This window comes from Methanohalophilus halophilus (genome assembly GCF_001889405.1).
In the GTDB taxonomy this organism is placed as follows: Archaea; Halobacteriota; Methanosarcinia; order Methanosarcinales; family Methanosarcinaceae; genus Methanohalophilus; species Methanohalophilus halophilus.
Map to the genome: position 1 here is coordinate 1,377,169 of NZ_CP017921.1, position 230,686 is coordinate 1,607,854.

The window sequence follows — 230,686 nt, forward strand, 5'->3', positions numbered from 1 at the left end:
CAGTGGAGATAGAAATTCCTCCCTACAGGGCAGATATTCTGCACAATTATGACATTATTGAAGACATTGCAATTTCAGTAGGTTTTGACAACATTGAGGCAATATTCCCGTCCACTTCCACAACAGGTGAGGCACACCCCCTTTCCCTGCTGCAGGATAGTATCAGGGAGATTATGGTTGGATTGGGATATTCTGAAGTGATGCCGTTCACCCTTACCAGTGAGAAGGTGCATTTTGATAATATGAGAAGGGCACATACAGAAGATGTGACACCTGTAATGCATCCCATCAGTGAAGATCAGACAATGATACGCACGACCCTTCTGCCCAACCAGCTGGAAATTCTTTCCCTGAACCAGCATCATGAACTGCCTCAGCGCATATTTGAGGTCGGTGAGGCTATCGTAAATTGTGCAAATAAACTGCATCTGGCAGCTACTTCTATCCATGCTCTGGCAAATTTCGAGGAAATAAGAGAAATCGTTGATTCAATGATGATGGAGCGAAACATCCCTTATTCAGTCAAGCCATCAGAAGACCCGGCATTTATTGAAGGCAGGAGAGTAGATATTTTGGTAAACGATACAAAAGTGGGTGTAATGGGCGAAATTCATCCGCAAGTCATACTCAATTTCGGGCTTGGACAACCGGTTGTAGGTTTTGAAATAAACCTGGATGAATAACTAACTGATATTTAATTACTATTTAGTAGAGAACGGGCCCGCCGCGATTCGAACACGAGTCAATGGGTTTCTTCGTACCTATTTTAGGTAACATCGAAGCCCATCAGGATATCCTGGCTACCCCACGGGCCCGCAGGAAGCAGCCTTATCATAGTGATAACGTCTATTAAACTTTTCTATAGCGGCATTTAGAAACTGATACGATATTGCAACAATACAGCAACTACTATAAGCATCAATCCGAATATTTTTTTGAAATATTTTCTGGAAAGGGTTTCAAGATTCCATTTTGAGGTATACATAATCCGGGAGCCAAACTGGCTTCCAATCAGTGAGACAGTAGCAAATAGAATCATTGTAGTACCAGAAATTTCGATGTTGTTTAGATGGGAGAGCAGGCCGGACAGTGAAGAGATCATTACAATTAGCGATGAAGTGGCAGGTGCCTCCCTTATCCCGTATCCAAGACCAAGGAGCAGAGGCACCACGAAAGTTCCGCCCCCGATACCCAGCATTCCCGCGGATATTCCTACCGCAATACCCACAAGCGACCCCAAAAACAGTCTCCTGTGGGTTGCTGGGTCTGATATGTATGCTTGTTTTTTGCCATTAATGAGCATGCTTAATCCGACAAGAACTATTACAACACTGAAAATAAAGAGAATTGTCTCCTCAGAAACTCTCATGCCAATATGTGTTCCAATTGGTGCTCCGATTACTGAAAAGATAAGGAAAGGAATTGCGGTATGAAAATCTATCATTTTCTTTTTCAGGTATGTAAATGAAGCTGAACCGGCTGTGGTCACATTAAGCAGAAGGGCAAGCGGAATTGCTATTCTCAGGTCAATCCCAATCCAGTAAAAGAGGGGTACATATATTACTGCCCCTCCAATTCCCAATAATGCAAAAATGGAGGAAAGTCCCAGGATAAGGAGTGCAAGAAGAAAAGGATCTACAGCCATTATATCTTACTTATCCTTTACATCTTTGTATTTTGCTTTGAAGCGGGCAATATCCTCACGTGTGCCTACAACAGATATGACATCTCCCTGTTCAAGTACTAAATCATCCAGTTCTTCTATTTTTTTTGTATCTCCTTGCATATATCCGATTACACGACATCCGATAGTATTATACAGGTCGAGTTCGCTGATTGTTTTTCCTCCCATGTTCTGACCCACGACATGACGCTCAATTTCAGTTCCCTCATAAAGCATTATGTCTTCTATCGGACAGTATCCCCCGGTCCCATAACAAACAGAAGTGATTTTTGCCAGCATCTGGCCGGCAACTATAGAAAGGGATGCGACGTAATCGGCTCCTGCCTTGTATATTTTGTCAATGGATTCAACTGAATTTGCCCTGGAAAAGATTGTGGACTCCGGATTTAACCCTCTGGAGATAAGAGTGGCAAATATAACATCTGTATCTTGATTCAGGCAAATTATAACTGTAGAGGCATTCTCGATACCCGCATTTTTGAGTACCTCTTCTTCCGTACCATTACCCACTATATATTCAAAATCCGGCCTCGTGAAAAGGTCCTCTTTTGAATCAACAATGACAAAAGGGATGTCATTCTCGTCAAGTACTTCTGCAATCCTTTTTCCCACATCCCCGTATCCAAGAACGATTATATGACCCATTTGCATTCCAAGTCACCTATCATTTTGTAAGATCCTTTAATTCACTCAAATGTTCCATTGTACCGGTTGCAAGCAGTACAGTATTTTCTTTAATTATTTCTTCATCATCCACTTTCAGGAACAATTTACCTTCTTTTCTTAATCCAATTATATTTGCTCCTGTTTTCATGTGGATATTTGCTTCATTGAATGATTTGCCAATAAGCTGACTTGCAGGGTATACGGGAAGTTCTACAATGCTATATTCATCCAGAAATGTAGTTGCACCACCAAGCCCCATTACATAGGGGTCCAGTGCTTTTTTTCCCAGGAACCTGCCAAGTACAAGTTTTGGGGAAACTACACGATTTGCACCTGCATATTTGAGGTATTTGATATTTGCTGAATCTTCGGCTACTGCTATTATGTAAGTATCTGCAAGGCTGGAAGCGGTAAGGACAATACTGGCGTTTTCCTCATCAGAGCGATTTGCTATCAAAAAGCGGGCATTGTCAACCCTGGCGTTTTCCAGGGCTTCATCATCTGTGGCTTTACCGTATATGCATGGTAGTTTTTTTTCAATAAGGCTTCGAAGTATCTCTTCATTGTCTTCAATGATTATGAAATTGACTTTCTGGTCCTCAAGTTCATCTATGAGCGTTTCCATTAAACGGTTGTAGCCACAAATGATTATATGGGAAGAAAAGGAGTTCGGTGCTTTTGTTGGAAGGGGCATGTTCAGGGCTTTTTCAAACCACGGTGTGATGACAAAAGTAATTAAAATGCCAAATACCATGATTACGCCACTCAATTGTACGAAGATGGCAAAAATTTTGCCAATCGGACTTGTTAATACAATGTCTCCGTAACCTACAGTAGTGGTAGTTGAAATTACCCAATATAGAGCATCTACTGGATTATAAAACTGCGTTTGCCCTTCATAATTTACCAGCATGAGGAAGATGATCGTATCTATGATGACCACTCCCAGGGAAATTCCCAGGTAATGGTACAGTGATCGCCTCCACATGGCCGGTAATTTCATTTTTATTCATCCTTGTTTTTAGAAACCATGAACTATGTAGGGTCCGAATATCATCAGGACAAAGGATAATATGATAAAGATTGTAAAAGTGCCTGCTATGGTTCCTGCAAGGGTGGTTGATTTGATTTCATCCCCTGTAAACCTTTTGAGGAACGACTGGAGGTAATCCCTGAATACATGTCCTCCATCCAGCGGGACAGCCGGAAGGCAATTGAATAAGCCCACATAGAAGTTCAGCCATCCAACCCAGAGAAGGCTGTTAGCAATCCAGAAAACTCCTACACCGAGAGGCTCGCCCCATCCAACGGGTTCATAGAACTGGGCAAGAGTGCCACTAAAGCCGGGGAAACCTTCTCCTGCAAATCCTATTATGGGCAGACCTAATAGAATTACCCAGCCAGCTACACCTGTAAGCATAGAAGGCAATCCTTTGAGCATATCCAGATATTCATGGGCGGGATACTCGCCAATCGAAATTCCTACTGGTATATTTTTTACTCCATCTGTGCCATAATAAACTCCCAAAAACCCTTTTTCGGAAGTACCATCAGGATGTTGGCCCAGTGTCAGAGTGTATATTTTACTTTCTCCCTCAGTTGTCTTCACCTCAATTTCCACTTCCTGACCAGCAGTTGTGGTATTCATGAAATTGACAAATTCTTCAGGGGTTTGGGTAGTAACATTATTGATGGAAAGTAAAAACATTCCTTTTTCAAGGTTACTTCTTTCTGCAGGTGAACCATCTACAATATCATTGACATATATACCAAAAACTCCGGTATCCTGCTTGCCGGTTACTTTCAATTCATACTCTCTCACCTGTCGGTCCTGGGCTGCTTTCAATGTGACCGTGGATCCGGTTTCTGTTTTGTTCAAATAGGCAACAACGTCATTGGCATAACGTACTTCCTGATCGTCTATGCCAGTTATTATCATTCCTTTTTCAATTCCTGCAATATCAGCTACAGAGTCTTCTTTAACATCCACGACCATTGTGTCGCTCATAGGAGCTACAGCCCCTAAAACTGGTCCGAAAAAGAGAACAAAAGCAATCAGGGCCACTGCAAAATTAGACATAACTCCGGCGGCCAGGATGCGTGCACGCTGGTTTCTGGTGGCCTTTTTCTCATTTATTACAGGACTTCCAAATTCATCTTTCCCTTCTCCGAAAAGTTGTTCCTCATCGGGTTCAGCAAATCCGCCTATAGGCACCAGGGCAAAAAGTATTCCCATGGATTTTACCCTTATATCTTCTACCCTGGCAAGAATGGCATGGGCAAATTCATGAACCACCAGTGTTACTACCAGGGCAATGATGCCCCATGTTAGCGGGATAAATTCATTGACACCGGGAATCAGGAAAACATTGCGTGCTTCGTTGAATTTCCCTGGTTGAGGCATTGCATTCTCTGTCAGGGAAGCAATAAGCGCGATATCTGAAAGAATGACAATAAAAAGCATGGCAAACATGCCTACGAACATTAACACGATGCCGGTATTTGCAAATACTCTCCAGTAACGACGGGGTTTTGCAAGTTTATCCAGAAGAGCAAGCCCCTTTACAGTTCTGATCATGAGTATGGGGCCGTATGCGGATATGTTGTACTTTTCCAGTACTCCCTTTTTGTTAAGATAGGCTACTGCGGCCCAGTATACTAAAAATATCGCCAATATGATGTTAGTGGTTACCAATTGAATTCTCCGGAGGATTATGCCAATGATGATTAGTGGTTGAATTAATATCTTTTTATATTAAAATCAAATGGACAGAGAATAGTGTTGCCTGCTATACAATAAATTATATATCGTCGGGATAGACTCCAAATTGTTGAGTGAAATTCAGCTGGTCTACTTCTTCCCAGTCCTCGGCAATCTTTTCACCCTCTACCCTGCTTATGGTTATGCCTGTAAAACTAACTTTGCGGTTTGTAGGAAATACACCCTGAAATGCTCTTTTATGGGTTCCTTCTGCTTTCCAGCGTGTAACAACCCTATCATTTTCAGATATTATATCTTCTATTTCAAAATGAAGGTCTGGAAGGGCATGATGTATGGCACCCATGAATTCCTTAAGATTTTCCCGATCCAGCTTTTCTCCGCCATAATGCATCAGATAATCGTCAGTACAGTGCTTATCTACTATAACAGGATTCCAGCCTTCTCTGGCGACTTTCAGCACGATTTCTTTGTTTTTATCAAGAGAGCCACAGATTTGCTCATCGTTAGTCTCATTTTTTCCCATCGCTAATAATAGACAGGGTTTATATTTAAAAAGTTTATTTCACGAAAAGTCCCGAATTATCCGGCAATATAAGTATATGTCAAGTACAATTAGTTCTGACTTGTAGTTCTGTGGTATATTTATTCTATATACTCTGTATATTATATTGTAGAAGTATAAACGCAACAGAGGATTGCTTAACCTTCTGGAAGATCAAGGCGGAGATATTTGGGCTTAGAAACAAAAAGTCCCGAATTGTATGGTTTGCACCTGTTCTATAATATCTCTGCCTTCTTCCAATTTCTGAAATTATTTATAATTATTGAAACCTTGGGCCATCTACATCTGCATTATTATTGTAGCCACGACTTTCCCAGAATCCTTCATAATTATCATCGTCCGTCACCTCTATCGCGGTGATCCATTTAGCCCATTTGTAACCATATTTTCCCTCTGCTACAAGTTGCAGTGGAAACCCTCTTTCCTGGGGAAGGGTGACGTTGTTAAGTTTGTAGGCAACAATAATATTGTTATCAATCAGATAATCCAGAGGGAGGGATGTGGAATAACCATCTTCTGAGTAAAAAATAACCGTGTTCGCCCCTTCCCTGACTCCGGCTTCTTCCAGCAGGGTCTGTACCGGTACACCGGTCCATAGTGCTGTAAAACGCCATCCTTCCACACAGTCAAGCGGCACGACCCTGGAAACGACAGGGTAGGAGGTGAGCTGTTCATAACTTATATGTGTAGTTTCATTTACCATCCCACTGATTTTAAGTGTGTAGTTTTCTCTATCAATATACTGGGTTCCCTTGATGCCATTGTTGCGCTGCTCTTCAATCGGTGTAAGTTCGACACCGTCATATTCCAGTGTTTCTGTCTCATTGTCCTGCACACCGGAGCTTTCAGTTTCCTGTGGTGTGGTGGAAATGCATCCTGCTGTAAGTACTGTAATGATAAGGAAAAGGAATATTGGATATCTCATGAAACCACCTCTGTATATGGAACTTGGAAATTATTGCAAAAATAGGTTTTGTATGGTGGTGTACTGAGTCATCAATGCTTGCAATGAAAAAGCAAAAAAAAGGCTAGTATAGTTGTCAGTGCTGTCCCAATTAAGGTTTTCCTGCGATAGATTTATAAAAAATCGTGTTATTTAGATGTTGCATATTCTGGTTGCGGCAATCCCAAACAGAATCTACAATAAAAATGTGCGAGAGTAGCCAAGCGGCCAACGGCGATGGACTCAAGATCCATTCTCGTAGGAGTTCGTGGGTTCGAATCCCCCCTCTCGCACCAACCAACAAGATTGAACTCCACGAAGAGTTTTTACCTTTAAACATTAAACCATAGTTTTCAGTTCTGATAAAATCCTGTTTATGCCTTACATCTTTTTCAATCAGATCATAAATGAAGTAATATTTGCCTCAAAATGCAATACAGGAAGAGTGTATTCAGTTGAGGTATTCCATTTTAAAAAATCACATACAGGATATCACAATCAATCTCGTCAAACTTCTGCTTTAAAAGCCTTTAGTTTGAGACTCATAACAGGGTATCCTGAGTACTGATTTTCACCAATGTCTTTGTCTTCATCTATTATCCGGACATTGAATCCAGCATCTTTTATAGCCCCCAGATAGTCATCTTTGAGCAAAGCACCCCCTATACAGGCACATATAAGGTCTTCATCATTCCTTTGCTCGGCGGTTAAGTCATTCAGAAGAACCATGTCTGAAACATACATCATCCCATCATTTTTGAGAACACGGTATGCTTCCCGGAATACCTTAGATTTGTCAGATGCAAGATTGATTACACAGTTGCTTATAATGACATCAACAGAACCCGCTTCAACAGGTAAAGACTCGATATCCCCCTGCCTGAATTCGACATTATTGAATTCATATTTTTCAGCATTCTTTCTTGCTCTTGCAACCATATCTTCTGTCATATCCACACCAATGACTTTACCGGTTTTACCCACTTTCCTTGCAGCGATAAAACTATCAAATCCTCCTCCTGAGCCAAGATCAAGAACAATATCTCCTTCTTTTATATCACCGATTGCAGTCGGATTCCCGCATCCAAGTCCCAGATTCGCTGCAGAAAATGATTGTGTATCTTCAAATGAGTAGCCAATGGATGTTGATATCTCTTCCTTTGTGAGATCCTCACAACATCCACACCCCTGTACAACATCCAATGCAATTTTTCCGTATTTTTCCTTTACAACTTTTTTCTTAGCGTCTGCATCTGCTGCATTATCAGAACAGCATGAATCTAATTTTTCAACCCCGCAATTTTCAAGTTTGTCTTTCATATTATCATCTATTATACTGTAAATTACGTATCTACCCTCTTTTTCATACTTCAGGATACCCGCTTCAAAAAGTATTTTTAAATGCCGGGATACAGTGGTTTGATCCTTACCTGTAATTGTTGCAAAATCACATGCACAATGATCATTCTTTAACAAACATCCTATTATTGCAAGACGCGTTTGGTCCCCCAATGCTTTGAAGAATTTGGCCTTTTCATGGAGCATCATTTGTACATATGTACATTTATGCATATTTAAGTTTTTTGGAATTATTACTTTGTGCGAAAACAATTAGATATATGCTAGAGATACCAAATTCACAACAATTAGCAGAAGGTCTAAAAATGGGATTTAAATGTGCAGTATGCTCAAAAGAAGAAAACTCTCTTCTGAAGGTAAATCATGTGAAATTAGGAGTTATAAAAATCTGTGAAGATTGCTGGTTTCAAGAACATAACAAAGGCAACTTGCTCTCTCTAAAAGGTGGATGCGACTGTTGCAGATAATTAGAGATTTTCATCTTCACAAGGGGCATGGATACAATCCATATTCCTATAGTCAGAAGCAAGTGTCACAACCGCAACCGGAGAATCAGGCTCTCCTATGACGTAATCGCCATCTTTCACGGGCTATTTGTTAGTATCGTTTGACTCTGTTGTAGCCATGATATCCACCTGTATGGTTATTTTATTCAGCTAGGTTTCAATTTCCCAGTTCAGCCTCCACTTTGGTCATCATCTCTTTGACATCATTTTCTTCCAGGTCCAAGCTTCCACCCTTTTTCATACCGAGTTCGGTTATAACGATGTTCTTATCTACTGTGAACCCTGCATGCTCCAGTGATTTCTTTGCACAGAGAAGAGGGCATCTATCAATAGCAACAATCTCATCGGTACCTTCGGTACTTTTTATGATACCAGAAACATTGCCTCCAATTCCGACGGTGCACATAATCTTACCTTTTCCCTGTTTGGTAAGTTCAACAGCTACCCTGTTTGCCATCTGTCCTACATTGGATCCACCGGAACATGCATACAATCCAATAATCGCCACTTCACATGCACAAGTTGGCCCTTCTGCCATTTTCAGTTCTTCTGCCATAATACATTCTCCATGATTTTGATACTTATGTAGCCACTTTAGCTACAGTGAATCGGTCAATCCAACAAACATTCAGGGTCTTTTGTCCCTCAACGAATTTTAAACAAAAAATTTGCTTGATGGATGGTACGAAACACTTCAGATATACGTAAAAATCCTATTTATAAATTGGAATTTCAAAAATAGTTGAAACACTTATATACAAGAAACAACAACCATTTAATTAGCAATTTTCGAAATGTTGTTTGTCACACAAGGGAGATACAGGATGAGTGAAGTGCATATCAATTCAAGTATATGTGGATTTGAACACAATGTTTTTGGAAAAAAAGAAGGCAAAAACATAATTATTGACATCGAAACGGATTGCGATAAAATAAAAAAGATGTCACATATGGAAGTACCCATTGATTAGACACTTGACATTAAGGACAATTATGTCATGTCAAAAGCACAGGAATTGAAATGTTCATCCAATTGTCTTGTGCCCTGTGGAATATTGCATGTATGCAGGATGGAAATGGGGATTCTATCTGAGTCTTTAGCAAAAAGATCAGGAAATGTCAGCATCGACTTCAAATAAATTATTATTTTGAGCACAGATATCTGGAAGCATATTAAAATTTTTGATTAAGCGGATAATATTTGGGGAAAACATGATCCAAACTATACTTATACCTACAGATTTTACTATCGAGAGCGAGAAACTGCTCTCCTGTATTGCAGAATTGAAAAACACAGGATTGAAGAAAGCTATATTGTTGCATGTTGTGGACATCTTTAAATCTCAGGGACTTGCCCCCATGTTCAAGGAAAATGCAGAGGGAAAAATTGCCGAATACAAGCAACTACTGGAAGAAATGGGGGTCGAGACAATCACACATGTTGTTGAAGGCGATGTCAATAAAACGATTATTAAAGTTGCAGATGAAGAAAACGTAGATTGTATTGTTATAGGTGCAACCACATCGGGAATCATAAAAGGAAGGCTTACAGGCAGGACTACAAACTATATTTCCCGACGGTCCGATAAGATTCTGCTTATTGAGAAATACAACAAACTTGAAAAAGGTGAAGAAGAGCTATATACCAAGACATGCTCTGCAAAGTTTTCAAAAGTAATGGTTCCGTTAGATTTCTCGGATAACTCAAATAAAATACTTGATATGCTCCGGCAAATGACAGATATCATTCATGAAGTTGTCCTTGTACATATAATAGAAAATGCAAAAAATAAGACTCAACTTGAAAATAAGAAAAAGGAAAGTCTTGAGAAGCTCTATGAGATTGGTAATGATTTGGAGAAAAATTTGGTAGTCAATTATGTTGTAAAGGAAGGCAAACCTACAAAAATATTGGATGAACTTGCAGAAGAAATGGATATTACCCTGATAATGATAACAACCCATGGGGTCGAATCATTTAAAGACATCCTTCTGGGAAGTACTGCCGAAAACCTACTCAGGAGTACTGCTAAACCGATATTGCTAATTCCTGCAGACAACAGGTGAAAACAATGGAAGAAGAAAGAGAACTTGATTTTTTCAGCAAGTATTTGTCCATATGGGTAGCCATCTGTATTATACTGGGTACTACAGTTGGTTACCTGTTCCCCAAATTTGCAGATACAATCGGTCAATATGAAATTGCAAATGTCTCTATTCCAATTGCAATCGTCCTGTTGGTCATGATGTACCCCATCATGTTAAAAATCAGTTTTGAGGAAATACTGAAAGTAAAAGAAAATAAAAAACCTCTCTATTTGACAGTTTTTGTGAACTGGGCAATCAAACCATTTACAATGACCGTAATTGCCTGGATATTTATCAGTATATTTTTCTCTGGCCTTATACCGCTTGACCTTCAAGCGGAATATATTGCAGGTTTAATTATACTGGGACTTGCACCCTGTACTGCAATGGTACTGGTATGGACATATTTAGCAAACGGTAATATCAATTACGCCCTTGTCCAGGTTTCTGTAAATGACCTGATTATATTGATATTGTTTGCTCCCCTGGGAGCGTTTCTTGTTGGCCAGACCACTGACTTCCCAATACCTGTACTGACCATATTCTATTCTGTATTATTCTATGTAGCACTCCCTCTTGTCCTTGCAATGTTAACCAGACATTATGTCATTAAAAGAAAGGGCCTAAGCTGGTTTGAAAATAATCTAATCGATAAAATAGAATGGATTACACCAGCGGGACTTCTTGTAACCTTGATCTTGATTTTTACTCTTCAGGGTGAAATGATAATCAAATATCCTTTCCATATTGTCTTGATTGCTATACCTATCATAGTGCAAACATATTTTATATTTGCAATCAGCTATTATGGTGCAAAAAAACTGAAAATCCCCTTCTATGAAGCTGCACCTTCTGCATTCATTGCACCAAGTAACTTCTTTGAACTGGCAGTAGCCACCACATTAATACTATTTGGTGCAACTTCAGGAGCAACACTGGCAACTGTAGTAGGTGTATTGGTAGAGGTACCTGTAATGTTATCACTTGTAAAGATAATGAAAATGAACAGACACAAATTCCAGTTTGAAGAAGGAATGTGATAGTTGGTCTAAAAATATAAGATGCACATTCATCTTCTTTTTTTGTAATGCAGGTGATCTTGCTTGGAATCAGGAATAAAACATGAAGACATTGTGGAAGCAACCATATCAGCCATAAAAAAGGCCGAGACTGAATTGCCGGATGATGTGGTTGCTTGTCTGGAAAAAGCTGAACAGATAGAGAGCAGTGAGATTGCACGCTCTCATTTGCAGGCAATACTGGAAAATATAGGAATTGCTCGCAGGCATTCTGTGCCCATATGCCAGGATACTGGAATTATCATCCTTTTTGTGGAAATCGGCAGGAAACTGCCTCCTTTACCTGATCTGGAAAATGCCCTCGCCGAAGGTGTCAGAAAGGCCACAGTGGAAGTACCCCTACGCCCCAATGTAGTTCATCCCCTGACACGTGAAAACAGTGGGGACAATACCGGGAAAGGGCTGCCGGATATAAAATATTCTTTTAATGAATCGGAAGAACTGAGGATCACAGCCGTTCCCAAAGGTGCAGGTTCGGAAAACATGAGCATACTGAAAATGCTAAATCCCACAGAAGGTGATTCAATAGACCGGCTTGTCCTTGAAACTATCAGGGATGCCGGAGGGAAACCCTGCCCACCTGTGATCCTGGGTATTGGTGTTGGTGGATCATTTGACAAAGCCGCCCTGCTTGCAAAGAGTGCTTTGCTGGAGCAGGTAAATGACATGGATGAAAAAGAACATGCCCTGCTGGAAAAGGTCAATTCCCTGGGCGTTGGTCCCATGGGTACAGGTGGCGATACGACGGCTCTGGCGGTCCACATCATGACAGCCCACTGCCACACCGCTTCCCTGCCAGTGGCCATCAATATTCAGTGCTGGGCCAACAGGCATGCCACAGCTGTTATTGGAGGTGAAGGCAAATGGAATATCATCTGAAAACCCCTCTCACCATTGAGGACATCGAATCCCTGCGCATTGGTGATGTAGTCTACATCTCAGGCAATATTTTCACAGCCCGGGATGAGGCTCATAAACATATCCTGGAAACCCCTCTGGAAAATATGCCCGTTGATCTGGAAGGAGCCGCTATCTATCATTGTGGTCCCCTTATGCAAAAAAATGATGCTGCGGAATGGGAGCCTGTGGCTGCCGGTCCGACCACCAGTGCACGTATGTCCGCAATGACTCCGCAACTTCTGGAAAAGCACAATGTGAGAGTGTTGATAGGTAAGGGCGGAATGGACAATGTCGCAGATTCAATGAAAGGAAAATGTGTCTATCTTGTCTATACCGGAGGATGTGCTGCACTTGCAGTCAATTCCATAACAAAGGTTTGTGATGTCCACTGGCTTGATCTGGGTATGCCTGAAGCAGTATGGGTACTCAAAATAGATAAATTCGGGCCTCTGGTTGTGGGAATCGATACTGAGGGAGAAGACCTTTTCAGGAATATCAGGGAAAAGGTAAACGAAAATCTTGAAAGGGCTCTCAGATAAGGAAGGTGAAAGTGGCCCATGCTATGATGGTCAGTAATAAGGAGTGCTTTAAGCCTGCTGACACCTGTCCTTCCCCCATCTGGCCCGCTACGATTCCTGTAACAAACCCCTGGATCACAGAAGCGTGGAATAAGATACGGGTGAAATGATCCGGATCAAAAGCACCTATGAATTGACTTCCTGCACCTGCAGCTGCTGCTGCATTCCCGGCTTCTGCCATGGTTGGTACGAATTTAGAGGTTAGCATAAGAACTACGAAGAGGAAAACAAGGAATGACATGTAACTGATCACAACATAAACCACCATATTTCCCTTTCTTTCCCTCTGCAAGGTCTTGATCTCATTTGCATCCCTGGCAGCTGCATCAAGTACGGATGAAGTTCTTCCGCCGGCCCTGTTTGCCTGTGTAATTAAAGCTACAGATCTTGAGATAAGGGGTGTATTCAGACGTTGGGCAAAATTCTCCAGCGTAACCTCAAAAGAAATACCCCAGGAAAGGGAAGCATCCATTTGTTTAACTTCTTCTGTCAATACTCCATAGTCAGCTTTTGTCAATGTATTTACTGCTGCAGGCAATGTGAGTCCGGCACGACTCATCTCTGCCATATCCCTGAGGAAATTTGGTATGTACTCCTCTACCTGATTTATAAAACGCCTTTTTTTGAAGAAAGTGTATGAAGGAAGTGAAATTGAAATTAGAACTGAAAATATGATCACATCATCTATAAATGGTGTACCCCATGTCAACTCCAGTCCTATTATCAGAAAGATCAATGAAAGTGGTCCGCTAAATACTATAGAATAGGGAGGCTGTCTGAACAGGAATTCCTTTGGTTTTTTAGCAAATTCCTTTATGGTCACATGTTCTTTGGCTTTTTCCAGTTTTTCTTTAATAGTGAGATCTTCAAGTTCCTGAAGTTTTTCCTCGCTTAAAGGTTCATTCCTTTTTACCGGATCATTGCCAATAAACTTCATTTTACTCCTCCGGAGTTAAACTACTGATAAGAATTACAAATAAAATACTTCCTACAGGTACTATGGCATACACAAGGATATAGAGAAACAGCATATTTGCCCCACCCATTATAGACATGATCGATATGACTATTATAAGAAAAAGCGGACCTGCTACAAAGGCAGTAACATAAGTTTCACCGAGAAGTCCCAATGTTTCAAGAAATTCCTTTTGCCTCTGCCTGTTTTCCACTATATACTGATCGGTCTTTATCTTAAAATATGGTTCAAGCTCGCCCCCGGATGTAACAACTGTAATTGCCCCCTGCAAAAATTCCTGAAGCATAGGGGATGGAGTTGTGAGTGAGATGTTCTTCATGGCTGTTACCAGATCCTTTCCCAGCACTTCCATATCCCTTACCAGATAGCGTACTTCAACCGCAACTTCCCCGTAGATGGAATTTTTGGCCAGGGACTTAAAAAGTTCTACAGGAAGTACTCCAGCTCCTGACATTGCAGACATGTAATTTATAGCATAGGGCAGTATTTGTTCGATGTTGCGTTTTCTGTCTCCTGCAACCAAAGCTGGATAGAGAACAAAGCCTTTAAAGATGGATACAAAAGATAATAGTAGGATTGCTATACTTCCAGATACCTGTACGATAAGGGCTTTGTATGGAACAATGGGAGCAAACCAGTAAGGCAGGTATAAGCGTGTGCCCGGAATTTCCGGTATACCCGTAATGAAAATTAATATATTCAAGAATAAAAGGACCAGTATGCTTCCTATTATAGCAGAAAGCATTGCACCGGATAAATACATATCATAACCTATGTTCATCCTGCTTTTCAGCAGGTTGTGTCGGAGACGGTGGTATTTGAGTCTCTTTTTTGCAAAAAGGTCCCCGAAAAGGGTATATGCATAGCTGAAATATCGTTTACTCATCTTGCATTTCCTGTTTAACCAGCTTTATTATTGTTTCAGGTTCTCTCTTATAGGCAACAATTATCTTCGAAAAATCCTTATAATTGCTAATTCCCCTTTGCAGAGCCCATTCTATAACATCCTGGCGTTGTTGCAATTCCTTCCTGACAGTTGCATCATTCCATCCGCGATCCAGCATCAGACTTTCAATTACATAGGACCTCCCTGAATACTGGAAGGAGTCTTTCCCCGCCCTCCACAAGAACACTTCATTTGTAAGCAGTTCACCGGTTCGCGGATCTACTCCGACGATTTCCGTAATTGACTTGCATCTCCTTACCCTATCTTCACCAACTTTCACCTGTGCCTGCACACAAACAACATCAAGCGCCTGTATCATAATTCTGGGTACATTGATGGGAGGATTTTCAAGACGGTGGACTATTGATTGTACGGAATCTGCATGTATGGTGGAAAATGTGGTGTGGCCTGTCGACATTGCCTGAAAAAGTACATATGCTTCAGCTCCTCTTACTTCTCCTACAAGGATATATTCTGGACGCTGACGCAGGGATGCTCTCAGGAGCTCATACATACCTATGGATCCTCTTTCTTCACCTGCAAAAGCCTGTCTTGTTACACCCGGTATCCAGTTGGGATGAGCAAGATTGAGCTCCCTGGTGTCTTCAATAGAAACCAATTTCATTTCGGGCTGGATGAACATGGAAATTGCATTCATGGAAGTTGTTTTACCTGATGCTGTTCCACCAGCAAATATGATACTTTTGTTTGATTCAACAGCAAGCCAGAGATAGGCCATCATTGCTGTGGAATAAGTATGAAAACCAATTAATTGAGGTGGAGTTATTGGATTTTCATTAAAACGACGAATCGTAAAAGTGCTTCCGTAAGTTGTTACTTCCCTTCCAAGGGTCAGCTGTATTCTGGATCCATCCGGCATTGTTGCATCAAGCAAAGGATTTGCAATCGAGATATGCTTTCCACATATCTGAGCCATTCTTATTACAAAAGAATCCAGTTTCTCATCCATATCAAAAGTTATACTCGAAGGAATTGATTCATACTTTTTGTGATAGACATAGATCGGGGTAGCAGGTCCGTCACAGGAAATATCTTCGATATCCGAATCGCGCATCACCGCATCAATATCCCCATAACCCAGGAAATCCCGCTGGATATAATAGGTAAGTTTTTCTCTGTTTGCCGGGGAGAGGTCTATCCTGTAATCTTTCAGGAATTCGATAAATCTGGACCTGAGTACATCTTTTGCATCTGACTTTTCGGTTTCCTTCAGATCAATATCGAGAGTCTCTATCAGGCGCGATTTAATGATTTCGAGCAACTCTTTTTCCATATCAGTTAATTCGGGCTCAATAACCTTGTACTGATATTCATGTATTTCCATGTCATAAAGGATGCGAATGTAGGAGTAGGGAGGATTTATAGGATAAAGTTCAATTTCACGCACACCAGGATTATCTCCCCCGGATAGATCTACAAGAGGACCATGTTTTACAATATCGTATTTTTCGAATTCAATCTCACGTTTTGTGATTATGTCTTTTATTTTCTGCAACATTGAAGACTTGTGAATTTCAATATTTTCTTCATCAACCATCATTTGTTCTTCTGTAATTTCCCGGATGGCTTTTTCCCAGACACTTTGAACTTCTTCTGGTATTTTTCCTTGTTGCAGTTCCTGATTTATTAATTCTTTTTCAACAAGTTTGTCAATCCCTTCATTGACATTAGTTTCATTAGCTAAATCTGAAAATACAGTATCCATCATTTCAATCTGTTTTTCAAGATTGAAATTATTTGGATCATCCACGTCCTCCACGGACGCATTTTTATGAATGTCTGTATTCCTCTCTTTGTCGGACTCCTCTGTGTCCTCCCTGCCCCTATTTTCTTCCATTCTTTGCATTTGTTCTTCTGAAGAGGAAGCCATAAACACACCTTCATTTATTGAGCAAAAAATATACCTTTAATTCTCTGGAAAAAACCCTTCTTAGGCTGTGAACCAGTTTCATTCAGGTATGTAGGGTCACTTTCAATACCTGCCATTTGCGCTGCTATTCTTTTCAAACTAAATGATGCAGCTGATGTTGGATAATTGCAAACGACGGGTTTTTGCAGGGAAAGAGATTTTTGAATTGCAACATCAGCAGGTATTTCCCCTATTATGTCCACCCCACTTGATTCATTAATTTTGTTTCTCAAATTCTGACTAAGTCCATTTTCAATACGGTTAACTATAACACCGCTTATTGGTACATCATAACCTCGGGCTATTGTTGCCGTTTTAAGGGAGTCGGTTATTGAAGTGATCTCCGGATTCATTACTACAATAACATAATGTGAGAGTTTGAGAGGAATTATTATATTTGGATTGATTCCGGATGGTGTGTCCATTATTATAAAATCAAATTCCCTGTTTAACTGGTCAAGCACTTTTTCAAGCATCTTGATATTAGCTTTCTGATAGCCTTTAATTGTGTATCCGGCAGGGAGTATTTTGACACCGTATGGCCCCTCATAAATTGCCTCTCTTACATCGACATCTCCTGCAAGTACGTCATGTAGGGTTTTGTTTATATTTAAGCTGAAGAACAAGCCCACATTTGCCATACCAAGGTCGGTATCAATAATTAGCACTCTTCTCCCCATCCCTGCAAGAGCTGTGGCTACATTGGCAGAAACAGTAGTCTTTCCAGTCCCCCCTTTTCCAGAGGCAAATGTATAAATCGAAGCCACTTTATTACCCAATAAATATTATATTTATTTATTATATATTAAGATTTGTTTTTCTGCAGAAGTTTATATAGCTTTTTCGATATACGATTCCATTAAGATTTGCCTTTGAATAAGCATAAATGAAAAGTAGATAACTTTATTAAACAAAATCCTCTTGAAAACTTAAATAAGTTATCAATGTAATAATAGTACAAAACTCATATAAGGTGTAATAAAATGGAACTTAAAGTCCAGCCAATCGATATCAAAGTCGGAAAATACAAAATTATACTTAACTCCATAGATGCTAAAGAACTGGGTGTTTATGAAGGTGACAGGGTTCGTGTAACAGGACATGTTACAGTTACAGCAATTGTGGATTTTACAGAAGACATGATATCTCCCGGCATGATCGGACTGTATCATGAAGTTAAAGAACAGCTCCAGAGGGAGTGGACTGAAATTGTAGAGATCGAACCTGCAGAAAAACCCAAATCTGCCCGATTGATCCGTAAAAACATGGATGGGGAAAAACTCGTTCAGGAAGAGATCTATGGCCTTGTAAAGGATATTGTGGAAGAGAACTTGAGTGAAATAGAACTAGCTGCTTTTCTCACTTCATCATACATCAATGACATGACAGATGATGAGACCGAATGGTTGACCAGGGCGATGATAGATACAGGAGAAAGACTTGAGTTCGCAAAGGGTCCTGTTATGGACAAACATTCAATAGGTGGAGTGCCGGGTAATAAGATATCTCTTCTGGTAGTGCCAATTGTCGCAGCTAACGGGCTACTGATCCCTAAAACAAGTTCCCGGGCAATTACAGGTGCAGGGGGGACATCCGATCTTATGGAGATTCTGGCACCGGTTGAATTTTCCGCTTCCCAGGTAAAGGAAATGACAGAAAAAGTTGGAGGTGTTCTGGTATGGGGTGGCGCCACCAATATTGCCCCTGCAGATGACAAACTTATCAAAGTAGAGTATCCCCTCTCTATTGATCCACACTGTCAGCTATTGGCATCAATAATGGCTAAAAAAGGAGCCGTTGGTGCTGATAATGTGGTTATTGACATACCCACCGGCCCCGGCACCAAGATTGCAAACGTGCAGGAAGGTAGAAAACTTGCTCGTGATCTTATCAATCTGGGTGAGCGACTCGGCATGAATGTGGACTGTGCCCTAACCTACGGTGCCTCACCGGTTGGTCGAACTGTGGGACCAGCACTTGAAGTCCGTGAGGCCCTTAAGGTACTTGAAACCGGAGAAGGACCCAACAGTCTTATCGAAAAAAGTATGGTTCTTGCAGGAATGCTGCTTGAGATGGGTGGAGTGGCTGCCCGTGGCCAGGGTAATGAACTTGCCATGGAAACCCTTAAAAATGGCAAAGCTCTTGCCAAATTCCGGCAAATCATAGAAGTACAGGGAGGCAATCCCGATGTCACTTACAAGGATATTACTGCCGGTGAGCATACAGCTGAGATAACCGCACCTGCAAATGGGTATGTACTTGAATTCAAAAATAAGAGAGTGGTGCAGATTGCACGGCTTGCCGGTGCACCCAATGATAAGGGAGCGGGTGTTCTGATTCATAAGAAACAAGGAGAGCCGGTCAAAAAAGGTGAACCAGTTCTTACCATTCATGCAGAAAAGAAAAATAAACTGGAAACAGCTCTGCATAATGCCCAAAGAGATTCCCCTATAGTGGTTGAAGGTATGTTACTCGAAAGAGTACAGTCCTTTAAGGAAGTGTAAAGCGGCCACTACGCTTTAATACCCTTTTTCCTATGTTTGCCCATGAAAAGAATTGTAATACTGCGTCTGGGACACAGGCCCGAAAGAGATAAACGCATCACAACCCACGTGGCCCTTACAGCAAGGGCTTTCGGTGCTGAAGGGATACTCCTTGCAAGTAACGACCCTTCGATTACCCGGAGCGTGACCCAGCTGTGCCAACGCTGGGGAGGAGAATTTTATATCCGCAATGATGTGAAATGGAAGACCGAGATCAAAAAATGGAAATCAGAAGGCGGAAAGGTTTGCCATCTTTCAATGTATGGTATCAATCTGCCAGATGCCGTACCGTCGATAAGGGAATATGAAAAACTCATGATAGTTGTCGGTGCGGAAAAAGTCCCTTTTGAGGTCTATGAACTGGCTGACTGGAATGTTGCTGTGGGTAACCAGCCTCATTCAGAAGTGGCCGCTGTAGCCGTTACTCTGGACAGGATCGCAGAAGATGAGCCCTTGAAGAATGAATTTAAAGATGCACAACTTCATGTTGTACCAATGGATCGCGGAAAAAAAGTAATCGAAAAATCCTGATTCAGTCTTCCTTTTTGTCCTTTACCTCGACACCCCTGTATATCTTATTGCGCTCGTATCCACCAAACCCCCGGTGTTTGCGATCCCTTTTTCTTGATGATTCTGCTAGCATGTTTTCCAGTTCGTCATCCGATATTTCGTCTGAATCTATATTCTCACCTCAGGAAGTGCGTATCAGGGGATTGTGGTCAATAAATTCGGTTTCGATACCCAGGTCATTTTCCAAACGGGTTGCAAGGGCTTGCATTGCAGGATTTTCGGTGGCATAATGGGTGGCATCCACCAGAAGCATATCCGTAAAATTGCGGATCACATCATGTTTAAGCTCAGAGGACACATAGGCATCTACCTCCATTGAATTAGCAATATCAAGGAAAGGTCCTCTAAATCCACTTCCACCAAAAACCATAACTTTGGCAATCATTTCTTTTTCACCAACGTATTGTACATGGGTATTCAGGGACTTGCACACATGGTTGATGAAAACATCCCTTGAGACAGGATCCATTTCGCCTATACATCCCATGTCCAGTTTCTCAATGTTTTTAAGACCCAGTTTTTCAGCAAGGATGTCGTTTACTCCTCCTTCTGCGCGGTCATAGTTGGTATGCATTGCATAGAGGGAAATATCGTTATCCAGTGCGATCTTCAGGTGTGTGGCCAGCTTGCAGGATATCGAATTAATCGAATGGAATAATAAGGTATGGTGTGTAATGAGCAGATCTGCTCCTATATCTGCTGCCCGTTTAAGTGTGTATTCGGTAGGATCCAGGGCCACAGCTATCCGATTTACTTCATTTTTCAGGTCAAGTGTCAGTCCGATCCTGCCTTCATCAAATTCTTCTGCAAGTTCGGGGGGTGCAATTACTTCCAATTTTCTTACAATTTCTGAAAGGTTCATATTCCTGAAATTAGTTTATCCCAATATCAAACTGTCGGGTTTTAGATCGATAGCTTTTTATTGATATGTATGCATGTACATAACGCATAGGAAATAGCCGATTGTCTCTGTCGGAAAACACTGCCCGAATAGATGTTACTTCTATTAAAAATCGTTGCATGCAGCATTTATTGGTAGTCTCCAAACCTTTCAGTCTATTCGGAAAGTGTTATTCTATGCGCCTGGCAAATGAGAGGTGTCCAAATATTTTTATACACTTATGACTTGAAACGCTGGCGTAAATTAAAGGTTGGTTTAGTATGATAGAGTATTTTGAACATTACTTGCAGGAAGACTGTCCTTACGGGGATGAAACCACAGAATTGCTTCAAATAAATGGTGAAGGTACCCTGAATATCCTCTCGCGGGATGAAGGAATTGGGGCATGTGCCGATGACCTGGAACAATTTTACAAGAATAAAGGACTGGATGTGACCTACAGAGTTGAGAACGGTGAATATTTCGAAGGAGGAGCTGTAATATTCTCCGCACAAGGAGACCTCAGAACATTGTTCAAACTCTGGCGTATCTCCCAGACTTTCCTTTCAATGGTATGTGCTATTGCGTCGCGGACTCATAACTTCGTAGAAGCTGCAAGAAAAGAAAATCCCGATATTATGATTGCCACAAGTCGCAAAACCCATCCTGGATTCAGAAAATATGAATTAAAGGCTGTAAAGGTAGCAGGTGGAACACACCACCGTAATTCTTTGAGTGATTCCATTCTTGTGACCCAGAACCATCTGGATGTAGCAGATTCTTTTGAGAATCTCAGGGCAGTTAAAAAGATAGAAATAGAACCACGTGATAATGACGAAGCACTCAAATACGCCCAAATTGCCGATGTCCTGTTACTTGACCATTATTCTCCTGAAGAGATGGGTATGATTGTTACCAAACTTAAAAAAATAAATCCCGGCCTTGAGATTGCTGTGGGTGGTATTAAATCGGATGAAATTCCACAATATGCCCCTTATGTGGATATAATTGTCTCCACTGCGCCTTATTATGCCCAGCCTCTTGATCTGACCACCAGAATTGAAAGAACTTGAGATGTTCCAATGAGTGATATGCTAACCAGATTGATCGACAGGCTTTGTGAAGAAAATGCTGATACTTTCCATGAAAACATTGTAGATGAAATAGCTCTGGGAGTGGTTTACAGTGGTGCCAGAATTGGTAACCACGGTGGTGTTGCTTCAACTCAGATTCCTCAATCAGCCCACTGTGAAACCTTTTCATCCGCAGGTAAAATGCATAATAACCCTTTGCCCCAAATTCTTGAGATGGGTAAATCATCCAATTCCCTAAAACGAACAGTTGCGACCAGTGCACTCAATGCTTTCATTAAAAAGACCGGAGAAGAGATTTCTTCTTACGAATCGTCAGATACCAGTGTATTGGATATTATAAAAAATAATGATAAGGTAGCAATGGTGGGCCATTTTGCCCCCATGATTCCCGGTATACTAAAAAAAGCCTCAACTCTTTATGTGGCGGAAAAAAGGCCAATAAAAGACGAAAGGATAACCATTGTACCTGAGCAAGAGCTGAAAGAAACAATAGCATCATCAGATGTTGCTATAATCACAGGTACCACTCTTTTGAACAATTCACTTGATCCTCTGATGGAATCAGTAAAGCAGGCATCTAACGCGATTCTGCTTGGTCCTACTACGCCCCTCTACCCGGACCTTTTCTTTGAAAAGGGATTTACTGCTGTAATGGGTACAAGAATCGATGATGCACCAACAATGCTAAGAATAGTAAGCCAGGCTGGCGGGACAAAACAGATTCACAAAAACTGTGGCACAAAAATATCCTTTGTACAGTAAATATTAGATCAATCGCTCAGGATTGGAATAGATGTAAAGATTGGGCCTGCGTGCAAATCCCACAAGTGTCATATTATTTTCCCTCGCAAGCCTGATTCCCTGATCCATTGGTGCAGCTTTACTCACCATCAAGGGAATGCTTGCATTAACGCCTTTTCCTACCATTGTAACGGATAACCTGCCAGAAGTTGCCATTATGGAGTTATCAAGTTCCACGCCTTCTAATGCAGCTTTACCGATTGCTTTATCAACTGCTGCTGCCCGACTGACATCTTCACAAAAAGTGAGGATATCTCCTTCAGAGGTGGCGATCACAGTAGAATGTGCCCCCCCGGTACGCCTCCAGATTTTCCCTTCTTCAAAAATATGGTCGATAAGGTCGAACAGGGTATTGTTTTTGACCTTCATTTCAGGATTAGGAATGGTCTTATCTACAGTTGATGGTTTTGTTTTGCAGAATAACTTATTTTCATTTATAGCAATAGAAGTTATCTGGTTAACGTTTGCAATGTGCCCTTCACATATGAGATGACCGACGGCCATTTCCTTAAGTTCCCGAGGACTTGCCAAAAAAGAAGATAGAAAGTTGCCATTCAGGAAAACTTCAAACATTTCCTCAATAACAACATCCACACTGATTTCTTTTGGAGAATCGTCTCCTTTCACTTCGATACACTGGATGGGAATATAAGGGGCGGTATTATCCCGCTCCTCTTCTTTCCACGTAATCTCTGTATCCGGCTTCTTATCAAAGTGCCAATCGATTTTGCTCATGTTTAACTTTTCAGTTCCTTTATCTTCTCAAAGAGCTGTTTGAGGCTATCCTCATTGCTTTCTGTGAAATCAAAAGGAGAAGATGTGAAGGGTTTGAAGTAGACGGACACATTGTCCAGTCTGTAGAACGTACCATCACATTCCATGGCATCGATCACACCGGGAAGTATTACATCAGCTGCAGTTGGTGTTGGGCCCGGAGCAATATCTATGCATACCATAGGGATCTCTGCAAGATAGGATGCACAGTCTGCCGGAGTATGGGCCATAAGATCGGCACCCACAACCATTGCTGCATCCGTGTCCTTTTCCCTGAGAATATCCACACAGGTAGTCTCACCGGGGTTGTATCTGGGGTAGCCGCGTGTGAAATCAAGACCGAATGGATATCCATAGAGATAGGATGCAACCATGTTGAATCCTGCAACATTGCAGTGACCACGGAGTGCACCGATACTGGCTTTAGTACCATGATTATTGTTCAATTCCTTGACCACATTAAGTGCCATTTCGATGTTGCGGTGTTTACCGTATGATGAACTGACACCCAGGCCAACAGAAAAACTGGCAAAGTTGGCATCGAGGATCATGTCCACCATTTCCTCCATGATGGAGATTGGTACACCAGTGACTTTTTCAACGGAGTGGTGAGGCTCTTTACCGTTAAGGATTGTCAAAAGAGCATTGAACAATTCATAATCACTGTTGGGATTGAGCTGGACATGAAGGTCTGAAGCATCGGCTGTGGGGGTTCTCCTTGGATCCACAGTAATAACTTTCCTGTCGAAACGTCCTCTCTTTGTCCAGTAACCTCTGGGGAAAATACCATACTTGGACATATGCCTGGGCATGGATTCCAGCGGGTTGGTACCCCAGTAGATGTTTACGTCACTACGGTTCTTTTTGGTACCAGCGGTTGCGGCAGCACATCCTGCTTCCTGGATTCCCATTACAGTTGGGCCGTGACAGATTGTCGCATTGGAGTCTACTGTTCCACCAAGATATTCACCGATATGCAGACCAACTTCCTGGGCTTCACAGGAGGTTTCACTTCCCATAAAGAGCATGGGTTTCTTTGAAGCGGCGAGGATTTCTGCGGCCTTTGTCAGGGCTTCCTCCCAGCTAACCTCTACGAATTCCCCATCCTTTTTGATCATGGGTTTTTTGATACGGTGATCACTCACGATCTCCTGGAACTTTGCATTACCCATCTTACATGCGTTCTTGACAGTGATGCTATCTTCTTTCAAGTCTACCTGTATATCATCACATGAAGCACCACATACGGGACAGAATATGTTCTTGAACATTTCATTTACCTCCTGCATATACTTTCAGTACAATGTCCTCAGCTGTGAGAACCTCCTCGTCAGTGGGCTCTATATCAACAGGACTTCCTTTGTAGAGGGGTGATCCTGTGGAAAACGTGTGCGGGTCGATTACCACATTGGACCAGATGGCACGGGGCATGAATATGTTACTGCACATTACCCTGTCAGTGCATCTTGTGTATACAGCTACGGTATGTTTACCATCCATGCTGGTTACTTTCACTTTTTCAGGACATCCCAGTTCTTCAAAATCCAGGGGTGATATCCAGCACAGGGCACATTCCTTCATGTAACCTTCGGAGTATTTTTCTCCGCCCTTGGCAAACTGTCCTTCATAAATTGTACTTCCGGTGTTAAGCAATACTTTCATAATACCACCTCAAAGCTCCAGATTTGCATCTTTGCCCACATACAAAGTTCCCTTTGGTTTTTTGGATATGGCAAAGTCACCTGTGAATTTTTTGAATACTCCGCCACATTCGATGTCTTCGAAACAGAGATCATATTGCTCGCCTTCATATTGCATCCCTGGAGTGAAATTGGTAATATGACCTTCGACCACAATGGTTCCACCATTCATTTCGGCACCTATTGCACGTATAGCATTTCCTCTGATTACAATAAGACCGCCAGACTGGCGTATACCACAGAAATATTCGGCATTACCATTAACGATGATCTCACCACCTGTTAATCCTCCGCCGATCTGGTTCTGGGCACTTCCGTCAACAACTATGCGGCCTCCGCTCATTCCTTTCCAGCTACCGCGGTAAGCACATCCCAGGTGATCGACAGTGTTGCCCTTTATATGGAGCAAACCGCCTTTCATCTCGGTGCCTGCCCAGGAATCTGCATTGCCTTCCACGACAATCTCGCCACCTTTCATCTCAGCTCCGACTTTCAGGCCGGTGGAACCCTGGATGGTAATCTTGCCGGCGGTCATTTCTGCGCCGATCATTTTTACACGCAGGACATCGCCTTTGATTATAATGGAAGTTTCTTCAGCAGAGCTTCCACCCTGGCCTTTCACATCAAAGAAGTTCTTTAAAGGTAATTGGTCAGGCCCCTGCCAGACAATCAACTGCTCAATTTCTTCCTTGCTTTTGCCTGCAAACTCATCTGGTTTGATTACATCGGCTTCGATCTTAATATCAATTTCAGTGTTTGGTGTAAGTACTACCTCTGTCATGACATCACTTCTCCATGTTTACATTGATGGGGGTTGGGTTGACGAGGTATTTCTCAGGTGTCGGATAGTTCTCGAAACCAAGGGTGTAGTACCTGAACCAATCCTTGACATCATCAAGCATCTTCTTTTCCTCGTTTGCATCAACTTTTATGTCACTGTAGTAGGTCCTTCTTTCAGGAATCGACATTATCTCGCCGTTATGGGCTGCGATTTCTCCACCCTTGATGGTATAATCTGCATACCTGAATTTGGTGATCAGATCATCGTAGTTGGCTGTAACGTCCAATTTGGTTGGATCGATATCATAAATGGTTACATCACCATCTGCTCCAACAGCAAGACTTCCTTTCCTGTGTGCCATACCATTGGTCTTTGCAGGAGTTGCACGGGTAATGGTTGCAATGTCATAGAGAGACAGTTCACGGCTGACACCGCCGAGTGTGCTTCTATCATTTGCCCACTTGTGTACTTCGCTGAATGTCTCATTCCTGTAAGCCTCTGACATCAACCAGGTCATGACGTTCGGATATTTGGTGAATGGTCCACCGTTAGGATTATCGGTTGTCATTATGGTCTTCCATGGATCATCGATCAGAAGCAGAGATTCAAGCCCCATTGCCCACTGGACGCTATGTACGGGGTTGCTCTTAAGATATGTGAACGGGCATACACCGGAACCGCATTCAAGTTCTACATCACAGTTGGACCATTTACCGCCTGTAAGGACTGCGATATCATGAATAGACGGACCGTCTCCGGTCATACATGTGGCTTCACCGAAAGGTACGCTACCACTGTCAATTACCACATGGTCCTGACTGTTAACATAATCTGTAATATCCTTCACACCGGATTCAAAGTCTCTCCAGGATGTTCCGCCAAAAGCATTGAATTGCAAGTGGGTCAGGTAGATGGATTTATCCTTTGTAGGATCGATCTTTGTTTCTGCCCATTCGACTCCCATATCCTGATTGGGTTTGACTTTTGAAGGAATGGTAAGGGATTCCTTTGTAGTTTCATAACATCCCGGGTGACCCAGATTGTTGGCGTGCAGGTGTACTGGCATAGGGACACCTAGCATTTCATTGACTTCGGTAAGCCCTTCGATAATTTCCCTTGGTGTAATTTCAAAATGGATATTGGTTTCATCCAGGGATTCGACATTCTTGCCCCATCCCCAGTTCTCCACACCTGCAGGGTTGACACATTTTATACCATAGGTCTTGTGTGTCCTCATCATCCAGGCCACATATGCAGCAGCTTTGTCAATGTCGCCTTCCTTGAGATAGCGCATCATGAACCAGTTGTTACCGAGAACAAGATATCCTCCCATGTCAAGCATCGGGATGGAATGCATCTCTTCGTGGGTGTGACGTGCTTCCAGAGGCGGGACTGCAGCTTCAAAAGCTGTGGTATATCCCATCTGGGCATACTCATATCCTTCAAGATATACGGAAGGTACTGTTTCGCCGGTACCACCATGGGTTATTGAGGTCTTTGGACGATTCCACTTGTAACTGTCCTCTGGCCGCATCAGACGACCTGAGTTTACTTTGGCACCGGCAATATGGGTGTGTGAATCCACCCCACCCGGCATCACCGTTTTACCAGTGGCATCAACGACCTTTGCATCTTTCATTTCCGCATCAGATAATTCAGGGACGACTTTTCCGTCCTTGATATAGATGTCCATGACATCCCCGTTTATCTCATTGAGGGGATCAAAAACATGTCCATTTTTTATTGCAATAGTAGCTGCCATATTATTCCACCTCTTTTCTTTCCAGCCATATAGCGTTTGTCGGGCATATCATGGCACATGCACCATCAGAGCCGCAAACCTCCTGATCAACAATTTTCACTGTACCGTTCTCAACTTCCAGCAATGCCTTATCATCCATATTGTTCAGGTGGCCTGCAGCAAGTTCTTTGTTTGCATAGGAATTTACAGGACAGACAATTACACAATTACCACAGCCCAGGCAGGCGTATTCATCAGTGACAAGTCTGGAAGTAAGGGTTGGCTCGGCGGAAGGTTTGTCGAGGAGTTTTTTCTCGAATACTTTTTTCTTTTCCATCTCAGGAACGATTGCAGTTTTCTTGACATCGATGGCTCGTACAGGGCAGGAAACTGCACATGCACCACAGTAGATGCATGCATCAGGCCTATGGGCAACCTTGTCAACACGTTCCCCGGCTTCCCAGTCCGGATTGAATAATGCATTGCAGGGGCATACATCAACACAGGTACGGCATGCCTGACAAATGTCCTCGTCCCTGAACCAGGTTCCTTCAAATGGTTTCTCCACTTCTATGGCATCAACCGGGCATACGGATTCGCACCATCCACAGTGCACACAGCATTCCTGGTCGATTATTGTTTTACCATCAACTTTTGCATCATTACCGTTTGAAAACCACTGTTGCACTTCAATGCAACCCTGTGGACATACCTGTTCACAAAGTCCACAGTGTACACAATCATCATTGACAGTGGTTGGTTTAATAGCATTTATGAGGTAGGTTTTTTCCTCTACTGGCTTTCCGTCTTCTCTCATTTCAAGAGCGCCTGTTGGACAAACTTTAGAACACATTCCGCATGTTATACATGTATTCGGTCTGATCTCCAGGAACTCCTTGTCGATGAGCCCTCTGGCAACCGCTCCGACTGAACCGATCACCAGTGTCTCTTTTGGACACACCATAACACAAGTCCCACAGCCGATACACTTCTCAGGAATGTATACCACCTGTTTGTTGTCCTTTGTCGATATCACTGTTTCATTCATATTGTAGTCTCCGTTTGGCTATCGTTGCATGCATCACAAAGAACTTCATTGTTTCTTTGAATAAAACTTTCATTACATTTCTGGCATAATTTTATTTTCTTTTTCTTTTTTACCGGCACATCTATATCTACCATTTCATAGGAATAGACATTCTCACCGGCTTCAAGAAGCACAGGAACAACTTCTTCGTGGCGAAGTTTCTTTGTGTTCATATACCAGGCATGTAATTTAGGGTAATCTTTAGTCTTCTCCGGGTCGAGATATATTCTTACTCCTTTAACAGAAGCAATTCCCGATGGAGCTTGTTTGTTCACAGTCACAGCCATTTTACCTGTATCGTGAACTCTCAAACGTTTATTGCCTGTAGTGGAACCTTCGAGTATCTGAAAAGGGTCCGGTATACAATTATACGTTTCACTAAGAGCGTATACCCTTTCCCCTTCCTTCACATCAAGTACCCTTTTTGCAATATTTAGCATGTGGATTCCTATTAAAGCACCACTGCTCAAAAAACCGTGGAATGGAACGACCTTTTCAACCTGTGAAAATAGTTCTGGATTTTCCACTTTTATCTTTTCTAGGACCTCATCCATAGTTTCCATATAAAAACCTCTAATAAAGAAGGCCGGTGAGATGCTTATAAGCTTCCGGATGCCTAAAGAACATAGCGATGAAAATTATATATAATTATCGATGTGCATCAACCCCGCAGACTTAATAAAAAAAGGTTAAGCAGCCTTGTTAAAGGCTGCAATATCTAGCTGCAAAGGAGATGTACCTTCTTATTCTGTTGCTGTGGAATTGTCTTCAGCCAGATTCTGGGAAAGCTGGTTTAGCACATCTTCCATCTGATCTATTTCTTCCCCATAACCATTCCAATTGCCTTCTTTCAGATATTCCTGGGCCTGATTGTAATGTTCCAATGCTTGTTGTGCAAGCTCCCGGGATGTTTGGGATACTTCAGGCTGGTCGGTTCCTTCTTCTCTGTCAACACGGCCTTCAACCAGCATTTGCAGGGACTCTTTCAGATCCTCTCCCATGACAACCTTTTGTCCTGAAGAAACAACAACTCTTCTGAGCTCCGGAATTTCAGACTGTTCAGCACTGATGAATAGGGGTTCCGTATACAATATCGAGTTACCGATTGGAATAACAAGCAGGTTTCCCCTTATTACACGGGAGCCACTTTGACCCCAGAGAGTCAGTTGCTCAGAAATATCAGGGTCCTGATCGATTCTGGACTCTATTTGTGTAGGCCCATAGACAAGTTCTCCCTTTGGCAATTCGTAATGCTTGAGTTGTCCATAGTTTGGCTTATCGCATCTGGCTGCAATCCAGGCAATCATGTTCTCCCTGTTACGGGGTGTAAACGGTTGCAGCAACACATATTCCAATCCACCATTATCGGGTAATTTGGTGATCATGTAATAGGGTTCCATCTCAATACTACTTCCCCTGTAAACCTCCCTTGGTATTTCCCAAGCATCCTCTTTATTGTAGAATTCTTCTGCAGATTTCATGTGGTAATTTTCATATAAGTCCATCTGAACTTTAAAGAAATTCTTGGGATAGCGAATATGTTTTTGCAGGCCTTCTGGCATTTCATCAAATGACTTAAACAAATCCGGGAAAATCTTAGAGTAGGTATTCACTACCGGTTCATCCTCTATCATATAGAAATCAACCGTTCCATCATAGGCATCTACAACAACTTTCACTGAATTACTGATGTAATTAATACCGTTAAACTGCACTCCGTAATAGGTTTCAGAATAAGGATACTTATTAGCCGTAGTGTATGCATCCATTATCCAGTAGATCTTGCCTTCATGGATTACTGGATACGGGTCATTGTCATATTCAAGGAACGGTGCTATTTCTTGTGCCCTTTCCTCGATCTGTTGACGGTACAACAGGCGGGATTCATCATCGATATACTGGCTCAGGACAAAATTCGGTTCACTAAAGGTAAATGCGAATATCAGCTGCTTTACAAATGAATCCAGTAGTATTCCACTTTTACCTTCATATTGTGTAAATACATTCTGCCCTTGTCTTGGATAATCAAATTCATCCTTTCCGGTATTTACTATATTGTAATCCCTGTTGATTTCCCCGTAATATATCCGCGGATTATCAACTTCAAATTCTCCTCTTGGAGGAATGTCCTGTAAGACCAATTCAGGTCTGCCATCTTCGGTCTTTGTACTGACCGGATTCATAACCATCCCGTAGCCATGGGTATATACCAATTTTTCATTGACCCATGTCTTGGCTTCAGGGGATAGTCGAGAGGTATCCAGTTCCCTGGCCGATATCATATACTGCTTGTATCCATCTTCCATGTGATAGCGGTCTGTATCAACATCGTTGAAAGTATAATAGGTTCGGATCTGTTGAAGCTGTTTATAGGTCTGCTCCAGGGCACGCCGGTCCCATATCCTTATATTATCAATTACTTCTGAATTGTCTTCCAGCTCTGATGAAGTCAAATTTAAATTGGCTTCGAATGGCTTTTCTTCAACATCAGAAAGACCGTAAGCGGTTCTTGTATAATTGATATTGTATTCCAGATAGGGTTCTTCAAGCTGGATCTCAGTAGGCTCCACCTTGAATTGCTGATAAACACCCGGTACAAAAGAACTGGCCACTATAAATAGTGCTATAAGGGCTATAGCCACAAAAGGTATTTTTATGTTTTTCAATTTTACGTTGGCCAGTAAAGCAATTGAAGTCAGTATTGACAATACAGTCAGGATGGTGAAAATCGGCAAGCTTACATTGACAGCGGTATAACCGGCGCCTGCGACAACCCCTTGCTGGGAGAATAATATTTCGTATCTTTCAAGGAAAAATCCAAAAGCAATTAATGCAAACAGGAATGCAAGTATTGCAGAAATATGGACAAGAACTTTTGTAGGCAATTTATCCATAATTTCTTTTAAATCAATTGACTGATTCAAAAAATAAGGTTCTTCAGAATCTTCTATTTCAATTCTATCGGAGCTGAATAAGGGTTCAAGCCTGTAAAAATAAAGAGCCAGTACCAGTATCAGAGAAAGAATTGTCAGACCGAGGAATACACCTCTTATCATATGAAGGAAAGGTAGCTGGAATACGTAAAATCCAATGTCATTCATAAGAATGGGGTCTTCTAATCCGAAGGATGTACTATTAAAATATAATAGTATAGTCTTCCAGTTTCCACTGAATATGAGACCAAAGATAAATGATACAGCCAAAATTGACACCAGGATTATCTGGGGATCCACTTTTTCTGATGTAATGTTCTTCTCTGTAAGGATCTTATCAATCGAGTCTCTTGCAAATTTTGCATTTATATAAAGGAATACGAATGCAATTATAAAACCGGGAATTATTGCAAGTAATTTCCATTGTAATATTGTCGTAAACACAGATGTATATCCTATCATGTCAAACCATAGGTAATCCGTGTAAATTCCTACCAGGGGACCTATCCCCAAAAATAATGCCAGAATTAACAGGAATATAATTTTCATATCTTTCATAATAAACCCCATGAGTAACCTGACTCATATAAAAGTCTCATTTAGAGAAGAAGTTGCATGTTAATAAACCTTTTTTCCCCACGTAATTGGGATAATTATATGAGTATTGGTACATTAAACAATACACAAAGTAAATATAATCTGCCTTATATACATTCTCACCAATAAAGAGGTATATCCATGTATTCAAGACTATTTTTATCCCTCCTGTTAATATGTGCTATGGCCACCACAGCATCTGCTTACACACTTGATGACGTCGAGTGGGACAAAAGTATCGATTCCGCAACCCTCCATTGGGGAGATTCCGTGGAGGATAATGGTTATACTGTTACTGCCGAAGATTTTCAAAAGGATGAACACGTCTATATCAGCATATCAAAAAATGGCCAAACTTTGAAACATGGAGCATTGCTTGTTGGCGATAATCTTGAATATAGGGATACTGAAGAAGGAAAAGACATCCGGGTCCATGTGAATAAAGTTAAGGTCAATATTGATGAGTGGACTGGAAACATGGAAGATCCCACCGCTGAAATTAGGATTTATAACCGAGGGGAACCTGAGTTTGACATTAGTATCGAAACAGACAGGGATGAATACGACCCCCGTATAAATTCTGAAACTGAAATGGAAATCACATTGAAAATCAAAAATGATGGTTCAGCGAAAGCTGAAGACGTTCAGCTTACTGTTGACCCGGCAGGAATGGATGTTGTTGTTGGTGATCTTACAGAAACCATTTCTTCGCTTGGGATCGATGAAACAACAGAGGAATACAAATTAACTCTAATGGTACCCCACCTTTGGGAGGAAACAGATTTAGACATTGTTGCTACAGCAAGTGGATATGATATCAACGGGGACTTGCATGAAAGTGAGGAGATTGAGACTGTAACAATCGCTCCCAAGGTTGAGTTAATGATGACCAAATCCATGCCTGAAGAAATATATATGGATGAAACGGCCAGGGTTTCAGTTTCAATACGCAATAATGGGCTTTATTATGTGAGTGATATTGTAGTAGTGGAAGAGTTATTCGATCATATGGAATTACTTGATGATCTCAATCTCAAAAAGGAACTTTCCCTTGAAGCCGGAGAAACAATTAAGCTTTTTGAATATTCACTGAAACCTACCAAATCAGGAAAATTCAAAGCACCTGCTACAGTTGCTTCATTCAAAGCATCTAACGGGAAAATCTATGAATATGAATCAAACGAGCCAGATATTGAAATAAACGGCCCAGTAATATCAGTTACACAGAGCACAGGGAGTTTAACAGTTCGGCCGTCAGATGAAGTAAAGGTTTCTGTGAAAGTGAGCAACAAAGGTAACAGGGACGCGAGTGTGAATGCAGTATCTGAAATACCTGATGATGTTACCTTTGTAAGAGGAGAAACCAGTCTTGATCAGGTAATTCCAAAAGATAAATCAAAAAGTTACAATTATATCATTCGTGCAGGGAATGATGGTAATTTTACAGTACCAGCTGTTAGAGCTTCTTTTATAGATATGGAAAACTACAAAGGTGAAAGGGTCTCCAATATACTGCAATTTAATGTCACCAACACTTCAACTCAGGATGTAACAACTGATACGTCAAATAATGACAATTCACAAACATCCGGTGATGGTGGAGACGGTAATAGTATATTCAGTGATGGTGAATCAAATGGCGGTTCCAGTGAAACGAATGAAAACAACAAAGTCCAACCCGGATTTGGTGCATTGATGGCAATTTTCGTATTGGCAGGAATATATCTATTTGGGATAAAGCGGTAATTGAAGGAATAGTATGAAGCGCAACCCAACATCCTTGCCTTTCAGGATTTTTCTTTTTTTTCTGGTACTCCTTTTTGCATTAAATATAGCTGTAATGGCAGTTTCTGCAGAGGATATCGATTGGAAAGACCCGGAAGAATATACTCTCGATTGGGGTGAAGAGGTTAATGTTAGTGGTTATACAATAAAGGCAATTGATTTTTCAAAATCTTCCCCGACGGATGTCGAGGACGATTTTGTTCTGTTATCTGTAAAATCAAATAAGTCCGATAGCTGGACTGCTGTTTTGGGTACTAACCAATCGGTTTTCCCTCCGACAAAGGTTTTCGACGGTCTTGTAAAAATAAATGCTTCGAAAATTGTAACCGGCAGTGATATCCTGATTCCTTATACTGTAATAAATGTATCAATTTCAAACGAAACTAAAACCTCTACCTCCTGGATAAATGACTCTGTTTCATTTTCCAGAATTACTGTTAATGAAATATATATTGACCAAAAAGCACATGTAATCGTTAAGGTCTCAAATCTTAAAGGTATTCATTTTGAAAAAATATTTATGGACACTTCTCTTCCTGATGGTCTCATAGTTGATCCTGATCAGGATCTTTATTTTGAAGGTTCACTACCCTCTCGCAAAGATAAGACATTTCATTATTCTGTAAGGGCAATCAAACCAGGAAATTATACCCTGAATCCTGTTCATTTGAATCTGACTTATCTTGGTATTGATTATCATCTCAAGACAAATGACAGTAATCTGGTAGTCCATGGTCCTTTCGTCAATATCAGTAAAGAATATTCATTAAAAGCAGAAGATGGCGCTTATTTTATAGATATCAGTACAATAGCTACAAACGAAGGGGATCGTGCTGCATATGTTAAATTTGAAGATCGAATGCCAGATGAAGTCGAAATAATCGGGAAAGATAAAGATAAATCGGGTGTTATATACCCGGATCAGTCGTTTACTATAGATAGTTCTTTGACGGTGGAGGAAAAAAGAAACCTGGTACTCCCGGCCAGTTTCGCATCATTTTCAGACTCTTCAGGTTACAGTGGATCTGTATCATCGGGAAATATTCTCATTCCTCTTGCCACCTTTAATGAAGCTGACGAAAAAGCAAAATCAAAAGAGCCCGTTGAAATAAATACATCGGTAAAACCAGATAACGAATCCATCAATAGAACAAATAACACCTCTCTCTTTGGTTCGGTGAGGTCAATAAAAGATTTTGTGAACGTAACAATGGAAATCATATATGATTCCCTCAATTTTTAATAATTGTAGTTATATTGATACGAAAAGACATGAAAAAAACTGATACAATTATATTCACACATGGTGATTCGGATGGAGTATGTTCGGGAGCCATAGCCAAAAGTGCATACCCGGATGCCAGAGTCTATTTTACCAGTCCGGTGAGCCTGTATAATAGACTTGATATGGCTGAAGATTATGATAATATCATTATCTGTGATATAGCCGTGGATGAACGTTCATGTGTAAATCTCTACCATAAAATCAATGATATTGCCAGTCGTGCAGATGTCACCTACATTGATCACCATCCCCTTCCAAGGATGTGCTGGGATGAACCGTGGTTTTACCATGACCTGAACACATGTGCCGCAGAACTTACATACAAGGTTTTCAAATCCCGTCTGGAAAGGGATATCCGCAGGATTGCGGTGTATGGTGCAATAGGTGATTATCGGGATAATACTCCTGCAATTAAGAAATGGACACGGGATTGGGACAAAAGAAGTCTTTATTTCCAGGCAGGAACATTGATCCAGGCATTGCAATATGTTGGCAGGAACTATGATTTCAAAAGAGAAATCATTGACCCTCTTTCCAATGATCTGATTCCTTCTGAAATACCTAATCTTATTCCCTATGCAAAGAAAGCATCAAGAATTGAAGAAGAGTTGAGAATACGTGTAAAGGAATCGGTCCATCCACTTCATTCGGTAGCTTATGTCCTTGATCCTGAAGGTTATCTTTCCAAATCCGCAATCTATGCAGCTTCTTATGGGAGAAAAGGAATAGGGATTGCAGCCGAACACAGGAATAATAAAGCTGCTTATGACCTGAGCTTGCGCTCCCGTAACAGCAGTGTGGATATCAACCTCCTTTTGCGAGATATCGCACCCCAATACGGAGGTAGTGGCGGCGGTCACCCAATGGCTGCCGGGGCCCGTATTCCGGAAGAAAAACTTGATGCATTCCTTCAGGAATTTGACCGGAGGGTTAATCTGGCTGAAACAAAACAGGGGGATTTATGAAGCCTACTGGAATCCCAAAAAAAAATGATTTTGAAATTGTATTTGCCGGTCGCTCCAATGTAGGCAAATCTTCTATTGTAAAGGCCCTTTCCGGACGCAAAGTGAAAGTCGGCAAAAGACCTGGTGTCACCCTGAAACCCACTCATGTGAAGAAAGGGGATTTAGTGATTACCGATCTTCCCGGTTTTGGATTTATGAATGGTGTAAATGAGCGCAAACAGGATATCGTAAAAGATAAGATAGTACGTTATATAGAAGAGGGAAATCAGCGGATCAACATCGCTGCCATGGTAGTTGATGCAGGTTCCTTTGTTGAAGTAGTGGACCGCTGGGAGCAACGGGGCGAGCTTCCCATTGATATAGAAATATTCGATTTTTTTACAGAAATGGATCTTGAACCCCTGATAGTTGTAAATAAAATGGATAAGATCAAGGAAGAGGATAAAGATGGGGTCCTCGATGATATTATTGAAAGATTGGGGCTTTTTCCACCCTGGAGGCAGTGGATCGACAGGGTAGCACCGATAAGTGCTAAAAAAGGAGATTTGCAGGCCTTAAATTCGATTCTAAAGAAGCGCATTCATTCGGATAAAAGGGATTCCTTGCTAAAATACATCTGAAAATGGGTGTATTGTTAGCCCCTTATGCGCAAATCCACGCCCATATCCCTGGCTATCTGACTGCATTTTTCAGTATCTATTTCAGGAACATCTACCACACTGAAACGTACATGCAGGCCTGCTTCTTTTGATTCTTCAGCAAATTCCAGCAGGGCACTATAAGCGTTTTGATAGAATGGTTTACAAATCCTGTTATAAACTTCTGCGGATTCTGCATTAAGGCTGACTGAAACTGCATCCAACCCGGCATCCACAAGACAATCAACCACATTGATATCGGGATTTATAAGCTGGCCGTGTCCATTTGTGTCCAGTCTTACATATGCCCCCTTCGCTTTCAACCAGTGTGTGACAGCAAGCAGCACGTCAAAACGGGACGTCGGCTCTCCGAATCCTGTGAAAACTATCTCTTTATACTTTTTCAGATCGTGTTTTTCCAGTTCTGAAATTATCTCTTTTTCGGAAGGGTCTTTTTTAAGCCACAGATTATATCCGTATAATCCTTCCCCCTGATTGCGAATACAAAAATAACAGTCTGCACTGCATTGGTTGGTTATGTTCAGGTACAGGTTACCATGGGCCTCATAGCATATTGAGGGTTTGTCAGTTTTCATTTATTCCAATCTCCATTGGGAATAAGAGGAAAGTTAGAGGTATTACATGCAGAAGTATCAAGAAAATACATCCAGGCTTCTCTGTTGCTTTCCAGTTTTACTTTTTTTCTTGTGAAGAACTTGCCTTCAAGTATATCAAGACTATTTAACATATCACTGTCAATACAATATACTTCTCCCTTGATATTACAACGATTACCAGTGTTCACAACAGCCGGGAAACTACCCAGATCAAACATGCAATATTGATCAGCGGTAGTATCTTTTCCAATAAATACAGAATCCTTGATTATATGATGATTTGGGAATCCTTTTTTCAGGGTCCCATACACAAAAATATCCATAATTAACCCAATCCGAAATTCAGCTTTGTGAGTGTTTTTTTCACAGGATCAGGAAGCTTGCCACACTGGATTGCTTTCATGTGTTGTGGTGAGATCGTCCGTATAGCCTTTGACATCAATCTGTCAGATCTCATCAGATTGTCCATCATTTTCCGGATATAAACAGCAGTTTTTATCTCCAGTCCCATTTGCTCCCTCCATCTCCTTTCATAAATGGAGAGTTCACATTCACCTGTAAGATATTCTACAGCCGTTTCTCCTGCCAGTTTACCCCCTATCATCGCCGTGGGAATTCCTCCTCCGTTGGTAGCGATCAACTGGCCTGCAGCATCCCCGGCAAGCATTGCATTGTTTGAGACAGTTTTTTCGGGAGCCCCCCCTACCGGTACTACTCCGGAAACCACGGAAAGTATCTTTGCATCCTGCAGTTTATCGCTGGCAATGGGGTGTTTGTACATGAACTTTTCCAGATAATCCCGGGCACACATATTCTTCTCGAAAAGGACTTCCCGGATGCCTACGCCGATGTTTGCAGTGCTTCCTCCTTGCGAAATAATCCAGGCATATCCACCTGGGACGTAGTCTTTTCCGAAATACATCTCTACGGCATCCCTGTCCGCTCCGGTGCTTGCAAGTTCATATTCAAAAGCGGTTCCGATTCCCATGGGATCATTTCCCCGTTTCATATCATGGGCTTTTGCAACAATAGAATTTGGACCATCCGCACCTATCAGGACTTTACCCCTGATTGTCGATGGGCCAAAGACTCCGTCCACTTCAATTGTATTTCCGTTAACATCTGTTACATTGGTCCCTATCATTAACTCGGCGCCTTCCTCAGCTGCCCGGGATGCCAGGTGCCTGTCAAATCTCCTCCTGTCAAGCGAGTCGGCCTCTACTTCAAAACCCTTTGAGTAGCCGTCGGGTGCAATAAAACGTTGGTAATTGCTGGTAGCATGTACACAGTTTTTCGGATAATCAAGCAGGGTATGAGGAAGTTGTGCATCGGGCACAAGTTCCTGCAGGGTATCGGCATGGGGCATAAACCCACCACATTGGAGGGGCACACCAATGTCTTTTTTCCTGTCAACCAGTAAAACGGATGCACCGCTCTGTGCGGCATACATTGCAGCTGTGGTGCCCGCCGGGCCGGCTCCGACAACTACCACATCATATAATTCATCGGGATGCATGGGAATAATTGCTACTTTAATATTGCTTATAAAACTATTTCATCAATCACATGCCGCCTCCAATCTGGGACAGCTCGAATTCCATATCATCGGGAACTCTTGCAGTGAATACAAAAACAGTATACCTTAGTTTCCTGGCCTGGGAAATAGCTGTCTTTTGCCTGTCACTTAATTCCTCAGTAGAACTTATGCACAGCATCTTGCGGTTTGCTCCAACCAAAAAATCAAATTGTTCTGCATAAGCATTCAAAAAATCAACCATATCCCTTAGCTCATCCCAGCGACTGCACATGTGCAGGCTTTTCGTAGAAGAATTTTCTACATACCAATCCTTACTCATGTAGGGGTAGGAATCATACTGTTCCCTAATCTCTTCATAGGCTTTCTGGATTTTGGGCATATCCTTTGCAAGGTTAACCCACTTCCATTCATTCTGTGAAAAGTATTTTCCGGCCAAAATGTCAGCAATTTCCTTTTTGTCTTTTGCATCGAGTTTCATGAGATCACCTGTTAAAAATCATCGTCCTGTACATAACTCCTGTCAAATTCAATCGCAATTTCAGCTTTTTCCAGTTCCCTTCCAAGATAACCCGCATGTTCAAGACTTGTGACAAGTCCTTTATCTATTATCATGTCCAGGATTTCTGCAGCATTTTTACCGATGATAGTTTCCTGTGCATGTTCTGCGACTATGTACCTTTTTCCATCATTTCTTTGGGCAATTCCTATATGGAATGCCCCTGCCGGATCCAATTGCCAGTTGACACTACTCTTTGCATTGGTTGCGTCATCGGGCATTTCTATATCCGGTCGCTTTCGTTTTTCCTTGATCATGAACATGTCAATTCCCAGGTCCTTTGGGGAACTGTGCCTTTCCTCTGCCAGTTTCATCATTGAAGAGGCAGTTTTTAATTCGGCAATGCAACCCTGGGTCTTATCACTGTATTCGGGTGTGAAAAGAATGGCTGCTCCGACCTCATGTGCTATTCCGCACAGGGTTGCATTTATACCTATAGAATCAGCATCCATTAGTTCTGTAACATTGCCGGCCCCAAAGAAAAGAGGAATATTCGGGTAAGTATCACGGAATTTTCTGTACCTTTCTACAGAAGATGTAAATCCATGACCAATTGGATCAAGCACAGGGTCTGCAATTATATTTTCTATTCCGAAATCTTTTGCTCGTTTGATATTCTGCATCAATGTATCAAATTTGTTGCCACTATCGGGGATAATCACAACAGCACATCCCTTTGTAGCGATCTCTTCTGCCAGCTCATCAATATTTGTATCATTGAGGCTGAGGACCATATCAATACCAGCATCAATTGCACTACGAATATGGGCAGGGTCCAGTGTATCCACACTTATTGGTAGTCCGGTTACTTCTCTTGCAATGAGAATGGCCTCATGGACGTTTTCAGTGGGTGTATCTATGGCTATGCCCAGATCTATGATGTCAACACCTTTATGGGTGAATTCTGCCACTTTACTCTGAAGATGGCCACAATCCATATTTCCAGCATCAACGATTTCGCCCATGACCTTCATTTGGGAATTGCCCCCAATTTTCGTGTCATTGAGCATTAAAGGAGCAAAAGCACTTTTTTCCATCTGGCTTAATTTTTTGTATGCTTCCTGTTGACGTATATCTTTGAGTAATTCACATGCAGGGACTTTATTTGAAAATTGCACATCTCCTGCAAAACGTATTGCGTAATCCAGGTCATAGGCGTGCTTTGGGCCTAAGTACACAGGGCAACCTATTCTGTTTGCAACTTCTGTGAAATCCCCCGGGGCAAGACCGGGAACAAGGACCATATCAAATTGTCCGGGTTTGAAATTATTGTTTTCATAGGAATGAATTAACCTGTGTGGGGTAATGAAAGCAGCTATGTCAGTATCAACAAGAAGTACACTTGTCTCAGAACCAACTGCCTGACGAACTGTATTTTCCGCCAGCTGACCTGTAGCTACAAGAATTTCCATGGGAGAATAATCGATTGGATATTAAAAATAAGTATCTATGAAAGATGCTTTTTAGGCATCTTTCCAGATTTTAATTAATTATGTCTATGATAGAACCGCCATTGTCAGAAGATCGATTCATTGGTTCGACTACCTGACGGCTACCGTTTGGAACCCTGGTATAACGTGATTCGGTATTCTTTTCTACAATATCGGCCTGATATTGAGGTCCGAGTACCTGTGCTGACTGCACTCCGGTCATAATGGCCATTACACGGATCTTTCCTTCATAGTCATCGCGAATTCTGGCTCCCCAGATTACATTTGCATTTGAGGACAATTCATAGGTCAGGGACGCTGCAACTTCTTCAGCTTCCTTGAGGCTTAGATCCGGTCCTCCGGTAATATGTACAAGGCTACCCGTGGCACCGCGATAATCGACATCGAGAAGTGGGTGATTCAAAGCTGCCCTGACTACATCTTCACTCTTGTCCTGATTCTTACTTTCCCCGACAAGCATTACGGCCACGCCCCCGCATCCCATAATAGCACGGATGTCTGCGTAGTCCAGATTGATAAGAGATGGCTGTGTAATCGTTTCAGTGATACCTTTTACGGTTTCAGCGATTAGCTGGTCCATTACTGAAAATGCCTGTTCTATAGGAAGGTTTGGTACATAGTTGAGAAGCCTGTTGTTGTCAAGCACAATAACAGTATCTGCTGCACGACGGAAATCCTCTATTCCCTCTTCAGCTTTTACAGCACGGGCCCGTTCTACCCTGAAAGGGCTGGAGACCATACCTACTACAATTGCTCCCTGTTCTTTTGCTATGTCAGCCACAACAGGGGCTACACCGGTACCGGTACCTCCTCCCATACCTGCAGTTACAAAAACAAGGTCACTTTCCTTGAATACCTCTTCAAGGGTTCCGCGAGCAAGGTCTGCGGCTTTGGCACCGACTTCCGGGAAGCCACCTGCGCCAAGTCCACGAGTTAATGTTTTACCCACAAGGATCTTCTTGTCAGCACGGATATGATCAAGATGTTGTTTGTCCGTATTTATTGCAATAGTTTCGGCACCTTCTATACCGATATTATACAGACGATTAATGGTGTTGTTTCCGGCGCCTCCGCAACCAACGATGGTTATCCTGGGAAGTCCGAATTCAAAATCTTCTTCATCTTCAAAATTCTGGCGATACTCTCTTTCCTGTTCTGATAGTTTTAATGCATCTTGCACTATTGATTGCACATTCATCCCCTCTGATGATTCATGACTCAACGGCCTTCAAAATTACGACATGGCACTCAGTATCTCCGATCTGCGGAGAAGCTTTTCACCTCTATCGTCAATTAATTCTCTCACAGCCGTCCGTATTGCTTCGCTTGCGGACGGGAATTCGCCCTGAGCTACCATATAATCGATCATCTCCAACTGTTGTTCCGGAAGTCTGATCGTTATTCTTTGCATTTCTGTAGCCTCGGGTGTCTGACATATGGCAGACATAAGTCCGACTTACAGCAGCCAAGCATCTGCTTTTTGTCTGACTATATTCTGACGTGTGTCTGACTTATTATTTATAAATAGTTGTATATAAGGGTATCTATTTATGTCAACCCTTTGTGATACAATCGTAATCTACACTGGCTCTTCTAAGGTCGGGTATGTTTCCCCACATGCCAATATATTCACCCTGAACAACAAGGGCACCACTTATACCCTCAATCCTATCTAAAACCTTAAATGCTTTTTCCACCGCTTCCTTGCCAGTATCGGTTGCATTTGAAAGAGCGGTTGCAGCAGAGTCAGCAAGGGATACATTTTCGGAAAAAACAACTGCAGCATCTGCCATCCCAAAACTGATAGATGGACCAACAGTACCTGATGAAGTACATATACCGACCACCCTGTCAACTGGTTCAAGCACGAATCCAACATTCTTTACGGCTGATTCTCCTGCATATATACCTACCACAATCTGTCGGTCTGTTATATAGGCTATGTCTCCACCATTGTCAACCAGTGCAAAACTTGCCCCTGCCTCCACCATTGCTTCAACAGCAAGTGAAGCAATAGTTCCGGCCACAGCACTCATAGGGCCAAGACCCATTGTATTTGAAGCATCTACCATTCTTCTGGCTACTTCAGGGGCTTCTTCCATGCAGGAATGGGGTTCAAGTGTAACCTGGAAATAGGGGTCCCTACGAATGTAATTCTCAAGCAGTGACCTGTGGAAGCCAATAGCTTCTTTAGCTGCTTCCACATGGCTGGCATCATCTGCATGGATGCTAACTATCGTTTCCTTGAGATGGTAATGTTCTTTCATGCTTTGCAGGGAAATTATTTCTCAAGGCTCAGGGCATGGTGGGGACACATATTGATACAGGTGCCACACTGTATACATTTTTCTATGTCCTGGGCAATACCCCAATCCTCATCAAAGGAAAACACATGTGCAGGACAAACCGATATACAGGCTCCACATTCTACACACTCTTCCTCATCCCTGACAATCGGATGGTCCAGGACTGTTACTTTAGCACCTTTTGATTCCAGAGCTTGCCTTATATCCTTGAAATCGTCAGTTTCGACCTCGGCAATAATTTCGCCGTAGGTGGAATCAAAATGTGCCTGCGAGATGTTCAGGGCAGTTCTAGTTTCAATCATTGATTCTGCAAGTATGGGCTCACCTATGACATTGGAGGAAATATTAATTTTTATCATCATTCTCACCGCCTCCTTGCAAACAGTTTGCTGATATCATTACTGGTGATTATACCGATTACATATCTGTCATTATCAATCACAGGCATTGCTGATACTTCCTTCATGTCAAGATTGCGTGCTGCAATATCTATGGGATCGGTGGCATTGGAGGTTAGAACCTTTTTTGTCATGATATCTTTCACATAATTACATCCTGTTTCAGCAACAGCTTTGGATATGTCCCATGCAGTCACAATGCCTGACAGTTTTCCATCTTCTGAAACAACAGGCAAATGGCTAAAAGTATTTTCCATTATCATTTTAGCTGCTTCATGGAAGGTTGCGTTTTCATCGATGACTACTACATCCCTGGCCATAATATCCTGTACTAGTGGGTTTCTGGTTGTTTGTCTCATCGGTTTGCATGTGGCTTTTGCAGGAAGTCTCTGGGATGGGCTGTTTACAAAAAATTCTCCAGTTGCGACCCATTTTTTCAGTTCCCCTGCAATCTCACGTGATTTTTTGAAACTTGACATGGAGGAGGTGGGTGTATCTTTGCCGTTTATTTCGATGCTACCGGAGCGTAGTTCTTCATAATTGACCTTTCTGAGAACAGGTCTGTCCCTACTTGGCACCCCGTAATCCAGTACGTTTGTAACTACATCTTTATCTGTAACGGCAGTTGATTGTGCAAGTTGTTCATTCAGTATGGGGATGGGTATGCCCATACCAACATAGAGGGAAGTGCCGTATTCATGGAAATTCGCCGCACGAATATAATCGGCACTCATATCTTTCAGGTCACCTCGAAGCATCAATGTACCAAAATTGGTTTCCGGGCTGTGCTGTGTTCCTTCTCCAATAATATGTCCTTTTGTCCCACCAAGGAATATAGGTGTGCCAACTCCTATTGTCTGGTAATCAGGATCATTGGATAATGGTGACAGTACGCCAGCGCCGGAATAGGTGACATTTCCATAGTTGGGAAGTAAGGAACCCATATATGTGTAAATCGTTCTGTTTATCCCGTTAGTAGCAACATTGTACTTCTGATACCCGTTACGGGGGTTGATCATAATTGCCTGGTTCAGGTCATATATGTTGAGTGTAGTGTCAAGCGTTTTTCGGGGATAACAATCGGTACCATAAGATGTGGCATGAAGATCAATGGATTTACCGCGTATCAGGTCCTCAATTACATGGGCCCCGCCATAATCGAAACCTTCAGTTTCGGAAAGTTGTCCTGCTCCGATAAAGGCATCTACTGCAGCTACGCCTGAGTAGGCTTCCACGCCATTCAAAAAAACCTTATTCATTTTCATTGGTGGTTCTGGATGTCCGAAATTGAGCCACACTCCAGAGGAACACATTGCTCCAAATGTACCGGTGGTAACTACATCAACTTCCCTAGCAGCCTCTTTTGCACCCAGTTCTCCCACTATACCTACCATTTCCTCAGCCGTCACAACATTGACATTACCCTCATTTATTCTCCTGTTTATCTCCTCTATGGATTTTTCTACCATGGAATCTACCTCTGTTAATATGCTTTGGTAATATTAGGATATCTATATATTACTTCTGGTTATTGGATGTAAATCTTTTTTGTTTTTGTGAATCAAAGAGTTATTATATTTGGTGAAATATATGGCAAATGGGAGTTGGTATGGTGTTAATGGGTACAAGCGTACATAATTCATTATTTGACGATATGTTCTATGAAATCCTGGCAAAGGATATATCATTTGACCAAAAAATGGAAGAACTTGCAAAAGCACTTCCTAAAATACTTCAGTATTCAGAGAAGGCATCTGCAAGGATTTCTTTTGGTCCTTATTCTTATAGGTCTCCTGGCTTTAAGCAGGGTAAATATCAAATATCCTCTTCAAATATATCCAAAAATGATGAGGAAGACCATGAGTTATGTCTTGAGTTATTTTATAATAACCTTTCATTGAAAAATAATTACGCACCTTTCAATTCTGATGAGAAACAAAAACTTGATTTTATTGCAAATATCTTGTCTATATTTATTGATAAGGAGATCGAATTGAAAAAAGTCCGGTATGATTACGATTTCCTTTTGGGCAGTACAAATGAAATTACATATTCCCTCAACAGTGAAGGAAAAATTGTCTATATTTCACCCAAGATTCAAGAATACGGCTTGCATCCTGAACAAATGATTTCCCGGCCATTCACAGATTATATATATCCGGATGATAGCGATGAATGGTTGAGCATATTCAAAAACATAACATCAGTGGATCCCTTGCCTCTTAAAGCACAGATACGTATTCAGAATTACAATAAAGAATTGCATTGGTTCCAGAATCATATAGATCCAATATACGATGGAATGGGAAATTTTTTGGGAATTAATGGTATAATCAGTGAAATAAACAGGAGAAAAGAGGCGGAAATCCATTCTCAGGAACAGTCCAATGCGTTTCGTTTTCTTGCAAGAGCATGCAATCAGTTCGTCGATCCTTTTTTTGAAGATATTGATCTGCTCATAGAACCAGTTCTGGAAAAGATTATGGGAATTCTTGATGCAGATTCAATTTTTATATATGAACTAAACCATAGCGAAAATAATCTGCATCTAACACATTACACTTGCGTGCCACATTTAAAAGAAAAATGCGAACTGGCAATGGACAAATTAAGCTCACTGTCAACTGCACAATTCCCGAATATAATTGAGAAATTCCAGAAAAATGAGCCCTATTCTGTGAATTCTATAGGGCAAATTCCAGATTCTGAAAAAAATCTGAAAGGACTTTTGACAACATTGGGTATTGAATCGGCTCAGATTATGCCTGTGCATGTCGAAAATCAGTTAGTAGGATTTATCGGTGTAGTTTCTGGCACAAAAAATAAACAGTGGCCATCTTATAGTGACGATCTCCTCAGGATATTGTTTGATTCTATATTCAATGCAAAGGAACGAGGTAAAACCTATAGGATGCTTGATAATACAATGCATCTTTACCGTTCTCTTTTTGACAGATCAAACGATGCTATCTTCATCCACTCTTCTGAGGGTACTATAATAGATGCCAATAGAAGTGCCTGCAAAATAATTGGCTGTTCCCATTCTGATCTGTTATCTATGAAAATTGCTGATATTTATCCTCCCGAATCTAAATATGTGGCACAGTCAAACTCAGCAATCCAGAAAACGTTGAATGAAGGATCCACACGTTTTGAATCGAAAATGAAACATATGTATGATTCAGTTATTGATGTTGAGATCAGTTCTTCTGTACTTGATAAAGAAAATAATATTGTGCTTAGCATAGTAAGAGATATTACCGAACGTAAAAAGTACGAAATGGAACTGGAAAGTTATCGCAAACATCTGGAAGAACTTGTGGATCAACGTACCTCTGAACTCCAAACTGCCAATTCCTGGGTCTCTGCCCTCTATGACAATGCTCCTATAGGTATCGGTGTGCTTGATAATGATCTGGAATTGATTGATCTTAATAAAGGTATGGCCGAAATTACTGGCATTCCTAGAGAAAATATTGTAGGTAAATCTCTATTTTCTATATGCACTGAAGGATCTTCAAAGTATCTCGATAAGGACCTAGGGCCAGACATTCTTGAAAAACAATTTTCCACAGAATTGCACTGGGTATGCAATAAAAAACACATCTGTATACAGTTCAATTCCCAGCCACTGGGTTTGAATGATTCTCCTCAAAAGGTGATCTTTACTGCACAGGACATTACACGAAGAAAACAGGCTGAAATTGCCCTTAAAGATTATGCAGATCAATTGGAGAAATCTAACGAGATGAAGGACCTTTTTACCGATATAATGCGCCATGATCTTTTAAACCCTGCAAATATAGTTAAGGGTTTCACAGATGTACTCATTAAGAAAGAAAAGGAAGAAAAAAAGATTCATTACCTATCAAGGATCAGGGATAATACAGAACGCTTGATCGATATGATAGAAAACACAGCTTATCTATCCAAACTTGAATCTACTGAAACCCTTGAATTGCAAAAGATGGACCTGAATCAAATTCTAACTTCCTGCATTTCAGAGATGTCCCCTCTGGCTGAAAATGAAAATATGGATATAATATACGATCTACAACAGTCATATCCTCTACAGGCCAATCCTATAATCAAGGAGGTTTTTATCAACCTGCTTTCAAATGCAATCAAATATAGCCCTTCGGAAAATTCAATTCATGTAGGGGTGCAGGAAAACGACGCTGCATTTAAAATAATGATTAAGGATAGTGGTTCTGGGATTGCTGATGATGATAAACCATACATATTCAACAGGTTTAACCGGGCACAAAAAGGAAGCATAAAGGGTACAGGTCTTGGTCTTGCAATAGTAAAAAGAATTGTAGATTTGCATGGTGGCAGTGTTGGAGTGGAAGATAATCCGGAAGGGCAGGGTAGTGTTTTCTGGGTATATATGAAAAAAAGACCCTGAAAAACAATATCAATTCAGGTTTTGGGTAACTTCACATGAACTGTGGTACCCAATCCTTCCATACTCCTTGCCCATATACTTCCGTTATGAATATCGATTACCTTTTTGCATATATAGAGTCCCATGCCAACTCCATTGTAGATGCGAGTTGTGGAGCCATCGATTTGGTAAAACATGTCAAAAATACGCGGAAGTTTTTCTTTTGGTATGCCTATTCCGCTATCTTTTATCCTTATATGTATGTATTCTTCTTCCTCTTTCAGGGTAATTTTTATTTTACCGGATCCCTGTGTGAATTTTGATGCATTGTCCAGTATATTCAGGAAAACGTTTGTTAACCTGTCCCTGTCACCATAGATAAGGGAAGATTTATTTTGAATATCAATGTCTATATCGACATCTTTCCCTTCTATGTGGACTTTCATTTTATCCATAGCATCCGTTATGATTTCACCAACATCCACCTCTTCGAAGTGATACTGGTATTTGCCCTCTTTTTCCATACTCATATAAAGCAGGGAGTCAATCAGCCTTTTGAGACGGTCTGCATTACGGACAACTGCCAGATTTGCTTTTTTCTGGTCTTCGTTCAATTCGCCCAGTCGTCCTTTATCAAGCAGGTCACTGAATCCTTTGATAGATATCAGGGGCGTTTTCAGTTCATGGGTCAGATTTGCGAGGAATTCACTCTTTAGCTTATCCAGATTCTTAAGGTCTTCATAGGCTCGCTGGGTCATCTCGAAAAGTTGTGCATTTTCAATTGCAATTCCTATGTGCTTGCCTACATGTTCCAATACTTGCAGGCTTTTTTCGCTGATTTCATGATTGAGGGGGATAGAAAGCTGGATAAAACCCATTATCTTTTCCCTGGAATAGAGGCGGAATAAAAGATACTTTTTGCGCTGCATTTGGCCCTGGTAATGGAAAGTATCTTCTGCAACAAGAGGGCCGGAAGGAGAAATTGCAGAATTATCAAACATGTTTTCGACTGCAGAATAGTGAATGCTTTCAGGATATTCTCCTCCGGGACCTATATAGGCACGCAATACTGCCTCTTTTTCTTCTGGATTTATTATGTATACTCCACCGGCAGTAATGTCAAGAAGGTCTCCCATTTCCATTAGCATTTCATCAAGGAGATCATCCACATCAAGAGATTCTGATGCAAGAGCAGATGCTGAATATAGGATGGATATATCACGTTCCTTTTCCAGAATGGTCCGCTCGGAAGTTTTACGGTCTGTTACATCAAGCAAAATTCCATGGTATTCCAGATTATCATCACATCTGCAGGGGAATGTAATCTCTGAAATCCATTTTATACTGCCTGAAGAATCTACGACACGATATTCACATGTAAACTGGTTTGACGAATTTTTCCGGAACCTATCAAACTCATTCTGGACAAAGCTGCGATCTTCGGGATGAATTAATTCATTATATGTCATCCTCCCTTCCAGGAAATCTTCAGGTCTGTATCCAAAAATTGTTACTCTTTCAGATACATAATTTGTCCTGACACGCTGATCCCCGTCCCAAAAAAAAACAATCATGGGGCTTTTATCTATTATTTCTTCGAAGCTTGTTGCAACTGCCGAAATATTAGTGCCTTTATATTTATCCCTGGGTTTAAGATACTTCAAATTGTTCCCCGGTACGGACTTTTCTGTAACCATTAATATTCATCCCTTCTCCATCCTTAATTAGCAAAATTATATTGCAATTGAATGCTCTTTTTTAAAGATATATAAACTTATATATGTTTGGGAGAACATATAATATTATTTTTAATGTATAGAAATCAAGTTCATACATATTATAATTAATATTTTATTTTTATTTTGAATGTATGTCATTTTTGACATCAGAATGAGTAAATATATATAGCATGTTTTGTTGCAGTATTCTTGCATTAATGACTCATATAGCCGGTTTACCCGATTATCCTGTTGTCTAGTTTCCAAAAAGTTATATAAAGGCAGAAGGCTATACGGGACAGACCTTTAACATATCATATTAAAAGCTAAATTCAGAGTTGATTATATTGGCAATCGAGAACGGAGATTTCATAAAAGTATCATATACTGGTAAATTCGAAGGCGGTCTGATTTTTGACACTACCGATGAGGAACTGGCCAAGGAAAACCAGATATTCAATCCACGTGGAGTTTATGGCGGTGATGTGGTAGTTGTAGGAGCCGGTCATACCATTAAAGGACTTGACGAGGATTTTGTTGGCAAGGATGTTGGATACAAGGGAGAACTTGTCATTCCTCCTGAAAAAGGATTTGGAGAACATGACCCCAAACAGGTTGAGACCATTTCCCTGAATAAGTTCGAGGACCGTAAAGCAACTCCCGGGATGGGTGTAGAAATAGAAGGAAAACGTGGCGTGGTCACCAAGGTAATCGGAAGACGTGCACGCGTTGACTTTAATCATCCTCTTGCAGGCAAGGAAGTAACCTATGAATACACCATTGATGAGAAACTCGAAGGAGATGTTGACAAGATTAATGGTTTGCTTTCCCTCTACACAGGAGTACCAGAAATCGAAGTTGAAGTTGAAGACAAGACTGCCATCATCAATATCCCTGTTGCACTGAGTTTCAACCAGCGCTGGCTCATGTCAAAGAACAGGATTGCTTCTGAGATAATCGAAAACATCGGAATGGAACAAGTCAAATTTGTCGAGACTTATCCGGTAGAATCCCCTGCACCTGCAGAAGGGGCAGAAACAGAAAGCGAAGATAATGGCTCTGGTGAAGAGTAATCTTCGCCAATTTTTTATATCATAAGCGCTGTTCACCAGATGCTTGTGATTGTTTTTCATTATGCTGAGGTAGCCAAGCGGCCTACGGCGCCGGTCTTGAAAACCGGTGGTGCTCTGCGCCCCGGGAGTTCGAATCTCCCCCTCAGCGTCTCTCTATTTTTTAATAATCAAAAAAAAGAAGGTAGGTTATTCTTTCAGGAATTCCAGGACTGTTTTGCCGAATGAGCGAGCAGCGTCTGGGTCCCTGGCAGTGATTATATGACCATCTCTGATAACATCTTTGTCCTGGTATTCAGCTCCTCCCTCTTTGATCTGTTTTACACTTTCCGGATCGTTGAATACAGTGCTCTTTTTACCCTTCAGTATTCCTGCTTTTGCCAGTACTACCGGTGATATACAGATAGCAGCGATTAATTTTTCCTGCTTGTAGGCATTCTGGACAATTTCATGCAGTTCTTTATTATCCCAGAGGTATTTTTTTGCACCTCCTCCTCCTGAAATAACGATGGCATCATAACTATCGGCCTTTTCAGAGGAAATAGTTGTGTCGGGTTTAACTTTACCTCCAAGCATCCCTCTGGCAACTTTTTTTTGGTTTGTTGCAACGGTTATATCAAATCCTGCACTTTCAAAGATCTCTCTGGGTTGAAGGAATTCTTCGTCACGGAAATTTTCCTGGGCGATTACCATTAGTATTTTCTTTTTATTATCCATACCGATCACCTTATTATGATATCTGGTGTATCCTATTTGGCATTACCGATTATAATGCCAATACAATAAATATTCTGGACTTCTCAGTTTTTTATGTTTTATGTTTTCTGGAAATCTGGCAAATTAATTTTCTGGAGGGTTGAGATTATTGATCAGTTGAACGAGTTCCTGGCGCCGGAACATTCCTTTATGCATAATACAGGCAACATTATCATCAAGCATTTTTTTGTTTTCCTCGGTAAGTTCCTGTGCTGTACAGACAATAATGGATATATTTGAAGTCGGGTCCATATTTTGGATATATTCAATAACATCATGGCCAGTGAACTCTGGCATCATCAAATCAAGCAGTAATATGTCGGGTTGCTGCTTTTGGATAATTTTTATTGCTTCTTCCCCCCCGGCAGCATCCAGTATCCTAAAACCTTCCGAATCCAGCATGGAATGGATAAGTTCCCTATCTTGTTCCTCATCATCCACCACAAGAATCGTTGTCTCTTCTGGTTTCATATTTTTCTTGACTCTTTCAAGTGTTTCGATAAGGTCTGCTTTGTCAACAGGTTTCACAAAATAGTCTTCCACGGTCCACATGCTATCGATTTTGCCCTTGTCCAGTACGGATATCATGATAACAGGTATATCCCGTGTATGGCTGTCTTTTTTGAGTTTATCAAGTACGGTCCAGCCATCTTGGCCCGGCATCATTATATCAAGGGTGACGGCAAGTGGTTTGAGTTCCCGGACCTTTTTTATAACCTGATCTCCTCTTTCCACCCCTATTGCATGATATCCTTTCGAACTCAGCATCGCAAGCATAAGCTCTCTTGATTTTGGATCATCTTCCGCAACCACTACCACTGGCTCGTCTCCTTTAGGATTGTGAGGTGCAGCGACAAGGCTTTCCTTATCCACTTTCGGTTCAGGTATTTTCTTTTCAACTTTGTCTTCCGGTATCAATTCGTTTTTTTCCGGAGGATCAACAGGTATGGAAAAAGTAAATGTGCTGCCTTTTCCTTCTTCACTTTCTACTTCAAGTGATCCGCCGTGAAGTTCTATGAACTTATTTATAAGTGCAAGCCCAAGCCCTGTACCTTCATATTCCCGATTTGCCGATGAATCAAGCTGGACAAAGGGTTTGAACAATTTGTCCCGATCACTTTCAGCAATACCTATGCCTGTATCCTCTACAGCCACATGCACCATGTTTTCGGATGTGGAAGGAATTATTATTACGTTCCCTCCTTCTGGGGTAAATTTAATAGCATTACTTAGCAGGTTATAAAGTATCTGTTTAATTTTTCCTTTATCGGCTCTTATTTTTGGAATGTTTCCGGCAGAGTCAGTCTGGAGGTTTATGGATTTCTTGGTTGCCAGTGGTGAGACAATTGTTTTAACTTCCCTGAAAACATCATCCAAATAGAACATCTCGTACTGGAGTTCCATTTTTCCTGCTTCTACCTTTGATATGTCAAGGATACTGTTAATGAGATCGAGCAAGTGTTTGCCACTTTTGAGCACATTTCCCACATACTTGGTTTGTTTTTCGTTTAGTTCTCCAAAAACCTGATCCAGTAGTATATCCGAAAATCCGATTATGGAATTAAGTGGGGTGCGCAATTCATGACTCATTGTCGCAAGAAATTCACTTTTTGTGCGGTTGGCAGTTTCAGCTTCGATTTTTGCATTTTCCATCTCAAGTTCTGTATTTTTACGTTTTGTGATGTCCACTACAATACCGCTTACAATAACCGGATTCCCTTGTTTGTCTTTTTCTGTAATTGCGCCCCTGTCGTGATACCATTTCCATTTGCCATTCTTTGTCTTTATCCGGTAGTCCACTTTATATGCAGGACATTTTCCTTCCATATGGCAACGCATTGCTTCCATTGCAATTCCTTTGTCCTGGGGATGCAGCAGTTTTGTGAAATCAGTATAATGCGCATCTTTAAATTCATCCATGGAATATCCCAGCCTGGTAACTTTACCGGGATCGAAGTTTACTTTGCCACTGGGAATGTCCATTTCCCACCAGCTAAGGTTGCCTTCTCCCATTGCATTATGCAGTCGGTGTTGTAATTTTCCAATCTGTTCTTCCGCTTCTTTCCTTCTGGAGATGTCCCGTGCAATACTGAGTATTACTTTTTCTTCACGATAATCAATGACTTTGCTGCTTATCTCCGTGGGAATTTTTTTGCCGTTTTTGGTCAGATGGACAGTTTCAAATATTAATGAGCCATTTTTCAGAATTTGTTCTATCATTTCGGGTACATCTTTGGCATTTGCTTGACTATCAATATCCATGGGTGTCAGGTTTAGTAATTCTCCCCTGGTGTATCCCAGTCTTTTGCAGGCAATTTCATTTATCTCCAGAAAATTGCCCTCCAGGTCATGGATGAAAATTGCATCAGCTGCGTTGTCAAAAATAGTATGGAATTTTTTTTCGGAACGGATGAGTTGGTCTTCCGCATTCCTGCTCTTTATAGCCTTGCTCAAACCCTTTGTCACCAATTCCACCAGTTTTTTTTCTTCATCCAGAAAGCCCGTTTCTCCTGATGATTTGTTTTTGAAATACTCCAGTTTGCCTTTTGTATTTCCATTAAAGTTGATGGTGTGCTCAAGTTTAATTTCAGTCTCAAAGAAGTTGGCATTTGTAAATATTTTATCTTCAAAAGTTATACGTGCAAAATATCGATTTCCACCACCGTTGCCTGTCAGGAGTTCTGTAATATATTTCATCAGTTTATCCGTATTCTCTGAATATGCCAGAACATCGTAAAAACTGTCAAGACATTCCAATATCTAAAGGCCACAAAAGTTTTCAGATTTAGTATCAGTATGTTTTTTGGTGGTCATGGCTATCGATTCCTTTCTTATATACAAAAAGTCTGTTTAGTTTTTATTTATAATTATCACTTATAATAAACAGGCATCTGCTATTTTTGATCACAACTTATTTTTATATGAAAGGTATTGGCATACATGATGTCTAACATCTATCTGGCATTTATCCTGATATTATTTCAGACATTAACATTATATAAGAGAAAGTCATAGTGGGCCGAGTAAGTCTGTATCATAGGTTTTTACACAGCCTGTAAAAGGGCAGTGCTGGACCTTAGTTCCAGGGCTACGGGACGCAAGAATGTGTCCTTAAGGAGGTTTATAATGGCAGACGAAGAAATAAGACATCTTGTACGTATAATGAACACTGACTTGCAGGGTAAGCAGAAGGTCCTTTATGCACTCACCGGTATCAAGGGGATTGGCAGAAGGACTGCGAGACTCATTGCAGAAAGTGCAGAAGTAGATCCATCAGAAACTATTGGTTATCTTTCTGATGAGGGTATTGCCAGGCTTAATGAAGCTATCGAGACATTTGAAAACCACCTTCCGGTTTGGATGCTTAATAGGCAAAAGGATTTGTTGACAGGTGAAAATAAACATCTTCTTGGGCAGGATATTGACCTGACCATAAGGGAAGATTTGAACGACCTCAAAAAGATTCGTGCATATCGTGGTATACGCCATGAAAGAGGTTTGAAGGTACGTGGACAGAGAACCAAGTCCGCAGGACGCGGTGGATCCACAATAGGTGTCAGCAAAACAAGATGAAGGTGATTTGATATGGTTTATCCCGGAAAGAAAAGAAAAAGTTATGACACCCCGAAGCACCCCTGGCAAGCTTCCCGTATGGCAAATGAGGTTGACCTGATTAAAAAATACGGCCTCAGGAATAAAAAAGAACTCTGGAAGGCACACAGTATTCTCAGACGTTACAGGGCAGATGCCCGTAGATTACTTGCTGATTCTGCAGAAGCTGAACTTACCGGTCACGCAAAGACTGAAGCAGACCAGATTCTATCCAAATTGATTCGTTATTCCATGATCAAAGGCGATGCCGAGATCGATGATATTCTGGCATTAAACACAGAAGCTATTCTTGAAAGAAGGCTTCAGACCCTTGTTCACAGACTTGGTTTAGCCAGAACTCCCAAGCAGGCAAGACAGTTTATTACACATGGTCATATTGCAATTGGTGGTAAAAAGTTGACAGTTCCTGGTATGCTGGTGTCAAAACAGGATGAGATGATGATTGATTACTATGGGACATCACCTATGACTACCGAGTCACACCCGGAGAGGCCCGCTCAGATTGCATCTTCCCTCGTGGAGGAATGAAGGAGGTTTGAATTATGGCAAATGGAATATGGGCTGTTGCTCACATCAAATGTTCATTTAACAATACTATAATCACAGTTACCGATATAACCGGTGCTGAAACAATAGCGAAATCATCCGGTGGGATGGTAGTCAAAGCTGCAAGGGATGAGAGTTCTCCTTATACTGCTATGCAGATGGCCGGCCAGCTTGCTGATACTCTCAGGGATAAAGGTGTCGAAGGTGTACACATTCGTGTCCGTGCTCCCGGTGGTAACAAGCAGAGAAGTCCCGGTCCAGGTGCACAGGCAGCCATTAGGGCTTTCGCACGTGCAGGTATCAGGATTGGACGTATCGAGGATGTAACTCCTGTGCCACATGACGGTACCCGTCCAATAGGCGGCAGGCGCGTCTAATTGCAGTGTAACACATATAGACAGGTTTGTAATTTCACGAGGTTCCCGAAAATGGAAATCGATATACTTGAGCTGTCTGATAGATCTGCCAGATTTATTTTGTCAGATGTGGATGCAGCTTTTGCGAATGGATTGAGGCGGGCTATGCTTGCCGATGTCCCCACTCTCGCAATCGATGAAGTCAATATTTACAACAACACTTCAGTCCTTTATGATGAACAGGTAGCTTTGAGACTGGCCCTGGTGCCTCTTGTGACAAGTTTCGATGAGTTTACTCCTCACGAAGAGTGTTCCTGTGAAGAGGGGTGTCCGGCCTGCACGGTTTCCCTCACGTTGAGTGTGGAAGCACCAATGGATGAGGAAAAGACTGTTTATTCAGGGGACCTTGTATCCGCAGATCCCAAAGTAAAAGCTGCCGATTCCAACATCCCTGTTGTTAAGCTTAAAGGTGGACAGCAACTTGTCCTTGAAGCGATTGCAAAGATGGGTTACGGTCACGACCACGCTAAATGGCAGGCAGGAGTTGCCTGTGGTTACAAAAATGTGCCAGTGATCAGTATCGAGGGTTGTGATCTCTGTGAAAAATGCGTAGAGGCATGTCCTCGCGATATATTGGCCCTTGGTGAGGAATCTGCAGAAGTTGTGAATGATAGACTATTGAACTGCTCTCTCTGCAAACAGTGTGTAGAAGTATGTGGTATTGATGCAATCTCGGTTCGTGAGAATGATACATCTTTTATTTTCACTCTTGAATCCGATGGTTCATATAGTGCAGAAGAGTTAATTATAAATGCAGTTAATACAATCAGGACGAAAGCTTCAACCCTTGATGAAATTCTGGGTGAATTGTAATAGGAAATTCCTTTTCCTATTATCCTTTTATAGGCTTTAATAGCAGAAGCAAAAATTCATAATTGTAATTTTGTTGGCCATTTACATGGGCAAAGTATATATAGTATTGGCCCGTTTATGGCGAAAAACAACAGCGTGCGAGGGTTGCCCAGCCAGGCCAAAGGCGCTAGGTTGAGGGCCTAGTCTCGTAGGAGTTCGAGGGTTCGAATCCCTTCCCTCGCACCAAATATTTTTTCTAAATATTAGAATTATTTGCATATTAACCTTTCTTGATTTTTGTTCTCATGATATTATATAGGCGCTCCTGAACTGTGTTATTTTAAAGATAAGTATAGGATTCACCGCAGGTCAACTAAATCTCTCATTTATCTTTTAGTGTGAATTTGATAGGATTGCGTTTTGCATAATAGTTAAATAGAATTGAGTTATTACAAAATTAGTTGTTTAAATATCACTCTATTAGTTAAAGGGGGATCTATTCATTTCAATAAAGAATAGTTGGGGTAAAATAGAGAATACACTAAGGTCAATAAAAGGCATCGAAGAAACTCTTTTACTGAATCAGGCGGACAGGTCTCATATTTTTGGGCTTGAGGTTTTTGATGAAAAGAATTCCTCCGGCAGTCTTGGAATTAAAAATAATACTGGGGTAAAAAAGACACTTGGTTCACAGATTCTTGTTTCTTTCCTGACAAACCGGGAATATGACTGGCCAGAAAATAATCTGAAACTCATATACGGGGGTGAAATTGTGGGTGAAGATATCAGTGACCCTCTGGAGCTTGCACGACTTGAAGAATGCAAGGATTGCTGTGTGATGGGTAACATAGTGTTCTATAATGACAGTTTCAAACGCCTAAAATCACCGGATTTAGAACTTGAAATGCTAATTCAGGCAAAACCTTTCCCTGAAGTTGAGAAAAACCCCTGCGTTTCAGAGGCTATAGTCGCATTACCCTCAAGGTTAAGCGATTCCTATATTAAATCCAGAATGGGTATTGAATCAAACAATTCTATGGGCACTTTCCTGTTAGGTCTGGATTTAAATCCAGATTTTTGTGTAAATATGGGATATTGTGGACCTGCCGAACTTTGTAATCTTCAACCCTGATTTTATCCTTTTTACATAAGTCCCTATTATATGCAATAAAATCCATAAAGTATTAATGCCTGAACTCACTTTATACATTCAATAATCGAGAATTAATGTATTTATGAGTGTAATTTTTAGATTTATATGAAGTAAAAGGAGATTGAAATGTCTGTTTTGAGGGATAGTGGATGCAATGTCCCTTCTACTATTGTTAGAAATTTTTACCCATTCTATGATCCACAGAACATTGAGGGTATGATTATTGGCAACGATATTGACTCTCTTCTAAGTGCCTCATTCCTTAAAACCAAATTTGGATGGGACATAGTTGGTGTGTATGACTATAAAACATTAAGTTTTTCAGCTACTGTGGGAGATTTCCACAATAAGTTGCTTGAAGGAAAATATATTGCTGTGGATCTGGATATATATCATCCATGCATCTTCTCCATTGGACATCACATAATAGGATCTAGCTGTCAGGACTGCCTTGAAGGTCATTCAAATTCACTGAATCCGAACCTTCTAAGGGGGATCTATCTCCAAAGTTACAGGAGGAAATATCCCTTAAATACTATCCACTTTCTTCTCTGGTTGTTTGAATCCGAGTCTGGCATGGATACAAAGACCAGAAGCCTTGTATGGCTTGCCGATTCCTCTTATGTAAATGGACAGCGTCACAGATTCAGATCGAATGTTCATGAATGGGTTATGAATTTTTTCAGGTCCCCGGCATTTCTGGATTCTTTCGAATTAATTGACACGTATAAGTTTGAATATTTATTATCCGAATGGCTGTTTCCTCTCCTTAAGGGAACCGGTTTGAATACCTCAAGAGGTCAGGTCAGTTCTTATCATATGGGTCTTTCCGGGTATCAATGCCAGTGGACATCTACTGAAAATGAAAGAGCATGTATCATTGCGATGTTTGAGCTGATAGAACATATTACAGGTTGGGAAATTCCTGTCTTGCCGCGTAAATTCATAGACATAAAAGGTGTTCGCAGGAGCCTTTTTCTAAGCGATATTTTTAAAGATAGTACGAATCTGGACTCTTTTTTGCTAAAAAATAATGTGTTTTCATTTGTATTTACCACGTCTAAAACAATTAATTATACAACAGGAATTAAATTGTGAATCTGATGAAGTCCAGATGATAGGGTTTATTGTGGTTGCCTATTTTCATCCTTTTTGCTAGTTTTCTTTATTGCTTTCTCAACGCTCCATCTACCTCTGCCCAATTCCTCGCCAATTGTCTCTATAGTATCTTTTTTGTTTAATCCCTTTTGGCGCAATTCCCTGTATCTTGTAAACAGGTAATCCGTCTCTTGTGAAGTCCAGGCCTTACCCTGGTTTTCCATATTCTTGATGACAGGTTTGCGTAATTCCGGGATCATAAATCCCGGTTTAATAACGTTGCTTTGGTCAATTTCCCGGGTTTTTGTTCTAAACATCGTTTCTGATATTTCAAAGCCAACGCAGTGCCTGTTCAGACCGATTGCAACGGCTGCAGTTGAAAATCCGCCCAGGAACATGTCACAAACAAGGTCGCCTTCATTACTACTGTATTGAATAATTTTTTTCAGGAGTTTGTGGGGCAGTTCATTTTTATTTTTAACTTTGCCGGGTTTGTACTCCCTGTTAATTACCCAGACATCTTCCCTGTCCCTATAATTCAGCGATCTCCCGTCTTCTGTTTTTTCACATGTTCCATATCTTGATTCCAGATTAAATGTGCGACTTTTGCCGGGTTTTTCGTAGTATAAAATATGATAATGGGAGGATACGTATTTTGCTTTTGTATAAACACCAAAATTGTATTTCCATATTATATGATTGATCTCTTCCAGATTTGTCTGGTAAAGGGCATGGAGGATATGGTAGAGATTTGTGTATCCTGAAACAATGTAGATGGAGCCACCAGGTTTTAGAATTCTTTCTGCTTCTTTAATCCAGGCCAGGCTGAAATCTGCGTATTTATCTTCCGGGATTTCTACGTATCCATCAACCACAAATTTTTCATTTCTATTGTAATGCTGGTGTAATTTGTCCCCTTTTATCCCATATGGAGGATCGGTAATTATCAGATCCACCGATTCATCGGGGATATGAGTTGCAGCTCCTGTAATGCAATCCTCATTGTAAAATACATTTCCATAAATGTCAACGGGTTTCATTTTCAACTCCATGCGCTAGGTATTTTCATAACCTATCTGGAAGAATAAATAAATATTGTCTGAAGAGTGGCTGTTTTTGAATCTTCTATATTACTTTCACCTTGCTTGGAGGTCCTTAAAATAGTTTATATTCTTATTTCTTATTGAGGTGATCAGTATGGATGAATTCTTCAAAAGTCTTATAGAGAGAACAAAACGCTATGAAAAACTGGACCACTTTAGGAACAATTAACAATAAAAAGGCTGGCCGGTTTCCATCGCCCTCCCGTCATGGTTTCTGATGATACCGGCCTTTAATAAATTTTAGCTATTTTTTTCAGGATTTTTTTTTGGTTGAGTATCAACATCTCTTACATCCAGTTTTTTCTCAATGTTATGGATAAAATGCAGTGCCCTGTTGGAAAGTGTTCGGCTTCTCTCCTCCTGTCTCTGCTGGTATGTACGGATGGAACGAAGGAAATCGATTTTCCTGAAATCCGGCCAGTAGGGAGCGCAGAAATAGGCTGCACATTCATTTCCACATGCTTGCCAGGGGAGGAAATTCGATACCCTTTCATTTCCCCCTGTGCGGATTATGAGATCAACATTTGATACAGCTGAATTTTCTTCAGGATATAGGTGTCTGGAGATGGTTTTTTCAGTTATATCGCCCATTTCGATATCTCCTGTTTTTACCTTTCTGGCAACTTCACGTATTGCCTGTATGATATCCTGTCTTCCGCCATAAGCAATTGCAATGTTAAGTTTTAGCCTGTCATAGTCCTTTGTTGCCATCTCAACTTTATCAATACTCTGCAAGAGGTCCCCGGGCAAAAGGGTTCTGTCTCCGATTATACGTACTTTCAGCCGTCTTTTGTGTGTCCTTTCATCAACACACATTTCTTCAAGTCTGGTTCCTATAAGTTTTAGTATGCTTTTCTTCTCGTCTTTTTTCCTGTTGAAATTTTCAGTAGAAAAAGCATATATTGTAAGTTCCTTGATGCCATTTTCATAGGACCATTCAATGACTTTTTCAGTAATATCGGCTCCCCGGGTATGGCCGTATGAGGTGAATTTACCCAGTTTTTTGGCGTATCTGCGGTTTCCATCCATTATAATAGCAATATGCTGTGGCAATTTTGAATTACGGATATTTCTTTCCAGGAAAAACTCATATCCTTTATACAACAGTTCAGGTAATATCCGCCACATCATTATCAGAGCTACAGGTGATGTTAATAATTGTCTAGTACTGAACGTACGATATCCCTGTAATCATTTTTTAATAAATAGATATTGTGATCGCCGGTTACATCAATACTCAGGATTCCCAGGCGTGTGTTCATGAGTCCAACCATAGCTGAAACTCCCCTGTAACTGATATCAAAATCCTTTTCGTGAAGGAATTTATAGATATCATTGGTGGTATATTTTCCGCCGTCAAGGAACAGTTTAAGTACCACTTTGCGTATCCCTGTGTCATCCCGGCCAAGATATTTTATCAGCCTTGATCTTACCCGGTTTTCTATGGTTTCCAGCACGAACACCTCTATCTAAACTATGTTATTTTTGCATATATATTTATGCTAACTTGTAATATGTATCCTTGAAAAGAAACAATCGCAAGACCTTTTATTTTTCTGATCCGGGATACCCATTTGCCTGCCTTTTAGGGCTCGAACTGCCCCTTATACTTCATTTTAACATAAAAACATATTGTTTTATTTTAAGTTCAATGGCACTTTTGCACTTTAAACAGGCATGCTTTCCACAATCAGGCCGTCTGATGTCGGGTATCTTTCAATAATTTCAATTTTATCACTAATGTCCCGGATCTCATCTGCGATATCTTCAAGTATCCAAGATGCGATCTCAATATTATTTTCCTTTAGTTCATACATTTCTTCAGGAACTTCTAATTCCTGCAATTGCTCAAGTATTTTAGCAGTATTTTTAGTATGTATTATTCCAAATATTATAGTTCCATCATCGGTAATTTCGTCAAATGGGCGAGAGGTAGTTTCTGCAATCCTGATAAGACGTTTCCTTAGCTGGATAGCGTCTTTATACGCAGATGAACAGAAATGACCCCTTTTAAAATGTTTCATGACTTCTAATGCACTATCTCGTGAACCTGCTACAGCATTTGAAATATCATTCTTTAACCGGTATCCTCTGCGATGCAATTCCTCATAATTTGTATCTGTAAATTCCAGTTCATTGAAATTGATGTAGCAGTCAACGGTATCACACAAATCAGCGAACTTTCCAACACCCTCTATGGCAGGCACTTCGATTCCTGTTTCCAATCCCGCTTGTTTACAATTGAGGATTGCCGTCTTAAATTTACTTTTTTCAATATTTCCCCATTCCTCCAGAGGAGGATGAAAACGTATCTCGTCCAGTCCTGCTTCCACAAGATTATTAATTATTTTTTCATCTACTGGTAAGGCAGTATAGAGATGAATATGGTACTTTTGTCCGAAAGTACTTTTCAGTAGGTGGATATAATGCAGGATTCTTTCAACTTCAAGGAGTGGTTCACCACCCGTAATTCCTGTTCCCAGGGCCTGCATACGCATGCTTTCTTCTATTACTTCATCGTCGCATTGCACTTTCTTTTCATTGGCATATACGGCATCGCCTTTTCTCTCTTCTGATAGCGGGCAATAAAAACAATTCTTACCGCAACGACCGGTTATGTATAATACCATTTTTGCACCATCGCGGCACATTTTGCAACCGGTTGAAAGATAACTGTAAAAAGAGCCTGCTTCTGCTTGCTGGATATTTGCCATTGCTTTTGCATGAATATGTCAGTATATAACTTTTTCTTTACTCATCAGGGTTAACTAATATGAAGTCAGACAGCATTTCATGGTTTATGGGTCACATGTAGCCGTATTCGGCTGCAAAGGCTGTAGAAAATGTATATCTGTTTGTGGTGAGAATGCAATTTTCTATAGTTGCGGACGCGTTCAAATAGACATGCAAAAATGTAATTCTTGCGGTCAGTGTGTTTCTCATTGCCCAAATAAGGCTCTTTTGTTGATGGATTAAGCAACCGTTAATCCTGTAGGCAAATCACTATAAGTATTTCCATTATATTTTTATTTGATAGCAGGTATGATTGATACATGAAAAACACATGCTATCCGGAATCTGTTGGTTACGTGAAAAGTACCTTTAAAGAACCTGTATTTGATGAAAAAATGTATTCATCAATTTCCTTTATTGAAATCTATCCTGATTTTGCAGAAGCCTTGGATGGAGTTGATGAATTTAAGAAAATCCAGATATTGTTTCAGTTTGACAAAAGTCAGGGTTATAAATTAAAGCAAAAGCGTCGAACCGATGGTAAATTGGTTGGACTATTTGCCACCCGCAGCCCCCATCGGCCAAATGGTATAGGGATAACAACGGTAAATCTGCTTTCAGTCGATGGATTAACCCTGGAAGTAGAAGGTCTTGATGCTATAGATGGTACTCCTGTACTTGATATTAAACCATATGTCAGCAAATTTGACTGAAATAATTTCCTGGGATTTGATTTTACCAATAAGTATAAATGATTGTTTTTACATTCAGGATGTGTCGGAAGCGGGCGTGTGGCCTAGCCAGGATATGGCGGCAGCCTCCTAAGCTGTAAGTCAGGGGTTCAACTCCCTTCACGCCCGCCATTTTCTTATTATGTAACTCATTATTGTGTATTTCTTTTTATACTCAAGTTTGTAAATTCTTCTATTCTCTATTGTAATTAAATACTATGAAATACGAATTATATATTGTTATACAAAGAATACTATATGTATTTGTGCAATATCGATTAATTCATAGAGGTGAGTTGATGAGAATAAGGATGTTGAATTCCAAATATGAGATTGAAACGCTTAAAGAAGATGAAGAAGTTGTACATCTGTCTTTCAGGCCGAGCAATACGGATATTATGCAGATTATCACCAGGTGTAAGGGTTTAAAGGCTCTGCAATTGCCTTCATCCTACAGGAAAACTTTGTCAGATGTGGCAATTAAATTCCTTGAAATGGAAGATGTTGAGTTACTTGAAGGTGACCTGAAAAGTACTGGTATCTCAATGTATAAAGAAATCGATTCTGAAGAGTGATTATAGTTTTTATGATATTATTGTAATTTTTATATTATTTATCCCTGTCACTTATATCTCCCAGACAGGGTTATTACAATTTTGACTCGATATTTTTATTTATCTTTTTGTTCATTCGTACCATTCATGCTATTATTTTGGAGGAATCTAATATCCATAAGCAGTTACCGGGTCTAATTCGTAAGGCTGTAATTGAAGATGTAACTCCCATGAAAGACCTCATAAACAGCTATGCTAAAAAAGAAATTATGTTACCTCGCTCTGTCGGGGAACTGTATGAAAACATAAGGAACTTTTATGTTTATGAGGAAAATGGTGAAGTGATTGGTTGTTGTGCTCTTCAGGTTGTATGGGAAGATCTGGCAGAAATCCTTTCTTTTGCTGTTAAACCCGGGAGCACTGGAATGGGCATCGGCTCCATGCTACTGGATGCCAGTATCGAAGAAGGCAAAAACATCGGCGTGAAAAGAGCATTTACCCTTACTTACGTGCCAGAATTTTTTGAAAGACAGGGTTTTTCAAAAGTTGAAAAAGCATCACTTCCTCATAAGGTATGGGTCGGTTGCATAAAATGTCCAAAATTCCCCGATTGTAATGAAATTGCCTTGCTCAGGTATTTGTAATTTATTAATCATGATTTCCCTCTTGCATTTAATAAAGGAAGGCTATGGATGATCAGGACCAGATTAAGGGATTTTGTACGCACAGACGAAGACTGTTTATTTTCGGTAGTCGATTACTTCCACCCCGATGGTATAAGGGGAATACTAAGGTATGCTCCGGATGAGGAGGGAAATCGCTTTGCAAACGGAAAGAAGTACAGGAAATACGATTTCACCGATTCTTTTGATTACATGCGCAAGCATCACCCGGATTGGATAGCTGATGTACATATAATCCCACAGGAACGGGTTTCAGAAATTCTCAGCCCTGTAGACCGGCTACCTGAATTAGTTGACTCGGATGAACGAATCAAAACAATTGTTAAGGTTCTTTCTGATTCCGGTATACCTATGAGCAAACAGGGAGTTACCGGTTCAATCCTCCCTGGTTTACAAAATGACATGTCTGATATTGATTTTGTGGTTTACGGGCCGGCCTGGTTTAAAGCACGGGATACTATAAACAGAGCAAAAGTATCCGGTTGCCGTATTGAGGCAATCGATGAGAATATGTGGCAACGTATTTACAGAAAACGTTCTCCTGAAATTTCATATGATGAGTTTCTTCTGCATGAATTGAGAAAAGGAAATCGTGGAATGGTGGATGGCACCTATTTTGATCTCCTTTTCACAAGAGATTGGAGCCAGATACATCACCCCCTGGAAAGGGGTACAGATACTGAGCATATACAAATAAAAGCTACTGTTACAGATGCAACATTTGCTTTTGATAATCCTGCATTGTATAAAATTGATCATGAGGAGATCGATCATATCCTCTCATATACGCACACCTATTCGGGTCAGGCATTAGCAGGAGAACGAATAGATGCAAGGGGGGTGGTTGAGGAACTGGGGCATAAAAAAAGGCTTGTAGTAGGTACTTCAAGGGAGCCCCGGGGTGAATGGATTCGCTCCCTTACGTTGCTTGAGGAAGAAGGTTTATTGTAATCAGCCCCCTCCAGTGGACTGATATACATTCTCCAGGTTTCCTGAAGAGGTTTCCTCCTCCTGGCTGAGCAGGTAATCCTTGACATCGCTGGCACTGTATTCTTTTTCTCCCCTTTTTCCTACTTTTTCGCCTGATACTTTTAACGTATCGACCCTGTAGTAAAGCTCTGTGGTATTCATCAGGGCCCATGTGCCTTCATCATCTTCCTTTATATCAATAATCTCTCCCAGGGTTCCGGTATTGAGATATCTCGCCACCATGCCTTTTTCAAGGGGATGTCCATCGATGTCAGATGTTTCTACATGTTCCATTTATATTGCCTTCTTTAACTATTTGCAATCTCATCTTTGAGGTCACTGAAATCTGCAACCCTTTCTGCAAATGCATTATGCCTGTGTATGCTTTCCTCATTTATCTGCTTAATAGTTACGACAGCATCATCGGGCAGGTGGGGGAACTTTTCTACAACTTTCTGTGCCATTGTTCTCACACAGTCTTCGACGAATTTTGGATTTCTGTGAGCGGTTTCTACCACAAAAGCTTCGTCCTGGCGCTTTAGTAATTCGAAGACACTTGTACTCATGGATGTTTCGATAATCTTTATTATTTCTTCCAGGGACACTTCGACATCACAGTTTGTCTGGATAGATATTATACCCCTGCCGCGCTGATTGTGGGTGGGCATCGGCATCCTTTTGAGGAATAGGGATACGGTCTTCTCATCCACTCCAAGTTCTGTAAGTTCTTTCATGGCCTTATCCCGCATAATTTCCTGTGCACAGGGGCATGCGGTCATTCCTACAACTTCGGAACCAATAAGTTTCTTGACTTCTATGTTGTTTTCTTCATCACGGATTGCAATGGATTCTGCGAATATATCGACAACTTCCTGACATTGCATTTTGTTCACAGGTGCTTCACGTTTGATCACATACTCACTTTTCATTATCACTTCTGCCTGAGTGGCATATTCATGTCTTGTGAGAAGGTTCTGTGCAACATCGCCGCAAAGTTCTTCTATCTCATAAACAGGCATATTGACTGCCTTTTCGAGAACTTCGTCTATAGCTTCAAAATTACGTGAAAGGTTCGCTCCCTTTCTGTCAGAGGGCAGATCAACAAAAATATCAAAAGTAGATATAAGAACGATTGGCCTTTTATCTTTTCTCTTAATCTCTACCAGTTTTTTTACGTCGGTTACACCGACTCTGGTGAGGTTAATCGGTACTTTTGGTTTATTTGCCTGAACATCTGGTAAGTCTAATACTGGGAGTTTCATGTAAATGACCTCAAAACGGGTTATGTAAAATGAATCGGTGGGGTAATTTAAAACTATAATTGAAACTTATTCATAGCATGTAAATGTTTTGTTGACGAATTTATTGTATGTGTTTACTACTGTGCATTAACCCTTTTGGTTGATTTTCGGCCAAATCATTATCAAAAGGCAACATTAAAAGTTAATTATATATATAACAACATTACAATTAATCAATAACCGGTAACGGTGGACAAGGTGATCAAATGTCTAAGTCAGAACCGAGAAATTTTGTATTAAGGGATGAGAAAGGAAACGAACATGGGGTATTTACAGGAAAGCAACCAAGGCAGGCAGCTCTTAAAGTTGCAAACCGTGGTAAAGGCACCAAGAAAAACCCTGATAAAATCATGCTCCGTGAAAGGGGAACCAAGAAAGTACATATTTTCTATGGTTGGAAACAGGAAGTTGATGCTCCCAAGAACAAACCAGACTGGATGCCTGACAAAATCAACAAACCTTTTGTAAGAAAAGAAAAACCAGGCATAATCAAACTTGAGCAAGTCTGATTATTTCTATTCCTTTTTTATTATACTCATATAGGGGTAATCCCCTTATTTATCTATTTTTTCTTTACAAAAGGTTTAAAACATTGTTTTCCTATGTAGCCTTTATGTCAGAAGGCCACTATAAGAAGGAAAATATATTGATAGAAGCCCTTCCCTACATTCGTGATTTTTATGATTCTTTTATGGTTATAAAGGTTGGAGGGCACGCAATGGTAGATCCCGAAATAATGAGTGCAATTGTTGAGGACATTGTGCTACTCAGATTCGTGGGCATACATCCGGTTATCGTACATGGCGGCGGACCTGAAATTACTGAAAAAATGGAGCAGATGGGCAAGAAACCCGAATTTGTAGGCGGCTTGCGTATTACAGATGACGAGACTGTGGAAATTGCCCGTATGGTCCTTGTAGGCAGCATCAATACGAAAATTGTGTCCCTGATTGGTCAGCACGGTGCAAAAGGTGTGGGTCTTTCCGGTAAAGACGGGAAGATGATAATGGCACGCAAAAAACCTGCCCAGAAGATTATGATAGAGGATATTGAACATAGTGTGGACCTGGGGTGGGTTGGAGAGACCGAGATAATCAATCCGGAATTGATCCATATAGTTACAGAACAGGGCTATATACCTGTGATTTCCCCGATTGCTGTGGATAATGAGGGCAATGCCCTAAATATCAATGCAGATACGGTTGCCGGAGATATTGCCAAATCCCTGCAGGCCAAGAAACTCATTCTAATGACTGATGTGGCAGGACTTATGAGGGACCCTTCAGACACTACCACAAGGATTTCACGGGTACTGGCACCCCAGGTAGAGGATCTGATTGATGAGGGAATTATTGGTGGGGGTATGATCCCCAAAATGCGCAGTGCATCCACAAGTGTGGAAAACGGTGTAGAAAGGGTTCATATAATAAATGGAAGTGTGCCCCATTCCATCCTTCTGGAACTGTTTACAGATGGCGGGATAGGCACTATGGTATTCTAAGTTTTCAGGATTTGATGGGACAACCAAAGGTTAACCCGTCAAGTTCCAGTATCTTTTCCCATTCTTCCTTGCAATCACAGTTGAGATTTTCCAATATTGCGATATCCTGCGTAAGGGAATAATCCCTGATTGCATCGGCAACCATGTGGCTGCATTCCCTGCAGTTATGAGGTCCACGCTTTGAACCGGCTCCGACGGGATCGGAGGTGATCACAAGATCGGGGTGCTTCTTTTTGGACTCGGTGAGTATTCTGACAATACTCCATAGCCAGGGTGGTCTGTATTGGTTTCTTTCCCAGAGGCGTTCCACAAAAGTTCCTCTCTGGACATTGCACAGGTTTATGGATACCGTGTCAACCAGATCGGCAATATCATCTACCGTATCTATAATGTCATCCATTCCTTCGGTTTCTGACAAAAATGGTGGTTTGAGAAGCAGGTATGCCTTAACAGTAACATCATTCTCATGAGCAAGTTGTGCCGCACGGGAAAAACCTGCATAGGTAAATCCCTTGTTTATCGAACGTTTGCGTATCACATCATTGCTTGTCTCAAGACCAATAGCGACTTCAAAACCGGTGTCTTGGAGCACTTCTGTGCAGGAAGTAAGGGTATCTTCTGTTACAAATTCAGGCCGGGTTTCTACAATTACTTTCTTGATCCTTTTGTCTGCTTCCAGTTTATTCAGTAGGTTTTTTCTGACTTGTGCATCAATTTCCTTTTCATCCAGGAAACTGCCGGATGTGAATATTTTAACTATGAATTCCTGCAATCCGGAAGAACGCCCAAGTGCTTTTTCGTACTGCTGCAAGAGTTCTTCAGCTGACGGGGGTGTGGAGGCTCTGTCATAAACAAAACCACACATGGTACACCCTCCTTTTATCCCCCACCAGCATCCACTGGTCTTGAAAATAAGGGTAAGGGTATCTGTTACTTCTCCCTGAAGAAGATCTCTGCCTGTCCAGACAGCAGCAGGCTCATTGTTTGGAGCCTTTTTAATGCGTTGCTGCTGTCTAATTTCCAGTATTCTATCATTAAGATTCATTCGAACTCGATTGTAGCAGGTGGTTTTGGTGTTATGTCATAGACAACTCTTGCTGCAGTGGGGATTTCCCCGGTTATGCGTGAGCTGATTTTCCTGAGGGTATTCCAAGGCAATTCCAGGGCTTCTGCGGTCATACCATCCCTCGAACCGACTGCGCGCACTGCAACGATCCAGCCGTGTACCCTGAGGTCGCCTTTTACGCCGGTCCCTTTGCCCAAGACCGCCGCGAATGTCTGCCAGGGGCAGAACTGTTCAAGCAGTTCTTCTTCCACAATCGCATTTGCTTCTCTTACAACATCGACCTTTTCTCTTGTAACTTCCCCGATTATCCTGACTGAAAGACCCGGCCCAGGGAATGGCATTCTTTCACATATCTCTTCTGGCAGACCAAGCGCATGGGCGACTTCCCTCACTTCATCCTTGTAGAGGTCATCAATGGGTTCTATGATGTGTTTAAAATTAATGTGTTCGGGCAGTCCGCCTACGTTGTGATGAGATTTGATACCACCATCGGATTCAATCTTATCCGGGTATATGGTTCCCTGGATCAGACATTCTGCCTCAACATCGAGCGCTTCTTCTTCAAACACACGAATAAAAGTCTCACCAACAGCTTTTCTTTTTTCTTCAGGGTCCTTTATTCCCACCAAACTATCAAGAAAACGATCTTTTGCATCGATTATTTGGAGATTCATGTCACCGAATATTTCCTTTATTCTTTCGGTTTCACCTTTTCTCATAAGGCCCGTATCTATATAGATCGGTATCAGATTATCACCAATTGCACGGTGTGCAAGGACTGCACATACGGAACTGTCAACACCTCCCGAGAGGGCGATGATAGTTTTGCCCTGCGCTTTGGCTTTAATTTTCTCGATTGCTTTTGGAATGAATTTTTCGGTTTTTACCATGAAAGGAAACTCCATATGGTTTATGATGATTTGTGCTTACTAGGTATTTGGTATAACTTAATCGTATCGATGCAATTTTTAATTTATATAGATATGTTTTCCGGTTGGCAACTTTTGCAATTAATACTTTCAATCCGCTATTTACAGCTTTATATGCATTCAGCACAATCTATGTAGCATGCGGCAAACCCTCTACGACTATTTTGGTTATGACAAATTTCGACCCCTGCAGGAAAATATTATTCAGGATGTGCTGGATAAAAAAGATGTATTTGTATTGATGCCAACCGGCGGTGGCAAATCTTTGTGTTACCAGTTGCCTTCCCTGCTTATGGAGGGTGTTACTGTCGTTGTGTCCCCTTTGATATCCCTTATGAAAGATCAGGTTGACAGGTTGCTTTCACGTGGCATTGCCGCTGCCTACATGAACAGTACACTTGATAGTTCTGAAATGAGCCATGTTAAGGATTCTCTAATAAGGGGAAAGCTCGATCTTCTCTATGTGGCCCCCGAAAGACTGGCTATGCCGTCCACTCTTAAATTGCTTGCAAAAGCAAATGTAAATCTTTTTGCCGTTGATGAAGCACATTGTATATCCCAGTGGGGGCATGATTTCAGACCTGAATACAGAAAATTAGGTGCCCTGCGCTCCGGTTTTCCAGATGTTCCTCTAATAGCACTTACAGCTACTGCGACTCCTGCAGTTGCCCGTGATATAACAAAACAACTCAATATGGTCAGGTCTGAAAAGTATGTAGCAAGTTTTAATCGGACCAACCTTTATTATGAGGTTAAATCAGGGGAGAATGCAGATCAACAAATCACATCATACCTGCGCTCTCATCCTGAATCCTCCGGGATTATTTATTGCCAGACACGAAAATCCGTAGAAGGACTTGCTGGCAGACTGAAAAAATTAGGAGTCAATGCGGCATTCTATCATGCCGGGATGTCAGATGAACTGAGACACCGTGCTCAGGAAAAGTTCCTGAATGGTACTATAAGGGTAGTTGTGGCAACAGTTGCATTTGGGATGGGCATCGATAAGTCCAATGTACGTTTTGTCATGCATTATGACCTGCCAGCGGACCTGGAAAGTTATTATCAGCAAACCGGCAGGGGTGGCAGGGACGGGCAACCCTGTGATTGTATCCTTTTTTTCAAGAGAGGGGATTGGTATAAACAGCAATACTTTATTGAACAGATGTCTTCTAAAAAAGAACGTGAAATTGCCCTTTCCAAGTTACGCCTAATGATGGATTACTGTGAAACAGTCACCTGTAGAAGGAAAATCTTACTCGAATACTTCGGAGAATCCACCGAAAAAGATTGTGGCTATTGTGACGTTTGCCTTAACCCGCCACAGCAGGTGGATGTTACAGAAGATGCATTAATTATTTTTAAGTGCATAAAGGAGTTGAACCAGAAATTCGGGGCAACACATGTTGCATCGGTAATTGCAGGTTCAAAGGCTAAAAAAATTGTGTCATGTGGTCACCACCGACTCCATTGTCATGGTAATGGTTCCCACAATCCGCAAGATTACTGGAAAGACCTTTCTCATCGGCTCTCTTCCCTGGGATTTCTGGAAGTGAAAGGTGGAAGATATCCGGTCTTAAAATTAAATAAGAAAAGTCGTGCGACTCTCAATGATGGTGCTAATGTAATTGTACCTCAATCATCTGCTGCAACAAATTCAAAGAAAAAACCAGCCGGGCAAAGCAAGGTTTCTTCGAAGTCATCTACTGTTGATTGTGAATATTCGAAGTTATTTGAAAAACTGCGCAGACTCAGGTTGCAATTTGCAAAAAGGGATAATGTGCCACCCTACATTGTCTTTGCGGATACCAGTTTGAAGCAGATGGCTTCCAGCAAACCCCAAACTGCAAACCAGATGCTCACCATAACAGGAGTCGGTAAATGCAAACTTGAAAAATACGGTGATGCTTTTTTGTCAGAGATCAAAAGTTTTTGTTGAGGGCTTGTTTGTCAGGCCATGAAGTATAAAGTGAGTTTAAAGATCAGGTCGCCGTAAAATACAGCTGCTAAAAAACCGGCGGTTATCGGGACTATAAAAGGTAAACCCGGGGTAACCCACACCATGTTGTTGATAAGTCCCTTCTTTGAATAGCCCCTGAGTTCTTCAAGAGTTTCTCTATCGATTTCCTTACCGCTTCTCCTGAAATAGGTATGAAGGTTGCCATTTTCATCTTTTTCGTACTGCTGCATGAGTTTTACATGCCTGTTTTCAAGTTTTCCTATAGGTGCCCGGTAGCCTATAAACATAAAATAAGGTTTTTTGAGGGTGGTTTTAACGTCAGGCCGGCTCAGGTTATAGATAAAAAGCCCCAGGGGCACTATTATTGTCAGGAGTATTGAATTACCAAATACTGTAAAGGTAAAAAAGTTCATTATCGAAATACCTTCTGTGGGGAAATAGTTTCCTCCCATAGTAAATGCCGGATAGAAAGGAAACACAATGGACATTACCATCAACAATTTGGCGTCTGCACCACCGAATGCTCCCAGATAGAACAGGACGTAGGAAAAAACAAAAATTAGTCCAAAGGAGATAGCCATTTGCATAAGATATGTAACCGGGCTGGATGAACTTGCAAGTTCATAAACTATAAAGGGAGAAAAGGCCGCCAGCATAATTACCCATACCCTGTTGCCTACCCTGCGCTCCTTTATGTCCCTGTAGGAGGCATAGGAGAGAAATGCCAGGCATAGCAGTATCTTGGCAATCACTATCATTTTTGCTTCTCCCACTTTTTGAGTTTAAGGATTTCGGAAAGTGTCCCTCCCCTACGTATTTCATCAAATAATCTTTCTTCAGTTTTTTGTACTTCCTTTGCTCGCCTTGCAATCTCGTATGCTCTTTCTGCAGGTACTACAACAACCCCGTTATCATCACCGATGATGTAATCGCCGGGTTTGACCTTTTGCCCCCCACAGTTGATCAGCGCATTAACTTCCCCAAACCCTTTGGGATCGCCTGCATTTGGTACATTTGAAGTGGCAAATACCGGAAGTCCGATTTTGCGTATCTCTTCTATATCTCTTACCGCTCCATCGACCACAACGCCTGCGATACCACGGTTTAGGCTGCTCTGGGTTGCCAGTCCCCCCCAGGGTGCGATATCAGAACTTCCATTATAAATTACTATTACATTGCCTTCTTTTGCTTCATCTATCGCTTCCACTGTTTTGGCCCAATCGCCCTCGAATGTCTGCACCGTTATAGCCGGCCCTACCATTTTGGTATCATTTAGCATGGGCTTGATGTTTTTCATGGCACCTTGTCGGTGCATGGCATCTGAAATATTGGGAGTGGAAATTTCCATGAACAATTTGCGTATTTCTTCGTCCATATCGAGTTTTTGTGCCTGATCTAATTGTGGATTATCTACACTATGGCGAATCTTTTTGGAGGCTTCTGTTACATTATCAGAGCGAATTATATTGCCGCCCACAATAACAATATCAGCACCTGCTTCTACAGACAGGGCTGCAGTCTGCTCATCCAGTCCACCTGCTACAGCAATATCAGCCCTGATTTTGGAGGCAATCTCAAAAACAAGATCTACCGGTGTTTTCCCGGTCATCTGCTGGTCTATTCCCATGTGGATATTAATGATGTCCACACCTATCCTGTCCAATTCTACAGCCCTTTGAACAGGTTTGGGGGTGCTAATGAGGTCTGCCATGAGTCGAACTCCATATTTTCGCGCGGCCAGGAGTGCATCTTTAATCGTTGAGTCATCGGCTGTTGCCATAACCATAACAATATCTGCACCGGCTTTTGCAGCCATTTCAACTTCAAGGCTTCCGGTATCTGCAATTTTCATATCTGCCACGATGGTGTGTGCGGGAAATTTTTTCCTGAGAGTACGAATTGCGTCCATGCCCTCGCTTTTTATGAGGGGAGTTCCGATTTCTATCCAGTCGATATCTCCCTTGACTGCTTCTTTAGCAATCTGCACAGCTCTATCTATTTCCAAAATATCAAGAGCAAGCTGGATTATGGTTTTAATAGGATCACCTTGTTAATTTTTATTTGTAATTATTGGTAATGATTTCTCCAGGCTGGAGAATAGAAGTGAATCACTATAAAGTTTTCCAGATTAGTCTTTGATGTTGTCTTGAAGACTTATCATTATGTCTACGGGCGGAATCAAATAGTAAGGAATATGATAATTGGCAATAAGTTTATACGCTATCCGCAAATAATCGCATAGGAATAAAAAACGCCTGCAGTTGATTACTATGAAACTAATCTCTAAAGTTTTAATCTACAAGGAGCTGTATTTTGATGTCATTTGAGCATATGCATATCATTTCTATGAAGGAATTCACACGGGATATGATTGACCATGTTCTGGAGGTCGCCGAAGAAATGGAACCAATTGCCAGGTCAAAGTCAAGTTCCGACCTCCTAAAAGGCAAGGTGCTTGGTGTCCTGTTTTTTGAGCCCAGCACCCGTACAAGGATGTCTTTTGAGGCTGCTATGATGCGACTTGGCGGGGAAGTGCTAAGTCTTGGTTCGGTTGATGCAAGTTCTGTTGCAAAGGGTGAAACCCTTGCTGATACCATAAGGGTTGTAGCCGGTTACAGTAATGCCATTGTACTGCGCCACCCAATGGAAGGTGCTGCACGACTGGCTTCTGAATTTTCTGCAGTACCGATACTCAATGCAGGCGATGGTGCCGGCCATCATCCTACACAGACGTTTCTCGATCTTTACACTATCAAGCGCGAAAGCCATCTTGAAGGTTTAAAAGTAGCTCTTGCAGGAGATCTCAAATATGGCAGAACTGTACATTCGCTTTGCTATGCCCTTTCTCTTTATGGTGCCGAGATAACCCTTGTGTCCCCACCGGAACTTTCAATGCCTTCAGAGATTATCGAGGATCTGAAAAAGAAAAATATTAAGGTAATAGAGGAGAGTTCCATTGAAGATGCCATACAGGATGTGGAGGTGCTTTATATGACACGGATACAGAAAGAACGTTTTCCTGATCCGGCAGAATATCAGAAAGTCGCTAATCGCCTCCAGATTACACCTGAAGTATTGAAAAATGCGAAGAAGAACCTGCGGATCATGCATCCTCTCCCCCGAACAAACGAAATCACCCCTCAAGTTGACAAAACGGCCCATGCTTCATACTTCGACCAATCTTTTTATGGTGTTCCAATAAGAATGGCTTTACTTTGTCTTGTTATGGGGTGTTTGAATGAGTGACGTGTCGACAAAAGAAATTCGTGTACAACCCATATGTTCAGGGACAGTCATTGACCATATTACCGCCGGTCAGGCTCTCAACGTTCTCAAGATTCTGGGTATAACCGGAACTTCCTGGGGAATTGTCAGTATCCTGATTAATGCTCCCAGTTCATATGGAAAAAAAGATGTGGTCAAGATAGAGGGGCGTGAACTTCTGAGTAGTGAGGTGGATAAAATCTCTCTTATTTCTCCTGGTGCGACCATCAATATAATCCGGGACTATGATGTTCAGGAAAAGAATCAGGTGGGCATACCCTCGCATGTAGAAGGTGTTGTAAAATGTATCAATCCAAATTGCATTTCCAACAGTAATGAACCCATAGAATCTAAATTTGATGTGGATACCGTGGAAGGTAAAATCGAATTACGTTGTGGCTATTGCGAAAGAGTGATCTGTGAAAATATTGCAGATCATCTCCTTTAATTTATAGTCCCAGGATATCTTCCATGGAATAAATGCCGGATTTTTTATCTTTTAACCATATTGCAGCTTTTACAGCACCTGCGGCGAATGCATCGCGAGAATGTGCCTGGTGTTTAATTTCAATCCTTTCGCCTTCTCCGGCAAAAAGAATCGTGTGGTCACCGGCAATATCTCCTCCACGGATTGCATGAATGCCAATTTCATTTTTACGAGGTGCGTTGCCCTGACGGCCAAATATGTACTCTTCACGCCCAACAGCTTTACCGATAACCTCTGCAGCCCTCATTGCAGTTCCACTTGGTGCGTCTTTTTTGCGGTTATGGTGTGCTTCAATGACTTCTATGTCGTAATCGGGAAGGTATTTGGCCGCTTCCTCGATAATCTTGAAAAATACATTGACACCAACTGCATAATTTGGAGCAATAACGGCTGATACACCGTTTTTAAGGATACTTTCTTCTATTGTTTCCTTTTGTTCTTCGCTAAAACCGGTAGTCCCGATAATAAGGTTTACACCACTTGCGGCGACGATTGGTGCGTTGGAAGCAGTTGCTGCTGCAATGGTAAAATCAATCAGGACGTCGGTTTTGCTTTCTTTGAGGATTTCTCCAAGATCTTCTACGCTGGTAATTGAAACCCCGAGGTTCCCTGCACCTGCCACATCTCCTGCATCTTCACCGAGCTTATTCAGGTCAAATGCAGAGGACAGTTCAATACCTTCGCTTCTGGTGATGTTCTGTATTATCAGGCCACCCATTTTCCCTGAGGCTCCGATTACTCCTGCCCGTATCATTTGAGACACCCAATTCCTCTTAATGCTTCTTCCAGTATCCTTTCATTCTCCGGCATGATGGGCGCCAGTGGTGCTCTCAACGGACCCGCAGGCATGCCTATCATTTCCATTGCACGTTTAACAGGTATAGGATTGGTTTCAGTAAACAGGGCGCGTATTAGGGGTGCAAGTTCATAATGTTTTTTCCTGGCAGCTGCCATGTCGCCTGTAAGGGCGGCTTCTACCATTTCGGACATTATATTTGGAACTACATTTGCAACAACGGAAATTACTCCTACTCCGCCCAGGGCGACAATAGGATAGGTCAGTCCATCCTCCCCGGAAATAACGCTGAAATCTTCATCCACTGTTTTTTCGATTATCTCTGAGATTTTGGGAATACTTCCACTTGCTTCTTTGATCGCAACGATATTGTCAATCTTGGCAAGCTCGATAATTACTTCCAGTGGGATATCCTGTCCGGTTCTGGAAGGTACATTGTATAATATGATGGGGATGTCTGCTGCTTCTGCTACTGCAGTGAAGTGACGGACCAGTCCTGCATTATTGGGCTTGTTGTAGTATGGGGATATGATGAGTGCTCCCCCGGCCCCGGCATCGGCAGCATGTTTTGTAAGTTCTACGGCTTCAACTGTATTGTTTGATCCGGTTCCCGCAATTACCGGTACATTGGCACATTCCACTGCAGTATTGATCACTTTTTTGTGTTCAACAGTAGAAAGGGTGGCGGATTCGCCTGTTGTTCCGCAAGCCACAACTCCGCTGACGCCTCCCTCTTCAGCATATCTTATGTTTTGTTTAAGACCACTGATGTCAATGGTATTGTCTTTTGTGAACGGGGTTATAAGAGCCGGTAGAACTCCTTCAAACATAAAAAAACCAGCTCCGGTTTCACTCGTGTCTCTTGTGATTGATCTTTCTTGTCACGTAGCCTGCAACACGGTTTCTGATTACTTTACTTTCGATTGTGGTGTATTTCGTAACAAGGCTCTTGTTATCATCGAAATTAGATGTGAATACATTTCCATGGTTTGTAAGCAGACGTGAGGTTATGTTCTTAATATTGTTTTGTCTAATATTTCCCATAATTGGTAACTCCATATAGTTGGATAGGGTATAGTTAATTCTTCTTTTTTGAACCAGCTTTAGATATTTATAACTTTTGGATATTGTAGTGTGTTATAAGTTCACTGCTGCAGGTCGGTTTTACCCATCATTCTTTCGGTTGCAGTTGCGTCATTGAACACTTTTTCCCTCGTACCTTTTTTATTCAGGAACATGCCAATCAGCACTAATAATAGTCCTATATTTGGATTTAGGGGTGTGATAACAGCGCCTAACAGTACGATTGTGGATGCGGCAATTCCTTTCATAGCTCCTTTTCGATATGATTCGAAACTAGTGCGGCGATAGATTCTTATGTCTCGCAATGTCAGGAATAATACCACGAAATATGCTGCAATTGCAATATATACATACATGTGTTACCTAGATTGAATTTTTTGATTATAAATCTTCTTAAAAGGATTGGTTTGCTTTTGTTCTGCCCTTGTATACTTTCTACGGCCATGGCTTCCCAGACAAAACATTATTATGGATATAATGCAATCCTGTCAACCATGTTCACGATTATTACCGGTGCCCAATTCGGTGATGAGGGCAAAGGCAAGGTAGTAGACCTGATGGCCGGTGACTATGACATTGTTGCCAGGTTTCAAGGCGGCGATAATGCAGGTCACACTGTCAAGGTTAAGGATGAGATATATAAATTACATCTAATTCCCTCTGGTTTTCTTCTTGATAGCCGGGTGCTCATTGGACCGGGTACGGTTCTGAATCCGGAAGTTATGGTAGAAGAGATACGGATGCTTGAAGAGGCTGGTGTGAAAGTATCTGCTGAAAAACTGGGTATTGATGGCAAGACAAGCATAATCATGCCTTATCACATAGAACTTGATGGTCTCAAGGAAGCTACCCGTTCGGAAAAGATCGGTACCACGAAAAGAGGTATTGGTTTTGCCTATATTGATAAGATTGCAAGGGATGAAGTTCATTTTTCCGACCTGATCGATGAAAAACGCCTTATGCAACGTCTTTCAGATCTTGCTTCCCATAAGGAAGAGGAAATTAATGCAATGGGTGGTGATCCTTCCATTGTAACGGAAAGTTCTCTTGTGGACAGGTATATTTCCCTGGGCAGGGAACTAGCTCCTTATATTGCCGATGTTTCCTATGAGATTAATACTGCGCTGGATGAAGGTAAAAATGTACTTGCCGAAGGGGCACAGGGTAGTCATCTGGATGTAATTCACGGTACACAAAAATTTGTAACTTCTTCAAGTACCATTGCGGGCTCAGCATGTGCCAATCTTGGTGTAGGCCCGACTCGTGTGAATGAAGTACTTGCCATCGTTAAATCTTATATTACACGTGTGGGAGCAGGTCCGCTCCCTACTGAACAGGAAGGTGATGCAGGCCAGCACCTGCATGATGTAGGCCATGAATTTGGTACCACTACAGGCAGATCAAGGCGGTGTGGATGGTTTGATATGCCTCTTGCTAAAAAGTCAGTCTACCTGAATGGTTATACTTCCATAGCTCTTACAAAATTGGATGTACTGACAGGTCTTGACCCTGTAAAAATATGTGTTGGCTATGAATTGGATGGTAAAGTGATTGGTTATCCGCCGGAAGATACTTCAAAACTTGCAAGATGTGTGCCTGTTTATGAAGATATGGAAGGCTGGGATACAGATTTAACTTCTGTAGCTGGTTATGAGGACCTGCCCCAAAAAGCCCGGGAATACGTTGAACGCCTTGAAAAATTGATGGGAATCCCGGTTAAATATATCTCTGTGGGACCAGGAAGGGAACAAACGTTCATGAAATAAAGGTTTGGAACGCTTTCGATCCAAAAACCATATATATGAACCGATAGATTTAAGAGTCTTATTCCAGTGCATATACAGACGCGTTTCAAAGTGAATGTCAGTCGTAAACGTTATGCCTGATGCTATCTTTATTTGAAGGAGGATAGAATGACTACAGCATATGATGTCCCTGCTAATGATATTATCAAAAAGACAGCAGAGAAACTTAAAGAAAATGAGAAGATCCAACCTCCGGAATGGGCAGCCTATGTGAAGACCGGTGCACACAGAGAACTTCCTCCAGTGGAAGATGACTGGTGGTATACTCGCTGTGCTGCGGTCCTCAGAAGGATATATACTGACGGTCCGGTAGGTGTACAGAGACTTCGTTCCATATACGGAGGAAAGAAAGCAAAGCGTGTAACCCCTGCTAAGAAAGCAAAGGGTAGCGGTGCAGTTGCCCGTACAATAGCTCAGCAGCTTGAAGATGCCGGTTTTGTAAAGAAACAGAAGGCAGGTAGGGTTGCATCTCCAGCAGGAAAGTCTTTGCTTGACAATACAGCTAATGAAATCAAGAAAGAACTGGTTTCTGAAATTCCCGAGATGCAAAAGTACTAAATGTAATTATAATCCGGGTTGGCTAATAAAGCCAGTTCTTCTTTAAAAGGGGTTTTATACCATGGCAGATGATCTCGAAGCAATCCGCAGGAAAAGGCTTGAAGAAATGCAGAGGCAGCAAGCCTCCCAGCAAGAAAACAATCCACAGGCTGCATACCAGCAGGAGCAAGCACAGGCAGAAAGGGAAGCAAAGATTCATGCTGTCCTTCGCCAGGTCACGACACCCGAAGCAAGGGAACGCCTTACAAGGTTGAAAATGTCTCGCAAAGAACTGGCAGAACAGGTCGAATCCCAGATTGTGGGGCTAGCTCAGAGTGGCCGGTTGCAATCCACCATTGATGATGAGAAAATGAAAGCCTTGCTTACCCGGATGCAACCCAAAAAACATGATCCCAAGATCACAAGACTGTAATCGGATATGAAAGCAAGGGTGATGTTTAGTGGCGGGAAGGATAGTGCCCTATCTGCCATTTTACTGGATCCATATTTTGACGTTGAACTTGTAACGTGCACTTTTTCCCTCATTGATGTGGGAAATATTGCACGTAAAGTGGCTGATGAATTGGGTTTTGATCATTCGGTTGTAGAACTTGAGCGTTCAGTTTTGGATGAAGCCCTTGAAATGGCAGTTGAAGACAATTTCCCAAAAAATGCGATTAATCACATTCATTCACATGCTCTTGAAAAAATAGCAGCATGTGGTGGTGTAGATATGATCGTTGATGGGATAAGACGTGATGACCGGGTGCCCAGGATGGATCTATCCAGACTACGCAGTATTGAGGATCGGTATGGGGTGCATTGTGCGTCCCCTCTGCAAGGGTTTGGCCGTGCTGCGGTTGATTTAATGGTTTGTGAGCATCTTGAAGTTGAAGAAGGATTGAGTGACAGAATTTCCAAGGCGGATTATGAAACTGAATTAAGGTATCTGATTCGACAGAAATACGATGATGAAAAGATCCTTTCCATATTTCCCAAACACGTTCAATCGAGAGTGTTGAGGAAAATTAAGGAAAAGACTACCAATTAAAATTTTATATCATTAATTGATTTATGAATGTAAATTTGAGAGCAACGTGGATCAGGTGAGACAAGTGAGCCATAACACGAAAGGACAGAAAATGAGATTGGCAAAAGCCCACGTCCAGAACCAGAGGGTTCCTACATGGGCAATTATCAAGTCAAACAGAAAGGTTGTCAGTCATCCCAAGAGAAGGCACTGGAGAAGGAACAGCCTTAAAGTGAAATGAGGTGATGGCAATGGCAGATGATATAGTAAAAGAACAGGTTTATACCATCCCGCTCAGGGATGCAAAACTGGCTCCAAAATGGAAACGCACAACTCGTGCGATGACCCTGGTAAAGAAATATCTGGTCAGGCACATGAGGGCGTCTCCTAACCAGGTCAAAATTGATAGCAGTATCAATGAATTGGTCTGGAATCGTGGAGCTGAGAAGCCACCTTCCTCAATACGGGTACGGGCAGCAATGTTCGAAGACGGTGAGGTTCAGGCAGAATTGGCATAATTTGAATGCCGATACAATTCCAAGTTCGAAATAATTTATGATCCGAACCCTAAACATATATGAAAATCCCGTAATAGGGGTATTTGCAACCTGTACAGAGGATTTCGCCCTTGTGCCTCCGGGTACGAACGATAAGACATCTGGTATGCTGGAAGATATACTTGATGTGGAAGTAGTTTCCACTCTTGTAAATGGTAGTGTAGTCGTGGGTTCCCTTTCAAAAGGGAATTCCTCAGGATTCCTTATACCCAAAGGCTCAAGCCCCCTTCCTAAAAAAATAGACCTTCCAGTAGCAGAGGTTCCAGATAATCTATCGGCAATAGGAAACATAGTGCTTGCCAATGATTCAGCAGCTCTTGTCCATCCGGATATCTCTGACAAAGCGATTGAAATAATCGAAAAGACTCTTTCAGTTGATGTCAGACGGGGCACGATTGCCGGTATCAAAACTGTGGGGATGGCGGGTGTGGTTACCAATCACGGATTGCTTGCCCATCCCATGATAAAACAGGAAGAAGTTTCCATTCTTGAGGACCTTTTTGGACTTAATGTGGAAATAGGTACTGTTAATTACGGATCCCAGGTAGTAGGTTCCGGTGTAATTGCCAACTCTTCTGGATATGTTGCAGGTTCGGAAACCACAGGTCATGAACTTGGAAGAATTGAAGATGCATTGATGTTTGATTGATTTAACATATTATGCGGGTGATTTTATGAGCGACTTTGTTGTAAAAGGCACATTCAAAGCGGGTCATATCTGGGAAAAGTTCACAAAAAATGTGGAAAGCCAGAATGAAAAGAACGCAGTTGAGAAAGTTTATTCCCTTTTTGGAAGCAAGAACGGTATCAAGCGCTACTTGATTAAGATAGACAGTGTCGAAGAGGCATGATTATATGGCAGAAGAAGGTCAGCAGAATATCCAGAACCTGGCCCTTCAGCACAGGGACCTCCAGAAACGTGCCCAGACCATACAGCAGCAGACAAACATGTTGCAGATGTCGATTGATGACTGTGGGCGGGCAATAACGACCCTTGAGGATCTCCAATCATTTTCCAAAAATCCCGATACTCTTGTTCCTATAGGTGCAGGTTCTTTTGTAAATGCAAATATAGCCAATGACAACAAAGTTGTTGTTGAGGTCGGTGCTGGGATTAGTGTAGAAAAGGATGTTGATGGAGCCATAATCACTCTTAATAAGCGCAAAGACGATTTGCAGAAGGTACTGGAACAGATGAACCAGAACCTTTCACAGGTCAATCAGCGCATCCAGTCCATTGAGTCTATGGCAAAACAACAGCAGCCACAGCAATAATTTTTATGGGGCATAACCTTGTTTAATAAGCTTAAGAACAAACTTTCGGGGTTTAAGCAAAATTTCAGTTCCAAAATTGAAGATAAAGCCACTCCTGTGGAAGAATCATCCGCTACTGAGCCTGAAGCTGCAGAAGGTATTGGTTTTCAGGAAAAAGAGGCGGTTGGAACTAAGGATGAAAATAAAACAGGGTTTGCACATAAAGCCAAAGCTTTGGTCCTTGAACGGGAGTTTATCCTTGATGAAGCGGACGTCGAAGATATCCTCTGGGAATTGGAGATGTCTCTTCTGGAAAGTGATATTGCAATTTCGGTTTCTGAAAAGATTGTTACCGATGTAAAACAAGAACTTGTAGGCAGCCGTAAGAAGATAGGTGGCAACACCAGCAAGATCGTAGAAGATGCATTGAAAAAGTCGATTAATGATGTCATGTCTGCTAATGTATTCGATTTTGATGAATTCATTGATAGTCATGAGAAACCTGTAAATATTGTTTTTGTTGGTATTAACGGAACAGGTAAGACGACTTCGATTGCCAAGATTGCTCATCGTCTTAAAAGTATGAATAAATCTGTTGTAATTGCAGCAGGGGATACATTCCGTGCAGGGGCGATTGACCAGATTGCGGTACATGCTGAGCGCATCGGCGTAAAACTGATTAAACATCAGGAAGGGGGCGACCCTGCAGCTGTTGTTTATGATGCCGTACAGTATGCAAAAGCCCATGATAGTGATGTGGTTTTGTCTGATACTGCCGGCAGGATGCATACCAATGTAAATCTGATGGCACAGCTCCAGAAGATATGCCGTGTAAGTGCTCCGGATCTCGTGCTTTTTGTAGACGAGGCGGTTGCAGGCAATGATGCTGTCGAAAGGGCTGAACAGTTCAATGAAGCAGTGCCAGTTGATGGTTCCATTCTTACTAAAACAGATGCCGATTCAAAAGGCGGGGCTGCAATTTCCATTGCATACATAACAGGTAAACCCATTGTTTTCCTCGGACTGGGCCAGGAATATGAGGACCTGAAAAAATTCGATCCTCACTGGTTTGTTGACCAGATTTTCAGTTAAAATCTTATCTGCACCCTTCTTTCAAATCCTTTGTTATTTCTTTTAAGCGGGGAATTATATTGTCTCCGCTGGCTATTATATTTACAAGGGCAGAACCCACGATCACAGCATCAGCTCCTGCAGCGACCATTTCTTCTACATGTTTTCTGTTTGATATTCCAAAACCTACGGCTTTTGGGAGGTTTGAATTGATTTTATCCAGAAGGCCTGCTACATTGGAAGAGATGTTTTCTCCTTCTCCGGTAACTCCGAGTTTGGATACAACATAAATAAAACCCGAACTTTTGCTGCCAATTGCATCCAGTCTTTGATCGCTGGTATTTGGTGCGACAAGGAATATATTATCAATTCCCTTCTCTTTGCAGATTTCTATCAGTTCATCTGCTTCATGCAATGGCAGATCGGGTATTATCAATCCCGAAATTCCCGCGTCAACACACTTCTTTACGAAATTTTCGCTACCCTGGCGATATATGAGGTTGTAATAGGTCATACAGATGAGGGGAACATTTACCTCCAGGCCTTTTATCAACTCAAAATAGCGCTCTGTGTTCATGCCGGCCTCAATGGCACGACAGGTTGCGGCCTGTATGGTTGGCCCGTCTGCTACAGGATCGGAGAAAGGCAGACCCAGTTCTATTATATCCGCGCCGGCTTCAACAAGCGCATTTACAATAGAAGGTGTGGTGTCCGGATCGGGGTCCCCTGCACAGACATAGGCTATCAGTGCTTTTTCATTTTTGTCCTTAAGTTCTTCAAATTTTTGACTGATGCGCATATTCAATCCTCCATATCCATAATAGTCTGGAGATCCTTATCGCCCCTTCCGGAGAGATTGATGACGACTGTATCACCCAGTATGCCACTATCTGCCATTTTCATTACATATGCAATGGCATGTGAAGATTCCAGTGCAGGGATTATTCCTTCTAACCTGCTAAGTTCATGGAATGCCTCAAGGGCTTCCATATCAGTTATGTAACAGGGTTTCACCCTCCCTGTTTCTGAGAGTCGGGCAAGTTCGGGTCCCACACCTGCATAATCCAGGCCGGCTGCTACTGATGTGGATTCCAGTATCTGTCCGTCCCTGTTTTGCAGGACCTTTGTTCTTGCACCATGCAGGATACCTTCCTCACCTGTTGCCAGGGATGCAGAATGATAGGCGATTTTATCGTCTTCCCTGAGCTTTTCGCCCCCTGCTTCTACTGCAAAGAGATTCACTTCATCATCCAGGAAGGGATAAAAAATACCCATTGCATTACTTCCGCCGCCTGCACAGGCCACGATAGAATCCGGATATCTTCCTTCCACTTTCATGACCTGCTCCTTTACTTCCCTGCCGATAACGCTCTGGAAATCCCTCACAATCTTCGGGAACGGGTATGGTCCGACTACCGATCCAATGAGGTAGTGTGTATCCCCGACATTTGTTACCCAGTCCCTCAATGCTTCATTTATTGCATCTTTCATTGTCTTTGAACCGGTGTCAACTGATACTACCTCGGTACCCATCAGTTTCATACGGTAGACATTTGGGAGCTGTCTCTTTACATCTTTTGATCCCATGTATACCATGGTTTCAAAACCCAGTTTTGCTCCTACCATGGCAGTTGCGGTGCCGTGCTGACCGGCTCCGGTCTCTGCAATTAACCTTTTTTTGCCCATAAATTTTGCAAGAAGGGCCTGTCCCAGGGTATTGTTGAGTTTGTGTGCTCCTCCATGTACCAGGTCTTCCCTTTTGAGGTAGATTTTTAGACCATATTTCCTACTCATGTTCTTTGCATAATATAGGGGTGTACTTCTTCCGGCATAATTTTCAAGGTAGTCATTAAGCTGGGAGGTAAACTCTGGGTCTGCCTTGTATTGTTCATACGCTTCTTCAAGCTCTTGAAGTGGCGGCATCAATATTTCCGGTACGTATTGTCCACCGTAGTCTCCGTAATAATGGTTCATACTATCTCCTGATTCTTATTCGCTTCAATGAGTTGTTTCATTTTTTCTTCAAGGTTGCCTTCCATCAGGTAGGTTCCAACAAGCAACGCATCAGCACCTGCATTGATCATCCTTATCGCATCATCGGTACCCTTGACTCCGCTTTCACCTATTATCAGGTGTTTCTGGTTGTATTTGCGGTCATGTTCTTTCACAATGGGAATGAGTTTTTCAGCTGTTTCCAGATTGATTTCAAGTGTTTCAAAACTGCGGTTATTTATCCCTATAAGGTTTGTGTCACATTCAAGTACATATTCAATCTCTTTTTCATTGTGCACTTCTACAAGAGGCTCAATGTTCCTTCTTCGAGCGATTTCTATGAATTCCGGTAGCCTTTTACCCAGTACCCCTGCAATCAACAATATGACATCACTGTTGGCTTCATACATTTGATTTTTGTCCACAATAAAATCTTTGCGCAAAACTGGTATGGAAGTATGTTTCCTTGCATTTTCAAGGTTTTCTATACTTCCCTCAAAGTAACAGGGTTCCGTAAGAACAGATAAGGCTACAGCTCCCGCATTTTCCATGTCACGAGCAATTTGTGAGGCCATTTCCGGGTTTACATCAGCAAATTTTCCTGTTGGTGAAGCAGGTTTTACTTCGGCAATTATGGGTATATATCCTCTTTTACAGGCAAGCCCGATAGATTCGAAAATATCCCTTCTATCATTACATCTGGTGTGTGTGTTACTTTCAGAAAGTGCGTCTGCCCTTTCTTTTGATTTTTGGATTATTTGTTCGATCTTCGGATGCATCTGAACACCTATGTACTTCAATGTATTTGTATGTACATTGATGTTATAGGATTTAAATTTATTGTCAGGGCATACGATCTATCATTGCCAGTGTCTTCTTTGCTTTGAAATAGAATTCCGTGCTATTATGGAGATAATCAGCTGCTATCATCCCTTTTTCAGTGATTGTGTATCCGCCACGTTTAACCTTATTTGCAAGTCCTGAAAGCAGGATTACCGTTTTCATCTTGCTGCCTATACTTCCCCTGTCTGCAATAAGGTCTGTGTATTTCCTGATATCCGAGAATTCGACAACTTCCCCTTCATTCATTTCCAGTACTTTGATAATGATTCTGTATTGTATGTCTCCCGGTCCATTGATTATCCCGAGTGACTGGTAAAATTCGGCCACAGCTTTTTCTGTTTTTATATCTATTCTTCCAGACATTCAAATCCTCTCTTTAAATGTCCAGTTTGCTGGTGGGGCTTTCTTCTATTTCAATTTCGTTTATTCCCAGCCTGTCCTTTACAGCCAGAGGTGGGAAATATGCCAGATAACAGAGTACGATTCCGGTGAGTATAAAGATACGTAGCCCTGCATGCATGCTGATACTGGTGGTAAACATATCCACAAGGATACAATCAATTACAAACGAGGTCGCAAGTAAAGAGGTTGTGATGTTGTACTTGCGTCGTTTCGGTAATTTTCTGATCAAAAGCAAAAACATCACTCCAAGGATCATTGCAGTGGGTATTACAAAAATACCGAAGATGTATACATAAGGTGCTATTCCTCCTTCCTGAATGAAAATACTTGCCCATTCGGTATGGGCCGGTATATTTGTCACATTATTGTTGAATATGTTGAGATAGAACCCGCCTACCAGGAAGAATATTGCGGAAAACGATCCACTTGCAAGTTTGTTACCTATCATAATATATATAACAAAAAAGACGACAGGCACTGTGAGGAATGCAAAGGGGACCAGTGACACTTTGTATAGTAGAAGGTCCATTGAATGCCAATTAGTGTAATTTGCAATCATGTGCAGGGAGGTTGTCAGGTAGATCAGACCTACTTGTAACCAGAATATGATGAAAGCAACAAGTGCAGGATTGCTGTTTTTTGATTGATCCATTCTTCTGGTATATAGCTCCCAGCTAAATCCGATAACTGCCATTGTTATGCACAGGCATATTATTATGTTAAAGAAGGTTAAAGAAAATATTTTCATTCCTCCGGATGGTATGTAATCTGGTTGTAATTACTTAATATATCCTATGCCTGAATTAATGTAGTTATATATTTTTATACAAATATTATATATATGTTGGGTTCATATACTGTTTGAAGTTTGGTGTTTGATATTTCCAACCGAATAATATTTATAGGTTTGAATGATACTCATTATTATGAGTATAAGCCGTGTCCCCCAATATCTGAATAATCTGAAGTTCACGGCATATTTCCAAATAGGAGGCATTACATGAAAGCAAACAGAACAAGCATGCTCAAAAGAGATACCAGTGCTCAGGTGGGTATAGGTACACTCATTATATTCATTGCAATGGTACTTGTCGCTGCAATCGCAGCAGCAGTTCTTATCCAGACCTCGGGTGTCCTGCAACAGAAAGCACAGGCTACAGGAGAAGAAGCAACCTCTGAAGTATCTTCCAACATGAAGGTTCTTGCAGCTGAAGGTATAAGGGACGATACTACTGATCTTTCAGATAATATTGATCTTCTTGAAGTTCAGGTGTCTGTTAGCGCAGGTGGCTCGGCAATGGATCTTGAACAAATGGTAATATCCATAAGTGATGGTGATACTACAAACACTCTGACTTATAATGATAGTGCCAATTTGTCGGATAGTTCTTTCAGGGCAGAGGAAATAAGAGATGAAGATGATTCATTTGATAATTCAACCAATCCTGTTATGAACAAAGGGGATCTAATCAGGCTCTATATATCAACTACCAATGAGGGGGATAAAATTATTGATTCTCAAAATGTTAGCACTTCTAATCTTGTACTTGACCCAAGGACAGATGTACAACTAACATTTACCCCTGAATCCGGTACACCACAGCAGATGTCGTTTGTAACACCAAGTTCCTACGGTGTCGATAAAAGATTGTCCCTTTATCCCTAATAAGGGTTAATTGACCAATCTTTCTTTTTCTCTTTTTTCTCTCCTGTACTACCCAACCCTCAATTAAATTGATATATTCTGAAATCAACCTTAATTAGTGAATAAATTAAGGGGGATTATATGTCAAAAGTGATTCTTTTATATGCAAGCTGGTGCCACAATTGTCCTAAGGCTGAAAAGATCTGGAGAGACCTCAAAGAGGAACATGATTTTGAATATGAAGAGGTCGATGTAGAATCTGAAGAGGGGCAAAAAACAGCTCAGGAATATTCTGTGATGGCTGTGCCAACTACTGTGATCGATGGAGAGGTAGCTTTTATAGGTATTCCTTCCAAAGATGAAGCTCTTGAAAGCATCAAGTAATCTTTAAACGTCGGGATACTGATGTATGACTTAATAATTTTGGGTGCAGGACCCGCAGGAGTTACTGCTGCAATATATGCAGTCAGATACGGACTGGATACTCTGCTTGTTGATAAGGACAGCATGAGTGGCCTGATAAGTAATGCAAAAACGGTCGAGAACTATACAGGTTTTCCCTCGATCGGTGGAATGGAACTGATGGAAAAATTCCTTGACCATGCAGAACAAGCCGGGGTCAAATTTAAAGAAATGGAACTCAACTCCGTGACTGAAGAAGGTGATCACTTTATTGTTTCTTCCAGTGAGGAAGAACTACAAAGTAAATCACTCATTGTTGCAACAGGTTCTTCTCCGGGGGAACTGGATGTACCGGGTGAAAAGGATTTCCTGGGCAGAGGTGTTTCTTACTGTGCTACCTGTGACGGTCCCTTTTTCTCCGGCAAAGAAGTAGCAGTGATTGGTGGCGGGGAATCGGCTGTTACAGATGCTATATTCCTTTCCGATATTGCTTCAAAGGTGTACGTCGTTCATCGCCGCGATAAATTGAGAGCATCCCAGATCCTTCAGGACAGGGCATTTGACCGTCCAAATATTGAATTTGTATGGGATAGTGTTGTGGATGCAATAGAAGGCAAAGATGTTGTTGAATCCCTGCAAATACATGATGTAATTACTGAAGAGACAAAAAAACTTCCTGTAAAAGGTGTTTTTATCTATATAGGCTTTAATCCCAACACCGATTTTGTTAATGTGAAAAAGAACGATAAAGATTTCATAATCACTGATGAATCGATGGCAACATCTGTCAGAGGCATATTTGCCGCCGGTGATTGCAGACAATCTCCCCTTTACCAGGTAATCACCGCAACCTCGGACGGCGCCATTGCGGCTTATTCTGCTTTTAAGTACATCGAAGGCATCTAAGGAGGTTTTTTCTTTGCTTTTCGATAAGTATTATATTTTTTGAAATCTATTAGTATGTAAGGTGGAATTATGATATGCTTGAAAATATGTAAAGACTCTACTGCAGAGGACCTGGAGCCAATTGCATCTGCGGTTCATTCTCTTCTGGGTATTCCGACTACCATTCGCAGTGTAAATGGTAAGGGTATCCGAATGGAAAGAGGGGAAGTTGTAGATTGGGATTATACAGGGCCTATACTTGAAAAAGTCCTGGAGGACAAGATTACCATCCGTACAGTCCCCAAAGAAGGTGTATATAAAGGAAAGGCGGTTGCAGTGACACCCATAAAGACCCCGGACGGAGAAATCGTCGGTGCAATAGGGGTTGTGGATCTTGTAGCAGCTCTGGATATACTTTCTGTTTTCCGGGAATACCCCGATATAATAGATGAAGTGGAAGAAGCCAAAAAAAGGCACACTTAATTATTCTTTTTTTATTTTGTGATACAATGATTGCCGATGTACTCAAGCTATTTCCTGATATAACCTCCAGGGACTTTCGTATTCTTACAGGTATTGAAGTAGGCATGCAGGACCATGAATGGGTGCCTTTTGATGAACTTGTGAAATATACACGTATCGACCACCAGAATCTGGCCTATCTGTTAGGTGAATTGATTGAAAAAGAGCTTGTCTTGGCAACAACAAGACCCTATGAAGGCTACAGGCTGTATTTCAATGGTTATGATGCTCTGGCTATCAATGCACTGGTAAAACGGGGTAGTATCTGTGCACTTGGCGATGAAATCGGTGTGGGTAAGGAATCGGTCGTTCATGAGGGTATGAAAGAACCTGAATTGCCCATAGGTGATCCTGAAACAGTGATCGTCAAATTCCACAGGGAAGGGCGCACCAGTTTCAAGGATGTTAAAAGGTTGCGTGGGCACCTGGTTAATAGAGAACACTTTTCCTGGATATATGCCGCCCGTCTTGCAGCCGGACGTGAGTACGAAATAATTTCCCGTCTGTATCCTGATATTAGCATTCCCAAACCTATTGACGGTAACAGGCATGCTATCGTAATGGAACCTGCCAAAGGAGAACTTTTGTTCAAGGTCCGCCTGGAAGATCCCGATATATTTTTTGACATGATAATGGAGCAGGTCAAAAAAATCTATTGCAATAATGTAATTCATGCCGACCTGAGTGAGTACAATGTTTTTGTCAATCCCGAAGGTGTGCAGATTATCGATTGGCCGCAGTATGTAACTCCTTCTCATCCTCATGCAGAGGAGCTCCTAAGGCGTGATATTTCGAACATAGCTGCTCATTTCAAGAAAAAATATAACCTAAAAAAGGATGTCGACGCATTATACGGGCATATAGTATCCTGTACCGATAATATTAAAGATTAATACAAACAAAAATACAGGTAATGACATCAAATGCCATTTATGGTATAGACGTTGCCAGGGGGTCGCCACGTTCCGGTCAGGTTCCACGTTATGCAGTTGCTATCCTGAAAGATGGTTCAGTTTACAGGCATTCGATGCTGAAAATGCATCGTATTTTCAGGATGATAAAAGATGATCGTCCAATGATAATAGCTGTAGACAATATCTATGAACTGGCAAAAGATAAGAAGGAACTGATTCATTTCCTGGAAAAACTCCCTTCGGGTGTAAAACTCGTACAGGTCACAGGTGGCTTGAAGCAGGTTTCCCTGCCCTTTCTTGCCCATAAGTATGATATTTCAATAAATCCCCGTGATCCCGGCGATGAAGCAGAAGCATGTGCAAGACTGGCTGAAATGGGTGTAGGAGTGGAAGTATCCCTTTTTGAGGATAAAACAAAGATAAAGGTTAGCAGGGCACGCTCTCTTGGCAGGGGAGGGTGGAGCCAGAATCGTTACCGACGTAAGGTTCACGGAGCTGTGAAAGTAAAAAGCCGTGAGATCGAGTCGATACTTAAAGGGGCGGCAAAGGAGCGCAACTTCAATTTTACAAGCAAAGCCGTCAAGGGTTTTGGAGGTTATGTTAGGTGTGAATTTACCGTTAATGCACGCAAGTGCGATGTACCCATCCATTCCTCATCCGGTTCGGATGTGCAGGTAAATGTCCGGAGCCTTGTGAGGGATAAGATACAGTACATACCTTTGAAAAGCAAGGAACGTAAGGCTACTATTGTGGGTGTTGACCCGGGCACGACTGTTGGCCTCTCCATACTTTCCCTTGAAGGTGATGTTCTGCATTGCGTCAGTTATCGGGGTATTTCCCATGATGAAGTGGTGAAACTTATTTCTGAATACGGCAAACCAGCAATAGTTGCAACCGATGTATACCCGATGCCTGCAGCAGTGGAAAAAATCAGACGCAGTTTCAGTGCTGTCAGTTATTCCCCCGGTGGCCCCATCCCATCGGAAGAGAAGATTGAACTGGCAAAACCTCATGGTTACTCCAATGACCATGAAAGGGATTCTCTTTCCGCTGCCATATCAGCTTACAAAAAATACAGGCAGCTTTTCCTGAAGATTGAAAGCAAGGCTCCTCCTTACATGGATATCGATAAGATAAAAGTCGAAGTCATCAAAGGTTCATCCATAGAAGAGGCTATTAATTCTTTGAAAGAACAGAATCAAGCAACTAAGGCCCAAAAAAGTGTAGCAGAAAGTTCTGGCTCTTTTTCTGAAGGTATTGATGATGAAACCTATCGAAAAATGACAGAGAAACTCAAACGCAGGGATTTGGAGATTGCTGAATTACAGGAATATGTGAAAGAGCTCATTGATCAACGCAGGTCAAGGGATAGTACAATATCCAATCTTGAATCAAAAATTCGGCAAATGCGTGAAACTGAACACCTTAAGTTACAGAAGGAAAAAGAGATTTCAATTCGTAATAAGAAAATTGATAATCTTAAAAAGGATATCAAACGTCTGAATAAGAGGCTACATGATTCTAAGGCTCAGGTAAAACGTCTTAAAAGTATAAAAAAGATGGAAATCAGGGGAGAAGGCATTCCTGTAAAGGTCATTTCCTCCTTTAGTCGTGAAGCCATTTTGAATGTAGCAGATGTATATGGCCTAAAAAAAGGTGATGTCGTTTATTTCCAGGATCCCAGTGGGGGCAGTGCTTCAACTGCTTCTTTGCTTGCAGATTATTCACCAAAAGCGCTGATCGTGCCTGCAGGAATATCTTATGCGGCAAAAGAGGTATTTTTTGAAAAAAGTATTCCTGTACTTGAAAATCTGGATATACAAAAAGAGGGTGATTTTGCGGTTGTGTCTCCTGATGTTTTGAAAATTGCAATTGAAAACTGGTTTGGCAAAGCTGATCACTGGAAAAAGGAAAAAGAGGAAGAGAAATTAAAATCCCTTGTGGACGAGTATCGCAGTGAGCGTCGTCGCGGTATAACCTGATATTCAGGGCCATTTCCTGTCAAAGAAAGGGTTCTTACCTGAAACGCTTAATGGAATGCCCAGAACGACATCTGCTTCAATCAAGCCCAGAGAACGTGCAGCGCTTCCTGCCGAGTACATTATGCGGTTATCTATACACAGGTCCTTAGCTTTGGCCACAGCAGATCCAATAGCAATACCCAGGTCTATGTTCTTGAAAGCACAGTTAGGACCCGCGTAATCTCCTTCTATCCTTTTTTGCTCTTTCATATCTGCACATGTTGCAAAACCGCAGGCAGCACAGTTCAATTTAAGAGGCTCGGCATGTTTGATTCCTATAGCTATAAAGGCATCTGCCTGTCTGACATTTGCTGCATCCCTTTTCAGGAACTGGAATCCATCACCCTTTTCATCAGCGATCTTTTCCATTTCGGTTGCGATATCTTCCATGTCTTTTCTATCGGCCAGGGCAGTTACTATATCATCAATTCCCTTGCCCTTAGGGGCAGTTCTGGCTGCTGCTAATACGATCCTCGCCATTTCTGCTACTACTTTTTTTTCCGGATTTTGTTCCATGTATAACGGATTGATAATACTGGTCTTTAATTGTTTCGGATATTGCGCGAAAGTGTAATATTCAATGCCGGGATTGTTGGCACTATGTCACGTGCGGCCCTGATACTTGCAGGAGGAAAAGGAAAGCGTTTTGGTTATAAAGAAAAGGCCCTGATAGAGATTGAAGGGACGCCTGTAATCTGCCGGATAATCAATACACTCGAGCCGCTTGTAGATGAAGTAATAATATCCCTGCGGGATAAGCACCAATATAATTTGCTTGCTCCACTTACTGGGGAATTGCCGACGACTTTTGACAAATATGAAGATGTCGGCCCCCTTTCAGGCATGCTGGCAGGATTGAAAGCTGCCTCCCATGAATATATTTTTGTCACAGCCTGTGATATGCCCTTTCCTGAACCGAAAATAGTTGAGTTGCTCTTCTCAAAGTCCAAAGGCCACGATTGTGCTCTCATAAAAAGAAAAAACGGAAGTTACGAGCCCCTTTGTGCAGTTTTCCGGGCTTGCCTGCTGATTCCCCTTATTGAAAAATCGATACGGGATAACAGGTATTTCATTCTGTCACCAGTATTTGAAATGAATGATATGGTTGAAGTGGATATAGCGGAAATAGAAAAAATAGATCCATCCCTTGCCTGCCTCCAAAATATTAATACTCTGGATGACCTCAGGGCAGTCAGGAATGGTTTCAACGGGTCATAAGGGTTTCACCGGTTGCAGGGGCATAAGCCTCAACACCGATTTCATCCATTATCCATTGTGCGAACCCTTCCGCATCATCTCCATGCATTGTGTACACAGTTTCAGTTCCCCTGTCACAAAAGTCCCTTACAAGTCCTTTTAACTCTTTATCCCCGCAATGGGCCGAAAAATCGTATTGCTCCAGTTTGCACCTGAGATGTTGTATTCGGTCATTAATTTCAAGGAAACCACTGTCAAGAGCAAGTCTGCCATTTGTTCCTTCGACCTGGTATCCTGTAAGCATTACTTTTGTTTTCGGGTCGTCAGCTTTCTTATCAAGATAATAGAGTACAGGACCGCCATTAAGCATTCCCGCAGTTGTTACTATGACCGAACCTTCCAGAGGAATTTTATTTCTCTTATTTCCTTTTACAATAGTAGCAAAACCAAATGCCTGTTCCAGTTTTTTTGGATCTTTTAGATATTCTGGATGATTCAGCATCTCATCTGTCATTGCCACTCCCATGCCATCCACAAAACAGGGAATCTTTTCCGAATGGAGTAACATCATAATCTCCTGTGTCCGCCCAATGGCAAAAGCAGGGATAATGACCGTGCCGCCGATATCAATTGTATCGATAATAGAATCAATAAATGCTTTCTCGGTTTCCTGGCGGGGTGGGTGGTCTTCTCCGAAGTATGTGCTCTCTGTAATCAATATATCCGCATCAGGCATTGTGTCAGCTTTTGATACAAGTCTCGAATCACTGGTACTTATATCACCGGTATAAAGCAGACTTTCCCCTTTTTTATCCTCGAGGTATATCGATGATGCACCCGGTATGTGCCCAGCACTGTAAATCCTGGCAAGATAGTCGTTTGTCCTGACTTCTTCTCCAAAATGTTTTCGTCTTGTAATCTGGGAAAGTTTCTGCAAATCTCCTTCATCATAAGGTTCGGGTAATCCCCTTCTTTCTGATATTTTGAGGGTGTCTTTGCCCAGGACTTCAGTAAATCTGGAGGTCATATGTGTCATGTACACCTCAGGGCTCAGGTCCATGAGGTTGGGAACCGCTCCACAATGATCAAGATGGCCGTGGGAGACAAAAATGCTTTTCGGGAAAATGCCATCTACAGGATAGTCCGGTAGGTCTCCCGGCTTGATGCCGTAATCTATCAGGATCTCTTCATTCACCAGAATTGCAGATCGTCCTACCTCCCTGCAACCCCCTTTAAAATCAATACGCATAGTTTTCTCCCCCTTAATATGCAACTGCTTCCTGCCATCGGATAATTTTACCCAGAGGTATGTTTGTAGTTTTTGAAATTTCATTTGCATCTGAATTTTCAAGTTCATCGACAGTTGAAATACCTGCAGAATTTAGCTTTTCCTGGGTAACTTTCCCGATACCCGGAATATCACTGATCTTTTCCGGTCGCGGAGTAGCAGCCTTTTCTTTTTTTTGTTCTTCTTTCCATTCAAGGTAGTTACAATAGGGACACCCCAGATCCCATGCTCTTTTCTTCTGCCCCTTTACTTTTATGTGGTACAGGCTGTGTTTATCACAGGTTTTATCGGTAACAAGGATATGTCCGCTTTTTGGGAGGGGCAGGGAGAATGTGCAGTCAGGGTATCCCTCGCATCCAATAAATCTTGAACCCCGGCGTGAGCGACGTACGATCAGGTCACAACCACAATCCGGGCATTTGCCGATGATCTTGTCTTTTCTCAACCCTTCCCTGAGGGATTCGGATATTTTTTCACGGTTATCTTCCAGTTCCTTAAAGACATCTGTCAGCATGTCCCTGGATTGCTGCAGTACATTTTCTTCAGGTGTATTACCCTCTGCAATACGGTCCATATCCTCTTCGAGAGTACTGGTCATGTCTGGTCTGGTAATCGTGGGGGCATAATTTTCCAGACCTTCCACCACTGCATACGCTGTCTGGGTCGGCTGGAGGGGATTGCCATGCACGTATGCTCTTGAGTAAAGTTTGCTTATAATCTCATGACGTGTGGCTTTTGTTCCCAACGCCATGTCTTCCATCATTTTTATTAGCCTTCCCTGGCCATATCTGCCCGGTGGATTCGTTTCCTTGTCAAGCATTTCTTTATCATTAACAGGAAGTATCTCCCCTTCTTCCAAAGCAGGGAATAATCGATCTTCAGGAGCATTGTAGGGGTAATACCATCTCCATCCTGGCTTTACAAGCCGGGAGCCATTTGCCCTGAATTCCTCTTCATTGATATCAAAACTGACCTTCATGGTCTCCCATTCTGCATTTTCGGCAAAAGTGGCAAAGAAACGCCTGACTACCAGTTCATACAGCTTCCATTCATCTTCCTTAAGCTGGGATTTCTTCGCAACAGATGCAGGAAAGATTGGTGGATGGTCTGTGGTTTCCTTCTTTCCCTTTGTGGGTTTGAGCTCTTTTTTTGCCAACAGTTTTTTTGCATATTCACTGAAATGGCCTTTAGAGAACATTTCTATCTGTTCCCTCAGGTCAATTGTTGAAGGATAAACAGTATTGTCAGTCCTGGGGTATGAAATATAACCGTTGGTATAGAGGGATTCTGCTATTCTCATGGCATTGGCAGGGGTAAACCCTATCGAGTTAGCAGCCCTTATGAATTCGGTTGTATTGAATGGCGTGGGTGGCTTGTCTTCTTTAGTGGAAGTTTCCAGGGAGGAGACCAGTGCTTCATTGTTAATAACTCCAAATACCCTGTCTGCTTCTTCCTTTTCCCAGAAGCGGGTTTTCTTATGCCTGATCTTGAAATTTTCTCCGTTTTTAGCCAGGTCCACATATATTTCCCAGTAAGGGGTAGGTACAAAAGCCTCTCTCTCTTTTTCTCTGTCCACAATGAGGGCAAGGGTTGGTGACTGTACACGTCCAACTGATAGGAATTGCTTTCCAAGTCTTCTGGATGCCAGGGAAATAAAACGTGTGAGGCTGGCTCCCCATACCAGATCAATCACCTGTCTTGAATGTCCTGCATCTGCGAGATTGAAATCTATTTTTGTAGTGTTTTCGAATGCTTCCTTAATAGATACAGGTGTAATTGCACTGTATACTGCCCTTTCATATTCGATGTTTTCGTTCACTCCTTTTACGATATTGAGAGCTTCAACACCAATAAGTTCACCTTCCCTGTCGTAGTCAGTGGCAATCGTAACCTTTGTTGCTTTTTTACCGAGTTTTTTCAGGGCGCTCACAATTTTTGCGTGGGTAGGTGTAACAATAAGTTCTGCGTCTACGAGTTCTTTTGCTTCAACCTTCTGCCAATTATTGTATGCGGGAGGGAAATCGAGCTGGACGATATGTCCGCTAAGTCCGATAGCTATGGTTTTTTCATCGTTCCCAAACTCATAGGAGTCAATACCGCTAATCCTTTTTTTCTGCGGCTTTTTTGGACTGAGAATAGATGCAATTCGTCTTGCTGCAATTTGTTTTTCGGCTATTATCAGGTGCATTGAGAATCAGGTTATAAGTTGTTTTTTCTATTATCTATAAATATTTCTGTCAAAAGAGTCATTGCATATAAATGTATCTTTCAACAAATATCAATAATGTAGTCTGAATTTATCTGTTTAAATGCTATATCTACTGCTTCTTTTGCCGAATGGGCAGGGATTGTTCCTTCAATATCCCACTTTGAACAAAGTCTGATGACTGGCTTGCCGTTTTTAATAGACAAAGCAATCTCTGATAATGTACCATATTCCCCACCAACTGCTATAGCCGCATCGCATGAAGCCGCAATGATTGCATTTCTTGCGTGTCCCATGTCCGTTACTATGGCGATGTCAACATAAGGGTTTGCTTCATTTGCAGAAGGCCCGGGAAGTATTCCAATAGTTTTGCCCCCTTCTTTCTTACATCCCCTGCAGGCAGCTTCCATAACACCTTCCATGCCACCACAAAGAAGGTATGCTCCCCTTTTTGCAATCTCCCTGCCCACATCTTCTGCAAGGCTGTCGATTTCACTGTCGCAGGATCCGGCCCCGATAACTCCAATCTGTATCTCCATATTTTGCCTCCGTCTCAGATGTATTCATTCTGGATTTGTATAATATCTTCACTATTGTTTGCTTTACTATAATCTTCCAGAGGTTCTCTGTTAAGTTCCAGAAAAGTATGTCCCCATCGGAATTTTGACAGAATATTTTCCGCTTGATCTTTGTTTCCCAGAATATACAAAGCCGCTGCAAAAGCTTCGACCGAATTTAATTTAAAGGGTTTGCCAAAATTCACCGGATTTGAAGCTAGTAGATAGGGCAACGCACGATGCTGTAACTTGCGACGCAACAGTTTAGGAAAAATTTCTTCCACAGTATTCCATGAACAGTCAAGGACAATAATGTCTGAAATCTCACAGTCTGCAGGTGAAAGAGCTTTTTCTGCCATTGGGTCAAGTAAGATGGATCCCTTTGGGAGTGAATGTATTTTTTCATGCAGTCGGACCAGATCAAATTTTTTGAGTCTTTTACCTGTGCATTTTTTAGGATCACATTGACGGGCGTGATAAATATGGAGTCTGAATTCTTTCATTCAGGCTATATTATTCATTAATGATACATATTGTTTGTTCAAAAAAGCTTGTGATCCGGCCGGTTTCCTGCCGGCCAGAATCAACAAAGGTGGTTGTATGATATTTGCTCCCGCAGTTTACGGGGCCGGGCAGACTTGCTAATCTGTCCCTCTATAAAATGAGGGTTGTTCTATTATTTAAATGTTAACGGCGAATACTTTGTATAATTCCATTTCTCTTTTTGCATATTTGGGATGTCTGTTTAGTATAATTAGGCTTTTTCGGAAGCCGGAGTATTTTACAATCAAAGATAATACCTGGTTTTGTCAATAATCCTTGTACCATCTTCCGTTTTTCCATATGTGTATATTTCAAGTTGATCCGTTTTGATAAGGCATACAGCACCCTTTGCAGGAGTGCCATGGTTATTCAGCGTTGAATGTATTGAAAGTAATCTATTCCCAAACCACCATTTATATCCTGTATCCAGTGAACTATGGGCACGAATAATCATTTGCAGGTCATTAAGGTGGAGGAATCCTTCCACAATATCGGGGCCAAAGGTCCGTATGTCTCTTCCTCTTATGGAGAAGTTCAGGCCAGGTATCTCAGACGGGTCATTCCAGAGATAATTAAATGAATTTTGTTTTGTGATAGCTGTTGTTTTCCTTATATCTTCGATACCGCCGTGGACACAGAATATTTTTTTGTTTATTAAAGCTGCCACAGGCATTTCTTCAAACACGATATTAGCAAAATTGAACAGGTCACTATCTTCCAGCTCATCAAAGAATTCCCTTTTCTCGTTCATCTGCTTTGTTTCATGATTCCCTCTCAGGAGGAAGACATTTTTCGGTGAGGCAATCTTTAATTCCAATAATCTTGAAAGGACTTCTGCAGAATTTCTTCCACGATCCACATAATCTCCCAGGAATATTATATTTGCAGGTTCTAGCTCTTCTTTGAGTGAAATAATCGTGTTCAGGGCCTCAAGGTCTCCATGCAAATCTCCGATTATCATTGTGGGAAGTTCTTTTATTCTTATTACTGCATTTTCTTCCCTGAACAAGTTTCTCGCATGTGTTAGGTTGGCCTGAAATTGTTTGTTCTGGTTCATATCCATTCTCTTCGAGATTTCTGTAGAGGAATATTTAAATTAATTCTGGTTGATATAGGCTAATATTGATGTGAGGCAAAAAATGGGTTTGATCAAAGGTGCCGTCATAGGCTTGATAGTTACATTTGTACTTTATTTAGTTCCGTTTGTAAACATGCTTTCTCCATTTATAGGAGGTTTTGCAGGAGCTTATTCCGAGGTGCGTTCTGCATGGGATGGCTTTTTAGTAGGCATATTAATGTTCATATTGATGGTAATTCCCGGTTTCATTCTTGCAGGGTTTGTGGGCTCACTTTTTCAAAATATCCCGGGTTTGATGGCAATTGTTACAGGGCTTGGTGCAGGTATGTTCGTCCTGATTATGTTGCATACCGGTATAATTGGTATTATTGGGGCAGTTCTTGGTGGACTGCTGGCTCATGATTAAAGAGATGTCCGATTATTGGTATGTATATGGTTGAATCAGAAAAACAGGTAATGTATGTTGGTTGGGATGTCGAAGCCGTCTTCATCAGCCGTCCCAATCGATTTGTTGCGATTGTAGATATTCTGTTACCTGATGTGCAAAATGTGGCGGTTCATGTACATGACCCTGGACGACTGGTAGATTTGCTTTACAGGGGAAACCGCTTATTACTGAAAAAGGCTACAAATCCCGGTCGCAAAACAGAGTGGGATCTCATTGCTGCAAAAAAGGGTAATGAATGGATACTTGTCAACTCTGCATATCACCGCAAGATTGCCGAATGGGTATTATCAGATCCTGATATTAGTCCCCTGGGGCAGGTGGATTCAATTTTTCCTGAGCAAAAAATTGGTGATAGCAGACTGGATTTTCTTGTTTTAAAAAGAGACAAACGTATTTGGGTGGAAGTTAAAGGTTGCACCTTTGTTAGGGATGAAATAGCCCTTTTTCCAGATGCTCCTACAACAAGGGGTAAACGCCACCTTGATGAACTTACACTGGCAAAGAAGAATGGGGATAATGCAGCGGTTCTATTTCTGGTTTTCAGGGCCGATGCAAAATATTTTTCTCCTAATCGGCTAATGGATCCGGGATTCTACGGGTCATATCAAAAGGCCAAAAATGCAGGAGTAGATTTTTATCCACTTCTGTTTAACTACCGGGAAGGGAATATTTATTTTAATAAAACACTTCTTTCACATGAAATCTGAAGCGTCTACATATCATACTGGATATAATTGGTAATGTGTAAGTTGTATGTTCTTTTCAACACGCTCAGGAATAAGTATATACAAGAATAATTACTTATTTGAGAATAATTATGTATATGCCAATCATGAGTATATATTTTATGTGTAACAAACCATAAATACGGTGTTTGCTCATCTACTTTCTACTATATGGGAATATGCTGATGTATATGGATAAAAATATTATTGAATACAGGGACCTTAGCATTATTCATTCGCATCAGAAGGTTCTGGAGAATTTCAATCTTACAATAAAAAAAGGTGAAAAACTTCTAATCAGGGGGAAATCCGGGACCGGTAAATCCACCCTTTTTTTGTGTCTTCTGGGATTGATACGTCCTTCAAAAGGGGATGTTTATTTTGATAATTTGCCGGTAAATGGTAATTCTGTTTCTTTTGTGCGTACAAAAGTAGCCTATGTTCCCCAGGATGTTGATGTTGGAAGGGATAGTGTAAACGAGTTCTTTGACACTATTTTCTCCTATAATGCCGTTGGTTTTTCTCCGTCTTTTGAAAAAATTCATAGATTGTTTGAATGGTTTGAACTTGATGTTTCCATTCTCAAAAAAGAATTCAAATCTCTCTCAGGAGGGGAAAAACAGCGTATTGTACTTATTTTGTCTCTACTTCTGGAAAGAAATGTGTTTTTGCTTGATGAACCCACTTCTTCCCTCGATTCTTCATTAAAGTCAAAGGTAGTTGACTATTTTGTCAATGACCCTTCATTAACGGTAATTGTCATTTCACACGATCCTCAGTGGGAAAGAGAAGGTTTGCGTGTTGTGGATATTCCAAACATATGAGGTGCGTAGATGGCAGAAATTAATTTAATTCAAAATATCGGTGTTTCCGGATTCATATTCTGTGCCTTGTTGCTTATTCTTCCCTTTATGGTAAGTTATTATTTCAAATTGGGTATCATAAAGAAAAGTGTCATTATCGTATCCAGGATGTCTTTCCAGTTATTCCTGATAGGTCTTCTGCTTACCGTAGTTTTTGATATAAATAATCCGCTTATTAACGTTTTATGGATATTTGTAATGCTGTTCTTTGCCACATATACCATACTTGAAGGAACGGATTTCAAGACAGGACCTTTTCTTCCCACAATGCTAATCCTTTTTTCAATTGCAAACATACTGGTTCTGTTTTATTTTACCGGTTTTATCATAAAACTTGATGATATCTTTGAGGCTCGCTACCTCATACCCATTGCAGGTATGCTTATGGGTAACTCCTTGCGTGCAAATATTGTTGCATTGAACGATTTTTATCATGATGTAAAGAACAATGAGCAACGTTACCTGTACAGGCTTTGTGTTGGTGCCTCCAGGAAAGAAGCCTTATTTCCCTATATGCAAAGGAGCATGCTATCTTCTCTCAAACCAACTCTTGCCAACATGGCAACTATGGGTATAGTATTCCTGCCGGGCATGATGACCGGTCAGATATTGGGGGGAGTGAATCCCATACTAGCTATCAAGTACCAGATAACCATAATGGTAGCTATTTTTGTAACTACTGTATTGGGTGTCCTGGTTTGTGTGATTGTAGTTGTGGAGAAAGGCTTTGATGATTATGACCTGATGGTCGAGGACATAAAAAAAGTATAATTAACAGGCGCTGTGGAAATCCCCATTTGAATAATTACTGAAACAGTGATAGTCTGTCTATCTTATGAATTAATAATTTGAACTTGACCACTTTCACTGATTTCTGTATTTTTAACCTTCAGTTCTTCCCCATATCTCCTTTTTTAAATACAGAAGGTCATTTTACAATTTTTGTAATTATGGGTATTTTCATCAAATTCATCCTTCAAGTGAAAGGAATTTATTTTCCTTTCCTTTTTTCCTTGGCAAGTTTTTTTTTGGCATCTTTGTTGCCGCTGGCTGCTAATTCTTCCAGTTTTGCCAGTTTTTCTCTCTTTGCACCTTTTTTTCTGTCTATATCTTTTTTCGACATTGCCATAATCAAATACCTTCGTTGCATTTTCCTTATGCAGCAGTATTATTCGGTTTAAACACTATTTATGAGTTTCTATGACATTGGCTTTGCAGAAAATTTATACTTCACGTATAAACCACAGAGAACACAGAGAAAGCAAAGATTTTCTTTGAACACTGTGTTCTATGTGATTATATTTGTATTCTCATGAGGTTTTCTACAAAGCCAATTAATATTAAATATATATTAAACATCTTATATATACAATTCTGGCACTAATTATATATGATTATAACTTTATCTGAGGTCCGGGCACATTTGATTCTATAAGGGGTAAAATATGATTATTGACATGCATACACATTCTTTCTATTCCGATGGTACACTTTCACCTGAAGAGCTGGTTAAGGAAGCTTCTGAAGTGGGACTGAAGTCTATATGTCTTACGGATCATGATACACTGGATGGTGTTCTTTCTGTTGATGACACTACGTCAAGATATGGTATTGAATTAATTCCGGGAGTGGAATTGACAACCAGATATGCGGGAATGGAGTTTCATATACTGGGTATGGGCATTGATGTTGGGAATACCAAATTAAAAACTGTGCTTGCAAAGATGGCTGGTGAAAGATTTGAGAGGGCAAAAGAGATATCCTCTCTTCTGGGAGAGCATGGTTGGGAAGTCGATGTATCTTCCCTTTCCTATTCAAAAGGTACGGTTACCACACATGATATTGCAAAAGCGGTCACAAACAGGGAGATTTCAGCGTTTGATTTTCATAATGAATGGCTAAGTTCGGATTCCCCATGTGTTGTGGGTACTTCTTCGATGCCTGTTAAAGATGCTATTTCTATGATACAAAAGGCAGGTGGCAAAGCAGTCTGTGCTCATCTTCTGAGAACACTTGGAGAACACGGTCAGGTTGATAATCTTTTGAAAATCGCTTCAGATATGGTCGATATGGGTATTGATGGATTTGAAACATTCTACGGGCAAAGCCGCATGTTGAATGTATCTGTAATGAATTCAATAGCTGATCGCTATGGTCTTTTAAAAACAGGTGGTTCGGATTATCATGGACCAGGTCATAAAGGCAGATGCCCTCTTGGTCAGTATTACTCTTATGGGTTTGGTTATGATCAGGAGAAAGTGTTGCAGAGTGTCCGGGTAAGACCACTGCTTTCCTGTATCCCATAAAAATTAAAGTTGCCTTATTCCAAGTTCTTCGGCAAGGGCATGGACTCTTTCTATGGCCTCTTTGCCGACACCTTTTTTCTTCATTCGGTTGATGCGTTCCTCTGTGGATATGCGTTTTGTTCCCTTCACAAGATTATCCGCATGAGCAACTACTTTTTCTTCCATGGAGAGGGGTATATAATCCTGTGGCGGAAGTCCCATTTCTTTTGCTTCATCCTCAGGGATACCTGCACCAATATGGTTCTTTATAATATCTATTAGTTTTTCATCAAGGCCCAGTTCAGTAGCACGCCGGCTACCGGCATCTGCATGCATGATGCCGTGTGTGGTACCTCTTCCGATATCATGTAAAAGCCCGCCGATTCTGACGAGTTCGATATCGACATCATAGCCCCTTTTTTGAAGCCTTACTGCAATCTCTTCGGATGCCCTTGATACTTCAATGCAGTGCTGGATTACTTTTTCGGAGCACCCTTCGTTTTTGAGTAACAGTATTGCATCCCTGTAAGAGATCATTGCTCAACTTTCCTGCAAGGCAGTAAGTCTTTCTTTGAGTGTATCAACCATTTCCGTATTTTCCTGGAAGGTCAGGTCTTCCCCACATACCGGACAAAGAAAATGGCAGTCAGCTGCATTGTTGAACAGGATCCTTATGCATCCTTCCGGGCAGACGTAAAAGACGTTATCCTCTTCAAAATCCAGGCGGGCCTGAAGGTTCTTAACGAGTTTTTTCTTCTCTTTTGTCAGCTGGGTGTCAATGTCATCCAGGTCAAGTTGCCACAGGTATGTCAGCCAGCCGCTGCTAGAATCCCTTTCACGGCGACATATAGCGAGTTTATTCTCGTTCATTATGAATAGGTTTCTTCGAACAATATTCAATAACACGCCCGTAGCTTCTGCTATTTCCTCGTCGGTGACTTCACCTTCGGGCATGTTCTCAATCATTGTGATTCCTTCTTCTCCAAGCAGCTGTATCAGGTATCCTCGTACTACAGGGTCATTTAAATCTATCAATTGATCGCCTCATGGAAAGGAATTAGTAATAAGTAGAGTTTACGTTGTCTACCTTTCATGTTATTTATAGTTATGGGGTTGCATTATAGTATTTTATTCAGCATTTTCGCCTGGTCTTTCATATGTCCAATTACATCGTTTCTGGAATTTCCCTTTGCCAATATCGAGACAAGCGGATCATCCGGGAATGCTTCATACCCGGATTTCGGGATGTCTGCAAAACTTCCCTTTCCAAAGACTTCAGATATTTGTTTGCTGATAGTAACCGGTTTTTCAGAAGCATACAATATGGTTCTTCCACCCCACCGCTGGTATTTCGGTCTTTCGGGCAAAATCCCCTTAAATGCATCCACATGTGCCTGGAATATGTTGGTTCCTGTTGCAATTTCCACACTATCCAGGCTTCCCTGGAACCTGGCGTTTATTTCCAGTATCACAGGTCCCTTCTCCGTAATTATAAAATCCATTCCGTTGGAACCTTTCAGTTTGAAGTGTTCACATAGTTTTTCGCAGATTTCAATCATTTCATTTTCATGGGGTGTCTGCATGGGGGTAATATTTCCACAATAGGCAAACGGCATTTTTGTAAGCCAGCTGATTCCAATGAGTTGCTCATTAACACCAATCGCAGTAGCCTGTATTCCATCACTTATCATGGAAACACTTGCTGCTGTGCCGTGTACGACTTCCTGCAGAATAAGTTCACCCGGTTTGAAATTTCCGGCTTTGCATAGTTTGTCAACCTGATATTCCAATTCATCTGCGCTGGTTACGATTTTATTGAAAATCCCGCCGCCCCCAATTGCTGGTTTGAGTATCATTGGGGTGTTTATTTGCGGAGGATTCATAGCTACATGGGTTTCAGGATGGGGGATACCAAGTTTTTGTAATTCTTCTGCAAAACGTTTTTTATTCGATACAATTCCCATCTGTCCTACAGAATTATTCAGGACCGGGCAATCAAAGATTTCCCTCTCAATATTTTCAAAACCCGAGCCCAGGACAACTCCGTCAAAATCCGTTTCGAAATTATCCATTATCCGGATAATCTCTTCATTTTCCACTTCATGGATGTCTTCTTCCATCAAAGCATGGCATTTGCAGGTATTATATTCCAGATCCCGGTCACAAAAAGCATCTATTGCATATACATTATATCCTGCACCCTTGGCAGAATGGGCAATATTCCTGCTGCTGTACCCGATTACCAGGATATTTTTCATGCTTTTATCTCTTCAGGTATCGGTATCATGCCATATTCGGTTTTAAGTACCGGAATTTCTTCTCCCTCTCTGGCAGTCAGGAAGAAGGGTTTCTTGAGAGTCACTGTCTGGTAGTTTGTGGGATCAAGTATCATTATGGCATTATCTTCAATTGCCACCAGCACAGCCCGTTTTGCATCTGCAAATGTTCCCAGGAACTCGGCCTTTTCGATATCTTCTATGGATGCGATAACTTTTTTGCCGGTTTGCAGGTCTATGCATTTGGCTTTTTTATCACAATTTTTTATTTGCAACACCTGATTATTAAAATAAAGGATATCCCCGGGAACATACTTTGGCAGGCGTACCGCATATGATACACGATAGAGCTCCTTGCCATCCCGCTGGCTGAACAGGGACGGGGATTCCTGATGCTCTCCTCCAAGTTTGGATGTTATAATTTTACAGATCTGCCTGCAGGCACCGGATGAGCCGATATAGTAATCTGTTCCTTCCTTTGATGAAGACATGTTTGAAATAAAAGCCAGCCTGTCCCCTTTTTTCTCCATCCTGCTCAGGGCATCACGGACCAGGTGGTCACATTTTTTCTTTTCATCATCCGTAGGGTTCCTGTTACTTGCCCTAAGCTGGATGATTCCTTCATAGTAACCGGCAGCTATTCTGCTGCATGCATCACAGACACCACGTTGGACACGGACCTCAGTTGTAAGTTTTTCTTCCAAAGGCATGCCGTAGATTTCTGCCTGAATATAAACATTAACAATATACTGGTAGGGAGTCAGTTTTTGAGGTTCAAATCCAAGTTCAATTATGTCTGCATTTTCATGAAGCAACAATTCGCTTTCAACTTTCTCGAGTACTGTATTTGTATCGTGTTTTGTATCTGTCCACTGGCCTCTTTCGTATTTGGAGCCACATCTGGCACAGATCTGGGTGCTTATGACCGGATCTAATTCGGCAAGTTTAAACTGCTTGAAAAAGCAATTCTTGCACACATTTTCATAAAGATTGTGAGTAGTATTGCCACATTTAGGGCATATGAGTTCTTTCATTAGACGCTGCATTTGATGTTGTGTTGTATATTAGTCTTTTGGATATATTGTTGAGATTTCTGTTTCAATATAACCTTCGATCATCCTATTTTTATATTAATTGCTTTAAGGATAGTCTCTTTTTCTTATAAAGGACAATCTATGTTACCCATGTGGATTACATATGTTATCCTAAAACTTTTTTTTATATACTATGAATATACTCGAGATAACAAGTGTATTTGATTTGTCAACGGGTAAAGTGAATTAATTATTGGCTATATAAGCCCTAAAAACTTGAACAAATTTCACTGCCCGATAATGGTGGTTGTATATCAATGAGTGCAGTATATTTAACAGTCATAGGAATTCTGCTGGCAATAGCTATATTTGCAGTTAAGGCCGGAGTGGGATGTGGATGTTCGACTATCAATCGCAGGCAGTTATTTGCCATTGCAGGGATGTATTTTGTATTGTCCGTAATCATAGGCTTGATTCTTAATTACATCGACATATCCTATCTGCTGAATGCTTCCCAGGTTGGAATGGGAATGCATGTGTTAATGGCTCTCTTGCTTCTGGGTGTAGGTATCTATACTTCCAAAAAATGGAATTGTGGGGTGGATGTATCCCATAAGACTTTCCTTGTGATCTCCCTGCCCTGCCCCGTATGCCTTGCAGCTCTTTTCATGTCAATCATGCTGCTTTCCAATACCGTTGAGATCAGCAGTGCACTTCTGGGACTTGGGGTTGGTGTCACCTTTTTCTTTTCCATCATTTCCTCTTCCCTGATTGTCAGGAGGCTTAAAAAGGATCCAACAACCCTGGGCAATGCCATGACGTTTTTGGGCCTGTTCTACTTGATGGGTGCAGTAATCGCCCCTGCCTACATGCACGCAAAACAAATGGGTCTTCCGACTTTCAGCGGACCCGAATTTGATATAATACCCTTCATCGGCTTTGCAATTCTCATAACGGCTGGCTTTGCACTTAATCGTATCAAAACCCAGTATTAATTAAAGGAGTGATAATAAAAAATGGCAATAGATTCTTCTTTGTTCCAGATAATGTATACAGTTTCTTCGTCACTATTGTATCCTGTAATAATATTGCTTTTGTTAGCAGTGGTATCATCTCTGGCTTTGATTGGTGAGTTCATTTCCGAATATTCCAAGAGGCATCGCAATGTTACACAACTTGAGAATATAGGTAAATGGGTACAGGATTCCGTTAAATCCTCGGATTTTGATTCTGCCGCTACACATCTGGGTGAGCTGAAGCAAAATTCCCTTGTCATGTCATTTGCCCGGGATGCTGCCGCCCATCTTGGCAGCAGCGCTGCTACTTCTATTGACTGGCTTTCCGAGGAGTATGAGGTGCGAATGACCAAGAACCTGGAGTATACCAAGATCCTTTCCACGGTTGCTCCGATGATAGGCCTGATGGGAACGCTTATTCCCCTCGGTCCGGCTTTGATAGGACTTGCGGAAGGTAATATCCTGCAGCTTGCACATAACCTGATGGTTGCTTTTGCTACCACAGTTCTGGGTCTGTTTGCCGGAATCGTAGGATATGTCCTGACCGTGGTACGTAAAAGATGGTACTGGCAGGATATGGCTGATATCAATTATCTGCTTGAGTGCATGGAGGGTGAGGAATGAAAAAACGAAAATACAGGCGAAGCGGTCTGCTTTATGAAGGGGATGAGCAGAATCCCCTAACTGGTGTGGCCAACCTTTTCGACATAGCCATGGTCTTCTCCGTGGCCCTGCTGGTGGCCCTGGTAATGTCTTTCCAGTTGCCGGAATTGTTGTCTCCAACGGATGACGTGACCATTGTAAAGAATCCGGGGGAGGAAAACATGAAGATCATCGTCAAGGAAGGTCAGGACATCGAAGTACTGAACATGACCGAACAAATCGGAGGCGGGTCAGGTGAAGCGCTGGGTACAGCCTACCAGCTGGCAGATGGACGGGTTGTGTACGTTCCCGAGGGTAAAAATGAATCGGGAGGATAACCCGTTTTATTTTTTGTTATATAAAAACAAGTTTATTGATTATATGTAAGGAGAAATTGTAGATAACATTCAGTTGAAAATATTGTGGTGACATCCCGACCTGTGGGCTGGCGGGCTTTGGGTCGGGATGTGCTGCATACTATCGAGGCGATAATATGCGATTTGGAAAAGTGTGTTTATTAGTTTTAAGTGTATTGATTATGCTGGCAGTGGCAATGCCGGCGGTATCGGCAAATGAACAAGTAACAAAGGTCACCTACATTTCCTACAGTGCAAATGATGCCCTTCAGACAGCCAGTGAGACCAATGATCACAGTGATCTGATTGAGTATACCTTCATCGATTATTCTGATTCAGGTATAAGCCAGGAAATGATAAATGCCTCAGAAAGTGGTTTCCTTGAAACCCAGGATGTTATTGTTTGTCAGGGTATATATGATGCTTTCACTGATAACACTACAGTGAACACCACTCTCAAATCAGCGCATGACAAGGGTACTGCCATCTACAGCATAGACCCTATGGGAGCCTATACCCCTCCATCCTACTTCGATTATCATTCTGATGGTACTACCAGTGACCCGGTTGCCACCTATTACAACAATATGGGAACTGAAGGTGAAGGTCTGGAAAATGCGGAAAACCTGCTGACCTATCTCACAATGAAGTCAAAGGTCACCTACATTTCCTACAGTGCAAATGATGCCCTTCAGACAGCCAGTGAGACCAATGATCACAGTGATCTGATTGAGTATACCTTCATCGATTATTCTGATTCAGGTATAAGCCAGGAAATGATAAATGCCTCAGAGAGTGGTTTCCTTGAAACCCAGGATGTTATTGTTTGTCAGGGCATATATGATGCTTTCACTGATAACACTACCGTGAACGCCACTCTCAAATCAGCGCATGACAAGGGTACTGCCATCTACAGCATAGACCCTATGGGAGCCTATACCCCTCCATCCTACTTCGATTATCATTCTGATGGTACTACCAGCGACCCGGTTGCCACCTATTACAACAATATGGGAACTGAAGGTGAAGGTCTGGAAAATGCGGAAAACCTGCTGACTTATCTTGCAACCGAATCACCCAAACTGGTGGAAAATGCTCTGAATAACGCAAAAGTAGACAGCAGTAAATACCTGTTTGTCCTGGGTACCGAGTTTAATGAGAATGCCCTGAACAATGCTACACTGGATGCCAACATATCCTCCGAATTGGACATAACCGTTTTCACCAGGGACAATCCTGCACCCGAAGACTTCGATTTCTCCGAATACGGAGTGATCTTCATCGAGTCACAGAATGAGTCCGTGATTAATAATTGGACTTCCAGTATAAAATCTGCCAAAGCAGGCGGCGCAATGGTTATGGGTTACAATCTTTCATCCAATATCACCGTGCCCAATGTTGACTTGTATTCGGATGAATATACAGACATCGAGAGATATTGGATACAGGGCGAGAATGCCAACATGCAATCCATGCTCAGGTTTATGGGGCAGGAATTCAGTGAGCTATGGGCTGGTGAGACAGTCTCAGAACCTGAAATTATACATTCAGTAATTAATGTGACTTACATAATAAACTCCGATAACAGTATCTCCCATCTCAACAATGTCCTTTCAGAGAGGGCTGTAATAAACGATCGTTTCAATGTCACTGTTATGGACGGTGCAGAAGCGGCTGCAAATTTGACGGATGTTTCCGATCAGGATGTCATAATTCTTTATATGATAGGTGCCACACAGATTACGGAAATCAAGGATGTGCTGCTGGACGCCAAAGACAATGGTGCTCAGATAGGAATGTTTGGTATGGATGATGGTTATGGTATTGCCACCTTTGATATGACAAATCCACCTTACAGCTTTATGAAGGAGTATTTGTACAACAATGGTTACTCCAACATGGAACACTGGATACGGTCTGTAGGTTCCACTCTTGAAGGTGCCTATATTGCATATTCTGAAGCCTTCCAGCCATCTATACCTGACCATGGCATTTATCATCCAGATGCCTTCCCCCGAGTATTTGAAAACAGCAGTGAATATCTTGAATGGTATAAGGATTATGGATACAATGAATCCGCACCAACCGTTGGTATAATAGCCAGTTACAATATTGAAAAGAATTCTCTTGCTTTCAATACGGAAGATCAGATAATCAGGAATCTGGAATCCAAGGGTTGCAATGTAATTTTTTCAACTTACAAGGTAATTACAGACGACACATCTGAGTATTTTGTAAATAATGGTACGGTTCTCGTGGATTCCATGATATCGCTGAAAGGGTTTAATTTCCAATACAATGATCCCGCTATGGGAATCGAGTCCATGAATGAGTATAATGTTCCTGTAATAAAGGGATTACTCGACCGTTACCATACACCTGATGAATACAATGCAAGTGTGCATGGATTGAGCACTTCATCCTTATCGTATCAGGTAACTATGCCGGAACTTGAGGGTTTGATTGATTACATATGGTTAGCAGGCAGGGTTCAGGATTCAGAAACCGGACAATATTACTACAAACCTCTGGATTCGCAGGTTGATTGGATTAGTGACCGTGCCATCTCCTGGGCAGAACTTGGCAACAAGGACAATTCGGATAAGAAGGTCAGCATCATCTATTACAACCACGAAGGTGGTAAGAATAACATTGGTGCCAGTTACCTGGATATAGCTTCCAGTTTCGAGGTGCTGCTTGATGAAATGAATACCAGTGGTTATGATACAGGCAATGGCAGTATTCCAAACAGCAGTGAGTTCATCGATCTGTTCATCGAGAGTAGGAATGTCGGTTCCTGGGCCCCGGGTGAGCTAGAAAAGGTTGTTGAATCAGGCAATGTCACGCTTGTCCCTGTGGACGAGTACATGGAATGGTATAACACCCTCCCACAATCCGTAAGGGATGATGTTGAAGCCAGGTGGGGTGAAGCTCCGGGTGACATAATGGTGTACGATAATAAATTTGTCATACCCACAGTCCAGATGGGTAATATCAATTTCATACCCCAGCCCACCAGAGGAGACCTCTCGGATGAATCGGTGACCTATCATGACAAGGATCTTCCACCTACTCACCAGTATCTGGCCACATACTTCTGGATCAATCAGGACTATGATGCAGATGCAATGATCCATTTCGGAACCCATGGCACACAAGAATGGTTGCCGGGTAAGGAAGTGGGATTATGGCGCTATGATTATCCTTCCATAATGGTGGCTGATACTCCTGTAGTATACCCCTATATTATGGACAATGTGGGAGAAGGTACTCAGGCCAAACGCCGGGGTAATGCGGTTATCATAGACCATTTGACCCCTCCGATAACAGATTCTGGTCTGTATGGGGAACTTGCCGAGATGCATGATAAGATTCATGAATATGAAGAGGCAGCAACTGCTAATGATACTGTGAATATGGCTCTTTATCGCAACAGTACAATTGAAAAATATGAAAACCTTTCAATGGAGTACGATCTAGAAGTAACCTCGGAAGAAATGCGTTCCATGAATGAAACGGAATTTGAGAACTTTGTCACAAATGACGTGCATAACTACCTTCATGAACTGCAGGGGACCCTTATGCCTCTTGGGCTCCATGTTTTTGGTGTTGCTCCGGATGATGAAAAACTTGTCTGTATGGTCAAATCCATGCTTCGCAGTGATTTCATCGATCACATAGTAAATGTCATTCCTCATGACACCGGGGATGAAGAGGACTGGGAGAATACGTCCAATTACTACGCCAATGATTTGTTGAATGCCACCTTGATCGATGGTACAAATATATCGCAGGCCCAGATGGATGTTCTGGGCCTTACAGATTCCAACATTACGGCAGACCTGAATACGGCACTTAATTATTCTGCAGCTCTACAAAATACCACACGTGAAATCGACCAGGCACTCCGTGCTCTGGATGGAGGCTACATTGAAGCAGGGCCTGGAAATGATCCAATCAGGAATCCGGATGCAGTGCCTACGGGAAAGAACTTTTACAGTTTTGATCCGCGAGATGTTCCGGATGAAGAAACCGTTGAGTTGGGTGCCATACTTGCCAATCAAATGCTTGAACAGTATAAATCAACTCACAACGACACGTATCCCAAAAAAGTAACCTACGTCCTGTGGGCGGTTGAGACAATGCGTCATGAAGGCTTGATGGAGGCACAGATATATTCCCTTCTGGGTGTTGAACCGACCAGGACCTATGGACATGTAAGTGGTTTCAAGGTAATTCCGCAGGAGAATATGACTCATCCGAGAATAGATGTTGTAGTGACTCCTTCCGGTCTTTACAGGGATACTTTCCCGAACCATCTTCAGTTGATAGATGATGCAGTGCGTACCGTTGCAGCTCTTAATGAAACCAATGAAACCAATTATGTGAGATGGAATTCCCTGAAAATGGAAGAGGCATTGCTTGAAGCAGGATATAATGAAAGCACTGCCCTCGCATTGTCCCGTTCAAGGATATTCAGCGAGTCGCCTGGAGCCTATGGAACAGGTTTGCCGGGGGCTGTGACTGCAAGTGATACCTGGGATAGTGAAGATGAACTGGCGGACCTCTATATTTCCCGTATGTCCAACATTTATGGGCAGGATGTATGGGGAGACAGCTACCAAGATGTCTTCAGGATGAATCTCCAGGATGTGGAAGTTGCGATGCACAGTGATTCTTCCAACCTGTACGGAATAATTGATAACGATGACTTTTATCAGTACCTTGGAGGGCTCAGTCTTGCAGTGAGATCCGTTAGTGGAGATAATCCTGAGATGTATGTTGCCGATTTCAAGAATGTGGATAATCCGCAGGTAATCACTTATGAAGAGGCATACAGGAAGGATATCCGTTCAACACTTTTCAATCCCAAATTCATCTCCGGCATGATGGAATACGATTATGCAGGTGCCAGGGAATTCATGAACACTGTCGAGCATATCTGGGGGCTGGATGTAACAACACCTGATATGGTCACGGATTCAGACTGGGATGAGATCTATGATGTCTATGTGAAAGACAAATATGATCTGGGTGTTGACGACTTTATGAAATCAGGTGACAATGCTTACGCCTACCAGTCCACTCTTAAGAGGATGATAGAAGCCGAGCGGAAAGGTTACTGGAAAGCATCTGATGAGGTTCTCCAGAATCTGGTAAAGGAATATACTGAATCAGTTGTTGAGAACGGTGTGACCTGTTGTCACCACACATGTGGTAACCCCACACTGGACGGATATGTTGAAGGCATGATGTCTGTTGCAGGTGTGAGTGCTGAAAGCCAGGAAGCCTACAAGAAGTTGATGGATGAAGCCACCCAAAGTCCTGAATCATCTACTTCTTCAACCTCCACCAGCGGTGGTATCGGTAGCGCACAAATCGTGAATACTTCCACTACAGGCACTTCCTCCAATCAGACAACTTCCACCTCTGATGGTGGCTATGGTGAATCCGCACAGCAACCTACACCTGATTCTGCGGAATCCAGCAGTGATTATGTGGAAGGATATGAGATGACCAAGGAAAATCCCAGAAATGATAATTCCGGTGGCTCATCCTTCTCCGGTGCTGACATCGTGGGAACCGTACTGGTGCTTGCAGCAGTAGGTGCCATGTATATTGGTTTCAGGAGAAGACAGCTGTAAGTTCTGAGCACCCTTTTCGGGTGCTCTTTTTCTTTATTTCATAAATATGGGATATGTTATGAATCGAAGAACAATTTAAATTTATCATGATAAAGTATATGTGCACATCCCGGTTCTGCGACCAAACAGGAAACCGGGATGTGGCATACTATCGAGGCGATAATATGCAACATACAAAAATGAGTCTATTAGTTTTAAGTGTATTGATGATGCTGGCAGTGGCAATGCCGGCGGTATCGGCTTCCGAAAATATGATAAATATCAATAATGTTACCAGTAATGAAAATGGTACTTTTGTTATGTCTGACATCCCTTATGGTGAATATGAATTATATGCCACCAATTATTCTGAGAGTAGGGGTAGCTGGAAATGGTACAAAGGAAAGGTTGGCATTGAGATAAATGGTTCAGACCTTTCCAATGTACTTCTTGAAATAGATGATGATTCACCAGTCGATGAAAACCGTATAAATTCCTATCTGGATGGCCATAATATATCTGGTCGCACCTACAGTACCGGCATGGGCAACGAATACAACAAATCCAGTGATATTGTCCTTCTCACCAGTGATTCATCAACTTTTGTCGCGAACACCACCAGTAATGCCAATGGTAATTTTGTTATGTCTGACATCCCCTATGGTGAATATGAGTTATATGCCACCAATTATTCTGAGAGTAGGGGTAGCTGGAAATGGTACAAAGGAAAGGTTGGCATTGAGATAAATGGTACAGACCTTTCCAATGTACTTCTTGAAATAGATGATGATTCACCAGTCGATGAAAACCGTATAAATTCCTATCTGGATGGCCATAATATATCTGGTCGCACCTACAGTACCGGCATGGGCAACGAATACAACAAATCCAGTGATATTGTCCTTCTCACCAGTGATTCATCAACTTTTGTCGCGAACACCACCAGTAATGCCAATGGTAATTTTGTTATGTCTGATATCCCCTATGGTGAATATGAGTTATATGCAACCAATTATTCAGAGAGTAGGGGTAGCTGGAAATGGTACAAAGGAAAGGTTGACATTGAGATAAATGGTACGGACCTTTCTAATGTACTTCTTGAAATAGATGATGATTCCCCAGTCGATGAAAACCGTATAAATTCCTATCTGGATGGCTATACCTTATCTGGTCGCACCTACAGTACCGGCATGGGCAACGAATACAACAAATCCAGTGATGTATTGTTGTTGAAAAAACTCTCTTCCTCTGCTCCGCCTTTAGTAAATGTTTCCATAATAACGGGCTATTCAAGCTACGAACCCCAGTTAGAAAGTCTGGTAGGCAGAATCAACAATGATTCAACTCTTAATTTAAGTGTGTCATATCATTTACCATCTACAATTGATGATGAAACCGATTTGAGTAACGTGGATGTAATTTATGCAAAAATGTTTACTGATAGCGCTGATAAGATCGAAGATGAGGTGAATTCAGCAATATCTAATGGAACAATAGTTATCACAGATAATGCTGCCTTGAATGAAAATATTCCAGATAAGTTCTCGGAGGAAGATGAGGTAGTTATCAGAGAATACCTTGAAGATTACTGGAAATACGGGGCAACTGAGGAGTCTAATTTTGATAATCTAATATATTATCTTGCCAGAACATTTATGGACAGGGATGATCTTGATGTCAAAGCTCCTGATGGTTCTCCAAAAGCCATCTATCATCCCAATATGACTGAAAAATCCTATTTCACTCCGAATGCCACAGAATATTTTGACTGGTATCGCAACAGGGAAGAGGGGCATTCCTTTGATGAAAATTCTTCGACCGTTGGGCTCATGTTTTACAGTTCCTATTATCCGGAACGTATGGATCCTTTTGATTCCCTCATAGACAAACTTGAATCAAAGAACATTAATGTGGTTCCTTGCTACGGATCAAGCAGTGATCATGTGGATTCCTTTTTCAATCATACACCTGAAACCAAAGTGGACCTTATTCTATCGTCCACCTACCGCAGCCAGTATTTTGATGTTGAAAACCTGGGTGTGCCGGTGATGAATACGGTTACCAACGGTTACATGAATCTGACCGAATGGAAAGAGACAAGTTCCCCCTTGCCGAATACCTATATGATAAGGCTATACAGGCCTGAAACCTGGGGCTGGATAGATCCGATAATGATTGCTTCTACAGAAACCGATTCCCAGGGTAATGAAATATATGAACCTGTTGATAGTCAGGTTGAGTGGCTTGTTGATCGGGCAGAAGCTCAGACGAATCTTTCTGCAAAAGACCACTCGGATAAGAAGGTCGCAATCCTCTACTATAACCATGGTGCAGGAAAGAACAATATTGGTGCCTCCTATCTGGAAGTTGTACCGAGTATCAGCAATCTGCTTGGGGCAATGGCAAACGAAAGTTATGATGTAGAAAACTCGAGCATCCCCAACAAAACCGAACTTGTAGACCTTTTTGTAACACAGGGTACCAATATCGGTACGTGGGCACCCGGTGAACTGGAAGATCTTGTAGAAACAGACAAGGTGGAATTAATTCCCGAGCACACTTACAAAAAATGGTTTGATGCTCTTCCTGAAGAACGCAAAGAGGAAGTAACGGATAGATGGGGTGAGGCTCCCGGGGAAATAATGGTCTATGAAGATGATTCGGGTGACCGCTTCGTTGTAATTCCAAAGATAGAGATCAGTGACAATGTTATCCTTGCACCCCAGCCAACACGAGGCTGGCTGCAGGACAATGACGCCCTCTACCATGCCTCGGATCTCCCTCCGCATCATCAGTACATAGCCTTTTACCTATGGATGCAGAATGAATTTAATGCAGATGTTATGGTAAACATGGGCAGACACGGTACTGTTGAGTGGTTGCCGGGTAAGGAATTTGGCCTTTTCAGGGAAGAATGGCCGGCTCTTATGACCGGAGATATACCGGTTGTCTATCCTTATGTAATGGATGGAATGGGAGAAGGTATGCAGGCCAAACGCAGAGGCAATGCAGTGATTATAGACCACCTGATCCCGCCTGTGGTGAGGTCTGGAAGCTATGGTAATTATTCTGAGTTAAATGATAAGATTACTCAGTACAATGCACTTTCCAGTGATCCTGATATGCAGGAAAAACGTTTTAACGAAATCGTAAATCTGACATATGAGTTACATTTGGATGAACGAGTCAATATGACACCTGCAGGGTCAGAGGATGATGAAATGAGAGATCATTTCCTAGACGAACTCGATGATGTTCTCAGGGAGCTAAGGACGACTTCGATGCCCTATGGTCTTCACATCCTGGGCAATGCACCAGAAGGTGAGCAACTCAGTGAAATGGTCTGTTCCATGCTTGGTCAGGATTTCAAGGATGAGGCCGCTCTCTACAATACTTCAGAGGATGCACCGGTGCTACTTCTGGACCTTATCCTGAATCAGGAAATAAGTTTCAACGAATCACAGGAGCAGGTACTTGGAGCTGGCAACACGTCAGCGACAATGGATGATTATCTTTCTACTGCGACAGAATATGCCGACAAGTTGTCTCAGAGTGAAAATGAAACATCACAGGTACTCAATGCTATGGATGGCAAATACGTCAAATCCAACCTGGGAGGAGACCCCATACTTCGTCCAGACGCCCTTCCTTCTGGAAGGAATTTCTATGCCTTCGATGAACAGCTAATCCCGACAAAACAGGCATGGGAGCTTGGAAAGAAGATGGCCAATGAGACCCTGGAAGCGTATACTCCAGAAATTGAAGGTGATTATCCACAGAAGACAGCCTTCATTCTATGGGCAGGTGAATCTACCCGTCACGAAGGTGTGATGGAGTCTGAGATCCTGTACCTGCTTGGTGTCAGGCCAGTCTGGGACGATGATGGTGACGAGGTTGAGGATGTCGAACTGATCCCGTCCTCTGAGCTGGGAAGACCACGCATAGACGTACTTATACAAATATCCGGGCTTTACAGGGATACTTTCCCGCATAAAGTGGAACTGATAGACAAGGCTGTCTATCTTGCCTACAACGCACCGGATAACGGCTATGATGGCACTAAGGATGAAGAGCGACCTGCAGCTGAATATATTTCCTACGACCCGGTGGAAAATACTAACTACGTGAGAGAGAACACCAACAATATCTATGATGGTTTAAACGCTACATTGCAAAACGAAACTGCCTCAATGAACATTGCTTTGCTTAGAATCTTCGGACCTGAGGATGGTTCCTACGGAACGGGTATGGCCAATGCAGTTTCGGCAAGTGATACCTGGGAAAACAACACCGAACTTGCCGACCTCTACATGGACAAGATGAGCAATGCTTATGGTGAGTATGTCTGGGGAGAAAGTATGGAGGAAATTGCCAGCCAGTGGGATGTGGCGGATAATTCGATCGACAATGAAGAGGTATTTAATGACAATTTGGAAGATGTCGGGGCAATTTTTCACAGTCGCAGTTCTAACACCTATGGTGCAATGGACACGGATGATTTCTTCCAGTATTTCGGAGGTTTGAGTCTGGTGGTCAGTGAAGCTTCCGGCACGACACCGGAAACATACGTAATGAATCTGCAAAACCCAGATGCTGAAAAGATAGAGACACTGAGCACCTATCTTTCCAGGGAAATTGTTACGAGGTACCTGAATCCTGGCTGGATTGAAGGCATGCAACAGCACGGCTTTGAAGGTGCCGGAATGATGGGTAGTTTCCTTGAGAATCTCTGGGGATGGGAAGCCCTTAATCCGGACTTGATAGATGACTATGTCTGGGATGATGTGTATGACACATATTTCACAGGAGATAACAGTGAATGGATAAAAGGAACCAATTCCTATGAATACCAGTCCATGACGGCCAGAATGCTTGAAACTGCCCGTAAGGGTGGCTGGGATGCATCGGATGAACAACTCAAGTCCCTTGTGAGCGAGTATGTGGAAACTATAGCTGAAACTGGTGATGTCACTTGCTGTCATCACACATGTGGTAACCCTGCTTTGAAGGAATATGTAGATGGTTACCTGTCCATGCCAGGTGTTGTCGATGAATCAACTGCCGAACAATACAGGGAGATAATGGATGAAGCTATACAACCTGCAAATTCACAGGTTTTGAAGTCTTCATCTTCCAGTAGTGGTGGTGTAGGCAGTGCACAGATTGTGAATGCTTCAACCACAGGTACTGCTTCTAATCAGACAACTTTCACTTCTGATGGTGGCTATAGTGAATCCGCACAGGAACCGACACCTGATTCTGCAGAATCCAGCAGTGATTATGTGGAAGGATATGAAATGACCAAGGAAAATCCCAGAAACGAGGAATCCGGTATCTCATCCTTCTCAGGTGCTGACATCGTGGGAACCCTACTGGTGCTTGCGGGTGTGGGTGCAATGTATGCTGGTTTCAGAAGAAGACAGCTATAAGGAAACAAAGACAAAAAAAGAACAGAGAAGGATATCCTTAATCACAGGATATCCACTTTTTTCATAAAAATATTTAAAAGAAAACTGTTCTAGATCCCTTCTAACTAAATTATTTTCACTCAAGTTTTTCGGCAATCTGTACTGCATTCAGGGCAGCACCTTTGAGGATCTGGTCACCGCAGACAAAGAATTCCAGGCCGTGGTCACCGAATACGATGTTCTGCCTTATCCTGCCGACCTCCACATCGCATTTCTGGGTGGCTGTCAATGGCATCGGGTACACATTGTTCTCGATATCATCCTTCAATTCAACACCTTCAACCGATGACAACAGTTTTTTGGACTCATTCGGTGAAATCGGTTTTTCAGTTTCGATAACAATGCTTTCCCCGTGGACTCTCAGGGTCGGGATTCTCACACAGGTACAACTGATCGGGATATCGGGCTCCTCAAATATTTTGTGGGTTTCCCAGACTACCTTCATCTCCTCGCGGGTGTAATCATTCTCCTGAAAACTGTCAATATGTGGAATTGTGTTGAAAACTATGGGGTGGACAAAGGCCTCATGGTTTACCTCTTTATCTTCAAGATAGTTCTTTGTCTCATTGATTAATTCATTCATCCCGGCAGCTCCGGCTCCGCTGGTTGCCTGGTAGGTACTGATGATTACCTTCTTCAGGCCATATTCTTTATGGAGGGTATAAAGGGGGATGGCTGCAATTGCGGTTGTACAGTTGGGGTTTGCAATCAGTTTTGAATCCCCGATGGCATGGGCATTGATCTCCGGAACCACAAGGGGCACGTTGTCATCATACCTGAAAGCACTACTGTTGTCGATTACATGGCATCCTGCATCGGTTGCTTTTCTGGCATTTGCCTTGCTCCACGAGCCACTGATTGCGAAAAAGGCAATATCAAGTTCGGAGTAATCTGCCATTTCCGCATTCCCGATGGTAATTTCCCCGAAAGGAGTCTCCATTACCTTGCCGGCGCTCCTCTGTGATGCGTAGAGTTTCAATTCTTCTACGGGGAACTTCCTGTTATTTAATACTTCGATTATTTCTCTGCCTACCGCACCGGTAGCACCCATAATTCCAATCTTGTAACTCATTTTATATCGTCCATTAGTTGTCGGGAGTTTTAGAATCTCCCGAATATTTTTAATATTGGTTAAATATATACAAATTTTAAATCTGGAATAAATTCTGCCTGAAAACGAATCTGCAATTCACCTATGATTCTGCTTTCTGCTATATAATATATACATAGAATAATAGTATTATCATCAGAAGAATTTGCAAAAACTCCTCTTTTTTGTCCTTACTTATCAGATTTCGATAAGTTCATACTCCCGACTTCCAAGTCCGAGTTCTTCTCCGTAACTTAACTGGATATCTCCCATGCTGTTCTTCCAGACACCTGTAAACTTGTCCCCTCCGGGTTCCATATTCTCTTCCAGTTTGGATGCAGTAAATCCTTGCTGCTTGTTTACAAGGTCCAGGCTTGCCTGGTCGATGGCCACAGGGTCTGTAGAGGCCAGGATACCGATATCCGGTACAAGAGGTGTATCACTCCAGGGCACACAATCACAGTCGGGTGTGATGCGGACAAGGAAATTCATATAACCTATTTTATCCTGCCTTTTGGCAACAGTACCAAGGGCATATTCGGAAATCATTTCCATGAAGTCGGGTATATTGGCATAATTAAAATCAATTGCCTCGACCGGGCAGACTGTCATGCATTCTCCGCATCCTATACACTTGTCATCATCGATATTGGATGTATTATCGCTATTGATCTCCATTGCATCGCAGGGGCATACTTCCACACAGGTTGCGCATCCGTTACAGCTTTCTGCATCAATTTGTGGATGAAGACCCTTGTGCTGCTCCATTTTGCCGGCTACGGATCCTCCTCCCATTGCCAGGTTTTTGATTGCCCCACCAAAACCTGCAAGTCCATGGCCTTTGAAATGGGACATCACAATCATACTCTGACAATCCAGCAATTCGGATGCAATTTTCACACTGTTAAAATGTTTGCCCTTGATTGGTACCTGACGGAAACTGTTGCCCAGCAATCCATCTGCAATTATCAATGGTGCCCGGGTGACCTCGTAACCAAATCCATGTTCAATTGCTGTTGTAAGATGGTCTATAGCATTGTGACGATATCCTGAATACAGGGTATTTGTATCGGTAAGATAGGCCTTTGCACCCGAAGAATGGATCTTATCCACAACCTGTCTCACATTAACAGGGCTTATGAAGCCTTCATTTCCCCTTTCCCCGAAATGCAGTTTAACAGCTGTGAGTTCTCCTTCATTGACGATGCTATCCAAACCCGCTGCATCGTAAAGCCTTTTGATCTTCTGGATTGTATTCTCACAATCTCTGCTTACTTTCAGGTCGACAAAAAAGACTTTGCTTTTCATGAATGTTAAATCTATATTCAGCACTAATAAATTTGGTGCAAAAAAAGAATTGAAGCATCCGTATTTAATGGATGCTTCTCCGTTTATTTATCCTGTGGTGGCCAGTTTTTCTCCAGCCATCCTGGAAGTCTGCCGGAGTCTGCTGGTCCAATGAGTACCTTTGAACCCACCTTGTCCTCGACATCACCCTGCAGGCGTGCAGACAGGCCGGGCAGGATGACGGTGTTGTAGCTTGTCTTTTCCTTCAGGTCAAACTTGGCATTTTCCAGAGTCTTCTTGATCTTGTCTGCCGTCAGCTGTCCACCGGCAACAGCGGCCTCCACACCTATACCCTCAGTATCCGCTACCACGATGTAGCAGTCTATCTTGTTGGAAGAAATATCACTCTCAACAGTATAGTAGGTGAGGGCGAAGTTGGTGGTCACTATAATTGGTGAATCGGCAGTAGGTGAACCGACCTCCCATACACCCGGATCAACAGTTACAGGTTTTCTTGGGTCCGTGTAAATAGTATCTCTCAGATGCATCTCCGGCAGCAATGCATAAGGCTCTATGCTATGCATTATCATAATGTCGCCGTACTTTACAGTGAGCACGGAGGCTACCACAGTTTCCCAGTAGGATGCACTGACATCATCATCGTAGGCCATCCATGCAGTCAGGGGAACGGCCATTATCGGATAGGCAACTTCGCCATCCCCGCCTATGCCTGCTCTTCTGATCTTCAGGAAATTTTCGAACGTTGTCTTCATTTCCTTGCCTGTGGGGAATGTTCCCGGGTCAAGTACAAGTTCCTCTATTCCCATTTCTGCAAATGTCTTTGCCATTGACTTGAGCAGGTCCAGGTCATTCGGTGTGAACAGGGTTACAGGCACCTCGTATTCCTTTGCAAGACCAGCAACTTCCTTCCAGTTCTCCTGATTGGCTGCATACATTAGTGGCTTTTTGTCTGCTGCTACTTCCAGGGCGGCTTTTAATACTGCCGTATCAAAAGAACAGAGTACAAGAGGTAATTCTGTAAGTCCGATTACCTTTTTCACGGTGTCGGCAAAAGTTTCGGGCTTGCCGGATACACAACGTACCGCCACCATATCGAGTGTAAGGAATTCTCCCACATAGAATTTCTTGAAAGTCTGGATGGTATTGATTCTTTCCTCAAGTTCCTTGTCATCCATAGTGTCGGTGACATCGTATGCATAGGCCGTCTTGTTGAAAAAGGTCAATTTATGACGGAAAAGGACATCATCTCCACCAATGGTGACTGATTTTTCGCCAGTGCCAATGGTAACTTCCCTGATCTCCGGGGCAAGCAGCTTTTCCAGTTCCTCGAGTTTCTTGGCATATTTGTCTTCCTCTACCATGGGCAGACAGTCTTCGGCACTTTTGGAACGGTCGATAAGATGTGAGGCAAAGGCCATGCATGTATCTTCACCGCACCTGCCACAGTTTGTTCCCGGCAGGTATTTGTAAGCATCAAGGGGGCTATTAATCTTCATTTTATACCTCCGCAGTGATCCAGTTGGTGATGTCCGGGGTCTTTGCTTCAATATTGCCATACAGGGTCTGTGTAATCTCCTTGAGCACCTGTACGGATGTTGGATGCATCATCATGAACATGTCATTGCCTGCAAGGGCAAGGGACAGTCCTGTAACGATTTCCCAGATGGGACCCCTATATTCTCTGGGTCCCCAGTCAGAATCTTCCTTAAGGGGTGATTCTTTCATCCAGGATTCACGTGCACCCCAGGCATTGGTGGTACCTGAAGACATCGGGAAGTTTAGTTCATCGTCACCCATAAGGGCGGACAATCTAATCCTTTCCATGTTACTGTAAGCATAGTCAAGACCGTATCCCAAGGCTGCTGTTGTCGGATCCATCACAATGCTGTCACGTGGGACATTACACTGCTTCATGAGTTTACGGTTGAGTTCTTTCTGAGCATTGATTTCAAGCTGGGTCCAGGAAAGGACTGCATGACCGTAATCCGTTGCTGCCTTTGCCACCCTTTCATAATCCAGGTTAAGACTTGCGGATGCAAGCAGTGCACGTTCTCCTTCGGCAACCTCTGCGGCTTTTTCGAGTACTTCAGGGTCTTTCTGTGGATTTCCTGAACCACCGATTACGATAGGCACATTAACTGCCTGTAATACATCCTCTACTACCTTTGCAGCCTCCTTTGCAGGAGTATCATTGATAAGAGGGTCTGTAGAAATCAGGTGAATTGTAACCATATCCGCATTATACTCATTGACAACCTTTTTTGCCCATTCTGCAGGGTCTCCCATAACGTCTTCGTAATTGGATTTGACAGATTTTGCCATTGAGATGGGCATGTCAAAAACATCCATTGTGACATAATTACGGTTGGGCATTTCTGCATCAAAATAGAATGGCATTGCCTTTTCGCCACCCAAAGTTATTGTGTGGCCACGGCTTCCTCCGTCTGCGGAAGTTGCACCGAGGGTTACTTCCTGGATAGGTGTATTCCATTCGCTACTTCTGGCAACATCGAATTTGGCCTGCATCAGTTCCTCTATTGCAGGTTCTGCCTGTAATGCCGCAGTTTCTCCTCCGGCTCCAAGACACTGTGCAAAGAGCTGGTCTACAGGATAGCCCAGCATTCTGGCGATGTTTGCCACATGAAGGGAGATCTGGGCGGCTTCATGGCCAAGGGCATAAGCCATAGCCGGATTCATTCCCCCGCCTCCCTGTATATCAAGTTCTATGTCACCTTCGATAGTAACCCCTTCCAGGGATTCCACATCGAGGTCTTTTAAGATACTATTAAGGTCTGAAAGTTTGAGTTTATCTGACATTCCACTTCCACCATCCGATTATTTATTGCAATCCAAGTTTTGCTGCGATTCTTTCAACTTCGATAACGGCTTTCGAATCTTCTGGAAGATCATAGAGAGCTTCCCCTGCGAGATCTCTCTCTGCAATCTTTTCATCCGTTGGAACAAGGCCTATTAATTTCAGGCCAAGTTCATTCGCAGTTTTCTGGATCTGTTCCTTATTTTCTTCTGTGACTTTATTTGCGACCACATGGATATTGCGCACATCCGTTTCCAGCTCATGCACAAGTTCACTGATTCTTTCGGCAGTCCTCATTCCTCTGCGGGAGCCATCGGTGACCACCAGAAGATCATCGATATTCCTGATGGTCTTCCTGCTGAAATGTTCAAGACCTGCTTCCATGTCCATGATAACCACATCATAGTTTTCGGTCAGTCGGTCCATGATTCCCCGCAGCAGATTGTTTACATAGCAGTAACAACCTGATCCTTCGGGTCTTCCCATAACCAGCAGGTCATAGTCAGGTAACTCGTTGAGTGTCTCGTATATCTTGGATTCGAATATCGATTCCTTGTTGATATCGGGTGGCATGTTGTCCCGTTCATTCATCATGTATTCCTTGATGTCACCTATGGTACGGTCTGCCTCACATCCCAGGGTTTCCGGGAGGTTGGTATCCGGATCAGCATCTATTGCCAGGACAACCTTTTCACTTTTTGTCAGTTGGCGCATTAGAAGAGTCGTTATGGCCGTCTTCCCGGTGCCGCCTTTACCTGTAATCGCAATGATTTTTGTCACAGGGAAACCTCTGTATTACTCGTTCTTCTTAATGATTATCTTATCAACAGATACCTTTGCATTCTTGAGAATGACCTTTACACCGCCACTTCCGGAAGTTGGCATGGCTGGCATATTCATTGGCATTGAGGCAGGCATCTGCATGGCGGGAGCGGCTTGTTGTGGAGTCTCTTCTTCCTCTGCAGCCTCTTCCTCTTCTTCCTTTTCCCATCTATTGACAATTGGATGGTTCTTTTCTTCCAGGAAGTTCCTGAGAGTATCCAGGTCTGATACATCCTCTTCAGTCGCAATCTTGTCTCTGATATCATCCGGTATATCGTCAGATACACGATCCTTGAGATGTTTTGGCATCCAGACCACACGTTCCCATCCACCGTCTGATTGAATGAATTTGGGAGAACGGAAGTAATTGATACCAACACCAAGGAAACCGCTTATCTGTTTTCCACCACCTGTCTGTCCTGCCATCGTAGAGAATGGAAGGCCGTTGGGTGCAGATTCATTGAAATCCCTGTCCACCCATCCAATGCCGTCTACTTCAGGTATATAGAAACCTACTACCTCAAAGCATCCACAGGATGTGTGTGGATATTCAAAGAATGAGTGAAGTTTTATACGATCATATTCCCCGCTTGAAAGGGATTTTGCAGTCTCGTTTACACCGGTGTATTCACCGGATTCAGCATCAATGACATCACCCTTTGGAATCGGGAACTGTGGTCCTTCGGGGTCTACCTTGGCAGCTGCCCTGCCGTCAAACCAGTTGATAGCACCACATAGGGATATCCGGTCCGGGGTTATTACACATACATTTGATGGTGCAAAAGACTGACAGAGTGTACATCCATAGAAAGTATCGACATCCTCATCATGGAGGTTACGGGTCCTGTCATCCCTGGCCTTGTACTTGGCTTTTGCTTCATCCATGAGTTTTTCAATCTCGTCCTTGTCCGTGATATAGGTAGCTTCCACCTTCTCTATGAACGGAAGTTCGTTCTTGAAAAGCATCATTATTGCCTGTGCAATGGACTCAAAGGAGGTAACACCCTTTTCCACAGCCTCTTTGCTTAAACGAACCCACACATCATAACGCTGGTTCAGGTGCATAAGCCCCTGTATATAATTCTGGAAATCGTGGTTTCTTCTTTCCACAATGGATTCAAGGTCTTCTTCCACAAGTTCGCCGGCAATCTTGTAGATCATGGCGAAGGGGTATCTTCCTCCCTCTTCCATTTCCTGGATGTCCGGACCGATCATGTTAAACTTGCCGTCTACCACGTCATCCATCTCAGCTGCCTTTACAAGTTCAAAACCAATGGATTTGGGACCTGAAAGTTCCACGTACATGTCATTTTTTCTGATTCTTTCTCCTTCAAACATTGGAGAAATTTCAAAAGGAAAATCTTCAGCCATTCTTTATATCCTCCCTCTTTAAAATTCAAAGGTTATCAATAAGTTCGTCCAGTGCTTCCAGATGTACTTCGGGTTTAATATTCCCAAAGGACATGGTTGCGTTCTGTGTATAGTGTCTTCCTATGTTAATTGTTTTCAGATCCGAAAAATTTTTCAGTCCTGAAAGAACCTGATTAATATAATATTTCTTGTGTCCAAGTAAAATGATCAGATCATAGCAACCGTTGTCATCCAATCCTTCCCATTTAGGGTCACAAAGGAAAGTACCCAGGAAGTGAATATTGATATATTTTGCATTCACTCCCTCTTCATCGACAAAACCCTTTATGGAATGTCCGGTTGCAGCTACAGGAATTCCTTTTTTTGCGATGGCTTTTGCACGGGTAAGGAGTTCTTCTTCCAAAACCTCAGAACCAACTACAAAGAGTGGCTTTTTAGCTTTTGCTATCATCTTTGCCACAATAGCTGGACTTGTACCTTTGGCAGATTTTGGACCATACGTTGTGTAAACCTTCAGGTTTTTCGTGACATCAACCATTTTTAAGCCTCCTTACACAATCTTTCCACGTTGGTGGGTTGGGCCGACACATCCAGTTTACTGGTAGGACCGGATACAATCTTCTTTTTATTCCAGTCGATTTCCCATCCAAGCTCCTGTTCAAGTTTCTTCAGCAATTCTTCACGTCTTGCAAGTGGCAGATCAGTTTCGCTTCTGACAAACTTATACCAGTCATCAGGGATTATTCCCAGATATTTTTCACTGAGTTCGATGTAATGCGTAAGTTTGATCATTCTGCCCATATTGTTGTCACTTGGACGGATACAGTTCTTTGCAAGCATAGGCATCATTTCATCAATGGTTTCTGCGGTTGTTAGCAAGAACTCCGGGGCTGCCGGTATATCCATTGTTTTCCCGTTTCTTGCATCCAGAACCTTCCATTTATCTTCTTCATAGGGTTTACCTATGAGTGCTCTACGGTATTTTGAACCGTGAGGGCCAAGAATTACAGGGATTCCTAGCCTGTTGCAACCGGTTCCAATTGAAGATGCCTTCTGGGAATATGCTCCCCATGCTACACCAACCGCCCCAACACGATTTAGGATATAATCGGCTATCTCTTCGTAGTTTCCTGTAATGTTGCGTTGTGCAAATATCGCAGCAACCTTGATGGCAGCAGCGGTAATGTGGGAATTGGAAACACATGAGCCCACGTTGATAAGGTTTCCTTTCTGGAACTTTGCAGGATATTTCTCGTAAAGTGTTTCTCCGTCTTCGTTCTGGTACATGCCAAGGTCCATTGCGGAACATCCGGACATCAGGACGATGTAGTTACGGCGCAGCATTTCATCTGCTATCCGGTACAGGTCTTTTGTTCCATCTGGATAGTTTGAACATCCGACCATTGCAATGATGCCTGGTGTGGTACCCATAACAAGGTTGACACCTTCTTCACGGATTTCAGGGTCACTGATCTGGCCACGTCCGACACGAACGGTGCCTTTTTCTTCCCGGATTACTTTCTGGGATGCCTTTTCAATTACGTTGAGGACAGGTATATCCTTTGGACATGCCTGTTCACATCTGCCACAGGCTACACATTTGTCATGGAGTATTTCGAAAGGCCTGAGGTCACCTTCTTCAGCAGCGGTCATTGCATCGCTGATTGGCAGGTTAGTTGGGCATTCGAGTTCACATGCAAGGCAATGTACACATCTGGAGGTAAGTTCGTTGAACTCTTCTTCAGTAGGTAGGGATACGACACCTTTTTCCTTGCGAATTTTTGACATTTCCTGTGTAAGTCTGGGGGCAACTTCACCGAGTTTTTCAAAGTCAAGTATCAGGGCACCATCTTCTCTGCCTGATTTGAGATCATCGATGATATCTTCAACATCATCTTTGGACCTGTCAGGCAACCCATACATGATTTTCTCATTGGTTGTGATGACAGGCATCATAAGCTCCCGTGCTTCCCTTAGCACGTCAGCGCGTACACATTGTTCATCGACAACAATAACGTCAGGAACACCGGAGCGTATCATCTTGAGTTCCTTGGCAAGGGTTCCGACAACCTTGGCCTTTGGCACGTCTCCTCCTTCGGTCCTGTATCTTGTCATGTCCAGAGCAGTACAACACAGACCACAAAGTTCCATATTTTCGGTCAGGTCATTGTCTTCCATATAGTCTATAATGTCAGTTACTCCGGCAACGTTATGGCCGATTACAAGCAGCACAGGTTTTTCGGAGTCGATGGTTCCCATACCAATTTCGGACAGTGGTGATTCTTCATCAGATTTTGGCATTTCCAGACAGGAAATCTGTGCGATATCGGACACTTCCATTCCTACATGATCGAGCATACCACCATGCATTGCCTTGGATTCGAAATCGATTGCTTCTCCTTCCTGTCCCATATGGACACATGCAAGAAGCTGAACGAGTTGTTCCTCCACATAACCCAGGGCGTCTTCAAGATCGCCGAGAGTTTCAGGTTTTTTGCCTGTTACCATCTGGACATTAGGAGCAATTATATTTGTTTGTCCAACTTTAAGCGGGTAATCTGCCCCGTATTTGTCTATGAGGTGGTGGAGCAGGTGTCTTCCGTGACCGGAGTGAGCTGATGCTCCTGTAATCACACGCAGCATGAATTCCCTGGCGTTATGGCCTTCCATGTTGATACCACATGCACCTTCCTTGTTCCCGGTAAGGTCACAGGTACCGAACGTACAATAACAACACTGGTCACACATAGGTGTGTAGACTGCGTTATATCTCTCAAGAAGCTTATAGTCCCAATCCCTCAGTCCGGAGATATTTGGTTTTATGGTGGGCCCGACTTCTCCTTCTTCAGCGGCTGTTTTTTCGATAGCACCTACAATGCTTCCGATGTTGATCTGGACGTTTTCCAGGTCGCTGACAGAGAATGTCCCTGTTTTAAGTTCACTCATCTATGTATTGTCCTCCTGGTGTCCCATTGCTATAAACGGATAGCTTTGATGGGAGGTTAAAGTTTGATAAAAAGTTAATAGTTTATACAGTAGTGGACTGTGTCATAACTAATGTATATCCAATATATAAGTCTTTCTGGTATTTATCATGATTATAATAGATAATTCTTTTTGTGTGTTTGCGCTGTTAATTCAACCTGCTTTCTGATTATGGAAATAGATTTATTTACTTTTGCATATGTGTTTAGGTAGGAGGATATTTTGGATAATCAATGCTGGATATGTGGTAAGAAAGAGCCAGTGATGTATACATGCCGCTACTGTGGCAAAACATTTTGTTCTGATCATCGTCTTCCTGAAAGACATGGCTGTGAAGGCCTGGACGATGGAACACGTTCCAGCTCTGCACGAAATGCAGCTGGAAATAGTGGTACCAGAGGCCGCAGTACTTCCGGTACAGATCAAATAGTGAAGGATTTTTTTAAAGAAGCCACCAAAAGTGCTGCAAAAGGTGCGGCCGGGAGTGCATTTAACAGGACTAAACGCTCCTTTTATGCTAGCCCCTCAATGGCCATAATAATTATATGTATATTTTCATTTTTCCTGGAGCTCCTGTTGGGCCAGCCTTATTACACTTTATTCCAGCTTGAACCGGGTAATATCCTATCCAGACCCTGGACTTTGATTTCTCATATGTTTCTCCATGCAAGTCTTGGTCACCTGTTCTTCAATATGCTTGTTCTCTATTTCTTTGGCCGGATACTGGAGAGGCGCATTGGCAATTCAATGTTTATTTACCTGTATTTTATTTCCGGGATAGTTGCAGCTTTGGGCTTCATCGCAACGACCTCTACCAGTTACCCGATGGTCGGGGCCAGTGGGGCAATAATGGGTGTTTTTGCAACCCTTGCAATTCTTGAACCAAATTTGCCCGTATATGTTTTTTTCTTCCCAATGACTATCAAATCTGCTCTAATACTCTTTGTGATTGTGGACCTATTTTTCATGTACATGAATATTTCCGGGGACATGATAGCTCATGCAGCCCACTTGAGCGGAGTTTTTGTCGGCATCATCGTGGGGCGCAGACTTAAGAAGAACCTAAAGGTTTCCCGGGGTTCCTTTTACAGGCGGTGGTGATATTGGGCTCCACCAAGCATCTTTCTTTACTATATCCCAGGCCTCGTGAAGGGGAAGAAATTCCCGTGCAGTTTATTGATATTGAAAAAAAAATTGCAGCTTGGTCACCTGAAATTAGAAAGACTTTATACTTTGACGCTTTTGAACAGGCCGAAGGATTAAAAAGAATAAGAGAAGTATTTGTTTTAAGGGTGTATAACTGGTACCGTGATGGTCAATCTATCATTGAGTTGACAAATGACGAAAGAATGCAATTTGAGGATATTTTCAACAAATTTCTCTTATACAGGGGGGAGATTAGGTACAGGAGAAAGAAAGAAGGAAGGAGGTACAAAAACTATTTCGTACTTGTGGATGATTCATATTCCAAAAAGAATGTAAATGAATGGTTGCTTGCTGAAAGATTATAAGGTTTGCAGGTCCTTAGTTGTTATTATAGTCATTATTTGTAATTATGGTTAATTGTTGCTGATACTGTGATTGCACATATTTATTATTATAATGTTTATACCTGCGATAAGAGGCAATATGCAGAATGTAAAAACCGGATTTAATTCCATAGTCAAATACCTGAGTACTAAAAAGGAAGTAGGGCGAAGGAGTATTGGACTTCTTGTAGATGGCCCCAATGTCCTGAGAAAGGAATTTGATGTAAATTTAGAAGAAATAAGGGATGTATTGAAAGAGTATGGTAATGTCAAGATAGGACGTGTTTTCCTTAATCAGTATGCGTCTAATAAACTTGTAGAAGCCGTGGAAAACAATGGTTTCGAGCCTGTTATTTGCTCAAGCGATGTGGATGTAAGGCTTGCTGTTGAGGGAATGGATCTTGTTCATAATCCCAATATAGATACTCTTGCACTTGTGACAAGGGATGCCGACTTTAAACCCTTGTTGAATAAAGCAAATGAACACGGGAAAGAAACTATAATCTTTGGTGTAGAACCTGGATTTTCAACTGCCCTTAGAAATTCTTCTGACTATGTTGTAATTTTGAATACAGGAGAGGTTTCGATACCTGAAGAAGAGATGTCTTGAATTATTCATCATCTCTTTTACAGGACCTAATATCATCGATCATTTCTTCCAGGCGTGGTCTTGAAATTCCGCGTTTGATTTCTGTACAATTCTTTACTTTTTCCATTAATGCACATAATTCTTCATGTTCAAGGGAATTTCCCATATCCTTTATTATCCCTTTTAAGGCCTTCAAGCCTGTATGCTTACCGACTATAAGGTTTCGGACCCCACCAACCATTTCCGGGGAAAAGAGTTCGTAAGTCCGCGGCTCTTCCAGGATTGCCATGACGTGTATCCCGGATTCATGTGTGAAGGCATGTTTGCCCACAATAGCTTTATTTACGGGAGTTGTCAGGCCGGAATAATCCTCGACTTTTCTAGCAAGACCGTTAAGATGTGTGGTATCGTAGTTTTCGATTCCGTACTGGACACGAAGGGCTACAAGTACTTCTTCAAGAGGAGCGTTTCCTGCTCTTTCTCCGATACCATTGACGGTGGTATGTAGTTGCTTTGCCCCTGCTTCAGCTGCTGCTAAAGTATTTGCAGTGGCAAGTCCGATATCATTGTGACAGTGAATGCATATGGGTGTATGTACCTTTTCTTTTACCTTTTCAACCATGTATTTGGTAGTAGGTGGATTCAATATTCCGATGGTGTCAGCGATGCTTACATAATCAACATTGTATTTTTCCGCTTCCTGAAATGCATGTTGTAGGGTGGGTATGGGTGTACGCGTGGCATCCTCTGCGGCAAACCTGACTTTAAGTCCATGGTCTTTTGCATATTCTACTGCTTCCATTGAGCAACTCAGTACGTCGCTGCATGATCGGTGATATTTGTGTTTCAAGTGAAGGTCTGAAAGAGCTATGAATATGCTCACGATATCGACATCACAATCAATAGCAGCATCGACATCCCCTATGATGGACCGGGCTAGGCAGCATGTTTTTGCATCCAGCCCCATATTGCTAATTTCCTTTATGGTCTCTTTTTCAGAAGAAGAAACAACAGGAAATCCTGCTTCAATAACCTCGACACCAATCGCATCCAGCTCATTTGCCAGGTCCATTTTCTCTTCTTTGGTAAATGCAACACCGGGAGTTTGTTCGCCGTCCCTGAGGGTCACATCACATATTTCTATATCAAGAGGTTCGATATCAATAAAATCCATCATTTCATTTCTGGAATACTCTTTATTTGGAGCCATGTTATCGCTATCCGGTCCTATCTTTACTTTTATATTTAAAGATATGTGTTTGCATCATCGAAGTTTTGACTGCACTTTCTCATAGAAACCACTACGTTCAGTCACTACAAAACGAGCGGGATTTTTTGCTTTTGTAAGACAAACGGTATCTTCTTTTTTCATTGTGTAAGTATGCTGTCCATCAATAACAACCGCAGCTTCCTTTTCCGGAATAGTTATTTCGACCTTTATGGGCCTGTCAGAAGGTACCACCCAGGGGCGGGCTGAAAGTTTGAAGGGTGCAAGAGGTACTATGAGGGTAGCGTTGACCCTGGGGTCCAGAATAGGCCCCCCGGCACTCATAGCATAGGCTGTGGAACCTGTGGGGGTAGCGATTACTACTCCGTCGGATCTGAACTCTTCTATCATACACTCGTCAACCGTCACCCGGAATGTCAGTATCTTGGCAGGTCTGGCTGTGGTCAGTACAACTTCATTTGTTGCACAGGGTAACTCTTCACCATTGAGGTTGACTGCAATACGACAACGTTCGGTATATTCGAATCCTTCCAGTACTTTCTCGATTGTAGGAATTGCCTCTTCAGGCATCACATCCACAAGGAAACCCAGCATGCCCATGTTAATTCCCAGAAGTGGCAGTGGATCATCCATCCTGGATATGCTGCGCAGCACAGTTCCGTCTCCTCCGATTGAAATCATCAGGTTGACACCTGCTTCTTTCATTTCTTCCACGGGCAATCGTTCCGTTTCAGGAAGATTTAACATGTCAAAAGACCCTTCATCCAGAACAATTTTAGTTTGCGAAGTAAACCTTTTCACAATAGTCTCAACCATTTCCAGGGCTTCCGGACTATCATATTTGGAGGCTATACCGATTTTATTTACTTTCATCTTTTCTCCCCACAAAATTAAGTATGTCCCTGTGGGCATGTCCGTTTGATGCTATCATGGAAAGCCTGTTTACAACACTATCCTGAAGGTGTAACTCTGTACCTTTTCCGTTGGTTACTTTTCCATTTGTTTCTTCAAGGATAAGTTTTCCTGCAGCAACATCAATCAGCCTCAGTGAATTCCTGATATCTACAAAAGCATCAAGTTTGCCGCAGGCAACATAGCAGAGTTCCAGGGCCACACTTCCCAGTATTCGAACCCTTCTTACTTTTCTGGAAAGCTCCAGGGTATCTTCTACATTGTTATGGTAACCATAAAGGCTGACACTGAAATTTTTTAATAGTTTTCTGTTGGATGTATTTATCGGATTGCCATTTAGATATGCTCCTCCTCCCTTATATGCATGGTATATATCGCCTGTGCAGAGATTTTTAACATATCCAAAGTAGATTGAAGAAAGATCCGCATTGCCAACAGCAATAGAAGTTGAATAAAACGGGATTCCGTGGGCTGCATTATATGTGCCGTCAAGAGGGTCAATTACAAAAGTGATTTCAGTTTTTTTATCAGGAATGTATTCTCCATACTCTTCGCTGAGGATGCGGCAATTGCCATAACTTTTCAACACTTCAAAAATTGCCTTTTCAGCCCTGTCATCGATCAGCCTTGTACGGGTTCCATCTGCTCCCATGTATACGGATTTGTATGCTTTTCTTTTTCCGACAAGGTCTTTTATGGATTCGTTAGCCTCTTTTGAAGCATGGTTGCACACTTCAAGGAGGCTTTGTATCGATTGCATAAAAAGATGGGTATTAGATACCCATTGCTTTGTTAGTTTTTGCTACGGACTTTGTTCCGTCCTTTTCGATTTCCATCATAGCACGTATTGCATCGATATTTTCGGGAATTACATCTGATTCCTGGTGGATTCCCTGGAAGAAGTACAGTTCTCCTTCATATATCGTGATAGATTCGTTCCATACACAGTTTTCCCACATGTCACATCTTGGACGGTTCATATCACGAGCCATTTCCATTATCTCAGCCGTGGAAGTGATACCCTGTCCGACAAAACGCACACGGGATTGTTTGGCCAGTAAAGCTTCTACTTCTTCTGCCGTACATTCGCTATTTAGTTCCATGTTGACAGTGTGCAGGTGCATAAGGGTCGTAGGAAGTTTCACAGCTGTAGTAGTAATATCAATACCTGAGAGGACGGTTTTGACATCCGGTCCGTGATGGGAAGGCAGTTTAATGGGATTGGGAATAATAGCATTGATTGGTCCCTTCTTGATGTCCCCCGGGTCAGCAGCCCTTCTCATCAGGGTCACTCTTGCTTTGTTTACTCCAAACTTGTCATCAAGAGGTTTGATGACCCTGCATAGACCGGTCGTATTACAGGATACCACCCGTACAAAATCTCTTCCGAGTGCTTCTTCATAATTGCTCTGTGCATTGAATGAACAACCTGTAAGTTCGTGGTCTTCCCCGCCCTGCCAGATAGCTTTGACGCCTGCTTTTTCGTAAATTGGTTTATTCTTTTCACCAATTCCACCGGGTGTACAGTCTACAACGACATCTGCCCTTTCAAGCATATCGTCAATGGAACCTTCAACCTCAAGGTTTGCATTTTCCATCCCTTTAATTCTATCTTCAGGTGCAAACACATCATATCCCTTTTTCTTTGCCATAAAAGCTTCAAAATTAGGGCGGGTCTTTGCTACTCCAATAATTTCCATGTTGTCCTGGACGCTTACAGCGTCTGCAACTCTCTTTCCAATGGTTCCGTAACCGTTTATTGCAACTTTGACTGTCATTTTATGTACCTTCCCTGTAGTGTCGGCTATATATACAGTTAAAGGGATTTGCTCCTATTCCCCCGGTTTTGATATTTAATCATTTCCGAGTATTATAAGTTCTCCCTTTGAGAAATCGATTTCCTTTATAGAGCCCTGCACATTTTCTCTTTCACCGAATATGCCTGTAAGTTCAATTACTTCTCCTTCCACAATTACATGTGTAGTTGACTCCATAATAATATCTCTATTTCCTTCTCTCCTTTCCAGAACCGCTTTTAGTTCACACATAACTTCACCTCATGAGTTTGGCAACCGAATAACCTTTCTCAAGACCCATGTCCTGTGCAACACTTTCGCATTTTGTCTGCAGCAGGTAAGCAATGGGGCCCATTTTTCTTTCTGAAAGGGTTTCGTAATTTGCCATACCTTTGCTGATAATAAGACTTGCTTTGTCAAAGGCTTCTAGTAATTCTTGCGGTGCCTCATCAAAAGCAACTCCGATTGCATTACAGCCTGTAGTCAAAACCCTGTCGACTTTATCTTCCAGGTTGAGTTGCCTTACGTCTTCCATAGTCACATCGGTTAGTATAGGTTCTCCCCGCACAACAAGTGTGATGTTGCCTCCTGCTTTTTTGATGATATCGAAAACAAATGTATCAAGAATAATTTCGCCGCAATTGTCAGCCACATATATAACATTATCAAGCATTTTGAACATTTCGGATGTATCGTCAACGTCAAGTCCTTTGTAAAAGACGTTCCTGAATGTTTCATCAAAAACATCTTCTCCAACATCAAAACCCATTACTCCAAAGTCAAAATAGTTCCCTATAACTGCTGCAAGTATCGCTCTTCTGAATGCTTCTTCCAGTGAAGGTCCATTTTGATAGATAAGGTCTTTAGCAGCAGGATATACCTGCATTGCCGTATTATTACTAAGTTCCTTTAAGTTATAGTATGGATCGTTGTTTTCAATTATTTCATAGGCTTTCCTGTGTACGGCTGTTGACACCACTCCTGCGGCAACGTCCGGCTTGTAGGTGTCTCGTATCACATCCATGCACTCTGTAATTGCCCTGTATATTTTATCTGTGTCATCTGTTGCAAGTTCTGCTTCATAGTGTACTCTTGAAAGAAGGCAGTAAGTACAGCGTGGGTCCATCTTCATTATTTTTCATCCAGGTTTTATGAATATAACTTCTGGAGAGGTAAAAAGTTATTTTAAAAATTTCCTCTTCCCATATTACTATTATACTAAATAAAGTACAATTTAGAGCATTTTAATAGGTTATTTATAGTATATATTTAATTTGACTTGGTCAGCAATCCTACTTTTTAATTAATGTTATTCTGTATATTACGTAACTTCGTATACTATTAGGATAAGGAATCAATAATCACTTTTACTTGTTTTGATGAATAATCCACATTAAATTTTTCTTTTATAATTGCCTGTACATCAGAAGTTTTCCATTTCTTTTTTTCCCGAAGTATATTTTTCAGTTCGTACTTCTGTTCTTCACTGAGTTTTGAAGGTCTGCCACCACCATATTTGGGAAATAATCCGGGATATCCATCCCGGTTCCATCTTCTCTGCCATATGTAACCAACCCTTTTTGTGACGCCTGTTTTTTTTGCAGATTCTTCCACTGAAAAACCCTTGTATCGATATCTTATGAAGTACAAACGGGTCAAAACTTTCGTAAGGTATTCTATGTATCTTATCCTTTTTTCCAGGCTTTCCATGCTCATCTTTTCTTTAATAGGATACATTTCTTTTTTTGCCATGTCTTTTGATTGCGTTTTTAAGTATAAATAGTTATGTTCGATACTAAAAACATTTATATAAAATAAATAATCAGGTTCTTAGTAGTTGTTAACCGGCAAATAGTTTCCTTTAAGGACACGCTGGTTATCTATAATATGTAAATAAGGTGATTTAATGGGAAAACAGGAAATGTATGATAAACTCAGAGATGCGATTGTCAACCAGGACATCAATGGTGCTGGCCCCCTCGTCCAGGAAGCCCTGGATGCAGGTTTAACTCCTTTTGAGATCATCAACGATGGTCTTTCTGTCGGTATGAAGATCATTGGTGACAGATTCGAAGCCGCCGAAGTCTACCTTCCCCAGATAATGATGTCTGCCAAGGCCATGAAAGCCGCCATGGAAATTCTTGATCCAATCCTTGCAGAGGATGAAACTGCAGAATCTGTCGGAACCTGCATCAAGTTCGTTCAGGAAGGTGACATCCATGATATCGGTCACAGGCTTGTTGCAACCATGCTCGGTGCAAACGGTTTCACCGTTATCGACATGGGTGTTGACGTACCCAACGACAAGGTCATCGAAGAAGTAGCAGCCCACAAAGGCGAGAAACTTATGCTCTCCGGCTCTGCCCTTATGACCACTTCCATGCTCGGCCAGAAAGACGTCATGCGTCTGCTTGAAGAAGAAGGTCTCCGTGACTCTGTAAAAGTAATGTTCGGTGGTGCTCCAGTCACAGATTCCTGGATTAAGGAAATCGGTGCTGACGCAACAGCAGAAAACGCAGCAGAAGCAGCCAATGTGGCTCTTGAATTAATGAAAAAATAAAACCGGGAGGATAATTTATGACATTTACCAAATCCGTAACATGCTATGATTTTTATGACCGTGCCCAGACCGGTGAGAAATGCACCCAGGATGACTGGGATCTGATGACCATTCCAATGAAGGCAATGGAACTGAAGCAGAAATACAATCTTGACTTTGGCAAGGAATTCGTTCCAACCGACAAGGACCAGATGGAAAGGCTCTTTAAAGCCGGTTTCGAGATGCTTCTGGACTGTGGTATCTGGTGTACCGACACCCATCGTATCGTCAAATACACAGAAGACGAGATCTGGGATGCAATCAACAACCCACACAGGGAATTCCAGCTTGGCAGTGGTCGTGACGCAGTCTACATGAAAAAACGTGAAGTAGGCGACAAGAGAAAGCCAATCGTACAGGGTGGTCCAACCGGTTCCCCAATTTCCGAAGAGGTTTTCATGCCTGTGCACATGAGTTACGCTCTTGAGAAAGAATGTGACACAATCGTCAATGGTGTAATGACCTCTGCCCGTGGCAAATCTCCTGTCCCCGGCAGTCCTTACGAAGTTCTTGCATCCAAATCCGAAACCCGCCAGATCAGGACCGCCGCTTCCATGGCAGGTCGTCCAGGTATGGCTGTTTAGGGCCCTGAGACTTCCCTGTCAGCACAGGGTAACATCGGTGCAGACTGTGTCGGTGGTATGAACTCCAACGACAGTCACGAAGTCTCCCAGCTGAACGAACTCAAGATCGATCTTGACGCAATCGCTGTCATTGCCCACTACAAGGGTAACAGTGACATCATCATGGATGAACAGATGCCTATCTTTGGTGGTTACGCCGGCGGTGTTGAGGAAACAACCATTGTCGATGTCGCAACTCACCTCAACTCCATGGTCATGAGCAGTGCCAGCTGGCACCTTGATGGTCCGGTCCACATCCGCTGGGGTTCCACCAACACCCGCGAGACCCTTATGATCGCAGGTTGGGCATGTGCCACCATCTCCGAGTTCACAGACCTTATGTCCGGTAACCAGTATTATCCATGTGCCGGTCCATGCACCGAGATGTGCCTGCTTGAGGCTGCAGCCCAGTCCATGACCGATACCGCATCCGGCCGTGAGATCCTGTCCGGTGTTGCAGCCGCAAAGGGTGTCATCACTGACAAGACAACCGGTATGGAAGCCCGTATGATGGGAGAAGTTGCACGTGCAACCGCTGGTATGGATATCAATACTGTCAACCAGATTCTGGATAAACTTGTAGCAAGCTATGAAGGCGATTATGCCAACGCACCTGCAGGCAAGACTTTCCAGGAATGCTATGATGTTGCAACCGTTACACCGACCGAGGAATACGTAAAGGTCTATGACGGTGCAAAGAAGAAACTCGAAGAACTGGGTCTGGTATTCTAAGACCAGTGGTCAAGATCGGTATCATATACCGATCTTGTTTTTTCCTTTTTTATACAGAAACTATTAATAATATCTACTTCCAACAGCTATGCTGATATAATGGGTTCTTCGCTAAGTGATACAGTTTGGCTTTCCGATAAGAGATTGAATCTCTTGCTTCTTTTAATGGAAGGCCCCAGGAACATCGATCAGATAAAGACATCTCTGAATGTGACTTCTAGGGGCATGATGCCCCAGATCAAAAAACTGAAAGAGAAGTACCTGATAGTTGAAGAGAATGAACAATACTGTCTTTCCACTATCGGGGGACTAATCGTTGAGAAAATGCTTCCTCTCTTGAATACGATAGAGATGGTGAACAATGACGATACATATCTGGAAGCACATGACTTAAGTGAATTACCACCAAAATTATTTCGCAGGCTGTATGAACTTGGGAATTATCTTTTGATTGAACCTGACTTAAATCATACCTTTGAAATTCCCCGGGAATTCACTGAAAACCTGCTCAAGTCCAAAAATATAAAATCGATAATCTCTTTTTACCGACCGGAATATCCTGATATTTATTGTGAATTAATGGAACATGCAGAGAGCATGTCTTTGATTATGACACCACCTGTTTTTGAAAGAATGAAACATTCATGTGATTCTAAAATGACCCGCCTTATAAGGGCTCCGCATATTCATGTGTATATTTTTCCGGAAAATAGCAGACCTCCTGGCCTTGACACATCGGATAGGTTTACTTACATAAGTTTTCTTGATAAAAACGGACGTTATGATCATAAAGATATAATGAGTTTTGATGAGAGTGCCCTTAAATGGGGAGATGAGCTTTTCGACTATTATTGCTCTCTTTGTGAAAAGATTGAAAGTTGAGGATATTAGATGGCTCCACAGGAACTGATTGACACTATATTTCTTTCCGACAAGAGGGAAAGATTCCTTTTGCTTTTGCTTGAAGGTCCCACTGACATAAAGAAGGTAAAAGAGCACCTTAATGTCACCTCTTCTTCCATTCTTCCTCAAATCAAAAAATTACGGGAAACAGGTCTTGTCTCCAAAGATGATGAGGGAATCTATGATCTTACGACTACCGGGCGCTTAATAGTTGAAAACCTGTCACCACTTGCATGTATGCTTGATGTTTTTGATTCAAAAGAATCTTACTGGGAAACACGTGACATGGATGTAATTCCCCACCATTTACTGGAAAATATAGGTCAGTTGGGTGCAGTTGAAGTCATTGAACCCGATCTTGACCACATGTATGATCTGCAGCCGCAGTTGCATACAAATATACTCAAATCCAATCATATTAAATGTCTGATTTCTTTTTTCCATCCTGATCATATTGAAGTTTTTAATTCCATTTCTTCTGCAGGCAAGAACCTGGAATTGATTTTTACAGGTTCTGTAATGGAAAGGATACTGGCTGAATCGCCTTCAGATATGCAAAAACTGATCGAGCGGGCAAATGTTGATATCAGGCTTTTCCGGGAAAACGACTACATTCCTTCATTGACTATTGGTGATGATTTTACTTACTTCTGCTTTTTCAATAAATCACATATGTATGACCACAGGGACATAATAAGCTTCACTGAAGGTTCAATTGAGTGGGCGACACAACTATTTGTTTATTGTCGTGACCTTTCGGTTTCAGTTTCCTATAAGATGTTGTCTGAAATCATAAACGGAAGTGAGTGATTTGGTATGGAAAGACCTGTCACTCAGGTTTAAACTTGTTCTTTATATTGTAGTAAGTGTCTTTCTAATCCTGTCTATTTCATCTTCAATAGTCATATCAACGGTTACTTCTCAGGAGGAGCAGCTCGCTTATGACCAGTCTTCTAAAATGGCACAAAGTTATGCCAACCAATTCAATGCAGATATGAAATCCAATATGGCGATTGCCAGGGATATAGCCACCACAATGGGTGCTATTCATGATTCTTCTACAAGAGAAGAAGCCAGCTATGTAGTACGCAGCATACTTGAGGATAATCCTCAGCTGATAGGGACCTATAGTGGCTTTGAACCTGATGCCTTTGATGGAGAGGATGAACGATATATAAATACTACAGCCCATGATGGGACGGGCAGGTTTCTTCCCTACTGGAACAGGATTGGGGGAGATATAGATGTTGAGCCACTTGTTGATTACAGGACATCAGATTATTACCAGTTACCAAAACGGACAAAACAGGATGTATTAACCGAACCTTATTTTTATCAGGGTGCTTTGATTGTGAGTTATGTCTCCCCGATAATTGAGAAAGATGAATTCATAGGTATAGGCGGGGTGGATGTAGGTCTGGAATACGTAGACAATACGGTTAGTAGTGTAAAGGCTTTTGAGACCGGTTATTTGTTTATGGTAAGCAATACCGGTATTATTGTTTCCCATCCCACAAGGAAGGATTGGATTAGTTCAAAAACGCTCAGGGAATTCGACAATCCAACCCTTCATGAGGTTGCCAATGATATTGAAAAGGGCAAGAGTGGTTATGTCGATGTTATAGATCCGTCAAACGGGAAAGATGTGATAGTCTTTTATGAACCCATTTCCACAGGCAATTATTCAATTCTCATTTCCGTCCCCAAGGATGAGATATTTGCAGGCGTAGCTTCCTTGCGGTCGATGTTGTTTACGATCTATACGTTTTCCATCGTCTTTATGGGACTGATGGCATATCTGATCGCAGCTTCATTTACAAATCGGATAAACGGTATTGTGGATGAGTTCAGGACAATTTCGGATTCAGCTTTGGAAGGTGACCTTGACATCAGGGCAAATACGGATGTAGACATTGATTTCAAGAAAATTCCGGAAGGACTCAACGAGGTGCTTGATAGCCTGCAGGAAGCAAACCGGTTGCGTGCAGAAATGGAAGATGTAGTAAACCGCAGCCCGGTCATCGTATTCAAGTGGAAATCCCAGAAAAACTGGCCGGTAGAATTTGTATCCAGGAATATTTCCCAGTTTGGTTATACTCAGGATGAGTTTACGAAGGGTCACATTACCTATGCGGACATAGTAGTGCCTGAAGATCTTGGAAATGTTGAGCAGCAGCTCCTCGAAGCAGTAAACAGAGGTGACAGGGAATTTAATTACGAATATCGTATTATTACGCGAGACAGAGAAATCAAGTGGGTTGAGGAGAGAACTTTTATTGGTAATTTCTCTGCAAATCATTCAAATAAATTACAGGGAATCATTCTGGATATCAATGAACGTAAAAAGGCTGAAGAGGCCTTGAAAAAGATGGAAAAGATTCGAATAAAGGAGATTCATCACAGGATTAAAAATAATTTGCAAGTTGTCTCCGGTCTTCTTTACCTTGAATCTCTCAATTTCAAGTCGGATGAAGTTATGGAGGCTTTCAAGCAAAGTGAGAACAGAGTACGTTCAATTGCCCTGATTCATGAAAAGCTGTATCATTCAGAAAACCTCACCAGTCTCAACTTATCAGATTATGTCGAAGATCTTGTTGAACACCTTATCAACTCCTATAATGTTGATGAGGATACTATCAAAATTCATCTTAATATCGAGAATCTATATCTGGATATGGATTCTGCCGTGCCTCTGGGTATTATTATCAATGAATTGACCTCAAATGCCTTGCAACATGCTTTTATGGAGGGTGAGTATGGGGAAATTAACATTGACTTTTTTAAGTCTGCAGGTCAATTCATACTGAAGGTTGAAGATTCAGGGGGTGCTTTCCCGGCTGACATCCACTTCCTAAATACGGAATCACTGGGATTACAACTTGTTTCCAATCTTGTAAGCCAGATAGATGGGGATATTGAACTTGATACTACAGATTACAGGACCTGTTTCAGGATTACTTTTAGGGAAAAAGAGGTGTGATATTGAAAAATTCAAGAATACTGGTTGTAGAGGATGAAGCTATTGTGGCAATGGTAATAAAACGCCGTTTGAAAGACCTGGGTTATATTGTTTCTGGCGTTGCTTCTACGGGAAAGGATGCTATTACTAAGGTAGAAGGGACTTTCCCGGATTTGGTGCTTATGGATATCAGGCTTAAAGGGGACATGGATGGTATTGAAGCAACCAAAATAATCAAAGATAGATTTTCTCTTCCGGTGGTTTATCTTACAGCCCATTCGGATGATGTAACTTTTAAGAAAGCCAAAGAAACAGATCCTGATGGATACATATTGAAACCTTTTACTGAAAAGGACTTGCGTACTACCATTGAGATCGCTCTTCACAAATTCCAAAAAGAAAGAGAGAATTGAAAAAATAATTATCCCCGCGATGTGCTTTAAGCTCGAGAAAACTTTATCTTTGTCCATACAAAATAATAAAGTGATGGCCCAACCAATAGTTTATGCCACTGATAGTACACTGATGGGTATTGTTAAGCAGAAGGAACCGACCCTTGTCATGGTCTTCCTGCCCACATGTCCTCATTGCAGGGCTATTGAGCCTTATTTCAGAGAGTATTCAAAACAGTATGAGGATTCAGTTAATTTTGTGATGGAAATCTCATAAAAACGGAAGTTGGAGCCATGCATTCTGCCAATTTGAAAAGAAGTATAGATGAAATGATACATAGTGGCAGTGAATGTGCTAAAAAAACAACGGCGCTGGATTATGACATATCGCTTTATGAGTAAAAAGTAAAAAGAGCGATAATTAAATCTGCTCTTCTTCCTGTTTCTTCTTTTCCAGTAATTCAGTTGCCATCTCACGCAACTTGAATTTCTGGATTTTACCACTTGCTGTCATTGGGTATTCATCCACGATGAATACGTGTTTTGGAACTTTGTACCGTGCAATTTTCTGCATACTGGAATCACGTATGTCTTCCTCGCTCAGGGCAGCTCCTTCCTGAAGCATTACAAAAGCACCCACGATCTCACCGTACTTGTCATCAGGGATACCTACCACCTGTGCATCCTTGACACCATCTATGGTGTACAGGAATTCTTCTATCTCTCTTGGGTAGATATTTTCCCCGCCACGAATGATCATGTCCTTGATACGTCCGGTAATCTTGTAGTATCCATATTCATCCACTGTCCCCAGATCACCGCTGTGGAGCCATCCATCCCTGTCGATTGTTTCGGCTGTCTTTTCAGGCATTTTGTAGTACCCTTTCATTATATTGTAACCGCGGCAACAGATTTCACCTTGCTATCCCGGACTAAGCTTTTCTCCTGTATCCGGATCGACGATTTTAACTTCGATTTGTGGCATTGCTATACCAACGGTACTGACTCTCCTTTCAATGGTATCATCGGTACTTGTCTGGGTCATTACCGGAGAGGCTTCCGTGAGGCCGTAAGCAATTGTGATCTCATCGCAGTGCATATCGGAAATGACCTTCTTCATGGTTTCGATGGGACACGGCGACCCTGCCATGATTCCTGTACGCAGGGATGACAGATCAAACATGTCGAACATTGGATGGTTGAGTTCTGCAATGAACATGGTAGGTACGCCGTAGAGGGCCGTACATTTCTCTTTCTGGACCGCTGCGAGTACAAGTAGTGGATCAAATACTTCAAGCATCACCAGCGTAGCCCCGTGGCTCAGAGCCGCAAGTACACCCAGGACAATCCCAAAACAGTGAAATAGGGGCACAGGCAGGCACAGGCGGTCTTGTTCTGTAAATTTTTGCTTCTCACCGATGTAATAACCGTTGTTGAGGATATTTTTGTGGGTCAGCATAACTCCTTTTGGAAAACCGGTTGTGCCAGAGGTGTACTGCATGTTGACCACATCATCAGCGGTAGTTGATGCCTTTATTTTTGCAAGTCTTTCGTCAGAACAATGTTTTCCAAGCAGAAGCAATTCACGGGTATTGTACATCCCCCTGTGTTTTTCCTGTCCGATATAGATTACATGATTCAGTTCCGGAAATTCCTGGCTGGTAAGATTTCCTCTTTGTTGTATTTTGAGTTCAGGCGCAATGTCATAAACAGTCTGAACATAGTCCACATTCCTGAATCCATCAATTATAGCCAGTGCTTTCATATCGGACTGTTTTACCACATAAGCAAGTTCGTGGCTTCGGTATGCAGTATTTACAGTGACAAGGACTGCTCCGATCTTAGAAGCTGCAAACAGGAAAGTCAGCCAGTCGGGTACATTGCGGGCCCATATGCCTATGTGGTCCCCTTTTTTAAGTCCCAGGGCAAGCAAACCCTTTGCCAGGTCATCCACACGCTCATTGAATTGACTGTAATTAAAACGAAGATCCCGGTCTGGATAAACCATAAAATCCTTTTTGGGATGTTTTTTCACCATTTCTTCGAAGATATCTGTTATAGTCTCGTTTTCAAAACGAATAGTACCAGCTCCTATAGTTTACTGTTCCTCTATCAAGTGTTCCTCGAGCCTTGTTCGAATTTCAGGTGGAATTGGCATAGACTTCTTTTCCATGAAATCATAATGTACAATTACAGCTTTTCCTTTTGCTTTTAATTCGTCTCTTTGCCAGGCTTCATGCCCGATTGTAAAAGAGGAATTACCAAGGCGGGCAATATAGGTGCGTATTTCGACATCCCCATCAAAATACATCTCTCCCAGGAAATCGAATTCTGTGCGAGCCATAATAAGTCGCCACTTTTCCGGAGTGAGATCCAGATCGGGAGTGAATATCCGGAATATGGGATTTCGCCCCATTTCGAACCATTCGGGAATTACAGTATTATTTACATGACGCAGGCCATCAATATCTCCAAAACGCGGAGTAACTGTCAGTGTGAACATAGGAATTCCTTAGTAGGGTGTGTATACAACTGCCATTATTCTTGCATCTTCATCAACCGCATGCAGGTCGTGGGGAACTACGGAATCGTAATAGATACTGTCACCGGCTTCAAGGTTGTAGGTTTCTTTTCCGTAGAGAATTTCAATATCGCCTTCCAGCACATAAATGAATTCTTCTCCTTCATGGGATGATAGGGGATGTTCTCCTTTTTGTGGATGTACATCAATTATGAAAGGCTCCATATGGCGGTCCTGTTTGTCAGCTGCCAGTGAGTTGAATTCAAGTGAACTCTCTTTGCAATTGGAACATTTACCGGAGAAGCGGACAACATGTTTTGATTTGCCTGATTTTACAAGCACCGGGCCGTTCTGGGGTGCATCATCAAGAAAAGTGCCGAGTCGGACACCCAGGGCTCTTGCAATGTTAAAAAGAGGTGTTAGTGAAGGGACAAGATCTCCATTTTCCAGTTTATCTATCAGTTCAACATCGTTGTTACTTGCTTTTGCCAGTTCTTCCTGTGACATCTCCCTGGATTGTCTGAGCTGGCTTATCTTTTCACCAAGGGGGTTTTTTACAGACATTGATGAATTCTCCTTTTATATATTAATGAAAATGACCGCGACACAAATTGACATATATACTTAAATAGATATCTCTGCTGTTCATTTATGCCAGAAAGTTTGATAACTGTAAAGATAATTATTATTTAACCAATAATTAGAGGAGTGGTCGGATGAAAAAAATAATCATACTTTTAATTGTGATATCCCTGCTGGGATTGGGCTGTACAACCCAGGATACTCCGGATCAGGACGAGCAGGTTCCAGTAAATGGTGAGGATAATCAGTCAGATGAAGATAACCAAACAGATGAAGATGTGAATGGAGAAGAAAATGTAAGTGAACCCGATGATACGGAATTGGAGGATTATACTCCGCGGGAATACAGAGTTCTTTTGAGAAACTACAATGCAATTCCTAGATCACTGGAAATAAACAGGACAGATACGGTTATCTGGAGAAATGAACAATCCGATCCCAAGAGACTTTTCACAATCAAAAGTGAAGAAGGCCTTTGGGATGACCAGAAGTTGGCTTTTGGCAAAACATTCCGCTATACATTCAATGAAACCGGCCAATTCAAAGCCTATGTTCCTCCCTGGAATGGTATGAATGTGACAATTACGGTTAAATAAAAAAACCATGTCATGTGGAAGACATGGAAACAAGAAAAATAACTGAAGGGACCACCGAAGTGGAGGTTCCTTCCGCTGCTATTGAAGACAAACTGCCTGTAAATTCACCGGTTTTCTATAATTCTCATATGGAACTTAACCGGGATATTACTGTGGCAGCAACTTCTGTTTTTGTTAAGGAAAATTTCGATTTTGAAGAAAGGCCTCCTTCAGAGATCGATTATGTGGATGCAATGGCAGCCTCCGGAATCAGGGGGTTGCGCATAGCAAATGAGATAGGTCTCAGGACGACACTTAATGACTGGGATACAGAGGCCTGTGAGTTTATTGAACAAAACATAAAACTCAATGACCTTTCCGGCATTGCTGAAACATCCTGTAGAAATGCAAATTCTCTTCTCCATGAAAAACGATTCAATATCGTGGATCTGGACCCTTTTGGAAGTCCTGCTCCCTATCTGGATGCTGCCAGTCGCTCTGCTGTACACTTGCTGGAGGTTACAGCTACTGACACTGCTCCTCTTTGCGGGGCTCACCTGAATTCCGGTATTCGTAAGTACGGTGCAGTTGCACTTAACAATGAATATCACAGTGAAATGGGATTGCGGATACTGCTGGGGTCTATTGCCCGTCATCTGGCACGCCATGAAAAAGGAATGGAAGTATTGCTCTCTCACGCCACGCGTCATTATGTCAGGGGTTATGTAGGGATTAAAAGCGGGGCTAAAAACGCTGATCGGACACTTAAGGAGCTGGGTTATGTCACACATTGTGGCAATTGTAGTTACCGTGAATGGAAAAAAGGCTACTCTGTTTTCATGGAACAAACATGTCCGGAATGTGGGACTGAAATGAAATCCGGAGGCCTTCTCTGGCTTGGAAAGTTACATGACAGGATTTTTTGTTCCAAGGTCATGGAAGAACTTGAAAAAAGACCAATTGGCAAGAAGAAAAAAGCCTGTAAAATAATCCAGGCCTGTCTGGATGAACTTGATATCCCCTTCTTTTATGATCAGCACAGGCTATGCAAACAGCTCTCTGTGGCAGCTCCACGTATTGAAAAGACCATTGATGACCTGAGAGATAAGGGGTATGAGGCAAGCAGGACACATTTCAGCGGGATGTCCTTTAAGACCAATGCCCCTCTAAGTGTGATAAAGTCAATTCTTTCCAATATGTATTGATATATATACAACAAAAACATATATATAAAGAATAGACGTTGAGATAGCTCTCACGATATCATCAGGTGATTTTCTAATGTCCCGCGAAGAAGTAGAAAACCTGTTCCTTCAGGAAAAACCAACCCTGGCACTCCTTACTATATGGTCTCTTAGAAAGACGTACGCCTCTGTTATTACAAAACAAATAAATTCGACTTTTGCACATACTACAAAAATCCTTTCCAAGATGGCTGATATGGGACTTGTACAGTTCACATCTGAAGGTAGAATAAAATATGTAGAACTGACAGAATATGGTGTAGATGTAGTAACAAATCTCAGGGATTTTATTATAACACTCGGGGAGAATCTTCCTGAAAAGTACAGGGAACTGGTAGAAGCAGTTGAAGAGGAAGAAGAGAGTGAAGGAACGGAACTGAACAGGGAGTCCAAAGAAATATTGGAACGCATTAAAAAATTAAGAAGTAAGATAGAGGAAATCTACGGACAACTGGTAGAAGCAAACGCCAGTGAAGACCGGATTAAATTGAAATTGGGTCCTTTCAGCAGGGAAATACATATGATAGGGGATACAATTGAGAATTCAGAGGAACCTATACATGATGATGTCCTCATTGCCTATGGTAACACCAAAGATGTCTTCGATAAACTGCTGGGCAGAAAATAATTTTTTCTTCTTTTGTGCGGGATTATATGCAAACTGAACTGGCAATAAAAGTGTATTCAAATACAGAACAGACCCTTGATGCAATTGCTGCAAAATTCGCAGATGACCTCAAGGACCTTGACATGAAATTGGAAATAGGTTTTTCCAAAAATAAGTGGGTTACCGTAGATGCGGATGGAGATGATGCGGAATTTGCGATTCATTTCCTGAAGGAAAAATATGGCACACCAGTATATGAACCTGTAGCAGGGAAAAAATACCGTGGCTACATACAATCCATAAAAGAAGATAAAATCGTTGTAGACATTGGTAAAAAGCTTTCTATCACTGCGAGCGGACTGAAAAATCTGGGAACAGGCAGTCCGGACCAGGTAGCAACTCGTTTTGGTCTTATTCCATATATTCCTGTTAAAGTGGAAATTGTCAATACAAATGAAGGTGAACAGGTAAGGTTTACCGGCCAACAGGCCGATAAATTATGGGAATGGAAGAAAGCTTCCACGGACAGGATTATTGTAAATTCAGTTACACGTTCCCAGCTCAAGTCAGTGTTGAAAAAAACAGGCCACAGCAGGGATATTTATGGTACTGAAAGATTGGGAATTATGGAACATTGCGTAATATGCAGGGAAACTACGGATGGGCCGGGTATTGTTGCAGAGATCGGGCCAAAACTCAATGCTGATATGGGTGTAATCCGTTCAGAAAAGTAATCATAACTTGATGAAAAGGCAATGGTTATCCCCTGTTGCATAACACTCTGTTTCTTTTATTGAAGGCCTCTCACCGGTGATCTTGTATAGGATACCTTCCAGCATTCCTTCATCAAAAGAGCATATAGGGTGACCAAGAACAGGCATTGACATACATTCAAAACAATCTTTTACTTTGATAGTAAGAGGATCTGTATCTTCGATCTGTACCTTTCCCAGTTTATAGCATTTCCAGAAAGAGCGCACCTCTTCAAGGCTGTCAAGGAAATCTCCTTGCTCAAAAGTATTTGCTATTTGTGTGCCGATGTCACTTCCTATGTGTTTGACGATAGGATTGTGATCAATGCCCTGGGCTTCAAAGCCTGCTTTGAAAGCGCAGAAAACGTTCTGGAAAAAATCAGTTTCACTGGAAAATGTGCTTGAGAAATTTTCCAGGCTGTGGTAGTAGTGAGTATCCAGTGGTTTTTGTGAACAAGCTACGTATTTTGAGGATAAATTATAATTCTTTTTTCGTCTATCCAACGTGTCTACTGATTCCCGCAATAGGTTTGCTTTTTTAAGATCGTTAAGATGTACTGATACAGTGGATTTGGCTTTCCCTGTAGTTTGGACTATTTCATCAAAGGTACATGGCCTTTTGTCCAGTAAATCCATTATCTGCAATTTAACGGCACCGTTAATTGCAATGAAACCATTATTGGTAGCAAAAAGGGCCGTGCGGTTCGTAGCGTTCATCCAAACGAATTATAAGGGGAGTGAAGTATATAAATGTTCGCTCCAATCCGAATGAATTTTATAACAAAACAGACCTCTTAATGAACCAAATGGAAGAAAATTTTGCAGTAATGGTACCTGCCAGGGATACTGAAAAAGTAAGATCTAAACTACAATCCAGGGGTTTGCTGGATAGAAACCGAAAATTAGTATCTCGCATTGTTGCAGGTGAAAACTTTGTCGAAATTCCAGTCACGGATGTTGTTAGTGGTTATGAAGTTAAACGGCAGGAACAACCGCAGTTCTATCGTCAACAGATGAGTCTGAAAAAGAGGCTTACCGGGAAAATGAATCCTGAGGAACTGGAAATAATTCCTTCCGGCTGGCAAATCCTTGGAAACATTATAGTAGTTACCATTCCTGAAAAAATAATGTATAGGGGAGTGGAAATTGCTGAAGAATTACTGAATATGTATCCCTCCTGTGACACAGTTATAAGGGATTTGGGTATCAATGGCAGTTTACGGCAACCAAAAAGACAGCTTGTGAGTGGTAATACCACAGAAACAATACACAAAGAGAATGGCTGTTATTTCAAACTTGATGTGACAGAGGTTATGTATTCCAAAGGCAACCTCAGGGAAAAAAACAGGATGAGTAAACTGGGTGGTGGGGAAACCGTTGTTGATATGTTTGCTGGAATTGGTTATTTCAGTCTCCCCATGGCAGTGCATTCCCAACCTGAACAAATATACTCTATTGAACTGAACCAGATCTCTTTTGGCTACCTCAAAGACAATGTCATATTGAATAATGTGCAACATATTGTACAAACCCTGCATGGCAACTGTGCTGAAGTTACACCTAAAGGAGTTGCTGATAGGGTAATCATGGGATATGTGGGAGGAACAGCGGATTATTTGCCTGCTGCAATTGGTGCATTAAGTAAAAAAGGGGGTATATTGCATTTTCATGAAGCACTGGCTGAAAATTTAATGTTTGATAGGCCGATTGGGCAGATTAAAAAGGCAGCAAAAAGGCAGGGGAGAAATGTGGAGATTATGGAGTGTCGCAGTATCAAAAAATATTCCCCGGGCGTCTGGCATGTTGTCGTGGACGCACGTATATGGTAAAGGAGGGTTATCATGTCTTCTTCAAGGACACTGCCATATCCGAATCAATTATGTAATCGAAATTCAGGGTATCGGTCCATCCCTGTTTTTCAAATATCGACTGGAAACAGATGCCTATAAGCAGTTTCTTTTGCGAGCCCTCATATATTGATTCAAGAGTCTTTTTCAATTCCTCTGGTTCCACTCCGATTTTGGGCATGGCAAGCCCGCCAAGCAGCACTACGGTATCAGCATGGTAATCAATTGTATCACCGAGTTGCATTCCCATATCCGTGGGAATTAGTTGTTTTGCTTTTTCGATATCAGTATTGGCTACAAATCCCATCTGCTTGGAACTTTTGCGCAGGGAATAAGCGGCAATTTCTGCAAAAGGAGTACAAAACCCGGGAGTTCCTATAAAGATGATTTTTTGCGATTCTCTGGAAAGGGACGCAAAACTTTTCAGCAATGCACCGATTCCTTCGGATTTTTCAAGTATTTCCACTTAGATCACCAAAATTAAAAGGAGGATTATACCTCCTTGATTCCAAAGGATTCGAGCAGGATGCCGGGATTGATACGTCCTGCAGTGTATGATTTTTTGGATGCAACATCGTTTACGGTAATTCTTGCCGGGGCAAACATGCCTGCATCTACTTTGAAAAAGTCGAATTCTGCTTCTTTGAATGTTGTATAGAAAGGTTTACCAAAGTCCCTGGAAGTTGTGGATGGTGTCTTTTTGACATATTCCTCAAGATCATCCTGTCCGTAGTCCACTGTATAGTAGGTTTCCCCACAGTAGATTACGCAGTCATTGGTTGAACCCATGCATTTTGTATCGTCACCAACAATAGGTGCTATTGGTGCCACACCGAAACCACTCTTAATTGTGTTGATATCAAAACCTACGGATTCCATTTTGTGGATGCCTGTCTCCACAATACGGGCAGATATCTGGACAGAACCTGCGATGGATGCAGTAGGTGCCACTGCGATATAGACATTTTCCGGATCAACGCTGCAGTGTTTGGCTATATATTCTACGACTTCCTCATCCGGGAGTTTTCCAGATTCCATTACAAGCACAGCAGCTTCGGCATCATCCTTGTAATCGATTTCCTGGTAAAGTTCCTTTGGTTTGAGTCCAAGGGCACGTGCAGGACCTGAACCCATTCCGAAGAATTTGCCAACGGAAATTCTCCAGCCGGCATACTGGGAGCCCATGCAAGCGATTGTGGGATGATCGGTTACGACCTGAATCGCAGGCACCGGGAGTCCGTCAAGGTTGAATTTGGTGTAAGTAATTTCTGCAAGATCGGCAAGACAGAGGCGTGAGAGATACATACCTGCGTCATAGCCACCCTGGGCATTGACTCCACAATCAATTATTGTGGCGCCATTTTCGAGCTGTTTGGATTCGACATTGATCTCATCTTCCCAGTCCAGCATTTCATCAATTATTGCAAGTCCCTTTTCATTAACACTAATCACATTATCACCAATAGATATTTTCACGAATTAACCATATACTTTTAGATTACTTTGATGTAAATCTAACAAGTACAAATGATACAGTTAGAACGATACATATTCGTTTCGGTTTTATGGAGGAGTGATTGCCTATTTATGGTGTTATACCCATCCCCATTTATACTTAATTTAATGAAATTCCCTATTAGGAATGCTGGTTAAAATCCTAATTTTATAGTGAAATGATTGTAACTTGTATTCAAAAACGTTGTCGATTTTAATGTTATGATCGCTTTGTTAACTTCTGTCATTTTGAATTGTTTTTTGAATTATTGAAGTGTCTACCATTTTTATGTAGATCGAAAAACCGTGGTCGGCTAGGTTATATAAAATTGCTTTTTAATTTCATTGTAACAGCAGTCCATGATGTGACAGCTGTTGTACAGTTAGATATAGGTGATTTAATGGGAAAACAGGAAATGTATGATAAACTCAGAGATGCGATTGTCAACCAGGACATCAATGGTGCTGGCCCCCTCGTCCAGGAAGCCCTGGATGCAGGTTTAACTCCTTTTGAGATCATCAACGATGGTCTATCTGTCGGTATGAAGATCATCGGTGACAGATTCGAAGCCGCCGAAGTCTACCTTCCCCAGATAATGATGTCTGCCAAGGCCATGAAAGCCGCCATGGAAATTCTTGATCCAATCCTTGCAGAGGATGAAACTGCAGAATCTGTCGGAACCTGCATCAAGTTCGTTCAGGAAGGTGACATCCATGATATCGGTCACAGGCTTGTTGCAACCATGCTCGGTGCAAACGGTTTCACCGTTATCGACATGGGTGTTGACGTACCCAACGACAAGGTCATCGAAGAAGTAGCAGCCCACAAAGGCGAGAAACTTATGCTCTCCGGCTCTGCCCTTATGACCACTTCCATGCTCGGCCAGAAAGACGTCATGCGTCTGCTTGAAGAAGAAGGTCTCCGTGACTCTGTAAAAGTAATGTTCGGTGGTGCTCCAGTCACAGATTCCTGGATTAAGGAAATCGGTGCTGACGCAACAGCAGAAAACGCAGCAGAAGCAGCCAATGTGGCTCTTGAATTAATGAAAAAATAAAACCGGGAGGATAATTTATGACATTTACCAAATCCGTAACATGCTATGATTTTTATGACCGTGCCCAGACCGGTGAGAAATGCACCCAGGATGACTGGGATCTGATGACCATTCCAATGAAGGCAATGGAACTGAAGCAGAAATACAATCTTGACTTTGGCAAGGAATTCGTTCCAACCGACAAGGACCAGATGGAAAGGCTCTTTAAAGCCGGTTTCGAGATGCTTCTGGACTGTGGTATCTGGTGTACCGACACCCATCGTATCGTCAAATACACAGAAGACGAGATCTGGGATGCAATCAACAACCCACACAGGGAATTCCAGCTTGGCAGTGGTCGTGACGCAGTCTACATGAAAAAACGTGAAGTAGGCGACAAGAGAAAGCCAATCGTACAGGGTGGTCCAACCGGTTCCCCAATTTCCGAAGAGGTTTTCATGCCTGTGCACATGAGTTACGCTCTTGAGAAAGAATGTGACACAATCGTCAATGGTGTAATGACCTCTGCCCGTGGCAAATCTCCTGTCCCCGGCAGTCCTTACGAAGTTCTTGCATCCAAATCCGAAACCCGCCAGATCAGGACCGCCGCTTCCATGGCAGGTCGTCCAGGTATGGCTGTTTAGGGCCCTGAGACTTCCCTGTCAGCACAGGGTAACATCGGTGCAGACTGTGTCGGTGGTATGAACTCCAACGACAGTCACGAAGTCTCCCAGCTGAACGAACTCAAGATCGATCTTGACGCAATCGCTGTCATTGCCCACTACAAGGGTAACAGTGACATCATCATGGATGAACAGATGCCTATCTTTGGTGGTTACGCCGGCGGTGTTGAGGAAACAACCATTGTCGATGTCGCAACTCACCTCAACTCCATGGTCATGAGCAGTGCCAGCTGGCACCTTGATGGTCCGGTCCACATCCGCTGGGGTTCCACCAACACCCGCGAGACCCTTATGATCGCAGGTTGGGCATGTGCCACCATCTCCGAGTTCACAGATCTGCTGTCCGGTAACCAGTACTATCCATGTGCCGGTCCATGCACCGAGATGTGCCTGCTTGAGGCTGCAGCCCAGTCCATTACAGATACCGCATCCGGCCGTGAGATCCTGTCCGGTGTTGCAGCCGCAAAGGGTGTCATCACTGACAAGACAACCGGTATGGAAGCCCGTATGATGGGTGAGGTTGCACGTGCAACCGCTGGTATGGATATCAATACTGTCAACCAGATTCTGGATAAACTTGTAGCAAGCTATGAAGGCGATTATGCCAACGCACCTGCAGGCAAGACTTTCCAGGAATGCTATGATGTTGCAACCGTTACACCGACCGAGGAATACGTAAAGGTCTATGACGGTGCAAAGAAGAAACTCGAAGACCTGGGTCTGGTATTCTGAGTGTGAAAGAGCCATTTTTATGGCTCTTTTTTCGTAGAGACATAAAAACAAATAGGAGGCATCCGAATGACCTGGACTATAATTAACGGCGTCATTTACCTGGTATGTTTCGCCATGATCGGCTGGATGTTGCTTGATGCAATGAAGGTAGCGAAAAAATAATGGGGGAATATTGAATGACAGATGAAATTACTAAAGATCCCTTGGAAGAATCCACCGGCCTTGTCAAGACACTAAGACCATACCATGTATGGGCACTTGGTGTCGGGATTGTGCTGGTGGGTGAATATATGGGATGGAACTTTACAGTTGCCAAAGGTGGTATATTGGGTTCCCTTTTGGCATTACTTGTTGCCGGTACTATGTATTTGATGGTTTCTCTGTGTGCAAGTGAACTAGGTGCATCTACCAAAAGTGCAGGTGGGCCTTATGACTGGGCACGTTTATTCGTAGGTCCCGGTGCAGCAGCGCTGGTTGGACTTGCTGTTTATATGGAATACATCGCTCTGGAAGCCGCAGATGCCATTGTTGTGGCATCAATAGCAGAATCAATATTCCCGGAGATACAGGTATTCCCGGTCACGCTTTTAGTGATCACTTTCCTGACATTTATGAATTACAGGGGGGTTGTGGCAGCGCTTAATCTTAACTTTGCACTGACCTTTACTGCATTCGCGGCAATCCTTGTGTTCTTTGCCATGAATGTAACAGGTTTTGGAGGTGTCTGGAATCCGGGTAACTTAATATCCGGTGCTATTCCAAATGGATTTATAGGTATCTTTGCTGCACTGCAATTTGGTCCCTGGTTCTATCTGGGTATAGAAGGAGCGGCTATGAGTGCCGAAGAATGCAAACATCCTTCCAGGGCAGTACCTCTGGGTCAGCAGGCAGGGATGATCACTCTTTTGCTTGCAGCCGGTATGACTCTGTATGTATGTTCCGGACTTATACCAACCGAGCAGCTTGGTGTATCCGTATATCCACTATATGAGGCAGCTACTAACAGTGGTGTGCAATTGCTTGTAGTACTCCTTGCAATCGGTACTCTCTTTACATGCCTTGCAAGTGCCAACGGTACTATTTGTGACTCATCCAGATCATGGTATGCCCTTTCAAAAGACCAATTCCTTACACCATGGTTCTCTGCTGTACATCCGAAATATAGAACACCTTACAGGGCTGTTATTTTCACCATGCCAATTGCGATTGCGTTTGCATTCAGTGGTTTCCTGGATCAAGTTATTACATTTTCGATAACATCCGGACTTGTATGTTATGTGATGATTCCATTTTCCCTGATTCGTTTCAGGAAAATGTTCCCGCAGCACAGCAACAAAGTGCGTCCATTCGTTGGTCCGTTGCAACCCTGGATTGCATATTTCACAATATTCCTGGCACTTGTGATCATGTCAACCCTGCAGTGGGGATACAGGTATAACCTGATATTTGGCCTGTTGTTCTATGCGATTGCGTATTTCTATTTCAACTGGAGATACCGCAGCCTGGAATCTACTCATGATTGGGGTGAAGAGATGGGCTGGCCCGAACCAGTGAGGACATAAGGAGGTGATGATCTTGGAAAATAAACAAACAGAAGCAAATGTTGATACTGTAAGATACATGAGCAAACTACGACAGGATGCCCTTGTTGTGGTAGCGTTGATGGGTGTATTGTTCTTTTCAGAATCATTCATCTTCTACACCATAATTACCACGGTATGGGACAGTACACCCGAACTGTCGAGTATATTCCCGGTTTATGTACTGTTCTTGCTGCTGGTACTGGGTATCGGAACCGCGGCATGTCTAAGGGTGTATAGTTCTATAAAGGAACACATGTATACATTCAGGTATTATGACTGAGGAGGATTAAATATGGCAGTTACTAGCAGGGGAAAAGAAAGAAGTGCTTTCATGCAGATATTTGACATTTTATTTATTTTTATAGTGGCAGGTATCTGTGTTGTACTACCCGTTATCCTGCAGGGTACAGTCCTTGTAGGCTGGGGGGAGTCAGGAGGCATGAAATTTGTCTGGGACCCGGTGTCTTATTTCAGCCTGGTTGCTGTAATTCTGGTGTTCTTTGCCGTGGTACTTTTCCACTCGGTTAAGAATTACAGGTTCTGAAGTTGTCAGCAGTGCTGGCAACTTATTTTTTAATTAATGGGTAGGTGATACGATGACTGATAATATCAACCGTTTAAAAGACAAGGATAATCCAACGGAGACTGAAAAGAAACATATACCTGTAATCGAAGGGCCTTCAATGATGACAGCAGGAGGTACCTATGAAGTAACGGTTTCTGTAGGAATTGAACCACATGTAATGGAAGAAGATCACTACATCGAATGGATAGACCTCTATCTTGCGGATCAGAAGATAGGAAGAGTAGATCTGGGGCCATCTGCAGAAAAAGCAGAAGCAACCTTTAAAGTAACTCCCAACGAGGAGTTAATTGGTGCAAAAGAGTTTGAGGTCTGTCACATAAGGGGTGTAAATGTTTGTGGAGATTGTGGTCTAACGTCTGTGATTACAGATTTTAAAGCAATTGAAAGTTGTAATGTCCATGGCCTCTGGGAATCTTCCATGGAAGTGGAAGTTATGTCCTCAAAACAAAAACCAGGCAAGAAATGCAGCTGGAAAGCTTGATTATCTATATTTGGAATTAAGGTACCGGTCTTGTCGGTACTTTTTTTATTTTATTGCAACAAAAAGTGAATGGTTATCTAAAAATACACTTTGTACATTTTTTGCATAAATTAATAAACAGAGGAAATAATCATGAAATCCGGGGACATATTGGTAGTTGAGGATGAAATGATCGTTGCAATGGGCATAAAACTCAAACTGGAGGAGATGGGTTATATTGTTTGCGGAATTGTGGCAGACGGGCAAACTGCTATAAATATGGCATCACATTTGAAACCGGATTTGATTTTGATGGATATTGTTCTCAAAGGCAATATAGACGGAATTGAAGCTGCCAAAGTAATCAAACAGAAATTGGCTACCCAATTTATTTTCCTGACCGGTATATCTGACAAGGCCATTTTGCATCGTGTCCATGAACTAAAACCCGTGGGAACTATAATGAAACCTTTTGATGACTCACAGCTGCGTAATATGATAGAAGAGGCTTTGGATTTTTCTGATTATTGTGCTTTGTCAGAATGAATGAATGAATAAATCGAACCCTGTATGCAAAATTGTTATATTTTTTGTAATCATATATCTATGTCCTGCTACGTGCTCATAAACTGTTGAGTGTCTTAAATGAAACCAAAATCCGATCAGAGTAGATATATTATCCTTGGCAGTATTGACGGAATACTGGCAGTACTTGGTGTTGTCATTGGTGCTTCGAATGTCTCTTCTAACCCTGATCTCATAATAAATGCTGCTCTGGGGGGTGCGATTGCTCTTGCAATGACCAATGGACTTGGTTCTTACCTTGCAGAAAGTGCGGTAGAGTATGGCAATCTTGCTGACCTTGAAAAACCTCTCTTGCGCAATCTTGAATCTACAAGTCTTGAAAAAGAAACACGCAATAAAATATTGTATGATACTTTAGCCCATGGCGGTTCCAGTCTCATTGGTTCTCTTGTGCCGATATTGCCGTTTGTATTTCTGGAAAATTATGCACTGGAGGTCTCAGTTGGATTAAGTATAATCGTTTTGGCTGCTCTTGGAATGTTTTCCGGCAAAATAGCCCGTCAAAACCTGATACTACATTCTGTCAGAATGGTTGGGCTTGGAATACTTGTTGTAATTGTTGTAACTGCTTTTGGACTTACATGAGATGGATGATGGTAAAAATGAAAGACATAACCTATGGTAACATTCTGGTGCCAATTGATGAAACGAAAATTTCCAAAAAAGTGATAGACAATGCATTGCATATTGCTTCTATGGAGAATGGGCGCATTATTGTAATTTATGTGGAAGAGCCAAACTACTTAAAATCATTGCCGGATGAGTTTCATGAAAAACTTGCAGATCTGGTTATTAAGAATATAGAAGCCAACCTGGAATATGCGGCAAAGCAATCTGAAATACATGGCATAGAGTTCCATACCCGGGTTGTTAGAGGCAGGAATCCGGGCCGTGAAATAATCAATATTGCAAAGGAAAATAAGGTTGATCTTACTGTAATGGGGACTGAATCATTGCGTAGCGATCCCTTTGGAAGTCTCACAAGATGGTTAATTGCTGCCGATATAGGACCTGTACTTGTTATTACTGCAGGTGACTGAAAAATTTTAACCGGTTAAGTTTTATATTCTTTATTAACCATATTGCGCTGATTCAAAAATGCAGCAATATACTTTGCCTCTTTTTATAGTAGGTCTGATCCTAATTACAAAAGGTGCTGATTGGTTTACCGAGTCTGCAGTCTCAATATCCCAAAAAAGTGGCATTCCTAAAATGATTATAGGAGCGACTATTGTTAGTTTCGCAACGACTGCACCTGAATTTACAGTTTCTGTATATGCTGCTTATTTGGGACATACAGGTCTGACAGTTGGTAACGCTGTGGGCTCTGCTATATGCAACGCCGGCCTGATCCTTGGAGGCGTAATAGTCGTACGCTCGATTCCTGTAGAGGATTCCTCTTTTTTGAAAAGGGGTGCATTTATGATTGTATCGGCTTTGCTGCTGATTGTAATATCCATTGACGGCATGCTCACACCTGTTGATGGTATACTTTTACTGGTAGTTTTTGTTGCTTTTCTCTATTACAATTACAGAAGTCAATCTTTGCTTTTTGGGACAAATGAAGAAGAAGTTAATCAAAATCTTGATGAAGTATCCGATTCTCTTTCAAAAGATGTGGCCTTTTTTGTTCTTGGTGCTGCTCTTGTGGTGAGTGGCAGTCGTATCCTGATTGATTCTGGTACTGACATTGCTATGTGGCTTGGTGTTCCCGAAATGATAATAGGATTGACCCTTGTAGCATTTGGGACATCTCTTCCAGAACTGATAACTGCGATTTCAGCTACTCTTAAGGGCCATCACGATCTGACTGTCGGTAACATACTCGGGGCAAATACGATGGATATAGCACTTATATTGGGTGCTTCTTCCCTTATCAGTGAAATTCCAATACAGGACCAATCCCTGTACTATGACTTTCCTGCAATGTTGTTAATAATGGGAATGATTGTATTTTTTGGATTGACAGGTCGCAAACTTGCACGCTGGGAGGGAGCTGTTATTTTAGCTACCTATATTGCATATTTGGGAGGTCTTTTCTTTTTCTATATGCAATAAATAAGCAATTGCTTAAATAATAAAATTCACATCAATAATAGTAAATGATACTGCCAACTGCCCAATCCATAAAGCAGCAAAGGATAGAGCTAGGACTTACACAGAGCGGCCTGGCAAAAAGAGCCGGTGTCAGTCAGCCCCTTATAGCAAGAATAGAGGCGGGTGATGTTGATCCGAGGCTATCTACCTTGAGAAAAATATTTGATGCTTTTGACCAATCTGAAAAAGAAAAGATATGTGTCAGGAACATCATGCATACCCTTGTGGTTTTTGTATCTTCCGATGAGTCGGTGGACCATGCAGTCAGTATCATGCAGGAGCATGGTTATTCTCAGGTTCCTGTGATCGATAATGGTGTGCCTGTAGGCAGTATTTCAGAGGACACGTTTGTCAAGTCAATGGCTGAGAACAAAACCGCCATGATATCCAAAATGAAAGTAGGGGATATGATGGGTGAATCTTTTCCAGCAGTTTCCCCTGAGGCTGATATTGGTATTGTATCTACACTGCTGGAACGCTATCCTGCAGTCCTTGTGCTTGAAAAGGGAGTTGCTATCGGATTTATTACCAAGCACGACATAATTAAGTTGCTACACGGTTAATACTGGTTATTCTGACTGTTTAACTACAGTTAAATATTAGCGCTACATTAGGTGTGGATTAGTTAAAAAAGCTATTAGAGGAAAGTCTATGGACCTTGAAGATAATTTATTAATGATGCCGGGCCCGGTGCCAGTACCCCCCAGGGTTCTCAGGGCAATGTCCAAACCGATGATTAATCATCGTGGAGCACAGTTTTCTGCAATATATGATGACTGTCGTCGTATTCTTGCTGACATTTTTAAGACAGAAAATGATATTTTTGTTTTAAGTGGTTCAGGTACCGCTTCTATGGAAGCTGCTGTAGGTTGTATCGCAGACAAAGATGACAGGATAATCTCCATTGAGAATGGTAAATTCGGGGAGCGTTTCAAGGATCTTGCATCCAGATACGGTTCTGTAGTTCCCCTGGAATTTGAATGGGGTACTTCAGTGGATCTGGATCCGCTTGAAGCACAACTTCAGGAAGGAGCAAAAGCCGTTACCATGGTTCACAACGAAACCTCTACAGGGATCCTCAATCCTGCAGAACAGGTCGGCAAACTGGCAAAGAAATATGGGTCCCTTTTTATAATGGACGGTGTGACTTCACTGGGTGGAGATGATGTATTTGTAGATGATTGGGGAGTTGATGTAGCAGTGGTTGGTTCCCAGAAATGTATTGGTGCACCACCAGGGCTCTCCATGCTTTCTGTAAGTGAAGCTGCATTTGATGCAATGAAAAAAGAAAACCTACCCTATTATCTTGATCTCAAAGCCTGCAAAAAGAGTGCTGACAAGGAAAAAACACAAACTCCTTACACACCTGCGATCCCCCTATTCTATGCCCTGCAGGAGTCACTTCATATAATTGAAGAAGAGGGAATGGATGCCAGAATAGAAAGGCACCATAAGGGTGCAGCTGCTGTGCGTGCGGCGATGGATGCAATGGGTATCGAGATGTTCCCACAGCTCAATGAATACAGTGCGTATTCCAACACTGTCTCGGCAATGAAGGCCCCGGCGGGTATGGACAGTGAAACCCTTAAAAAGGAAATGATGAAATCCGGAATTACAATTGCAGGCGGACAGGCTCATCTTAAGGGCAAGATTTTCCGTATTGGAAGTATGGCCAATGTAAGTTACAGGGATATTCTCAGTACTCTCCAGCAGATTGAGGTCGTATTCAAGAAAAGTGGAGTGGTTTCAGAACTGGGTCCGGCAACAGAAGCTGCAATTGAAGTATTGTGTAAATGAGATATTATGAAAACCATAGGTATTGTAGACACGACGTTTGCACGTTTTGATATGGGCAGTGCTGCTGTGGAGGAGATCAAGCAGCATGTTTCAGCCCGTATGATTCGGATCACAGTTCCGGGTATAAAGGACCTGCCGGTAGCTTCTAAAAAGCTTATTGAGGAGCAGGGCTGTGAAATAGTTATGGCTCTGGGAATGCCCGGCGCTGCGGAAAAAGATAAAATGTGTGCACATGAGGCTTCCACGGGTATTATCCAGGCCCAGCTTATGACAAATACGCATATAATCGAAGTTTTTGTCCACGAAGATGAAGGCAAGGATGAGAAGGAGCTTGCTTTTCTCATGGAGAATCGTGCCCGTGAACATGCCCGTAATGTCGTGGATCTACTCTTTAAGCCCGAAAAACTTGTAAAACAGGCAGGTACGGGCCAGAGGCAGGGTTTTGAGGATGTAGGAAGCCTGCGTGGATGAGGGTTTGGTTTATAATTTATAAGTATGATCAGGAAGCAAAATCTGCATTGGAGAACAATATAATGACAATCAGACTGGGATTTGTGGTAGCGGAGTTTAACAGGGATCTTACCTACCAGATGGAATTGCTTGGTATAGAACATGCGAAATTCCTGGGTGCGGAAGTGACAGATACAGTTCTTGTACCTGGTGTTTACGATATGCCACTTGCAATCAAGAAACTTTGTGAAAAGAATGATATCGATGCAGTTGTAACCATTGGTTCGGTAATAGAAGGTGCAACAGGTCACGATGAGATAGTGGTCCAGCATGCCTCAAGAAAGATTACCGACCTTTCTCTGGAATACAACAAACCTGTCACTCTGGGCATTGCAGGTCCCGGTATGAGCCGCATGGAGGCTCATCAGAGGGTCGATTATGCCAAAAGGGCTGTAGAGGCTGCGGTAAAACTTATCAGGCGTCTCTAAATCAATTCATAGGGGCTATTAATGGCATCTTCAAGATTGGCCCGAGTGGCTGAATCCCCAACAATACGTATAGCCAATATAGCAAATAAGCTCAAGCATGATGGCATTGATGTAATTAGTTTCAGTCTGGGTGAACCCGATTTTGATACACCCCGACACATCAGTGATGCTGCATGCAAGGCGCTTTATAGCGGAGAAACTCATTATTCTCCATCTCCGGGTATCAATCCGCTGCGCGAAGCTATAGCCAAAAAACTACAAACAGAGAACAATCTGAATCTGGATGCATCCAATGTGATGGTTACACCGGGAGCCAAGCAGGCAATCTTCGAAGTTATGATGTCTGTACTTGATGATGGCGATGAGGCTATCCTGTTCGATCCTGCCTGGGTTTCCTATGAACCATGCATCAAATTTGCAGGAGCAAACCCTGAATGGGTGCCTACAGACCCGGAAAATGGCTTTCTTCCTTATGATATTGGCGATCACATTACAGATAAAACTCGTCTGATAGTTGTCAATTCCCCTTGCAATCCCACAGGTGGTGTGTTTGGCAAGGACAAATTAAAGGAAATAGCAGACCTTGCCATTGATCATAATCTTCTGGTCCTCTCTGATGAGATATATGAGAAGATACTTTATGATGAAAAACACTACAGTATCGGTGCTATAGAAGGGATGCAGGATCGCACTATTACTGTAAATGGCTTTTCCAAATCCTATGCGATGACAGGCTGGAGGTTAGGTTATGTCGCTGCCAATGAAAATTTCCTTCATGATTTCCAGAAAATCCAGTCACATTCTGTCAGCAGTGCTACAACGTTTGCTCAATATGGTGCCATTGAGGCACTGGAAGGTGACCAGCAACCTGTTGAGGACATGGTAGCCGAATTCAGGCAACGCCGCGATATCCTTGTAGATGGATTGAATGATATAGGTATACATTGCAGCCGTCCCAAGGGTGCATTCTATGCATTTGCGGATGTAAGCGAGTACGGGAATGGTGAAGAGATTGCTGAGAAATTGCTTTCAGATGCCCACGTTGCTGCGACCCCCGGTTCGGCTTTCGGCCCAAGTGGTAACAATTTCGTGAGGCTTTCATATGCCATTTCACAGGAAAGGATAAGAGAAGCTCTTGAAAGGATTGAGAATTGTCTTTTATAATTCTGTTCTCTTTCTTTCCAGGATCCTTTTTATAATTCTACCACTGCTGCAAAGGGGGCATTGCCGGGGTTTTCCCAGGCGGATTACCTTTGTATTGAATCCTCTTTTTTGAAGTTTATCTTCAAGTTCTTTTTCATTGAATACCTGGTCGTGTCCCAATACGATAATATCCGGTTGTACCTCTTCGAGGGGTTTGAACATATCATCTTTGCTTCCCAGAAGGGCATGGTCCACAACCTTTAAAGCTTTAACCATTTCAAGCCGCTGCTTTTCAGGAACTATGGGTTTTGGCTTATGTTCGATTGTTGAGTCCCGCGCAACAAGGACATATAATTCATTGCCATACTTCCGGGCTTGGTCCAGATAGTAGAGATGTCCCGGGTGCAGTATATCAAAGGTTCCTGTTGCAAGTATGCGTGTCAATTCATCACCTGATTAATTGTCCGCTAAAGAATAGGAATTACCTTTAATAACTTTATGGAAAAGGCCCTGATACTGTTGGGTCAATACAATTCTTTTTTGAAATTACTGTAGCACTGCTTTAAAGTGTTCAGGTTTGCCGGCACATGCAGTATATCAAAATCGAAGAGATTGGCAAATTCATCCACATGGTCATGGAAATCCTTTTCATAATTAATTCCCGTGTCAACCTTTGCCACGTGTTTGTATCCGACTTGATTAAATACATATCTCGATGTTTCAATGTCGTTTTTATCTTTGCCAAACCCTGAAGAAACAAGCATATCCCTCCAGTTGGCTGCCCACATAGGGGTCAGGAAAAAAGCCCCTTCTCCTTTGAAACTCTTGAGTGTGTCCAGATATTCCTGTCTGCCTCCAAGTACGGCACCAATACAGTCATCGACTGTTTCCCCGTTATTTTCTCTTAGTATTCCCACCGGACAGGGATAATCGGCAAAATCCTGCTCTATATTTGAGAGTACATTGCCACACAATCCGTAGAAAAGCAATATACCATCGGATATGGGTGTCAATCTTTTGGTATTTGTGTACACCTCATCCTTGAGTTTTTTTGGGATTGCATGTAGGGCAAATTCAAGTATCTGGATAACTATATTGAATTGATTATCAGGCAATGGGTTATTCAGCAAATTAACCATGGTTTTTGTTTCAACGTCCACTCCTGCTTTGCTGAGTTTATCCCTGATGCCATAAGATTCATCATTTTCGATTATAATTACATTGTCTACCGAATTGTCCTCTTCCATGAGGTATGCTATCTCATCTTCGAACATTCTGCAGGCTATTATTGTTAGGGTTGGCAGGTTAAATCACCTGTATAAAAGAGAAAAGGGAAGGGATTTTAAGATTGCGCCTTTTGGCCTTATCTTTTGATGCATCCCCTGTAACATTTGTCGAGGTGTTCTTCTGGCATTGGCTTGGTAGCAAGGCTTACTGCTACGGCGGTAACGGCTGCGATTGGTGTGGCAACAAGGATTGGATCAACAACGGTCCAGGTGCCGGTGAGCAGGGTCTGTGTTCCAAAAATAGCCTGTGATATTCCCAGGGGAGCGGCTTCCTTTGCATGGACAAAGGCCAGCCAGAAAAGGCTGCTGAATGTTCCTGCAAAAAGACTTGCAATTGCTCCTTCCCTGGTCATACGCGGCCAGAACAGTGCTCCTGCATAGGCGGGAAGGAAGGCAGCAGCGCACAGGCCGAAGAAAATAGCTGTTCCACGGGCAATAATGCTGATTGGCAGCATGTAGGCAAGGATAACACTCATTATGATTGTAACAGCGATCCCCAGTCTGGTTACTGATATTGTCTTTCCGGATTTACCGCCCTTGAGGAACTCTTTATAAAAATCATGGCCGATAGCAGTTCCCATTGTGTGATATTGGGAACTGAGAGTTGACATAGCAGCTGCCAGCAGGGTTACCATGAAAATTGCAACGAAAATATCTGGTGTGGCACTGTTTATGTACTCCGGGATGATGCGGTCCATATTACCTTTTGCTACATCCAATGCAATCTGGCCTTGCGTATCGAGGAAATACACATTGGAAAGGGCACCCACTATATAGGCAACTCCTGCCATCATGAGGATAAAAGGTCCACCGGCAAATACTGCCCTGTTGAGGGATTTTTTACTATCTACTGTCATGAATCGCACGGCCAGCTGGGGTTGTGCCAGTACACCGATTCCCACGCCGAGGATAATTGTAGATACCATTGTCCACCATATCGGTGTGTCAAATGAAGGCATTGATGTCCATCCAGTATGTCCGCCTGCAGCTAAACCTGCTGGTACCATTGATGCCATGTCGGTGAGGGCCTGGTGGGCTTGCGTGATTCCACCGAGGTTTACATAGGTTAATATGAGCAGTACAGTCATCCCCCCAAGCATCAGGGTTCCCTGCATGGCGTCTGTGTACATAACTGCCAGCAAACCTCCTGTGATCACATAGGCTGCAACAATAATCGTGAGGATAAATACGGCCACATCATAATTTATTCCCAGGGACGTTTCCATGAACCGGGCTCCTCCGATAAGTACGATCCCTGCATAAAGGGGCATGAATACTCCGATCAGGGCACCTGAAAAACCCTGTATGAATTTTGAGTTGAAACGTTTCCCCAGCAGTTCGGGGAATGTGACAGCACCCAGGTTCACACCTATGCGTCGTGTGCGTGATCCGAAAAGGACAAAGGCCACAAATATCCCGACCACGATATTCATGAAGACAAGCCAGAGTGTCCCCATTCCCAGCGTTGCGGAAACTCCTCCGAAACCAACGATTGCGGATGTACTGATAAATGCCGCTCCATAGGATAGGGCCAGTATGTACGGGTGCACTTTCCGCCCCGCAAGCATGTAATCGTCAACTTCTCTTGTGCGCTTGTATGCAATCCATCCGCAATAGAAGACTATCATCAGATAGACCAGAACGATTACACCAAGAACTACCGGGCTTACAGGCAATCCTCTTCCTCCTCTTCATTCCATTTTGCAATTCCATATGCCATGCAGGCAATGGCACTTATTATGCACAGAACATATGCACTCCATATGTAGGGGTCCTCTATGCCTAACATTTTTTACACCTCTTTTATACTGGGGGGTGTTAGCAAGTAACATACTTGAACTTTTCGAAATGAGCAGGAGAAACAGAAATTTAACTAATGAAGCAAAAGGTATTTAACGAAAAATAACAGAAAAATAGGATTAAGTATTACAACAGATAACTTTTGTAATACTTTGTCTGTTTTGCAGACCTTAAAAGGCGTTGTTGTCAGACCACGCCTCCTCCCTTCTTTTATAGTTCAATTATCTCGGTTTCCTTTGTTACGGTATCCACCACTGCAACAGTAGCTTTTCCGGTAAGTACTCCGGCAGCTTCCCCGGGATTTATCACTCGTGTATTGCCGGTCATGTAGCTGCCTGCCTGATGGGTATGTCCCCTGACAATGAGATCAAAACAACCGGATGCAGCAAGAGCCTCAATTTCTTCTTCGTTGATCCCATGTAGCAGGGCAATATGCAAACCCTCTATATCCAGTGTGCCAAAATCACCACACACGTTTGCTCCCTGTTTTGCAAACCATTCTTTTATAGTGATTCTGTCCCCTTCGTTATTTCCAAATACAAGGTGAAGAGGGGCCTCCAGTTCCGTGAATCCTTTTACGTTGAAGGGAGATATGAGGTCTCCGGCATGGAGGACAGCTGAGACCTGTTTTTCATTGAAGAAGTTCACCGCTTTGCGTATCATTTTGAGGTTATCGTGGGAATCAGCCATAATTCCCAAATATTTTCGTGTTAAGTTCACCAACTCCTATAACTTTTACAACTTAATCTTTAATTGATTTTTCGAGAGCATCATAACAATCCTAACACAAAAATAGATAATCAGCCTTGCTTTTATTAGATTTGTAAAAACTCATTAGTAGCATGTTTTCAGTTGAATCAAAAACATGACAGTTCACAGGATGTTCTGCTTTTTTTGGAAGGTATGCATGACACATATATAATCAACTCAAACTTTGAATATAATAAATCTTGCTTTTACTTGTGCTCTGTAGAAAGAATTTCAGGTAGAATACTTGTGATATGATTAACAAGTTTTACGGGTTGTGATAAGTTATTAAAAATTTATCCTTCTTTTATCTATAATGTTTTAAGCACCTTACCCCGCCTGCAGATTCAATCATTCTTTCGCTTGAATTAATTATTGTCTTTCCAAGTTCATGGTTTTCAAAGAAATTGGAAGGCCTAGTACATTTTAATCATTTAAAGTACTTGAATAAAACTCGGACAATATAACAATATCAATCAACTGAATTGTTCAGTAAAAACGGTTCTCGTAAAAAAGAAATAGATTCCTCAAATTTCATATCATCTGAAAAAACCAACAGCTCAGTGCCCATTTTATTAGAAGTATTTTGTGAAAGTGTGTAACTCAAACATTTTTTGTCATCATATAATCGGATTATACTATCGTTGTAATCATAAGAAATCATCCATTTATTATTCAGTTTTTTCACATATTCACTCAATGCAGTATGATCTTTTTCCTGAAAAAAGTTCATATATAAATCTGCACCTTTTTTATAGTAGGGTGGATCCAGATAAATAAAAATATCTTGTGTATTTGCCTCAATTTCCTTTAAAAAATCAATACCATCAAGATTAGAAATACTGATTTGTGAGCGGTAACTGGATAATTTTTTGATGCGGTATATGAGTTCATCCTTATTGAACCTAGCATTAATCTTATGTTTTCCTTTCTGTGCTGCACCACCTATAACGCCTCCTTTAATAATTCCAGAAACATTAGTTCGGTTTAGAAAAAATGTTGATGTTGCTAATTCAAAATAGTCTTCAGATCCATTTTTTTGAATTTCTCTACAATTATACCACGTTTCCATGGAAATGTCACAGTCTTCAATCCAAGAGCAAAAGCGATCTGGTTGCTCAACAATAACTTTCCAAAAAGAATAGATCGAAGAATCAAAATCATTGATATAAATATGATTAACATATCCCTTAAATAACAACCTCAACGCTAAACCTGCTCCTCCTGCATATGGCTCAGCATAGCTTGCACCCACCATTTCATTTTCATGAAATAAATTTGAAACAAACTTAAAAATACGATTTTTTCCACCAGGATATCTCAAAGGAGAGTAAAATTGACCCACGGTTCATTCACTCCACAAAATCCCATATATAAAATAGTCATATATTATTGTCATGATTTATTCCGTCGAATTCATGTTTATTATGCTATAATTTAATAAACATTTTTTGATATCGGTGATTTGAAGCAGTTTTTCGTTTCAACAACTAGATTTATCAAAGCTTAGCCAAGAGTAATACCTAACTGTTTTTCATACTCCAATATGAGTTTATCAAACTCCTCCAAAAATGCTTCTACTTCTGGGTTGTTCTCCTTCCATTTATTGATCAATCTTGTACTACCTCTGCCCCAATATCTTTTTTGATTTTTAAACCACTGTTTTGCTTTATCTCTATCCTCTATAATTTCATGGTATTTAATATCTTTAAAAACAAATTGTTTTGTGTAATCACAATCAAATTCTTTCCATATCTCATCTGAATCACTAAGTTCATAAAGATATGTAGCAAGAATATTTTCAGGACGGGTACCACCAGGTAAAAGTAATATGTTTTTTGCATTAACACCTTTAAGGTCTGCATCACCATCAAGAATAATTAGTGATTCGGGATAACTAAAAGAAGGTACTTTTTTTCTTGAAAGTTCTTTTAAATTTCCACATCCAAGTGATACATCTACATACTTCAGTTTTTTGTTTCGCTTATTTTTCAATAATGCCTTTGTGAAGATACGGGCTTCTTCGTCCTCACAGTAAACATCTATTTTTGAAGGGGTAGTATCTTCGCTAGTAATTACTTGAAGTCTATTGTTAATGGAATCAAATTGTAGATCTTCATTTGGAATTATTTTATTATCGAGTTTTTCAAGATATACAACATTAACTTGCCCTTTTATTTTCTCATTAGAACTCAGTTCGTAAGCTTCTTTTAGAATAGTAAGTGAATGAGTCGTAAAAATGATTTGTATATCATACTTTGAAGAAAACCTTCTCAATGCTTTCATTAACTCAAGTTGTGATCCAGGATATAAAGTGGCATCCAATTCATCAATGGCTAGTATGCCGCCAGTATAACCATCCTTGTCCTTTAAACGTTTAAATGAAAGTATTGCTAACAATATTTTTCCTATATTATCCTGACCGGCTGAATTCATTTTCCAGTCATAAACTGATGTGTTTGCTCCAAGGGTGTTTTTTTGTTTGCTAGCAAGATAGTTTGCACTTTCAATTTGACCATCGGTGATGATAAGAATCTTATCGTGCCATTTTTTATAAAATTCAAATTCATCATCAGTTAATTCAACATCATTACTTGATTTAAGACTGTCATCTTCTCCAATAGGAAAAAGCCTGGATAAACTCAAATAGATAACTGGCATTTGGAAATAGCCAGATCCTTTGGATTTATCGCCCTTTTTCCAAAAGCGAATAATGGGTGAATCACTTCTTTTTATGCTTTCAACTGTAAAATCAGGAGTGCTATCTGTATCAAAATGTAAAGTCCATTCATGTGTACCTGCTGTGTCAAAACTCTCAGAGAGCTTAAATTTATCCGAAAATGCCGATTTGAAATTACCGCCACATAATGGCTTTTCACCATATAACGAATGATCTTTATCTGTTATCGAAAACGGTTGACTTAACATCCCTAACAAAGTAGTTTTCTGTGTGCCATTTTGTCCTGCTATTACTGTCAATTGATTCCCTAAATGAAATTCAATGTCATTAAAGCCTCGAAATTGCTTAATCGATATTTTACTAATTTTCATTCCAGACACCCATGATTTGTTCAATAGTCTTCATCGGGATGAAGTACTCGATTTATAGTTTTCTGGCATAATGGACATACCATGTTCTCTTCAAGTGTGTAAAAATCATCGATGATGTTGATAAAGGGCACATGAAGATCAGAATGGCATTCAGGACACATCATCAAGACATTGCCATATTCATCGACTTCAGCATCTACCTCAAACACATAAGTTTCTTCAACTTCCATCTAAACACCATTATTTATTATCATTTAAATGATTACCATCCTATATGAAAAATTTCGATACACACTGCTTGATTTAGATTGAAATATCTAAAATCAAAGTTACACTACGATAAAGTTTACAAATAGAAGTAACGAATTGGCTTTATAAAAATATAACTATTTCAAGTCCCTTATGTTCCTACAAATCCCCTATTGGGATTTTGTTTGGAGCCGGATTTATGATTAACAAAGTTATATTGGTTATAAAAATATTTACTACCAATACATCCTATTTTTAGCATACAAAAAATTAGAGATAACTATAACCCTTATCCAATATGTGAGATGTAGGATTCGAACATGTCATCTCATTTCGACTTTCCAAAAAGAAACTCTCACGGACTAACATAATACAAATGCTGCTTGTCCGGAGAGTACATATCCAGTTCGATTTTCAACCTATGAACGATATCACAGCAACATCTGAATGCCACACCGAACTTATCCTTGAGGATCTTGTAAAACTACATTATGAGGACTGCGTTCTAGACACTGACATGTAGTGTACTTCAACGACCCAGAGATCGATACATCAAGAGTTTTTGAAAAAGAAAAACAGAAAGTCGGTTTAAAGTATGATGAGGATAAAGAAGAATGGATGTTTGGTTACTAGCTGAATGTGTGAAGGCCATATAGGCACACTTTCTTTTTTCTGTGTTTCATTATATTTAATTATAAGTAATCATAAGCAACGATAACTTTTTTATAAATATTGTTAGTGTCATTAACAACTTTATATTTTAAGTTTTTTTAAATCCAACTTTCCTTTTTATACTGCTCTATGTTAACTTTCCGATATGAAAGTCCAATCCACTGTTCTATCTGAAGGTTACATTGAAGGTAAATCAAAAATAATTCCTATCATGCTCTATCTCCTGCTTTGATTATTTTATTCTCTCATTAAGTACCCTATTGGAGCTACTGAAAGTGTCATCGTTAAAACATACAAACACGATCCTATCAAAAACAGGCCTGTCGTTCAGAAAACTGATAACTTCATTCATGGCTATCTCGGCTGCCCTCTGTATAGGAAAATGATAGGCTCCGGTACTTATTGAGGGGAAGGCAATTGTTTTGATTCCTCTTTCTGCCGCCAGTTTAAGACAATTCCTGTAACATCTTGCCAGCATCCTGTCCTCATCACTATTTCCGCCATGCCAGACAGGGCCCACTGTATGTATGACCCATTTTGCAGGCAGGTCATAGCCTTGCGTGATTTTTGCTTCACCTGTTGCACAGCCATTCAGTGTCCTGCATTCTTCCAGCAGTTTAGTCCCGGCAGCGTTGTGTATTGCTCCATCAACCCCTCCTCCTCCCAGCAGGGAACTATTGGCTGCATTCACAATGGCCTCAACTTCCTGTTCTGTGATGTCACCTTTAATTATCCTGATAACCTGTTTATCCATAATCTGTGGTCTTTTTTACTGGTTAATAATTCTTGTCAATTCAGAAGAGGAAATAATCAAGGAGGAGGACTGAAGTGAATAGTAATATCCCCAATATGGCAAGGGGAATGGTATAATTCGATACTACGGTTTTCACATCATCGCCTGTGGTTCTCTGGATAAGCCAGAAAAACGGATCTGTAACATAGGAAAATACCATGGTGCCAGCTGAAATCATTAATATTAGAGGAATTGTTGCCACCTCTGAAACATAGGGGCTGTAGGCAAGTATGGATGATGTTATTATTGCGGTGACAGCCCTGGATCCCTGTGCAGTCTGGATTATCGCGGCAAAAAGAAACGGGATGAAAAGAGCAGGTATGAGGTGTCCGATAAGATTATAGGTATTTTCTGCAAATGAACTTGCAGCAATTACTCCTCCAAGCGCCCCCGCACCGCATAGGTCGAGTAATATAATACCGGCGTTGCGAGTGCCTTTTTCAAAAACGATATCCAGATTTTCTTTTTTTACCAGTAACAGGGAGACACTGGCTGCAAGGATAATGGCAAGATTTATATCCGCAAGCAAGGACGCTCCCGGTATAAAATGTCCAATTGCCAGGAAAACAATGGGCAGTATTAATGGAACCCATCCAATAGGTGACTCTTTTCCTGACAATTCTCTTTCTTTCCATGTGTCTTTGTCGTTCCCTCTTTTTGAAATAAGCAGGTATCCAAAGATAAAAAGAATTACAGATATAGTGATTGCAGCCAGGTTGAAGTTAGCATTAACATTAAAATTAAGACTTCTTGTAATACTGTATATCACAGGAAGTGGATACAGAAGGACAAACGAAAGAGTACTTCCAATTGCGGTCGCATAATAACATTTCTTCCTGATCTCAGAATTTACCTTCAGATTTTCAACAAGGGGTATCATTACCACATAAGCTGTCAGGCAGCACATGAGGGGGATGGATAACAGGTAACCTGTAATCCCTGAGATAAGGGTGGGACGTGAAGATATTTTTTGCATATCCGAGACAATCCGCTGAGCAAAATTTTCCTGTCTTATTACCAGGGCAATCAATGATCCTGAAAAAATAGGAATTGCAAGGAGTGCAAACACCCTGCCTGCACCCTGTGTTGCCATTGCAATTGCGTTTTGCTGCATCCCGCTGAAAATACCATAAAAAAGGGCTGCACCTGTAAGGACAAGGAAAGGGGGCAACCTAATCTTCCAGAGTAGAATTGTTGTTAATACAATGGTTATCGCAAAAATCAGGATATCTTGCACATTTTCACCGTTTTTTTGTTAATTCTCATTCGATATATCATCTCCAGTTATATTTTCTGTATATTTTAAACTAATGTTTTCAAAAACACCTCTAATATGGAGTAGCAATTTAAATAGCAAAAGAATAGGTTTAATTATAAAAAATTCTAATTTGGTATTCTCTTAATATAATCACATCAAAGGTGCTTTTACCATGGTTAAAATCTCAGTAATCGGAGCGGGGAATGTTGGTGCAACTACCGTGCAGAGACTTGCCGAAATGGAGTTCGGTAATATTGTCCTGGTGGATATAGTTGAAGGTTTACCCCAGGGGAAAGCCCTGGACCTGATGCAGGCAGGCGCAATTATAGGCTATGATACTAAAATTAAGGGAAGTAATGACTATGCGGATATTGCCGATTCGGATATCACGATCATAACCGCCGGTGCTGCAAGAAAACCCGGAATGAGCCGGGCTGATCTGATAAATATCAATACTAAGATCATGAAAGATGTTTGTGAGAATATCAAGCAATATGCACCTGAATCTATTGTTATTGCTGTTACTAATCCTCTTGATGTAATGACTTATGTGGCCCTGGAAGTCACCGGCTTTGAGCCAAATCATGTATTCGGAATGAGTGGAATACTTGATACGGGACGTTTTGCCAGTTTTATTGCCGATGAACTTGCCTGCTCCAAAAGAGATGTTGAAGCAATGGTGATAGGTGGTCATGGGGACCAGATGCTTCCCCTTCCCCAGCATTCTTCAGTATTCGGGACGCCTCTGCCAGAATTGCTTGGAGAAGATGTCATTGCAGGGCTTGTAGAACGTACAATCCATGGCGGTGCTGAAATCGTTGCTCTTCTCAAACAGGGTAGCGCCTTTTATGCACCCTCTGCTGCCATAGTCCAGATGGTGGAATCAATCCTGAGGGATGAAAAGAGAGTCTTGCCTGTTTCTGCTTATCTGGAGGGGGAATACGGCCAGAAAGGAATATATTTCGGTGTGCCTGCCAAAATTGGTTGTGATGGTATTGAAGGTATAATAGAGCTGGAACTGAATGAAGAACAGAAACAGGTACTTGAAGAATCCTCAGCAAGCATAAAGGAAAGCATCGACTATCTGGATGTATGATATTTAGCTGTTAGGAGAATTTTTGTAGGATAAACCGGCACAGGGAAGTCAGCAAGCAAATTCTTGTGGAGGTAATTGCCTGCAAGGTTTTGTTTTAATAATGCTAGAGATTAAAACTACCCCTTCAAAAGGATTTTATAGTTTTTTGGCTTTGCAGAGGTTTTTGTCATCCTTTGCAACCCGGCCACATTTCTTGCAGTAATATGAAGGATTCATAATAAGTTTTTTAAATTCCTTTGTATTTTCTTTTATATCATCTTTTTTCCAGGAACACATCTTTTTTGCCATATTTATCCCCCTTAAAAGAATTAGCCTCAAGTCAAACACTGCAATAATAGCTTGGGATGTGCTATTATTTTAAGTTATCCTGCAGTTCAGAAATCCCATAAATGTGCTGCATTTTTGTACAACACCCTGTCAACATCCTTCGTTGAAAAGTTTCCGTCTTCCTGTAGTTTAACTATCATCTGGAGTTGTTCCTGCAGGTTTCCCCATGGTTCATCTGAACCAAAAAGGACTTTTCCTTCGGACTGGCTGGTTATTATATCCTCAGTAGTCGTGCCATGATTCTTATACATGTATCTATATGCTTCATGGCTTGACATTGCAGTATCCAGATAGAGATTGTCAAGATCATCAACTGCTTTTATAATTTCAGGGACCCCATCCCCCAGATGTGCAAGCTGAAAATTAATATCCGGGTATTGTTCCACTTTATCCAGCAATCTACAAGGGTCTTTACTACATGCCATAGGGATGTGTAAAAGCAGGTTCATACAGTTTTCATTCATATAACTTAGAATTGAATCATCAGGCATATTTCCATAGATTCCATAATACTTTATCCCTGCAGGAGGATTTTCGTTTTCATCTTCATATTTTGCAATATTTTTGGCACTATCATTTGCAGCTATAAACGGTATAAAAACAACCCGGTCATCATCAATTGCCCATATTTCATCGTTTGCTCTGGTATAATCTATCTTCCAACCAGAGTATGGCTCATCAGGGTCTGGGGATTTGTTTTTGAGATGGTAGAATAAGCCTTTCCAGAAATGTCCGAAAGTGTTTGAAGGTTCGGGTTGTGCAAAAAGAACACAGTTTTCAACATTATTCCGGTCCATGTTCTCCTGAAGCCTCTGTATGTTATTACTGATTCTGGTGGTGGGCCTTAGCGCCATTGTCATGAAAATTGAATTTGTTCCGTAATGGCAATGTGCATCATTGATCCGGTATTTTCCACATTTTTCCATGAGTAACTGTTTTAATTTATTCCAGATATACATACTCGACACAAAGATTTGCTTGCTGCTGTCTTTTCTTAAGCCTTTGTCGAATTGATGTGGCTTTGTACATAATGTATCGATTATTCTGGAGTACAGAAAAATTAGATTATATGAAAATGGCATAGATGCGAGTTTTTCACATTATTACTTGCGGATGTCAGCAAAATTTCGGGTGTGGTTTATAAGAGGTAGAAAAGTTTATTAATGATAAATCATTATAGATATTTGTAATGATTAAACATCACAATATGTGTGGTAATTGATAAACGGAGGTTAGTAAATGGAAATTTACCAAAATGAATCTATACATGAGAAAGGGGATCTTACCAGACAAGCAAACCATAGCATGACCATTAATGAAATGGTTTTCATGATGGTTATTCTGGCATTTGGATTGATTTCTCTGTACAGGTTGACCGCTTATGCCAACCTTATCGGCTGATCATTAAAGGGCAATTCACAGAATTGCCATAATTTTCCTCCTATCCTATTGTTTTTCTTCCATTTTATCGCTCCATTTGATTTAGAAAATGATAAATGACTTCAGGTCCAATAGGATGCAAGGAGCAAACTTCTAAATGATAGCGGCATTTATTACGGTTTTTGTGGTAATTATTTTGTCTCTTTTTATCAATCGTATAGCCACTATTGCGTTAACCCTAACCGGTCTTTCCCGTGAGATCTCACGCTTCCAGGCAAGATCTGCACTTACAGGTGCGGGGTTTACTACTACGGAATCTGAAAAAATGATGAATCATCCTGTAAGGCGCAGGATACTGATGTTGCTTATGCTTGTGGGAAATGCTGGAATAATAACCCTGATGGCTTCTGTAGTCCTCGTTTTCCTGAGTCCCTCTTCTGATACATTGCTAAGTTATGTCATTGTCATTACACTTGGTTTGCTAGTAATTTTGATACTTACCCGTAGCAAAAAAGCCGATAGATTCCTCAGCCGTGTTATCACTTTTTCTCTTACCAGGTGGACTGACATCCAGACATCAGATTCTGCAAGCCTGATTTACCTGGGTGGCGATTATCAGGTTTCAGAACTGGAAGTTGGCTCTGAAGATTGGCTCGCCGGTAAAGTCCTGAATGAGTTGAACCTTGTGGATGAGGGAGTGCTTATACTTGGCATCCAGAAACCCGGCGGTAAATATATTGGAGCTCCTGTGGCATCTACACGTATTGAAATTAATGATGTACTCCTGCTATACGGCAGAGGTGAATCTTTGCGCTCCCTTGACAGAAGACGTAAAGGGCTCCGTGGGGCGGTTGCACATGCAGAAGCAGTGGCACAGCAGAGGGATGTGGTGGAAGAACAGGAAACAGGTACTTCTAAGGCTGAATATGATGTGGTGGAGTAATTATTTTTCTGTATTAAATATTCCAGCTTTATATCGGCTCTGAAACTTAATAGTATAACAATAACCGGTTATTTCAAATATCCAGGGATGTCTTATGATAAATATGGCCCAGGGACTGGAATTTCGTCTTGTGTCCTTTGATTCAATGGGAGCTAAATCCTCATCGATTCTTGTAAAAACCCCCGATACAAGCATACTCATAGATCCCGGAGCTGCGATTCTGCAAAAGAGTTTTCCGCTTTCGGATTCTGAAAAACAGTTCTACCTGCACAGTGCTATACATAAAATCAAAGAAGAAATGAAAGAAGCGGAACATATCATAATCAGTCACTATCACTTTGATCACTATATGGTGGATGAAGATTCCTGTAAAACATATCTCAATAGCAATATGTGGATAAAGGATCCTAACAGGTGGATAAACCATTCACAATGGGATAGGTCCCGGCAGTTCCTGCAATCGTTGAGCCGGCTTAATGGGACTACTCTCAAATACTCTCCTCCGATGCAATGCCACTACAAAGATCCGGTGAAATGCTTACCTATAGCTTTTTCCATGGATTTTGGTGATTATCAGCAACGAAGGGAAGAATTAATTTCAAAATGGCGAAAAAGATTTTTGAAAATGCAAAAGCGCTGGTCATCTGAGAAATGGGTAGAAACCGTATCCGATGCAATACATTTTTCAGATGGCTGTGAATTTAAAACTGGCGACACCACGGTGCGCTTTAGTCGTCCACTTTTCCATGGAATCGAGTATTCTGCTACAGGATGGGTGATTGCTACTATTATAGAATATGGAGGTAAAAAATTACTTCATACATCGGATTTGCAGGGCCCCGTCATCGAAGACCATGCCCAGTGGATTATTGATGAAAGTCCAGATATATTGATACTTGATGGCCCCCCAACCTATCTTTTGGGTTACCTTCTCAACAGGACAAACCTTGACCGCAGCATAAATAATATCATCCGGATTATTAAGGAATGTGTTCCGGACCTTATTATATACGATCATCATCTTTTAAGGGACCCGCTTTACAGGGAGCGGACTGAAAAGGTGTGGGAAACTGCAGAGAAGATGAATGTCAATTTAATGACCGCTGCTGAATACAAGGGTCTTGTTCCTGTTGTTTTGAAATGAAACTATCAACTTGTTGTCGCCATTTATCGATGATCATGTAAAAAGGATCGAATATGGCCGGTGGGATGGTTAAGTCCCAAAAATGGCAGTGTTAGGATGGGGCTTCTTGCATCCTGTAAGGATGCTGAGGGTAATGTTTTCTGCTTATGGCAAGAAGATAAAACGTCAAAATAAATGGTACAATGTCTTTAACCAGTCAGGTTTGCCTGTTTATTTTGTTTTAAACAGGATGATTGACTATTGCGGTATAAACCCCTTGTGGAACAGCAGAAAATATATTGGGTTTTTAGCAAATTCAACTTATGAGATTGCTCTGCTTACCGACAACCTTTATATACTTGCCGTTGTTATGCACCATGCCTCTTTTTGTTTAAAGAAACATTTAGAACAAGTACATTTAATTGATCATCATTATCCCCAAAGATGCCTATACAGGCACCTATTCTGTGTCAGGCAATTTTTCAGGATACTGTGATAGCAGAATATAAAAGGAATTTTACCATGGAATCATTAACTTTTAAAGATTTGAATTTATCGAAAAATATTGAACGTGCAGTTGAAGACATGGGTTTTGAGGAGCCCACCCCTATTCAGTCTCAATCTATTCCCTATCTTATGGAAGGTAAGGATGTAATAGGACAGGCGCAGACCGGTACCGGTAAAACTGCTGCCTTTGGGATACCTGCTCTTGAAATGCTGGATGTCAAGAGTAAGAAGGTTCAGGTAGTGGTCCTCTGTCCAACCAGAGAACTGGCAAATCAGGTTGCCGAGGAGATGAGCAAACTTGCCAAGTACCAGAATACCAAAATGTTACCTGTTTACGGTGGTCAGCCAATAGACAGGCAGATTAAGGCTTTGAGAAGAGGGGTACACATTGTAATTGGTACTCCCGGGCGAATTATGGACCATATACAGAGAAAGACACTGAAACTTGATGGTGTTAAAATGCTGGTACTCGATGAAGCTGATGAAATGCTTGATATGGGTTTCAGGGAGGACATTGAATTTATTCTCAGTCGCGTGCCCGGCCAGAAACAGACAGTTCTATTTTCTGCCACGATGCCCCAGCCAATTATTAAACTCACAAAGAAATACCAGCAAAATCCCCAGATGGTAAAGACGGTTCATAAGAAACTAACAGTCCCTCAGATTGAACAATTCTATTTTGAAGTCAAAAACAACGCAAAGACCGAAGTTTTGTGCCGTTTAATAGATATTTACAATTTCAAGTCCTCTCTTGTTTTCTGTAATACCAAGAGAAATGTCGATAAACAGGTTGAAACTCTCAAGGCACGAGGTTATCTTGCAGATGGAATGCATGGTGATATGAGGCAAGCGCAAAGGGAACGTGTCATGTCCAATTTCAGGAAAGGGGAAATTGAGACACTCGTTGCAACTGATGTTGCTGCCCGTGGTATCGATGTGGAGAACATTGAGGCTGTTTTCAATTATGACATCCCTCAGGACGAGGAATCATATGTCCACAGGATAGGCAGAACCGGTAGGGCAGGCAAAGAAGGAGTTGCGATAACCTTTGCTTCCGGTAAGGATATCCGTAAGATCAAAAATATACAGAAACACACCAAGGCAAAGATCATAAGGAAAAATGTTCCTTCCCAGAGTGATGTTGAAGATATCAGGGCGGAAATGCTGTCACAAAACGTCAAGAAGATAATCGATGATGGGCACATTGGCAAATATGAGCACTGGGTCGAAAATTTACTGGAAGAAGATTATGCTTCAGTGGATGTTGCAGCTGCCCTTGTGAAAATTCTGTTATCGGAAGAGAAGAAGTAATCCTGCCACAGGGAGGTTTTATTTTTCACACCTCCCTATTCAAAAGATATATATACCATAACATCGTACTATGATTGCTTTTAAGAGATCAAGGCTACTGCGATAAATATTAGGTTTATACGTTTTTACTTTTACCGTATTTACTATTTTCCTATGTTTTCCAACTAGTTAATTATCTGTTTTAAGCTTCATTAGAAAGGACGTGTAATATTTGTTTAACAATATGGATTCAAGTGCACCAGTAGAAGCTGGCGAAAGTTATGAAGTGACCATCGAAGATATCGCAAGAGAAGGAGACGGCATTGCAAGAGTTAGCGGCTTTGTCATCTTTGTTCCAAACACCGAAGTCGGCGATGAAGTCACTGTTAAAGTCACCAAAGTAATGCGTAAATTCGCATTCGGTGAAGTAGTTTAAATCTTCTGTTTTTGCAAAAAAAAAGATTTGGGTATTTCCCAAATCCCTATTTTTATTTCTATTCCAATTCTGTAGTTTGATATTTGAATACCGCTTAAGTTAACTTTAATTATGTTCCATCGTTTTCCTGTGAAGTTAGTGGAAACTTTGGCCGGGTTTAGTTAGCGCTCAATTCATTATAACAATGTATTCTTCAAAAAGCAGGAAGTAGGACGATAAATCATCTATGTTCAGAATTCACTGAAAGTGATCTATAGGGAAAGTTTCATCAAAAAATCTGATTTTCAAAATTTCCCAGGATATTGATTTAATTACCGGGATGAATGGTAGGAATATTTTTCCTGTACGAGAAAAACCGACTATTGAATATTATTGGTGTGGCCGCCAGTGCAATTATTATCATTGCCCATGCGCAGAGTCCGATTGCTGCATATACTGGATACTGGAACATTTCACCGAACATGGCCGGCTCGATTATGATACCAGCAGATCCCAGGGTCTGAACCATTCTTAGACCTGTATTTGTAAACATTTGCCAGAAAAATATAGATGCTGCTGACAATATTCCCGCTTTTGATATAAAATAAAATGCTGGATGGCTTCTAAAAGTGCCTGTTTTAGAGAGTTTGTTTTTTCGAATCATGATTTTCCATAGGTACTTGCTATAGTACACATCAGGATTCACATCTATATAAAAAAATCCGGATTCATTAATTATGAACAATATTATTCATGAACATTTCTGGAGATACAGTGTAATTTAGGCTTATTGTTCTTCTGTGACTTTGCGAGAATTGCTATTCTGTGAATATCCCACTACTATGCTTTCATTTAGTTAACATTTTGAATTAAGTATATTTTGGAAATCAATAAATGACTTATAAAAACATATATATACTCCAAGTTGGATTTGCTTCTTAAAATTATGAAAATAGATATAACATTTGTGTAAACATCACTTTGGTAAGGAATAGTTCCTTTTTACTAAAATGATTTGTCAAAAAATTTCACCGTGAAGATGTCTTATGAATAAAAAAGAACAGGGCTTGATGCTTGGATGGAGGGAGTGGGTTGCGCTACCTGAATTAGGACTGCATGCCATAAAAGCAAAAGTAGACACAGGTGCCAGAACATCTGCATTGCATGCATTTGATATCGAGCTTTACAGAGAGAATAATATTGATATAGTTAGATTTCTGGTTCATCCCATTCAAAAAAACTTAAATTTCTATATTGAATGCAAAGCGCCTCTAAAGGATAGACGTCAGGTGACCGATTCTGGTGGTCATAAGGAGATGCGTTATGTAATCGAAACACCTGTTGTTTTTGACACTTATATATACCCCATTGAACTAACGCTTACCGGGCGGGATACTATGCGTTTCAAGATGTTACTGGGGCGTAATGCACTTAAGAAAAGAGCAATGGTAAATCCGACTGCATCATTTATGTGTGGGAAACTGGATAAAAAAACATTATATGAACTATATGGGATAAAACCTGAGGTAAACGAATGAAAATTGCTTTATTGTCAAGGAATAAGAAACTTTACTCAACTCGTCGCTTAATTGAAGCAGCAGAAGAGAAAGGGCATACAATTCAGGTTATAGATGTACTGCGCGCTTACATGAATATTACTTCTCACAAACCTTCCATTCACTATAAAGGCGAGGAATTGAACGATTTTGATGCGGTAATTCCCCGTATAGGTGCATCTGTCACATTCTATGGTGCTGCAGTTTTGCGGCAATTTGAAATGATGGGTGTTTTTCCTTTGAATGAATCAGTTGCACTTACCCGTTCCAGGGACAAATTGCGCTCTTTACAGTTACTCTCCCGCAGGGGCATAGGTTTACCTGTGACTGTGTATGCAAGCAAACCCGATGATGTAAAAGACATGGTAAAAATGGTTGGTGGTGCTCCACTTGTTGTTAAGATTCTTGAAGGTACACAGGGTATAGGTGTAGTGCTTGCAGAAACACAAAAAGCTGCAGAAAGTATTATTGAAGGATTTATGGGTGTAAATGCAAATATCCTGGTGCAGGAATACATAAAGGAATCCAAGGGAGCCGATATACGCTGTTTTGTTGTTGGGGGTAAGGTTGTGGCATCCATGAAAAGACAGGGGCCCAAAGGTGAATTCCGTTCAAACATTCACAGAGGAGGAACGGCAACTACTATCAGAATCACACCTGAAGAACGCTCAACTGCTGTGCGTGCTGCAAAAATAATGGGGCTTAATGTTGCAGGTGTTGATCTTTTACGTTCCAATCATGGACCTGTGGTGATGGAAGTAAACTCCAGTCCCGGTTTGGAAGGTATAGAATCTAGTACTGGCAAAGATATCGCAGGTATGATAATTGATTATATTGAGAAAAACAGTAAATTTGGTAAGACACGAACCAGAGGAAAAGGTTAATTGATGCAACAACCAATAACAATAGCAGGGAATACGATCCAGCCAGGAACAAGGAAATCCATCGAATTACCGATTCCCAGCTTTTATACTCATACATCGGCTTCAATGCCAGTTCATGTTATACATGGACGCAAACCTGGCCCCTGCCTACTTGTATGTGCTGCTATTCACGGGGATGAGATTAACGGTGTAGAAATTATTCGCCGTGTCCTTGCACATAAAACGATCAATAACCTCAAAGGCACTCTTATTGCCATACCAATTGTAAATGTATTTGGTTTTGTTTCCCAGTCTCGTTATTTACCGGATAGGCGAGATCTGAACCGCTCTTTTCCGGGTTCTAAAAAAGGTTCAATGACATCCAGACTTGCAAATATCTTGATGGAAGAGGTAGTAGAGCATTGCAGTCATATAATTGATCTTCATACCGGAGCTGTTGCCCGGTATAATTTACCTCAGATACGTGCATGCCTGGTAGATGATACAGAAACAGAAGCTTTAGCCCGTGCTTTTGAAGTACCGGTCATAATTAATACGGAACTGCGTGATGGCTCTTTGCGTGAAGCTGCTCGTGAGAAAAATATACCTGTTCTATTGTATGAAGCAGGTGAAGCACTTCGTTTTGACGAGGTCGCAATTCGAGCAGGTGTAAGGGGTATACTTGGAGTTATGCATCATTTAGGTATGAGGACAAAGGCCAGAAAAAAGAAAGGGTATGAGACTGTCATTTCCAAATCAACGCAATGGATCAGATCTCCTAATAGCGGAATATTACGTTCGATATCTCCTCTGGGGACGTTGGTCAAAAAAGGAGACTTACTGGCCTATGTAGGTGACCCTCTGGGTGAGGTTGAAACAAAAGTTATGAGTTCAATTTTTGGGATTGTAATCGGAAAAACAAATCTGCCGCTGGTTTATGAAGGAGATGCTATATATCATATTGCCAGATACCCAGAAGCAGAAGAGGTTTCTAATTATATAGAATCATATCATGATGAACTTGATCCTCTAAACGATGAAATAGCAGACAAGAATAATTCCCTGGCATAATTGTTTGGCTTTAAAAAATCGATTTTCTTTTTTATCAGCAATGATCCTGGTTACCTCTTTTTAATGGTATGTCCATAATTTGGAGGGACCGGTCTGGGACTTGCCCTTGTCAAAAAATATGTAGAAATGCATGGTGGAGATATCTGGCTGGAAAGTGAAGTTGATAAGGGTAGTATCTTTACCTTCACAATACCTGCTAGTGTGTAATTCTTAGAGATTAATTTATAGTGTTATTTTAAGATTAGAAAAATGCATGGATTGCTATGCTCACAATTTGCATGGCCTAAATACAATATCTGCTAACAGGAAAATTAGAATGCGATGGCTGCTTTTCCAGGATAGGCAAATTGGTACAAAAAGCATTGAAAATAAAATTGAGAAATATTTATTGTCGGGATTGGTTTAATTCCCGGAATGAATAATGGAAATATTTTTTCTGTATGAGAAAAACCGACTATTGAATATTATTGGTGTGGATGCCAGTGCAATTATTATCATTGCCCATGCACAGAGCCCTATTGCTGCGTATATCGGAGACTGGAACATTTCACCGAACATGGACGGCTCGATTATGATACCAGCAGATCCCAGGGTCTGAACCATTTTCAGACCTGTATTTGTAAATATGTGCCAGAAAAATATAGATGCCACCAGTAACATTCCTGCTTTTGCTGTAAGATAACATGCTGGATTGCTTTTGAATGTGCCCTTTCCGGAGTTTTTGCTTTTTCGGATCATGATTTTCCACAGATACTTCCTATACAATACACTAGGATTCGCATCTATATAAAAAAATCCGGATTCATTAATTATGAACAATATTATTCATGAACAATTTAGCAAATTAACAACATATTTTTTATTGTTGTTAATTAGTAGTTAAAATAGAAATTTCATTTAATTTTAAATTGGTTTCTATTGTATAGATTTCACTGTTCCTTTACTTTATCGTAACCCACCTTGCCATTCACACGTCCAAAAAAACTATGGTTTTAAATTCCATAAGTATGGAGTGTGTTAACAAGAATCATTAATAAGAATTTAGGCTAACCATTCCGTCCGGTTCTAATTTGAAAATGTTTGCAGTTGTAATATTGCAGTTTCTCTATGAGACGGAAAATTCATAAATAGCTGTGTCACCCACATCAATATGGGAGTTGAGGGTAGATTATGCCAATATTCAAGAATAGGATGGATGCCGGGCGCAAACTGGCTGGCGAATTAGGTGAGTATGCAAACAGGAAGGACGTTATTTTGCTTGCCCTTCCCAGGGGTGGAGTACCGGTTGCATATGAAATTGCAAAACAACTGAAAGTACCTATGGACATTTTTCTGATTCGGAAACTCGGTGTTCCTGGGAACGAAGAACTGGCAATGGGAGCTATCGATTCAGAGGATGTCCGTGTACTGAATCAAGATATAATCAGGTCTTTTGGTATTTCCGATAGAACGATTGCCAAAGTTGCAGCTGAGGAACGTAGAGAGCTACATAGAAGAGAACGGCTATACCGAGGAGATCGCAAACGTCCAGAATTAAAGGGTCGTACTGTAATTTTGATTGATGATGGTTTGGCTACAGGTGCCACTATGCTAGCTGCAGTTAAAGCATTGCGTTCCAAAAACCCATCAAATTTAGTAATTGCTGTCCCGGTTGCTTCCTTAGATACATGTAGGGCTTTTGAAAGGGAAGTTGACGATATAATCTGTGGCGCCACTCCGGAACCTTTCTATGGGGTAGGTGCCTGGTATGAAGACTTCAGGCAGGTAACCGATGAGGAAGTCTGTGATATGCTGGAAAAAAGTATGTCATTACAAAAACCAGAGGAGGACTAAATATGGTGGTTAATGAAATCCAGGAAACTGTACGTATCCAGATGGATTCAATAATCCTTGAAGGCGATTTGGAAATTCCTGAAGATGCTCAGGGATTAGTGATATTTGCCCATGGCAGTGGAAGTAGTCGACATAGTATACGTAACAAAACCGTTGCAAAAATGCTGCGGCAGAATAAAATGGCCACACTTCTCTTTGACCTGTTAACTCCAAAAGAGGAAGAAATAGACAATGTTACAGCACACTTGAGATTCGATATAGACCTTCTTTCTGAACGTCTGATAGGAACCACTGATTGGGTTCTCCAAAACCCGGCTACAAAAAATTTGAATATCGGCTACTTTGGGGCCAGTACAGGCGCTGCAGCTGCTCTTAGTGCAGCCAGTAAACGTTCAGACAAAATTGGTGCAGTGGTTTCCAGAGGAGGCAGACCTGATCTAGCAGAACACGAACTTCCTAACGTAGAAGCACCTACACTCCTGATAGTTGGGGGGAAAGATTATCAGGTTATAGAGATGAATCGTGAGGCATTAAAAACTTTAAACTGCAAGAAAGAACTCCAAATCATCCCTGGGGCTACTCATCTCTTCGAGGAACAAGGAGCACTGGAAGAGGTCGCAAAGATTGCAGGAAATTGGTTTCTTGAATATTTAGTCACAGACTAACTGAATTTCCTTCTGTTGCAGGTATAAGAATATTTTTCTTGACCTGCAATTTTCCTTTACATATTTGAATATAAGAACATTGCAGATATTGAATAACAATTCATAGTAGATTTCTTTGTCCAAAAAACACTCTAATAAAATTGGTCCGTTAGTTATTTAATTATGGAACAAACTCCTATATTTAGGAGAGTGGTGGGTATGAAACTCTCCTATTTACCAAGCCAACCGTTTTTAGAGAAGGAGCGGTTGAAAGGGTGGTGGTACGAAAGTGGGAACATTATAGCATCGATGTTCCCACTATTTCATAATTCCCTTTAACTAAATGTATATAGTATTATTCTAAAGTTTGCTTTTTGAATAAGAAAAGAGTAATTCTAATTATTCAGTTGCTACTATTCAAAGTGACAGGGCTAAGGCTATTTTTGTATTTGTCTGTAAGAAACTTATAGTATTTCACGTATTATTGAAACACTGATTTTCTGATAGGAAAACAAAGTTAAGGTGAGAAGTACTTATCCAATATAAAACTTAACTGGGAGATTATTTCTCCCAGTAAGGAGCAAATCCATATTTTGAATAGACATCCGTCAGCCATTTGCGCTCATTGGACAAAGGCCAATTATCTTTATCGAATCCTTCCGAATCTTCAAGCAGCGACCTGTCGTGATGAAATACAAACCTATGCTCGCCTTCTTTCAGAGACAATGCTTCCCAGGGAACTGCAAACAACTTGTCCTTGAAGGAAAGGGCTGCGTAGGCAACCGTACCAAAGTCAAGGTCAATCATCAGTTCTTCTATATGGCCAATGTCTTCACCGTTTAAATCCTCTACTTTGTCTTTTTCTATTGTACTTGCTGACAAAAATTTAGGTACACTTCCGTTCATATTTCCCACTCCTATTAAACGAAAGGCATGCGAGGAGAATTTATTATGATTACTGATACCTGCGGTTAAACCAAAATGAAACAAATTCTTCCACCACAGCTACGAATCAGCCCCATACCTTCCATACATTTTTTTTCTTTTTGATGATTGTTAAAAGTATCGCCTATAGAGCCATCTAAAACTATTTCTGGTAGTAAACACAAGGTTATACAGGATCTTTTAAGGTGTGGGCATGGAGTCATTTCGGAAACTTGTGGAACTTTATGAAGAATTAGATAATTCCACATCTCATAAAAAAATAATTGAATTGCTGGCGGAGCATTTTCAAGATCTTGAGCCGGCAGAAGTGAAAATAACTGCATATCTTGCACTGGGTACAATCGGTCCCCGGTTTGAAAAAATTGATCTGGGAATTGGAGATAAATATGGTATAAAGGCCATCTCCCAGGCCTACGATGTGGATAAGGAAAAAGTAGAGATCGCATTTGGGAATCAAGGAGATCTGGGGGATGTGGCCTCTGTTCTTAATGAGAGACAGCGAAGTTCACTTACACTCAAGTATGTTTTTCAGCATTTTGTGCAGATAAGGGACGTTTCTGGAAAGGGTAGTCAAAAAAGAAAGATAAATTTACTCGCAGAAGTTCTGTCAAAGGCCAGACCTTTGGAATCCAGGTATATTATGCGTATTGCACAGGGAAATCTGAGACTGGGGTTTGGCGAGAAATTTCTTCTGGAAGCTCTGGCTCTGGCTTTTACAGGTTCCCGGGAGAATACAGCTAAAGTGGAAGATACATACAATATATGTACTGATATCGGTCAGCTCGGCGAGTCTCTGGCAAAACACGGGATGGGTTCGTTGGGAAAGTTTTCCATTAAAATTGGCAGACCTGTCCAGATGATGCTAGCCAGCAGGGTAGATAGTATGGAGGAACTGAATGAGAAATTCTCCACAACTATGGCAGCCGAGGAAAAATATGATGGAGAAAGGGTTCAGGTACATGTGGACGGGGATAATATAAAGGCATTCTCAAGACGGTTAACCGATATTTCTGAACAGTTTCCTGACGTCATTGAGGCTGTTCGCAATAGCGTAAAAGCTGAAAAAATTGTCTTGGATGGAGAAATAGTTGCCTATGAGGAAGGGGAGTTTCGCCCCTTCCAGGAACTTATGCAGCGCAGGCGAAAGTACCGTGTTAAGGAATATGTAAAAAAAATCCCTGTTACCGTTTTTTTCTTTGATGTTATATATCTCGAGGGTAAATCTCTGATGAACCGGTCTTATCCTGAAAGAAGACAAGTTTTGGAAGAAAATCTCGTAGAGACAGAAAAAGTAAAACTTTCAGGTCGGGTTGTGAGTGCAGATTTCTCCCGGATACAGCATTTTTTCGATGCTTGTGTGGAAAAGGGAATGGAAGGTATAATTATCAAGTCAGTAAAGGCTAAATCCACTTACAGGCCGGGAAAACGAGGTTGGTTGTGGGTTAAGTGGAAAAAGGAATATATCGAAGACGTAAGAGAAACCTTTGATCTGGTGATTGTTGGAAGTTATTATGGTAAAGGGAGGCGCAAAGGTTCATTTGGGGCATTGTTATGTGCTGTGCTAAATGAAAGCGAAAAAAGGTATGAAACTCTGGCTAAAGTAGGTACGGGTTTCAAAGATGAAGACTTTGCGGAAATCAACGATCTTATAAAAAAATACTCCGTTGAAAAACAACCTGTTAATATCCTTATAGACAGTAATATGCAGCCAGATAAATACATTAAACCAGCTGTTGTCATCGAAGTAATTGGATCGGAGATTACTTCAAGCCCCTCTCATACGTCAGGTCAGAAAAATTCCGGGAATGGATATGCACTACGTTTTCCACGTTTCCTTAGAATAAGGTATGACAAAGGCCCAGAGGATGCAACTACAGTTGAAGAGGTGAGGCATCTGAAATGATCAATCGGGATATAGCCAAACTGCTCTATGAGATTGCGGATATATTTGAATATAAAGAAGTAGAGTGGAAACCTCGTGCATACCGCAAAGCAGCCAGAAAAATAGGGGATATGAGGGAAGACATCTCAGGACTCTACGCAAAAAAGGGCAGGGAAGGACTGGAAAACATTCCCGGTATTGGAAGCCGTATTGCAGACCACATTGTTGAATATATTGAAACCGGGTCTGTGGAGGAATTTAGAAAGATCAGAAAACAAACTCCCAGGGGTGCTAGTAAGATAATAAAGATTAGAGGGCTTGGTCCTAAAAAAGCAAAAAAACTCATGGATGAACTCGACATACAATCAATACCCGATCTGAAAGAGGCAATTAAAAATCAGGAGATCCGCAAACTTGAAGGTTTCGGAGAAAAGACTGAAGAAAATCTGGATAAAGCAATTTCCCAATACGAAAAAAGCCATGAACGTATGCTTTTACCAAAAGCAATGGATTTGGCTGAAGAAATTATATCCTATATGGAAGAAAACACTACCCTGAAGAAAATAGATTACGCTGGATCCCTGCGGCGGATGAAGGAAACGATTGGGGATATAGATATACTGGTTGTTGCTTCGGATCCTGAAGAAGTCATGGATGCCTTTGTCAATTTTGAAAATGTGGACGAGGTTGAATCCCGGGGTAAGACACGCAGTACAATAATATTGCAAAACGGCGGTCATGTAGATTTGAGAGTTGTTCCAGAAAGTAGTTATGGAGCAGCATTACAGTATTTTACAGGCTCAAAGGACCATAACATCGAACTGAGAAACCTTGCCCTCTCGAAAGGCTATAAGCTTTCGGAATATGGATTGTTTAAAGAGGATTCCAATAAAAAGATTGAAGGAAGAAAAGAAGATAGAATTTACGGAAAACTGGGCCTAAGTTTCATCCCGCCGCAACTGCGGGAAAACAGGGGAGAGTTGGAATGTGCAAAAAATGCACTTCCTTCACTGGTGGAGTTAGAAGATATCAGGGGTGATCTGCATGTCCATACTTCTTACAGTGACGGGACGGATAGCCTCAATTCTATTATCACCCGGGCCGATAAATTGGGATATGAGTATATTGGTATAACTGATCATTCCAGATCCCGCAAGATCGCAGGTGGGTTAGGGATCGATAAGGTAAAAGATCAGTGGAAAGAAATAGATGGCCTCCGCGATGATTTTGATATAGATATCCTGAAAGGTATTGAAGTGGATATCCTTCCTGATGGAAGTTTGGATTGTCCGGATGACATTCTTGAGGAAATGGATATTGTAGTGGGATCTATTCATTCCGGTTATAAGTCTTCCAAAAAGAAAATGACTGAAAGGATAACTACTGCCCTGCAAAATGAATTCCTGCATGTGCTGGGCCATCCTACAAGCCGCAAGATCGGTATTCGGGAGGCATATGCTGTTGACCTTGACAAAATATTCGAAACAGCGGCAGAAAACGGTAAACTTCTGGAAATAAACAGCCAGCCGGAAAGGCTTGACCTTAACGACAACCTGATTTTACATGCCAAAAAATATGACCTTAAGTTTTGTATCAGCAGTGACAGTCATTCCTCCGCACAACTGGATTTCATGAAATACGGTGTAGGACAAGCACGTAGAGGATGGCTTACAAAGGATGATATTGCTAATACTTATTCATTGAAAGAACTGAAAAGATTAATTGGCTGAAAGTTGTAACATCTTTTCCAAATCGCCCATAGTTTCCGAGTATGGATATTAGAATTATTGCTAAAGCAGGCCAAAGATAAAACTACTGTTTCAGCTCTTAAACAAGTCAAAGTGTAAAGAGGATTTGAGAGCAAAGGGGCCCTTACCCAATGCTCTCAACTCATGCCCCACTCCTCTTTTCAGTCGCAACCCCTATTACGACTGGTTTTGGTGAGAGTTCCCTTTACTCTCACTCCAAATTCATAAATGTGATCGTTATATAAATACAAAAGGGTCAGAAATATTGTATGCACTTAGAATTTTCAATGACATTTTAATTGATTTTTATGTATGTTTAGACCTTAATTAAAATCGACAATAGAAAAATGTGTATACAATGTTATGCCTTCAATTGTAGTTAGGGAGGCTTATGGCGGTAATTCCTTTTTCTTGTATCCTCAATATCACTCATATTCTTCAATATATCAGGTTTTATATTCTATCTTTTGGGTACAGCATCGAGGATTGATCTCCCGATTATTCTTACCAACGATACTATATATCAAATTATGTCAAATATTATATGCCGATTATTCAAACTTGGAGTGGGAATATGACAGAACCAGAAAAGGAAATTGAAAAGAATTATTCATACAATAAACAGGAAATTATTAAATTCCTGGGTGACTTGAAGAACCAAATTGAGGCTGGAAGAATAGAGATTGGACAAGAACATGTTGAGATGCCCGATGGCAACATGGACGTAGAATACGGTTTCAAAATTGAAAAAGGACAAAAAGAGATTGAAATAGAAATAAAATGGAAGAAATAAAAAGATAATAGTACTTTTGGAAAACTTACATATAAGATTGTTGTATATTGATGGGCAAGGAAATAAACTACATCAGGTGTTATAAACTCCTTTCATTGTGGTCTGGTGGTGGATAAAAACAATTTTATCCTGCATAATTAACCTGCCCATCACTATATCTATATGGTTTTTTTTGGGATATAAGTAGCGGAACGAAGAGTTCTGAACTTTCTTATCTATTCTAAGGATAGCTTAAGATTTTTTGCTTTAATATTGCTGTTGAAAAGTGAGACACGATAGTTGATTATAACTAAAAAGTGACTAAAAAAATAAGATGGAGAAACTCCATCTTTGCATTATTCATAGTTTGTTTGCTTATTTATGGGACTACCATCACAGATGTTTCCGCATGACGGACGACATTTTCTGCTACACTTCCCAATAAGAGCTGGGTAAGACCTGTTTCACCCAGTGTCCCCATTACGATGAGGTCTGTATTGTTCTTCTTAGCAAAGTTGACAATCCCCTCGGATGGATGTTCTTCAATGGTAACTGGTTCTACTTCGACTCCAGCTGCTTTACCCACTTTTACAACATATTCAGTGGCTTCCTTGCCCTCTTTTTCTAAATGGGTGCGTGTTCCTTCAGCCCAGCTTTCTCCGCGAACTGCAGCAGAAACACCAACTGGTGGTATGACAAATAGGGCCTTGACCTTTGCATCGGTTGATTTTGCAAGATCTATACCCCAATCTACCGCATTCTTTACATTCTCAGATCCGTCAGTAGCAATTAGTATATTTTCAATTTTCTCACTCATGATTTACCCCCATTTATTATACAGAGAGATAGACCTATATACTTTTTGGTCAAAAGATTGGTAAATTTTGTTAAAAGAAAATATATATTAACACAGTGTATCTTTTCATTCTTTCTTATGATTATAAATGAGTTTTTCTATACATCGGATAATAATGTGTATAATCCAAAATGAATTATATGATTGGTAACTAATGATTTGTGGGACTTAGTGGGGTACGAGTAAATGAAAGTATTAGTAACATATATAACCCGGACAGGAAATACAAAGAAAGTTGCAGAAGCAATTTATGATGAGATTGATGAACAAAAGGAAATGAAACCATTAGATGAAGTTAATAGCCTGGATGGTTACGATTTAACTTTTATTGGTTTCCCGATTAATCAGTTATATCCACCAGAAAAAGCGCAGAAATTTTTAAACAATCAAACATCTGGTAGAGACAGTGCTTTGTTTATGACTCATGGAGTACCTGAGGGTACAGGATTGATATTGGATTGGATATCTACAGCTAAAGAAATGGCATCAGGGGCAAATATTATAGATATTTTCAATTGTCAGGGTAAAGTTGCCCGGAAAGTACTGGATATTCTACAGAACTCTGATGATCCGGAAATGCGAGCTTTTGCTAATATGTGTGTTTTGGCCAAAGAGCAGCCAGACAGAATCAGGTTGCAAAAAGCGCGTGAATTTGCAAGATCGATTGTCTCTCAGAAAAAAGGATACATAGCACCATAATATTAAATTTATCTGTATTTATTTTTAGGTATTGTGCTTTATTACTACTTTATAGATTTAGTACCTTTATTTTCATAGGTTTGGTTCAATGCCTTCATCCAGCAAGACTTTTGCCGTCCATTTCGCCGCATTTCCCGTTACACCTGGGCATTTATCATCATGCCCTCCAGCTTCTTCAAAAGCTTCAAATTCCTTTGGATCCCACAGATTATAGGAATTTCCAAATACTTCTTTTTGGATATCGTTACAGATAATACTACCATATTCATCAATGAATTTTTCTCTAACTCCCTTTGATAATCTAGATGAATCCATCCAATCCGCAACATCTCCTTCGCCGAACTGATCCCTTTTTCTACCGAAAAAGGCGCTAATAGCCATCATAGCTCCACTATATCCACCACAGGTCCCATCACCATCCAGTGCACCTCCACCAGCAAGGGAATGGGATGCCTGGATCACTTTATCATCTATTCCACCAAAAATATCCTGTATTGCTGAAAGAACTGCTTGAGAGCAGTAACCATATTTCCTTTCGTACTCAAAACCTTTATCGTAAGCTTTGTCTAAAATTTCTTGCTCATTATCGACCATGAAATACCCCTTTTCCATGTAATACTGGTCTTGGCGTGTATATGAATATTTTCCTCTTAGCTTTGAGTTACTGAATCAGTGTAATAAAATACTATATTGGTTTGGCAAAAAACGGCTCGGCAGATAATTTTGTAAGTTTTAAAGTAAGGAAAAGTTACATGGTTATGCGATTAAAACCTGAAGACTCCGAAGATATCGAAAACGAGCTTCTTGAATCAGGTTTAGACCTTATGGATTACAACCGTAGAAGCGAGCTTCAGAGAATCCGGTTGGTAAAAAAGGATCTTGTAGATATGAAGAAACAATCAGGAAATTAATGCAGATGTCCTACGACTATGTTCATTTATGATACAAAATTGCACTTTAGGTGTTGATATCTCCTTAGGAGATATCATTGCTCTTTGTATTCTCTCATAATTTCGATGTAAGATGCAGCATTTTCTTCAACCATCTTTATATCTTTATCGTTTGCTTCCCTTCTAATTCTTCCCGGGATTCCTGTAATTACATTTGCAGGCCCATATCTTTTTCCGGGTGCTACGAGTGCATTGGCACCAACAATTGAATTATCGCCTATTTCCGCACCTTCAAGTACAGTTGCATTCATACCTATAAGCACATTATTTCCGATTTTACAACTATGTAACACTGCTCCGTGGCCAATACTGACATTATCACCAATTTCGACCATTTTGGACGAGTCATTGTGGATTACCACATTATCCTGGATACTGGTCCCCTTTCCTATATTTATTTCATTCATGTCCGCACGTATTGTGGCATTAAACCAGATACTTGAGTCCCTGTCAACCCTGACATTTCCTATGACTTCCGCAGATTCTGCAACAAATACACTGTCATGTATTGTCGGCCCTTTACCCCTGAAATTTCTTATCATTATCTCACACCATTCTCTCTTACATGTATAGCCAAATTTACTTTCCACACAGATTTGTCCACTATGTATTTATACATATTTTTTGAAGGGAAATCTTTTCCCATATTCCTGACAAAGAAAATAGATTGCCTGGAAATGTTTCCGGAATAAGTCATTAGCTCCAGATGTTTGTTTTCATTATTTACAGTATATTTTCCGGCTGCATCTATGTTATCAAAAATCAGGATATTTCCAGGAATGGACAATACTGCTTTTCCAAAAGGATAATTGTATCTTTTCATATCATATACAATTTTTTAACAACAAAATATTGTTGGTATCCCCATTTACCATTGTTCTCTTCCTGAATATAAGTATGCTCACTATTCAATACTTATTTTTGGAATTGTATTTTTTCTATAAAGTATATGTATTTACTGCTTGTGATTTTTCATATATTTCTTTTGTTTTTTAGTTCACACTCCCCCTTGGGCGTTTAATATTTAATGTCCAATGAAGTAAATATTGATGGGGATTAGATAGGGAATAATTATGCAGGAAATTAAACCACTGGCTTTGGGGCTTGCACTTGTAGCCCTTGCTGCAATGCTAATGCTTTTATCTGGTCTATCGGGGAATTCAGGTGTATACACCTCACCTGTTGAAATGCTGTCCCGGTGGAACATGTTTTTTTCATTTAGTTTTGCAGTTATCATTGCAGGCATGCTGGAAGCTGTGATAATATACAACAGGTTAATTTAAGGAAACCAGATAGAAGGGGGATTAAATTTGTCAAGGAACATGTTGATATTACTATTGTTTATTGGGGTTGTATTAATTTTTGTTGGAATGATGAATCTCTTTTACACTCCACCATCATACCAGCAATACGGATGGCAACAGCCGGGAAATATGTATCCGGGTGATATGGCTCCGTCCCCGTCACCACCATCGAATTCTGACATTATCAATGAATTTGATAGCAACGGCGAAATGATATATTATACGGGCTTTAATGAAGATGGACAAAGAATACCATTTCAGGGTGGTCCTCACTGGTTAAGCGTACATGGTGGAAGCTGTGTAAGTTGCCACGGTGTTGATGGAAAAGGTGGTGTGCCGATAATGATGGGTACTGCAGTTCCTCCTGATATTACCTATGAAGCATTGACTTCTGAGCAAAATCATGAGGATGAACATGAAGATCATCCCGTTTATACTGATGAAACTATCAAGAAGGCTATTAAACAGGGAATTGATCCGTCGGGGGAAAGACTGGATTATACGATGCCGCGCTGGGACATGTCAGAAAAGGATCTCAACGATTTGGTTGAATATTTGAAAACCCTGTAATTAACCAAAAGGTATATTGAAGGTATTGCCTGCTGTCTCAGACAATATCCTTCAATGCATTTGCAGCAGTATATACGCTTCCGATTCCAGAAATATAGTTGGCTAGCCTTACTGCCTGCATCACTTCTTCTTTTGTAGCTCCGGCATTGATTGCCTGTGTAGCAAGGTTTCTGACCCCATTCTCAGCTCCTTCTGATGCATCAAGTGCCATTGCAATCAGGAATTTGTATTGTAGCGGTATGCCTTCTTCGGTGAAAGCCAATTCACCGCTTTGTCCGATTAAACCAAACATGTCAGGGTCTGCCTTTTGTATAGTATCGAGGGGGTCATCTGTCATTTTAATTGCTCCTGTTAGTTTTGAATATAAATAATGTAATACGGATTGATTAATTTAAAGAATATACTTTATAGTGCACCACATCCACACCCACGTCCTGTGAGGGTCGATATCCGATACTTTATCTCCTTTACTTCGTCTTCAGACATCTTTTCCAGTTCATCTCCGTGGACTTGCTTGATGTGGTCAAGCATCTTTTTTTCTACTTCTTCCTGGTTGGTACCTGTAGCCATGAAATTACATTTGAAACCCAGATCCCTGCATTTGACGATTTTCATTCCTGTATCCTCCTCTATTTTTAAAAAGCACTAATTACCCTATAAATCATTTTCATACATTAGGCTAAAAACCTTCCCCTATGATTGCAATTGAAACCACATTTGTTACCGATAACGCATAAATACTCACAGACTCATCTTATTTCAGGGTTTAATGAGGAGTTTATAATGGAAGTATCAGATCCTGAAAAAATAATGTCTCGCCTGCTTACCGGTCAATTACTCGGAGTGCTGGCTACACAGAATAACGGCCAGCCCTATACCAACCTTGTGGCCTTTGCTGCAAGTGAAAATTTCAAGTATCTTCTTTTTGTTACGCCGAAGTTTACAAGGAAGTATTCAAATCTGAGTTCTTCCCAGGAAGCATCCTTGATGATCGACAATCGATCCAATACGGTATCTGATTTTAAGCAAGCCACTGTTTTGAACGCAATGGGAAATGTGAAAGAAATAGAAAAAGACCCTGAAATGATCAATCTTTATCTGAGCAAACATCCCTATCTTAGCAGTTTCCTTGAGAGCCCTTCATCTGCACTGATGAAATTTCAGGTTGAAAAATATATTGTGGCGACAAGTTTCCAGAATGTTGTGGAGATCGATATGCTATGACAAATCTTGTAATTCCTATGGAAGGAATCCGGGAAGAGCATATGGATATTATCGGAGGCAAAGCTTACTCTTTGCACAGGCTTCTTGAAAATGGCTTCCGTGTTCCTGCATATTTTTGTGTCACAACAGATGCGTATAACAAATTTTTGGATTGCAGTGGTCTGAAGGGTAAACTCATAATCGAATTTGCCAGAAAGGATTTCTCAAAAATGAGATGGGAGGAAATGTGGGATGCAGGTTTGCGTATCAGGAACATGTTTATGAATACCCCGATCCCTGCGGCTTTAGTCGATACAATCAACTCACAGGTACCAAAAGACTTCCTAAAAAGGGCAGTGGTTGTCCGATCTTCTGCACCCGGCGAAGATTCAAGCAAAACATCATTTGCAGGTCTACACGAATCATATGTAAATGTGGCAGGTATGGAAGAAATACTGGAAAGCATCAAACTGGTATGGGCCTCTCTCTGGTCCGATGCTGCAATTCTGTACAGGCAGGAACTGGGACTTGACATAGAGCACAGTTCAATGGCTGTTATGGTTCAGGAAATGATAGAAGGTAATGTTTCAGGAATTGTATTCAGCACAGATCCTAATAATGCCAATAAATTGACCATCGAAGCCATTCACGGGCTTAACAAAGGATTGGTAGAAGGAGATGTGGAGCCCGATCGCTGGCAATTAGATAAGTTTTCAGGTTCAATTGTGCAGCATATTGTTCCTTCAAGCAGGGATCGCATTGTTTCATTGTCAGAAAAAGGCACATTGATGGGGTCAATTCCACAGTTATTATCCCACAAAACCCCTCTTACTACTGATGAGGTCAAACAAATATATGAAATGGCCATTTCTTCTGAAAAAATATTTGGTTTACCGCAGGATATGGAATGGACTATTATCAACAATGAATTGTATACTCTCCAGTCAAGACCGATAACAAATGCACAAAACAATGAAAAACAGTGGTATATATCCCTGAAAAGGACTTTCGAAAACCTGAAGCAATTACGCAATCGTATAGAACAAGATTTAATTCCTGCAATGATTTCCGAAGCTAATGCTCTATCTGGCTTGAATTTACATAAGCTCAACAATGTTGAACTTGCAACTGAGATCTCCCGCAGACAGGGAATATACCAAAAATGGGATGAAATCTACACCAGGGAGTTCATACCTTTTGCTCATGGGATGAGATTATTCGGCCAGGTTTACAATGACGTTATAAAACCACAGGATCCTTATGAATTTGTGGATTTACTCGCAGATTCTAAATTGCTGAGTGTCCAGCGAAATGAGCAACTTAGACAAATGGCAGAATTGATTAGAAATAATACAGCTCTGCGAAGAAAAGTAGAAAATGGTATTTTGGAAGGAAAATTCAAAGAGCTTTTTGATAATTTCATGGACAATTTCGGAAGGTCTCCTTATGTTACAGAAGAAAATGATATCATACGGTTGATTCTTGAATTTGGGTTTGCCCCTGTTTCAATAGGGGCAAATTCAAAAGACGTAAAGAAAAGGGAAATGGATTTTCTTTCTAATTTTAAAGATGAAGAGAGGGAATGGGCCAGCCAACTCCTGGACCTGGGGCGGGCAAGTTACAGGCTAAGAGATGATGATAACATATATCTTGGCAGGATAGAAGGACAATACCTATCTTCTTTGAGGGAAGGTAAAATCAGGCTGGCAGAAAGAGGTATAAGGTATGAAATTGAAAATTCCGAAGTTATTGCTGCATTATTCAATGATTCTTACATTCCGCCCGTTAAACCAATACAGGAAAATGCCCTATTAAAGCAGAAGGCCACGGATAGACAGATTCAGGGTCAACCTGCAGGTAAAGGTTCTGTTACAGGGATTGCACGAGTTATAAATGAAAATACAGACCTTTTTAATATTCATGCCGGTGAAATTTTGGTATGTGATTCCATCGATCCTAATATGACCTTTGTCATTCCCCTTGCCGGAGGGATTGTGGAGCGTAGGGGAGGGATGCTTATACATGGGGCTATAATAGCCAGGGAATACGGGATTCCCTGTGTGACCGGTATCCCGGATGCAATCAGTATAATTAAATCAGGCGATGAAGTAACAGTTGATGGCAATTTGGGTATTGTAGTCATACACAGGCATTGAGTGACTGAATATTCTATGTTATTTTTGGTTTCTGAAACCAAATTTTAGCTATTACCTAATATTTTGCAGGTACCAATGTCGACAAAGAAGACAGGAAAAAGAGCAGATTATTCAGATTACCTGGTAGGGTTGTGCAAAAATCGGATGAATAATACATCCGGTCGATATAATAATATTATTATTTTTGTTTTAATAGCTCTTTTTATTATTACGTGGTCAATTTTTCTCCATTACTATCCTCCAAAATTGATAGTATCAACCTTGGGTATTAACAATACTTATCTGGCTATTTTCCTGTTGTCTTTAATTGGCGGAGTTTCCACATTTACTTCTACTACATTTTATACTGTTCTTATAACAATAGCTTTGTCTGAAGTAAATCCGGTCTGGTTGGGATTGATTGCAAGTTTGGGTCTCACTCTGGGTGACCTGTTATTCTATTACATGGGCAGGAAAGGGAAACAATGCGTACCGGGAAAATATGAGGCAAAAGTAATTAAGCTGGCTGCAAAACTGGAACAAATCAATGATAAACTGATCATTCTTATTATATTTTTATATTCTTTGACCCCTCTGCCCAGCGATATTTTAGCGATAGGCCTTGCATTTGGTGGATTTCCAGTGAAAAAATTGATTCCACCTCTTTTTGTGGGTAATTTCGTACTTATAGTGCTACTTGTAGAATTTTCCAGATTAGGTTATGGTATACTGTAATATTTCTGGGTTATACGGGCTTAAAAATTTTAATAGGCCTTATGTTTTAAGCCACTTCATTGTATTTTTATCCATTTATTATATATAGTAATCTATCAATCATTTTTTGATAAGGGGGAGTTTAGCAGCATGACTCTCACCTTGTGTTCAGCCTGAAACGGGGGTTTGGCTGATATGGGAGTGGTGGTACGATATTGAGAGTAATGGATTGAAATCCTTACTCTCATTTCTCCTGTGTTTTTCTGTATATTTTGTATTATTATACTGCAAAGCTCTAAAGAAGAAAGCTCCTTAAGTTCCTTCCGTCAACACCAGAAACTATGAAAATATCAGAGATGAGTTGAGGACAAAGCAGGCAAAGTTAATCGGAGGAGTAGTTTAATTCTAACAGCCTGTAGTGGATCTTTATAGGAAAATCCTGAAGACAATTATAGGAGCGTTCAGGTAAAATATTAAATAAAGAAGTATGATTGAATCCTATGACTGATCGTATTTTAGTAGATGGTTCCACTGGAGAAGGAGGTGGACAGATAATAAGGACATCTGTAGCTCTTTCTGCAGTCACAGGGATACCTGTGAAAATCATCAATATCCGTGCACAAAGAAAAGTCCCGGGTCTGCGAGCCCAGCATGTGGCCGGAATTATGGCGGTTGCACAGTTGTGTAATGCAGAAGTGAGGGGTGTTTCAGTAAGTTCAACGGAAATTGAGTTCGTGCCGGGTCCTATAATATCCGATCACATAAAAATACAAATTCCTACAGCCGGTTCAATCGGCCTTGTCCTGCAGGCCCTTTTGATTCCGATGGCCCTGGCAGACCAAGAAATACAGATCTCTATTCATGGAGGCGCAACCTATGGGAAATGGAGTCCTCCTATTGCTTATATACAGCATGTTCTCTGTCCCTGTCTTTCAAGGATGGGTTTCAATGTGACTATCCGGGTTCTCAGGGAGGGTTACTATCCTCGTGGAGGAGCTCAGGTTTTGGTCAAGGTAGAACCCCCGAAAGATGGTATTAAAGCCATTGATCTTTATGAAAGAGGAAAACTGCTGGAGATAAAAGGAGTTGCCCATTCATCATCGGACCTCGAAAGGGCAGATGTATCTGCAAGGGAAGTTGATGCTATACAGGACTATCTTGCGCAGAGATATGATGTACGAATAAATATTGATGCACAATATTCTCCCTCTTATTCCACCGGGTCAGGAGTCACCCTCTGGGCTGTTTTTGAAAATTGTATTATCGGGATGGATAGTCTCGGGGAGCGTGGTGTCAGGGCTGAATACGTAGGAATTGTTGCTGCAGAAAATCTTTCACGTTGCATTAATGCAGGTGCAACAGTGGATGAATTTATGTGCGATCAAGTCATCCCCTATATGGCACTGGCCACTGGCCAATCGCGCTTTAAAGTAAAATCTGTAACCAGTCATGCCAGAACAAATATGGATATTGTGCAAAGGTTCCTGAAGGTCAAATTCTCTGTTTTAAAAGAGCAAAATTTATGGGCAGTATTGGTGCAGCCATTAAATTGTTGAAAGTGAAATGTATTGATTAAAATAGAAAGGCACAAATTAGGGTAACAGGTGGTTGTTTGAATGTTACGATTGTATAATACTTTAACAAGGAAAAAAGAAGTTTTCAAGCCTCTAAAAGAAGATGAAGTTACAATATATGCATGTGGACCGACTGTGTACAACATTCCGCATATAGGCAATTACCGAACCTTTTTGGTGACCGATAATCTGGTACGTATCCTGGAGTATTTGGGCTACTCTGTGAATCTTGTAATGAACATAACAGATATCGACGATAAAACTATCCGGGATTCAAAGAAAGCGGGCATGTCCCTGAAGGAATTTACAGAAAAATATACGGAAGAATTTTTCTGCGGACTTGATATGCTAAACATAAAACGTGCCTCTGCTTATCCCCGGGCCACTGAAAATGTGGATGCAATGATAGGGCTGGCGCAAATACTGATGGAAAAAGGGCTTGCCTATGAAAAGGAGGGCTCTGTGTATTACAGGATTTCGGCTTTTCCGGAGTATGGTAAACTTTCAAAACTGGATTTCAATTCAATTAAGGTGGGAGCATCGGTTGATGTTGATGAATACGATAAGGACAATCCCCGTGATTTTGTTTTGCTGAAAGCATCCACACAGGAAGAGATTGAAAGGGGTATTTACTATGAAAGTCCTTGGGGTAAGATCAGGCCCGGATGGCATACTGAATGCTCGGTAATGTCAATGAATCATTTTGGACCTTCCCTTGATATTCATACAGGCGGAGTGGACCTGATATTTCCCCATCATGAAAATGAAATTGCCCAGTCTGAAGGAGCTACAGGTAAACCCTTTGTAAGGTACTGGATACACGGGGAACACCTGATAGTTGACGGCGAGAAAATGAGTAAGTCAAAGGGCAATGTTTTCACTCTCCCCGAGCTGGTTGACAAATATGGGGGAGAAGTTGTGCGCTTCATGTTTATGTCCGTGCATTACAGGAAGAAACTGGATTTTTCCGACTCCTTTGCCCGGAATGCACAAAATAGCTATTTCAAACTCAGGGAAACACTGGAAAATCTGGAGTTCGCTATAAAGAGAACAGATGATAGTACATATCCTTCTGATCAGGAAATGATAGATCTGCCTGGCAATCTTGAAGATGACTTCAGGAACGCTCTTGAAGATGACATGAACATCCCGAAAGCAATCGCAGTTTACCATGAATTATCCCGTATTTCCAACCAGTACCTTGAAACCGACAGGAATAAGGATGTACTTGAAAAACTTCTTTCCCTTTACAGGAAGTTTGCAGATACCCTTGGCATTTTTGCACAAGAAGGCGGGGAAGTGCCAGAAGAGATAATGGAACTTGTAAAGATCCGTGAGCAGGCCCGAAATGACAGGGATTGGGAAACCGCAGATGCTTTAAGGGATAAAATTGCGCAAGAGGGATTTGTTGTGCAGGATACCTGTGAAGGTCCTAATGTAAAGAGACAAAAGTGCTGATAAAAAGATTATTTGCACTTAAGTCTTGAGTTGGGAAAGTGAATTAATAGTATACCACTCCAACATCATTGCCTTCCTTTTGTATAAACGGATACTGAGCTTTTGGCACCATGACGGTTATGCGTGACCCACTCAGGTAGATTTCCTCAATACTTGCTCCATCTTTGAATAGGACTTCGATATTGTTGCCGGTAATAGTGGCATTATCAACACGGGTTCCCCATTCCACAACAACGTTAATGGAGTCACCATTTATGTACAGATCGATGCTTTCCTCATCATACTGTACGGTTTCCTTGATATTTTCCCCTTCGATTTCCACAACACCTGATTGGACTACAGATCGAGTTGTGTCGTCTGCACATCCACTGGTAAGTAGTATTGCAGAAAGGAAAAGAATAGCAACAATTGATTTTATGAATTTCATTGGTAGTCATTGGGCAATTCAATTATTTAATCATTTTCAGATACCGGGGCTATCCCACTCCACTGTAATCATAATACAGTCATTTCACGATTTCATATCCTGCATTCTTCCATGCAGCCATGCTACCAAGGACATTATATATCTTTTTATATCCGTTTCTTTTCAAAATTGAAGCCGCTATATTGGAACGTCTCGCAGAACCACAATAGACAACTACCTGACATTTATCGGGCAGTTTGTCCAGATTATCTTCCAGATTCCCTACGTATACATGTGTGGATCTTTTTATGTGTCCTGCTTCCCATTCATCCTGACCTCGCACGTCCAGGATAACCATTTTTTCATTTTCATCCAGCTTCCTTTTCAGGTCATGCACGGATATGAGGTGGAATCCGTCCACAGGTAAAGCTTCCATATACCAGGCGGAAATTCCCCCTTCCAGGAAACCTTTGATATTATCATAGCCCAAACGTACCAGATATTTTACAGCTCTATCCAGCTGCTCTTTTTCTTCCATAACCAGTAGTATTGGTTTATCATAGGGAAGAAACCAGCCTGCAAAAGAAGGCAGGCCTTCCAGCCAGATGCTGTATGTATCCTTGATGTGGGCTCCGCCGAAAGAATGAGGCATACGTGTATCCACAACTATAGCCCCTTTTTCCATTTCTTCCCTGAACTCTTGTGGGGAAAGCATTTGAGGAATAGGCAGGCATTTCAGGATTGGTGGTCCCCTGAGATTGTATTCTTCCATTTTCCTGAAGTAAGGGGGATACTCGTGATGCTCTGCAAGTTTATGTTTTACAAACTTGTCCCTCTCAGTTTTTTGTAATACGGGGTTATGAATACGTTCCAGTCCCAGAGTGCTGTGTTCCCTTTCTGAGATGGCACCACCACAAACAGAACCGGCACCATGGGCGGGACAGAGTATTACTTCATCTCCCAGTGGCAGTATTTTGTTAAAAATGCTGTCATATAGTTTTGATGCCATCTGTGAAGTTTCGTCGGGTCCGTAAAGGTCTGTTCTTCCCACATCCCCCACAAACAATGTGTCACCTGTAAATACCATTACAGGAGCCTCATTTGAATTAAGGTCTGTTAGCACATATGACATACTTTCATCTGTATGGCCCGGTGTGTGCAGGGCTGTTAGTTTCAATGAACCGAATGTGAAAGTTTGTTTATCCTTTAAGGTATTCCCATATTCAAAATCCAGGTTTATACCATGGTATATATCCGCATCAGTGAGGTTTTTCAACTGCTTTGAACCGATTACGTAATCTTCATTGCGATGTGTTTCAAAAATATATTTTATATTCATTCCATTTTTGCGCGCCATATCCACATAAATCTGGCAATCCCTGCGCGGATCGATTACCACAGCCTCATTCCCGGAACCCAGGAAATATGACAGATGTGCAATTCCTTCTGATTTTATACGCCCGAAAATCATGTTTACCCCACCTTTTATAGTGACTATTATTTGTGATTAAGATTTATCTTTATTTAGCAATTGATCCAGGAATGATTTAAATTCTTCATCAGGTTTATGTGCAGAAATTCCCATTATGGTTGAATCAGGGTTGGAATTACGGAGAAAATCTTTTACATCTCTGATAGTTTCATCTTTTGCAGATTCTGTTTTGTTCAAACAGATTATATCGGCTTCTTTGATCCTGTCGATGGCAAATTGGGGCAATTTACCAACATCAGTTATGAAGGTTTTAGGATCTACAATATTTACAACAGGAGCAAAAGATATATCCGGGATATTCATCGGTTCAAGGCTTGCTTTTATCTGGGACGGGGATGCACTTGATAGAAGTTCGATAATAACAAAATCAGGATTTGTTTCACTGGTTGCATTTTTCAAGGTGTTTTCCAGATTGAACCTGAGGCTGCAGGGAACGCAGGCGTTTATCACTTCTTTTGTGATGATATTTGTGTTTTTGATATCACTATAACTGACTTCCCCTTCCTCGGTAAATATTATAACAACTTTTTTCCCCTTATCGATCAAACTTTTTGCGATTTGCTTGATTGTTGTCGTTTTCCCGCTTCCTGGAAAACCATTTATGATCATTATCTTCATACAACCCCTCCTCCCTTTTATCCATATCAGTGGCTGGTTAATTCATAATTCCTTTTATCATGTAATTGGTTTACTTAGTCAGGCACAGAAGTACTGCGAGGTCTTCCTGGGCTTGAAGGGAGTGAGGTGCATTTGCAGGCATGAAAATGAAAGTACCTTCTTTCATTTCGATTTCATTTCCAGATAAACGGAAGACACCCTTTCCTTTCAGGATCTGGACCACGCCTGTTTTTGTGGATGTATGTTCATCAATATCAGTTCCACCTGCAAGACACATAAGTGTGTAATTATAGGTATCTGATTTTGCCAGTACTGTACTGAATATTCCCTCTGTGGGAAATTGCATCAATTCATTCAAATCTTTTGAAAAACCTCTGTTCATTGTTTCACCTCTTATTATCACAATTTATATTTTAGGCAATTGCAAACTTATTTTTGTATTTTTATTTGTTTCTTCCGAGGTGCCATTTGATCAATAAACCGATACCTATTATAATCAGGACAAATACAAACATACCCACCACAGTATGGTAACCATAACCATAGTACCCAAATTCGTTCATTTAGTTCCCCCTGCAATAATATATTAAATATACTCTGACAACATGTATTAATTTTGCCTTAATGTCTATGGTTGCTACGCGGGCTTTGTGGATATTATCTTAAAATGAGTAAAAGGTCAAAACAATGACAGACGATATAATGAAGTCCATGTTGGATAAAATGGCAAAAGATGGTTTGTTAAAATACAATCCTGAAACGGATACCTACGATGTAACGGAACTGGGCAATCAGGTATTCAATAATCAGGAAGAAGATTCTTCCTGAAATAAATACAATGGATATTTATAAAATTAAACTGTAGCCTCTTCTTTAAGCCCCAACAAATATATATTTAGTTGTACCTATTATTATCTAGACGGGAAACACAAATCGGGGAGTTGTGAATTTCTGAATCGGCATCCAGTCATCCATTGTTATTATAAAGACAGATGGTGGGTTTGTCCCTGGTTTCAAATATAGTAGATTGACTTATTGGTTGACTTTAACTCATGCCGATTGTGAATCCTATCTGATCAGTAATGGGGTATTATATATGGAAAAGATAAAGAAGATGGGTCTTTTAGGTGCAACTGCATTGATTGGTGCAGGATTGGCAGCTATGTCCGAAGAGCGAATAAGGGAATTTGTAAAGACAAGGGTCAATGAAGGTGCCATCAGCAAGGAAGAAGGGAAAGTACTTGTCGAGGACCTTGTTAGTGAGACCAGGAAACAGAGGTTGAATCTGGAGAAGAATGTAGTAGAAAGGCTGCACAGCACTCTTCAGACAGCTGATAAGGAACTTGCGGATTATGCGGATTCTATCGATGAAATGAAGATTCGGGAACTTGAGGGGGAACTTGAAAAAATGAAAAGCCTGAGGAAAGGCGATAAATAACTGCTGTATTGAATGATTTGATTATTCACCATTTTACCGGTGAATAAATTATTTTCTTTTTCTTTAATGTACCTGTTTCTCTTGCGTTCTATATTGTAGATATTCCCTTCTGCAAACATTTTCAATTTACAATCTAACGTTTGAATCCGGGATTGGAATTTTGATATGCACTTCCGTGCCTTTTCCTTGACCCTCACTTGTGGCCCAGATATCCCCGTGGTGTGCTTGTGCTATTGTCTTTGAAATATAAAGGCCAAGGCCGGTTCCCCCATACTTACGTGTGCGTGAGGCGTCCAGCTGGTAAAAACGCTGGAAAAGTTTATCGATCATGTCTTCAGGGATACCGATTCCTGTATCTTTCACAACAATATTTATGTCCCCTTCTTTTTTGAAGCTGGTAACGGTTACTTTACCTCCGCGGGGGGTGAATTTGATGGCATTATCTACGATGTTTGTAATCATGTCCGTGAGTTTGTCCCTGTCACCATTGATTTTGGGCAGATCTTCTTCCAAATTCATTTCCAGTTCAATTCCTTTTTGATCCGCTAGCATTCTCATGTCTTCCAAAATAATTTCTATAATTTCCCTAACCTTTACTGTTTCAAAGACATATTCTATATTTGATGCTTGTATCTTGCTCAGATACAGCAGAGAATCAACCAACCTCTTTAATCTTTCTGCATTGCGAACAACTTTATTTTGCACTTCGATTTGCTCTTTATTGAGTTCTCCCATTTTTCCTTCACAAAGCAGTTCTGTATATCCTTTGATTAATGTAAGGGGAGTTTTCAGTTCATGGCTGACATTTGAGAGGAACTCATCCTTCATCCTGTCCAGCGATTTAAGTTCCTCATTGACTTTTTTCAGTTCATCGGAATTTTTCTTGAGTGCATCCAGAATCTCATTTAAACGTACAGGTATTTCTTTAAAGTCAACCTCAACTTCAGTATCTGCTCTCGAATCAAGTTTACCATGCAGGGCATCATCCGATATATACTTGAAATCATCAACAATATCGTCAATAGGCCTTGTAACGGATAATGCAATCATGTAACCCAGACCACCCATGAAAAAAAGAGCGATAACAGAAACAATAATCAGTTCGTTCCTGAGAGCCGTTACTCCTGCAAGCATTTCGTCTTTTGGTACCACTAGTATAAAAGAATAATTTCCGGTTTTAACCGGTTCATAGAACATTATTACTTCTTTACCTGTTGTGGGGTCCAGAGTTTCAATGTTTCCCCCAGTTCCATTTTTAATATCTTTTGCCATTGAAACGATTTTTGGATCTTCAAAATCTGTCAATGTCTTTGTCCCGATCCATTCCTTATTTACAGGATGGGACAACAGAATTCCCGTCTTACTGGCTGCAAGTGCATATCCTGTGTCAAAGACCCTTACCTGATTAACATCCTCGTCAATGTAATTCAGGGAAACATCTACACCACCTATACCGATGAATTTCCCGTCCCTGGTAACCGGTGTAACATAACTTACGATCAACTCTCCCTGATACAGATATGGTTCGGTGATAACTTCAGATTTTGTATTCTTTGGCCCCTGGTAATAGTCCAGTGTTTCATACTCAAGTAAAGGTTCAAGGTGTAGGGACCCACCGATCTTGGTCCAGTAGGGTATGAAACGGCCAGTAGAGTCATGCCCGAAGGTATCGGCATACAATTCATCCTTTCCGTCGAAGGCGTTCGGTTCAAAAGCAACATAAGTTCCGATAAGGTTGGGGTTTTCAACCAGCAATCTTTTCAGGATAGCATTAACTTCATCTCTGTTTCCCGACTCGTACTCCACCATGGAATTAGCAATTGTCTGTCCGATTGCATGATTACTTTGCATGTCCCCGTTAAACTTGTTAGCGAGGTTTTTTGTGGTTTCAATCGATTGCTGGTATGCCAGTTTTTCCTGCTGGAAGGTCGCTGTAGAAATAATGACTGCAGTTGTAACTGCCAGTACCAGGAAAAGGCCTATGACTATTGAAAGGATTAACTTTGCTCTCAAAGGCATGGTAGCCCAGTTCATTTTCATCCCCCATTCCCCCCAAACGAAGAATATTTTTGATGTATTTATTCCCTATAAAAATTGTTCAGTATTGTATATATGTGCTTCCGCTTAAATTCTGTAAGTACAATCAGGTTTGATCTTTGTCTTTCCTAAATCGTGGATACTGTTTTTTCTCATGAAATAAAATATCAGGTGAATTTAAGTGTATGATATAGAAGTCTGGCAATAACAAATTTTCGTTGCCAAGAGTTTTTGAAGCGGCTTGTTAATATTTGGATAAATTTGCTCAGTCGGGCTCCTCATTGAGGCAATCCTGTATCCAGTATCCAATTTCCCTTCTTTCTAAAAACGTGGTCATTTGTTCTGTTTTTAGACTATTTGGGATAATTTGCCTTATAAATCCTCCCTGTTCTGAATGAACCAGAAACCTTCGTTAGGCTCCTATAGGTTCATCCCTGGCACCAAAAAAAGCTACAACCCGTATTTCCAGATTATGGATCGGCTCATTTTCTGAATTTTCTAATTTTTGCAACAGTGAATCAAATCTACCCAGACAGATCAAATCTCCCGGATACAGGGGTCTTTCCTGGATACTCTTTATATGTGTAATCTGGCCGGTTTGGGTCTCGGTAGTGAATTGTTCGTAATCAGTAATTTTTTTGTAGATACTCCTTTTTTCTCCGTATCCAATCACGAATACACATGTAACATTCAGTATTTTTTCACTCATATTGGTAAGCAAGCAAAGTGAATTTGCCCTGCTGCCGGGAGATTGCTGTATTAGTATCCTGAAGTGATCGTAGAAGTGTTTTCACTAATCCAATAGAAATTTGTTCACCAACCATACATATCCAATGTGGTATATGCTGCCTGATAAATTGATTTGTTATGAACAAAGGCCAGGTTAATATATTTTTGTTATGTATAAGTAAATATTAGCGGTGTCTCGTAGTTATTGCATTCGGAACAAAACCACAATTTTTCGTAACATTTAGATAGTTAGTTTGCGCAAAGATATTACAGATTATTGTTATATTAAAAATAATAAATAAGTTTCATTCAACAAAAAGGAGAGTGCTGGAATTGGTTTCATCTACTATTATACTTGTTTTTTGCCTTGTGGCGTTTGCAGCCATTCATAGTTTTTTGGCCAGCCTGCCATTCAAACGCCGACTCATGAGGGTTCTGGGTTCCCGGGCAGAAACGCTATATATGCCGGCATACAGCCTCATTGCAGTTATTACAATTTTGCCTCTTGTCTACCTGCTCTACAAAAATCCGGGTCCCTTTTTATACATTGTGCCTTCTCCGTGGAGGTGGCTGATGGTGGGGGTACAGCTGGCTGCCGCCTTGGTTGCACCGAGGGCTTTGCGGGATGCTCCACACAGGTTCAAGATTGGTGCCCAGCTGGCTGGTCCCAATAATAATTCTGAATCCCTGAATATCCAGGGTATATACCGGTGGGTGAGGGATCCTTTCCTGCTTACAGGATTGATTATCATCTGGTTTACTCCATTCATGACATTAAACCTGCTTGTGATATACCTGCTGGCGAGCATATACCTGTACCTGGGGTCGCTGCACTGGGAAACAAGGCTGGTAGCACAGTTTGGTGATGAATACAGGAAGTATCAACAACGGGTACACAGGATTATTCCCGGCAAAAGTGAATATTACTGAATATCCTGCTTACGGGGTAAGTACAGAAGAAGGTACAGGTACTTTTGCCTCTCTTCTTTGCTGCCTAAATCATCATTATTTCCCCGGTTTCTGAGGCAGGTTTAAATAGTTTTCAACTGCCCGGGATCCAAAGTAGAATACAACAACAATTCCTACAAGGTAGGTGAAATGAGCGATAATGGTTTTGGCTAACTCTGTATCTGAGATACCTATATCCGTTAATGTAAGCAGTGATACAAGTGAAAAATAGACCACAATGAAAGCTCCTGTCATTGCTTTCCTGACTTCCCCTTTATCGAAGTCTGTGGATTTGGAAAGGTGGTTGATCAACATCAATGTTCCCAGAAAAGTTATTATTCCTGTACTGGCTACCGCCCAGCCTATGTGATCTGGCCTGATTGTCCCGAGATAAAGTACAAGGATATCAAGAAACCCCACTATTATAGCCATCATGAATGCTGTCTTGCGCTTGTTTTCTTCAGACATTTCTATGTTCCTTTAAGAATTTATAAGTGCAGTCATTAATAACACCATTGTATTTGTTTAAAAAATAATTCTATGCCAGTCTCATTATGAATTAGTTAAGATGTGTGTGTTATAATATTACTGTTTTTATGATATTTTTGTATGCATTTATGTACAATGCTTTAGCTAGATGCCTTTAATCATTATTAAGGTTAGAAATCAGGGCAAAACATGTATATACGGCGAAAACCCATTCTTTGTTGATGAGCGGGTAATTACCTTTTTTTGTACCCCCACTCCCCAGCCCGCTCATACCACCCATTATTAAGCAGGTCTGATTAAGATTAATGTAGTTGAGTATTACATATATACTCTTTGTTTCGAAATGTTAAACCGGCTTTAAAATTTCATGCTTTGGATTATAAATATCGCTTAGATTATTGTGTAAAATAAATCCTCTATTTACAGAATTCAATTGTAAAATTCTAAAAAGAAGAAAAAGGAGGGTTTGTCCCTTTCCTGTGATCAATCACGAAAAAATTTCAGGCCCATCCGATTTGCTGGAGGGTAATTGTATCGTTCCAGATCTTTGTCATGTGTTTGATTAAATCCCCTTCGAATTGCATCAGATAGGCATAGTCGGCTGCAGCAGTCTTACCGGTTGGTGGCACAGGACCTCCAGGACCTGTCTGTGTACCATGAAATACTGCACATGCTGCAACGCTGTTCCTTTCCTCATCCTCTGCAAAGAAAAGCAGTTCATAGTGACCGTCCGGTATTGGAGTCAGTAAGTCCCTCATCCAGTTGGTGTATCCTTCCACAGTGGTTATTCCGTCCAGTGCTGCTGCCTGGGCAGAAAATGTTGCCTCAGGATGACAATACTGTTTGCATTCTTCCCATCCCTTCCCCGTTTCACATGCTTCGTAAAACTTTCTTGCAGTTTCTAACATTTCACTCATCTTTCAACCTCCCTTTACCCATCACATTTATTGTAACGAGCTTGACACATTTAAGCATAATACTTTTTAGGGTTATTTTATATGTAATTTTCTAACAGTTGACTCTTGTATCATATTTATAAAAGATATGAATCTAATGCAATAGTAGTTTTGAAACAGGTCTTAAAATAAAGAATGTGTATCTGCTATGGCTAAAAACCGGCAGAATGGTTTCGATTTTACTGGCATGCAGGATCTTGATTTATTGTTTTGCTACAGGTGTAAATCGATTCTCTTTCCTTTGAAAAATAGCTATTATTTTCACCCGCTTTACTATGGTTTTATCTAGTAAAGGATACAAAAGTGATTTTGGAATTTAAGGTGGATGATAGTTTGGAAATTATAAAGGAACCCGTGATAACAGAATTAGACGAAAGGAATGTAGCATGCGTTTCGTTTGTTGGCAACTATGTAGGAGATGCCAGTGTCTTTGAAGAATTGTTTGGTAAACTTTTTAGCTGGGCAGGTCCTAAACAATTGATGGGACCGGATACTCTTTTGATGTCTGCCTACTATGATGACCCCGCTGTTACCCCGCCGGAAGAACTTAAGGTAGACGTGTGCATGACCATTGAGGATGACGTTGAAGTTGAAGGGGAAATCAAAAAGAAAAAACTTCCCGGAGGAAAGTATGTGGTAATGCGTGTGGAGCTGGCAGGAGCAGAAGAATACGGTCCTGTATGGGAGAAGATTGTTGGGTGGGTGATGCAGAAGAACTTTGAAATTGATATATCCAGAGCAAGTTATGAGATATATCTCAACTCTCCCGAAGAACATCCTCAAGGACACCATATCCTTGATATATGCATGGCTGTGAAGTGAATAATATTGTGAGGCATTTATGGCTTTATAAATACCTCTTAAAATGGGAATTATGAGGTTTGAAGGAGAAATTGGGTTTTAGCATTTTTATCATAACATGAAACAGAATGCAAATGCTGTTAAGCCTTTTAATTTGAATATTTTATTGTTTGTACCACGTTACAGTTCACATACTCTTTCGGGGATTTATGATGTGCTTGTGTACAAAAATTGCTGCGATTACCAGGGCCATACAAACCCAGAGTAACTGCATAATACCGGAATTCAGGTCTGTTCCAATTAACCAGGAATGAATAAAGATCAGCAAAAAGGCCGGATAGTTCAAGTAGTGGATTTTTTTCCACTTACGGATAAAATGTTTCCTGTAGACACCTGCTGCCACTGCTATTATAATTAGATAGAAAGCCGGCCTGCCTGCAAGTTCCAGAAACTCCATTAACGGATAGAAAACAGGAATAAAGATCGATATGCTTTGTTTCTCAAATGCAAATGCAATTGGATGAAGCAGCATCAATGAAATCCCAAGACGTGCAAGATGATGATGAACCCTGATAAAACCCTGCCCGAACACCTTTTTCATCTGTTTCATGTATTCAGAGGACAGGATTGCCAGAAAGATGAAATAATATGCAAAAAGACCTGCCGCTCTGTCTATCATTTCGAGAGGCTTATCAATTGCCTGTAAAAGAATGTATGCAATTATTGCCGCAATGAACGTTACCAGAAATATTAACTGCCAGCGTTTTTCCATTCAGGATTCCTCTTATAGTTCTACACCTTATTTTGTATAAAGTTAATGTTATGCTCAATTATGAGTATGTTTTACCTGTGGTGGAATAAGTGAAGGTATTAATGTTGATGATCCTGATGTTCATGTAGGTTTTTTTTGCGGAAGCCTGATTTATTGTTTAGTTTACAATTCTGAATCTGATTGACAGGGGAGAGTCAGAGGAGTTGATCAGAAGACCTTCAATATGTCTTATTCTGCAATGAAAGAAAATAAGATCCTCTAAGGGTAGTTTGCGCTAAATGAAAATCAGGTTATTTGAAGAAAAAAAAGAAAGAGGGTTTTACTTCTTTTGCTTTGTGTATTCCACAAGAGCGTCCTTTACACCCCACTTAAAGGCTACTACTACAGCAATACCCCATCCCAATGGTTCCAGGAATGTATATAGAATACCTGTGTCCACAAGCATGGTATCCAGTGCAATGAGGACTACTACCAGAAACAAAAATCCTCTAAGCAATGGAGTAATGACCTCGGCCCCCTCTACATCCATCTCCCGGATAGTGGCCTTTATGTAATCCATAAGGAAATCCACGGATAGCAAGCCGAGAGCGAGAATTACGACTCCCAGTAACAATCTTGGAATATATGCTGTCACAGCAACCAGGAAATCAGTAATCAATTCCAGCTGCAAGATGTTGGCTGCGGCTGCAATGAAAAACAGGTAACCAAATAATTTTATAACTCCGGCGATTATTGTCGAGGGTTTCATATTTGATGCTTTTATAGGTCCTCCTGCGGGTCCCTGTTCAAGTTTTTCATCCACGCCTGTTGCTGAAAGTATCGTTGCAGTTGTGCGAGCAACAAAATCAACGATTATGAGACCGATTACAAGTACTATGGCTGCTGCTATAACCAGAGGCACATAAGCAAGTAACAAGGTTATGAAATCTGCTACTACACCTATCTCCAAATAATCAATAATTATTGCTGCAAATATAATGTATACGAACCATTTAATTAAAGCGCCGAAAAAATCTTTTGTTGTAATTTCAGCTCTTTGCAGCATATTTCCTATAAATGTGTTATCAACCGTATTATCCAAACCGGTTTTCTCAATCAACTTCGCACCTATTTTTCCCAGTGTTCTGCCTGCTATCCAGCCAATTAGTACAAAGATAATTACGGCAATTATTTCAGGAATGTAAGAAAAGGCATCCCCTATAGCCGTGTATAGACTCTCCGTTAGACTTGTTTCCACCATTTATACCACTCCTGATCTGTCAGATACTTTATGATATCTTTCAGATTCGTTTCGTTAGTTAAGCATAGTCAATTGGTATATATCAATATGCCGAACTTTTCGAAAAAATTTAAATATATATAAACCCTAATTACAAGAAGATACAATCAAAAATGCCACGTTCACGTTTTTGGAGTATGGGGTTATGACAGGATAAAAAAATGCAACCCTTATTATAAATAGATAAAATAAAAATTGTAAAAACCTAAATATACAGCTACCAACTGAATATAAGAATGATCAGACAAATGGGGTGTTATTGTGGAACAAAATGAATGTATGACTACCAGAATTCCAATGATGGGGGAAGTTACTCCTTTTTTCAGGGCCCGTACCACACATGGAGAAGTGAATTTTCCAAAAGATTACGAAGGTAAATGGGTAATTTTTTTCAGCCATCCGGGAGACTTTACACCTGTATGCACCACCGAGTTCATGGTGTTTGCAAAGATGCAGGAAGAATTCAGGCAGCTAAATACTGAACTTCTTGGCCTGTCAGTTGACAGTGTCCATTCACATATTTCCTGGTTACGCTCGATAAAGGAAAAGGTGGAATTCAACGGTATCTCGGGCATAGATGTGGAATTTCCTATAGTCGAAGACAATGGGTTGTCAATAGTTAAAAAATATGGTTTGCTCCAGCCTTCTGAGAACAAAAGATATATGCGCTATATGCAGGATATTCAGGCAAGCAAGGCAACTGATGATAACGAAATCATGAATACCCAACCGGTGAGGGGAATATTCATAATCGACCCGCAATCACGCATCCGGTATATGGCCTTTTATCCACTTTCCAATGGCAGAAACCTTGATGAAATAAAACGTATCCTGCAGGCGATCCAGAAAACGGATTCAGAAAAAATACACACTCCTGTTAACTGGAATCCCGGTGATGACGTCATAGAACCTACTCCTCTTTCCTATGAAGATGCAAAGAATCGCATGGAAGATAAGGAATTGAAATGTTCCGACTGGTACATTTGTCTTAAGAAAGATAAACCTTGATTTTTTGAGCATTATAACCTTGCTGTGTAGTGCGGGGTTATAGGTAGATTGTAAAAACACAACCTTTAATGATGAAGCTGGCAACGATCAGACATGAACTCGACCCACTTGCAGGCAGGATAAGTGAACTCAAAAAATAAGTTCTGCTGATTGTTAATACTGAAGAATTGGATAACAAAATTCAGAACCATTCGTTCTTTTCATTATATCCCGTATCAAAACATCTATTATAGTATAGTGATGGGTAAGATATCTATATGTAGATAGAAAAGACATGTGTCGCCCACTTACCACCAAATCGGTTTACCACGACGAAGGTTTGTTTTTTGTACTTACCCATCACACTAAATTTAATTTTAGCAAAAACCAGTATATACAAACTGTAATACTGTAAAAATCACCTCTTACATATGTTTATGTAAAAGTCAGATTTTAGAAACAACTGTTCTAACTGCAGATTCTTTGTACTATATAACATATTTCCACCCAACTAATCAGTAGACTACACATTTCTTCATAATGTGGGATGGTACTAAATTTCTGGGGGTAATTTGAATGTGGATAAAAGCGTATATGACAATCGCAGCAGTTTTGTTTCTCATGCTATCAGGAATAGCATCTGCAGATGAGCAGGTATCGAAAAACTACGGTAATGTAACTCTGGATGCTCCCTATGAAGCTACACATTGGGATGACGTTTGGAACTTGACGCAGGGCAACTTGACACTTTCCTATACCATTGATATGAACGGTCTCAATCAACCGGGAAATTGGTCTACATTTCAGCCGTGGCAAACTTGGTACACCGAAGTTGGACTTCGTGGGGAAGGGGCACCTGATTTCAACCCCGGGCCCTTTAATACGTATCAGGGCAAATGCGGAGGTTGGATGGTATCTGACAGCGATACATGGACTGACAGCGATGGGTTTACTGAAAACGGTGATTTACCAAATGAAACGCAGGATTTGGATGATAAACATGCACTTCAGGCTTCCGGTGGAAGAGGCGAAGGGGACTATGATGTTTTAGGTGATAACTGGAATGAAGTCCTGACACCATTTGGAAGCGGAGACAATTTTGGAATATGGTTTGATCGAGATGGTGTAGATCAATGGCAAGCGGAATCGTGGGGAAATAAAGGCCCTGGTGGCGTAGGTAGTGGAGATGGACTTAGGTATAATACCAGTGGAGTTTACGATATAGTCATAACCTATTATTCGATTGACAATGGTCTGGGTGTTATGTTTGCCACTGTCAATGGCTATTCTCAGGGTTTCTATGTATCAGGGGATGACGATGAACCAACAAACTATCCAGCGGGTTTGAGTTTCAAGGGTGATATGCAACACATGCAGGTTTTTGCCGGTCTTTGGTCTCCTTCTGATCCCGAAGGCCACGACTATGGGAATGCAAATCTGAGTAATATAACGGTTACAGGGTATCTTGGTGAATCCGGCCCACTTGTAGCTGACTTTTCATGGTACAGAATTAATGACACTACTGTCCAATTCAACGATGCTACATATGGAGGAATGGCGCCATACACTTATGAATGGAATTTTGGAGATGGAAATAATTCTACTGAACAGAATCCAATTCATGAATTCCCTGATGATGGGGGATACAGTGTAACCTTAACTGTGGATCCATACAGATGTGTGCCGGACAGTGTAACCAAGAAAATAACAAAACCTTTTGAACCTAATCCACAACCCAACTTCGATGTGCCGACTGCGAACCCCCTGTTGATTATTGGAATGCTGGGACTTGCGGTTGTACTTGTGTTGAGGAGAGAAAAGGATTAATTGAAGGAAGTTTAATCGGCTTCCTCTTATTTGTATAAATAAAAGTTTGTTATTTAATTTATTTAAAAAATTTAATATTTATTAATAGAAAAAGTTATTAATTTATTAAAACAGATTGCATTCACTTTGACTTACCCATCACAATCAACCAAACAATAATTATAAATTTCCAAAAGACATTATAAATTATTTATTGTATTTGGCTTTTAAAGAAAGCTTAAGCCTGGATTAATTGCAATGTTCTTATATGACTTGTTTTAAGAAATTGGATGCCTCAATTGAGTTCAATCTTCTGGTATTGCATTTTGAGACAAATATTTCTTTCATTTGGAATCTGATTGAAGGGATGATCCAGAGCAATAAAGGCACAAGACCCTTGCTATGTCTTATTCTGAATGGAAGAAAGGGGATCCTCCAGGGGCAGTTTGCCGTTGATTTTTTGACGAAAAAATACTTATCTTTGAAACCCATGCTTTATAATAGGTGAAGAAAATCACCTTTTGTACAAAGTGGGGTTATAAGAATGAAACAGGAATTTATAGAAAAGTACTATATGGACAAAGAAGTTACGATTGATATTGGGGGAAAAGATCTGTATAAAGGAATAGCTGCTGAATGTGCCGATGGTATACTCAGCCTCAAGTGGACAAAAGGAGGCGAGGAATACACTCACATAGATATCGCTGAAATCAAAGCAATCTGGAAAACAAAAGATAAATAAATTTGCTTTGTGAAAGCATATCAACCAGACTCTGCATTCCCGTGGAATAAAAGAGTCTTATATAATCTATATTTTTCTTTTTTTGCTATCCATAGAAACTTTATTTTTGATTTTAGACGTGCAGATCTGAATCTGATTGAAAGAGATGTTAGGGATACACAGGACTTCATCCGTACAGAAACTTATGCTCTAAGGCTTAAGCCTGCAGGGGCCAGGAAGGTTACAGAGGAAGTTAATAAATGGCTGAATAAACGTGCTAAATACAGGAAGCTTCGTGTAATACAAATATATCCTTAGAGACCCATCCGGAGCATAAGTTTGATGGTGAGATTGGTATTCTTGAGAGGAAACATATTGGTATTGATGGATTTGTGTATATCGGCAAAGAGGTAATGATATAATCGATTGACAAAACACCTTCATTCTCTTTGTGTTTTTATGGGAAAATCACACAGGGACTTCTTTTAAGAAAATAATGTATTAGTGGTAATTAGAGGTAAGGGTTTCTACAGAACCGAAAAGTTGTGGTATCAAAAAAAACCAGATATCCCTATATATAAGGGAGAAGAAAATAATTCCAGAAGGGGGGAATCCTCCCGGGGAAACACAATTGATAATTATTGGAACAGGTACATCCCCACTTTAATTTCAGAATGTCGTATCTTTGTAGATTTCAATACCATTCCCTGAAACAGTAAGTATGTGAGGATCCATACTGTGAGACGTTGCTCTCATTTTCTTTACCTGTATGTACCTCTGGGATGAATTATCCTTTGTTTTAATCATCATATCTATAATGCCATCTGACAGATAACCTTCCATGCCACTTGACTGTTGGGTCTGGCCAATGATATCATATGTTTCAAATACAACGAACGTTGTTATATTTTCTCTTCTCAGGGGTTCGAAAAGATGAAACAGTTGTTTTCTGAGTTTGGTTGGTTCTGTGTCCATCAAAGAGTAAAGTGCACCGAGAGAATCGATCCCCAGGCAGGTAAACTTATCTCTTTTTTTTTCTTTGTATTTCATTATATTATTGCCGATAACTTCCATAAGGTCCTCATTTCCAGACGCCTCTTCAAATTTCAACCTGTAATCACTATAGTCTGAAATAAAAAGCCTGTCTGAAAGTTTCAGTCCCATACTATCCATATTTCTCAGATGACTCGCCTTGCTTTCTTCAAGGGTAATATAAACACCATATTCCTCACTGTTTTCCAGGTAATTGGATAGGAAGGAAAAAGTCAAACCTGATTTTAAAGTTCCTGGGGGACCAGTCACCAAAATTATGCTACCCCTTGGAATATCATTGTTAAAAATATTGTTTAATCCTTGTACCGTATCAATAAATCTCATTGGATACCACCTATTTTTTCAAGAAGTTTCTTTCTTTCACTTTCTCGATTCAGATCTTTTTGTTTTGAGCTATGTTTAATATAAGAGGTGCTGCTATTATTAATTTTACTGATTTGTAAATTTAGTTTATCAAATCCGGATGAAAGCAGGGTATTATCAAAACCAATATATCCACCATTTTTAAGGTTGTTGATCATTCCATTAAGTCTTTGCAGGGGAATAGCAAGCCTTGTTGCAATTTTTTCTTCATCTGTGTTTCCTGTGTACAAGAAAGAAAGTATCCTGTAATAGGGTTCACAGGTTCTTTCAAGTGCAATATATATGGCAGAAAGTAGTACCCTATCCTTCGAATGCAGATTTATTTTGGTTTCCATTGCCGTATAAATAGTCAAATTCTGTGTATTTTCATTCATTTCACCCATCTTTACAGATTGTATTTCCACAGGAATGAAAGCAAATAAATCACTATTGCTTACATTCCCCGATACAAAAGAGCCATTCCGACTATGTTCAATCCATACGTTTCCTTCAGTTAATTTGCCGGATACGCATGTTTTTTCCGGGTCACCATCTGGAAAATCAGACTCTTTGTTTGTCTGTGTATGTTCCCCAAAAAATTCATTAATATAGGTCATACCACGGGGTTTTAGGTTGGCAGATTCATCAATAAAACCCATTGATATTAATTGCTTTAACAATTTCTTGACAAGAAGTTCTTTGTTATCAAACATAGTTGCCAGCATTTTCGTACGATTTATTCCTTTTGCCAGCAGTAATAGCATCTTCAGGTGTTCATTATTGAGTTCCTGCAGAATTGCATCCTTTTGGAGACCTACTTCTTTATTAAAATAATGGCGTATTGCAGTAATTGACTCTTCCTCAGCCGCAAAAACAAGACTGGTAGTGATATAGCGAGAACTGAAAAAAGATTTCTTCTGGTAATCAATAGCAATACTTTCCGGTGCGTCACACGTTGCTTTTACTTTGTTTAAAAAAGTAGGAGGCAATTTTCTACCAACAATTTCAATTGCTTTTGTCGGTATAAGTTCCCATCCGTCTGTTGAAGGGAGCCAAATTCCTTTATCGTCAAAAGTTACCGTGCCGTGTTTCCAATTAAGATCATTTGATCCAAGCACAGTAAGCATTTGAGGTACATCGGGAAGGAAATAAGCATCTGTTTCCATTATTGGCCCTTTTTAAATTATTACATCTATCACTGTGACAATTGAATATTTTCAATTGTATCAAGCGGTAACTTTCTCATCCATCTTTTAAACAAATGATATTCTTTTTGCTCCATTGTATGAGGGTCAATTTGGATGATCAATTTGGATGATGAGGCCATGATACTATCATTTATTTGTTCAATTAATTTAATAATAGAACGGAAATCATTTTCCAGTATCAGATATTCAAGCCCATCAATAAATATAAGACCATTTTCCACCTTTTCAATAAAATTTGTTATTGTAGGATGGATCTTGAATATTTCTGAAGGTTCGATAACAGGGTCTGTACTATTTTGATTTTTAGTCAGCCATATGAGAGGTGTTTTATACAGATCATAGCTTTTTCTAATGTGGTCAGGATTCATTCTGGAGATACAAAGTCCATGATACCCACTTTTGACAAAACATGAAAATGCATCATAACCTGTCTTGAAATCTTCATTATCAACGATATATGAATATCCATTTTCAATCGAATTAAGCTCCAATCTGACGTCTTCATCATATTCTTTTTCAGTCAATGGAGTAATGAACAATCCTTTAAGCTTTTTCAGGTCTTGTATAGTGACTATCATTCCTGTGCCGGATTCTTCATCTTCCACCAGTGATGTCGAAACATTCATTGAAACTGATTTGCCACTTTTTTGTAAAAACTCAAGCGTAAAATCATTTTTATCTTCCATTCTCAGGATTGAATCATCGTTAAGTATTGCGGAAATATTTTTCCCCAGAATCTCTTCTTCATCATAATCAAGCAAACGTATTGCACTCTTATTGGTATTAAGTATATTTCTATTTCCATCAAGGTAGAGAATTGCAATTGGGGATGTTTTGATTAGTTTATCAAGATGATCGCGGTATTTTTGAGCCTTGTTCTTGTCCCTTATAATGGTATCTCGCTGGTGTTTGATACGTAGAAGGGACTTTACCCTTATTTGAATTTCAAGCATATCCACAGGTTTAGCCAAAAAATCATCTGCCCCTGAGTCAATGCTTTTTTGAAGATTTTCTCTTTTTGAAAGGGCAGTTACAAGTATAACCGGTATATATTTGGTATCAGGATTGGATTTTAACTTGCTGCAAACCTCAAAACCACTAATGTCGGGCATCAAGACATCAAGTAGTATGAGGTCAATGCTTTCATTGGCTTTTTCAAGTGCTTCAGTACCATTGGAAGCAAATACCAAACTATATTCATCTTCCATATAAGATTCCATCAGATCCAGATTGGATTCATCATCATCGACTATTAATATGGTTGATTGAACATTACCCGTCATTATACTCCCCGGTATGATAATAGTAATTAATAAAAATATCTTTTTTAACCTATATAAGTTTTATTAGATCTTATTTTATAATTAACGAGGCAATCAAATTAGATTTTCGCTTTAAAAATGTAACTCTTTTTTCATTATCAATTAGCATTGCATGAGAGTAGTTTATGCATTATCTTTATATACTAGAAAATGTACATTTGCAATTTTGGGATGGAAAATAGGGCAGGCAGTTGCCCATAAGGATTTGATTGTGACATACTAATTATCAATAGCAAATATTGAATGAGCCAGTCTGTGTTAACATTGAATAGGTTCTTCATGGTCTATACATTTATATAATGGGAGATATAATATTATATAAATTGACTTTTTGGAGCATAACTTGATTCCACATAAAAAATCTTCTATTGATACAGAATTGTTTGACCTATGGGAAGATAATATTGCAATAATCTCTCCAGATGGTACGATTATTTACACGAATAAAAGCTGGAAGCAATTTGCTCAAAATAATGATCTGGACCCATTACAATGTAGTGAAGGTACCAATTACCTGCAAATATGTGATGAAGCTACAGGAGAATATTCAAGTGAATCTTCCATTGCAGCAGAAGGTATAAGGGATGTAATATCTGGGAAAAAAAGTATAGTTAAACTTGAATATCCCTGTCACAGTCCTGATGAAAATCGCTGGTTTTTACTAAAAATTACTCCTCTTTCAAAAACGTATCCTACGGATGTTTTTTTACAGCATATAGATATCACTGAGAGGAAAGAAGCTGAATTGCTGGCAAAGAAAGAACAAAGGCAGTTAAAAAAAGCACAATCTATCGGGAATATGGGGAGCTGGCAATTTAATCTCAATACCGGTACAATAACTATTTCCGAAGAATCACACAGAATATATGGACTCGAGATTGGTAAAATTTATACCATCAAAGAAATTCAAAAATTTCCTCTTCCTGAATACAGGTCAATGTTAGATGATGCACTGGAGAAACTTGTAAATGGGGAACGGGAGTACGATGTTGAATTCAAAATAAAAAGGCCCAGTGATGGTTGTATTGTCGATATACATTCTGTTGCAGAGTATGATTCGCAAGAAAATACTGTAACAGGTATTATTCAGGACATAACAGAGATCAAGAAATCTGAAGCACAAATCCTAAAAAATGAACAAGAACTTGATGCGATCTATCAAAACGCTCCCGTTATAATGATGCTGGTGGATAAAGAAAGACGAGTTCGCAAAATAAATGATTCAGGAGCTAAGTTTGCAGGCGAATATCCAGATGAACTTATTGGAATGCGGGGTGGTGAAGCTTTAAGATGTATTCATCATCTTGATGATCCAAAAGGTTGTGGATTCGGACCTTTCTGTGATGAATGTACTGTTCGAAACACAGTAATGGATACTTTTGCTACGGGTCAATCCCATAAAATGGTAGAAGCTACCCTTCCTTTTTTAATAGAAGGTAAAAAGAAAGAATTGACATTTCTCCTTTCGACATCCCTCATTCATTTTATGAAGGGACCAATGGTTCTGGTTAGCATTCTGGATATTACCGCACGTAAAGAAAGTGAAGATGAAATAAAAAAACTCACCGAAGAATATCAAACGGTGTTCCAGGGTACACAGGATGCAATGTTTTTGATGGAGGTAAGCGATAACAATACATTCCGCTATATACGTAACAACCGAGCGCACCAGATTTCCACTGGGTTTACTTTAGCTTATTTCAGAGGCAAAACTCCTCAGGAACTTGCAGGAAAGAAAACAGGTGATCAACTTTCTGCCAATTACAAGCGATGTGTCGATTCAAAAGACACTGTTTCATATGAGGAAACACTGGAGTTTCCAGCAGGTACAAGGACGTGGCATGTCACATTGACACCGATTTTTCAAAACAATGAAGTCCGCTATATTGTAGGTTCAAGGCAAGACATTACTGAACGTAAAGAAGCTGAAAATGCATTAATACAAAGTGAAGCGAAATTCAAGAGTTATATTATACAGGCCCCAGATGGCATTTTTATTACTGATATAAATGGTTATTATGTAGATGTCAACCCTGCTGCCTGCGAAATGACAGGTTATTCAGAGGATGAATTACTTGGAATGAATCTACTGGATATACTGCCTCATGATATCCATGAATATGCAATTAGTAAGTTTGAAGATTCAAAAAATAAAGGAAAAATTGATATTGAAATCCCATATTTGACTAAAGAGGGAGACAGAAGGTGGTGGAGAATTACCGCTGCTGCTTTATCCGAAAACAGGGTAATTGGTTTTGTAAAAGATATAACCAATCAAAAAGATACAGAATCAGCTCTCTCTGAAGCATTAACTAATTCCCAACAGAGAGAAAAAGAAATTACTGAACTTTTGAATTCTACCACTGCTATTCTGGAAATTGACGATTTCGAGGTAGTGGCACGTCATATATTTGATGCATGTGCAAGGGTCATAGGTGCAAAAGCAGGTTATGTGGCCCTATTATCAGATACAGGTGAAGAAAATGAACTCCTGTTTCTGGAAGACGGAGGCATGCCGTGTTCTGTTGATCCTGATTTGCCCATGCCAGTTAGGGGTTTGCGAGCCGAAGCATATGAGACAGGTGAAGTGGTTTATGAGAATGACTTCATGGCAAGTGAATGGGTCAAATATATGCCCGAGGGTCACATGGTTTTGCCAAACGTTCTTTTCTCTCCATTAAATGTAGAGGGCAAAACAGTAGGTATACTGGGATTTGCCTATAAAGACGGTGATTTCACAGAGCATGACGCCTGGCTTGCAAAAACGTTTGGTGAATATGCTGCTATAGCCCTGAGAAACAGCCACAATTTTGAATTATTGGAAAAAAGTGAGCAGCGTTACAGGTCTATCTTTGAGACAGCTGCAAACCTGATAACTTCTGTAGATTCAAATGGTATAATTGTGGATTGTAATAACCAGGTAAAACAGGTCCTTGGTTATGATAAAGGTGAGATAATCGGCCATCCCATGTCAAAAACAATTCATCCTGATTATCACGACAAAGCTTTTGCCTCTCTTAAGGAAATCCTTGAAAGTGGATATTCTAATGATAAAGAGTATAAGATGGTCAAAAAGAACGGTGAAATTATTGATGTACTCATAAATTCGTCAGGCATCAATAAAAGTGCTGAAGGATATGAAAGAACAAACTGTATCATCAGTGATATAACTGAAAGCAAGGAAAATGTAAGAAGAATCAATTATTTGACTTCGATACTTAAATCTTTACGTAATGTAAATCAGCTTATAGTAACAGAACAAGATCCCATAAATTTGATTCAGGGAATCTGTGATAACCTTACTGAAAATCAGGGATACTATAATGTCTGGATAAGTCTTCTGGACCAGTATCAAAATCCTATAGTTGTTAGGCAATCAGGGATTGAAAACGGCTTTGATTTGCTTCTCTCTCAATTAAGAAATAAAGGTTTACCATATTGTGCCCGAAAGGCTTTAAAAGAAAATCAGATTTTTGTGATTGA

Annotated in this window: 238 protein-coding genes, 5 tRNA genes and 4 pseudogenes (2 of these 247 running past the window's edge); 126 read left to right on the plus strand and 121 right to left on the minus strand. The window is 41.1% G+C overall.

Annotated elements, in window-relative coordinates; genetic code table 11:
- On the plus strand, positions 1-683 hold the final stretch of the coding sequence (gene pheT / locus BHR79_RS07130) for a phenylalanine--tRNA ligase subunit beta (RefSeq protein WP_072561698.1). The gene continues 937 nt to the left of window position 1, outside the view; only the last 683 of its 1,620 coding nucleotides appear in the window; its start codon lies beyond the left edge, outside the window; the stop codon is at positions 681-683.
- 33 nt (positions 684-716) lie between these two features.
- Here pheT and BHR79_RS07135 read toward each other — a convergent pair.
- From BHR79_RS07135 to BHR79_RS07165, 7 genes are all read right to left on the minus strand, one after another.
- Positions 717-815, minus strand: a tRNA-Arg gene (locus BHR79_RS07135).
- A gap of 56 nt (positions 816-871) precedes the next feature.
- Positions 872-1,645 (minus strand): sulfite exporter TauE/SafE family protein, encoded by a 774-nt coding sequence (locus tag BHR79_RS07140; protein WP_072561699.1) that lies wholly within the window; start codon positions 1,643-1,645, stop codon positions 872-874.
- Positions 1,646-1,651: 6 nt separating this feature from the next.
- Positions 1,652-2,335: a potassium channel family protein gene (locus tag BHR79_RS07145; RefSeq protein WP_072561700.1), complete on the minus strand. Its 684-nt coding sequence runs from the start codon at positions 2,333-2,335 to the stop codon at positions 1,652-1,654.
- A 13-nt stretch (positions 2,336-2,348) separates the two neighbouring features.
- Entirely contained in the window at positions 2,349-3,353 is a 1,005-nt protein-coding gene (locus tag BHR79_RS07150; protein WP_072561701.1) for a potassium channel family protein, read from the minus strand.
- A gap of 18 nt (positions 3,354-3,371) precedes the next feature.
- Positions 3,372-5,045, minus strand: coding sequence for a site-2 protease family protein (locus tag BHR79_RS07155; RefSeq protein WP_072561702.1), 1,674 nt, complete (start codon positions 5,043-5,045; stop codon positions 3,372-3,374).
- Between the two features lie 106 nt (positions 5,046-5,151).
- Positions 5,152-5,595, minus strand: a complete 444-nt coding sequence (locus BHR79_RS07160) for an ester cyclase (RefSeq protein ID WP_072561703.1) — start codon at positions 5,593-5,595, stop codon at positions 5,152-5,154.
- Positions 5,596-5,893: 298 nt separating this feature from the next.
- Positions 5,894-6,559 carry a molybdopterin-dependent oxidoreductase gene (locus BHR79_RS07165; RefSeq protein ID WP_072561704.1) on the minus strand — a complete coding sequence of 222 codons (666 nt, stop codon included), beginning with the start codon at positions 6,557-6,559 and terminating at the stop codon, positions 5,894-5,896.
- Positions 6,560-6,787: 228 nt separating this feature from the next.
- Between BHR79_RS07165 and BHR79_RS07170 the strand changes: the two genes are divergently transcribed.
- Positions 6,788-6,873, plus strand: a tRNA-Leu gene (locus BHR79_RS07170).
- 211 nt (positions 6,874-7,084) lie between these two features.
- Here BHR79_RS07170 and arsM read toward each other — a convergent pair.
- The 3 genes from arsM to BHR79_RS07180 form a co-directional block, all read right to left on the minus strand.
- Positions 7,085-8,125 carry an arsenite methyltransferase gene (gene arsM / locus BHR79_RS07175; RefSeq protein ID WP_072561705.1) on the minus strand — a complete coding sequence of 347 codons (1,041 nt, stop codon included), beginning with the start codon at positions 8,123-8,125 and terminating at the stop codon, positions 7,085-7,087.
- A gap of 278 nt (positions 8,126-8,403) precedes the next feature.
- Positions 8,404-8,523 (minus strand): hypothetical protein, encoded by a 120-nt coding sequence (locus BHR79_RS10415; protein WP_234970435.1) that lies wholly within the window; start codon positions 8,521-8,523, stop codon positions 8,404-8,406.
- 76 nt (positions 8,524-8,599) lie between these two features.
- On the minus strand, positions 8,600-8,998 hold the full coding sequence (locus tag BHR79_RS07180; RefSeq protein WP_200796365.1) for a putative zinc-binding protein: 399 nt from the start codon (positions 8,996-8,998) through the stop codon (positions 8,600-8,602).
- Between the two features lie 268 nt (positions 8,999-9,266).
- On the opposite strand from BHR79_RS07180, the pseudogene BHR79_RS07185 reads away from it, so the two are divergent.
- The 5 genes and pseudogenes from BHR79_RS07185 (at position 9,267) to BHR79_RS07205 (ending at position 13,048) form a co-directional block, all read left to right on the plus strand.
- Positions 9,267-9,581: pseudogene (locus tag BHR79_RS07185) on the plus strand (DUF6951 family protein).
- A gap of 73 nt (positions 9,582-9,654) precedes the next feature.
- Entirely contained in the window at positions 9,655-10,509 is an 855-nt protein-coding gene (locus BHR79_RS07190) for a universal stress protein (RefSeq protein ID WP_072561706.1), read from the plus strand.
- A gap of 5 nt (positions 10,510-10,514) precedes the next feature.
- Entirely contained in the window at positions 10,515-11,570 is a 1,056-nt protein-coding gene (gene arsB, locus BHR79_RS07195) for an ACR3 family arsenite efflux transporter (protein ID WP_072561707.1), read from the plus strand.
- A gap of 63 nt (positions 11,571-11,633) precedes the next feature.
- Positions 11,634-12,488 carry a fumarate hydratase gene (locus tag BHR79_RS07200; RefSeq protein WP_072561708.1) on the plus strand — a complete coding sequence of 285 codons (855 nt, stop codon included), beginning with the start codon at positions 11,634-11,636 and terminating at the stop codon, positions 12,486-12,488.
- Positions 12,473-13,048 carry a FumA C-terminus/TtdB family hydratase beta subunit gene (locus BHR79_RS07205; protein WP_072561709.1) on the plus strand — a complete coding sequence of 192 codons (576 nt, stop codon included), beginning with the start codon at positions 12,473-12,475 and terminating at the stop codon, positions 13,046-13,048. The genes BHR79_RS07200 and BHR79_RS07205 overlap by 16 nt, the downstream gene beginning before the upstream one ends.
- Here the strand turns inward: BHR79_RS07205 and BHR79_RS07210 are convergent.
- From BHR79_RS07210 to minD, 4 genes are read right to left on the minus strand one after another with little or no spacing between them, the layout of a single operon-like run.
- The gene (locus tag BHR79_RS07210; protein ID WP_072561710.1) at positions 13,041-14,024 is read right to left on the minus strand and encodes a type II secretion system F family protein; all 984 of its coding nucleotides are present in this window, start codon (positions 14,022-14,024) and stop codon (positions 13,041-13,043) included. The two genes, BHR79_RS07205 and BHR79_RS07210, sit on opposite strands and share 8 nt — an antisense overlap.
- A gap of 1 nt (position 14,025) precedes the next feature.
- Positions 14,026-14,949: a type II secretion system F family protein gene (locus BHR79_RS07215; RefSeq protein WP_072561711.1), complete on the minus strand. Its 924-nt coding sequence runs from the start codon at positions 14,947-14,949 to the stop codon at positions 14,026-14,028.
- Positions 14,942-16,900, minus strand: a complete 1,959-nt coding sequence (locus BHR79_RS07220) for a type II/IV secretion system ATPase subunit (protein WP_083433051.1) — start codon at positions 16,898-16,900, stop codon at positions 14,942-14,944. The genes BHR79_RS07215 and BHR79_RS07220 overlap by 8 nt, the downstream gene beginning before the upstream one ends.
- Positions 16,901-16,914: 14 nt before the next feature.
- On the minus strand, positions 16,915-17,718 hold the full coding sequence (gene minD / locus BHR79_RS07225) for a cell division ATPase MinD (RefSeq protein ID WP_083433052.1): 804 nt from the start codon (positions 17,716-17,718) through the stop codon (positions 16,915-16,917).
- A gap of 204 nt (positions 17,719-17,922) precedes the next feature.
- On the opposite strand from minD, the gene BHR79_RS07230 reads away from it, so the two are divergent.
- Together BHR79_RS07230 and BHR79_RS07235 are read left to right on the plus strand one after the other, a co-directional pair.
- Positions 17,923-19,443 (plus strand): AMP phosphorylase, encoded by a 1,521-nt coding sequence (locus BHR79_RS07230; RefSeq protein ID WP_072561713.1) that lies wholly within the window; start codon positions 17,923-17,925, stop codon positions 19,441-19,443.
- Positions 19,444-19,485: 42 nt separating this feature from the next.
- A complete protein-coding gene (locus BHR79_RS07235; RefSeq protein ID WP_072561714.1) occupies positions 19,486-20,013 on the plus strand; it encodes a tRNA (cytidine(56)-2'-O)-methyltransferase in 528 nt (175 codons plus the stop codon).
- A 160-nt stretch (positions 20,014-20,173) separates the two neighbouring features.
- Here BHR79_RS07235 and BHR79_RS07240 read toward each other — a convergent pair whose 3' ends face one another.
- On the minus strand, positions 20,174-20,914 hold the full coding sequence (locus tag BHR79_RS07240; protein ID WP_072561715.1) for a Nif3-like dinuclear metal center hexameric protein: 741 nt from the start codon (positions 20,912-20,914) through the stop codon (positions 20,174-20,176).
- A gap of 299 nt (positions 20,915-21,213) precedes the next feature.
- Here BHR79_RS07240 and BHR79_RS07245 point away from each other — a divergent pair, with 299 nt between their 5' ends.
- Positions 21,214-22,005, plus strand: coding sequence for a beta/alpha barrel domain-containing protein (locus BHR79_RS07245; RefSeq protein ID WP_072561716.1), 792 nt, complete (start codon positions 21,214-21,216; stop codon positions 22,003-22,005).
- Positions 22,006-22,014: 9 nt separating this feature from the next.
- Positions 22,015-22,788 carry a DUF364 domain-containing protein gene (locus BHR79_RS07250; RefSeq protein ID WP_072561717.1) on the plus strand — a complete coding sequence of 258 codons (774 nt, stop codon included), beginning with the start codon at positions 22,015-22,017 and terminating at the stop codon, positions 22,786-22,788.
- 3 nt (positions 22,789-22,791) lie between these two features.
- Here the strand turns inward: BHR79_RS07250 and BHR79_RS07255 are convergent, their stop codons facing one another.
- From BHR79_RS07255 to BHR79_RS07285, 8 genes are all read right to left on the minus strand, one after another.
- A complete protein-coding gene (locus BHR79_RS07255; protein WP_072561718.1) occupies positions 22,792-23,562 on the minus strand; it encodes a formate dehydrogenase accessory sulfurtransferase FdhD in 771 nt (256 codons plus the stop codon).
- Between the two features lie 2 nt (positions 23,563-23,564).
- The gene (locus BHR79_RS07260; protein WP_072562339.1) at positions 23,565-24,872 is read right to left on the minus strand and encodes a formylmethanofuran dehydrogenase subunit B; all 1,308 of its coding nucleotides are present in this window, start codon (positions 24,870-24,872) and stop codon (positions 23,565-23,567) included.
- A 1-nt stretch (position 24,873) separates the two neighbouring features.
- Entirely contained in the window at positions 24,874-25,263 is a 390-nt protein-coding gene (locus BHR79_RS10675) for a molybdopterin dinucleotide binding domain-containing protein (RefSeq protein ID WP_091829006.1), read from the minus strand.
- 9 nt (positions 25,264-25,272) lie between these two features.
- A complete protein-coding gene (locus tag BHR79_RS07265) occupies positions 25,273-26,082 on the minus strand; it encodes a formylmethanofuran dehydrogenase subunit C (RefSeq protein ID WP_091829002.1) in 810 nt (269 codons plus the stop codon).
- Positions 26,083-26,086: 4 nt separating this feature from the next.
- The gene (locus BHR79_RS07270) at positions 26,087-27,844 is read right to left on the minus strand and encodes a formylmethanofuran dehydrogenase subunit A (RefSeq protein WP_072561719.1); all 1,758 of its coding nucleotides are present in this window, start codon (positions 27,842-27,844) and stop codon (positions 26,087-26,089) included.
- Between the two features lies 1 nt (position 27,845).
- Entirely contained in the window at positions 27,846-28,871 is a 1,026-nt protein-coding gene (locus tag BHR79_RS07275) for a 4Fe-4S binding protein (protein ID WP_072561720.1), read from the minus strand.
- Positions 28,868-29,473, minus strand: coding sequence for an FmdE family protein (locus tag BHR79_RS07280; RefSeq protein ID WP_072561721.1), 606 nt, complete (start codon positions 29,471-29,473; stop codon positions 28,868-28,870). The genes BHR79_RS07275 and BHR79_RS07280 overlap by 4 nt, the downstream gene beginning before the upstream one ends.
- Before the next feature lie 180 nt (positions 29,474-29,653).
- Positions 29,654-32,401, minus strand: coding sequence for a UPF0182 family membrane protein (locus tag BHR79_RS07285; protein ID WP_072562340.1), 2,748 nt, complete (start codon positions 32,399-32,401; stop codon positions 29,654-29,656).
- Between the two features lie 180 nt (positions 32,402-32,581).
- Here BHR79_RS07285 and BHR79_RS07290 point away from each other — a divergent pair, with 180 nt between their 5' ends.
- The 4 genes from BHR79_RS07290 to engB are packed head-to-tail and all read left to right on the plus strand — an operon-like array spanning position 32,582 to position 37,095.
- On the plus strand, positions 32,582-34,186 hold the full coding sequence (locus BHR79_RS07290) for a BatD family protein (protein ID WP_072561722.1): 1,605 nt from the start codon (positions 32,582-32,584) through the stop codon (positions 34,184-34,186).
- A 13-nt stretch (positions 34,187-34,199) separates the two neighbouring features.
- Positions 34,200-35,468 (plus strand): hypothetical protein, encoded by a 1,269-nt coding sequence (locus tag BHR79_RS07295; protein WP_072561723.1) that lies wholly within the window; start codon positions 34,200-34,202, stop codon positions 35,466-35,468.
- A 29-nt stretch (positions 35,469-35,497) separates the two neighbouring features.
- Complete coding sequence (locus BHR79_RS07300; RefSeq protein WP_072561724.1) at positions 35,498-36,475, plus strand: single-stranded-DNA-specific exonuclease RecJ; 978 nt, start codon at positions 35,498-35,500, stop codon at positions 36,473-36,475.
- Positions 36,472-37,095, plus strand: a complete 624-nt coding sequence (gene engB / locus BHR79_RS07305) for a GTP-binding protein EngB (RefSeq protein WP_072561725.1) — start codon at positions 36,472-36,474, stop codon at positions 37,093-37,095. Before BHR79_RS07300 ends, engB begins: the two co-directional genes overlap by 4 nt.
- 14 nt (positions 37,096-37,109) lie before the next feature.
- Here engB and BHR79_RS07310 read toward each other — a convergent pair whose 3' ends face one another.
- From BHR79_RS07310 to BHR79_RS07355, 10 genes are all read right to left on the minus strand, one after another.
- Positions 37,110-37,709, minus strand: coding sequence for a TatD family nuclease-associated radical SAM protein (locus tag BHR79_RS07310; RefSeq protein ID WP_072561726.1), 600 nt, complete (start codon positions 37,707-37,709; stop codon positions 37,110-37,112).
- Positions 37,706-38,053 carry a gamma-glutamylcyclotransferase family protein gene (locus BHR79_RS07315; RefSeq protein WP_072561727.1) on the minus strand — a complete coding sequence of 116 codons (348 nt, stop codon included), beginning with the start codon at positions 38,051-38,053 and terminating at the stop codon, positions 37,706-37,708. Before BHR79_RS07315 ends, BHR79_RS07310 begins: the two co-directional genes overlap by 4 nt.
- A 2-nt stretch (positions 38,054-38,055) precedes the next feature.
- On the minus strand, positions 38,056-39,246 hold the full coding sequence (locus BHR79_RS07320; protein ID WP_072561728.1) for a geranylgeranyl reductase family protein: 1,191 nt from the start codon (positions 39,244-39,246) through the stop codon (positions 38,056-38,058).
- Between the two features lie 46 nt (positions 39,247-39,292).
- Positions 39,293-39,745 (minus strand): hypothetical protein, encoded by a 453-nt coding sequence (locus tag BHR79_RS07325; RefSeq protein ID WP_072561729.1) that lies wholly within the window; start codon positions 39,743-39,745, stop codon positions 39,293-39,295.
- A gap of 11 nt (positions 39,746-39,756) precedes the next feature.
- Complete coding sequence (locus BHR79_RS07330; protein ID WP_072561730.1) at positions 39,757-41,235, minus strand: dihydropteroate synthase-like protein; 1,479 nt, start codon at positions 41,233-41,235, stop codon at positions 39,757-39,759.
- Positions 41,236-41,305: 70 nt separating this feature from the next.
- On the minus strand, positions 41,306-42,466 hold the full coding sequence (gene ftsZ / locus BHR79_RS07335) for a cell division protein FtsZ (RefSeq protein WP_072562341.1): 1,161 nt from the start codon (positions 42,464-42,466) through the stop codon (positions 41,306-41,308).
- A gap of 42 nt (positions 42,467-42,508) precedes the next feature.
- Positions 42,509-42,721 carry a ribbon-helix-helix domain-containing protein gene (locus BHR79_RS10890; RefSeq protein ID WP_394328900.1) on the minus strand — a complete coding sequence of 71 codons (213 nt, stop codon included), beginning with the start codon at positions 42,719-42,721 and terminating at the stop codon, positions 42,509-42,511.
- A gap of 106 nt (positions 42,722-42,827) precedes the next feature.
- A complete protein-coding gene (locus tag BHR79_RS07345; protein ID WP_072561731.1) occupies positions 42,828-43,541 on the minus strand; it encodes a UPF0280 family protein in 714 nt (237 codons plus the stop codon).
- Positions 43,542-43,555: 14 nt separating this feature from the next.
- Positions 43,556-43,942, minus strand: a complete 387-nt coding sequence (locus tag BHR79_RS07350; protein WP_072561732.1) for a 4Fe-4S dicluster domain-containing protein — start codon at positions 43,940-43,942, stop codon at positions 43,556-43,558.
- Positions 43,943-43,944: 2 nt separating this feature from the next.
- A complete protein-coding gene (locus BHR79_RS07355; protein ID WP_072561733.1) occupies positions 43,945-45,447 on the minus strand; it encodes a homocysteine biosynthesis protein in 1,503 nt (500 codons plus the stop codon).
- A gap of 128 nt (positions 45,448-45,575) precedes the next feature.
- Between BHR79_RS07355 and BHR79_RS07360 the strand changes: the two genes are divergently transcribed.
- Complete coding sequence (locus BHR79_RS07360; protein WP_083433053.1) at positions 45,576-48,386, plus strand: PAS domain-containing sensor histidine kinase; 2,811 nt, start codon at positions 45,576-45,578, stop codon at positions 48,384-48,386.
- A 14-nt stretch (positions 48,387-48,400) separates the two neighbouring features.
- Here BHR79_RS07360 and BHR79_RS07365 read toward each other — a convergent pair whose 3' ends face one another.
- The gene (locus tag BHR79_RS07365; RefSeq protein WP_072561735.1) at positions 48,401-50,062 is read right to left on the minus strand and encodes a sensor histidine kinase; all 1,662 of its coding nucleotides are present in this window, start codon (positions 50,060-50,062) and stop codon (positions 48,401-48,403) included.
- Positions 50,063-50,430: 368 nt separating this feature from the next.
- On the opposite strand from BHR79_RS07365, the gene BHR79_RS07370 reads away from it, so the two are divergent.
- Positions 50,431-51,156: a peptidylprolyl isomerase gene (locus BHR79_RS07370; protein WP_072561736.1), complete on the plus strand. Its 726-nt coding sequence runs from the start codon at positions 50,431-50,433 to the stop codon at positions 51,154-51,156.
- A gap of 63 nt (positions 51,157-51,219) precedes the next feature.
- Positions 51,220-51,304: transfer RNA gene (locus BHR79_RS07375), tRNA-Ser, on the plus strand.
- A 38-nt stretch (positions 51,305-51,342) separates the two neighbouring features.
- Here BHR79_RS07375 and BHR79_RS07380 read toward each other — a convergent pair.
- Both BHR79_RS07380 and BHR79_RS07385 read right to left on the minus strand, forming a co-directional pair.
- Positions 51,343-51,870 (minus strand): DJ-1/PfpI/YhbO family deglycase/protease, encoded by a 528-nt coding sequence (locus tag BHR79_RS07380; RefSeq protein WP_072561737.1) that lies wholly within the window; start codon positions 51,868-51,870, stop codon positions 51,343-51,345.
- 123 nt (positions 51,871-51,993) lie between these two features.
- Positions 51,994-54,666: a response regulator gene (locus BHR79_RS07385; RefSeq protein WP_072561738.1), complete on the minus strand. Its 2,673-nt coding sequence runs from the start codon at positions 54,664-54,666 to the stop codon at positions 51,994-51,996.
- A gap of 369 nt (positions 54,667-55,035) precedes the next feature.
- Here BHR79_RS07385 and BHR79_RS07390 point away from each other — a divergent pair, with 369 nt between their 5' ends.
- From BHR79_RS07390 to BHR79_RS07420, 7 genes are all read left to right on the plus strand, one after another.
- Positions 55,036-55,482 (plus strand): 30S ribosomal protein S13, encoded by a 447-nt coding sequence (locus BHR79_RS07390; protein WP_072359858.1) that lies wholly within the window; start codon positions 55,036-55,038, stop codon positions 55,480-55,482.
- Between the two features lie 12 nt (positions 55,483-55,494).
- Positions 55,495-56,049: a 30S ribosomal protein S4 gene (locus BHR79_RS07395; protein WP_072561739.1), complete on the plus strand. Its 555-nt coding sequence runs from the start codon at positions 55,495-55,497 to the stop codon at positions 56,047-56,049.
- Between the two features lie 14 nt (positions 56,050-56,063).
- A complete protein-coding gene (locus tag BHR79_RS07400; RefSeq protein ID WP_013037689.1) occupies positions 56,064-56,444 on the plus strand; it encodes a 30S ribosomal protein S11 in 381 nt (126 codons plus the stop codon).
- A gap of 51 nt (positions 56,445-56,495) precedes the next feature.
- A complete protein-coding gene (locus BHR79_RS07405; protein ID WP_072561740.1) occupies positions 56,496-57,296 on the plus strand; it encodes a DNA-directed RNA polymerase subunit D in 801 nt (266 codons plus the stop codon).
- A gap of 137 nt (positions 57,297-57,433) precedes the next feature.
- Positions 57,434-57,521: transfer RNA gene (locus tag BHR79_RS07410), tRNA-Leu, on the plus strand.
- A gap of 526 nt (positions 57,522-58,047) precedes the next feature.
- Complete coding sequence (locus BHR79_RS07415) at positions 58,048-58,407, plus strand: hypothetical protein (RefSeq protein ID WP_072561741.1); 360 nt, start codon at positions 58,048-58,050, stop codon at positions 58,405-58,407.
- Between the two features lie 147 nt (positions 58,408-58,554).
- Positions 58,555-59,526: a hypothetical protein gene (locus tag BHR79_RS07420; RefSeq protein ID WP_072561742.1), complete on the plus strand. Its 972-nt coding sequence runs from the start codon at positions 58,555-58,557 to the stop codon at positions 59,524-59,526.
- 26 nt (positions 59,527-59,552) lie between these two features.
- Here BHR79_RS07420 and BHR79_RS07425 read toward each other — a convergent pair whose 3' ends face one another.
- From BHR79_RS07425 to BHR79_RS07440, 4 genes are all read right to left on the minus strand, one after another.
- The gene (locus BHR79_RS07425) at positions 59,553-60,566 is read right to left on the minus strand and encodes a DNA-methyltransferase (RefSeq protein WP_072561743.1); all 1,014 of its coding nucleotides are present in this window, start codon (positions 60,564-60,566) and stop codon (positions 59,553-59,555) included.
- Positions 60,567-60,869: 303 nt separating this feature from the next.
- Positions 60,870-61,760, minus strand: coding sequence for a polyprenyl diphosphate synthase (gene uppS, locus BHR79_RS07430; protein ID WP_322787679.1), 891 nt, complete (start codon positions 61,758-61,760; stop codon positions 60,870-60,872).
- Positions 61,761-61,780: 20 nt separating this feature from the next.
- Complete coding sequence (locus tag BHR79_RS07435; RefSeq protein WP_225420068.1) at positions 61,781-62,092, minus strand: DUF2551 domain-containing protein; 312 nt, start codon at positions 62,090-62,092, stop codon at positions 61,781-61,783.
- A gap of 204 nt (positions 62,093-62,296) precedes the next feature.
- Positions 62,297-63,343, minus strand: a complete 1,047-nt coding sequence (locus BHR79_RS07440) for a radical SAM protein (protein ID WP_072561745.1) — start codon at positions 63,341-63,343, stop codon at positions 62,297-62,299.
- Between the two features lie 79 nt (positions 63,344-63,422).
- Here BHR79_RS07440 and BHR79_RS10895 point away from each other — a divergent pair, with 79 nt between their 5' ends.
- From BHR79_RS10895 to BHR79_RS07470, 6 genes are all read left to right on the plus strand, one after another.
- Positions 63,423-63,605, plus strand: a complete 183-nt coding sequence (locus tag BHR79_RS10895; protein ID WP_072561746.1) for a 4Fe-4S binding protein — start codon at positions 63,423-63,425, stop codon at positions 63,603-63,605.
- A gap of 77 nt (positions 63,606-63,682) precedes the next feature.
- The gene (gene tsaA / locus BHR79_RS07450; RefSeq protein WP_072561747.1) at positions 63,683-64,075 is read left to right on the plus strand and encodes a tRNA (N6-threonylcarbamoyladenosine(37)-N6)-methyltransferase TrmO; all 393 of its coding nucleotides are present in this window, start codon (positions 63,683-63,685) and stop codon (positions 64,073-64,075) included.
- A gap of 72 nt (positions 64,076-64,147) precedes the next feature.
- A tRNA-Arg gene (locus tag BHR79_RS07455) sits at positions 64,148-64,225 on the plus strand.
- A 167-nt stretch (positions 64,226-64,392) separates the two neighbouring features.
- Positions 64,393-64,668, plus strand: coding sequence for a DUF1699 family protein (locus BHR79_RS07460; protein ID WP_072359837.1), 276 nt, complete (start codon positions 64,393-64,395; stop codon positions 64,666-64,668).
- Positions 64,669-64,820: 152 nt separating this feature from the next.
- Positions 64,821-65,291 carry an N-acetyltransferase gene (locus tag BHR79_RS07465; RefSeq protein ID WP_280522254.1) on the plus strand — a complete coding sequence of 157 codons (471 nt, stop codon included), beginning with the start codon at positions 64,821-64,823 and terminating at the stop codon, positions 65,289-65,291.
- A gap of 48 nt (positions 65,292-65,339) precedes the next feature.
- Entirely contained in the window at positions 65,340-66,281 is a 942-nt protein-coding gene (locus BHR79_RS07470; protein ID WP_072561749.1) for a DNA polymerase subunit beta, read from the plus strand.
- On the opposite strand, the gene BHR79_RS07475 is transcribed toward BHR79_RS07470, so the two are convergent.
- Together BHR79_RS07475 and mptA are read right to left on the minus strand one after the other, a co-directional pair.
- Complete coding sequence (locus tag BHR79_RS07475; RefSeq protein WP_072561750.1) at positions 66,282-66,593, minus strand: DUF2098 domain-containing protein; 312 nt, start codon at positions 66,591-66,593, stop codon at positions 66,282-66,284. It abuts the gene before it with no gap.
- 14 nt (positions 66,594-66,607) lie between these two features.
- Complete coding sequence (gene mptA / locus BHR79_RS07480) at positions 66,608-67,561, minus strand: GTP cyclohydrolase MptA (protein WP_072561751.1); 954 nt, start codon at positions 67,559-67,561, stop codon at positions 66,608-66,610.
- Positions 67,562-67,806: 245 nt separating this feature from the next.
- Here mptA and BHR79_RS07485 point away from each other — a divergent pair, with 245 nt between their 5' ends.
- Together BHR79_RS07485 and argB are read left to right on the plus strand one after the other, a co-directional pair.
- Positions 67,807-68,109 carry a non-histone chromosomal MC1 family protein gene (locus BHR79_RS07485; RefSeq protein ID WP_072561752.1) on the plus strand — a complete coding sequence of 101 codons (303 nt, stop codon included), beginning with the start codon at positions 67,807-67,809 and terminating at the stop codon, positions 68,107-68,109.
- A gap of 104 nt (positions 68,110-68,213) precedes the next feature.
- Positions 68,214-69,101: an acetylglutamate kinase gene (gene argB, locus BHR79_RS07490; protein WP_072562342.1), complete on the plus strand. Its 888-nt coding sequence runs from the start codon at positions 68,214-68,216 to the stop codon at positions 69,099-69,101.
- A gap of 4 nt (positions 69,102-69,105) precedes the next feature.
- Here the strand turns inward: argB and BHR79_RS07495 are convergent, their stop codons facing one another.
- Together BHR79_RS07495 and guaA are read right to left on the minus strand one after the other, a co-directional pair.
- Positions 69,106-70,146 carry an archaeosine biosynthesis radical SAM protein RaSEA gene (locus tag BHR79_RS07495; RefSeq protein ID WP_072561753.1) on the minus strand — a complete coding sequence of 347 codons (1,041 nt, stop codon included), beginning with the start codon at positions 70,144-70,146 and terminating at the stop codon, positions 69,106-69,108.
- The gene (guaA, locus tag BHR79_RS07500; RefSeq protein ID WP_072562343.1) at positions 70,143-71,057 is read right to left on the minus strand and encodes a glutamine-hydrolyzing GMP synthase; all 915 of its coding nucleotides are present in this window, start codon (positions 71,055-71,057) and stop codon (positions 70,143-70,145) included. Before guaA ends, BHR79_RS07495 begins: the two co-directional genes overlap by 4 nt.
- Before the next feature lie 178 nt (positions 71,058-71,235).
- Here guaA and recQ point away from each other — a divergent pair, with 178 nt between their 5' ends.
- A complete protein-coding gene (gene recQ, locus BHR79_RS07505; protein WP_072561754.1) occupies positions 71,236-73,035 on the plus strand; it encodes a DNA helicase RecQ in 1,800 nt (599 codons plus the stop codon).
- A gap of 11 nt (positions 73,036-73,046) precedes the next feature.
- On the opposite strand, the gene BHR79_RS07510 is transcribed toward recQ, so the two are convergent.
- Both BHR79_RS07510 and hxlA read right to left on the minus strand, forming a co-directional pair.
- Complete coding sequence (locus tag BHR79_RS07510; RefSeq protein WP_072561755.1) at positions 73,047-73,814, minus strand: A24 family peptidase C-terminal domain-containing protein; 768 nt, start codon at positions 73,812-73,814, stop codon at positions 73,047-73,049.
- Positions 73,811-75,094: a 3-hexulose-6-phosphate synthase gene (gene hxlA / locus BHR79_RS07515; protein ID WP_072561756.1), complete on the minus strand. Its 1,284-nt coding sequence runs from the start codon at positions 75,092-75,094 to the stop codon at positions 73,811-73,813. The genes BHR79_RS07510 and hxlA overlap by 4 nt, the downstream gene beginning before the upstream one ends.
- A gap of 278 nt (positions 75,095-75,372) precedes the next feature.
- Between hxlA and pyrB the strand changes: the two genes are divergently transcribed.
- The gene (pyrB, locus tag BHR79_RS07520) at positions 75,373-76,302 is read left to right on the plus strand and encodes an aspartate carbamoyltransferase (protein WP_072561757.1); all 930 of its coding nucleotides are present in this window, start codon (positions 75,373-75,375) and stop codon (positions 76,300-76,302) included.
- The gene (pyrI, locus tag BHR79_RS07525) at positions 76,295-76,768 is read left to right on the plus strand and encodes an aspartate carbamoyltransferase regulatory subunit (RefSeq protein WP_072561758.1); all 474 of its coding nucleotides are present in this window, start codon (positions 76,295-76,297) and stop codon (positions 76,766-76,768) included. The genes pyrB and pyrI overlap by 8 nt, the downstream gene beginning before the upstream one ends.
- A gap of 1 nt (position 76,769) precedes the next feature.
- Here pyrI and dapB read toward each other — a convergent pair whose 3' ends face one another.
- The 4 genes from dapB to BHR79_RS07545 all read right to left on the minus strand — a co-directional run bounded on the left by dapB (position 76,770) and on the right by BHR79_RS07545 (position 79,042).
- Entirely contained in the window at positions 76,770-77,561 is a 792-nt protein-coding gene (gene dapB, locus BHR79_RS07530; RefSeq protein ID WP_072561759.1) for a 4-hydroxy-tetrahydrodipicolinate reductase, read from the minus strand.
- On the minus strand, positions 77,558-78,433 hold the full coding sequence (gene dapA / locus BHR79_RS07535) for a 4-hydroxy-tetrahydrodipicolinate synthase (protein WP_072561760.1): 876 nt from the start codon (positions 78,431-78,433) through the stop codon (positions 77,558-77,560). The genes dapB and dapA overlap by 4 nt, the downstream gene beginning before the upstream one ends.
- Before the next feature lie 19 nt (positions 78,434-78,452).
- Positions 78,453-78,647: a 30S ribosomal protein S17e gene (locus BHR79_RS07540; protein ID WP_072561761.1), complete on the minus strand. Its 195-nt coding sequence runs from the start codon at positions 78,645-78,647 to the stop codon at positions 78,453-78,455.
- A gap of 101 nt (positions 78,648-78,748) precedes the next feature.
- Positions 78,749-79,042, minus strand: a complete 294-nt coding sequence (locus BHR79_RS07545; RefSeq protein ID WP_072561762.1) for a hypothetical protein — start codon at positions 79,040-79,042, stop codon at positions 78,749-78,751.
- 138 nt (positions 79,043-79,180) lie between these two features.
- Between BHR79_RS07545 and BHR79_RS07550 the strand changes: the two genes are divergently transcribed.
- The 10 genes from BHR79_RS07550 to ftsY all read left to right on the plus strand — a co-directional run bounded on the left by BHR79_RS07550 (position 79,181) and on the right by ftsY (position 84,961).
- Positions 79,181-80,452, plus strand: coding sequence for an adenylosuccinate synthase (locus BHR79_RS07550; protein ID WP_072562344.1), 1,272 nt, complete (start codon positions 79,181-79,183; stop codon positions 80,450-80,452).
- A 147-nt stretch (positions 80,453-80,599) separates the two neighbouring features.
- Complete coding sequence (locus BHR79_RS07555) at positions 80,600-81,049, plus strand: 30S ribosomal protein S19e (protein ID WP_072561763.1); 450 nt, start codon at positions 80,600-80,602, stop codon at positions 81,047-81,049.
- A gap of 61 nt (positions 81,050-81,110) precedes the next feature.
- Positions 81,111-81,461: a DNA-binding protein gene (locus tag BHR79_RS07560; protein WP_072359804.1), complete on the plus strand. Its 351-nt coding sequence runs from the start codon at positions 81,111-81,113 to the stop codon at positions 81,459-81,461.
- A gap of 6 nt (positions 81,462-81,467) precedes the next feature.
- The gene (locus BHR79_RS07565; protein ID WP_072561764.1) at positions 81,468-82,079 is read left to right on the plus strand and encodes a DUF7411 family protein; all 612 of its coding nucleotides are present in this window, start codon (positions 81,468-81,470) and stop codon (positions 82,077-82,079) included.
- 64 nt (positions 82,080-82,143) lie between these two features.
- Positions 82,144-82,299, plus strand: a complete 156-nt coding sequence (locus tag BHR79_RS07570) for a 50S ribosomal protein L39e (RefSeq protein ID WP_048902271.1) — start codon at positions 82,144-82,146, stop codon at positions 82,297-82,299.
- 10 nt (positions 82,300-82,309) lie between these two features.
- Complete coding sequence (locus tag BHR79_RS07575; RefSeq protein WP_072561765.1) at positions 82,310-82,576, plus strand: 50S ribosomal protein L31e; 267 nt, start codon at positions 82,310-82,312, stop codon at positions 82,574-82,576.
- 37 nt (positions 82,577-82,613) lie between these two features.
- Entirely contained in the window at positions 82,614-83,264 is a 651-nt protein-coding gene (locus tag BHR79_RS07580; RefSeq protein WP_072561766.1) for a translation initiation factor IF-6, read from the plus strand.
- A gap of 25 nt (positions 83,265-83,289) precedes the next feature.
- Positions 83,290-83,466: a 50S ribosomal protein L18Ae gene (gene rpl18a, locus BHR79_RS07585; protein WP_013037654.1), complete on the plus strand. Its 177-nt coding sequence runs from the start codon at positions 83,290-83,292 to the stop codon at positions 83,464-83,466.
- Between the two features lie 4 nt (positions 83,467-83,470).
- Positions 83,471-83,890 carry a prefoldin subunit alpha gene (gene pfdA / locus BHR79_RS07590; RefSeq protein WP_072561767.1) on the plus strand — a complete coding sequence of 140 codons (420 nt, stop codon included), beginning with the start codon at positions 83,471-83,473 and terminating at the stop codon, positions 83,888-83,890.
- 18 nt (positions 83,891-83,908) lie between these two features.
- Positions 83,909-84,961: a signal recognition particle-docking protein FtsY gene (gene ftsY, locus BHR79_RS07595; protein ID WP_072561768.1), complete on the plus strand. Its 1,053-nt coding sequence runs from the start codon at positions 83,909-83,911 to the stop codon at positions 84,959-84,961.
- 4 nt (positions 84,962-84,965) lie between these two features.
- On the opposite strand, the gene trpA is transcribed toward ftsY, so the two are convergent.
- The 5 genes from trpA to BHR79_RS07620 form a co-directional block, all read right to left on the minus strand.
- Entirely contained in the window at positions 84,966-85,739 is a 774-nt protein-coding gene (trpA, locus tag BHR79_RS07600) for a tryptophan synthase subunit alpha (RefSeq protein WP_072561769.1), read from the minus strand.
- Positions 85,740-85,741: 2 nt separating this feature from the next.
- Complete coding sequence (gene trpB / locus BHR79_RS07605; protein ID WP_072561770.1) at positions 85,742-86,914, minus strand: tryptophan synthase subunit beta; 1,173 nt, start codon at positions 86,912-86,914, stop codon at positions 85,742-85,744.
- Complete coding sequence (locus BHR79_RS07610; RefSeq protein WP_072561771.1) at positions 86,911-87,711, minus strand: indole-3-glycerol-phosphate synthase; 801 nt, start codon at positions 87,709-87,711, stop codon at positions 86,911-86,913. Before BHR79_RS07610 ends, trpB begins: the two co-directional genes overlap by 4 nt.
- Before the next feature lie 64 nt (positions 87,712-87,775).
- On the minus strand, positions 87,776-88,138 hold the full coding sequence (locus tag BHR79_RS07615; RefSeq protein ID WP_072561772.1) for a hypothetical protein: 363 nt from the start codon (positions 88,136-88,138) through the stop codon (positions 87,776-87,778).
- A gap of 13 nt (positions 88,139-88,151) precedes the next feature.
- On the minus strand, positions 88,152-88,871 hold the full coding sequence (locus BHR79_RS07620; protein WP_148039497.1) for a hypothetical protein: 720 nt from the start codon (positions 88,869-88,871) through the stop codon (positions 88,152-88,154).
- Between the two features lie 306 nt (positions 88,872-89,177).
- On the opposite strand from BHR79_RS07620, the gene BHR79_RS07625 reads away from it, so the two are divergent.
- From BHR79_RS07625 to BHR79_RS07650, 6 genes are all read left to right on the plus strand, one after another.
- Positions 89,178-89,843: an archaellin/type IV pilin N-terminal domain-containing protein gene (locus BHR79_RS07625; protein WP_072561774.1), complete on the plus strand. Its 666-nt coding sequence runs from the start codon at positions 89,178-89,180 to the stop codon at positions 89,841-89,843.
- 120 nt (positions 89,844-89,963) lie between these two features.
- Complete coding sequence (locus BHR79_RS07630) at positions 89,964-90,206, plus strand: thioredoxin family protein (protein ID WP_072561775.1); 243 nt, start codon at positions 89,964-89,966, stop codon at positions 90,204-90,206.
- A 21-nt stretch (positions 90,207-90,227) separates the two neighbouring features.
- On the plus strand, positions 90,228-91,130 hold the full coding sequence (gene trxB / locus BHR79_RS07635) for a thioredoxin-disulfide reductase (protein WP_072561776.1): 903 nt from the start codon (positions 90,228-90,230) through the stop codon (positions 91,128-91,130).
- A 69-nt stretch (positions 91,131-91,199) separates the two neighbouring features.
- Positions 91,200-91,592 (plus strand): DUF2111 domain-containing protein, encoded by a 393-nt coding sequence (locus tag BHR79_RS07640; protein ID WP_072561777.1) that lies wholly within the window; start codon positions 91,200-91,202, stop codon positions 91,590-91,592.
- A 26-nt stretch (positions 91,593-91,618) separates the two neighbouring features.
- Positions 91,619-92,524: a serine/threonine-protein kinase RIO2 gene (locus BHR79_RS07645; RefSeq protein WP_072561778.1), complete on the plus strand. Its 906-nt coding sequence runs from the start codon at positions 91,619-91,621 to the stop codon at positions 92,522-92,524.
- Positions 92,525-92,544: 20 nt separating this feature from the next.
- Positions 92,545-94,527 (plus strand): DUF460 domain-containing protein, encoded by a 1,983-nt coding sequence (locus BHR79_RS07650; protein WP_072561779.1) that lies wholly within the window; start codon positions 92,545-92,547, stop codon positions 94,525-94,527.
- A gap of 3 nt (positions 94,528-94,530) precedes the next feature.
- On the opposite strand, the gene BHR79_RS07655 is transcribed toward BHR79_RS07650, so the two are convergent.
- A complete protein-coding gene (locus BHR79_RS07655; RefSeq protein WP_072561780.1) occupies positions 94,531-95,082 on the minus strand; it encodes a ferredoxin domain-containing protein in 552 nt (183 codons plus the stop codon).
- A gap of 42 nt (positions 95,083-95,124) precedes the next feature.
- Between BHR79_RS07655 and mobA the strand changes: the two genes are divergently transcribed.
- A complete protein-coding gene (gene mobA / locus BHR79_RS07660; RefSeq protein ID WP_143743563.1) occupies positions 95,125-95,784 on the plus strand; it encodes a molybdenum cofactor guanylyltransferase in 660 nt (219 codons plus the stop codon).
- Here mobA and BHR79_RS07665 read toward each other — a convergent pair.
- From BHR79_RS07665 to BHR79_RS07685, 5 genes are all read right to left on the minus strand, one after another.
- A complete protein-coding gene (locus BHR79_RS07665) occupies positions 95,771-97,012 on the minus strand; it encodes an MBL fold metallo-hydrolase (RefSeq protein WP_072562346.1) in 1,242 nt (413 codons plus the stop codon). The two genes, mobA and BHR79_RS07665, sit on opposite strands and share 14 nt — an antisense overlap.
- Before the next feature lie 13 nt (positions 97,013-97,025).
- Positions 97,026-99,239: a DNA topoisomerase I gene (locus BHR79_RS07670; RefSeq protein WP_072561781.1), complete on the minus strand. Its 2,214-nt coding sequence runs from the start codon at positions 99,237-99,239 to the stop codon at positions 97,026-97,028.
- Positions 99,240-99,319: 80 nt separating this feature from the next.
- Positions 99,320-99,796, minus strand: coding sequence for a TIGR00725 family protein (locus tag BHR79_RS07675; protein ID WP_072561782.1), 477 nt, complete (start codon positions 99,794-99,796; stop codon positions 99,320-99,322).
- 14 nt (positions 99,797-99,810) lie between these two features.
- Entirely contained in the window at positions 99,811-100,317 is a 507-nt protein-coding gene (locus BHR79_RS07680) for a DUF367 family protein (RefSeq protein WP_072561783.1), read from the minus strand.
- A 284-nt stretch (positions 100,318-100,601) separates the two neighbouring features.
- Entirely contained in the window at positions 100,602-101,414 is an 813-nt protein-coding gene (locus BHR79_RS07685; RefSeq protein WP_072561784.1) for a metallophosphoesterase, read from the minus strand.
- 82 nt (positions 101,415-101,496) lie between these two features.
- Here BHR79_RS07685 and BHR79_RS07690 point away from each other — a divergent pair, with 82 nt between their 5' ends.
- The 4 genes from BHR79_RS07690 to BHR79_RS07705 all read left to right on the plus strand — a co-directional run bounded on the left by BHR79_RS07690 (position 101,497) and on the right by BHR79_RS07705 (position 104,242).
- Positions 101,497-101,841 (plus strand): DUF5518 domain-containing protein, encoded by a 345-nt coding sequence (locus tag BHR79_RS07690; protein WP_072561785.1) that lies wholly within the window; start codon positions 101,497-101,499, stop codon positions 101,839-101,841.
- 20 nt (positions 101,842-101,861) lie between these two features.
- Positions 101,862-102,590, plus strand: a complete 729-nt coding sequence (gene sfsA, locus BHR79_RS07695; RefSeq protein ID WP_240632163.1) for a DNA/RNA nuclease SfsA — start codon at positions 101,862-101,864, stop codon at positions 102,588-102,590.
- A 209-nt stretch (positions 102,591-102,799) separates the two neighbouring features.
- On the plus strand, positions 102,800-103,432 hold the full coding sequence (locus tag BHR79_RS07700; RefSeq protein WP_072562348.1) for an ABC transporter ATP-binding protein: 633 nt from the start codon (positions 102,800-102,802) through the stop codon (positions 103,430-103,432).
- Positions 103,433-103,441: 9 nt separating this feature from the next.
- A complete protein-coding gene (locus BHR79_RS07705) occupies positions 103,442-104,242 on the plus strand; it encodes an ABC transporter permease (RefSeq protein ID WP_072561786.1) in 801 nt (266 codons plus the stop codon).
- Between the two features lie 220 nt (positions 104,243-104,462).
- On the opposite strand, the gene BHR79_RS10660 is transcribed toward BHR79_RS07705, so the two are convergent.
- On the minus strand, positions 104,463-104,600 hold the full coding sequence (locus BHR79_RS10660) for a hypothetical protein (RefSeq protein ID WP_164909054.1): 138 nt from the start codon (positions 104,598-104,600) through the stop codon (positions 104,463-104,465).
- 316 nt (positions 104,601-104,916) lie between these two features.
- Between BHR79_RS10660 and BHR79_RS07710 the strand changes: the two genes are divergently transcribed.
- On the plus strand, positions 104,917-105,777 hold the full coding sequence (locus tag BHR79_RS07710) for a PHP domain-containing protein (protein WP_072561787.1): 861 nt from the start codon (positions 104,917-104,919) through the stop codon (positions 105,775-105,777).
- A gap of 3 nt (positions 105,778-105,780) precedes the next feature.
- Here BHR79_RS07710 and BHR79_RS07715 read toward each other — a convergent pair whose 3' ends face one another.
- The 4 genes from BHR79_RS07715 to BHR79_RS07730 all read right to left on the minus strand — a co-directional run bounded on the left by BHR79_RS07715 (position 105,781) and on the right by BHR79_RS07730 (position 109,066).
- Positions 105,781-106,293: a TIGR00295 family protein gene (locus tag BHR79_RS07715; protein WP_072561788.1), complete on the minus strand. Its 513-nt coding sequence runs from the start codon at positions 106,291-106,293 to the stop codon at positions 105,781-105,783.
- A gap of 3 nt (positions 106,294-106,296) precedes the next feature.
- Positions 106,297-106,791, minus strand: a complete 495-nt coding sequence (locus BHR79_RS07720; RefSeq protein ID WP_072561789.1) for a transcription factor — start codon at positions 106,789-106,791, stop codon at positions 106,297-106,299.
- A gap of 83 nt (positions 106,792-106,874) precedes the next feature.
- On the minus strand, positions 106,875-108,014 hold the full coding sequence (locus tag BHR79_RS07725) for an ATP-grasp domain-containing protein (protein WP_072561790.1): 1,140 nt from the start codon (positions 108,012-108,014) through the stop codon (positions 106,875-106,877).
- Complete coding sequence (locus BHR79_RS07730) at positions 108,011-109,066, minus strand: 60S ribosomal export protein NMD3 (protein ID WP_072561791.1); 1,056 nt, start codon at positions 109,064-109,066, stop codon at positions 108,011-108,013. The genes BHR79_RS07725 and BHR79_RS07730 overlap by 4 nt, the downstream gene beginning before the upstream one ends.
- 317 nt (positions 109,067-109,383) lie before the next feature.
- Between BHR79_RS07730 and BHR79_RS07735 the strand changes: the two genes are divergently transcribed.
- The 5 genes from BHR79_RS07735 to cobN all read left to right on the plus strand — a co-directional run bounded on the left by BHR79_RS07735 (position 109,384) and on the right by cobN (position 122,133).
- Positions 109,384-110,061 carry a DUF2162 domain-containing protein gene (locus BHR79_RS07735; protein WP_072561792.1) on the plus strand — a complete coding sequence of 226 codons (678 nt, stop codon included), beginning with the start codon at positions 109,384-109,386 and terminating at the stop codon, positions 110,059-110,061.
- 21 nt (positions 110,062-110,082) lie between these two features.
- Positions 110,083-110,706, plus strand: coding sequence for a MotA/TolQ/ExbB proton channel family protein (locus BHR79_RS07740; protein WP_072561793.1), 624 nt, complete (start codon positions 110,083-110,085; stop codon positions 110,704-110,706).
- A complete protein-coding gene (locus BHR79_RS07745; protein ID WP_072561794.1) occupies positions 110,703-111,062 on the plus strand; it encodes a DUF2149 domain-containing protein in 360 nt (119 codons plus the stop codon). The genes BHR79_RS07740 and BHR79_RS07745 overlap by 4 nt, the downstream gene beginning before the upstream one ends.
- A gap of 200 nt (positions 111,063-111,262) precedes the next feature.
- On the plus strand, positions 111,263-116,725 hold the full coding sequence (locus BHR79_RS07750; RefSeq protein ID WP_244888348.1) for a cobaltochelatase subunit CobN: 5,463 nt from the start codon (positions 111,263-111,265) through the stop codon (positions 116,723-116,725).
- A gap of 179 nt (positions 116,726-116,904) precedes the next feature.
- A complete protein-coding gene (gene cobN, locus BHR79_RS07755) occupies positions 116,905-122,133 on the plus strand; it encodes a cobaltochelatase subunit CobN (protein WP_244888349.1) in 5,229 nt (1,742 codons plus the stop codon).
- A gap of 115 nt (positions 122,134-122,248) precedes the next feature.
- On the opposite strand, the gene BHR79_RS07760 is transcribed toward cobN, so the two are convergent.
- The 8 genes from BHR79_RS07760 to cdhA form a co-directional block, all read right to left on the minus strand.
- Complete coding sequence (locus BHR79_RS07760) at positions 122,249-123,244, minus strand: aspartate-semialdehyde dehydrogenase (RefSeq protein WP_072561797.1); 996 nt, start codon at positions 123,242-123,244, stop codon at positions 122,249-122,251.
- Between the two features lie 216 nt (positions 123,245-123,460).
- Positions 123,461-124,570 (minus strand): DUF362 domain-containing protein, encoded by a 1,110-nt coding sequence (locus tag BHR79_RS07765; RefSeq protein ID WP_072561798.1) that lies wholly within the window; start codon positions 124,568-124,570, stop codon positions 123,461-123,463.
- A gap of 83 nt (positions 124,571-124,653) precedes the next feature.
- Entirely contained in the window at positions 124,654-126,066 is a 1,413-nt protein-coding gene (acsC, locus tag BHR79_RS07770) for an acetyl-CoA decarbonylase/synthase complex subunit gamma (protein WP_072561799.1), read from the minus strand.
- Position 126,067: 1 nt separating this feature from the next.
- A complete protein-coding gene (cdhD, locus tag BHR79_RS07775) occupies positions 126,068-127,387 on the minus strand; it encodes a CO dehydrogenase/acetyl-CoA synthase subunit delta (protein ID WP_072561800.1) in 1,320 nt (439 codons plus the stop codon).
- Between the two features lie 22 nt (positions 127,388-127,409).
- Entirely contained in the window at positions 127,410-128,165 is a 756-nt protein-coding gene (locus BHR79_RS07780) for an ATP-binding protein (protein ID WP_072561801.1), read from the minus strand.
- A 15-nt stretch (positions 128,166-128,180) separates the two neighbouring features.
- Entirely contained in the window at positions 128,181-129,578 is a 1,398-nt protein-coding gene (gene cdhC, locus BHR79_RS07785) for a CO dehydrogenase/CO-methylating acetyl-CoA synthase complex subunit beta (RefSeq protein WP_072561802.1), read from the minus strand.
- 25 nt (positions 129,579-129,603) lie between these two features.
- The gene (gene cdhB, locus BHR79_RS07790; protein ID WP_072561803.1) at positions 129,604-130,116 is read right to left on the minus strand and encodes a CO dehydrogenase/acetyl-CoA synthase complex subunit epsilon; all 513 of its coding nucleotides are present in this window, start codon (positions 130,114-130,116) and stop codon (positions 129,604-129,606) included.
- Between the two features lie 2 nt (positions 130,117-130,118).
- Complete coding sequence (cdhA, locus tag BHR79_RS07795; protein ID WP_072561804.1) at positions 130,119-132,524, minus strand: CO dehydrogenase/acetyl-CoA synthase complex subunit alpha; 2,406 nt, start codon at positions 132,522-132,524, stop codon at positions 130,119-130,121.
- A gap of 261 nt (positions 132,525-132,785) precedes the next feature.
- On the opposite strand from cdhA, the gene BHR79_RS07800 reads away from it, so the two are divergent.
- From BHR79_RS07800 to BHR79_RS07810, 3 genes are all read left to right on the plus strand, one after another.
- Positions 132,786-133,664, plus strand: coding sequence for a rhomboid family intramembrane serine protease (locus BHR79_RS07800; RefSeq protein ID WP_072561805.1), 879 nt, complete (start codon positions 132,786-132,788; stop codon positions 133,662-133,664).
- Entirely contained in the window at positions 133,661-134,074 is a 414-nt protein-coding gene (locus BHR79_RS07805) for a hypothetical protein (protein WP_240632175.1), read from the plus strand. The genes BHR79_RS07800 and BHR79_RS07805 overlap by 4 nt, the downstream gene beginning before the upstream one ends.
- A gap of 118 nt (positions 134,075-134,192) precedes the next feature.
- The gene (locus BHR79_RS07810) at positions 134,193-134,702 is read left to right on the plus strand and encodes a TIGR00288 family NYN domain-containing protein (RefSeq protein ID WP_072359716.1); all 510 of its coding nucleotides are present in this window, start codon (positions 134,193-134,195) and stop codon (positions 134,700-134,702) included.
- A 1-nt stretch (position 134,703) separates the two neighbouring features.
- Here the strand turns inward: BHR79_RS07810 and BHR79_RS10530 are convergent, their stop codons facing one another.
- The 7 genes from BHR79_RS10530 to BHR79_RS07840 all read right to left on the minus strand — a co-directional run bounded on the left by BHR79_RS10530 (position 134,704) and on the right by BHR79_RS07840 (position 140,369).
- The gene (locus tag BHR79_RS10530) at positions 134,704-135,891 is read right to left on the minus strand and encodes a homocitrate synthase family protein (RefSeq protein WP_091829114.1); all 1,188 of its coding nucleotides are present in this window, start codon (positions 135,889-135,891) and stop codon (positions 134,704-134,706) included.
- A gap of 54 nt (positions 135,892-135,945) precedes the next feature.
- Positions 135,946-136,782 carry an NAD(+)/NADH kinase gene (locus BHR79_RS10535; RefSeq protein ID WP_091829111.1) on the minus strand — a complete coding sequence of 279 codons (837 nt, stop codon included), beginning with the start codon at positions 136,780-136,782 and terminating at the stop codon, positions 135,946-135,948.
- Complete coding sequence (locus BHR79_RS07820; protein ID WP_072561807.1) at positions 136,769-137,581, minus strand: bifunctional fructose-bisphosphatase/inositol-phosphate phosphatase; 813 nt, start codon at positions 137,579-137,581, stop codon at positions 136,769-136,771. The genes BHR79_RS10535 and BHR79_RS07820 overlap by 14 nt, the downstream gene beginning before the upstream one ends.
- A 13-nt stretch (positions 137,582-137,594) precedes the next feature.
- Positions 137,595-138,599, minus strand: a complete 1,005-nt coding sequence (locus tag BHR79_RS07825; protein WP_072561808.1) for a type II glyceraldehyde-3-phosphate dehydrogenase — start codon at positions 138,597-138,599, stop codon at positions 137,595-137,597.
- 75 nt (positions 138,600-138,674) lie between these two features.
- The gene (locus BHR79_RS07830; RefSeq protein ID WP_072561809.1) at positions 138,675-138,869 is read right to left on the minus strand and encodes a CooT family nickel-binding protein; all 195 of its coding nucleotides are present in this window, start codon (positions 138,867-138,869) and stop codon (positions 138,675-138,677) included.
- Between the two features lie 4 nt (positions 138,870-138,873).
- The gene (locus tag BHR79_RS07835) at positions 138,874-139,749 is read right to left on the minus strand and encodes a damage-control phosphatase ARMT1 family protein (protein ID WP_072561810.1); all 876 of its coding nucleotides are present in this window, start codon (positions 139,747-139,749) and stop codon (positions 138,874-138,876) included.
- Positions 139,750-139,958: 209 nt separating this feature from the next.
- A complete protein-coding gene (locus tag BHR79_RS07840; RefSeq protein WP_072561811.1) occupies positions 139,959-140,369 on the minus strand; it encodes a helix-turn-helix domain-containing protein in 411 nt (136 codons plus the stop codon).
- A 154-nt stretch (positions 140,370-140,523) separates the two neighbouring features.
- Here BHR79_RS07840 and BHR79_RS07845 point away from each other — a divergent pair, with 154 nt between their 5' ends.
- The 7 genes and pseudogenes from BHR79_RS07845 to BHR79_RS07880 all read left to right on the plus strand — a co-directional run bounded on the left by BHR79_RS07845 (position 140,524) and on the right by BHR79_RS07880 (position 147,102).
- Positions 140,524-141,177 carry a methyltransferase cognate corrinoid protein gene (locus BHR79_RS07845; protein WP_072561812.1) on the plus strand — a complete coding sequence of 218 codons (654 nt, stop codon included), beginning with the start codon at positions 140,524-140,526 and terminating at the stop codon, positions 141,175-141,177.
- Positions 141,178-141,194: 17 nt separating this feature from the next.
- Positions 141,195-142,571, plus strand: a pseudogene (locus BHR79_RS10420) (monomethylamine:corrinoid methyltransferase).
- A gap of 99 nt (positions 142,572-142,670) precedes the next feature.
- Positions 142,671-143,453: a helix-turn-helix transcriptional regulator gene (locus BHR79_RS07860; protein WP_072561815.1), complete on the plus strand. Its 783-nt coding sequence runs from the start codon at positions 142,671-142,673 to the stop codon at positions 143,451-143,453.
- Between the two features lie 9 nt (positions 143,454-143,462).
- Entirely contained in the window at positions 143,463-144,284 is an 822-nt protein-coding gene (locus BHR79_RS07865; protein ID WP_072561816.1) for a helix-turn-helix transcriptional regulator, read from the plus strand.
- Positions 144,277-146,454 (plus strand): histidine kinase dimerization/phosphoacceptor domain -containing protein, encoded by a 2,178-nt coding sequence (locus BHR79_RS07870; RefSeq protein WP_234970480.1) that lies wholly within the window; start codon positions 144,277-144,279, stop codon positions 146,452-146,454. Before BHR79_RS07865 ends, BHR79_RS07870 begins: the two co-directional genes overlap by 8 nt.
- Positions 146,455-146,456: 2 nt before the next feature.
- The gene (locus BHR79_RS07875) at positions 146,457-146,846 is read left to right on the plus strand and encodes a response regulator (RefSeq protein ID WP_072561818.1); all 390 of its coding nucleotides are present in this window, start codon (positions 146,457-146,459) and stop codon (positions 146,844-146,846) included.
- Between the two features lie 73 nt (positions 146,847-146,919).
- Positions 146,920-147,102 (plus strand): thioredoxin domain-containing protein, encoded by a 183-nt coding sequence (locus BHR79_RS07880; RefSeq protein WP_072561819.1) that lies wholly within the window; start codon positions 146,920-146,922, stop codon positions 147,100-147,102.
- A 144-nt stretch (positions 147,103-147,246) separates the two neighbouring features.
- Here the strand turns inward: BHR79_RS07880 and BHR79_RS07885 are convergent.
- The 3 genes and pseudogenes from BHR79_RS07885 to BHR79_RS07895 all read right to left on the minus strand — a co-directional run bounded on the left by BHR79_RS07885 (position 147,247) and on the right by BHR79_RS07895 (position 149,910).
- A pseudogene (locus BHR79_RS07885) lies at positions 147,247-148,863 on the minus strand (AMP-binding protein).
- Positions 148,864-148,923: 60 nt separating this feature from the next.
- Positions 148,924-149,328, minus strand: a complete 405-nt coding sequence (locus BHR79_RS07890) for an acyl-CoA thioesterase (RefSeq protein WP_072561820.1) — start codon at positions 149,326-149,328, stop codon at positions 148,924-148,926.
- Between the two features lie 9 nt (positions 149,329-149,337).
- Positions 149,338-149,910 (minus strand): helix-turn-helix domain-containing protein, encoded by a 573-nt coding sequence (locus BHR79_RS07895; RefSeq protein ID WP_072561821.1) that lies wholly within the window; start codon positions 149,908-149,910, stop codon positions 149,338-149,340.
- 152 nt (positions 149,911-150,062) lie between these two features.
- Between BHR79_RS07895 and BHR79_RS07900 the strand changes: the two genes are divergently transcribed.
- The 4 genes from BHR79_RS07900 to BHR79_RS07915 all read left to right on the plus strand — a co-directional run bounded on the left by BHR79_RS07900 (position 150,063) and on the right by BHR79_RS07915 (position 153,088).
- The gene (locus BHR79_RS07900) at positions 150,063-150,524 is read left to right on the plus strand and encodes a cupredoxin domain-containing protein (protein WP_072561822.1); all 462 of its coding nucleotides are present in this window, start codon (positions 150,063-150,065) and stop codon (positions 150,522-150,524) included.
- A 23-nt stretch (positions 150,525-150,547) separates the two neighbouring features.
- Positions 150,548-151,708 (plus strand): tRNA (guanine(10)-N(2))-dimethyltransferase, encoded by a 1,161-nt coding sequence (locus BHR79_RS07905; RefSeq protein ID WP_072561823.1) that lies wholly within the window; start codon positions 150,548-150,550, stop codon positions 151,706-151,708.
- Positions 151,709-151,784: 76 nt separating this feature from the next.
- Positions 151,785-152,375: a MarR family transcriptional regulator gene (locus tag BHR79_RS07910; protein WP_072561824.1), complete on the plus strand. Its 591-nt coding sequence runs from the start codon at positions 151,785-151,787 to the stop codon at positions 152,373-152,375.
- A 26-nt stretch (positions 152,376-152,401) separates the two neighbouring features.
- A complete protein-coding gene (locus BHR79_RS07915; RefSeq protein ID WP_072561825.1) occupies positions 152,402-153,088 on the plus strand; it encodes a DUF2110 family protein in 687 nt (228 codons plus the stop codon).
- On the opposite strand, the gene BHR79_RS07920 is transcribed toward BHR79_RS07915, so the two are convergent.
- Positions 153,089-153,823, minus strand: coding sequence for a V4R domain-containing protein (locus tag BHR79_RS07920; protein WP_072561826.1), 735 nt, complete (start codon positions 153,821-153,823; stop codon positions 153,089-153,091). It abuts the gene before it with no gap.
- A gap of 89 nt (positions 153,824-153,912) precedes the next feature.
- On the opposite strand from BHR79_RS07920, the gene BHR79_RS07925 reads away from it, so the two are divergent.
- Positions 153,913-154,935, plus strand: a complete 1,023-nt coding sequence (locus tag BHR79_RS07925) for a class I SAM-dependent methyltransferase (protein ID WP_072562349.1) — start codon at positions 153,913-153,915, stop codon at positions 154,933-154,935.
- Positions 154,936-154,945: 10 nt separating this feature from the next.
- Here BHR79_RS07925 and BHR79_RS07930 read toward each other — a convergent pair whose 3' ends face one another.
- Both BHR79_RS07930 and mch read right to left on the minus strand, forming a co-directional pair.
- Complete coding sequence (locus BHR79_RS07930; protein ID WP_072561827.1) at positions 154,946-155,419, minus strand: DUF2124 domain-containing protein; 474 nt, start codon at positions 155,417-155,419, stop codon at positions 154,946-154,948.
- Between the two features lie 26 nt (positions 155,420-155,445).
- The gene (mch, locus tag BHR79_RS07935) at positions 155,446-156,405 is read right to left on the minus strand and encodes a methenyltetrahydromethanopterin cyclohydrolase (protein WP_072562350.1); all 960 of its coding nucleotides are present in this window, start codon (positions 156,403-156,405) and stop codon (positions 155,446-155,448) included.
- Between the two features lie 443 nt (positions 156,406-156,848).
- On the opposite strand from mch, the gene BHR79_RS07940 reads away from it, so the two are divergent.
- From BHR79_RS07940 to BHR79_RS08015, 15 genes and pseudogenes are all read left to right on the plus strand, one after another.
- Entirely contained in the window at positions 156,849-157,502 is a 654-nt protein-coding gene (locus BHR79_RS07940) for a methyltransferase cognate corrinoid protein (RefSeq protein WP_072561812.1), read from the plus strand.
- A gap of 17 nt (positions 157,503-157,519) precedes the next feature.
- Positions 157,520-158,896 (plus strand): annotated as a pseudogene (locus BHR79_RS10425) (monomethylamine:corrinoid methyltransferase).
- Positions 158,897-159,072: 176 nt separating this feature from the next.
- Positions 159,073-160,458, plus strand: a complete 1,386-nt coding sequence (locus BHR79_RS07955; RefSeq protein WP_072561829.1) for an APC family permease — start codon at positions 159,073-159,075, stop codon at positions 160,456-160,458.
- Between the two features lie 7 nt (positions 160,459-160,465).
- Positions 160,466-160,759, plus strand: coding sequence for a monomethylamine transporter (locus BHR79_RS07960; protein ID WP_072561830.1), 294 nt, complete (start codon positions 160,466-160,468; stop codon positions 160,757-160,759).
- A gap of 12 nt (positions 160,760-160,771) precedes the next feature.
- Positions 160,772-161,023, plus strand: coding sequence for a hypothetical protein (locus BHR79_RS07965; RefSeq protein WP_072561831.1), 252 nt, complete (start codon positions 160,772-160,774; stop codon positions 161,021-161,023).
- Positions 161,024-161,075: 52 nt separating this feature from the next.
- Positions 161,076-161,546, plus strand: coding sequence for a class II SORL domain-containing protein (locus tag BHR79_RS07970; RefSeq protein ID WP_072561832.1), 471 nt, complete (start codon positions 161,076-161,078; stop codon positions 161,544-161,546).
- Between the two features lie 132 nt (positions 161,547-161,678).
- A complete protein-coding gene (locus tag BHR79_RS07975; RefSeq protein ID WP_072561833.1) occupies positions 161,679-162,071 on the plus strand; it encodes a response regulator in 393 nt (130 codons plus the stop codon).
- 99 nt (positions 162,072-162,170) lie between these two features.
- On the plus strand, positions 162,171-162,695 hold the full coding sequence (locus BHR79_RS07980; RefSeq protein ID WP_072561834.1) for a VIT1/CCC1 transporter family protein: 525 nt from the start codon (positions 162,171-162,173) through the stop codon (positions 162,693-162,695).
- A 17-nt stretch (positions 162,696-162,712) separates the two neighbouring features.
- The gene (locus tag BHR79_RS07985; RefSeq protein ID WP_159429243.1) at positions 162,713-163,150 is read left to right on the plus strand and encodes a universal stress protein; all 438 of its coding nucleotides are present in this window, start codon (positions 162,713-162,715) and stop codon (positions 163,148-163,150) included.
- A 58-nt stretch (positions 163,151-163,208) separates the two neighbouring features.
- Positions 163,209-164,168: a calcium/sodium antiporter gene (locus BHR79_RS07990; RefSeq protein ID WP_072561836.1), complete on the plus strand. Its 960-nt coding sequence runs from the start codon at positions 163,209-163,211 to the stop codon at positions 164,166-164,168.
- Between the two features lie 44 nt (positions 164,169-164,212).
- Positions 164,213-164,770: a CBS domain-containing protein gene (locus BHR79_RS07995; RefSeq protein WP_072561837.1), complete on the plus strand. Its 558-nt coding sequence runs from the start codon at positions 164,213-164,215 to the stop codon at positions 164,768-164,770.
- 88 nt (positions 164,771-164,858) lie between these two features.
- Positions 164,859-166,004, plus strand: coding sequence for a pyridoxal-phosphate-dependent aminotransferase family protein (locus tag BHR79_RS08000; protein WP_072561838.1), 1,146 nt, complete (start codon positions 164,859-164,861; stop codon positions 166,002-166,004).
- 6 nt (positions 166,005-166,010) lie between these two features.
- Entirely contained in the window at positions 166,011-166,475 is a 465-nt protein-coding gene (gene ribC / locus BHR79_RS08005) for a riboflavin synthase (protein WP_072561839.1), read from the plus strand.
- Between the two features lie 62 nt (positions 166,476-166,537).
- Positions 166,538-166,942 carry a 6,7-dimethyl-8-ribityllumazine synthase gene (ribH, locus tag BHR79_RS08010; protein WP_072562351.1) on the plus strand — a complete coding sequence of 135 codons (405 nt, stop codon included), beginning with the start codon at positions 166,538-166,540 and terminating at the stop codon, positions 166,940-166,942.
- A 21-nt stretch (positions 166,943-166,963) separates the two neighbouring features.
- Complete coding sequence (locus tag BHR79_RS08015; RefSeq protein WP_072561840.1) at positions 166,964-168,106, plus strand: pyridoxal phosphate-dependent aminotransferase; 1,143 nt, start codon at positions 166,964-166,966, stop codon at positions 168,104-168,106.
- Here BHR79_RS08015 and BHR79_RS08020 read toward each other — a convergent pair.
- From BHR79_RS08020 to BHR79_RS08060, 10 genes are all read right to left on the minus strand, one after another.
- The gene (locus tag BHR79_RS08020; protein ID WP_072561841.1) at positions 168,101-168,529 is read right to left on the minus strand and encodes an adenylyltransferase/cytidyltransferase family protein; all 429 of its coding nucleotides are present in this window, start codon (positions 168,527-168,529) and stop codon (positions 168,101-168,103) included. The genes BHR79_RS08015 and BHR79_RS08020 overlap by 6 nt on opposite strands.
- An 80-nt stretch (positions 168,530-168,609) precedes the next feature.
- Positions 168,610-169,359 carry a DUF1638 domain-containing protein gene (locus tag BHR79_RS08025; protein WP_083433061.1) on the minus strand — a complete coding sequence of 250 codons (750 nt, stop codon included), beginning with the start codon at positions 169,357-169,359 and terminating at the stop codon, positions 168,610-168,612.
- Between the two features lie 89 nt (positions 169,360-169,448).
- Complete coding sequence (locus tag BHR79_RS08030) at positions 169,449-171,047, minus strand: sodium:solute symporter family protein (protein WP_072561843.1); 1,599 nt, start codon at positions 171,045-171,047, stop codon at positions 169,449-169,451.
- Complete coding sequence (locus BHR79_RS10825) at positions 171,038-171,160, minus strand: symporter small accessory protein (protein WP_013037568.1); 123 nt, start codon at positions 171,158-171,160, stop codon at positions 171,038-171,040. The genes BHR79_RS08030 and BHR79_RS10825 overlap by 10 nt, the downstream gene beginning before the upstream one ends.
- Positions 171,161-171,381: 221 nt before the next feature.
- The gene (locus BHR79_RS08035; protein ID WP_072561844.1) at positions 171,382-171,861 is read right to left on the minus strand and encodes a metallophosphoesterase; all 480 of its coding nucleotides are present in this window, start codon (positions 171,859-171,861) and stop codon (positions 171,382-171,384) included.
- A 529-nt stretch (positions 171,862-172,390) separates the two neighbouring features.
- The gene (locus tag BHR79_RS08040; protein WP_072561845.1) at positions 172,391-173,263 is read right to left on the minus strand and encodes a DNA adenine methylase; all 873 of its coding nucleotides are present in this window, start codon (positions 173,261-173,263) and stop codon (positions 172,391-172,393) included.
- Positions 173,264-173,424: 161 nt separating this feature from the next.
- A complete protein-coding gene (locus BHR79_RS08045) occupies positions 173,425-174,969 on the minus strand; it encodes an AAA family ATPase (RefSeq protein ID WP_072562352.1) in 1,545 nt (514 codons plus the stop codon).
- Between the two features lie 20 nt (positions 174,970-174,989).
- The gene (locus BHR79_RS08050) at positions 174,990-175,199 is read right to left on the minus strand and encodes a hypothetical protein (RefSeq protein ID WP_072561846.1); all 210 of its coding nucleotides are present in this window, start codon (positions 175,197-175,199) and stop codon (positions 174,990-174,992) included.
- Between the two features lie 923 nt (positions 175,200-176,122).
- Complete coding sequence (locus BHR79_RS08055) at positions 176,123-176,644, minus strand: O-acetyl-ADP-ribose deacetylase (RefSeq protein ID WP_072561847.1); 522 nt, start codon at positions 176,642-176,644, stop codon at positions 176,123-176,125.
- Between the two features lie 40 nt (positions 176,645-176,684).
- Entirely contained in the window at positions 176,685-177,920 is a 1,236-nt protein-coding gene (locus BHR79_RS08060; protein WP_072561848.1) for a GntP family permease, read from the minus strand.
- A gap of 193 nt (positions 177,921-178,113) precedes the next feature.
- Between BHR79_RS08060 and mdh the strand changes: the two genes are divergently transcribed.
- Positions 178,114-179,037: a malate dehydrogenase gene (mdh, locus tag BHR79_RS08065; RefSeq protein ID WP_072561849.1), complete on the plus strand. Its 924-nt coding sequence runs from the start codon at positions 178,114-178,116 to the stop codon at positions 179,035-179,037.
- 135 nt (positions 179,038-179,172) lie between these two features.
- Here the strand turns inward: mdh and BHR79_RS10665 are convergent, their stop codons facing one another.
- Together BHR79_RS10665 and BHR79_RS08070 are read right to left on the minus strand one after the other, a co-directional pair.
- On the minus strand, positions 179,173-179,325 hold the full coding sequence (locus BHR79_RS10665) for a hypothetical protein (RefSeq protein WP_169818161.1): 153 nt from the start codon (positions 179,323-179,325) through the stop codon (positions 179,173-179,175).
- An 86-nt stretch (positions 179,326-179,411) separates the two neighbouring features.
- Positions 179,412-180,290 (minus strand): amidohydrolase family protein, encoded by an 879-nt coding sequence (locus tag BHR79_RS08070; RefSeq protein WP_072561850.1) that lies wholly within the window; start codon positions 180,288-180,290, stop codon positions 179,412-179,414.
- A 313-nt stretch (positions 180,291-180,603) separates the two neighbouring features.
- On the opposite strand from BHR79_RS08070, the gene BHR79_RS10540 reads away from it, so the two are divergent.
- The 6 genes from BHR79_RS10540 (at position 180,604) to BHR79_RS08095 (ending at position 185,043) form a co-directional block, all read left to right on the plus strand.
- Positions 180,604-180,765, plus strand: a complete 162-nt coding sequence (locus BHR79_RS10540) for a hypothetical protein (RefSeq protein ID WP_157198647.1) — start codon at positions 180,604-180,606, stop codon at positions 180,763-180,765.
- Positions 180,766-180,901: 136 nt separating this feature from the next.
- Complete coding sequence (locus BHR79_RS08075; RefSeq protein ID WP_083433064.1) at positions 180,902-181,687, plus strand: TrkA C-terminal domain-containing protein; 786 nt, start codon at positions 180,902-180,904, stop codon at positions 181,685-181,687.
- 94 nt (positions 181,688-181,781) lie between these two features.
- A complete protein-coding gene (locus tag BHR79_RS08080) occupies positions 181,782-182,831 on the plus strand; it encodes an MBL fold metallo-hydrolase (protein WP_072561851.1) in 1,050 nt (349 codons plus the stop codon).
- Between the two features lie 82 nt (positions 182,832-182,913).
- Positions 182,914-183,306: a hypothetical protein gene (locus tag BHR79_RS08085; protein ID WP_072561852.1), complete on the plus strand. Its 393-nt coding sequence runs from the start codon at positions 182,914-182,916 to the stop codon at positions 183,304-183,306.
- Positions 183,307-183,332: 26 nt separating this feature from the next.
- Positions 183,333-184,628: a DEAD/DEAH box helicase gene (locus BHR79_RS08090; protein ID WP_072562354.1), complete on the plus strand. Its 1,296-nt coding sequence runs from the start codon at positions 183,333-183,335 to the stop codon at positions 184,626-184,628.
- 223 nt (positions 184,629-184,851) lie between these two features.
- Positions 184,852-185,043 (plus strand): TRAM domain-containing protein, encoded by a 192-nt coding sequence (locus BHR79_RS08095; RefSeq protein ID WP_013037550.1) that lies wholly within the window; start codon positions 184,852-184,854, stop codon positions 185,041-185,043.
- Between the two features lie 307 nt (positions 185,044-185,350).
- Here the strand turns inward: BHR79_RS08095 and BHR79_RS08100 are convergent, their stop codons facing one another.
- Positions 185,351-185,575, minus strand: a complete 225-nt coding sequence (locus tag BHR79_RS08100; RefSeq protein WP_143743602.1) for a hypothetical protein — start codon at positions 185,573-185,575, stop codon at positions 185,351-185,353.
- A gap of 493 nt (positions 185,576-186,068) precedes the next feature.
- Here BHR79_RS08100 and BHR79_RS08105 point away from each other — a divergent pair, with 493 nt between their 5' ends.
- The 4 genes from BHR79_RS08105 (at position 186,069) to BHR79_RS10735 (ending at position 188,719) form a co-directional block, all read left to right on the plus strand.
- Complete coding sequence (locus BHR79_RS08105; RefSeq protein ID WP_072561854.1) at positions 186,069-186,560, plus strand: ATP-dependent zinc protease family protein; 492 nt, start codon at positions 186,069-186,071, stop codon at positions 186,558-186,560.
- Positions 186,557-187,462 (plus strand): 30S ribosomal protein S6--L-glutamate ligase, encoded by a 906-nt coding sequence (gene rimK / locus BHR79_RS08110; RefSeq protein WP_072561855.1) that lies wholly within the window; start codon positions 186,557-186,559, stop codon positions 187,460-187,462. Before BHR79_RS08105 ends, rimK begins: the two co-directional genes overlap by 4 nt.
- A 3-nt stretch (positions 187,463-187,465) precedes the next feature.
- Positions 187,466-188,512 (plus strand): succinylglutamate desuccinylase/aspartoacylase family protein, encoded by a 1,047-nt coding sequence (locus BHR79_RS08115; protein ID WP_072561856.1) that lies wholly within the window; start codon positions 187,466-187,468, stop codon positions 188,510-188,512.
- Positions 188,513-188,605: 93 nt separating this feature from the next.
- Complete coding sequence (locus tag BHR79_RS10735; RefSeq protein WP_268766012.1) at positions 188,606-188,719, plus strand: ATP-binding protein; 114 nt, start codon at positions 188,606-188,608, stop codon at positions 188,717-188,719.
- A gap of 195 nt (positions 188,720-188,914) precedes the next feature.
- Here BHR79_RS10735 and BHR79_RS08125 read toward each other — a convergent pair whose 3' ends face one another.
- Positions 188,915-189,250: a hypothetical protein gene (locus BHR79_RS08125; protein ID WP_072561857.1), complete on the minus strand. Its 336-nt coding sequence runs from the start codon at positions 189,248-189,250 to the stop codon at positions 188,915-188,917.
- A gap of 432 nt (positions 189,251-189,682) precedes the next feature.
- On the opposite strand from BHR79_RS08125, the gene BHR79_RS08130 reads away from it, so the two are divergent.
- The gene (locus BHR79_RS08130; protein WP_072561858.1) at positions 189,683-190,345 is read left to right on the plus strand and encodes a phosphoribosyltransferase; all 663 of its coding nucleotides are present in this window, start codon (positions 189,683-189,685) and stop codon (positions 190,343-190,345) included.
- 2 nt (positions 190,346-190,347) lie between these two features.
- Entirely contained in the window at positions 190,348-191,010 is a 663-nt protein-coding gene (locus BHR79_RS08135) for a dienelactone hydrolase family protein (protein ID WP_072561859.1), read from the plus strand.
- Positions 191,011-191,550: 540 nt separating this feature from the next.
- Here the strand turns inward: BHR79_RS08135 and BHR79_RS08140 are convergent.
- On the minus strand, positions 191,551-191,895 hold the full coding sequence (locus BHR79_RS08140) for a PRC-barrel domain-containing protein (RefSeq protein WP_072561860.1): 345 nt from the start codon (positions 191,893-191,895) through the stop codon (positions 191,551-191,553).
- 232 nt (positions 191,896-192,127) lie between these two features.
- Between BHR79_RS08140 and BHR79_RS08145 the strand changes: the two genes are divergently transcribed.
- The 3 genes from BHR79_RS08145 to BHR79_RS08155 all read left to right on the plus strand — a co-directional run bounded on the left by BHR79_RS08145 (position 192,128) and on the right by BHR79_RS08155 (position 196,357).
- Entirely contained in the window at positions 192,128-193,837 is a 1,710-nt protein-coding gene (locus tag BHR79_RS08145) for an ATP-dependent DNA ligase (RefSeq protein WP_072561861.1), read from the plus strand.
- Positions 193,834-195,546, plus strand: a complete 1,713-nt coding sequence (gene polX / locus BHR79_RS08150; protein WP_072561862.1) for a DNA polymerase/3'-5' exonuclease PolX — start codon at positions 193,834-193,836, stop codon at positions 195,544-195,546. Before BHR79_RS08145 ends, polX begins: the two co-directional genes overlap by 4 nt.
- Before the next feature lie 592 nt (positions 195,547-196,138).
- A complete protein-coding gene (locus BHR79_RS08155) occupies positions 196,139-196,357 on the plus strand; it encodes an amphi-Trp domain-containing protein (RefSeq protein WP_072561863.1) in 219 nt (72 codons plus the stop codon).
- Between the two features lie 358 nt (positions 196,358-196,715).
- Here BHR79_RS08155 and BHR79_RS08160 read toward each other — a convergent pair whose 3' ends face one another.
- Complete coding sequence (locus tag BHR79_RS08160; protein ID WP_072561864.1) at positions 196,716-197,153, minus strand: universal stress protein; 438 nt, start codon at positions 197,151-197,153, stop codon at positions 196,716-196,718.
- A 225-nt stretch (positions 197,154-197,378) separates the two neighbouring features.
- Between BHR79_RS08160 and BHR79_RS08165 the strand changes: the two genes are divergently transcribed.
- Positions 197,379-197,891, plus strand: a complete 513-nt coding sequence (locus BHR79_RS08165; protein ID WP_072561865.1) for a flavodoxin family protein — start codon at positions 197,379-197,381, stop codon at positions 197,889-197,891.
- 72 nt (positions 197,892-197,963) lie between these two features.
- Here the strand turns inward: BHR79_RS08165 and BHR79_RS08170 are convergent, their stop codons facing one another.
- On the minus strand, positions 197,964-198,485 hold the full coding sequence (locus tag BHR79_RS08170; protein ID WP_072562355.1) for a C-GCAxxG-C-C family protein: 522 nt from the start codon (positions 198,483-198,485) through the stop codon (positions 197,964-197,966).
- A 158-nt stretch (positions 198,486-198,643) separates the two neighbouring features.
- Here BHR79_RS08170 and BHR79_RS10550 point away from each other — a divergent pair, with 158 nt between their 5' ends.
- On the plus strand, positions 198,644-198,802 hold the full coding sequence (locus BHR79_RS10550) for a hypothetical protein (RefSeq protein WP_157198648.1): 159 nt from the start codon (positions 198,644-198,646) through the stop codon (positions 198,800-198,802).
- Between the two features lie 74 nt (positions 198,803-198,876).
- Here the strand turns inward: BHR79_RS10550 and BHR79_RS08175 are convergent, their stop codons facing one another.
- Together BHR79_RS08175 and BHR79_RS08180 are read right to left on the minus strand one after the other, a co-directional pair.
- Positions 198,877-199,383 (minus strand): gamma carbonic anhydrase family protein, encoded by a 507-nt coding sequence (locus BHR79_RS08175; protein WP_072561866.1) that lies wholly within the window; start codon positions 199,381-199,383, stop codon positions 198,877-198,879.
- Positions 199,383-199,664: a hypothetical protein gene (locus tag BHR79_RS08180; RefSeq protein WP_072561867.1), complete on the minus strand. Its 282-nt coding sequence runs from the start codon at positions 199,662-199,664 to the stop codon at positions 199,383-199,385. The genes BHR79_RS08175 and BHR79_RS08180 overlap by 1 nt, the downstream gene beginning before the upstream one ends.
- Positions 199,665-199,914: 250 nt before the next feature.
- On the opposite strand from BHR79_RS08180, the gene BHR79_RS08185 reads away from it, so the two are divergent.
- On the plus strand, positions 199,915-200,124 hold the full coding sequence (locus BHR79_RS08185; protein ID WP_234970482.1) for a hypothetical protein: 210 nt from the start codon (positions 199,915-199,917) through the stop codon (positions 200,122-200,124).
- A 27-nt stretch (positions 200,125-200,151) separates the two neighbouring features.
- On the plus strand, positions 200,152-200,715 hold the full coding sequence (locus BHR79_RS08190) for a c-type cytochrome (protein ID WP_394328867.1): 564 nt from the start codon (positions 200,152-200,154) through the stop codon (positions 200,713-200,715).
- 37 nt (positions 200,716-200,752) lie between these two features.
- Here BHR79_RS08190 and BHR79_RS08195 read toward each other — a convergent pair whose 3' ends face one another.
- Together BHR79_RS08195 and BHR79_RS08200 are read right to left on the minus strand one after the other, a co-directional pair.
- Positions 200,753-201,052 (minus strand): carboxymuconolactone decarboxylase family protein, encoded by a 300-nt coding sequence (locus tag BHR79_RS08195; protein WP_072561870.1) that lies wholly within the window; start codon positions 201,050-201,052, stop codon positions 200,753-200,755.
- 68 nt (positions 201,053-201,120) lie between these two features.
- Positions 201,121-201,330, minus strand: a complete 210-nt coding sequence (locus tag BHR79_RS08200) for a DUF1059 domain-containing protein (RefSeq protein WP_072561871.1) — start codon at positions 201,328-201,330, stop codon at positions 201,121-201,123.
- 168 nt (positions 201,331-201,498) lie between these two features.
- Here BHR79_RS08200 and BHR79_RS08205 point away from each other — a divergent pair, with 168 nt between their 5' ends.
- The 5 genes from BHR79_RS08205 to cysS all read left to right on the plus strand — a co-directional run bounded on the left by BHR79_RS08205 (position 201,499) and on the right by cysS (position 207,799).
- Positions 201,499-201,939 carry a pyridoxamine 5'-phosphate oxidase family protein gene (locus BHR79_RS08205; protein ID WP_072561872.1) on the plus strand — a complete coding sequence of 147 codons (441 nt, stop codon included), beginning with the start codon at positions 201,499-201,501 and terminating at the stop codon, positions 201,937-201,939.
- Positions 201,936-204,074, plus strand: a complete 2,139-nt coding sequence (locus tag BHR79_RS10740; protein WP_072561873.1) for a PEP/pyruvate-binding domain-containing protein — start codon at positions 201,936-201,938, stop codon at positions 204,072-204,074. Before BHR79_RS08205 ends, BHR79_RS10740 begins: the two co-directional genes overlap by 4 nt.
- Positions 204,075-204,218: 144 nt before the next feature.
- Complete coding sequence (locus tag BHR79_RS10900; RefSeq protein ID WP_327037193.1) at positions 204,219-204,788, plus strand: VTT domain-containing protein; 570 nt, start codon at positions 204,219-204,221, stop codon at positions 204,786-204,788.
- Positions 204,789-205,267: 479 nt separating this feature from the next.
- Positions 205,268-206,323 (plus strand): RNA 3'-terminal phosphate cyclase, encoded by a 1,056-nt coding sequence (gene rtcA / locus BHR79_RS08220; protein ID WP_072561875.1) that lies wholly within the window; start codon positions 205,268-205,270, stop codon positions 206,321-206,323.
- Positions 206,324-206,383: 60 nt separating this feature from the next.
- Positions 206,384-207,799: a cysteine--tRNA ligase gene (cysS, locus tag BHR79_RS08225; RefSeq protein ID WP_072561876.1), complete on the plus strand. Its 1,416-nt coding sequence runs from the start codon at positions 206,384-206,386 to the stop codon at positions 207,797-207,799.
- A gap of 43 nt (positions 207,800-207,842) precedes the next feature.
- On the opposite strand, the gene BHR79_RS08230 is transcribed toward cysS, so the two are convergent.
- From BHR79_RS08230 to BHR79_RS08245, 4 genes are all read right to left on the minus strand, one after another.
- Positions 207,843-208,226: a hypothetical protein gene (locus BHR79_RS08230; RefSeq protein WP_072561877.1), complete on the minus strand. Its 384-nt coding sequence runs from the start codon at positions 208,224-208,226 to the stop codon at positions 207,843-207,845.
- Positions 208,227-208,305: 79 nt separating this feature from the next.
- A complete protein-coding gene (locus tag BHR79_RS08235) occupies positions 208,306-209,676 on the minus strand; it encodes an MBL fold metallo-hydrolase (RefSeq protein ID WP_072561878.1) in 1,371 nt (456 codons plus the stop codon).
- A gap of 36 nt (positions 209,677-209,712) precedes the next feature.
- Positions 209,713-210,315: a GTP-binding protein gene (locus BHR79_RS08240; RefSeq protein WP_072561879.1), complete on the minus strand. Its 603-nt coding sequence runs from the start codon at positions 210,313-210,315 to the stop codon at positions 209,713-209,715.
- A gap of 70 nt (positions 210,316-210,385) precedes the next feature.
- Complete coding sequence (locus tag BHR79_RS08245; protein ID WP_072561880.1) at positions 210,386-210,697, minus strand: cupin domain-containing protein; 312 nt, start codon at positions 210,695-210,697, stop codon at positions 210,386-210,388.
- 305 nt (positions 210,698-211,002) lie between these two features.
- On the opposite strand from BHR79_RS08245, the gene BHR79_RS10555 reads away from it, so the two are divergent.
- Positions 211,003-211,143, plus strand: coding sequence for a hypothetical protein (locus BHR79_RS10555; protein ID WP_157198649.1), 141 nt, complete (start codon positions 211,003-211,005; stop codon positions 211,141-211,143).
- A gap of 268 nt (positions 211,144-211,411) precedes the next feature.
- Positions 211,412-211,753, plus strand: a complete 342-nt coding sequence (locus BHR79_RS08250; RefSeq protein WP_072561881.1) for a hypothetical protein — start codon at positions 211,412-211,414, stop codon at positions 211,751-211,753.
- 126 nt (positions 211,754-211,879) lie between these two features.
- Here BHR79_RS08250 and BHR79_RS08255 read toward each other — a convergent pair whose 3' ends face one another.
- The gene (locus BHR79_RS08255) at positions 211,880-213,793 is read right to left on the minus strand and encodes a sensor histidine kinase (protein WP_072561882.1); all 1,914 of its coding nucleotides are present in this window, start codon (positions 213,791-213,793) and stop codon (positions 211,880-211,882) included.
- Positions 213,794-214,202: 409 nt separating this feature from the next.
- Positions 214,203-214,499 (minus strand): hypothetical protein, encoded by a 297-nt coding sequence (locus tag BHR79_RS08260; protein ID WP_072561883.1) that lies wholly within the window; start codon positions 214,497-214,499, stop codon positions 214,203-214,205.
- Between the two features lie 353 nt (positions 214,500-214,852).
- Here BHR79_RS08260 and BHR79_RS08265 point away from each other — a divergent pair, with 353 nt between their 5' ends.
- Complete coding sequence (locus BHR79_RS08265; RefSeq protein WP_072562356.1) at positions 214,853-215,449, plus strand: methyltransferase family protein; 597 nt, start codon at positions 214,853-214,855, stop codon at positions 215,447-215,449.
- A 75-nt stretch (positions 215,450-215,524) separates the two neighbouring features.
- Here the strand turns inward: BHR79_RS08265 and BHR79_RS08270 are convergent, their stop codons facing one another.
- Positions 215,525-215,935 carry a hypothetical protein gene (locus BHR79_RS08270; protein WP_072561884.1) on the minus strand — a complete coding sequence of 137 codons (411 nt, stop codon included), beginning with the start codon at positions 215,933-215,935 and terminating at the stop codon, positions 215,525-215,527.
- A 521-nt stretch (positions 215,936-216,456) separates the two neighbouring features.
- Entirely contained in the window at positions 216,457-216,873 is a 417-nt protein-coding gene (locus tag BHR79_RS08275) for a nuclear transport factor 2 family protein (protein WP_072561885.1), read from the minus strand.
- Between the two features lie 372 nt (positions 216,874-217,245).
- Between BHR79_RS08275 and BHR79_RS08280 the strand changes: the two genes are divergently transcribed.
- Positions 217,246-217,734, plus strand: a complete 489-nt coding sequence (locus BHR79_RS08280; protein ID WP_072562357.1) for an AraC family transcriptional regulator — start codon at positions 217,246-217,248, stop codon at positions 217,732-217,734.
- A gap of 166 nt (positions 217,735-217,900) precedes the next feature.
- On the opposite strand, the gene BHR79_RS08285 is transcribed toward BHR79_RS08280, so the two are convergent.
- Positions 217,901-218,485: a ferric reductase-like transmembrane domain-containing protein gene (locus tag BHR79_RS08285; protein ID WP_072561886.1), complete on the minus strand. Its 585-nt coding sequence runs from the start codon at positions 218,483-218,485 to the stop codon at positions 217,901-217,903.
- Positions 218,486-218,804: 319 nt separating this feature from the next.
- Entirely contained in the window at positions 218,805-219,725 is a 921-nt protein-coding gene (locus BHR79_RS08290; protein ID WP_072561887.1) for a mechanosensitive ion channel family protein, read from the minus strand.
- 300 nt (positions 219,726-220,025) lie between these two features.
- Between BHR79_RS08290 and BHR79_RS08295 the strand changes: the two genes are divergently transcribed.
- From BHR79_RS08295 to BHR79_RS08310, 3 genes are all read left to right on the plus strand, one after another.
- The gene (locus BHR79_RS08295; protein WP_394328868.1) at positions 220,026-220,772 is read left to right on the plus strand and encodes a redoxin domain-containing protein; all 747 of its coding nucleotides are present in this window, start codon (positions 220,026-220,028) and stop codon (positions 220,770-220,772) included.
- A gap of 555 nt (positions 220,773-221,327) precedes the next feature.
- Entirely contained in the window at positions 221,328-222,578 is a 1,251-nt protein-coding gene (locus BHR79_RS10750; protein WP_072561888.1) for a PKD domain-containing protein, read from the plus strand.
- A gap of 523 nt (positions 222,579-223,101) precedes the next feature.
- The gene (locus BHR79_RS08310) at positions 223,102-223,299 is read left to right on the plus strand and encodes an MM0924 family protein (protein WP_072561890.1); all 198 of its coding nucleotides are present in this window, start codon (positions 223,102-223,104) and stop codon (positions 223,297-223,299) included.
- Positions 223,300-223,947: 648 nt separating this feature from the next.
- Here BHR79_RS08310 and BHR79_RS08320 read toward each other — a convergent pair.
- Genes BHR79_RS08320 through BHR79_RS08330 form a run of 3 tightly spaced genes read right to left on the minus strand, consistent with a single transcriptional unit; the run spans position 223,948 to position 227,164 of the window.
- A complete protein-coding gene (locus tag BHR79_RS08320; RefSeq protein WP_072561892.1) occupies positions 223,948-224,655 on the minus strand; it encodes an RAD55 family ATPase in 708 nt (235 codons plus the stop codon).
- A complete protein-coding gene (locus BHR79_RS08325; protein ID WP_072561893.1) occupies positions 224,652-225,839 on the minus strand; it encodes a hypothetical protein in 1,188 nt (395 codons plus the stop codon). The genes BHR79_RS08320 and BHR79_RS08325 overlap by 4 nt, the downstream gene beginning before the upstream one ends.
- Before the next feature lie 29 nt (positions 225,840-225,868).
- On the minus strand, positions 225,869-227,164 hold the full coding sequence (locus BHR79_RS08330) for a DUF835 domain-containing protein (protein ID WP_072561894.1): 1,296 nt from the start codon (positions 227,162-227,164) through the stop codon (positions 225,869-225,871).
- A gap of 382 nt (positions 227,165-227,546) precedes the next feature.
- Here BHR79_RS08330 and BHR79_RS08335 point away from each other — a divergent pair, with 382 nt between their 5' ends.
- Positions 227,547-230,686, plus strand: the 5' portion of a protein-coding gene (locus tag BHR79_RS08335; RefSeq protein ID WP_072561895.1) for a PAS domain S-box protein. Its footprint extends 973 nt past the window's final position; 3,140 of the gene's 4,113 nt are visible here — the first part of the coding sequence; it begins with the start codon at positions 227,547-227,549; its stop codon lies beyond the right edge, outside the window.

What these genes read in the sequence shown, in the direction of transcription:
- BHR79_RS07730 (WP_072561791.1), bottom strand. Translation starts at nt 109,066, where the DNA reads ATGAAAGAACTCATATGCCCTAAATGTGGCAATACTACTCACAATCTT.
- BHR79_RS10660 (WP_164909054.1), bottom strand. Translation starts at nt 104,600, where the DNA reads ATGGCAATGTCGAAAAAAGATATAGACAGAAAAAAAGGTGCAAAGAGA.
- BHR79_RS07615 (WP_072561772.1), bottom strand. Translation starts at nt 88,138, where the DNA reads ATGTCTGGAAGAATAGATATAAAAACAGAAAAAGCTGTGGCCGAATTT.
- BHR79_RS10550 (WP_157198648.1), top strand. Translation starts at nt 198,644, where the DNA reads ATGGTTATGCGATTAAAACCTGAAGACTCCGAAGATATCGAAAACGAG.
- pyrI (WP_072561758.1), top strand. Translation starts at nt 76,295, where the DNA reads ATGAGTGACGTGTCGACAAAAGAAATTCGTGTACAACCCATATGTTCA.
- BHR79_RS07670 (WP_072561781.1), bottom strand. Translation starts at nt 99,239, where the DNA reads ATGCACCTGATAATAGCCGAAAAACAAATTGCAGCAAGACGAATTGCA.
- BHR79_RS08270 (WP_072561884.1), bottom strand. Translation starts at nt 215,935, where the DNA reads ATGTCTGAAGAAAACAAGCGCAAGACAGCATTCATGATGGCTATAATA.
- BHR79_RS07145 (WP_072561700.1), bottom strand. Translation starts at nt 2,335, where the DNA reads ATGCAAATGGGTCATATAATCGTTCTTGGATACGGGGATGTGGGAAAA.
- BHR79_RS07510 (WP_072561755.1), bottom strand. Translation starts at nt 73,814, where the DNA reads ATGATAGTGATTGCCAAGATACTGCTATGCCTGGCATTTCTCTCCTAT.
- BHR79_RS08250 (WP_072561881.1), top strand. Translation starts at nt 211,412, where the DNA reads ATGGAAAAGATAAAGAAGATGGGTCTTTTAGGTGCAACTGCATTGATT.
- BHR79_RS07740 (WP_072561793.1), top strand. Translation starts at nt 110,083, where the DNA reads ATGGCAATAGATTCTTCTTTGTTCCAGATAATGTATACAGTTTCTTCG.
- BHR79_RS07970 (WP_072561832.1), top strand. Translation starts at nt 161,076, where the DNA reads ATGACTGATAATATCAACCGTTTAAAAGACAAGGATAATCCAACGGAG.
- BHR79_RS08155 (WP_072561863.1), top strand. Translation starts at nt 196,139, where the DNA reads ATGACAGAACCAGAAAAGGAAATTGAAAAGAATTATTCATACAATAAA.
- BHR79_RS10530 (WP_091829114.1), bottom strand. Translation starts at nt 135,891, where the DNA reads ATGGCTCCAAATAAAGAGTATTCCAGAAATGAAATGATGGATTTTATT.
- engB (WP_072561725.1), top strand. Translation starts at nt 36,472, where the DNA reads ATGAAGCCTACTGGAATCCCAAAAAAAAATGATTTTGAAATTGTATTT.
- BHR79_RS08325 (WP_072561893.1), bottom strand. Translation starts at nt 225,839, where the DNA reads ATGGAAACAGATGCTTATTTCCTTCCCGATGTACCTCAAATGCTTACT.
- BHR79_RS07440 (WP_072561745.1), bottom strand. Translation starts at nt 63,343, where the DNA reads ATGGCAAATATCCAGCAAGCAGAAGCAGGCTCTTTTTACAGTTATCTT.
- BHR79_RS07915 (WP_072561825.1), top strand. Translation starts at nt 152,402, where the DNA reads ATGCAAACTGAACTGGCAATAAAAGTGTATTCAAATACAGAACAGACC.
- BHR79_RS07845 (WP_072561812.1), top strand. Translation starts at nt 140,524, where the DNA reads ATGGGAAAACAGGAAATGTATGATAAACTCAGAGATGCGATTGTCAAC.
- BHR79_RS07475 (WP_072561750.1), bottom strand. Translation starts at nt 66,593, where the DNA reads ATGGAACATGTAGAAACATCTGACATCGATGGACATCCCCTTGAAAAA.
- BHR79_RS07555 (WP_072561763.1), top strand. Translation starts at nt 80,600, where the DNA reads ATGACTACAGCATATGATGTCCCTGCTAATGATATTATCAAAAAGACA.
- mdh (WP_072561849.1), top strand. Translation starts at nt 178,114, where the DNA reads ATGGTTAAAATCTCAGTAATCGGAGCGGGGAATGTTGGTGCAACTACC.
- BHR79_RS07295 (WP_072561723.1), top strand. Translation starts at nt 34,200, where the DNA reads ATGAAGCGCAACCCAACATCCTTGCCTTTCAGGATTTTTCTTTTTTTT.
- BHR79_RS07985 (WP_159429243.1), top strand. Translation starts at nt 162,713, where the DNA reads ATGAAAGACATAACCTATGGTAACATTCTGGTGCCAATTGATGAAACG.
- BHR79_RS08185 (WP_234970482.1), top strand. Translation starts at nt 199,915, where the DNA reads ATGCAGGAAATTAAACCACTGGCTTTGGGGCTTGCACTTGTAGCCCTT.
- BHR79_RS07485 (WP_072561752.1), top strand. Translation starts at nt 67,807, where the DNA reads ATGTCTAAGTCAGAACCGAGAAATTTTGTATTAAGGGATGAGAAAGGA.
- BHR79_RS08075 (WP_083433064.1), top strand. Translation starts at nt 180,902, where the DNA reads ATGATAGCGGCATTTATTACGGTTTTTGTGGTAATTATTTTGTCTCTT.
- BHR79_RS07580 (WP_072561766.1), top strand. Translation starts at nt 82,614, where the DNA reads ATGATCCGAACCCTAAACATATATGAAAATCCCGTAATAGGGGTATTT.
- cdhB (WP_072561803.1), bottom strand. Translation starts at nt 130,116, where the DNA reads ATGGTTGATGTCACGAAAAACCTGAAGGTTTACACAACGTATGGTCCA.
- BHR79_RS07355 (WP_072561733.1), bottom strand. Translation starts at nt 45,447, where the DNA reads ATGGTAGAAAAATCCATAGAGGAGATAAACAGGAGAATAAATGAGGGT.
- BHR79_RS07990 (WP_072561836.1), top strand. Translation starts at nt 163,209, where the DNA reads ATGCAGCAATATACTTTGCCTCTTTTTATAGTAGGTCTGATCCTAATT.
- BHR79_RS07405 (WP_072561740.1), top strand. Translation starts at nt 56,496, where the DNA reads ATGGAAATCGATATACTTGAGCTGTCTGATAGATCTGCCAGATTTATT.
- BHR79_RS07260 (WP_072562339.1), bottom strand. Translation starts at nt 24,872, where the DNA reads ATGTTCAAGAACATATTCTGTCCCGTATGTGGTGCTTCATGTGATGAT.
- BHR79_RS08100 (WP_143743602.1), bottom strand. Translation starts at nt 185,575, where the DNA reads ATGTTTACAAATACAGGTCTAAGAATGGTTCAGACCCTGGGATCTGCT.
- acsC (WP_072561799.1), bottom strand. Translation starts at nt 126,066, where the DNA reads ATGAAGATTAATAGCCCCCTTGATGCTTACAAATACCTGCCGGGAACA.
- BHR79_RS10535 (WP_091829111.1), bottom strand. Translation starts at nt 136,782, where the DNA reads ATGAAAGTAAATAAAATCGGTATAGCCTCCAAATATGATAGTCCGGAA.
- BHR79_RS07255 (WP_072561718.1), bottom strand. Translation starts at nt 23,562, where the DNA reads ATGAGCAAAATCGATTGGCACTTTGATAAGAAGCCGGATACAGAGATT.
- guaA (WP_072562343.1), bottom strand. Translation starts at nt 71,057, where the DNA reads ATGGTAAAAACCGAAAAATTCATTCCAAAAGCAATCGAGAAAATTAAA.
- rpl18a (WP_013037654.1), top strand. Translation starts at nt 83,290, where the DNA reads ATGAGCGACTTTGTTGTAAAAGGCACATTCAAAGCGGGTCATATCTGG.
- BHR79_RS07300 (WP_072561724.1), top strand. Translation starts at nt 35,498, where the DNA reads ATGAAAAAAACTGATACAATTATATTCACACATGGTGATTCGGATGGA.
- BHR79_RS08050 (WP_072561846.1), bottom strand. Translation starts at nt 175,199, where the DNA reads ATGGAAGTTGAAGAAACTTATGTGTTTGAGGTAGATGCTGAAGTCGAT.
- BHR79_RS08140 (WP_072561860.1), bottom strand. Translation starts at nt 191,895, where the DNA reads ATGAACGGAAGTGTACCTAAATTTTTGTCAGCAAGTACAATAGAAAAA.
- cdhD (WP_072561800.1), bottom strand. Translation starts at nt 127,387, where the DNA reads ATGTCAGATAAACTCAAACTTTCAGACCTTAATAGTATCTTAAAAGAC.
- BHR79_RS10825 (WP_013037568.1), bottom strand. Translation starts at nt 171,160, where the DNA reads ATGTTAGGCATAGAGGACCCCTACATATGGAGTGCATATGTTCTGTGC.
- BHR79_RS08200 (WP_072561871.1), bottom strand. Translation starts at nt 201,330, where the DNA reads ATGAAAATCGTCAAATGCAGGGATCTGGGTTTCAAATGTAATTTCATG.
- BHR79_RS07400 (WP_013037689.1), top strand. Translation starts at nt 56,064, where the DNA reads ATGGCAAATGGAATATGGGCTGTTGCTCACATCAAATGTTCATTTAAC.
- BHR79_RS08160 (WP_072561864.1), bottom strand. Translation starts at nt 197,153, where the DNA reads ATGAGTGAGAAAATTGAAAATATACTAATTGCTACTGACGGATCTGAG.
- pyrB (WP_072561757.1), top strand. Translation starts at nt 75,373, where the DNA reads ATGTCATTTGAGCATATGCATATCATTTCTATGAAGGAATTCACACGG.
- BHR79_RS07320 (WP_072561728.1), bottom strand. Translation starts at nt 39,246, where the DNA reads ATGCATCCCGATGAATTATATGATGTGGTAGTTGTCGGAGCCGGCCCG.
- BHR79_RS07330 (WP_072561730.1), bottom strand. Translation starts at nt 41,235, where the DNA reads ATGGAAATTCTTGTAGCTACAGGTCAGCTGGCGGAAAATACAGTTCGT.
- dapB (WP_072561759.1), bottom strand. Translation starts at nt 77,561, where the DNA reads ATGATACGGGCAGGAGTAATCGGAGCCTCAGGGAAAATGGGTGGCCTG.
- BHR79_RS07540 (WP_072561761.1), bottom strand. Translation starts at nt 78,647, where the DNA reads ATGGGAAATATTAGACAAAACAATATTAAGAACATAACCTCACGTCTG.
- BHR79_RS07205 (WP_072561709.1), top strand. Translation starts at nt 12,473, where the DNA reads ATGGAATATCATCTGAAAACCCCTCTCACCATTGAGGACATCGAATCC.
- BHR79_RS10740 (WP_072561873.1), top strand. Translation starts at nt 201,936, where the DNA reads ATGACAAATCTTGTAATTCCTATGGAAGGAATCCGGGAAGAGCATATG.
- BHR79_RS07240 (WP_072561715.1), bottom strand. Translation starts at nt 20,914, where the DNA reads ATGAACCTTTCAGAAATTGTAAGAAAATTGGAAGTAATTGCACCCCCC.
- ribC (WP_072561839.1), top strand. Translation starts at nt 166,011, where the DNA reads ATGAAAACCATAGGTATTGTAGACACGACGTTTGCACGTTTTGATATG.
- BHR79_RS10895 (WP_072561746.1), top strand. Translation starts at nt 63,423, where the DNA reads ATGGTTTATGGGTCACATGTAGCCGTATTCGGCTGCAAAGGCTGTAGA.
- polX (WP_072561862.1), top strand. Translation starts at nt 193,834, where the DNA reads ATGATCAATCGGGATATAGCCAAACTGCTCTATGAGATTGCGGATATA.
- BHR79_RS07900 (WP_072561822.1), top strand. Translation starts at nt 150,063, where the DNA reads ATGAAAAAAATAATCATACTTTTAATTGTGATATCCCTGCTGGGATTG.
- BHR79_RS07610 (WP_072561771.1), bottom strand. Translation starts at nt 87,711, where the DNA reads ATGCATCCGAAGATCGAACAAATAATCCAAAAATCAAAAGAAAGGGCA.
- BHR79_RS08310 (WP_072561890.1), top strand. Translation starts at nt 223,102, where the DNA reads ATGAAACAGGAATTTATAGAAAAGTACTATATGGACAAAGAAGTTACG.
- BHR79_RS08090 (WP_072562354.1), top strand. Translation starts at nt 183,333, where the DNA reads ATGGAATCATTAACTTTTAAAGATTTGAATTTATCGAAAAATATTGAA.
- BHR79_RS07925 (WP_072562349.1), top strand. Translation starts at nt 153,913, where the DNA reads ATGGAAGAAAATTTTGCAGTAATGGTACCTGCCAGGGATACTGAAAAA.
- BHR79_RS07675 (WP_072561782.1), bottom strand. Translation starts at nt 99,796, where the DNA reads ATGGAGATACAGATTGGAGTTATCGGGGCCGGATCCTGCGACAGTGAA.
- BHR79_RS07685 (WP_072561784.1), bottom strand. Translation starts at nt 101,414, where the DNA reads ATGAACCAGAACAAACAATTTCAGGCCAACCTAACACATGCGAGAAAC.
- BHR79_RS08285 (WP_072561886.1), bottom strand. Translation starts at nt 218,485, where the DNA reads ATGGAAAAACGCTGGCAGTTAATATTTCTGGTAACGTTCATTGCGGCA.
- BHR79_RS08045 (WP_072562352.1), bottom strand. Translation starts at nt 174,969, where the DNA reads ATGAAAATTAGTAAAATATCGATTAAGCAATTTCGAGGCTTTAATGAC.
- BHR79_RS07325 (WP_072561729.1), bottom strand. Translation starts at nt 39,745, where the DNA reads ATGAAACTCGATGCAAAAGACAAAAAGGAAATTGCTGACATTTTGGCC.
- BHR79_RS07865 (WP_072561816.1), top strand. Translation starts at nt 143,463, where the DNA reads ATGGCTCCACAGGAACTGATTGACACTATATTTCTTTCCGACAAGAGG.
- BHR79_RS08180 (WP_072561867.1), bottom strand. Translation starts at nt 199,664, where the DNA reads ATGAAAAGATACAATTATCCTTTTGGAAAAGCAGTATTGTCCATTCCT.
- cdhC (WP_072561802.1), bottom strand. Translation starts at nt 129,578, where the DNA reads ATGGCTGAAGATTTTCCTTTTGAAATTTCTCCAATGTTTGAAGGAGAA.
- BHR79_RS10540 (WP_157198647.1), top strand. Translation starts at nt 180,604, where the DNA reads ATGGAAATTTACCAAAATGAATCTATACATGAGAAAGGGGATCTTACC.
- BHR79_RS07690 (WP_072561785.1), top strand. Translation starts at nt 101,497, where the DNA reads ATGGGTTTGATCAAAGGTGCCGTCATAGGCTTGATAGTTACATTTGTA.
- BHR79_RS07390 (WP_072359858.1), top strand. Translation starts at nt 55,036, where the DNA reads ATGGCAGACGAAGAAATAAGACATCTTGTACGTATAATGAACACTGAC.
- arsM (WP_072561705.1), bottom strand. Translation starts at nt 8,125, where the DNA reads ATGATGCTCCATGAAAAGGCCAAATTCTTCAAAGCATTGGGGGACCAA.
- BHR79_RS08330 (WP_072561894.1), bottom strand. Translation starts at nt 227,164, where the DNA reads ATGACGGGTAATGTTCAATCAACCATATTAATAGTCGATGATGATGAA.
- BHR79_RS07960 (WP_072561830.1), top strand. Translation starts at nt 160,466, where the DNA reads ATGATCTTGGAAAATAAACAAACAGAAGCAAATGTTGATACTGTAAGA.
- BHR79_RS07365 (WP_072561735.1), bottom strand. Translation starts at nt 50,062, where the DNA reads ATGGTTACAGAAAAGTCCGTACCGGGGAACAATTTGAAGTATCTTAAA.
- BHR79_RS07150 (WP_072561701.1), bottom strand. Translation starts at nt 3,353, where the DNA reads ATGAAATTACCGGCCATGTGGAGGCGATCACTGTACCATTACCTGGGA.
- BHR79_RS07760 (WP_072561797.1), bottom strand. Translation starts at nt 123,244, where the DNA reads ATGAGTTACAAGATTGGAATTATGGGTGCTACCGGTGCGGTAGGCAGA.
- tsaA (WP_072561747.1), top strand. Translation starts at nt 63,683, where the DNA reads ATGAAAAACACATGCTATCCGGAATCTGTTGGTTACGTGAAAAGTACC.
- BHR79_RS07965 (WP_072561831.1), top strand. Translation starts at nt 160,772, where the DNA reads ATGGCAGTTACTAGCAGGGGAAAAGAAAGAAGTGCTTTCATGCAGATA.
- BHR79_RS07285 (WP_072562340.1), bottom strand. Translation starts at nt 32,401, where the DNA reads ATGAAAGATATGAAAATTATATTCCTGTTAATTCTGGCATTATTTTTG.
- BHR79_RS07345 (WP_072561731.1), bottom strand. Translation starts at nt 43,541, where the DNA reads ATGAAAGAACATTACCATCTCAAGGAAACGATAGTTAGCATCCATGCA.
- BHR79_RS08115 (WP_072561856.1), top strand. Translation starts at nt 187,466, where the DNA reads ATGCAACAACCAATAACAATAGCAGGGAATACGATCCAGCCAGGAACA.
- BHR79_RS07140 (WP_072561699.1), bottom strand. Translation starts at nt 1,645, where the DNA reads ATGGCTGTAGATCCTTTTCTTCTTGCACTCCTTATCCTGGGACTTTCC.
- BHR79_RS07650 (WP_072561779.1), top strand. Translation starts at nt 92,545, where the DNA reads ATGACATCAAATGCCATTTATGGTATAGACGTTGCCAGGGGGTCGCCA.
- BHR79_RS07710 (WP_072561787.1), top strand. Translation starts at nt 104,917, where the DNA reads ATGATTATTGACATGCATACACATTCTTTCTATTCCGATGGTACACTT.
- BHR79_RS07380 (WP_072561737.1), bottom strand. Translation starts at nt 51,870, where the DNA reads ATGGATAATAAAAAGAAAATACTAATGGTAATCGCCCAGGAAAATTTC.
- BHR79_RS07655 (WP_072561780.1), bottom strand. Translation starts at nt 95,082, where the DNA reads ATGGAACAAAATCCGGAAAAAAAAGTAGTAGCAGAAATGGCGAGGATC.
- BHR79_RS07895 (WP_072561821.1), bottom strand. Translation starts at nt 149,910, where the DNA reads ATGTCTGTAAAAAACCCCCTTGGTGAAAAGATAAGCCAGCTCAGACAA.
- BHR79_RS07640 (WP_072561777.1), top strand. Translation starts at nt 91,200, where the DNA reads ATGATATGCTTGAAAATATGTAAAGACTCTACTGCAGAGGACCTGGAG.
- BHR79_RS08085 (WP_072561852.1), top strand. Translation starts at nt 182,914, where the DNA reads ATGGCAGTGTTAGGATGGGGCTTCTTGCATCCTGTAAGGATGCTGAGG.
- BHR79_RS07245 (WP_072561716.1), top strand. Translation starts at nt 21,214, where the DNA reads ATGATAGAGTATTTTGAACATTACTTGCAGGAAGACTGTCCTTACGGG.
- BHR79_RS07495 (WP_072561753.1), bottom strand. Translation starts at nt 70,146, where the DNA reads ATGAATCTTAATGATAGAATACTGGAAATTAGACAGCAGCAACGCATT.
- BHR79_RS07310 (WP_072561726.1), bottom strand. Translation starts at nt 37,709, where the DNA reads ATGAAAACTGACAAACCCTCAATATGCTATGAGGCCCATGGTAACCTG.
- pfdA (WP_072561767.1), top strand. Translation starts at nt 83,471, where the DNA reads ATGGCAGAAGAAGGTCAGCAGAATATCCAGAACCTGGCCCTTCAGCAC.
- BHR79_RS07460 (WP_072359837.1), top strand. Translation starts at nt 64,393, where the DNA reads ATGAGAATAAGGATGTTGAATTCCAAATATGAGATTGAAACGCTTAAA.
- BHR79_RS07940 (WP_072561812.1), top strand. Translation starts at nt 156,849, where the DNA reads ATGGGAAAACAGGAAATGTATGATAAACTCAGAGATGCGATTGTCAAC.
- BHR79_RS08205 (WP_072561872.1), top strand. Translation starts at nt 201,499, where the DNA reads ATGGAAGTATCAGATCCTGAAAAAATAATGTCTCGCCTGCTTACCGGT.
- argB (WP_072562342.1), top strand. Translation starts at nt 68,214, where the DNA reads ATGTCAGAAGGCCACTATAAGAAGGAAAATATATTGATAGAAGCCCTT.
- BHR79_RS08105 (WP_072561854.1), top strand. Translation starts at nt 186,069, where the DNA reads ATGAATAAAAAAGAACAGGGCTTGATGCTTGGATGGAGGGAGTGGGTT.
- BHR79_RS07890 (WP_072561820.1), bottom strand. Translation starts at nt 149,328, where the DNA reads ATGTTCACACTGACAGTTACTCCGCGTTTTGGAGATATTGATGGCCTG.
- recQ (WP_072561754.1), top strand. Translation starts at nt 71,236, where the DNA reads ATGCGGCAAACCCTCTACGACTATTTTGGTTATGACAAATTTCGACCC.
- BHR79_RS07840 (WP_072561811.1), bottom strand. Translation starts at nt 140,369, where the DNA reads ATGGCAAAAAAAGAAATGTATCCTATTAAAGAAAAGATGAGCATGGAA.
- BHR79_RS08025 (WP_083433061.1), bottom strand. Translation starts at nt 169,359, where the DNA reads ATGTTCGAAGATGAGATAGCATACCTCATGGAAGAGGACAATTCGGTA.
- BHR79_RS07565 (WP_072561764.1), top strand. Translation starts at nt 81,468, where the DNA reads ATGAAAGCAAGGGTGATGTTTAGTGGCGGGAAGGATAGTGCCCTATCT.
- BHR79_RS08000 (WP_072561838.1), top strand. Translation starts at nt 164,859, where the DNA reads ATGGACCTTGAAGATAATTTATTAATGATGCCGGGCCCGGTGCCAGTA.
- BHR79_RS07905 (WP_072561823.1), top strand. Translation starts at nt 150,548, where the DNA reads ATGGAAACAAGAAAAATAACTGAAGGGACCACCGAAGTGGAGGTTCCT.
- BHR79_RS07750 (WP_244888348.1), top strand. Translation starts at nt 111,263, where the DNA reads ATGCTGGCAGTGGCAATGCCGGCGGTATCGGCAAATGAACAAGTAACA.
- BHR79_RS08165 (WP_072561865.1), top strand. Translation starts at nt 197,379, where the DNA reads ATGAAAGTATTAGTAACATATATAACCCGGACAGGAAATACAAAGAAA.
- ribH (WP_072562351.1), top strand. Translation starts at nt 166,538, where the DNA reads ATGACAATCAGACTGGGATTTGTGGTAGCGGAGTTTAACAGGGATCTT.
- BHR79_RS08230 (WP_072561877.1), bottom strand. Translation starts at nt 208,226, where the DNA reads ATGAAATTCATAAAATCAATTGTTGCTATTCTTTTCCTTTCTGCAATA.
- BHR79_RS07560 (WP_072359804.1), top strand. Translation starts at nt 81,111, where the DNA reads ATGGCAGATGATCTCGAAGCAATCCGCAGGAAAAGGCTTGAAGAAATG.
- BHR79_RS07995 (WP_072561837.1), top strand. Translation starts at nt 164,213, where the DNA reads ATGATACTGCCAACTGCCCAATCCATAAAGCAGCAAAGGATAGAGCTA.
- BHR79_RS10675 (WP_091829006.1), bottom strand. Translation starts at nt 25,263, where the DNA reads ATGAAAGTATTGCTTAACACCGGAAGTACAATTTATGAAGGACAGTTT.
- BHR79_RS07705 (WP_072561786.1), top strand. Translation starts at nt 103,442, where the DNA reads ATGGCAGAAATTAATTTAATTCAAAATATCGGTGTTTCCGGATTCATA.
- BHR79_RS08275 (WP_072561885.1), bottom strand. Translation starts at nt 216,873, where the DNA reads ATGAGTGAAATGTTAGAAACTGCAAGAAAGTTTTACGAAGCATGTGAA.
- BHR79_RS08320 (WP_072561892.1), bottom strand. Translation starts at nt 224,655, where the DNA reads ATGAGATTTATTGATACGGTACAAGGATTAAACAATATTTTTAACAAT.
- BHR79_RS10890 (WP_394328900.1), bottom strand. Translation starts at nt 42,721, where the DNA reads ATGTCTGCCATATGTCAGACACCCGAGGCTACAGAAATGCAAAGAATA.
- rtcA (WP_072561875.1), top strand. Translation starts at nt 205,268, where the DNA reads ATGACTGATCGTATTTTAGTAGATGGTTCCACTGGAGAAGGAGGTGGA.
- BHR79_RS07470 (WP_072561749.1), top strand. Translation starts at nt 65,340, where the DNA reads ATGATCAGGACCAGATTAAGGGATTTTGTACGCACAGACGAAGACTGT.
- BHR79_RS07700 (WP_072562348.1), top strand. Translation starts at nt 102,800, where the DNA reads ATGGATAAAAATATTATTGAATACAGGGACCTTAGCATTATTCATTCG.
- BHR79_RS07160 (WP_072561703.1), bottom strand. Translation starts at nt 5,595, where the DNA reads ATGGGAAAAAATGAGACTAACGATGAGCAAATCTGTGGCTCTCTTGAT.
- BHR79_RS07265 (WP_091829002.1), bottom strand. Translation starts at nt 26,082, where the DNA reads ATGACAGAGGTAGTACTTACACCAAACACTGAAATTGATATTAAGATC.
- BHR79_RS07220 (WP_083433051.1), bottom strand. Translation starts at nt 16,900, where the DNA reads ATGGCTTCCTCTTCAGAAGAACAAATGCAAAGAATGGAAGAAAATAGG.
- BHR79_RS07290 (WP_072561722.1), top strand. Translation starts at nt 32,582, where the DNA reads ATGTATTCAAGACTATTTTTATCCCTCCTGTTAATATGTGCTATGGCC.
- BHR79_RS08130 (WP_072561858.1), top strand. Translation starts at nt 189,683, where the DNA reads ATGCCAATATTCAAGAATAGGATGGATGCCGGGCGCAAACTGGCTGGC.
- BHR79_RS08145 (WP_072561861.1), top strand. Translation starts at nt 192,128, where the DNA reads ATGGAGTCATTTCGGAAACTTGTGGAACTTTATGAAGAATTAGATAAT.
- BHR79_RS07820 (WP_072561807.1), bottom strand. Translation starts at nt 137,581, where the DNA reads ATGCAATCGATACAAAGCCTCCTTGAAGTGTGCAACCATGCTTCAAAA.
- BHR79_RS08240 (WP_072561879.1), bottom strand. Translation starts at nt 210,315, where the DNA reads ATGAAGATAATGATCATAAATGGTTTTCCAGGAAGCGGGAAAACGACA.
- BHR79_RS08235 (WP_072561878.1), bottom strand. Translation starts at nt 209,676, where the DNA reads ATGATTTTCGGGCGTATAAAATCAGAAGGAATTGCACATCTGTCATAT.
- BHR79_RS07270 (WP_072561719.1), bottom strand. Translation starts at nt 27,844, where the DNA reads ATGGCAGCTACTATTGCAATAAAAAATGGACATGTTTTTGATCCCCTC.
- BHR79_RS07810 (WP_072359716.1), top strand. Translation starts at nt 134,193, where the DNA reads ATGCAGAATGTAAAAACCGGATTTAATTCCATAGTCAAATACCTGAGT.
- BHR79_RS07215 (WP_072561711.1), bottom strand. Translation starts at nt 14,949, where the DNA reads ATGAGTAAACGATATTTCAGCTATGCATATACCCTTTTCGGGGACCTT.
- BHR79_RS07280 (WP_072561721.1), bottom strand. Translation starts at nt 29,473, where the DNA reads ATGGAAACTATGGATGAGGTCCTAGAAAAGATAAAAGTGGAAAATCCA.
- BHR79_RS08290 (WP_072561887.1), bottom strand. Translation starts at nt 219,725, where the DNA reads ATGGTGGAAACAAGTCTAACGGAGAGTCTATACACGGCTATAGGGGAT.
- cysS (WP_072561876.1), top strand. Translation starts at nt 206,384, where the DNA reads ATGTTACGATTGTATAATACTTTAACAAGGAAAAAAGAAGTTTTCAAG.
- BHR79_RS07645 (WP_072561778.1), top strand. Translation starts at nt 91,619, where the DNA reads ATGATTGCCGATGTACTCAAGCTATTTCCTGATATAACCTCCAGGGAC.
- BHR79_RS07920 (WP_072561826.1), bottom strand. Translation starts at nt 153,823, where the DNA reads ATGAACGCTACGAACCGCACGGCCCTTTTTGCTACCAATAATGGTTTC.
- BHR79_RS08125 (WP_072561857.1), bottom strand. Translation starts at nt 189,250, where the DNA reads ATGATCCGAAAAAGCAAAAACTCCGGAAAGGGCACATTCAAAAGCAAT.
- BHR79_RS08055 (WP_072561847.1), bottom strand. Translation starts at nt 176,644, where the DNA reads ATGGATAAACAGGTTATCAGGATAATTAAAGGTGACATCACAGAACAG.
- BHR79_RS07665 (WP_072562346.1), bottom strand. Translation starts at nt 97,012, where the DNA reads ATGCGTATTGATTTTAAAGGGGGTTGCAGGGAGGTAGGACGATCTGCA.
- BHR79_RS08080 (WP_072561851.1), top strand. Translation starts at nt 181,782, where the DNA reads ATGATAAATATGGCCCAGGGACTGGAATTTCGTCTTGTGTCCTTTGAT.
- BHR79_RS07625 (WP_072561774.1), top strand. Translation starts at nt 89,178, where the DNA reads ATGAAAGCAAACAGAACAAGCATGCTCAAAAGAGATACCAGTGCTCAG.
- BHR79_RS08015 (WP_072561840.1), top strand. Translation starts at nt 166,964, where the DNA reads ATGGCATCTTCAAGATTGGCCCGAGTGGCTGAATCCCCAACAATACGT.
- BHR79_RS07190 (WP_072561706.1), top strand. Translation starts at nt 9,655, where the DNA reads ATGATCCAAACTATACTTATACCTACAGATTTTACTATCGAGAGCGAG.
- BHR79_RS08170 (WP_072562355.1), bottom strand. Translation starts at nt 198,485, where the DNA reads ATGGTCGATAATGAGCAAGAAATTTTAGACAAAGCTTACGATAAAGGT.
- BHR79_RS08255 (WP_072561882.1), bottom strand. Translation starts at nt 213,793, where the DNA reads ATGAAAATGAACTGGGCTACCATGCCTTTGAGAGCAAAGTTAATCCTT.
- mptA (WP_072561751.1), bottom strand. Translation starts at nt 67,561, where the DNA reads ATGAAACTCCCAGTATTAGACTTACCAGATGTTCAGGCAAATAAACCA.
- sfsA (WP_240632163.1), top strand. Translation starts at nt 101,862, where the DNA reads ATGTATATGGTTGAATCAGAAAAACAGGTAATGTATGTTGGTTGGGAT.
- BHR79_RS07275 (WP_072561720.1), bottom strand. Translation starts at nt 28,871, where the DNA reads ATGAATGAAACAGTGATATCGACAAAGGACAACAAACAGGTGGTATAC.
- BHR79_RS10665 (WP_169818161.1), bottom strand. Translation starts at nt 179,325, where the DNA reads ATGGCAAAAAAGATGTGTTCCTGGAAAAAAGATGATATAAAAGAAAAT.
- uppS (WP_322787679.1), bottom strand. Translation starts at nt 61,760, where the DNA reads ATGATGTGGCGGATATTACCTGAACTGTTGTATAAAGGATATGAGTTT.
- trxB (WP_072561776.1), top strand. Translation starts at nt 90,228, where the DNA reads ATGTATGACTTAATAATTTTGGGTGCAGGACCCGCAGGAGTTACTGCT.
- BHR79_RS08035 (WP_072561844.1), bottom strand. Translation starts at nt 171,861, where the DNA reads ATGGCTGATTCCCACGATAACCTCAAAATGATACGCAAAGCGGTGAAC.
- BHR79_RS07765 (WP_072561798.1), bottom strand. Translation starts at nt 124,570, where the DNA reads ATGAAAAGCAAAGTCTTTTTTGTCGACCTGAAAGTAAGCAGAGATTGT.
- BHR79_RS08260 (WP_072561883.1), bottom strand. Translation starts at nt 214,499, where the DNA reads ATGAGTGAAAAAATACTGAATGTTACATGTGTATTCGTGATTGGATAC.
- BHR79_RS07910 (WP_072561824.1), top strand. Translation starts at nt 151,785, where the DNA reads ATGTCCCGCGAAGAAGTAGAAAACCTGTTCCTTCAGGAAAAACCAACC.
- BHR79_RS08195 (WP_072561870.1), bottom strand. Translation starts at nt 201,052, where the DNA reads ATGACAGATGACCCCCTCGATACTATACAAAAGGCAGACCCTGACATG.
- BHR79_RS07955 (WP_072561829.1), top strand. Translation starts at nt 159,073, where the DNA reads ATGACAGATGAAATTACTAAAGATCCCTTGGAAGAATCCACCGGCCTT.
- BHR79_RS07250 (WP_072561717.1), top strand. Translation starts at nt 22,015, where the DNA reads ATGAGTGATATGCTAACCAGATTGATCGACAGGCTTTGTGAAGAAAAT.
- BHR79_RS07725 (WP_072561790.1), bottom strand. Translation starts at nt 108,014, where the DNA reads ATGAAAAATATCCTGGTAATCGGGTACAGCAGCAGGAATATTGCCCAT.
- BHR79_RS08245 (WP_072561880.1), bottom strand. Translation starts at nt 210,697, where the DNA reads ATGAACAGAGGTTTTTCAAAAGATTTGAATGAATTGATGCAATTTCCC.
- BHR79_RS07550 (WP_072562344.1), top strand. Translation starts at nt 79,181, where the DNA reads ATGTTCACGATTATTACCGGTGCCCAATTCGGTGATGAGGGCAAAGGC.
- BHR79_RS07830 (WP_072561809.1), bottom strand. Translation starts at nt 138,869, where the DNA reads ATGTGTGAACTAAAAGCGGTTCTGGAAAGGAGAGAAGGAAATAGAGAT.
- BHR79_RS07395 (WP_072561739.1), top strand. Translation starts at nt 55,495, where the DNA reads ATGGTTTATCCCGGAAAGAAAAGAAAAAGTTATGACACCCCGAAGCAC.
- BHR79_RS07210 (WP_072561710.1), bottom strand. Translation starts at nt 14,024, where the DNA reads ATGAAGTTTATTGGCAATGATCCGGTAAAAAGGAATGAACCTTTAAGC.
- rimK (WP_072561855.1), top strand. Translation starts at nt 186,557, where the DNA reads ATGAAAATTGCTTTATTGTCAAGGAATAAGAAACTTTACTCAACTCGT.
- BHR79_RS07235 (WP_072561714.1), top strand. Translation starts at nt 19,486, where the DNA reads ATGAAAAGAATTGTAATACTGCGTCTGGGACACAGGCCCGAAAGAGAT.
- BHR79_RS07835 (WP_072561810.1), bottom strand. Translation starts at nt 139,749, where the DNA reads ATGAAGATGGACCCACGCTGTACTTACTGCCTTCTTTCAAGAGTACAC.
- dapA (WP_072561760.1), bottom strand. Translation starts at nt 78,433, where the DNA reads ATGTTTGAAGGAGTTCTACCGGCTCTTATAACCCCGTTCACAAAAGAC.
- BHR79_RS10555 (WP_157198649.1), top strand. Translation starts at nt 211,003, where the DNA reads ATGACAGACGATATAATGAAGTCCATGTTGGATAAAATGGCAAAAGAT.
- BHR79_RS07680 (WP_072561783.1), bottom strand. Translation starts at nt 100,317, where the DNA reads ATGAAAGAATTCAGACTCCATATTTATCACGCCCGTCAATGTGATCCT.
- BHR79_RS10750 (WP_072561888.1), top strand. Translation starts at nt 221,328, where the DNA reads ATGTGGATAAAAGCGTATATGACAATCGCAGCAGTTTTGTTTCTCATG.
- trpB (WP_072561770.1), bottom strand. Translation starts at nt 86,914, where the DNA reads ATGAACCATTATTACGGAGACTACGGTGGACAATACGTACCGGAAATA.
- BHR79_RS07315 (WP_072561727.1), bottom strand. Translation starts at nt 38,053, where the DNA reads ATGGATATTTTTGTGTATGGGACCCTGAAAAAAGGATTCCCAAATCAT.
- cdhA (WP_072561804.1), bottom strand. Translation starts at nt 132,524, where the DNA reads ATGAGTGAACTTAAAACAGGGACATTCTCTGTCAGCGACCTGGAAAAC.
- BHR79_RS07420 (WP_072561742.1), top strand. Translation starts at nt 58,555, where the DNA reads ATGTCTGTTTTGAGGGATAGTGGATGCAATGTCCCTTCTACTATTGTT.
- BHR79_RS07880 (WP_072561819.1), top strand. Translation starts at nt 146,920, where the DNA reads ATGGCCCAACCAATAGTTTATGCCACTGATAGTACACTGATGGGTATT.
- BHR79_RS07425 (WP_072561743.1), bottom strand. Translation starts at nt 60,566, where the DNA reads ATGAAACCCGTTGACATTTATGGAAATGTATTTTACAATGAGGATTGC.
- BHR79_RS07715 (WP_072561788.1), bottom strand. Translation starts at nt 106,293, where the DNA reads ATGATCTCTTACAGGGATGCAATACTGTTACTCAAAAACGAAGGGTGC.
- BHR79_RS08070 (WP_072561850.1), bottom strand. Translation starts at nt 180,290, where the DNA reads ATGGAAAAATGTGGAAAATACCGGATCAATGATGCACATTGCCATTAC.
- BHR79_RS07180 (WP_200796365.1), bottom strand. Translation starts at nt 8,998, where the DNA reads ATGGCAGAAGAACTGAAAATGGCAGAAGGGCCAACTTGTGCATGTGAA.
- BHR79_RS07230 (WP_072561713.1), top strand. Translation starts at nt 17,923, where the DNA reads ATGGAACTTAAAGTCCAGCCAATCGATATCAAAGTCGGAAAATACAAA.
- BHR79_RS07860 (WP_072561815.1), top strand. Translation starts at nt 142,671, where the DNA reads ATGGGTTCTTCGCTAAGTGATACAGTTTGGCTTTCCGATAAGAGATTG.
- BHR79_RS07975 (WP_072561833.1), top strand. Translation starts at nt 161,679, where the DNA reads ATGAAATCCGGGGACATATTGGTAGTTGAGGATGAAATGATCGTTGCA.
- trpA (WP_072561769.1), bottom strand. Translation starts at nt 85,739, where the DNA reads ATGCGCATCAGTCAAAAATTTGAAGAACTTAAGGACAAAAATGAAAAA.
- BHR79_RS08135 (WP_072561859.1), top strand. Translation starts at nt 190,348, where the DNA reads ATGGTGGTTAATGAAATCCAGGAAACTGTACGTATCCAGATGGATTCA.
- BHR79_RS07745 (WP_072561794.1), top strand. Translation starts at nt 110,703, where the DNA reads ATGAAAAAACGAAAATACAGGCGAAGCGGTCTGCTTTATGAAGGGGAT.
- cobN (WP_244888349.1), top strand. Translation starts at nt 116,905, where the DNA reads ATGAGTCTATTAGTTTTAAGTGTATTGATGATGCTGGCAGTGGCAATG.
- BHR79_RS07735 (WP_072561792.1), top strand. Translation starts at nt 109,384, where the DNA reads ATGAGTGCAGTATATTTAACAGTCATAGGAATTCTGCTGGCAATAGCT.
- BHR79_RS07350 (WP_072561732.1), bottom strand. Translation starts at nt 43,942, where the DNA reads ATGATGATAAAAATTAATATTTCCTCCAATGTCATAGGTGAGCCCATA.
- BHR79_RS07575 (WP_072561765.1), top strand. Translation starts at nt 82,310, where the DNA reads ATGGCAGATGATATAGTAAAAGAACAGGTTTATACCATCCCGCTCAGG.
- arsB (WP_072561707.1), top strand. Translation starts at nt 10,515, where the DNA reads ATGGAAGAAGAAAGAGAACTTGATTTTTTCAGCAAGTATTTGTCCATA.
- BHR79_RS07545 (WP_072561762.1), bottom strand. Translation starts at nt 79,042, where the DNA reads ATGTATGTATATATTGCAATTGCAGCATATTTCGTGGTATTATTCCTG.
- BHR79_RS07620 (WP_148039497.1), bottom strand. Translation starts at nt 88,871, where the DNA reads ATGGCAGTTATCGGATTTAGCTGGGAGCTATATACCAGAAGAATGGAT.
- BHR79_RS07630 (WP_072561775.1), top strand. Translation starts at nt 89,964, where the DNA reads ATGTCAAAAGTGATTCTTTTATATGCAAGCTGGTGCCACAATTGTCCT.
- BHR79_RS07165 (WP_072561704.1), bottom strand. Translation starts at nt 6,559, where the DNA reads ATGAGATATCCAATATTCCTTTTCCTTATCATTACAGTACTTACAGCA.
- BHR79_RS07980 (WP_072561834.1), top strand. Translation starts at nt 162,171, where the DNA reads ATGAAACCAAAATCCGATCAGAGTAGATATATTATCCTTGGCAGTATT.
- BHR79_RS08175 (WP_072561866.1), bottom strand. Translation starts at nt 199,383, where the DNA reads ATGATAAGAAATTTCAGGGGTAAAGGGCCGACAATACATGACAGTGTA.
- BHR79_RS10900 (WP_327037193.1), top strand. Translation starts at nt 204,219, where the DNA reads ATGAATAATACATCCGGTCGATATAATAATATTATTATTTTTGTTTTA.
- BHR79_RS07825 (WP_072561808.1), bottom strand. Translation starts at nt 138,599, where the DNA reads ATGACAGTCAAAGTTGCAATAAACGGTTACGGAACCATTGGAAAGAGA.
- BHR79_RS07360 (WP_083433053.1), top strand. Translation starts at nt 45,576, where the DNA reads ATGGGAGTTGGTATGGTGTTAATGGGTACAAGCGTACATAATTCATTA.
- BHR79_RS08095 (WP_013037550.1), top strand. Translation starts at nt 184,852, where the DNA reads ATGGATTCAAGTGCACCAGTAGAAGCTGGCGAAAGTTATGAAGTGACC.